We start from the raw sequence: 230,686 nt of genomic DNA on the forward strand, positions 1-230,686 counted from the left end.
GCTGCAATTGCTGGCGCGCCATTACGGCGCGGGCTTTGGAAGCTGACAATTCGCTTTGTGCACTATTACGACGCACTTCTGCATCATCCAGCGCCTGCATGGAAGTCATGCCTGAGGCGCGCAGGGTTTTCAGTCTTTGCAGGGCGCGGTCAGCCTGGTCGAGTGCCAGTGCGGCACTACGGGCATTGTCTTCGGCAGAATTGAGGTTATCGCGAATAGCGGTTTCATCGAGCTTGACCAATATGTCGCCACGCTTGACCACATCACCATTTTCTTTCAGTACCTGCAGTACGATGGCCGATACTTCGGCACGTAAATCAGCCTTGCGTTCAGGCTGTATGGAACCGGTCACCACAGGGCCTGACGCCAACGCATTACTCTGTACCGTCATGATGTCTTCAGGTGCGATCACCAGTTTGACGGCGGCCTTGTCTTTTTTATCAGCTGCACCCGATTTATCTGTTGCGCTGGCGCTTGCGGAGGCACTGGCCTCCGCCGCTTTGTCTTTGCTGCAAGCGGCCAAAGCCGTAGCAATGGCAAGAACAAGTAGAGTTTTACGTAGCATGATGTATCCCTGTGGCTATAGGTATGGGGGAAAATGGATGAGAAAGTATTGCCGAGCAAGTCGTCAACCGCAATCACCGGGGTTTTGAATTGCGCTTTTTTATGGATGAAATGCAGTTTTTGCGGCCTGAAATGCATTCCGCATCACTTGATATTCCTTGAATCGGACTCAGACGAGTCAGGAAAGTTCCTGGATTGCCGATGCCTGCGCCACTTTTTCAGGCAGCGAATGCGGCACTAAGAATGAAGCTCAGATGTGATCAGGCTTGTTGCAACAAGGTCTGACGCACGGCTTCTATATGATTTTTGCTGACAGAAATTTCATCGCCACAGCGCAGCCTTAACTGATAGCTGCCATTGCCCAGGGTCAGCAAATGGGCGCATTGATCGACACGTACAATGACACCGCGATGCACGCGCAGGAAGACTGCGGGATCCAGATACTCTTCGAGCTTGCCTAGCGGCATGCGGTGCAAGACTACTCGCCGGTCAAGATGCAATTCCACATAGTTACCAGCCGCGCCTATCCAGAATACCTGCGCCAGCAATATGCTTTCGATTTCGCCAACCGAGCGAACAATAATATGACGCAAGTAACTTGGCGAGGCAGACTGCCGTTTTTGTTCCTGGGCTTGCACATAACTGGACAGTGCCCTCGCATAGTCAGTTGGCTGATTGGTGTCATGAAGCTGATGTTGGTGACCACGGGTCAGCATTTCACGCGCGCGCGCCAGGGTTTGTGCAAACCTGGCCGGATTAAAAGGTTTGAGCAGGTAATCCAGCGCATGCAATTCAAAGGCGTCAATTGCATGCACGTTATAGGCTGTCACGAACACAATCAAGGGGGGATGCGCCCCCGCGGCCAGGCTGCGTGCCAGTTCCAGCCCGGATTCTTTGGGCATCTGTATGTCCAGGAACAGCACATCGATGGTGTTTGTGGCAAGGAACTCGCGGGCACTGGTAGTATTTTTGAATTCTGCCTGCAATTGCCAGTCAGGATGCTTGCTCAGGGCATAGCGCAGGGTTAGCCTGGCATGCTCTTCGTCATCGACAAGAATGCAGCGTATCGTCGTTGCCGTACTCATGCAGGCCTTAGCAAGGGTAAACATATCGTCACCTGAAAACGCGCATCGACAAGCGCAGTCTGCAAGGAGGCCGTGTTGCCGTAAGCCAGTTGCAGGCGCGCCTGCGTATTGCGCAAACCCAGGCCAACCCCGGGGTTGGCAGCAGCCCCGGTATGTACAGGGTTGCTGATACGTATCAGCAATTGCTGTCCTTCGCAGGCAAAACTGCAATGGATGTCGCTGGTATTTTCATGACAGTCAAGATCATGTCTGAGTGCATTCTCTATCAGTGGCTGTAAAAGTAAAGGGGGGCAATCACAGGTCAGCACACAGTCATCCACGCCTTCAAGAACGATGTGCAGGCGTTCGCCATAACGCAGCCTTTGCAGGGCGAGATAATCTTCGATGAAAGCCAGTTCTTCAGAAAAACTGACCCAGGTTTTTTCACTGGCTGCCAGCGCATAACGTAACAAATCACTGAGGCCATGTATGCCGCTCAAGGCGACGTCCTTGTTATCGGCAATCACCAGGGCACTGATAGCATTTAAGGCATTGAAGACAAAATGCGGCTCCAGTTGGGCGCGCAGCGCCAGGCCGCGCTGCTGTTCCAGTTCCAGCCTCAGTGCCAGACTGTCTGCCCTTTCCTGCGCCCATGCCTGGCCACGCGCATGGCTTTGCTGCCATATCTTGACGGTGACCACGGCAAAATACACGGCGCTGATGGAAGACAGACGTAACAGGCAGGCAAATTTATCAAAGACCTGCAACTGTGCTTCGATGGCACCCCAGGTCATGACGGGCGCACCATCCATGACAAACAACTTGCCCACATACAGCAGTTGCCCGGGCAAGACAATCAACAACAGCAAGCCATAGCCGAGTGCAATATTTTTTTTGCTGGCGAGAAACCAGGGCCAGCGCGAAAAGAAAAATACCAGTACATAACTGAGTATTGCCAGTGCAATGGCGGTACCGCCCCAGCTCAAAAATATCAGCCAGAAATCACCTTGGGTGCCTTCACGTAAATCATCATTCAGGGAAGTCAGTGCACCAATCAGGCTTAAGACTGACCAGATCAAACCATTCAGGGCGAAAACTTTCAGCGCACCCTGCCATGTCTGCGCAGGTGCGGCTGGGAATGTTGTCGGTGAATGGGTGGCGATATCCATGATGTGCAGTATAGCAGCGCCCATGCGGGCTGATTTCACCCTTCAGTTTTTTCATCACCACACGCACTGCATTTCATCACATAAAGCACACCATGCCAGCCTGACGATATGAAAATCGCATTACCGGATACAAAGATAGCCAGCAGAAACTGTCTTCCTTGCACTATCCCCCACCTTCTCAAATCAGGCTGTGGAATAAAAATGATCTCGAAAATACTGCTCTCATGCATACCTGTCTTCAAACATTTTTCGTGGCTGGGGGTGGTTTTATTATCAACAGCAACAGCTGCTCTGGCTGAGGATAATTTGCAGATACCGCGCGCCACCCGGCCACCCGTGCTGGCGGACTATATTGCAGGCACACCGGCAGATGCGGGCGTCATGGTATCCGGCTTCAGGCAAAAAGCTCCTGGTGATGGCACACCTGCATCAGCGGAAACCAGGGCCTATCTGTCCTATGACGATCATCATTTCTATGCCGTATTCGTGGCTAAAGATGACCCCAAACAAGTCAGGGCACGCATGGCGAAACGCCAGGATTTCTTCGGCGATGATTACGTGATACTGGAACTGGATACCTTTCATGACAAGCAGCGTTCATTTGTCTTTTATATCAATCCGCTGGGTGTGCAACTCGATGGCAAGCGCACCGATGGTCAGGACACTGACTTTGACTTTGAGACGCAATGGCAATCCGACGGACAACTGACTGACGATGGTTATGTCGCCATGATGGCGATTCCCTTTAAAAGCCTGCGCTTCAAAAATGGCCCCATGCAAACCTGGGGAATCGCGGTAGGTCGCCTGATCGCCCGCCTCAATGAAGTCTCTTACTGGCCTTACATCACCAAGCGTGAAGCTGCCTTTGTGCCACAGATGGCAAGCGCTGAAATCAGGAATGACATCCAACCCGGGCGCAATTTTCAAGTGGATCCCTATGTATACATGGGGAAAAGCAAAATCCTGGACAGAAGTGGCAACAGCCCAAGCTGGCAAAATACCAGCAAGCTCAGAAGCGGGCTGGACGCAAAATGGGTGTTGTCTGAAGCCATGGCCCTGGATATGACGGTCAACCCGGATTTCAGCGAAGTCGAATCAGATGAACCCCAGGTGCTGATCGATAAACGTTATGAAACCCTGTTCCCTGAAAAGCGCCCATTTTTTCTGGAAAACTCGGGTTTCTTTCTGACCCCGCAGCCACTGTTTTTCTCGCGCCGCATTGCAGAACCCAAATACGGTGCCAGGCTGACAGGCCGCGAAGGTGCCTGGTCATTTGGCAGCCTGCTGATCAATGACCAGGCACCTGGCCAGAACCTGGACCCCAGGAATCGTGATTTTGGCAGTGACGCACGCATCACTGTATTGCGTGCGCAAAACGATTTTTCTGATGGTTCAAACCTGGGTGGCATGCTGACACAGCGCAGCCTGGGCAGCATATCAAATACGGTGGCAGGCATAGATATGCTGTACCAGTGGGATCAGAACTGGGTGATCTCGACACAGTTTGCCAGCAGCAAGACCAGCAATGCAGAAAACCAGAAATTGCATGGCAATCTGGCCTATGCAGAATTCAAGCGCACCGATAAGAATTTCAATTACTCTGGCAAGTTCCTGGATATCTCAGCGGATTTTGATACCACGCTGGCCTTTCTGCCGCGCACTGATCTACGCCAGACCACACAAACTGCGTCCTATCTGTGGGATATTGAAGACCACCCCTGGTTGCAAAGCATGGGGCCACAGATCACCGCCATCGTCAGCAAGGATCATAAAAACGTTTTACAAGACTGGTCAGCAGACAGTGCTTATATCGTCAATGGCATAGGCAGCACGGTATTTGAAGCACATGCATTGAATGCCTATGAATTCTTCGCGGGCAGTCAGTTTCACAAGAATGGTTTTTTGCTGGCCGCCACTTCAGACTGGCTGAGCTGGCTGACGTTTGATCTGAAGGCAGGTCAAAACCAGGTCATCAATTATCTACCTGCCGCTGGCACGGAGGCCAGCCTTGGTGATTCCCGTAGTCTTGCGGCGGTTCTGACCCTGAAAGCATCCCGTTACTGGCGCGTTGAACAAACCTTGTTGTGGAATGACTTGCGTCTGCAACACAATCAAGCCGGAGAACCCGGCGGAGCAATGGTTTATCGCGACCTGTTGTCGCGCACCCGCTTTAATTATCAATTCAATCGTTTTCTGGGTGTGCGTCTGATACTCGATTATGATTTCCTGAAAGCGAATCCAAAACTGACAACGCTGGAAGCCGGCAAAAAACTCAATTCAGATTTACAAATCAGTTATGTGCTGGCACCAGGCACTACCTTTTATGCGGGATATACCGATCGCCAGGAAAACCTGCGCCTGCTGGGCAACCCTACCTATTTGCAAACCACCGATAAGCTGGACTTGCATACGGGACGGCAATTCTTTGTCAAATTCAATTATCTGTTCCAGCTCTAGAGCAAATCCCTGAGCCGGGTAAAACCTCAGGATGAAGACAGGCAGCGTATCACCGCATCGTCTATCGCTTTACCGGCGGGCAGACATTCATGCAAGGACTTTCTGGCTTTAGGCTTAGCGGAAACATTGCTGGCCGCATCAGGAGCTATCCATGCTTGATAACGCGGCGTGAAGACGCCGTCACGCGCATTACGGAAGTAAAAGGGCAGCGAGATGATGTTGCCACGCTGATTGACCTGTACATGAAAATGCAGGTGTGGCGTAGTCGAATAACCGCTGTTACCAGACAGGGCGATGGCCATACCAGCTTCCACCCTTTGCCCCAGATTCACTTTGACCGAATTCTGTTTGAGGTGAAAATAGTCGGCCCAGCTGCCATCATCATGCAGAATACGGACATAGTTTGCCCTGTCAAAATAAGCCGGCTCCGCTTTTCCATTATCTTCAAAATGCTGGACTATGCCGAGTACGGCGCCGGAGCGCGCAGCCACCACAGTCGTGCCTATGGGCATGACGATATCAACGGCATATCTGGTCGCCGCCGTATTATGGGAAAAAATCGGGCCGTCTGCTGACTGTAAAATCTGGAATGACTGATTTGCCGTGAAAGGTATCAGATACGATGTCCCTGCATCATGATGCGCCTGTGGATCTCCTGGCGTCACCTGATGCGTGAAATCAAAGGTATAGCCAAAATACTTGTCAACCGCGTAGACCTCGACCATTTCCACTGTCTGGCCAGGGGGTATCACTTCTTTTACCGGCCAGACCCGGTTCGACGACAGATTGCTGGAATTGGTTAAATGCAGACTGACAGTAACCGGGGTGAGGCTCAGATTGCTGGCAGTAATGACATGCGAAAACTCTCTTTTTATCGCCTGGACCTTGACCAGGTCAGGAGTAGTCGCAATGCTTGCGGCATACACCCCGTTACCAGTACATAACAAGACAACCAGCATGCCGGCAAAGAAAAGTGAGTGAGTGAAAGCAAACCTCAGCATCTTGATTACGCGTTTCTTTCAGCTGGATCAACTGGATTATGCTTGCGGCTATCCTGCAACATGGCGATCAGGCCGTCGGAAGCATCTTCGAGGTAATCAAGCACCAGATCAAAACCGCTGGGACCGCCATAATATGGATCGGGCACAATGTCGCTGCCACTGTTGCGTGAATAATCCATCATCAATTTCAGCTTGTGCTGTTGCGCTGGCGGGCAGGCTGCTTTCAACAGGGCCAGATTATCTGTGTCCATCGCCAGCAGCAGATCGAATTCTTCAAAATCTTTCGCCCTGACTTTGCGGGCACGCTGGCGGGAGATATCAATACCCCGTCTGGCAGCGAACTCTTGCGAACGCGGATCAGGCGGTTCACCAATGTGGTAAGCGTGGGTACCTGCGGAATCAATGCGCAAATGCCCCAGCCCTGCCGCCTGCGCACGCGCTCGGAACACCCCTTCGGCCGATGGCGACCGGCAGATATTGCCCATGCAGACAAACAAAATGGCGTTTGGTGTGGAGGTTTTCATAGGTGCAGAGGTAAGAGATGGTTCCAATTATGCCTAGGCGTGCAAACATATGCATGCCTGTGCGCATGAGATTATAACAAGCCAGTTACGAATCGCCGTCTACATTGCAAAGCAGCAAAGCTGAGATTATTCGCTGGAAAATTCACGTGATATCATCATTATCCTGAAAATTGTGGCGTTACTCACTTTCCTGCGTCTTATGCTCCTGGAAAAATAGCCGCCTTGCAGTATCAAATTCAACCAAACCGAAGAGATTTGCGCACCATGTCAGAAAACACCTCTACTACCAGCGACAACAATCACCCGGCAGGACACGCACCAGCCATCAGTTATCGCCCTGCCGTGCATGCCGATGCGGCGTTTATCGCCAGTCTGGTCAATAGCGCCTACCGTGGCGACAGCAGCCGCCAGGGTTGGACGACTGAAGCTGATCTCTTGCAGGGATCACGCATCCATACCCCTGAGGTAGAAGCCCTGATTGCAAGCCCGGACTCTGTCATTCTGCTTTGCCTGCAAGGTGAAGAAATTATCGGTTGCGTCAATCTGGAAAAAACCGAGGGCGCAGCCTATCTGGGCATGTTCGTGGTACGCCCTGCCCTGCAAGGCAATGGCATAGGCAAGCAATTCATGCAAGCCGCTGAAACACATGCGCAGCAAAGCTGGGGCATCAATAAGATCTGGATGACTGTCATCAGTGTCAGAAAAGAACTGATCGCCTATTATGAACGCCGTGGCTATGTGCGCACTGGCAGATTCAAACCTTTCCCTAGCGACAATGGCAAGGAGCAGATGTTGGTCGAGAACCTGCAATTCGAGGAAATGGAAAAAGTACTGGCTTGATATATAGATTGACACGTAGATTGATATGTCGCCTGATATGCCAATAAACAGGTCTATATCAGGGCATCAGGATTCACGGTAAAAATAGATGGCAATACACAGGGCGGTACCTACCAGATAGAGAAGGCGGGTATCGCTACCGATGAGGTAGGGGTAAAACATCAGCGCCACGCCCAGCCATTTTGTCTTTTGCCTTTGCGTCTTCTTGCCAAAGCGGTAGGCAATAAACCCCAGTATGCCAAACAAGACGGCGCCGGCAATATACGCCGGTGAGGGCAGCAGGGTGAATAACAATGCCGTGAGTTCCTGTTCATCCATAAAGCTTCGCCTTTTTCATTTCCTGACCAGAGTATTCCATGTCTTCCAGCAGCGCGCCTGAAATTACCACCATGCTACAGCAAGCCGTGACTTTGCATCAGCAAGGCCAGCTACAGGCCGCAGGAGATTTGTATCAGCAAGTATTAACACGACAGCCAGATCATTTCGACGCCTTGCAGTTGTTGGGCGTGATCGCCAGGCAAGGTGGCGACGCGCCAAGCGCACTCAAGTACCTGAACGCCGCCATTGCCGTCAACCCGGCACAGGCCATTGCCCATTGCAATCTGGGGGCGACATTGCAAGACCTTGGCCGGTCAGCAGAGGCACTGGCCAGCTATGACCGCGCATTGCAGTTGAACCCGGCATACCTGCTGGCCCTGAATAACCGCGGCAATGTCTTGCGCAGCCTGGGCAGACTGGAAGAATCTCTGCAAAACTACCAGCATGCGCTGCAACTTAAACCGGATTATGCCGAAGCCCTGCTCAATCGTGGCATCAGCTTGCAGGCAATGGACCAGCATGAAGCAGCCCTGGCTGATTTTGATGCAGCCATGCAGTTAAAGAAAAACAATATCGATGCCTGTTTCGCCCGTGCCGTCAGCCTGCAGCATTTGCAGTATGTTGAAGAAGCGATCCAGGATTATGACGATGTTATCCATCAACAACCACACCATGCAGAAGCCTGGTGCAACCGTGGTATCTGCCTGCAAAAATTGCAGCACTATGAAGAAGCACTCACCAGCTATGGCAATGCGCTAAAAATCAGGCCCGTCTATGCCAAGGCACAACAGCAACTTGGCCGTGTTTTGCAATTGCTGGCACGTGACGATGAAGCCATTGCAGCCTATGGACAGGCCCTGGCACAGGGTGCCGACGCGGAACAGATTAATTATGCCCTGGCCACACTGGGCAAAGTTGCCGCACCAGTTGCATCGCCAGCAGCCTATGTTACCGAGTTGTTTGATCAATACGCCGGTCATTTTGACCAGCATTTGCTGACCGTGCTGGATTACCAGGTACCGGTCTTGCTGGTCGCGGCACTGGAAAGACAGGGGCCGCCGCAACGCAGTAACAGCCTGGATCTCGGTTGCGGCACAGGTTTGTGCGCACGCTTCCTGCGCCCCTGGTCAACACGACTGACCGGTGTTGACCTGTCCGCCAGGATGCTGGAAAAAGCACGGCAGACTGAGCTGTATGATGATTTGCATCAGATGGAAATTGCTGCATTTCTCCAACAAAGCTCACAGCACTACGATGTCATTGTGGCTGCCGATGTATTTGTCTATATCGGTGATTTGCACGCCGTGTTTGCCGGTGTTAAAAAAGCTTTGTGTAAAGGCGCGTTGTTTGGCTTTTCCTGCGAAGTCAGCAGCACTGCGGATTACTTGTTACAGCCATCCCATCGCTATGCGCATTCACTGCCCTATCTGCAAGCACTGGCTGACGCGCACGACTTCGTTTTGCTGGAAGCCAGTCAGGCATATGCGCGTCAGGACAAGGGTGAAAAAATCCGCATCAATATCATTGTCATGCAGCGCAAATAAGAAAGACAATCAGCGTTTCATCATGCATCTGATTTGCTGACTCAGGCTTGCAGAAAAATAGCGATACTGCTTGCCACGCCTGCTGACCACACCAGCGTACGGATGGTCCCCAGGTTCATCAGATAGACTGCGATATACACCAGGCGCAAGGCAATGAATAGCAAGGCCAGGTTGTCAATACGGCCTTGGTCAGCATGTGCTTGCTGTGCCAGCACGACAGCGGCGATAAACAGTGGCAATGCTTCAAAACCATTCTGCTGTGCCGCAATCGCCCTTTGCCGCCAGCCACTAAGTTTCTCTGCCCACGGGCGCGGATTATTATTGTCGTAGCGGCCCGTATCACGACCTAGCTTTGCCGAACCACCCTTGGCAAGGCCGACCGTAACAATGGGCAGCACGCAGGCAGCCAGTACACACCAGTTGGCAATGGTCATTGGGGACTCCACATAAAAGATTCAGGAAAATAAAGCAGGCTCAGTGCTACAGATACTAAGGCAGAATGAGCGTCATTACAGCAAATATTGCTTTAACCGTGTAAAAAACGGGTAACAATTAGCAACACATTTTCTGTCAACACAAATGCCGCGCGCCGCGTTCTTGGCTTACGTAGACTGACTACGTAAAACAATCAACCAAAGAACAGGATTAAAAATGAACAAGCTGATCGCCACCCTCGTTGCTGCTACCTTCGCCATGGGTACAGCGTTCGCACAAACTCCTGCCTCTGCTACCGCGGCTAAACCTGCATCGGCAACGGCGACAACACCGGCAGCTTCTGCCGAGGCAAAACCAGCAACCCCGGCTGCGGAGAAAAAAGTCCACAAGCATGTCAAACATGCCAAGGCAAAGAAAGAAGTGAAAACTGAAGAAACCAAGGCCACGCCAGCGAAATAATTCGCCGCACTTCAGTAAAGCTTTAAACTTGAAAAAACCGGCCCCCGTGAAAACGGGGCCGGTTTTTTATCGTCAATCCTGATGAGCTGTTTTTAACGCTTAGCTGACCAACTGCCAGCCGGCTTGCGTCAGGGGCAGACGTGTCACTGGCTTCCCACTGGCTGCCAGCAAGGCATTGGCCAAAGCCGGCATGATGGACGGTGGCCCTTCTTCGCCGACACCTTGAGGATCTTTATCACTGGCCATGACCATGACATCAATTGGCGGCGTTTGCGCCAGATTGATGAGGGGATAGCTATCAAAATTCTGTTGCTCTACCTGGCCGTCTTTAAAGCTGATTTCCCCAAACAGGGCGGCGGTTAAGCCGAAGAGCGTACCCCCCATCATTTGGGCTTCTACCGCCTTGGGATTGGCCACCGCACCGGTATCTATGCCAGCGATAATCTTGACAAGGCGAAATTGCCCGGGTTTGGACACCATAATTTCAACGATATGCGCGCTGAATAATCGGGCGCCGCTGCCGTTCATGGCAAAACCGCGATAGTGATTTTTTGCCAGCGGTTTCGTCCACCCTGCACGCTCGCTCATGGCATTGACAAAAGCCAGTGCCCTGGGATTTTTTTCCAGCAGGCGACGGCGATAATCAAGCGCATCCATGCCAGCTGCGCGTGCGGCCTGCTCCAGCGTGTGTTCAAGAAAAAAACAGTTCTGCGAATTGCCAACTGAACGCCAGTAAGCACTGGGCACGCCAAAATCGACCCGGGTCCAGCGCAAATCAAATTTGGGAATATGGTAGCTGTTGCCCAGCCAGCCCATGCTGAAAGACCAGTCAAAACCTTCGATTGCCGGATTATTGGTCACTCTGGTGTATTCAAGCAAGGATGGCCCAGCAGTGTCGTGACGCATGGCCATGGGCATAAAATCCTTGTCCAGCGCCAGTTGCACGCGTGACGCCGTCATGGGTCGGTAATACCCTGCACGCATATCATTTTCGCGTGACCAGATGGTTTTTACGGGCACACCCATTTCCCTGGCAATCAGCGCTGCTTCCAGGGCAAAGTCATGCTCAAGGCGGCGACCAAAACCACCACCTGCGTTTTGGGTATGGATCTGCACCTGCTCTGGCGCAAAGCCCAGGGCTTTGGCAATACCATTTTGCGTATCAGTCTGGCTTTGGGTAGACAGCCAGACTTGCGCACCTTTTGCCGTCACTGCGGCGGTGGCATTCAGTGGTTCCATCGTTGCATGGGCCAGAAAAGGGACTTCATAGCTGGTATCAATGATCATGCTGGCCGTATCAAGTGCCAGTTTTGTGGCCACACTGTCTTGCCGCTTGGGACTGGGGAAAGCCTTGCCCTCGCCCGCTGCAACGGCCTGCAATAATTGCTTGCGCATGTCAGCGGTATTGATCTGTGCATGTGCGCCCTCATTCCAAACCGGCTTCAGCAAATTTGCAGCCTTGGCTGCTATCCAGTAGCGGTCTGCCACGACTGCCACTGCATTGCCTAGGCTGATCACTTTATGCACCCCCTTGATGGCCATTGCAGGTGCAACCTCAACACTTTGCAGGCTGCTGCCAAATTTCGGTGCATGTATGACGGCAGCCACCAGCATGTCAGGTATTTGTACATCGATGCCATAGACGGCGCTGCCGTCAACACGTGAGGGAATATCAGCGCGCGGTACAGACTGGCCCAGGATTTTCCATTCCTTCGGTTTCTTGATGACGGGTTTATCCGGTGGTGGCAAGGTGGCGGCAACAGCCAGCAGATCTGCATACGCCAATTTTTGACCACTGGCAGCGTGCAATACCTGACCATGACGGGCCAGGCAGCTTTCCACACTCACTTGCCATCGCAGTGCCGCTGCCTGCAGCAGCATTTGCCTGGCGGCCGCACAGGCAGGTGCGATACTGGTCTGTGCCGTGTAAAAACCGGCGCTGCCAAGAGTGGTGATGCCAGTTGGCCATTCGCGGTGAAACTGTTTGATGACAGGCGCATGTTCTATGCGCACGTTTTGCAAGGGCATCTCCAGCTCTTCTGCGACGATCTGGGCAATCGCCGTATGCGTACCCTGCCCCAGATTGGTGACGGTGGTATAGGCTGTCACAGTACCGTCAGCAGCCATGCTTAACCAGAAATCAAATGGGGATGGCGTGCCTGGTTTGATCGCGCCATCGGCGGCCAGGCTATCAAGGACGGGCAATGCGCTGCTACCCAGGATCCAGGCACCGGCAAGCAGGCTGGATTTCAGGAAATTGCGGCGGGTCGAAGGCTTAGGGCCAGCCGTGGTAGTGGTAGCGATATCAGTAGCAATATCAGGCGAGTCATCGGAAAACAGAACAGCATTTCTCATGATTTCACCATTTTTTTGCCTGCCCGTGCCGGCAGCTTGCTGGCAGCTGTCTGGATCGCAGCCCGCACCCTGGGATACGTGCCGCAGCGGCAGAGGTTGGTCATGGCGGCATCAATTTGCTGGTCACTGGGATGCGGGGTGGTTTCCAACAGCGCAGCCGCAGCCATCAGCATGCCCGACTGGCAATAGCCGCATTGCGGCACCTGATGTTCTATCCAGGCCTGCTGCAAGACATGGCTGCGGTCTGGTGACAAACCTTCTATGGTAGTGATGCTGCGTCCTCGCAGGGATTCAACGGGCATCACGCAACTGCGCAGTGCCTGTCCATCCAGATGGACGGTGCAGGCACCACATTGCCCGGCACCACAACCAAACTTGGTGCCGGTCAGGCCCAGGTCTTCACGCAATATCCATAACATCGGGGTATCGCCATCTGCCACGCAAGTGCGCATTTGCCCATTGATTTTCAAATTCACATTCATCTCAGCTCCTGTTGTTACGACTTACCGTGATTACCGCAAAAGGGATTATCAGAGAAGGGCTACACGTCACGTAGCCGGATGGGATGAAAGCCCGAAACCCTGTTACCGACCCCGCCGTGGCAGAGGATGTTGCCCCATCAGGGCTGCTATACTGATCGGTATGGAAAAAGCACGCCCTGATACGCAATTCATGCAACCAAAACTGGTCAGCGCACCGGTCGAGGTAATGAGGCTGTTGTTCATCAATATCCTGATCTGGACCAGCATGTGTGCTGTCGGGGCACTGGGCAACTATAGTGACGTGGTCAAGCATGGTTCCCGGCGTACGTATGCAGACATCCTGTGGAACTGGATCAGCAGCCACATGCTGATGATGGTATTCAGCACCTGCCTGTTCATGCTTTTAAGGCGCAGTGAAAAATTACTGAGCACCAGCCGTGGTATTGCCATCGCATATGGTCTGATGCTGGTCTTTTTTTTGCCTGTGGAAATCCTGTATGTGCATATGCTGGATCTGTTAAAGCTAAATACCGGTTTTGGATTTCAGGAAATCTGGCAAGGTCTGTTTAACTTTGGTGGGTTTGGCATTTTTTTGGAATTCGCCTGGTCCACCGGCACATTTATCGCCGTACTGGCGACCTGCACATGGCGTCAGGGCCGTGTGCGTGAACAGGCATTGCAGCAATCCATGAATGATGTGCTGCATCTGCAACTGGATTTGCAAGAGCAAAGATTGCAAGCCCTGCGCGGGCAACTGGAACCGCATTTTATTTTCAACTGCCTCAATGCCATCAGCGCACTGGTGCGTTCAGATGACAAACGTATCGCCCTGTCTGGCCTGAACCGGCTCAGTGATTTATTACGCTATGCCCTGACGGCCAGCAGCCGTGACTGGGTAAGTATAGAAGATGAACTTGATTTCATCCGTGATTATCTTGACTTGCAAAGACTGCGTTATGGCACCCGCCTGCAAGTGAGCATAAAGGGCGATGATGCGAGCGTGCTGGCAGGCGACTGCCCACCGTTGTTATTGCAACCCTTGCTGGAAAATGCACTGCGTCATGACCTTGATTGTCATGAAGCTGCCAGTGATATCTGCATGCGCTTTACGCTGGAAGGCGAACAGTTGTGCATACAGGTCAGCAATGCCGTGACCGATGGGCTGGTTGCCAACCCCGGCCTGGGCCTCGGCTTGCCGCAGACACAGGCAAGATTGCAATTGATTTACGGTGATGCAGCCAGCATGCATAGTGGCCGAATTATGAAATCGGGAAAAACCAGCTTTGAGGTAGAAATACACATGCCTCTGCATATGCCCGAGAGCGAGGCAGCATGACGATAAAAGTGCGCGCGCTGATCGTCGATGATGAAGAGTTGGGCAGGGTAAATTTGCGCTATGCGTTAAAGGATTATCCCGGCTGGCAAGTCATGGCTGAATGCGCGAGCACTGCCGCTGCACGCGATGTACTGGACCAGCAACACATAGATGTGATCTTTCTCGATATACAGATGCCCAGGGAAACTGGCCTGACACTGGCCCGCAGTCTGAGTGAGCAAGCCGAACCACCGCTGGTGATTTTTATCACGGCTTACAACACCCATGCAATAGAAGCCTTTGAGCTGCATGCGCTGGATTACCTGCTCAAGCCTTTCGACGACACGCGCCTGGAACAGGCACTTGAGCGTGCGGCTGCCATGCTGACGCAACGTCAGCAAGCCAGTTATGCGCAGGCCCTGAAGACCTATGCTGAAGTGGAAGATGAGGCCAAAACCAGCGCACCTGCATACTGGCAACAGCTCAGTGTGCGCTCGATTGGCCGTATAGAATGCATACAGCTGGCGGATGTCTTGTGGATAGAGGCTGCGGGCAATTACATGCAATTGCATCTGGCACAACGCCATGTATTGCACAGGGTATCTTTGAGCCAGCTGGAAAAACACCTGGACCCTGCACACTTCCTGCGCGTGCATCGCAGTGCCATTGTGCGCTGTGACCAGCTCACCCAGCTTGAGGTGTTGGGGGATGGTGTTTATCAACTGGTACTCGCCAGCCAGGAAAAAATCCCTGTCAGCGAGCGCTATGTGACAGAAGTCAGGCGGCGCATGCACGCTGGCTTGCGGCCTGCCTGAATCAATGTGATCCGGACGCGCTGGAGATTGCCAAAAATTACCAGATCTTTACCAAATCCTTACCAGATTTTTACCCGGTCTTTCGGGGCCAGATATTGTTTCTGGTTAGCCTGGACATTAAAAGCTGCATACCAGGCATCCAGGTTACGTACCGTCAATACGCGGAACTGGCCAGGTGCATGTTCATTGGTCACGATGACCGTGCGCAGGGTTTCATCACGCATCTTGCCACGCCAGCTACCAGCATACGCGAGAAAAAATTCCTGATCACTTTCTTTGGTGACTGCCAGCCCTTTTTGTTTCATGGATGCGTGATAGGCATCATAAGCTGCCATCAAACCTGCCAGGTCGGCAATATTTTCACCCAGTGTCTGTGCGCCATTGACAGCCAGGTCAGGGAAAGGCTTATAAGCATTGAACTGCCTGACCAGGGCTTTGGATGAGGTATTAAAATGGGCAAAATCTGCCTTGGTCCACCAGTTGCGCAATTCACCTTTTGCATCAAACAGGGCACCAGAATTATCAAAGCTGTGACTGATTTCATGACCTATGGTGGCACCCAGTGCACCATAGTTGGTGGCGTCACTGGCATTCATGTCAAAATTGGGCGACTGTAAATAGGCGGCAGGGAAATTAATCGCATTTTGCAGCGGCATATTGACTGCATTGACGAGTTGCGCATTCATGCACCATTCTGTCAGGTCAACTGGCTGGCCAAATTTCGCCAGGGCGCGTTGATATTCAAATTCCTGCGCACGTTCACGGTTACCGTAAGCGTCCTTGATATCTACGCTCAAGCCGGAATAATCACGCCATTTGTCAGGATAGCCAACGCCCACATAAGTAGCCTTGATCTTTGCCAGCGCTTCTTTCTTGGTAGCGGCTGACATCCAGCTTAAGGCCTGTACCCGTTCACCAAAAGCGTTGAGCAGATTGGTCACCATGCCGTTGATGCGGGTCTTGGCTTCTGGTGAAAAACTTTCCTGCACATACAGTTTGCCGATTTCTTCACCCAGCGCGGCATTGGTTGCATCGACTGCAAACTTCCAGCGTGCCTCTGGTGCTTTTGCGCCAGACAGGCTGCTGTAGAACTTGAATTGCTGCTCAAAGAATGCCTGCGGCAGCACCTTGGCACGCTGATTCAAGGCGTGGAAGCGCAGGTAATCCTGCCAGGTCTCCAGCGGTGTTGATGCGACCAGTGCAGACGAGGCTTTCACTGCGCCTGGGTGCCAGATGATGAATGAAGTCTGTCCATCCAGGCCAGCCGCGGTGAAATAGGCATTCCAGTCCATGCCCCTGGCCTTCTTGTTGAAGTCAGCCTTGCTCCAGCTATTGTCAGCCTTCAAGACATCGGATGTTGCCTCACGAGTCGCATGGCCTTTGGCAATCAGCATTTCCAGGTCGAACACGCGTTTCGCTGCCTGTTCTGCATCTGGCACATTAGCCAGTGCCAGCATGGCTGCGATATGCGCAAGATAATTTTTTCTTATTTCTGCCATGCGTGGATTGGCAGATAAATAGTATTCACGGTCAGGCAAACCCAGGCCACCTTGCAACAGGTAGGGTGTATAACGCGTATGGTCATGGAAACCTTGCGAGACCCACAGACCAAACAGGTTTTCAGTAAACACATTGGTCGCGTTGATAGGATCAACATCCGCACGCAAATGCTTGCCCAGATAAGTCGACAAGGCAGTTTTATCTGTCAGTGCAGCAATGCTTTGCATCTCAGGCTGCAAGGGTGCCAGGCCGCGTTGATTGATGGCTTCGGTGTTGAGGTAGGCCTGATAGTAATCGCCAATTTTTCTGGCAGGGCTACCCGCTTCTGCCCTGGTCGCCTTCTCTATGATGTCACGCACTTTGGCGTCAGATTTTTCTATCAGTTCATCAAAAATACCGACGGCTACCTTATTGTCTGGAATAACTGCCGTTTTTTCCCAGCCGCCATTGGCGTAACGATTAAAATCATCGCCCGGCACAACGCTTTTGTCCATGCCGGCATCCTGCATCACTGCGGTGGGTACGGCGTCAGCTGCATGGGCACTGGCCATCGTGGCATTGAAGACAGGCATTGCCAGCATCAATTGCAGGCAAATCAGGGCGACAGGCTTCAATTTCAATTGCGGTATATTTTGCTTCATCATTGTTCTCGTGTATTTTTAATCAGATGGGGTGAAAGTAATGCGTCGACCAACATCATGAGCTTTAATTTGTATGCGCAGTAAGAGCCTATTTTTGGATAAAAGTTCCGGCAACATCGCCGTCCTGCGGTATTGATCAATTATTTGTGCGTCGTCTGTAAGCTTATCCAGGCAGGCAGGAGTCAGCGCTGTTCTTGCTATGATATTAAAATAACACCTATGACCATTCTGCCATTGAAATCATCATGCAAAATATAAAAAAAGTTCTGCTGCCAGCTTTGTTATTCCTGTGTCTTGGCAATAGTCATGCTGCGTCTTGTTCGCTGAAAAACCTGCTGGTAAAACCGGTGACACCAGGAAAGAAAGATGTTTTCCACGGAGAAACTTCCGGCGTGGAGATACGCTTTACCAGTCTTGCCGATGATGCCGAAGTCGATGTTTTTCCAGAGCCGCCATTACTGATTACACAAAAGCAGACCAACAGACAATGCGAGATAAACGGCGGCATCTGGGTCAGGAAAGATGTGTATCTGAGCCAGAACGAGCAAGTGCTGGTGACGCATGAATACAGCGGGTCCAACGATTTCCTCATGTTTTATAAAACGTCAGATTGCAGCAAAATCCAGGAAATCGATATTTCTTATGCGAAGTGGAAAATACATGGCACGACGATCAATGTGCTGCCTGAAACCGATGGGAAAAAACCTGGAAAACCAAAAACCCGTATCTATCAGCTTGATGCCGCCTGCAAGACCAAAACACACTAACTGACTATTCAGAACATATTCACGAAACCAGCACATCTATTTAAAAATCCCCCGTTCAAAATAATGAACAGGGGATTTTTTACTGTCTCACACGCTTACTTTACTATCAAGACAAATGCCTTAACTCGCGCAAGGCTACTGATACCGGTGCCAGATCAGCGCCCTGTGCACTGATCGTGCTGAGCAGGCTGGTCAGGCGTGCTATCGCCGCTGCATGCTGGGTGCGCCAGTTATTGATATCTTCCTGGCGTGACAGCAGACCACGGGTGATCTGGCTGGCGATGGAATACACATCATCCCGCGCACTGCCACGTGCCTGTGTCTGCCACAGCGTATCTGTAGGCAGGCGGTTGATCTGGTTGCGCCAGCCGGTCAGGCCGAGTTCATCATCAATGCCGAAATAGGCACGGGCAACCTGCTCAAGGCCACTGCTGGTGCTTTGTGCCAGATCGACCAGGTCAAGCGCCGGGAAGATGTATTCCAGCGCACTGAGGTTTTGTGCCAGTGTGGCTTCTACCCCGGCCTGTGTCAGCGTCTCGGCTTCTTTTTGCCAGCTGGCATGGGCGTTCGCCGGCAACCAGTCGTCCAGCTGCCAGCGCAGCTCGCGTGCTGCCGGCTGATAACGTTCTATCAGGGTAGGCAGGTCGGTACTTTGCGAGCGTATGCGCAACATCCAGCGGGAAGCACGCTGGGCGATGGCAATCAGCTTGGACAGCAGGTCGAGTTGCAGCTTCGAATCCACTACGTAATCCAGTGCATCGATCTGATCCCATAAAACTTCCAGATCAAAAATTTCGCGTGCCAGCGTAAATGCACGTATCACATCGGCCGCTGTCGCACCGGCTTCTGTGGCGATGAAATTGACGAAAGTGGCACCAGCACGATTGAGCACGGTATTGGTGATGAAGGTGGCGATGATTTCACGTTTCAACGGATGATGGGCAATCGCTTCGGCAAAACGCTCTGACAATATCTGCGGGAAATAGGCTTTCAATGCGCGGCTGAAGAAAGGGTCATCCGGCAAGTTGCTGGCGACCAGTTCATCAAATACCGACATCTTGGCATAGGCCAGCACGACCGCGCCTTCCGGTGCAGTCAGCCCCTGCTTCAATGCCTTGCGATGGAAGATTTCATCATCACTCGGCAGGTATTCTATCGCGCGGTTCAGGCGACCCTGTTTTTCCAGCGACTGCATCAGGCGTTGCTGACCATCAAGCACATATAAAGGCCGGTGTGCAGCAATATCGAGTGCCTGGCTTTGATAATAATTATCTGTCAGCACCAGGTGACCAACTTCGTCCGTCATGGATGCCAGCAAGTCATTTCTTTGTTTCAGTGTCAGGTCACCTGCTTCGACGATGGCACCCAACAGGATCTTGATATTGACTTCATGATCGGAGCAATCAACACCCGCAGAATTATCGATCGCATCGGTATAAATGCGCCCGCCTTTCTGGGCAAATTCTATACGGCCATTTTGCGTACAGCCAAGGTTGCCGCCTTCTGCCAGTACCTTGCAGCGCAATTCATTGCCATTGACGCGGAAGGCATCGCCAGCCTTGTCACCAACCTGTGCGTGGGTTTCGTAAGTCGCCTTGACATAGGTGCCAATGCCGCCGTTGTAAAGCAGGTCAACCGGGGCTTGCAGGATGGCGCGCAATAACTCGACGGGCGCCAGTTCAGCTGTCTCTATACCCAGCACTGCGCGCGCTTCCGGCGTCAATGTGATCGATTTTGCAGAACGCGGATACACCCCGCCACCTGGCGAAATCAGGCTCTTGTCATAATCATCCCAGCTTGAACGTGGCAGGTTAAACAGGCGTTGGCGCTCTGCAAATGAAGCGGCAACATCAGGAGCAGGATCAATGAAGATATGCCTGTGGTCAAATGCCAGTTGCAGCTTGATATGCGGCGACAACAGCATGCCGTTACCGAATACGTCACCCGACATATCGCCGATACCGGCAACAGTAAATTCCGTGTCCTGCGTATTCACACCGAGTGCGCGGAAATGCCGTTTTACAGATTCCCACGCGCCGCGTGCGGTAATGCCCATTTTCTTGTGATCGTAACCGACCGAGCCACCGGAGGCGAAAGCATCACCAAGCCAGAAGCCATAGTCTGCTGAAACACCATTGGCGATGTCAGAGAAAGTGGCCGTACCCTTGTCGGCTGCCACCACCAGGTAAGGGTCATCGACATCATGACGGATGACCTTGGCTGGCGGCACGACGACACCCTTGACGATGTTGTCTGTCAGGTCCAGCAGGCCGGACAGGAAGATCTTGTAGCAGGCGATACCCTCGGCCTGGTAGGCTTCACGCTCGCTGGCAAGCGGGGCATTTTTAAGGACGAAGCCACCTTTGGAGCCGACCGGAACAATAACGGTATTTTTTACTTGCTGTGCTTTTACCAGGCCCAGGATCTCGGTACGGAAATCTTCACGCCTGTCAGACCAGCGCAGACCACCACGGGCGACTTTACCGCCGCGCAAATGCACGCCTTCCACCCTTGGTGAATACACCCAGATTTCAAACAACGGTTTGGGTTCAGGCACACCCGGCACTTCACGCGGGTTGAGCTTGAAGCTCATATACGGTTTGAAAGCGCCGGTTTCCGTGGTTTGCCACAAGTTGGTGCGCAAAGTGGCGACGATGGTGGCGATGAACTGGCGCAATATGCGGTCTTCATCCAGACTGGCGACATTACTCATCTGGGTTTCCAACTGTTCGCGTATATGCTTTTGTGCCAGTTCACGGTCACCAACATAATCAGGCTTGAAGCGGGCACCAAACAATTCAGCAATCAATTGCGTGATGCTGGCATTTTTGTTCAATGCTGCTTCGATATAGTTCTGGCTGTAGGCAAAGCCCAGTTGCTTGAAGTAACGTGAACAGGCGCGCAACACGGCGATGGAACGCGCATCCAGGCTGGTGCTGAGTACCAGACGGTTCAGGTCATCACTTTCAACTTCGCCGCCCCAGGCCTGTGAAAACAGCGCTTCAAAACGCAGTTTGACGGCTGACAGATCAGTGCTGGCCGGCAGTTGCAAACCCAGATCATGTATCCACAAGGTGTCTGCGCCACTTCCTATGTGGTAAGGATGCTCATCCAAGACTCTGGCACCCATGTGTTCGAGCACGGGCAGGGAATCTGACAGCGCCACTTTGCTGGTGTTATAGATCTTGAAGCGTAAATTACCGGGGCCGGCATCCAGCGGACGATACAGCTTCACCATCATCGGCGAACCGGCATTCAGCCCAGCCAGCATGTCGGCATCTTCTGCGCCCACCAGGGCAGAAAAATCTTCGCGGTAGGCTGTAGGGAAGGCATTGGCAAAACGGTTTGCCAGGCTCAGGCCATTGCCTTCGCCGTGTGAACGCAACAGCTCTGCCGTGCAGTCATCTTCCCAGCGCTGAGCGAGTTTGGAGATGCGTGCTTCCAGCGACGCCAGGTTGACGTTTTGCGGCGCATGGTCTTTCGCCCGCACGAGGTAATGAATACGCGCCAGCGGGCTGTCGGTCAACATGGGGGTAAATTCTATCGACTGGCCATTCAGCGCTATCATCAGTTCATTGCTGATCTTGATACGCAATTCTGTGTTGTAGCGGTCACGCGGTACGAAAACCTGGGCCGATGTAAAGCGCCCGAATGGGTCGCGGCGCAAGAATACGCGGGTGCGCTGGCGTTCCTGCAAACGCAGGATACCGATTGCATGATCGGCCAGCGTCGCGGCATCGATCTGGAACAATTCATCACGCGGATAATCGTCCAGTATGGCCTGCAAGGATTTTGCCGCATGGCTTTCGGGCACGACGCCTGAGGTCGCCATGACTTCGACTACGCGCTGACGCACGAGAGGAATATTGCCGACCGGTTCGGAGTAAGCAGTCGATGTGTACAGCCCCAAAAAGCGTGATTCACCGATGACATTGCCGCCATCATCAAAGCGTTTGACGGCGATATAGTCCAGCCAGGCTGGCCTGTGTATGGTGGCGCGTGTCATGGCCTTGGTGACCATGACGACTTCGCTGGAATCCATCAATGCCACCACTTCGGCAGGCAGACGGGTTTCAGAAGTTTTTACGGCGCCACGCAGGATGCCCAGGCCAGATTCTGGCAACGCCACCAGCGTGACACTGTCGCCATCCCGGTGCAAATCATAATCACGCACACCCAGAAAGGTAAAGTGGCGGTCTTCCAGCCATTGCAGGAAAGCGATGGCTTCATCGCGTTTTTCTGGTGCCTGGTTTGATTTTTCACAGGCTGCGCGTACGGCGCGCACACGGGCCAGCATGGGTTGCCAGTCAACGACGGCACCACGCACGTCGGACAGGACACGTTGCAGATCCTCTACCAGCGCCTGTTGCGCAGCCTGATCAACGATGCGGTCACATTCGACCAGGATCAGGGATTCTACCGGGTCAGTGCGCCCCGCAGCCTTGGCGGCAGCGACAGTGCTGACGGAAGTGACATTGCCTTTGGCATCACGTGCTACGCTCAATAGCGGGTGGACTATCCAGTGGGCGGTACGGCCACTGCGGTTGATCGCCATGGTGACGGAATCGACCAGGAAAGGCATGTTGTCATTAACAATCTGCACGACCGTATGGTCGCTGACAAAACCGTCTTCTGCCAGGGTTGGGTTAAACACCCTGATCTTTGGTGTCTGTGGAGTACGCGGCGCATCAAGCAGGCGCCAGTGTGCATTCGCCTGAGCAAACAAAGTCGCCGGACCACGGGTCAGGATTTCGTCGGGATCAGTGTTTTCAAAATACGCGGTGATAAACGGGCCCTGGCGCTCTGCTGCCGGGCCAGTATGGGCTTGCGCATAAGCCAGAAGCTCAGCGAAGTGGGAAGAGGTCATACGTTCTCCTTCGGTGTTGAAGATAACGAGAGTAACGAGAAATAAGAATGCCAGACAAATACTGCGGGACTATTAATCCTGCGCAAATGCACCAAATTGCAGCATACAGCCGCAAGTATCCTCCATTATGCAGATGGAAACAAATTTGATTCTTGGACCTCAGCCAGATTTTGTCGCGATAAATGCAGGCCTGCCCATGTCCGATGAAAATATTCATTTCAAATGACTGCCAGATAACAAAAGATAGCGGCAATAAGACCACTTTCATCGTTCACATCTGTTCGCTGGCGCATTTGGAATCCTGCAACCGGGCAAGACAGGCAATTTGTAACAAAATTCTTTTCCGTCAGAAAATGTCATTTCCCATCCCTGTCAGGGTTGACCGTACATCAGCACCGAAGTAAAAACTTTACAAGAATTTATTTCAATCGTTGAAACGCACGGGCTGCAAAAACCAGCCCAGTATGCTGGCGATCAGCAGGATGGTGGCCAGCCAGACCAGTTTGCGCCAGGGCTGGCCGCCGGTTTTCATGATTTCAAAACTGTCCACAAAGACTGTTTCGCAGGCACCATTACCGGTGTCGGTACGGACAATGCTGGTGCCGCGTTTGAAGGCGAAGCCATGATTATGTGAATATTCAGACAAGCGGCCGCGGAAATGAATCTGGTCACCAACCTGTACCTTGCGCATGATCTTCACCAGTTGCGGTTTGTCTGTCAGCAAATGATTGTTCGATATGGCGGTCTGGTCAAAGGCAGCGAAGGCTTCATTGGAACGGGTGCTGAAATTACAGGTGAACTGGCCGCTGGAAAAATTGATTTCAGTGTACGAGCCATTACGTACATTATTGCCCCACACCACACAGAGATCGGTGATGTTGAGATTATCATTCCATTCGCGATGCAGATAATCCCACCAGGTGTTAGCGTCGTGCTTGCTGACCACCAAACCGACCAGGTCATAATCATAGAGCGGCTGAATTTTATAAGTCACACCACCCGTCGTGGTTTCGAATGCGGGCAGCTTGACTTCGGTCTGCAATGGTTCATTCAACAATACAGGATTTAATTCATTCGGTGACGGCAAGACTTCACTGCGCCACAGTGAAACCAGCAGCAGGCACAGGCTGATGGACAGCAGCCACTTGATAGTACGTCGTATCATGCCTGATCCAATTTAATCCAGCTTGAGCAGGCTGGCATCATGCAGTGAACAGGCCTGCACTTTCGCGCCAAAAAAATCTGCCTGCAATTGAAAGGCGCGCAAAATCCTTTGCTGCCCGGCTTCGTCCTGCGGCAATGCGAATACCACTTTCAGATACTGCGCCGGGGCACTGGCAGCGATCACTGGGGATTGATGGGAAAATGTCTGCGCGAAAGGTGGGATAACTGCCGTCTGTGAGGTGTTTTGTTGCTGCATTGTGGCCAATACCTCGGCCTCAGTCACGACGACACAATCATGCGCGCCCTGGAATTTTTTCTGCCCGCCTGCGGTGATGGCAATGCCACCGGTAATTTCAAATTCTGATGCAGAAATTCTTTCATAATGAAAGGCTTCCCATCCGGCCTGTTGCCGCTTGCCCTGTGCCACGGTCGCCATCGCCGCTGCGGCCAGGCCGCCACCTGTGATCATGCCTACTGGCAACATATCGGCGAGACTGGTGGGAAGGCTGTCTTGCAAAACATCAGTCATGGAAATCATTTCAAAAAAAGAGGGGCCAGGTTGGCATTGTATTCTTGTTCAAGAACATCATGCAAAACTGGCCCCGCAATCAGGTGCTGACAGCAAATTTATTTCTTGTCGCCTGATTCTGTTGTGTCTTTCGCTTCTTCTTTCTTCTCGTCAGCTGGCGGGTCTTTGGGAACCGGCTTGCGCGGCAGCATATCGTTGCGGTTGGCGGCATGGGCGATAAAGCTGGCCATGATCAGGGAAGCCTGGGTCAGGTCGCTTTTTTGCACCTTGTCATACACGTCCATGCTGGAGTGATGGGTACGGCTGAAATAATCCATGTCATCCTGTATGAACTGGAAGCCAGGTACACCAGCACGATCAAAACTCACGTGGTCGGTACTGCCGGTACTGCGCAAGGTGGTGGTGGTCGCACCCAGATCCTGGAATGGGGCCAGCCAGGCATCGAAGATGGGTTTTACGGCAGCATTGTTTTCGGCATAGATACCGCGGATTTTGCCGCCGCCATTATCGAGATTGAAGTAGGCCGAAATCTTGCCCTGCATGGGTTTGATGCTCAGGGGGCCGGTAGGCTTGCGTGCAAAAGTGGGCAGTTCCAGTTCTTTCGGGTCAGTCGGTTCAGGACGTGAGGCCACCCATTTATTGACGTAGGCGCGTGAACCCAGCAAACCTTCCTCTTCACCGCCCCACAAGGCAATGCGTATGGTACGGCGAGGCTTGAAGCCGGACACTTTCAACAGACGTACGGCTTCCATGACCATGGCGACACCGGCGGCGTTATCGGTCGCACCGGTTCCGCCATGCCATGAATCCAGATGCGCACCCAGCATGACGATTTCATCTTTCTTGTCCGTGCCCGGGATTTCTGCGAGCACGTTGATGGCGGCTTCCGGGTCTTCATCATTGAAACTGGCTTTGACATCAATTTCGAGTTCGACGGCTTTTTTCTTTTCTACCAGGCGATACAGACGGTTATAGGTTTCGCTGGCAACCACCAGGTTGGCCGGGCCGGTGGCTTCATCTTTTTTATAGGAGCCGCCCTCCTGAACAAAGATGGTACCGTCTTCGCCACGGGTGACATTCAATGCGGCAATCACTTTTTCTTCTGTGAGGAAAGGACGCAGTTTCTTGCGGAAATTCAGTTGCTTGACATAAGTAGCAATGTCACCGCGACGCGAAGGCGCTGCCTCCAGGTCGATTTTTATCAGCTCATCAAGTTCTTCATGCGAATAGCGATGTGCGTCGGCCTTCATATGCGGCTTGATAGGCAAGGGATCATCCAGCAGGACGATGGTACCGGCCAGTTTGCCCTTCCATTTTGCCAGGTCTTCATCTGCCGCCAATTTGGCAATGACCAGTTTGCCGCGTTGCGGGCCATCTGTCCCTGGTGTCCAGGCTTTCGGGATGGCATACAGGTCTACCTGCGAAGGCGAGAGCATGCGCAAACTCGATTTTTCCAGGGTCCAGCCGCGGCCAAATGGTGCAAAGCTTTCGCTGTGCACGTTTTGCAAACCCCATTCGGTAAATTTGGAACGGGTCCAGTCACCGGCCTTGCGCAGTGCCGGTGAGCCGGTCAGGCGCGGGCCGATCTCATCGGTCAGCACACCAAAAATTTCCTGCGCCTTGGAACGGTTCATGGCTTCATCACGCAAACGGGTGATGAGATCCAGATCGACTTTTTCATCGCTGGCGGCGGTAATGGCTACGGAGGAAGCAGCATAGGCACCAGTGACAGCAAAACTGCCGGCAAGAATGGTGGTCATGGCTGTACCAGATAAAACCTGAAGCATGCGCATTTATTGTCTCCTGTTGGGATGCTGTCTGTCTCTGTCCGGGTGGGTCTTTGATCAGCGCGATGTTTGAAAAATTGCCGGCGTGAATTTTGATTATCATTTTTATACCGGATTGATACGCCCAGCTTGGAGTAGGGAAGTCTGAAATTGTTCCGCAGTTTTGCTGCTTTTAAGAAATTTTCCTTATTTTTAAGCGAAATACCTGAAAAATTGCCTGAAACCTGAATTGGCAGAATGAAAATAAAATATTTTCCCGATGCGGCAGGCATCCAGCCACCCACATAACAGGACGCAACAAGATGCCACGAGATGCATTCAGCAGCGTCTGTCGCGTACTTTGCGGACGCACCCGTTTAGTAAGTAAAAATGATTTTCTGGCAAAGCAGGCACAATCACGAGTAAAATTCACCGTCATTTTTTATTCGCCGTATGTTGCCTTGCTGCATGCGCTTGTGATCCGTGCTGCAAAGTCAGCTCAATATAGAAGGAATTCGTATGTCAATTAAATCCCGTGTCGTTCTGGGTAGCGCAGTTGCCCTGTTTGCACTCAGCGCTTGTAATGAGAAAGATGCCGCCAAAACAGCATCCGCTCCCGCCGCCGCATCTGCCACAGCCAGCAGCCAGGATGTTGCTGCCACTGTCAACGGCACGCCTATCAGCAAAAAACAGCTGGATCAGATCATGCAGCAGCAAGCCTCTCAAGGTATGCCTGACACGCCAGACACACGCAAAATGGTCATCGACAGCCTGGCCATGCAAATCATTGTTGCCCAGCAAGCAGCTAGCAAAGGTCTGGACAAGGCACCAGAAGTGACCGAACAACTGGAAATGAACAAACAGTCGATATTGGCGAATGCTTTCGTCAAGGACTATATCAAGACAGCCACGGTCAGCGATGCAGATTTGAAAGCGGAATACGACAAGCTGAAATCCACCGAATACAAGGCACGTCATATCCTGGTAGAAAAAGAAGACGAAGCCAAAGACATCATTGCCAAGATCAAGAAAGACGTCAAAGCTTTTGACGGCCTGGCAAAATCCAAATCCAAAGATCCCGGTTCCAAAGACAAAGGTGGCGATCTGGGCTGGTTTAACCCTCGTGGCATGGTGCCAGAATTTGGCGCTGCGGTTGCCAAGCTGGAAAAGGGCAAGTTCACTGAAGAACCTGTGAAATCCCAGTTCGGTTATCACGTCATCATCCTCGACGACTCCCGTCCTGCGACTGTATCCGCATTTGAAGATGTCAAAGCCGGCCTGACCCAGCAAGTTCAACAGCAAAACCTGAAAAAAATGCTGGATGACCTGAAAGCCAAGGCGAAAATAGAAATCACACCTGCGCCAGCAGCAGTACCAGCGTCGGCTCCAGGCCTGTCCATCACGCCTGTTCCAACCACGCCAGCACCTGCGGCACCAGCAGCGGCTTCCGCCTCTGCTTCAGCAGACGCAGCGAAGAAGTAATCAGTTCATCAGGATCGCCACCCTCTCTTGGGGCTGGCGATCCTGTTTTGTCTCCTCCGGTTTTTGCGTTCTGCAAAAACTGCATGTTTGTTTCCCATTATCTGCTTACCGGCAACGCTATAGTTTCCTTTGTCATTTCTGCGACAACAGTCGTCGCCTCCATTGCCCATTTTGTAAAATCCTGCGACACTATTGATTGCAAATAAGACAATTTGGAGAGCTTCATGCCCAGCAAGCATATACAGTTCAATGGCAGTGCACTGGCGCTTGACGCCCGCCCGGACAGACTCGATATCCGTGACCGTCTCTACACACCACGCGTCTGCAATCTGCCGCCTTGCTATCCCGATCCCAAAACCATCAAGACTGAAATAAGTAAATACATCAGGGCTGGCATGGTACTGGACCAGGGCTCGGAAGGCGCCTGTACTGGTTTTGGCCTGGCCGCTGTCATCAACTATCTATTCTGGCGGCGTGACCCGGCCAGCCTGCAAACCAGCCCGCGCATGCTGTTCCATCTTGCCAAATTTTATGATGAATGGGCAGGTGAAGACTATAACGGCTCCAGCTGTCGTGGCGCTTTGAAAGGCTGGCATAAACACGGGGTTTGCAGCCGCGCGCTGTGGCCCTATACCGTCAATAGCAAAGGCCATGCACCGGCATTTGAAGCCCCCAAACCCGGCTGGGCGCAGGATGCGGTCACCCGCCCAGTGGGTACCTATTACCGCGTTGACAAAGCGTCTGTCACCGATTTACAGGCAGCGATATTGGAGATTGGTGCGGTCTATGCATCCTGCAAGGCGCATCAGGGCTGGGCACTGGACGCTGATACCGACAGCAAACCCAAAAGCAAAGCGGCTAGTAAAAGCTTTACCAGTTTTGACCAGCTGCCTGTAATTCCATGGTCGTCTGAAACTACCGGCGGTCACGCCTTCGCGCTGATAGGCTATACCGACCAGGGTTTTGTCGTGCAAAACTCCTGGGGCAAGGACTGGGGCTTCCACGGCTTTGCCGTACTCACCTATGCCGACTGGGTGGCCAATGCCAGTGATGCCTGGACTGTGTCACTGGGCGTGCCTGTCAGGCAAACTGCTGTCATTCAAAATCCGGCAGCGGCTCAGGACAAGGCCCAGCCCAGTGCTCTGGCGAATCTATCATCCGGCCCGGCCTTCAAGGCCAATGGCTCATTACTGAGCGCACCTTCGATTACGGCATCAAATAAAACCGGGCCTGACAGTTTGAGTCTGGACCAGTCTTATGGTCTGACGGTAGTCATGGGCAATGATGGTGGCCTGATACAGCGCATTGTTGCTGTTGCAGATGCGGCAGCAACAGTAGACCAGGTAGTTCTGCAATCGCCGCAAGCATGGCTGAAAAAACAGGGTAACAAAAAAGTCTTGAAACTGGCGCTGTATGCGCATGGCGGCCTCAATACTGAAGGCGATTCACTCAAACGTGTTGCTGCCCTGGCACCGTATTTTTTGGCGAACGGCATCTACCCTGTCTTTATTACCTGGAAAACCGGGCTTAATGAAACCCTGATCGATATCCTGAAAAACAAGTTACAGGATTATTTACCAGGCACCGATTTGTCAGGCGACTTCTTCGCGCAACTCAAAAATGCAGCTCTGGATGCCATGGACAGGACAGTAGAGAGCCTGGCCGAATCATTGGGCGGCAAGGGACAATGGGTACAGATGAAGCAAAATGCCTTGCAGGGGGCTGAAGACGGTGACCCGCCACGTGGCTTGTTTGCGATTGCAGAACGCCTGCAGCAACTCAGCAAGGCGCTGGGCAAGGATAAACTGGAAATTCATCTGATTGGCCATTCCGCTGGCTCCATCGTACAAGGCTATTTGTTGAACTTGCTGGCAGCACGTCAGTTACCGGTGCAAACCTGCACACTGTATGCGCCAGCATGTACTGTCGCGTTTGCAGAAACAACTTACCGTAAGGTGATAGAAACGGGCATTCTGGCTGCGCCAAATTTTCATATCCACATGATGTCAAATGCCCGCGAGCTGGATGACAATGTCGCCAAAATTTATAACAAGTCACTGTTATATCTGGTGGCAAGGGCTTTTGAAACCCAGCATAAAACCCCTTTGCTCGGCATGGCAGCCAGCTTTGATGCCGCCTATTTTGCCAGCAACAAAATCTACGATGATCAATGGAACCAAGCCAGCATCGCTACGCTAAAAAGCTGGAATGCTTTTTACTGGGGCAACACATTGCCATCCGGCTTTGCGGAAACGGGTGAGGGCCTGAGCAAAACCCAGGCTGCCAATCTGCATATCATCAATGCCAAAGATGTCAGTTGTGGTACGCGTACCATACCCGTAGCGCACGGTTCATTTGACAATGACGTGGCGGTGGTATCAGCGACACTGGCCAGGATACTGGGGCTGGATACTAGCGATCAACTGACCATGCCCGTTTCCAATCTCGATTATTGAAAACCAGAACGGTCACGGGAAAACACGCCGTGACCGTTTTGAATCATCGTGCCTGCAATATGGAATACTTATTTCACCAGCACCCTGTATTCCCAGGGTTTGAGTTGCATGACCTTGCCAGGCCTGAGTGTTTCTGACGCGCCGGAAAACAGGTTCTTGAACCGTGCAGGAGATGGCGCTGCGCTGAAGCTGACACTTTGTGGCTGGCCGCTGAGATTGAATATGCCTATCACCTGATTGCCTGCCTTGCTGCGTGAAAAAGCATAGACTGCGTTATCGTTCGTCGTTGGCAAACGCATCTGTTCGCCGCCTTCAAGACCGTTCCATAATGCGTGATTGCGCTTTTTCAAATGAAACAAAGTGGTGTAGATGGCCTTGTAGGGATGCGGCTTCCATTGTATCGGGTCGCGCTCAAAAAATTCCAGCCGCCTGGTATTGCCGGCTTCCTGTCCTGCATACAATAAGGGCATGCCTTTCAGGAGGTTCGACAACACCAGGAAACTTTCTACGCCCTCACCCAGCCGCTCAAATTCTGTCCCTTCCCATGAATTCAAATCATGGTTGGAGGTATGCAGCATGCGGTAAGCATTGTCATTGAATTTCTTTTCCGGCCCGGCCATGTAGGCAGCCAGGTCATTGGCGTTTTTCTTGCCATTGGCGATTTCGCCAAACAAGTCTTTGAGTTGCCATGCGTACGTCATGTCAAAGGCTTTTTCATGCAGCTCGGGGGCTTCGCCTTCGGCTAGCATGAAAACTGGTTTCACCTGGTCCAGTGCTGCCCTGGCCTCGTTCCAGAAATCGACAGGCACCATTTCTGCCACATCGCAGCGAAAGCCATCAATGCCGTATTCAGTCAGCCAGAATGTCAATGCATCTATCATGGCCACTCGTAATTGCGGGTTGGCATAATTGAGTTTGATGACATCTTGCCAGTCAGGCACAGGCGGGACAAACTCCCCCTTGTCATTCTTCAGGTAATACTCGGGATGGGATGAGACCCAGGGATGATCCCAGGCCGTGTGATTGGCAACCCAGTCTATGATGACCTTCATGCCTTGTGCATGGGCGGCATCGACAAGATTTTTGAAATCGGCCGGTGTGCCGAATTCGGGATTCACGCCCTTGTAATCACGCACGGCGTAATAACTGCCCAGTGTACCCTTACGGTTTTTTTCACCTATGGGATTGACAGGCATGATCCAGATAATGCCTACACCCATCTTTTTCAGTTCAGGCAAGTATTCCTGAAAACGTTTGAAGCTGCCCTCTGGTGAATACTGGCGGATATTTGCTTCATAAATCGCGGCGTTCTCGCTCCACACCGGGTGTTTTACCGTGCTGGTAGTTTGTGCAAGCACGGGCAGGGATATCAATCCCAGCAGGGCCAGAGCAGCTAGTTTCTTCATGATTTTGTCTCATTATTGATTTATGTAGTTAAGATACATCAATAAAAAGTACGCATCAAGAAAAAGAAAGATGAAAATTCCTAATCGGTTTTTTCAAAAAATCACAATACTCCCTTTAAATTTCTTGAAAACGATATCATGTCAATAAGGGCTGAGATATATAATCAAGAATTTAATGTAGTTAAAATACATTTTCTAATTTATTTTATTCACTACACCTTGCTTGAACCAGTGACAGGCCTGGCACCATAACGCAAGCCATCTACCAGCAAAGCCAGCATGCGCCGCGCATGTTCTGGTCCACCTTCCTGCGTCGTTGTTGATAAATTGGCGACTGCGCGCAGCAAATCATAAGGCGCTATATCTGCGCGCATGTCGCCTGCCGCTGCTGCCGCATCAAGCAAACTACGCAGTGCCGGTTCCAGTCGCTGCTGGAAGTAGGCTGGCAGTATCGCGAATGCCGGGTCACCCGAATGCAGCGCCGCTGCCAGCCCGCGCTTGGCGGCGATGAAATCGACATAACGCAGCATCCATTGCGCGACGGCCTCACCTGGCGCATATTCAGCCGCCAGCATGGGTGCAGCCTCGGCACAGGCATCCACTTCATGACGGAAAACCGCAATAACCAGGTCTGAGCGCTGTGGGAAGCGGCGATACAGGGTGCCGACACCCACGCCTGCCCGCTGGGCAATCTCGCGCACTGGCGCATCTACACCGGAAGTGCCAAACACTTCCAGCGCTGCCTGCAGCAACGCATCTGTACTGCGTTGCGCGTCAGCGCGCACGCGCCTGGGGTTTTGCTCTTCATTCCCGCCGCTTTCACTGCCTGCACTAGCGTTAGGGGCCAGCTTATTTATTTCCACTTTTCACTTCCATTTTTTTATTTCCAATTTTTATTCTTTTCTTGAAATACGGAACATCGTTCCGTATAATTAAACGGAACATTGATCCGATTAATTATACGGAACGATGTTCTATTTTACCTCTCAGCACACTGATTTCGTCGACGATCATCAGAACCCACTTACCTACAGGAATAAACCATATGCAATACCGTACACTAGGAAAAACCGGCATCAAGGTCAGCCCTTATTGCCTGGGCGCAATGATGTTTGGCGCAGTCGGCAATACCGACCACGAGGACTCCATCCGCATCATCCACAAGGCACTTGATGCTGGCATCAACTTTATTGACACGGCAGATTTTTATAGCCGTGGCGAGTCGGAAGAGATTGTCGGCAAGGCACTCAAGGGTCGGCGCGATCATGTCGTGCTGGCAACCAAGGCCAATCTGCCCATGGGTACTGACCCCAACCAGCAAGGCAATTCACGGCGCTGGCTGGTGCGTGCAGTGGAAGATTCCCTGCGCCGCCTGCAGACCGATTACATAGACCTGTTCCAGATACACCGGCCATCACCCGACACCGACATAGAAGAAACCCTGTCGGCCCTGACAGACCTGATGCAGGCAGGGAAAATACGCGCCATAGGATCATCCACCTTCCCAGTGTCTGACATCGTGGAAGCACAATGGGTAGCAGAAAAGCGTGGACTGGCACGCTTCCGTTGCGAGCAACCATCTTATTCCATCCTCAACCGCAGCATAGAAAGGGAAGTGCTGCCGACCTGCGAGAAGTATGGCTTGGGCGTGATGGTATGGAGCCCGCTGTCCATGGGCTTGCTGACCGGCAGATATCGCAAGGGCCAGCAAACCGACAGCGCAAGGGTACGCTTTAATCCGGGCTATATGACGGATGCAGGCAAACTGGACGCCGTTGAGCAATTGATCATCGTGGCGCAGGAAGCAGGATTATCACTGACACACATGGCGATGGCTTTCGCAATTGCCCACCCGGGCGTGACCTCGGCCAACCTGGGGCCGCGCACAATGGCACAACTGGATGATCTGCTGGCGGGTGCCAGCGTTGCGCTGACTGACGAAGTGCTGGACCGGATAGACCAGATCGTTGCACCGGGAACTGATGTTGGCCCCTTGCACGCAGCCTACAACCCGCCAGCAATTACCCAGGTCAGGCTACGCCGCAGGCCAGATGCAGAACGAGCAGTTGCCTAAGCAAACATAAAACGGCCCGTAGAAAAAAATACCCCCGCAAGGGCGGGGGTATTTGAACTATTGCTTCAGATCTGACGAACCGATCCTAGCAGGCCAATCAGGCTTTAGGGCCTTTGCGATGTGGCTTGGCTGCTGCTGGTTTGCCTGCGCCATAACCCTTGGCTTTTTCTGTCACGCGGCGATCGCCGCCTGCTTTCTTGGGGCCGAAAGGTGATGGCTGGCTTGCTGGCAAAGGCTTGCGCACATGGTCTTCACCGACCGGGCTGATCTGGATTTGCTTGCCTGCGACCCAGACGCCTTTCAACTGCTTCAGCAATTCCTTGGGCATGCCATCTGGCAAATCCAGCGTACTGTAATCGTCAAAAATATCGATGCGGCCTATGTGCTTGGCTTCCAGACCGGCTTCATTGGCAATTGCGCCGACGATATTACTGGGGGTAACAGCGTCAGCTTTGCCGACTTCAATACGGTAAGTCAGCATGGGGATGCTGACCTTGCCTTTGCCGTCAGCCTTGTCTTTCTTGGACTTGGCTGGGAGCTCTTCATCAAGAGGTGCACGGGCAGCGCGATCGACTACCTGATTCAGCTTGCTGCCAGGTGCGGCCTCAGCAACACCAGGGGTACGTGGAGCACGTTCGCGAGGCGCTTCTTCACGCGCTGCACGTGGTGCCGGGCGGGATGCTGAAGCATTACCGCCCTGGCCTTTTTCTGCACTGATACGCAGGGCCTGGCCAGCAACACGTACTGAACTCAGGTGTTCCATCATGTCGCCCGGCAGATTGTCTGGCAGATCGAGGATGGTATAGTCATCATAGATATCGATACGACCGATGAACTTGGATTCTATATTGGCTTCATTGGCGATTGCACCAACGATATTGCCGGGCTTGACACCATGATCATGGCCCACCGCGATGCGGAAAGTCTGCATGCCTGGCTCTGGCGTGCGCGGGCTGTGTTCACGGCGTGCGCCACGGTCTTCACGCGGTGCGCGTTCAAAACGGTCACCTCTGTCACCCCGGTCGCGGTCACCACGATCGCCTCTGTCGCCACGTTCAGCACGTGCCGGGCGTTCATCGCGCCAGCTATCGTCAGTCCTGGTTTCTTTACGGTTTTTGTCGAGCAGCAAAGGTTCATCGCCACGCGCCATTTTTGCCAGCGCCGCAGCAATTTCCACCGCCGGGATATTTTGCTCACGTTCAAAATCTTCAATCAGGGACGTGAATTGTTCCAGTCCGCCTAACGCCAGGGTTGCTGAAATCTGATCCTTGAAGCGGGCGATACGGACATCATTGACCGTCTGTATGGTCGGCAATTCCAGTGGTGACACTGGCTGACGTGTCGCCCGTTCTATCGCTTTCAACAAATTCTTTTCGCGTGGTGTGATGAACAGGATGGCTTCACCACTGCGACCGGCACGGCCAGTACGGCCTATGCGATGGGTGTAGCTTTCTGGATCATACGGTACGTCATAGTTGATGACGTGGCTGATACGCTCTACGTCCAGGCCGCGGGCAGCGACATCGGTAGCTACCAGGATATCGATCTTGCCGTCTTTCAATTGCTGGATAGTGCGTTCACGCTGTTGCTGGTTGATGTCGCCATTGATGGCGGCAACCGAGAAGCCTCTTGCATCAAGTCTGGCGGCAAGTTCTTCGGTACCCAGTTTGGTACGGGCGAAAATGATCATGCCGTCAAAAGTCTCGGCTTCCAGTATGCGTGTCAGGGCATCGAGCTTGTGCATGCCGCTGACCAGCCAGTAACGCTGGCGGATATTGTCGGCAGTGCCGGTCTTGGCAGCAACCGTGACTTCTGCCGGTTTGTTCAGGTAAGTCTGGGCGATGCGCTTGATGGCCGAAGGCATGGTGGCCGAGAACAAGGCGGTCTGGCGGCCTTCTGGTGTTTCTTGCAAAATGCGTTCTACGTCATCGATAAAGCCCATGCGCAGCATTTCGTCGGCTTCATCCAGCACCAGAGTTTTCAGGGCAGATAAATCCAGCGTGCCCTTGTCCAGATGGTCAATCACGCGACCTGGCGTGCCCACCACGACATGCACACCACGGCGCAAGGCCGACAATTGTGGGCCATAGCTTTGGCCGCCGTAGATAGGCAAGACATGGAAGCCAGGGATATGGCGCGCATAAGTCTGGAAGGCTTCAGCAACCTGTATCGCCAGTTCCCGAGTTGGCGCCAGCACCAGGGCTTGCGGCGTGGTCTGGCGTATATCAATGCGCGACAGGATAGGCAGCGCAAAAGCCGCGGTTTTGCCGGTGCCGGTCTGGGCCTGACCCAGTACGTCACGGTTGGACAACAAAATGGGGATGGTCGCCGCTTGTATCGGTGACGGTGTTTCATAGCCGACATCTTGCAAGGCGCGCATCAAAGGCGCACTCAGAAGAAGATCAGCAAAAGAAATCGGAGGATTGGTTTCAGACATGGCGCGATGCTCACTCGTTCGCTCATGTCGCAGGATGCGACAGGATAATAGACATAGTTTACTCTTCTAGCCTGAACTAAGGGAAAATTCCTGTCAGGCAGGAAATTGCTTTGCATCCTGTCAATTGCAAAAACATTTACTTTTTATATGATTTACAGGCGTGCACATGCCAAAGCCACTTTTGTGCAAGCGCCGTAAACTATAGTCAGGATTCAGCTTAACGACCCGGCCTTGAGATAATCAACCAGCCACCTGCCGGCGATACCTGGCGGTGCAGATGCCAGATGCACAGCTGACATCGTCAGCATGAAGCCGGTGCGTGGCATGTCATCGACATCCAGCATTACCAAGGTGCCCGCGGCGATGTCTTGCTCTATCATATGTAGCGGCATACTGCCCCAGCCAAGACTATCCTTGAGAAATGCATATTTGGTGGAAAGGTCAGCCAGTCGCCAGGTTGACGGTGACAAAACACCATAGTCACGACCAGCCATCAGCGCTGACCGGTCAGTCAACACCAGTTGCACGTGTTTCGCCAGCTCGCGCCTGGGTATCCGGTCAACAAAACTCGCCAGGGGATGTTCAGGTGCAGCGACCATCACCAGCGGAATTTCACCGAGGCGTTCGTTGCTCAGTGAGGGAAATGTCAGTGGCAAGGTCGCCAGTATGCCCAGGCTGCAGCGTTCGTCCAGCACAGGCTGGTAGCCTGCCCCTAGCCCTTCTACAAAAATCCGCAAGGGGATGAGCGGGAACCTGCTTGCAAATGCCTTCGCCGCGACTGCAATCACGGCGGTTGGAAAGAATACGTCAACTACAACAGCTAGTTCAGCCTCATGGCCTGCTGCCATCTGCTTTGCCCTGGCCTTGAGCATATCAACCCCGGAAACAATATTGCGGGCGTCAGCCAGTAACAGCACGCCTTCGGGGGTGAGCTTCGGGAAACGACCTGTGCGGTCAAACAGCACCACGCCTATCTGCGCCTCCAGACTGCTGACCCAGCCGCTGACCGCAGATTGCACGCGATTGAGCTTTCTTGCTGCGGCCGAAAAGCTACCTTCATCGACGGCCGCGATGAAGGTTCTGAGTTGATCAAGTGAAACGCCATCCAGCATAAACAGCCCTTCTATCTCGAAAACAGATGGATTACATCTCAATATACCGTCTTTTCATACCTTATTGAAAGGCCCATCATTGAATACATCTCAACACACAGATAAAAGGTATTCAAATGCAACTTCTTCATCTCGACTCCAGCATCCTTGGCACGGCATCGGTCAGTCGCCAGCTTTCTTCGGAAATCGTCGCACGCTTGCAAGCCCTGCACCCAGGCATACAACTTAGTTACCGCGATCTTGCGACCGACCCGGCGCTGCATCTGTCAGGCGCCCATTTGGCCGCTTTCCAGGGCGTAGTCAGTGATAATGAAAGCATCAACGCAGATCTAATCAAAGGAAATGCCTATATGGATGAACTGATGGCCGCTGACATTCTGGTCATCGGTGTCCCCATGTACAACCTGAGTATTCCCACATCGCTCAAGGCATGGATAGATCGTATCGCGTTAGCAGGCAAGACTTTCCGATATACCGAACATGGCCCTGAAGGCCTGCTAAAAAACAAACAGGCTTACCTCGCGTCCTCCCGGGGCAGCGTGTATGCAGCAGGCAGTCCGGCAGCAATGCTGGAGCACCAGGAAAGCTATCTGACTGGCTTGCTGGCTTTTCTCGGTATTACTGATGTGAAAGTCATCCGTGCAGAAGGCATGGCATTTGGCCCCGAGGCCAAGACAGCCGCACTGGCACATGCACGCGAAGACATCGCTGCCATCATGGCTTGAATCTCATCTTTTCTTCCCAACTTCAACTTACTCATTTTTATTTTCATCTTATCAGGACATCATCATGAATTACTCCATCATAGGTTCAGGCAATGTCGGCACAGCCCTGGCTCGCCAGTTTGCCAACGCAGGCATAGCCGTGGGTATCACAAATTCGCGTGGGCCTGACAGCCTTGCTGCACTGGTCAAGGAATTGGGCGAAAAAATAATTCCGCAAACCTTGTCAGAGGCATTAAAAGCCGACATCGTCATTTTGGCCCTGCCTTTTCGAGCCCATGTCGCCATTGCCAGTGCGACATCCGACTGGAGCGGAAAAATTATCGTCGACGCGATGAACGCCTATGGCCTGGCCCCCGAAGAACTGAACGGCCAGGCTTCGAGTGACATCGTCGCGGCGGCTTTCCCGGGTGCGAAAGTGGTCAAGACGCTCAATCAGTTGCCAGCAAAATTGCTGGCGATGAATCCCGTTGAAAAAGGCGGGCGTCGCGTCATGTTTTTAGCAAGCAACGATGCTGAGGCCGCAGCGACAGTTGCAGAACTGGTGGAGAAACTTGGTTTTGCAACAATCTCACTTGGAAAACTTAATGCGGGCGGTGCCCTGCTGGGCATGCGTGGACCACTGATATTGCAAAACCTCATCAAGCTGACTTGACTACTTAAATCTGCAAATGCGTATCGGGGACGAAACCTGAATCAGATATTGGTCAAGTCCCACGACACGATGCTCGTGGGAAAAATATTTATTCTTTGTTATTATTGCATTCACTGTCATTATTACAAATATAATTTACGTCTTTAAATTTTCTATGAAAAAATACTTGGGGTTGGTTCTTGCCAGCATGATGATTAGTACTTCCACATTGGCGCAAACAGACAAGAATGCCGTATCGAATGCCATCCATACGATGGTGAAAAATTCCCAGGAAAATATTCAGATCCAGATCAAATTCGAGACGACAGATGAAGAAGCCTTCAAGGCATTTTCCTGGTCATTGAGCAAACAGGGCTTGAATTATCTTGTCAGCAAATCCGAAGTGCGTGACAGCAAGGGCACCATATCAGTCAAATGGGCGCTGGAATTGCAGAAGCCGATCCCAGCCACAGACGAGAATGCCGAGGCAACCGGCAAATTGGTCAACAGCTTGCAGGAATCTGCCGCTGACAAAAAGGGCAGTTTTAGCTGGACCATCTCGGCCACATCAAAATCCATCAAACGATAAGCAAACGATATTCAGGCAATAAAAGGTACCGCTCCTGATAGCGAGATTTCTATTTCATCTCAAGAAATCAATCAGGGCACGCAAGGCTGCCGTCTGATGACGGCGGCTCGGATAATATAAAAAGAAATGTTCGGCTGGTGGATACCAGTCCTCCAAAATGATTTGCAAACGCCCCTGCGCCACCATTTCATTGGCATAGCTGCCGTAGGTATAACAGATTCCGGCGGCATCTGCGGCTGCCTCTACGACCATGCTCATGTCATCACAGACCAGTGCGCCATTGGTCGCCACTTCCAGTTTCTCCTGGCCACGCTGGAATTCCCAGCGATACCGCGTACCACTGGGAAAACGTATTTGCAGGCACTGATGGCGCAGCAGGTCATGCGGTGTCTGTGGTTCACCATGGGCTTCCAGATATGCCGGGGCGGCACAGACAACGAAGCCAAACGCCGGGCCAACGGGCACCGCGACCATGTCTTGTTGCAGGCTCTCGCCAAAGCGCAGTCCGGCATCAAACCCTTGTTCGACGATATCAATAAGGGCATCACTGCTGACGATTTCCAGTTCCACTTCCGGGTAGGCTGCATGCCAGGCTGCCATGCGGGGTGCCAGCAATAACTGGGCGGCGGGGCGTGGCACGTTCAGCCGCAGACGCCCTACCGGCTTGTCCCTGAGTTCATTCAGGCTTTCCAGCGCACTGGCTATATCCAGCAGCGCCGGTTGCAGGCTTTGCAGCAGACGTTCACCTGCCAGGCTCAGGCTGACGCTGCGCGTAGTACGTTGCAACAAACGCATGCCGAGCTTTTGTTCCAGCCTGGTGACGGTATGGCTGAGAGCAGAAGCCGTCACCTGCAATTCCTGGGCTGCCTGGCGAAAACTGCGGCACTGCGCAACACGGACAAAAGCAGTTAAATCATTTAGATCTGGCGACATGGGTCAACATTCGTGAACATATTGCTGATCATTATAGGGAAACTGCCTGTGGCAGGGCAGACTGAATCTTGTTTATCCACATAGATCAGGATTCCCAATTCAGGTTTTAGTGCAGGGGCAGGTAAAACACTATCAAAAAGTCTTGCCCGCTGTTTTATACCTGTGGCCAGCAAGAATGCCCCGTCTGCTCCTGTCATCAGCGCCAGTCCGGCACCAGTTGCACAGGCTGAGACAGTAACTGCTGAAATAATCAATGCTGTACCTGCTGCTGCCCCTGCCCTGACCAGGCAAGAGCAACCTGTCGGCAAGCAGCTCGAACCGGCCAGACCAATGACTGCGTGAAATTTAAATTGATGGCAGACCGGATTTCAGCTTTTTGACCGTCACCCTGCTGGCCGGGCAATGCTGAAGGTAGAAGCCAGTGCCATGGCGATGATGGACACCAATCTGGTCATGAAAACCAAAATGAAAGGTGACATCTCACACATGCTGCCTAGCGAAATCGGTATTGCCCCGGCCACCCCGGACGACCTGATCCACCGCTACCAGCGTGGTGGCCCCCTGTATTTGAAAGCGGAGCATTTGTTGCCAGCAGCCCTGACATCAAGATACAAACCCGTAGTGTGGATGCCTTTGCTGGCTGGGCAAGCAAATACAGACCCATTAAGGATTAATTTTTAAGCAACGCACCCGCAAAGACAGTTGGCCTTTGTGGGTTATTAATTGGTGAAATTCAATCATCAATATCATGAACAATACAAGGATTGTTTCACCAATTCAGTTTGACCATACTGCGGACTCCCTCTTTCACAAGGAAATGTCATGTCCGCATCTTCACATCCTGCTATTGATTTCACAGATCAGGTCGTCCTCGTTACAGGTGGCAACTCCGGTATTGGCCTGGCGACAGCAAAAGCATTCATCGCCCGTGGCGCCAGACGTGTCTATATCACTGGCCGTTCTGCCGCCAAACTCGAACAGGCGCGTGCTGAACTGGGTGACAAGGCCGTCGCCGTGCTTGCGGATGTCGCCAGCCAGGATGACCTGAATGCCCTGCGTAAAACCATAGAAGCACGTGACGACCAGCTGGATGTCCTGTTCGCCAATGCCGGTATCGCCGTGTATAACCAGTTTGGCAACACCACAACTGCCGATTTTGATGCCACTTTCGATACCAATGTCAAAGGCTTGTTCTTCACCGTACAAACCATGCTGCCCTTGCTGCGCAATGCGTCGAGCATCGTCCTCAATGCCTCTGTCGCAGCCAACAAGGGCATGGCCAACCTGAGCCTGTACAACGCCTCAAAAGCAGCGGTACGTTCATTTGCACGTACCTGGGCGAATGACCTGAAAGACCGCAAGATACGTGTCAACACCATCAGCCCCGGCGTGACGCAAACGCCTATCCTAAACAAGGGTCTGGGTATGAGCCAGGACGACGTGGGTAATATGTCGACTTATCTGGGCCAGGTATCACCAGCAGGCCGTATGGGACAGGCTGAAGAAATTGCGGCAGCAGTATTATTTCTGGCATCGCATTCCGCCAGTTACGTGAATGGTGTCGAACTCTGTGTCGATGGCGGTTTTACCCAGGTGTAAGGCAATTCACCAGATTGCCGGTGGCATCAGGGCTGGCAGCGTCAGCATGAAAATACGATTTCATTTACAGTGCATGATCGGCTCCCGGCCCAGTTCATCACACCACGAAAGAAACACCCTCATGATCACCTGCTATTTGCGCTATGTCATCGATCCCGCGAAACTGAAGGAAGTTGAACACTATGCGAAACTGTGGATACCGCTGGTAGAAAAATTTGGTGGCCAGCATCACGGCTATTTTTTGCCATCAGAAGGTGCCAACAATATTGCGCTGGCATTGTTCAGCTTTCCCAGTCTGGCCACCTATGAACAATACCGCCTGAAGATGGTGGATGATCCAGCATGTCAGGCAGCCTTTCAATTTGCGGAAGAAAGCAAATGCATATTGAGTTATGAACGAAGCTTTTTCAGACCCGTTTTTGACTGAATCGGTATATTGAATCCGGGCAGCTATTTTTTCTCTACATCCAGAAAACGCCAGTCACCGCGAATGATGGGATGGGTCTTATAACCCTTGACCCAGGGCTGTATGAGCCAGTTACGTACACGCCATAATTCCAGGCTGTGTACGGTATCGGCTTCCATCAGTCTTTCCATGGTGTTGAACAGTTGTTGACGTTCTGGACCATCGGCGAGCAGACGGGCTTTTTCAAAGGCCGCATCGAAGGCCTTCGATTTATAGCAGCCGTTATTACCGCGATAGGCATTATTGCTGTAATAGGCTTCCATGAAATCAATACCATCGGGGATGTCGGCGGTATAACCCATGCCAAACATCATCAGCTTGCATTGATATGCGGATTTCAGATTGTCAGCAAAACCAGCCACCGGGAATTCAGCACGGATGCCTACCTTGTCGAGCGAACGCTTCCATACCTCCATGCGTGCATAGTCTTTGGTTTTCGGCGCAGAATGTATGCGCAGCTTCAGGGGTGAGCCATCAGGCATGCTGCGAAAGCCGTCAGCACCGCGCTTGTAGCCGAATTTATCAAGCAGCTTGTTAGCCAGCCTGGGGTCATAGGCATTGCTGTTGCGGTAAGCAGTATCATGTCCGACCACATCCGGCGGCACCATGGATTGCGCCTTGATGGCCTGGCCAAACCAGACCTGGTCAATTTCTTCCTGGTGATTAAAAGAAAGTGCAATGGCTCTTCGCAGCGCAATTTTTTCCTTGCTATAGCCACCAACGGTCGCATCTTCAAAATTGAAGTAAGTACGCGTGACGCCGGGATCAACAACGCGATACAACTGCAAGCCCCTGGCCCGAAATTCTGGCTTCAGCTTGCCATTGTCGAGTAGCTTGACCGAGGCTGCCGGCACCAGCAATTCAAAATCCAGCTGGCCTGAATCAAAAGCAAGCCAGCGTGATTGTTCTTCTTCAATGATGGCAATCTCGACCCGTCCGACCTGCGGCATCTGCTTGCCCTGCATGTCCTTGATAATCTGTTTGTCCCAGTCGCTGCCTGTACCTTTGAAATCCCAGACAAAGCCGCGATATTCGGGATTGGCTTCCAGGATGATTTTGCTGCGTGGCACATACTGTTTGAGCATGTAGGCGCCGGTACCCACGGGATGCTGGTTGACCGCTTCGCCGTAATGCTCAACCACTTCACGTGCAACTGCCCCACCCAGAGGCTTCGCGAGATAATAGATAAGGCTGGGATCAAGCACCTTCAGGCGCAGGATCAGGGTGTAGCGATCTGGCGTTTCCAGTCCGGCGATTGCTTTGTCGTAATCAAATTTTCCGGATTTTTTTGCCGCCTCGGCCAGCTCATCGAGCCCCACCACTTTGCCCTCAAACACCCGCGCCTGCACGGAACGGTTATTGGGGTCCAGCATGCGCTTGAAGGTATAGGCATAGTCAGCGGCGACCAGTTCGCGGCGCACGCCCTTGAAAACCGGATCAGGAGCGAAATAAATACCTTTCTTCAGGTGAAAAATCATGGTCTTGCCGCCATCGGTGATTTCTGGCAAGGCTACTATCGTGTTGGGAACCAGTCTGGCAGGACGCGCCAGATAATCATAGCTGACCAGACCTTCGAAAATGGCATCGGTGACCCAGTTGGAGTAAGCGCTGTTGGTACGCATGGCGTCAAAGCCATCATCTGCCGCTTCGAAAGACAGGTGCAGAACCTTGCCGGGGTCAGCCGCCGCTCCCGCCGTTGCAGGCAGGCTCAGCGCGCAGACCAATGCTGTCAACATGGCAGTCAGGGTAGATTTCATTGTCGGAAAAGAAAAATAACAAAGGCAGCAGAATACCGGCAATATGCGAGGATTTTCAAATTTAATCCGCAACAGTATTCAGGTGTTAACGTCCTGACAAACCATACCGGCGCATGATCTTGTCGATATCGCCATTGTCCTGCATGGACTGGATGGCATTATTAAGTTGCTCTATCTTCCACAAGGATTTATGCGACAGCGCGCATTGCGTCTGAACGACAGAAAAAGCCGTTCTGGAGGATTTGAACGCAGCGCGTTTGCCGGGGAAGTTCTTGAAATAGCCTTCGATTTCACTGTCAGAACTGATCATGGCATCGGCTCCGTCGAGTTGCAGCATGCGAAACATGCTGGGCACATCGGTCAAATCAACCCGCTTGATTTTGCCTTCATTGAACTGGCTGGTGATTTGTGGATAATGGTAGCCCAGTTGCACTGCCAGTCTTTTACCTTCCAGTTGCTGCGGGAAGTTTTCCAGTAAGAGCTTGTCTGACAATACGACCACGCGTTCGACCTGTGGGAAAGTAGCTATAGTCCAGCTGACTTCTTTCGGCAGATCAAACCAGGCAGGGCTGGAATAACACATGAGGTCAGCATCGCCCTGAATCACAACATTCTCAATGCGGCGGCGTGAATAGCCGGTATAGGTAACATGCGCCGATAGTTTTTTAGCAAGCTGATCGGCAAAGTCTTTTTGCAGGCCGCCTATCAGTTGCCGGTTCTTGTCAAAAACATTGAGAGGGTAATCGAGATTTTCATACACAGCAAAACGCAAGGTTTGCTCTGCGGCTTTCGCAAGTCCAGCTGAGAATGCAGTGACACAAACGCACAGGACAAGGCCAGTCAGGCGCAAGCATCGCAAAACTTGTCTGCCCGCGGATGTGTGCTGCTTTTCCATGTCTGCATCTGCCTTCAACATTATACTGCTACCAAGACTGTCTACTCTCGCGCAAAGCCACGCGCCCCTTGCAAACCACCGGTATGTATTGCCAGCACGCTTGCGTTTGAAGCCAGGTAACCATCATGCCACAATTGGCGCAGGGCAAACAGCATTTTGCCTGTGTATACGGGCTCCAGAGCAATACCCGTCTCGTTTTGGAAACTGTCGCAAAAACTCAGCAGCTCAGCACTGACCTTGCCGTAACCACCATGATGAAAATCCGTCAACAATTGGTAATTTTGACAATCCGGGTAAGCCGCTTCACCAAGCAGACGACTGATTTCATCTCGCAGATAGCCGGCATTTTTAATGGCGGCGATACCCCATACCTGTCCGCGACCGGCCTGGCCAGCCAGCACACCTGCCAGGGTTGCACCGGTGCCGCAAGCCAGCACGGTATGGTCTGGCATAAAAGGCAATTCTTCGACCAGTTCTGCCACGCCACGCAAGGCCAGCGCAGCACTGCCACCTTCTGGCAGCCACAATACATCAGCCTCAGGCAGGTCAACATATTGCTGCCAGGCCAGTGAATCAAGCCGCAGCTTGCGATAGGACGCACGGTCAACAAAGCACACCTGCATGCCCATCTGACGGATATCGTCCAGCATGGCGCTATGCATGCCTTCGGCACCTCTGACCAGGGCGGTCGCGGGTAAGCCCGCCAAAGCAGCTGCATGTGCCAGCGCATGCAGGTGATTGGACCAGATCCCCCCCATGGAAACAAGATGTGCCTTACGCCCCTGCAAGGACTGCAAAGGGTATTTCAATTTGCGGAACTTGTTGCCAGACACTTGTGGATGCAGCATATCATCACGCTTGATCCATAAATTCATGCCGGGAAACAGTCTGCTTTCGACTTGCTGGCAAGGCGAGGCTTGAGTGGTGAACAACATGCTTGGCAGAAATCTCGTGGTCAATGGTAAAGTGGCATTGTAGCGCCTGATACGTGCGCACCACGTCCGAATATGCCGGAACTCGCTGGAGAGGAAATGCCGACAGATATTAATCAAGCTTTAGTCAACGCACGACAGCAACTCAATGAACTGATCAAGCAGGTCAAGACCGAAGGCCAGCAAGATAATCTGCTACCTGCGCTGGAAACTGTACTGACCCAATTGGACAGCATGGCGCGGCATGACCATCTGACAGGTGCCCTGAACCGGCGTACGCTGATCGCCATGCTGGAAGGTGAACTGGCCCGCTCTTTTCGTACCGGCCACACGTTCACGCTTGCCGCCATTGCCATCGACGGGCTTGAGCAGATACTGGAACAACATGGCCAGGCTGCCGCCCGCCAGGTCTTGCAACAGGTTGCCAAAGAAGCACTCACGATGCTGCGTACCCTGGATTCTTTCGGCCGTGTTGCGGCCAATGAATTTGCCATCGTCATGCCCACCACCTGGCTGGAACAAAGCCGTAAAGCCATCGCCAGGCTGAAGCTACGTATAGAACAAACCGACTGGGAAAGCATTTCACCCGGACTGAAAGTGACATTCGCTACCGGTTTGACCACCAATGCGCATAAAGACAGCGCCGAAAGCATGCTCAAACGCGCCAGCAATGCCTTGCATGCTGCGCGCAGCCAAGGCGCAGATAAAATCATGGAAATAGAGCCGCCGCTTCCCGATTACGATCCCAATGCTGAGGATTAAGGGAACTTGTTCGCCTGAAATGGAACCAAGTGAACCAGGCAGTGCATAAACTGCATCAATAAAAATTCATATCAGGGAAAATCATGCGCAAAATTCACATGCGGCCGCGGATGCTGCCTGCACTGCTAGCGGCAATGCTGACCAGTGCCTCTGCTGTTTCTTCGGTCCATGCGGCCTCTTTGGCTTCCAGTGTGACAAGTACCACAGGTGCTTTAGTTGCCGGCACCGCCGATGAAAAAGCGGACAGCGCGAAGCTGCGTGCCGAATACATCCGAAAAAATTACGCCAAATTTGAATACCGCATCCCCATGCGTGACGGCAAGCTGCTGTTTACTGCCGTGTATGTTCCCAATGATGCCAGTGACGGCAAGCGGTATCCGGTCTTGCTGAACCGTACCCCTTACTCAGTCGCGCCATATGGCGGTGACCAGTACAAAACCATGCTGGGGCCGACCGGAGAATATGAAAAAGAAGGCTTCATCTTTGCCTTTCAGGACGTACGCGGCACTTATATGTCTGAAGGTGAATTCGTCAATATGCGGCCACATATTGACCATAAAAAATCCAGAACCGATATTGATGAAAGCACCGACACCTATGACAGCATAGAATGGATGCTCAAGCATTTGCCCAGCAACAATGGCAAATTCGGTCAGTGGGGTAATTCCTATCCTGGCTTTTATACCTCAGCAGGTGCCATTGATGGTCACCCGGCATTAAAAGCCATATCACCACAGGCACCTATCGCCGACTGGTTCCGTGGTGATGACATGCATCGCAATGGTGCCCTGAATTTGCAGATGGCTTTCGGATTCTTCTACAGTTTCGGCCAGCCAAGGCCGCAACCGGTGAGCAACCCGGCCTGGAAAAACTTCAACTTTGGCACACCCGACGGTTACCAGTTCTTCCTTGATCTCGGCTCCGTTGCCAATGTCAACACACGTTATTTCAAGGATGGCATACCGTTCTGGAATGAAATTACGGCACATCCCAATTATGATCATTTCTGGCAAAGCCGCAATATCCTGCCACACCTGAAAAACATCAAGGCCGCCGTGCTGACCGTCGGCGGCTGGTATGACACCGAAGATTTGTATGGCCCTTTGAATACCTACAAGGCCATAGAAAAACAAAACCCTGGCATACAAAACACGATAGTGATTGGCCCGTGGACGCATGGCGGCTGGTTCCGTACCGATGGTGAAAAAGTCGGTGATGCAAATTTCGGCTACAAGACCGTACAGACATATCAACCGGTGGAACTGGCCTTCTTCAAGCATTACCTGAAAACCGGTGACAAACCGGCGCTGGCTGAAGCCTGGATGTTTGAAACCGGCGTCAACCGCTGGCGTGGTTTTGATCAGTGGCCACCAAAGGAAAGCAAAGACCAGACCCTGTATTTCCATGCAAACGGTAAATTGAGTTTTACTGCGCCCGCCAATAGTGATGCACAATTTGATGAATACCTGAGCGACCCGGCCAAACCCGTGCCCTATACCACCGAGATTGCGACGCGCTGGAGCAAGGACTATGTTGCTGCCGACCAGCGCTTTGCCACCAGTCGCCCTGATGTGCTGACCTGGCAAAGCGATGTACTGGAAAAAGACGTGACCCTGGCTGGCCCGCTGAACGCTGACCTGTTCGTCAGTGTCACCGGCACCGACGCTGATTTTGTCGTGAAGCTCATCGACGTCAACCCGCCTAACCTGGAAGTGGATGCACAAACCAATCGCGGCAACCAGCAAACCCTGGTGCGTGGTGAACCTTTCCGTGCGCGTTTCCGCGATGGTTTTGAAACGCCCAAGCCTTTCGTCCCCAACCAGGCCACCGCGGTCAAGTTTGCCATCAACGATGTGTTCCACACTTTCCAGCGTGGTCACCGCATCATGGTGCAGGTGCAGTCAAGCTGGTTCCCGTTTATCGACCGCAACCCACAAACTTTCGTGCCGAATATGTATGAGGCCAAAGACAGTGACTTCATCAAGGCCACGCATCGTGTCTATCACAGCAACAGTCAGCCCAGCGCCTTGCGCGTGAAAGTTTTGCCTGCGCTGGATGAGTAAAAAAAGCCGCCCAGCCCAGCACAAGGGTTGGGCGGCATTTACTTCATCTTGAAGCGCTACTGGCCACTATTAAGCCGCGCTGCTATGCGGCAAGCTCAACGGATTTTTTCACTGGCTGGAATACCACCAGCCAGGTCGCCAACACCACAAAGGCACAACCAATTGCGGTATTGAGCGTAATGGTTTCATGCAGGAATAAATATCCCCATAACAGCGCAAACAGCGGTATCAGGAAGGTCACGGTCAATGCCTTGGTTGGCCCCACATTCGCCATCAGGCGAAAATAAATGAGGTAGGCCACCGCGCTGCACAGCAATGCCAGCGCCACTGAAACGATGGCAATAGTGGTCGTGATCTCACCTTGCACAGGCACGAGCGGCAAGAACGGCAGTAAGACCACGCCTGCACCCACCTGTGAACCCGTCGCCATTTGCATGGGTGTAATGGCGCTGAGTTTTTTCTTGGTATAAACACCGACTATCGCATAGCACACCGTGGCACCGACGCAGGCGAATACGGCCAGCACCAGTTTGCTACTGAATTCCACCGGCCCCAGCCTTACCAGAAAAGCCACGCCAGCAACGCCAACTGCCATCCCTGCCATCTTGCGCAGTGTCAGTTGCTCACCCAGGAAAAGTGCCCCCATCAATGCACCCCACAAGGGACTGGTGGCGTTCACGATCGCTGAATAACCGGCAGGTATGCTTAAGGCTGCATATGAATACAAGGCAAAGGGCAAGGCCGAATTGACTGTGCCCAGTATCAGGAAAGACTTCCAGTTCTGCCGGAAATTCATCGCCCTTTGGGTGAACAGCATCATCGCCAGCAAGACAATACCCGCCAGTCCTACCCTTACCTCTGCGGTCCATAAAGCACCCAGCACAGGCGCAATCACGCGCATGAACAGGAAAGACGCGCCCCAGATGGCGGCCAAGGCAATCAAACGTAATAAGTCACTGCTGCGCATAAAAACTCCGTCATCACAATGCGCGCAGCATAGCAAGCCGGACAAAAAGTTGCTGGCAGTTTTCGGACATGGCAAAACCCCGGGTCAGAATTTTGGATGTCAGGGTTTCATGGACTTTCGTTCTGACCATCCCAGACCTGTTACCGCGACCAGCACGCAAGCGATCCCGGTCATTTGGTGGCTATTGACAGGTTCGCCCAAAAAAGTCATCGCCAGCAAGACCGCGGATACCGGAGCCAGTGCAGTAAAAAGTGATGCTTCGCTGCCACTGACGCGCTGCGCTCCCGCATACCACAGCAGGAAACCCAGCACGGTCGGTATCAGTGCATAGTAAGCCACTGCCCATAGCGAATTCACCGTAATGCTGCCAGTCCATGCAGGTTCAAAAAGAGCGAGTATGGTGGCGGCCAGCAGCCCCATTCCGGTCATCAATGTGGACATGGCCAATGGAGGGATACTGGTCTGTATGCGCTTGTTCAACAAGATGAACAAGCCCTCGCATAACACCGCGCCAAATACCAGGCTATTGCCCAGCAGAGAATGAGCGCTGTCAGCATTAGTATCAGGGCAAAAAACTATCGACAAGACGCCAGCAGCAGCCAGCGCGATCGCCATCAGTAAAAAACGGCTGGGACGTTCGCGCAGCACAAAGATGGCGATAGCCGCAGCGACAAATTGGCAAGGTGCCAATGATAACCCCGGCATCGGCCGCCGAAGTCAGCCTCACACCCGCAATCAGCAGGCTGGTGTAACCTACACTGCCAGCGACAGCCTGTATCAACAAGATCAGCCATTCTGCGCGCCTTAATTTGGGCCAGGCAACACCCGACACACGCATCAAGATCAAAAATACGGGAAAAGCCAGAGCAAAGCGCAAAGCCGTTGCCGTGAATGGTGGCAAGCCGGAAGCAATGATCTTGCTAGCCACCACCGTACTGCCCACCATCAGCATGGCCAGTGCCAGATACATATAAGCCTGAAATTTGCCCTTCATCGTTGACTCCAAAGAGTGTAGAAAAGGGACAAGCGTGGCAGCTTACCAGCAGGCCGTCTTGAACAAAATTGCAGACAGGTGTGGCAGGTCAATTCAATGTCGCATACGCACCAGGGGAAATACCATAATTCTTGACGAATAAACGTGTCATATGACTTTGGTCGGCAAAACCGCTTGCCATGGCCACATCGACCAAAGGGCTACCGTCAGCGATCAGGCGACGGGCCAGGTGGATGCGGCGCTGTAGCAGGTAGGCATGCGGCGTAAAACCTGTGGCTTTAGCGAAGGCACGTATGAGCTGGAAGCGGCTTAATCCACTTTCATTCGCCAGATCAGACAGTGTAATCAGCGCGCCAGGATTGTCATCGATCAGATTGCGCGCATGGACAATCGCACCGGGCACGGCCACAGTGCATGGTTTGTCACTATGCGCTAGCGCTGTGCCGGCAAACAGCAGCAACATCAATTCTTCCAGTTGCAGCGCGCTGCTGTGATGCGGGCCTGCGGTCATGACAGAAAACAAGCGCTGCACGCACTGCGCGATGGCAGCGTCCTGAATGACTGGCTGGGTAAACTCACCATGGCTTTTTTTTCCTTCACTGATGTCGGCCAGCAGCCCGGCAATCAGGGACGGTTCAAAATACAGCATATTCCATGCGCGGCCAGACTCACCAATAGGTGTTCCATCATGTATTTCACCAGGATTTACCGTAATGACATCACCAGCAATTGCCTCCACCATGCCACGACCGCTGAGTGACTTTTGCGCGCCATGTGAAATGACACCTATCCCAAACTGGTCATGTATATGACGTGCAAAGCTCAGACTGGAATGAGCCTGTATCGCTTCAACACCGTCCATGCGGCAAGCCAGCATTTTGAATTGTTTTTGTATCATTTTGTAAGACGGTGTTGTTTGAGTCCACGTGAAATGGAATGCCATATTATGCTTTGTTCCGGCATTTTTCTGTACTTGCCGAGAATTTTCCAGAGACAAACATTCCTGACCCATTCATCAGCTCACCGCTGGCAGCTTGTGTGGGATTAGCATCTCTCTATTGATAAGCCTATCAGACCGGAATCCATATCATGGCCATTACCAGTACTTCATCCACTTTATTGACTGCCGCCATAGGCGCATTTATTGTCTGGCGTATCGTCTCGCGCGTCCGTCGCATGGTAGGCAGACAAAAATATTCAAAGGTCCGCGCCACTCTCACGGTCCTTGTTTTCCCTATCCTCATCGCACTGATACTGTTTGGCGTACATACCCATATGGATACCGTGCTGGGCATGCTGGCTGGTATGGGTGTCGGGGTAGGTCTGGGCATGTATGGACACCGTCTGACCAAATTCGAAAACAGTGCAGCCGGCAAATTCTACACTCCCAATGCCCACCTGGGCATTGCCCTGTCGCTGTTGCTGATAGGCCGTATTGCATGGCGCATGGGCACACTGTATTACACCACCCAGTCTTTCACTGCGCCACCAGGCGACTTGAGTAGCAGCCCGCTGACGCTGTTCCTGTTTGGCATGCTGGCAGCGTATTACATTACTTTTGCCATCGGTCTGCTGCGCTGGGCGCGCAATGCGGATGCCGGTGTATCGCCGGAACCGGTTAATGCAGAACTGGTTGAAAATGAGCCGGTCAAGTAATAAAACTCATTTCATAGTCAAACCAAAAAATTGCTGCGTGTTCAATTGCACCTGCTGTGTCAGGCTCACAGGTGATACCCGTAAAATGGCGGCGACAGCTTCCAGCACTGTCGCCAGATACATAGGCTCATTACGGCCAGCATCTGGCCGCATAGCCAGGTTACGCGGCAAAAGGAAGGGGGCATCGGTTTCTATCATCAGGCGCTCTTTGGGCAGCAACCTGACTGCCTTGCGCAAATCATCCCCTCGTCTTTCATCGCACACCCAGCCCGTAATACCAATGTGACAGTCGAGATCCAGGTATTCGCGGATTTGCGCTGTGTTGCCGGTAAAGCAGTGGACCACTGCGCCTTTCAGATGTGGCCGGTATTGCTTGAGCAAGGCAAAGAAAGCATCATGCGCATCGCGTTCATGCAAGAACACGGGCTTTTGTATTTCCACCGCCAGTTGCAACTGGGCTTCGAAGCAGGCTAGTTGTTCGGCTTCGGGTGAAAACATGCGGTTGTAGTCAAGACCACATTCACCAACTGCGACGACTTCTTTCTGCACGGCCAGCGAGGCGATGGTTTTGGCGACCTTGGCATTCCAGTTCTTTGCTTCATGCGGATGAACGCCTGCGGTACAGCTCAGATATGCGCCATGTTGACGGGCAAGGGTCAGTGCGTCCTGGCTGGCGCGCTCGGATGTGCCGGTGACGATGATGTGTGTCACACCGGCAGTTTTGGCACGATCGAGGACAGCATCAAGGTCAGCATGAAAGCGACGATTGGTCAGGTTCGCACCGATATCTATCAGTGAAGGTTTTTGTATCATGGTATTCCTGTTATTGTTATTTTTGGACTTATCTGGTCGCTCAATCAACAACGATTGAGGATATTCTGAAGCAGTAACTGCGGGAGAAAATCGTCTGGATTAATCCAAATCTTGTTTTATAAAAAATAGGCGCCGGGTTCGACGCCAGCGCCATCATAAATCCGGTTAGGAAAAAACATCAAGTGATTTGTTGCCAGACTGTGGGATTTCAAGCAACCGTCTACATGGGCTTGAAGCGCCACGCATAGGCCTGACTGACCTTGAGTTTTTCTTCGATACCGCGTAATTCCACGGTATATTTACCCAGTTCATCCCTGTGCGCCCGCGTGATGGCATCGGCACGCACGACCACGCCACGATGGATTTGCCAGAAAATTTCGGGATCAAGGCCATCCATCAATTCTTTCAGGGGCTTGCGTACATGGGCTTCGTCGTCATGGCAAACCACGCGGGTATATTTTTCGTCGGAGCTGAAGAACAAAATCTTTTCAACCGGGAACATCTTGATGGTGTCGCCGACACTGGCACTGATCCAGCGTATGCGTTCCACATGCGTGTTACGCAGGCGCTTGTCGAGTTCAGACATGAGTTGACCAAGATCATTGACAGGTTGTTTGCTGGCCATGCGCTCTTTCAATCGCGTCACGGCTTCCAGCAACCTGGCTTCTGAAACCGGCTTGAGCAGGTAATCGATGGCACCTGCGGCAAACGCATCAATGGCGTGGCTGTCATAGGCGGTGGTGAATACGGCATGACAACGCCCCTTCACTGCATGCGCCACATCCAGACCCGTCATGCCGGGCATGCGGATATCGAGGAAAGCAATGTCAGGTGCGGATTGGTGTATGGTTTCCAGCGCATCGGCACCATGTTCGCATTCAGCCACAATCTCCAGCTCTGGCCAGACCTTGTTGAGCATGCGGCGTAATTCCTTGCGGGGCAAATCTTCGTCATCGGCAATGATTGCGGTGGTCATCAAAGTCTTCCTGATATTTTTTAAATTTAATCTTCCAGCGGCAGCAGGATAATTGCCGCGACACCACCTTCAGGCCTGGCTTTCAATACCAGACTGGCACGCTGGCCATACATGGATGCCAGTCGTTCGTGGATATTGGCCAGGCCAATACCAGAACCTGAACTGCTGCCGGCAAAGCCGACACCGTTGTCTGCCACGGTCAGTTCCAGCATGGTCTCACCATTATGTTCAAGCTGTCTGGCATGCACGCTGATATGTACCGGGCCTATCTTGGGTTCTACCCCGTGTTTGACAGCATTCTCAACCAGTGAAATCAGCATCAAAGGCGGCAAGGCGGCATCTTTGACATCGCTGTCCACGCTGTAGCTAAGGCGGGGGATGCGTGCATGCATCAGGCCGAGGTAGGCACTGGCGGCTTCCAGTTGCTGCCTCAGCCTTGCCTGGGCAGAGCTGCCATCATTACGCATTTGCGGGATGGTAGCACGCAGATAATCAACCAGATGATCAACGATGGCGGTGGCCCTGCCAGGTTCGGTCAGTATCGCGGAGCGCACACCTGCCAGGGTATTGAACAGAAAATGAGGTTCTACCTGTGCAGCCAGCACGGACAGGCGCAATTCTGCTTCACGCCTGGCATCCTGCGCCAGCTTCAGCTCATGCAGGCGCATGACTTCATGCAGGCGTTTTTTCTGGCGAAAGAAATACCACAGGTCGACTGCACCGGCCGTGTAGATGAGCAGCCCGCCAGACATGAACATTGAAAATCCCTGCAATGCGATTTTCAAAGCGGGCGCATCTTTTGGCAACGCGATTTTCACCGAAGGAGGATGCGCTGTTTTTTTCTTCACTTCTTCATTGACGACCGCCTCTTGCTGGTTTTCTGTTGTTGAATTGCGGTCTTTATTGGTAGCGCCTATGGATCCCGCAACGGCAAACTCAACATCACCGCCGCCAAACACCAGGTATTTGGTCAAATAACTAACGCCAGAAAACACGCCGTAAGAACATGCCGCACCAAACAACAAGGCAGTCGTCAACAAGACCGCTTCTTTTTTTGCCTGAAATGCCTTGCCTCTGACCCACACTGCAATGGCAGGGCCAAACAAATGCAGGGCTGTTCCACCTAAGGTCAGGGGAATAAAGGCGGCGGCAGTTTTGCGCACATCGCTGTCAACCAGCCAGCTACCCATAAACACCAGCAGGTCGACGATGGCAAACAAGCCTATCCATGCCTGTGCGCGGTAACGGAACCAGGTGCGGGAAAAAACCGGGTAATTGCGGGCGCGGGTCAGCCAGGTCTCACTCTTGGCCGTCACTTCCGAGGGCAGGAGTTGTTCAGAGGTATGCAAATGTTGGGACATATTGGTGGGGTAAGACATCGCAATTCCTTATGCAGTTTTGCTTAGTCTATGGTTTAACCGGGGAACATGGAATAAATGCGACAAAACTCGCAGATCAGGGATGAAACCTGATTTTGTCAGGATAAACTCAATTGGCGTCGGGATTAGCGTCGGATTCGCTCTCACCTTCGGCGGCCGGTGCCCTTTGTGCTTTGGCGATACGCAGTACCGTATTGCGGATGGAACTCAGCACCGCCACGGAGTTGAAAGGCTTGACAATAAACCCATGTACACCGCGCTGCTGGGCAGCCTGCAGGGTAGGCGCATCGATTTTTGCTGATACCAGGAACAGCAGGGTTTTTGGCAGTTCAGCACGTATCTTGTCGAGCAATGCCAGGCCTTCCGCATCGGCTTCGCCTATATCCACACAGATTACCTGGGGTTTGAGCTTGATGATGCGCGCCAGACTGGCGGGACTGATGTTGGCGTCTCCCACCACTTCATGACCACCGTTCACCAGAACGGAAGCGAGTAAATTGCGGGCGACAGCATTCGCATCCAGGATGACAGCTTTAAGCATGGGAAACCGTTGAAAGAGGTTACATGCATATTAATGCAAAACATTAAGTCCGGGTAAGTTCATGTAAAAAAGGCAGCAGATCTGTCGTATCTGCCGCCTTTTTGCTTATCAGGAAATTAAATTTCAATCCTTGCCATTTTCTGGCTTGGCATTTTTGACATAGGTTTCCAGCCAGCGATCCTGCTCCCACAGCATATGCAGAATGGATTCACGGGCGCGGTAACTGTGGCTTTCGTTTGGCAGCATGGACAAGCGTGTCACCGCTCCCAGACCTTGCAGCGCCTGGTACATGCGCTCACTTTGCATGGGGAAAGTGCCGGGATTGCTATCCTGCTCACCGTGGATGAACAAGATAGGGTCCTTGAACTGGTTGGCATAATTAAAAGGCGACATTTCCAGATAGACTTTTTTCGCTGTCCAGAAATTCCTGTCCTCTGCCTGGAAGCCAAAAGGTGTCAGGCTACGGTTATAAGCGCCAGAACGGGCGATGCCCGCACGGAATAAACGGGTATGCGCCAGCAAGTTGGCTGTCATGAAAGCGCCATAGCTATGGCCACCGATGGCGATACGGCTGCGGTCTGCCACGCCGAGGCGTACCACTTCTTCAACAGCAGCTTCGGCATTCATCTTCAACTGTTCAAGATAAGTGTCATTCGGCTCTTTCTTGCCTTCACCGACGATAGGCATACTGGGGCCATCCAGCACGGTATAACCTCGTGCCAGCATCACCTGGGGGCCGGTGAAAGAAATGCGGTTGAATTTGTATGGTGAACTGGTCACCTGGCTGGCCGCTTCGGCAGTCTTGAATTCACGCGGGTAAGCCCACATCAGCATGGGACGCGGGCCATCACGCTTGGGGTCATAGCCCGGTGGCAGGTAGAGGGTGGCAGTCAGTTCGACGCCGTCTTCACGTTCGTAACGTATCTGTTGCTTCTTGATACCCTTGAACTGTGGCGTAGGGTGTGGGAATTGTGTCAATGCACGCGCCGCCACATTGCTGCTCAGGTCATGCAGATAAAAGTTCGGCCTTTCTTCATTTGATTCACGACTGCTGACAAAGCTGCTGCCCTTGTCATTGAGCAAAGCCACCACTTCTTCATAATAAGGAGCCTGTGAACGCCACAAGCGGTTTGTCTGCCTGGTGGACAGGTCGAATTTGTCGAGGAAGGGGCGGTCACCTTCGGCGCTGGCACCTGTGCCGGTCAGGAAGATGGCTTTGCCATCGGCACTGGTGCGCAAGACCTGGCGACCATAGGCATTCTGGATAGTCACCGGGGTACCGGGGTTGCTGTACTGATCTTCCGATTTGCGGCTGATCAGCAGTTCTGGCTTGCTGTCGGCCACGCCAGGCTGTATGCGCCACGTACGCGTATCCCTGGTCTTCCACCAGTTTTCAGTGACCAGTGCAAGGTTGTCACTGCCCCAATAGATGCTGGCAAAACGCCAGCCCATGTCCATCAGTTTATGTGCAGGCGCATCAAACGGCGCTGCCTGCTGGAACAGGGCATCGTGGATTTTGCTGTTGACTTCAGGGTCACCTCCGGCCTGCGCTTCCAGCCAATACAGCGTGGCAGGTTTGTCATTGCGCCAGCCAAAATCACGCGGCCCTGCCTGTACTGCGTCATTGCCGGTTGGCAAGCGCTCACGCATGGGGCGCTCTGCCACGGTTTTGACTTTTTTACCCTGGTTATCCCAGATTTCTATCAGCTGACCAAAACGGTCTACTGGCAGCATGGTGGAATAAGGGCGGCGCAATTGCGTAGTCAGTATCAATTTGCCATCAGGTGATGATAAGGACTTGATCAGCGTCATGGGGTGACCGATACGATGGACTTCGCCTTTCACGTTGACGAAACCCAGTTGTGTCTGCAATTGCCAGTCCAGTACGTCACTGTCGCGTGCGGTCCTCAGCATGTCGGGATAGGTGCGGTTTTGTGAAGCCTTGCCGCCCTTGCTTTCCTGCATATTCGGTCCGGCAGGAATCACGCTGGCTGGCGGTAATTCTTTCTGGTGCAGAGGAAGCAGCCTCACCAGTAATTTTTCTGATCCTTCGGTCCAGGAAAATCCGGGGCCGGTCACCGCGTTGAGCTTGTCTGTCATCAAACGGCGCGCACTGGCCTTTTTCACATCAAGCAGCCACAGTTCGACACCATCGTCGACCCAGATGCTGAACGCCAGCCATTGTTCATCAGGTGACCAGGCGGTTTCTGCAATCTTCAGCCTGGCAGGCAGACCGCCGATGTCGCGTGCCTTGCCACTGGCGATATCAAGCAGGCTCATGCCATTGCCAAAATCAAAATGACTGGCGGCACGGGTACGGGGATTGATGCGCAAACCCGCCAGTTTCAATTCTGGTTGCGACACATCGGCGATGCCGGGCAATCCAGGCAAACTCAGCAATAAAGCTGTCTTGCGCTGCGGCCCAAGCCGAAATATCGGCCCACGCGGGGCATCGACCACGGCCTGCAATTCGGCTGGCGGCAGTTGATACCCTGCCTCTGCCACATTGCCAGCCAGCAGCGGGCCGCTGGAAGAGGCAAGCAAGCCCAGCGTACCAAAGAAAAACAGGGATTTGATGCGAAACATAGGAGAGCTCATCTTGAATTTTTTAATTTTTATTTATACAGCGCCAGCATGACACCATGAAAATACAAGGTCTGGAAGAAGACTGGAGTTGCAACAACTTTAATTCAGTACCAATAAAAAAAACGACCGCCCCTTTTCAGGAGCGGCGTTTGCTTGCATTACCGTGTAGCCGATAAAGAGAAATGACTTGATATTATTTTGCTATCGGCGCAAAACCGTTGGCAGTGATGTCGAGCTCAGTCACTTCACCATATTTGGCAGCAATTTCGCGTATGACTTCTGCTTTGCCAATCAACAGCATTTGTAGTTTATCGCGTGGAAAATGTTTGTCTACTAAATATTTTGCTTTCTCCAGGTTCAGACTATCGACATCACGCATGAAATTATCAATCTGTTCACGTCCTACTTTGGCGACAAACATCTCACTTAACAAACCGGCAAGTTGCTGATTGGTTTCAAAGCGTGGCGGGTATTGCCCTTTGACATAGGCCTTGGCTGACTCCAGCGTTGCAGCATCTATGCCCTTGTCCCACAGGCGCTGATAAGTCTTGGTCGCCAGGGCCAGGGCCGCATCGGTCTTGGGAGTCGCCGTAAAGCTGGAGACGGCAAAGGTGCCCGCTTCTGAAGGAGTATAAAACGCGCTGCTGGCACCATAGGTGAGGCCGGAATTAACGCGTAATTCGTCGTTGAGCCACGAAGTAAAGCGCCCGCCCAGTATGGTGTTGATGACTTGCAGCGGTACATAGTCAGGATCATTGCGGGCGATACCAGCCCCACCGAACAGGAAGGTGGTTTCAGCCGCGTCTGACTTGTTTACCAGCCATACACGTGCCTTGTCGGCCTGTACTTTTCCTTTGACCGCGGCAACAGGCATGGGGCCGGCAGCCTGCCATTTGCCAAACAGGGCTTCGAGTTGCGTCCGCATGGCGGAGGGTTTGAAATCCCCTACGATAACCAGCGCTGCATTCTCGGGGCGGTAGTAGCTTTTATGGAAATGTTGCGCGTCCTGTGTCTGCAAGGCAGTGACACTGCTGACTGTACCCTCGACAGGGTTGGCATAGGCACCATTGCCATACAACATGCTGCGGTAATAATTTTGCACCACGTTGCGCGGGCTTTCCTTGGCTTGTTTCAGACCGTCAACAGTACGGGCACGCAGCTTGCCGAATTCTTCTGCATTGAATGTCGGATGCTGAAGCGCGTCGGCAATCATGGGCAAGAGCGTGTTGCTATCGTCGCGGGCAAAATCAGCATTCAGGGACGTGGCTTCAGCACTGGTGCTGCTGGCAATACGCCCACCGTGGAAATCAAAGCTCTGGTCCAGGGTTTTTTTATCGAATTTGCTGCTGCCCAATAGCAAGGCGTCGCCTGTCAGATTGGACAAACCGGATTGCGCCGCATCGTTCACAGCACCCGCCTTGACCACGGCGCGCACAGCAATCAGTGGCACATCATGGCGTTCCATTAAATAAATGGTCAGGCCATTCGAGAGCTTGCTGGTTTCAAATGCCGGCAGGCGAAATTCGGCGGCATCAGTATTCGCGGCCAGCAGACTAAAACTGGTCAGGCTGAGTGCGAGGATTTTTTTGCTGATCATCTGCTTATTCCTCCGCTGCGGCGAGAACGCCGACAGTACGTTGTGATTTTTTAAAGTATTTTGCCGCCACTGCTTTGATATCAGCCACAGTCAGCTTGCGATAGGCATCAGGCGCATCAAACAATTTTTTGTAGCCACCAAAATACACCTCGTATTCGCCCAGTTGGGCTGCCTTGCCATTGATGGTCTCCTGAGTGCGATAAAAGTTCAGGAGTTTCTGGTTCTTGGTTTTTTGCAATTCTTCTTCGCTGACACCGTCTTTTACCAGCTTGTCGATTTCTGCCAGCAAGGCCTCTTCGAGCCTGGCGGCGGGTACCTTATTGGCAGCAACGGCAAAGAAATTAAACAGGCCAGGGTCGAAAGCCTTGCCATGATCAGCACCGACCTGTGTTGCCAGTCGCTGATCAACCAGGGCCTGGTACAGGCGTGAGGTTTTGCCATCGGTCAAAATGCTGGCGATCACACTCAGCGCATAATAATCAGGATGACTGGTCGGCGGCATCTTGTACGACACCATCAGATTGGCGGAAGTAGCCGACTCTTTACGGACAAACACGCGGCGCTCTCCCTTTTGTTCAGGCTCGACAGTACGCACTACCGGTGGCAAGGCACGCTGGGGAACATTGGCAAAATACTGTTCAGCCAGACGCTTGACTTCATCAGCCTTCACATCACCGACAATGACAGCGACCGCATTATTCGGTGAATAATAGACATTGAAATAGCGTTGCAGATCATCTTGCGTCCAAGCTTTGATATCAGACTCATGACCTATGGTCGGAATCGAATACGTGTGGGCGCGAAAGGCGGCCGCGTAGACTTCACCCCACAAGGCGCGCAGATTGGAATTTTCCAAACCGGTGCTGCGTTCAGACAAAACCACGCCGCGTTCGCTTTCCACCATTTTCGGGTCGATGCTCAGATTGGCGATGCGGTCGCTTTCCAGATCAAAAATGGTTGGCAGGGCCGATGCGGGAAACCAGTCCTGGTACACCGTCAGGTCATTATTGGTATAGGCATTGTTGGCACCACCGTTGGCTTCCATGGTGCGGTCAAACTGCTTGGGGCCGAATTTCTTAGAGCCGTTGAACATCATGTGTTCAAAAAAATGTGACAGGCCGGTAATGCCAGGTACTTCATTGCGTGAGCCCACTTTCCAGAAAGTGTACATATTCGCATTCGGGATCGTGGTATTTTCCAGCACCAGAAACTTCATGCCATTTGGCAGCGTAAATGTCTTCACCTGCTCGACGGTGACCGCTTGCGCCGTACCGCTGATACTGCCCAAGAGTCCTAACAGGCTGCCAGCGGCAACCAGGGTTTTCCACTTCATTGTTGATCTCCCTTTATTTCTAAAATGACTATGACCTGAAAAAGTATTCCAGGTTCAGATTTCCCGTCGACAGCATTGGCTCATGACATCTACCAAATCCGGCCATCTGTTTATTTGATATCAAACGAGTAAAAAATTGAATTTTTCACACCATATCTGCAAATTGCTTTCGTTGCAAATTCTCACGATGAATTCATAGAATGCTGTTTCTGGCGGGAACTAGGCGGCATACTATGCATATCAGCTAAAGAAACAGCTTCACATCCATTAATGATGACAATGACAACAACAATAGAAAATACGCGCTTCGGTTTGCGCGCCAAAATGCTTTTCGCCGTGCTGGCGATGGTACTCATTGGCTTTACCGTCACCATCAGCCTGCTGACCAACCAGGCCAGCACGATGCAGCAAAATTCAGCCGAACAATATGCACGGCAACTGGCCATCAATAACGCGGGCAAGGTCGCAGAACGTATCAACCTGGCTTTGCATGCCGCACGCAGTCTGGCGTTTGAACTGGGCGCGATGCAGGCCAGTGGCACAGCTGACCGCGCCAATGCTGACCTGCTGTTGAAAAGTGTACTGGAAGGCCATCCTGAATTTACCGGCGTCGGTACGATCTGGGAGCCGAATGCCTTTGACGGCAAGGACAGCGAATTCGTGAAAAAAGAAGGCCATGATGCCACCGGGCGCTATCTGCCGTACTGGAACCGCGGCAGTGGCAAAACCCAGGTGGAAGCACTGACCGACTATGACAAGGAAGGTGCAGGTGACTATTACCTGCTGGCGAAGAAGAGCGGCAATGAAGTCTTGCTGGAACCGTATATGTACAAAATTGCCGGCAAGGATGTGTTCATGACCACCGTCACCGTGCCTGTCAAGGTCAAGGGACAGTTTGTCGCCGCTGTCACGGTAGATTTACCGGTCGCTGGTTTTCAGGAAGATGTCAGCAAGATCCATCCTTACGAAACCGGTTATGCCAGCCTGATTTCGAACAAGGGCATTTACATCGGCGATGCGGATGCCAAAAACGTGGGCCAGAACATAGGCGACAGCAGCGCAGCAAATGCGGCCAAGGCCGCCATCAGGCAGGGGCAAACCTATAGCGACAGCTTTTATCATGAAGGCATGCAGTCTGCCGTGAACCGTATTTACGTGCCTGTGCAAATCGGCACGACGACCACACCATGGTCTTTCGTTATCAGTGTGCCGGCTAATAAAATCCTGGCGGATGTCCATTACTTGCGCAATACCGCCATCCTGATCGGTATCCTCAGTGTGCTGGTGGTATCTGCCATCCTGGTTTTTGTCATCAACAAGCTGGTCATTGCACCACTGGGTGGTGAACCGGATGTGGCTGTCAATATTGCCAGGAGCGTAGCTGAAGGCAACCTGACCACCGTCGTCACATTAAAACCAGGCGACCAGAGCAGCATGCTGTATGCGCTGCACCGCATGCAATTGCAACTGACTGACATGGTTTCGCACATCCGTGACAGCAGCGAATTTGTATCCAATGCTTCTGGCGAAATCGCCATGGGCAATATCGACCTGTCGCAAAGGACTGAAAACCAGGCCGCCTCGCTGGCACAAACCGCCAATAGTGTAGAGAGTCTCAACAACACCGTCAGGCAAAACGCTGACAACGCCGAACAGGCGCGTCAACTGGCCGTCTCCGCAGCGCAGACCGCCCAGCGTGGCAGCACGCAGGTGGATAAGGTGGTCAACACCATGGGTGATATTTCTGCCGAATCGAAAAAAATGTTCGACATCATTGCTGCCATAGAAGGGATTGCTTTCCAGACCAATATCCTGGCCCTGAACGCGGCAGTAGAAGCCGCACGTGCCGGTGAACAGGGTCGTGGCTTTGCGGTAGTGGCATCGGAAGTACGCAACCTCGCACAGCGCAGCGCAATCGCGTCGAAAGAGATCAAGGCATTGATAGAAAACTCTATTGCCAAAGTCGACCTGGGTTCGGGGGTGGTGGAACAGGCAGGCAAGACCATGACCGAGATTCTGGCGTCGGTACAAGGTCTGTCGACGATCTTGAAGGAGATTTCCAGTGCTTCGTCAGCGCAAAGCCAGGGTATCGCTCAAATTACTTCTGAGATCAGCCTGATGGATCAGACAACCCAGCAAAACGCAGCGCTGGTAGAAGAATCAGCTGCTGCGGCCGCGTCACTGAAGGAAGAAGCGCAAAAACTGTGGCAGGCCCTGATGGTATTCAAGGTGAAATAAAACCCTGCATTCATTCCCGCGCCATGTCCTTCTTGGAGCTTATTGCCGCTTATTGTGCCGCTGTTTGCAATTTGTGCATGGCCAGCAATGCCTGAGAAAACACCTCGGGCTGGTAGCCGCGTATCAAGCGGTTGCCGATGATGATGACAGGCACACCTTCGCCGCCCAGAGCAGCATGCCTGGAAGCGGCAACGGCAGATTTCTCGACATCAAGGTCAATATAGTCCACCTTGTTTTCAGCAAAGTAGGCACGCGTCTTTTTGCAAAAGCTGCAATTTGCCGTGCTGTACATGACGACGTGCGTTTTGGCATCGGGAAAATGACTAGCGTAATTACCTTCTGCATAGTCTGCCTTGAACAGCATTGGCACGCGCGGCACAACATAGCCGATCAAAAGTCCTGCCGCGATAATTGAAGCATAGGTAAACATCGTTTTTGTTTTTTTCATACCGTCTCACCTTATCGTTTTTCTCAAACCTGAAAGTGACCATCAACGCGAAGTTGATGGTCAGCTTTTTTCAGCGAGCCAGCCTCAGGCTACAGGCGTAAATACCTTGTACCCTGGCTGACGACAGTCCACCAGTTTTAATAATCTGGATAACCGTCCAGGCAATCTGCCATGCACTCGTTGTAGGCAACGGAACCACGTGGTGCTACCTGGATACATTGCTTGTTGCAAAAATAAAACGGTGGCGGGTACGCGAATGCGGCGCTGCATCCTATGGCCAGCACCAAGGTGATAATTTTTTTCGTGGTTGATTTAAACATCTTAAGTCTCCTGTTTTTTTAAGGTGGTATTACAAACCCAGGTAATTGCCACCCTTTCAACTACCTGGTTTTTTTATACATTGCCAGCGATTTCAGCCTCTTGTTCGCCATGTCTTTGATCATGCATTGGTCATGCATTGGCCATGTTAACAAGCTGGACTGTAGAGAAATTTACATTTGATTAATATTGTAGACATGCACTATAGGCAATTTATTGCAATTTGCACACCATACGAAAGTACTAAATATTTGCACTTTTAATACTGTTTTTGTAAGTAAGTGTAAGCAGAAATGCCTATGCAGAAGCTGGTCTAAAAGTAAATTTCAGTCATTTTAAATATATCAAGCTTTGCTGCGCCGCAACATATGTCTTTCTATATGAATTTTTTGTCGTGGTAAGCTACGCGCCGAATTGACTCAATTCAGATCATTTCAGGATACGCATTGAAAAAAATTTTGCGGTCCAGCTTCTTTTAGACAAAATAAATCATGGAGAGCACTTTGAACAAAATTCAAACGCCAGGTGCACACACTATCCTGGGTCACCCGGATAGCTTGTTTGTGCTGTTCTTTACAGAAATGTGGGAACGGTTTTCTTACTACGGCATGCGTGCCCTGCTGGTCTTGTTCCTGGTCACCAGTGCCGCCAAAGGTGGCTGGGGCTGGACACGTGCCGATGCAACGGCCCTGTATGGCTGGTATACCGGCCTGGTCTACCTGACCCCTATTCTCGGTGGCTACATTGCCGACAAGGTACTGGGTAGCCGCCGCTCTGTCGTTCTGGGTGGCTTTATCATTGCTGCCGGTCACGCCTGCCTGTTGTTTGATACCCCAACGATGTTCTATACCGGCCTGGCGCTGGTGGTAGCGGGTACAGGTTTGTTCAAACCAAATATATCCGCCATCGTTGGCCAGTTGTATACCAAGGACAATGAAGGTGGCCGTGATGGTGGCTACACACTGTTTTACATGGGTGTGAACTCTGGTGCTTTCTTCGGTATTCTCCTGTGCGGTTATATTGGTGAAAAAATTTCCTGGCCTATGGGTTTTGGTCTGGCAGGTGCTTTCATGCTGTTGGGTGCGATCCAGTTTTACTTCGGCCAGGGCATTTTCGGCGATGTTGGCTTGGCCAAGTCGCAACAAGGCAAGGATGTTGTTGAAGTCGAAGAAGCTGCTCCCCATATCGTCTCTGACCGTCTGAAAGCAATTTGCGTATTCTCTTTCTTCACGATCTTTTTCTGGTTTGCTTTTGAGCAGGCCGGTGGCTCGATGACGATTTTCGCCTCTGACTATACCGACCGCGCACTGGTTGGTACCAGCGGCATGCTGTTCAAGATCGTCAACAGTCTGATGACAGTGATACCGACCGTTATCCTGTCATGGTTGTTGATCAAGCTGTTCGCAGGTACGGCAAAACGCTATCTGCTATCGAATGCCTTGCTGGTCATATGTATCGGCCTGATCTGGGTACTGGTGATCTGGATGTTGCAGCGTGAATTCGCTCTTGATCAATCCAGCGTACCTGCGACCTGGTTTGGTGTGTTGAATTCTTTCTTTCTGGTTATCCTGGCACCGATGTTTTCCAAGATGTGGGAAAAATACTGGAAGCCAAGCGGCCCGATCAAGTTTGGTGTCGGCCTGATCTTACTGGGTCTGGGTTTTGCCGCCCTGTCTTATGGTGCATCCAGCATCCCTGCCGGTGCAAAGACCGCTTCGGTCAGCATGGTCTTCCTGATTGCTGCCTACTTCTTCCATACCATGGGCGAGCTTTGCATTTCGCCAGTTGGCCTGTCGTATATCAGTAAGCTGGCGCCACCACGCCTGCTGGGCCTGATGTTCGGCGTGTGGTTCCTGAACACCGCCATTGCAAATAAAATTGCTGGTTCCACAGGCAGCTATATCGATCATATTTCTGAAACCTATTCCTTATCCACTTTCTTCCTGATCTTTACGCTCATCCCGATTGTTGCGGGTGTGGTGTTGATGCTCATGAATAAATGGATGGAAAAGAAAATGCACGGTATCCATTAATATCAGTTGATACCTGTTTTGCCCTGCAAATAAAAAAACCCCGCCAGATGATACTGACGGGGTTTTTTATTGCCTGACCGGCCCCTCTATTTCAGCTCGGCAGCAACAGGCGATAGCCAACAGCCGTTTCGGTTTGCAGATACAGCGGCAGGTTCGGTTCATCTTCGAGTTTTTGCCGCAAACGCCCCATGAAAATGCGCAGGTAATGTCCATTTTCAGTATGCGATGGCCCCCAGACTTCGCGCAATAATTGCGGGTTGCTGACCACACGGCCTGCATTGGCTGCCAGCACTGACAGCAAACGGTATTCGGTCGGCGTCAGATGCACCACCTGTCCGGCCTTGGTCACCAAATGCGCTTTCAGATCCAGCCTGACGTCACCAAACTGTAGCGTGCCATCGCCATCACCGGGGCGCTGGCGGCGCATGACCACTCTTACCCTGGCCATCAATTCTGCGACGCCAAAAGGCTTGGTCAGGTAATCATCGGCACCGGCATCGAGTGCTTTGACCTTGATGTTTTCATCGTCACGGGCCGACAAGACGATGATGGGTATCTGTGACCACTTACGCACATCACGTATGAAATCAAGACCATCGCCATCAGGCAGACCCAGGTCAAGGACAATCAGGTTAGGTTTGCGGGTACCGGCATCAATGAGGCCACGCATCATGGTTTCGGCAATATGTATTTGCCAGCCTTCTGCTTCCAGCGACATACGCACAAAGCGCCGGATTTGCGGCTCATCTTCGACCAGCAGGGCAACATTACAGGGTTCACTCATGCCAACTTATTCCATCTCGATTGCGGCCAGGGCATGCAAGTCTTCTGCTGTGCCCAGCGGTAAATAAAATTCAAAACAGGCACCACCCTGCTGCGCCTGACGTGCCAGCATGCGGCCACCATGTGCGGCAATGATGGCGCGGCAAATGGATAAACCCAGCCCCATGCCTGGTTGCGCCGATTCACGCTCACCGCGTGCAAATTTTTCAAAAATCGCTTCTTCGCGCCCAGCGGGTAAACCAGGGCCATCATCAGCAACACTGACCACCAGCATGCCGTCGGCAACTTCGGCGGCAATCGTGATGATCGTGCCTGACGGTGTGTATTTACTGGCATTTTCCAGCAAATTGCATAATACGCGCTCCAGTAACACGGCATCATAACGCAGCAATGGTATCTGCTCACCCATGCTGACCTGTATCTGGTGCCGACCCAATGACAGTTTACAGGCACGCACTGCACTGCCCGTTACTTCCTGTATCGCCTGCCATTGCAGATTGAGTTTGACTTCACCGCTTTCTATACGCGCCATGTCGAGAAGATTATTGACCAGACGGCTCATGCGCAAGGCTTCATCACGCAAGGCCATTGCCAGTTCATGCTGCTGGGGGTCTAACGCGGGTTTTGACAAGGACAGGGCTTCTGATAAACCCACCAGCGATGTCAGAGGTGTACGCAAATCATGTGACAGTGCCGACAGCAGGGAGTTACGCAAGCGTTCTGACTCCATCCTGACCAGCGCATCCTGGGCCACGTCAACATAGTGCACACGTTCCAGCGCAATCGCGGCCAGGGCGGCGAAAGTGTCAAGATGCTTTCTTTGTTCAGGTACCTGCATCCAGTGCCTGACATCAGCCTGTATCGCCAGTATACCGCGCGTACGCATGGGGGCAACCAGCGGCAGGTAAAGTATGCCGGACTGCACATCGTTTGTCGGCCCGGTCAGCTCGGCATGGTCAAATGACCATTGTGCGGTTTCCATATCGAGCGCACTCATATTGACGACGTTGTCATATTCTGGCCCGAACACCGCCGGATATTGCAAGCGGCCTTCTGCATTTGGCAGCAGCAGACTGGCCTTGGCTTGAAACGCGTCTTCAATAAAATTGCGGCAGATATCAAAAATCTGTTCTGTCTGCAAGGCAGCAGACAAGGCGCGTGCAAATTCATTGAGGGCATTCGCACGCAGTTCACGGTATCCGGCCACCCCCGCCTGCACGCTGATATCAGCCGTCAGCTTGGCAGCCATCACACCAGCTACCAGCACAAGTACCAGCGTGAGCAGATACTGCCAGTCATCTATCCAGAACGAATAACGCGGTGAGACAAACAGAAAATCGAAACTCAGTGCTGCCAGCACGCTTGCCAGTAAAGCAGGCCCTCGTCCCAGCCGCATGGCAACCGCAAACACGCCCAGCAGCAACAGCAAGGCACTGTTTGCCGGATCCAGATAAGGGCGCAAAGGCAGGGCAATCAATACCGTAGCCAGGATTGCCGCGACAGCCCAGGCGTAACGCTTGCGCCCGGCAGATACAGGCGTACTGGTCGTCTTAGAGAGAATGGCTGACTTGTCAGCTTTAGGCCGGCGTACGATCTTGGCAACCTGGTTTTCACCATTATTGCGGTCAGCATGGCGTCGGATTGCCAAGTCACGCAAGGCCATCAGATGTCCTTTGCGAAGCTGCGGCACAGCGTCGCTACCGCCGCGCAATTTACCGGCCTGAAAACGGGCGATCAATTCATCCACAGGCAAATCGACCAGGATCACTTCATCAGCATTGTCAAACATGCCGTCAGGTATGGTCGCATTGACTGCCGCACCGGTAATGGCGGTGACTGCCGCGTGCAAGCCTTCCAGGTCTTGTACATTGACGGTCGTATAAACGTCAATGCCTGCCGACAGCAGCTCACGCACATCTTGCCAACGTGCCGTATTTGGCTGCGCTTTTTCTTCCGGCAAAACATAATTTCTTTGCGCCAGTTCATCAATCACCAGCAAATCAGGAGGGGCTTTCAAGACCCCTTGGAAATCAGGCAGGCTTTCCCCGTCAGACCCAGCCTGTCCTGACAAGGCCAGTAACTCGGTTTGCAGCGCAAGTACCTCTGTCGCCTGCACGGCGACGATATCGAACAAGACTTTACGGCCGAGCATTTGCTGTTGACGGGCCGCCTGTAACATTGCATAGGTCTTGCCGACGCCATTGGTGGCACCAAAATAAATGCGCAGCTTGCCACCTTGCTTTTCTGCGCTTGCAGTTGATTTCAGGTTCATAAAAATCAGTATAAACCAAGCCTGCCGAATAGCGCAGTTCAAAATAGCAAGCGACAGCGGTAATCCTGCCTGGCGATTACCACACAGATTGCAGTCTTGTTTACTTCCTGTTTACGTTCATCGCAAAAGTCATTACTCAGCATTTACGCCTTCGTTGCTAAGCTTCTTTCATGGCAAAAACATGAAGGAGAGAAAAATGAACGATAGAAAAGAAGGCCTGGCAGCATGGCTTTTACATGGTGCAAAAGATCTGGTCTGGCAGGACGAAACGCCACTTCGCACGCAACAAAATGCAGGCACCACAGCCGTGGAAATATCTGTGACAGAAAGAACAGATAAGCAATCTGACGCGGCCACGCCAAACAGCCAGCCAGCGAATGCCATGACGGCAGAGTTATTGGCCTTGATTCTGGAAAGACCCACTGCTTACTCGGCTTTGAAAGAAGCCATTGAAGCACTTGCAGAATTGCCCATGGATGAAGCAACCCGTTACCGCTCTGCCTTCGCTGTACTGAAAAAAACCCAGCAGCGCACGGTAGAGCAAGTGGTACAGGCAATTGCCACGCATATGGATGTGCTGACAGCAGAGCAGACCCGCTTTGCGGGGCAGTCGCGCAGCGCAGAAGACGATGAAATCAATGCCCGCATTGCAGAAGTAAACGCTTTAAACAGCGCAGTAAGCCAGGGCCGTCAGCAAATTGAAAACCTGCGCAAGGAAACTGAGTTGCGTATACAGAAAATTAATGAAGACCTGGAACACAAGCAAACCCGCTCTGCTGAACTGGAACGTGAAGCCGAAATGCGCAAACGTGCCATTGAAAAAACCATACAGGATTTCAGCACTGCGGCAACCAGCGTGAGAGCAAGTCTGGAAGCGGACCAGCAAAGAGTGACGCGCCATCTGGGCGTGACAGTCTGAAACATCGCAAAAGACCACCAAGAGAGAAATATCATGAATGAACATATACCCGGCGTGCCTTCTAGTTATAAACCCAAATCTTTTTGGGAACGTCCCGAAGGCGTGACCGGACAGATCGTCGCTGTCAGCATAATTGGCGCAGCCGGCTATGTCTTGTATGAATGCCTGCCCAAAATTATCACCCTGCTGGAAAACACTTTGTATGCCGGCGTATTGGGTGTGACGGCCATTGCCTTTACTTATGTCGTGACAGACCGCCGCTTCTGGCGTCTGGGGTCTTACCTGTATCAAAGTGCGATGCGTGCCATCACCCGTCTGTTCGTCGAAATCGATCCGATAGGCATCATGCACAGCTATGTATCTGAGCTGGAAAAGAAGCTGGGCAACATGAACACACGCATTGCCAGCCTGGCCGGGATGATACGCGCCTGCCAGGAAGAAATACGCAGCAATGAAACCGTGCGCAACAAGTCCTTGATGATGGTGAAAGAAGCCAGCAAGGCTGGCAAGACCATCGTGATTGCTGAAGAGTCACGCCAGGCTGGCCGCATGCAAGAGGCCAATATCACCTATCAGGATTTGCTGACCAAGATGCAGTTGCTGTATTCGGTGCTGGTGAAATACCAGGAAATTTCGCTGTTCCTGATCAAGGACATACGTCGCGAGATAGATGTCAAAAAACGCCGCAAGCAAATGACTGATGCTGCCTATTCTGCCATCCAATCGGCACGCAGCATCATCAATGGTGACCCTGACGCACGTGCCATGTTTGATATGGCGAATGAATACCTGGCCAATGATTATGCAATGAAGATAGGTGAAATCGAAGACTTCGTCCGTTTGTCAGATTCCTTTGTCAGCACGATAGATTTACAAAACGGCGTGTATGAAGCCAGTGCCATGAAGATGATAGAGGAATGGGAAAAACGTGGCGATTCCATCCTGCTGGGTGCAGACCAGAAGCGGCTGATCATTGAGGGTAGTTATGCGGGTCATACGCATCCTGCCAACTCCGCCAGCCCTGACAACACTAACAGCAGCAAAGATAGCAACTACCGCAAACCATCACCAAAACAATGGTTTGACCAGCAATGAAACTGGCATGGCGTATGGAGTGTCCAGCCGCCATCCACTGAAGCAAGACAAGCATCTACAAGGAGAAAAATATGCTTAAGCCTTTACCACGTCTGTTATTGATTGCCGCCGTTGTCGGTGCCAGCATCTACGGCGTGAATACCTATATCAAACACAATGGCAGCCTGAAAATCTGGAACAGCAAAACTGCCGTTCCCGGCACCATTGATTTACCGGTTGCCAACGCAGCGAACGCTGTCAATGCAGACAATAGCAGCGCAGCGTTTACACTGGCACCTGCCACTACAGCCTATGAAGCGAAAATGCTGATATTGCCCTGGAATGCTGAAGCTTCCATCCACTATGCCAATGGAGATGCCAGCACGGCACGCGGCAGTCTGATGGAGAAACATGGTGTACACCTGAAGCTTGAGCGCCAGGATGATTATGCGCAAATGCTGGCTGAACAAGCCGTGTTTGCCGGTGAAGTTGCCAAGGGTATTGCCTATCCCGATAAAGGTGCGGCCTTTGTCGTCATCATGGGTGATGGTGGCCCCGGCTATTTCGCTGCTGCGCAGGAAAGCATGAACAAACTGGGCCAGCAACTGGAAGTGATAGGTGCACTCGGTTACTCCCGTGGTGAAGACAAATGCATGTTACCCGCCGAAGTGGCAACCAATCCGCAGAAAGCACGTGGCTCATTGATCGGTGCCGTATTGCGCGATGGTGACTGGAATATCTGCATGAAATATGCTGCTGACAATAAAATCCCCGTCAATCCTGACGTGAAAACTTATGACGCGGACGCCATCAATTTTGTCAGCGTCGCCTCGTTTGCCGAATCGGATGAAAAACTCATCGCTGCCGCCAACCAGGGTGCCTGTGAAGTACGCCCTGTGATACGCAACGGCAAAGCTACTGGCGAACGCCGCAAGGTATGTCAGAACGGCACGGCCACCTGGACACCAGGTGACGTCAAGGTAGCACGTGAAGTGGGTGGCCTGGCAGCAGTGGCGTCCACCCGCGAATATATGTGGCAGATGCCTGCGACCATCATCGGTAATCGTCAATGGATGGCGCAAAATCCTGAATATGTCAAAAACCTGCTGGCAGCTGCCTTTGAAGCAACGGACGCTATCCGCAGCAGTGATGCTGAATTGCTGAAAGCCAGCGCCGTTGTTGCCAAGGTAGCGAAAGAAGAAACTGCGCAATGGTGGATGAAGTATTACAAAGGTGTCGTAGAAAAAGACCGCAAGGGCCTGGACATACGCCTTGGTGGTTCCACCTCCAGCAATCTGGCTGATAACCAGTTCCTGTTCGGTTTGAATGGCAATGACAACTTATATCAACGTGTCTATAACGTCTTTGGCGATATCGCAAAACAATATTACCCCGACGATATGCCCGCTGTCATTGCCTATGACAAAGTGGTCAACACCAGCTACCTGAAAGCCCTGGCTGCGACTGCGAAAACCACCAGTGCACGTGCTGACACACCCCGTTTTGACCAGAATGCACCGGCACTGGCAACCTTTGCCAAACGCAACTGGGCGATAGAATTTGAAACCGGCAAAGCCAGTTTCAAACCGGAAGCGGCAGAAACCCTGGAAGCCTTGCTCAATCAGATGGCAGTGTCCGGCCTGGCGATACAGATCAGCGGTCATACCGACAAGATAGGCAATGCCGATGCCAACCTGACTTTGTCGAGAAAACGTGCTGATGCAGTACGCAACTGGTTGCAAGCCAATGCAGCATCAGAATTTCCTGAAGGCCGCATACGCGTGCGCGCCTTTGGTGATAGTCAGCCCATAGCCGACAACAATAGCGCAGAAGGCCGTGCCCACAACCGCCGCGTCGAAGTGGCACTGATCAAGACCAGCAATGAGTAAGTCACTTGCAGCATCGTGACAGCAAGGTGCAGGGGCAGTAGCAATAGTCCCTGCACCATATTCAACATCAGGCATCATGTCCATCCATTTCAATACCGGTATCAAAAATGCCTTCCTGCCCTATTCACCATTTGGTGCAGCGCGCAGTCTGTTGGCGGTACAGCTGGTCGTTGCGGCACTGCTGTGGAGTTTCAGTAATGCCAAAGTCCTGCCCGGCCCACAGGACATTGCGCACGCCTGGTTGCAGATGCAGGCGCAACAGAATTTGCTGACCGAGCTATGGGCCAGCATTCAGGTTTTGTTGCTGTCACTGTTGCTATCTACCGGCCTGGCCCTGCTGATCACCACAGCCAGCACGGCCCCCGTATTTTTGCCACTGGCGCGCTTTACCTCTGTGTTGCGCTTTCTTGGTTTTGCAGGTTTGAGTTATCTGTTCATGCTCCTCACTGGCGACGCCTATGAATTGAAACTGGCACTGCTGACCTTTGGCACCACGGTAATGATGGTGACGGCACTGATGGCAGAAGTGCAGACCATACCGCAACAGGCAATAGATCATTGCAAGACCCTGGGCATGCGCAACTGGCGCATTACTTATGAACTGGTGGTGCTGGGCAAATCAGCCACTTTGCTGGATCTGGTCAGGCAAAACGCCGCCATAGGCTGGACCCTGCTCACCATGGTGGAAGGCCTCGCACGTTCTGAAGGTGGTATCGGTACATTACTGTTGAACCAGAACCGCTATTTCCAGCTAAGTGCCGTGTTTGCCATACAGATCACCATACTCGCCTATGGCCTGGGGCAGGATTATCTGTTGCGCAAATTGCGTGATGTCATCTGCCCTTACACCAGGTTTGACAAGAACGAGACTACATAATGAATGCCACACCTTACTTATCCCTGGCGGCCTCGCTACCGCCATTGCCTTATAGTGTAGGCGCACGCCTGCTCAGCATAGAGCAGGTCTGTGTCAGTCACGACGGCCCGGTCTTAAGCAATGTCAGCGCCCATATCGATAACCTGATCAGGGATGGTGTCCATCAGGGTCAGGTGGTTTGCCTGCTGGGCCCATCGGGCATAGGTAAAACCCAGTTGTTCCGCTGCATAGCCGGTTTGCAAAAACCAGATTCAGGCGGGGTTTTCCTGAATGGCAAAAAGACTCCGGTCACTCCCGGCGAAGTGGGTGTCGTGGCACAAAACTACCCCTTGCTGGCGCACCGCACCGTGCTGGGTAACCTGATGGTCGCCGCCAGTCACAAGACCCGCAACAAGGCACAGGCACAAGCCAGGGCTATCAGCCTGCTGGAAGATTTTGATCTTGCCGACAAGGCCTTTTGCTATCCGGCAGCATTGTCAGGCGGCCAGCGCCAGCGTATCGCGATTGCCCAGCAAACACTGTGCAGTGAACATTTCCTGCTGATGGATGAACCCTTTTCCGGCCTGGACCCACTGGCAAAATCGAAAGTCTGCGACACCATACTGAAGATATCCACGCAGGATGAATTGAACACCATCATCGTCGTCAGCCATGATATCGATGCCTGCATCACCATTGCCGATACCATCTGGCTATTGGGTCGTGATCATGACAAGGACGGCAAAGCCATCGCCGGTGCCCACATCAAATACCGTTACGACCTGATAGAACGTGGCCTCGCCTGGCATACGAATATGGAAAACACACCAGAATTCATGACCTTGAGCATGGAATTGAAACGGCGTTTCAGGGAATTGTGAATGAAAATAGCCCCAGGTTGTCAACCCGGGCTATCAGGATCAGGCCTTGAACGTCACCCATGACCTGAGTTTGACTGCGGCCTGGATCAGGCCGGCAGTTTCCTGCGCAGCAATCACGGGGCCTATGGGTTTATAGGCTTGCGGTGCTTCTTCTATGCGACGCTCTTCACGCAACGCAAACACTTTCTTAAAAGCAAGACAAGAAACGTCAAAACATGGCAATAAAAATAATTGTGTGATTTCTTTAAATAACTGCATCCAAATTGTGATTGCCTGCGTATCAAGAATGCCCGTAGCGTTTTTTGGTAGTAAAAACTGTCATTCTTTCCCCACAATCAGGAGTTGGTCATGAGACATATAACATCAAGGTTCAATAACAAGATTTTGCTCGCCCTAGTCACCGCTGGAAGTTTAAGCAGCATCGCCGCGTTGCCCGCACAGGCATCCAGCCATCGTGAAGCGCCCTTCATTACCCGCCACCCGAAGGTCGACGCTGCTGATTTCTATATGTTCCGCAGCTATGAAGCCAACCGCGCTGCCTTTACTACCCTGATTGCCAATTACTCCCCCCTGCAAGATGCCTACGGCGGCCCGAATTACTTCTCCCTGGACCCGGATGCCCTGTATGAAATCCATATCGACAATGTCGGTGATGGCAAAGAACATCTGACTTTCCAGTTCCGCTTTACCAATACCAATAATGATGCGCAGTTTACGGTGGGTGGCAAAAAAGTCTCCATCCCCCTGGTCATCAATGGCGGTGCGATTGATGGTGTTAATCCAGCTGGCCTGAATGTACGTGAAACCTACACGGTCACCATGGTGACGGGCGACCGCCGCACAGGTACACGCCAGGCCGTGACGAATGCGGCAACGGGTTCCACCACCTTTGACAAGCCGGTCGACTATATCGGCAATAAATCCATCCCTGACTATGCCGGTTATGCCGCCAAGCATGTATTTGCAGTTAATATCCCAGGCTGCTCTACGCCAGGCAAGGTATTTGTTGGCCAGCGTAAAGACCCGTTCGTGGTGAATCTGGGCGAAACTTTTGATCTGATCAATATCAAGGCACCTGCCACGGCATTCGACCCGAATGCAGAAAAATCCGGCCATGATGATCTGGCCCTGAAAAATATCACGGCAATTGAAATGGAAGTGCCGACAGCCTGCCTGACCAATGGCAAGGAAGCCGTCATCGGCGGCTGGACGACCGCCAGCCTGCGTCAGGGCCGTGCCATCAATCCGACACCAAATACAGGCACAGCATCCAAGGAAGGCGGCGCATGGACGCAGGTTTCACGTCTGGGCATGCCTTTGGTGAATGAAGTGGTCATCGGCCTCAAAGACAAGGATCAGTTCAATCACAGCAAACCTAGCGGTGATACGCAGTTCCTGACCTATGTGACCAACCCGACCCTGCCAGCCCTGGTCGAAGTCCTGTTTGGCAGTGCTGGTGTCAAAGCCCCTACCAACTTCCCGCGTAATGATCTGGTTGCTGCTTTCCTGACTGGTATCAAGGGTGTCAATCAACCAGCCACGGTCACCCCGTCTGAAATGCTGCGCCTGAACACGACCACACCTGTCAGCGCCTCGCAGAATCGTCTGGGTGTCATCGCTGGTGACAATGCGGGTTTCCCGAACGGTCGCCGCCCTGGTGATGACGTTGTTGATATCGCCTTGCGCGTCGTCATGGGCCGTCTGTGTGTACTGAGCATAGGTTGCGTACCTGCTGATGCACCCGCTGGCGCGATAGACTTTACCGATGGTGCTTATCTGGACAGCAGCTTCTTTGACAACAGCTTCCCTTACCTGAAAACACCGATAGCTGGTGCGTTGAAACGTTAATCTGACCAACATCAGAACAAACTCAGTTCAACATCAGACGAAGTTAAACACTTTCAAGGAAAAATGATGAAAGCAAAACACTATTGCATGATCGCCGGCACCGTGCTGACGCTCATGCTGGCGGCCTGCGGTGGCAGTTCAAGTTCCAGCACCAGCACGACTGCCCCATCTACCGGAACAGGCACCGGTACCACCACACCAGGTACATCCGTTATCGATACATTTACGCAATACGTGCTCAACCTGATTGGGGCGGGTTCGGACACGGCAGAACCGCAGGCGATCGATTCGGCCACGGTGACGGTGCCGGAAACGACTGAACCGGCGACGATCACCTGAATCAGGCTGGCTCAGTCAAAGTAACGAAACCAATGCAGCAATAAGACCGGGCCCGGCAATTTGTATTTATACAAATGGCTGGGCCCCCAAATTTAAAAATGCAGCTCTCTGGAACTTTATCCGGCTTGATGCAGAACTCATTTCACCAATGTTTCCCTATGCACTCAAAGCTGAAATCCGGTTTTACCTGTTTTGCCTTGCTGATCTCACTCAGCATGGTGGGCTCATGCGCGCAGGCAACACCGTTTATTCCCAGTAATGGCAAACAGGTATTGGAACAACTCCCCCTGCGCACCGATCCGGTACAACGTGAATTTGCCCAACTGCGCAAACGTCTGGCAGAAAAGCCGGGCGACCATGAGATAGCGGCAGAACTGGCGCAAGCGTATATCAACACTGCCCGCAATGATGGTGACCCGCGTTATCTGGGCTATGCCCAGGCTGCATTGAAACCCTGGTGGAACCTGCCCGCCCCACCGATATCAGTACTGGTATTGCGTGCCACCATATTGCAAAGTACGCACCAGTTTCCCGCTGCGCTGACCGACCTCAACAGCGTCTTGAAGCAGGACAGGAACAATGCCCAGGCCTGGCTGACGCGTGCCACTGTATTGCAGGTGCAGGGTCAGTTCGCCCAGGCCAAGGCCAGTTGCATGCATTTATACCCGCTGGCACAGGAATTGATCACGCTGACCTGCCTGCACAATGTCGGCAGCCTCAACGGTGAGGCCGCCAGCAGCTATACAGCGCTGAGTACCGCCTACAAAAAAAGTACCGATACGGATAGCGGTACAAAAATCTGGGTCGCCACCCTGCTGGCTGAAATGTCGGCCCGGCTGAGTGATGCAAAAACTGCTGACGACTGGTATAAAAAAGCCCTGACACTGGCTGTACCAGACAGTTATTTGCTGGGGTCCTATGCCGATTTCTTGCTGGACCAGCAAAGGCCGGCTGAAGTCGTGACACTGTTAAAAAACAAGACCAGAGTCGACGCACTGTTGTTGCGTTATGCACTGGCCCTGCAGGCACAACAATCTCCGGCTGCGGCAGAACAAATCAGACTGCTTGACCAACGTTTTGACGCCGCCATCCTGCGCGGTGACACTGTGCACCAGCGCGAACAGGCACGCTACGAACTGCAATTAAAAAACCGCCCTGCTGCTGCATTGAAACTGGCACTGCTGAACTGGGACATCCAGAAGGAGGTGGCTGACCTGCGCATCTTGCTTGAGGCAGCTGCGGCACAAAATCCGCAGGCGGCAGCACCAGCCATTGCGTGGTTAAAACAAAATAAACTGGAGGACAGCAGTTTGAAAACCGTGCTGGCCAAACTGGAAGCGAAACCATGATGCCTGTCTTCAAAGTATCCTGCTCCGGCTTGTTGCAGGCACTGTTCCTCAGCCTGCTCTTGAGCCTGTTCAGCCTGCCTGCGCATGCCCATAAACCCAGCGACAGTTACCTGACCCTGCATACAGATCAATCAGGCATACATGGCCAGTGGGACATCGCCCTGCGTGACCTTGATTTCGCCATCGGGCTCGATGAAGATGGTAACGGCGAATTGACCTGGGATGAAGTGCGCAACAAACATGCCGATATCGCCGCCTACGCGCTGGCAAGACTGAAACTGACTGCCGGTGATACAGCCTGTCCGCTGACAGCAGGCGCGCAACTGATAGACCAGCATAGCGATGGTGCCTATACCGTGCTGATGTTTGACAGCCCTTGCAGCGCCGATAAAATCACGGTCCAGTACCAGCTGTTTTTTGACATCGATCTTCAACACAAGGGGCTGTTGCGGCTGGTGAACAAGGATGGTCACAATGTCACCGCCATCTTCAGCCCGGAAAACAGCAGCCAGACATTGACGGTATCAGAGGTCAACAAGCTACAACAATTTACCGATTATCTCGTACATGGCGTCTGGCATATCTGGATAGGTTTCGACCATATATTGTTCTTGCTGTCTTTGCTGTTACCAGCGGTACTGGTATTTAGGATGGGTAAATGGGAGGCAGCGGCCAATTTCAAGACGGCGGCCATGGATGTATTGAAAATCGTCACAGCGTTCACGCTTGCGCATTCGATCACGCTGACGCTGGCCGCTTTGAATATGATTTCGCTGCCATCGCGCCTCGTCGAATCAGCGATTGCCGCATCGGTGATACTGGCAGCTTTGAATAACCTGTTCCCACTCATACAGGGGCGTCGCTGGCTGGTCGCATTCAGTTTTGGCCTGATACACGGGTTTGGCTTTGCCAGCGTACTGGCGGATCTGGGCTTGCCGCAATCTGCCCTGGTGCTGGCACTGGTGGGTTTTAATCTTGGCGTGGAAATTGGGCAGTTGACGATAGTCGCTGCATTTCTGCCACTGGCTTTTTTACTCCGCCGCCACTGGTTGTATCAGCGTGCCATCGTGCAGGCAGGCTCGATACTGATCGTCATCATCGCGCTGGTCTGGTTTGTTGAACGCGCATTTAATTTGCGGCTTATTTCCTAGGATGCGCAAGCAGGTACCCAAGGCAAAACAGGAATTCACTCAGTTTTGATGCATAAGTTTGTGGCAAACCTGGTTTCAATCAGATAGCAAGTCAGTCCACAGCGTCATATTTTTTGATGATAGAAAAACAGGCAATAAAAAAACCCTGCTGAAAAAACCAGCAGGGTCAATCATCTGGCTGTTCAGTCTGGCTTAACGTTCTATCGCCAGCGCCACACCCATGCCACCACCAATACACAGGCTCGCCAGACCTTTTTTGGCATCGCGGCGTATCATTTCATGGATCAGGCTGACCAGGATACGCGCACCTGATGCACCGATAGGATGGCCGATGGCAATCGCGCCGCCATTGACGTTGATCTTGCTGGTGTCCCAGCCCATTTCCTTGTTGACACCCAGCGCCTGTGCAGCAAAGGCTTCATTGATTTCCATCAGATCCAGATCCTGATGTGTCCAGCCCGCTTTTTTCAGGCACAACTGTGCAGCAGGTACCGGGCCCATGCCCATGATGGTAGGGTCGACACCGGCAGAAGAATAAGCCTTGATACGGGCCAGTACCGGCAGGCCCAGTTCTTCGGCTTTTTTGGCAGTCATCATGACAACTGCGGCGGCACCGTCATTGAGGCCGGACGCATTACCGGCCGTCACTGTGCCATTCTTGTCGAAGGCCGGGCGCAATGCAGCCAGCGATTCCAGTGTGGTGCCATGCTTGATGAATTCGTCGCTGTCAAATACGGTCGTACCCTTTTTGCTGACCAGTTCAACCGGGATGATTTCATCCTTGAACTTGCCGGCTTTTTGCGCAGCTTCTGCCTTGTTTTGTGATGCCAGGGCAAACAGATCCTGCTCTTCACGCGTGACACCGTATTTCTTGGCGACGTTTTCTGCGGTGATACCCATGTGGTATTGGTTATATACATCCCACAAACCGTCAACGATCATGGTGTCGACCAGTTTGGCGTCACCCATGCGGAAACCATCACGCGAACCATTGAGCACGTGTGGTGATGCGCTCATGTTTTCCTGACCACCGGCGATGATGATGTCACCATCACCCGCCTTGATGGATTGCGCCGCCAGATGCGTTGCTTTCAAGCCGCTGCCACAGACTTTATTGATGGTGAATGCCGGTACCATATTTGGCAAACCAGCCTTGATGACAGCCTGGCGTGCCGCGTTCTGGCCTACCCCTGCTGTCAGTACCTGCCCAAGGATCACTTCACTGATCACATCGCCACTGAGGCCGGTTTTCGCCAGCAGGGCCTTGATGACGATTGCGCCCAGTTCAGAAGCAGGGATTTTTGCCAAAGAGCCACCAAACTTGCCTACTGCCGTGCGGCCTGCAGCTACGATTACGACGTCTTGCATGTGAATTCTCCTGTTTTGTCCCCGGTTCTAACCCAGGGTGTGAAAGATCTGAGAGCTTAAGTTGATCGAACGGATTTTGCAGAATAGATTACATCCTCTAGCTTACCACTACTGGCACAAAGACAGGCATTTGCCCAAACAGACGCCAAAAGTACTGTTGTCGTTTATCTATTCTGGATATGATGATACGGTGCACTATCGGCTAAAAGAGTGGCAGAAACCGGGAGGTAGACATGAACGAGAAAACCATACGCATTATCTTGTACGTCAGTGGCATAGGCACCATGCTGGCAGGCTTGCAATTTGTCGCGCCAACTTTGTTCCTGCAGGCGTCTGGCATGCAGGTTGGTGACGTAACCGGCCTGTTCTTTGCCCGTCACTGGGGTCTGATGGCGTTTGTGGTCGGGGCATTGATACTCTACGCCATACGGCATACCCAGGCACGTCAGGCGATTTTAATGGCGGCTGACGCAGAAAAACTGGGCCTGGTCGCCATGGTCATGTTGAACTGGTCAGAACCGGCTTTGCAAGGTTTGCATGTCGCCGCGTTTTTTGACGGTGCCTGTGTCGTGCTGTATCTGATTTACTTATTACGCCAGCCTGGAAAATCAGGCTGAAAAAACAAAACCCCGCAAGCTTCTTGCGGGGTTTTGTCTTGAAATAAGTCCGGTGTCTGATCTGTTTCATTGCTGAAACAGATCATGGCTCAGGGATTACTTCTTTTTAGCAGTTGCTTTTTCAGCAGCTTGTGTGAATTGCTGAGTTGCTTTGCTCAGGTTTTCTTCCAGAGTCTGAACAGCTTGCTTGGTTGTTTTGGACAACTGCTCGTAACCTGCGTTGATGTTGCCAACAACAGATTTCAATGCTGTTACAGCTTGTTCGGAACCGGCTGGTGCATTTTTTGTCACTTCGTCGATCAGGGAAATCACTTTAGTATTGGTTTCAGCGATATGCGCTTCAACTGCTTTAGTGAATTCTTGTTGTGTCGCTGTTGTGATGCTTGCCAGGTGACGGCCATAAGCCAGTGCTTTTTCTGTATTTGGTTGTGCTTGTGCAGCAGTCAAAGCAAAAAATTCTTGTGGGTCTTTAGCGCCCAACAGTTGTTTGGCGGCAGCAGTACCTTCTTCGAAACTTGCCTTGGCAGCATTGACGTTCAGGGCAAACAACTGCTCCAGGCCTTCAAATGCTTTTTTGTTCAGGGAAGTCAGGGAAGCGAATTGGGCTTCCAGGTTAGCTTTGGTTGTAGCGATAAATTGTTCTGGTGTATTGGTCGTCATAACATTCTCCGGTAAAAGGAATTAGGTGGAATTAACATATCGGCAGCGCCTTCCATAATTTCTTCAATGGTGCACCGCAACAAACACGATTTTACACGCAGAATTCAAAAGGTCAAGCACTTTTTGTGCATCGCACCAAAATTACTTAAATGACATTTCATATACGATTAGCGTCTACCTCAGGCCAGACTGAATAATTGCTTTTGAGAACTCCCATAAACTTGTTTATTGCTTGCCCTCGCTTCCAGTTCCAGCAATACCTGCTTATTTTCCAGGCCACCGGCATAACCGGTCAGTGCGCCGGAACTGGCTATGACACGATGACAGGGGATGATAACGGACACCGGGTTACGGCCATTCGCTGCTCCCACCGCCCGGACAGCGTGTGGACGCTGTATATGCTGCGCCAGCCACGCATAGCTCTGGGTGGTGGCAAAAGGGATTTCACGCAAGGCTGACCAGACTTCTTGCTGGAATGCGGTGCCGGCAGACAGATCAAGCGGTATATCAAAGACTTGCCGCTCGCCGGCAAAGTATTCGTCCAATTGCTGTTTGGCCTGCAACAAGACAGGATGTTCAGGGTTCAGGTGCCAGCCTTCGCTGCCTTTAAAATGCTTGTGATGTTCAAAATAAACACCTGCCAGACCTATATCAGTAGCCGCCAGCAACAGCGTGCCTACCGGGCTTGTCATATTGATGTAGTGCATGATTCTCTCCATTTTTAATAAGCGTAGCTATTACTTGATATTACTTGAGGGATTGCCACAGCAATAACGCGGCATAGGCGCGCCATGGTGCCCAGGGTTCGGCACGGCTCAGCAATTGTTTTTCTGTGAAACGGGTTTCAGGCGGATCAGCCAGTTGCGCAGCCGCTTTTTGCAAACCCAAGTCGCCTGCCGGAAAGGCATCAGAAAACCGCAAGGCGCGCATGGCGATATATTGCGCTGTCCATTCGCCGATGCCGCGCACGGTTTTCAATCTGGCGACGGTTTCATCCGAACTGCCTGCCGGCTTGCGCTGCAAACCGCCATCGAGCGCAAACTGGGCAATATGCTGCAAGGTTGCCGCACGCGCACCGGGTATGCCTATGCCAGCCAGCTGGTCTATCGACAAACCAACGATGGTTTGCGGTGAAGGAAAATGATGGGTGACCGCCGCAAACGGTGTCGTCACTGGCGTGCCAAAGCGCATAACCAGACGGCCAGCCACCGTGGTGGCCCCCGCCACGCTGACCTGCTGGCCCAGCACTGCGCGAATGGCCAGTTCAAAACTATCAAATGCACCTGGCACCCGCAAACCCGGCGTCAGGGCGATTTGTGTAGCCAGCACGTTGTCCAGTGCCAGATGGCTCTGGATGACGGCCGGATTGGCTTCCACATCAAACTGCTGCCTGACACGTGCCATCAAGGGCATCAGTACTGGCGTCAGCGCAGGCGCAACTTGCAGGCTGAGTTGCTGCTTGTCTGGCAAGTGAGCGACTTTCAACCAGCCATCAATGCCATCCAGGCGCACGCTGCGTACATAGGCTTTGCCGCCCTTTTCTTCTATCACGGCTTCCAGCCCGGGCATGGCACGGCCCGCGAGGTAAGCGATCACTGCGTCCCAGGCATAAGGTGGACGGTAAGCAAGGCGCAGGCCGACACCATCACCACCGGCATCAGAAGCACGCCGTATCGAGCCTGGTGCCATTTGATAACGTTCAGAAAACAGGGCATTGAAGCGGCGTACACTGCCAAAACCAGCGGCAAAGGCAATTTCAGCCATGCCCAGTTGGGTTTCCTGTAATAGTTTTTTGGCAAACAGAAGGCGCTGGGTTTGTGCCAGTTCTACCGGCGTGACGCCAAACTCCTGCAACATGACGCGGCGCAGCTGGCGTGACGACAAACCTACCTGTTCTGAAAAATGCTCAAGATCGGTTTCATTCAAAGCACCATCGGCTATTCTTTGCCAGACCGCGTGGGCGAGATTCTGTTGCAGCGCATACGGTGCCAGTTCTGGCCGGCAGCGCAGGCAAGGGCGAAAACCGGCGGCTTCTGCCGCTGCCGCGCTGTTAAAAAATTCACATGACGACTCGCGCGGGGTTTTTACCCCGCAGACCGGACGGCAATAAATACCCGTGGTCTTTACACCGGTAAAAAAGATGCCGTCAAAGCGACTGTCCTTTGCCGCCAGTGCGCGGTAATAGCATTGTTTTTGCGTCAGGCCATCACCTGCTTCAGGGAAAATCTTGTTCTGGTTTTGTGTTTGTTCCATCGCTGCCACTCTGGGATTGTCGGGGCAGGTAAAAATACGCCACCCCTCTGTCAATTTGTTTTACTATCTTCAGGTGTAGTTATACGCGAGAGCGGCTGCGTGTTCTAGCCGTTTTCGGACAAACGAATCGGGCTTCAGTTCCCTGCCCAATGATCGATGTTGGCGCACAGGACACGCCAGGGCATCAACATCTGGCCAGCGTTGAAATGCAGTTTTACCTGCTTTTTGAGGAATACAGATGACAGGTGTCTTTTCACAAAAGCCAGCGATAGAGCGCTTGCTGGACCTGTCTTCAAATCGCTTGCTGGAAGAGGCAGAACCAGCGGTCGCCCTGCAATTGATAGCCACAAATGCACTGGACATTCTGGATGCCGGGTTTTCAGTGATCTGGCTGCTCGACGAAAATCACTCGCTATTACACTGCCATGCCCAGGCTGGACTGCACCTGGCAGACGAAAAGATGCGGCTTGAAACCAGCCGTTTGCCGTGGTTAATGCAGGCACTGGAACAAAATGAGGCAAGCCTCATTTCACATGCCGGGCAAACGCCTGCTGCCGTGGGCGAAATAGCGATGCTGTTTGGAGCAGAGCAGCTGGCATCTATCGTTTCTTTCATGGCCATCCCAGTGCGCCTGCACGGCAAATGTGCCGGAACAGTGTGCTTTGCCCAGAGCGGAACGACACGACACTGGTCACGCGACGAAGTCTTGTTTGGCAGCCATATCGCTGTGCTGGTACAGCAGGCCCTGAGTCATGCAGAGCATGCCAAAATCCAGAAAGAACTGGAGGAACGGGTCAGTGCACGTACAGCGCAATTACAACAGCAAGCCACGCAATTGCAGGACGCCCATAGCCTGATTTTTCGTCTGAGTGAAATCGGCAGGGAAATCACTTCCAGCCTGGACAGGGAAACCATCATCGAAATCCTGTACCGGCATGTGCACGACTTGATGGGGGCGGAAGTTTTTGCCGTAGGCCTGTATCGCCCCGCACAGGAAAGCATAGAGTTTCCCTGTAACATCTTACGCGGCAACCGCATGTTGCCGTATGTGCGTGACGCCAGGGACGAGGATTTGCTTTCGGTCTGGTGCATCAAGCATCAAAAAGAGATTTTCATCAGTGATATCCACACTGAATATCAAAATTTCATCAGCGCTGCGGGCCTCAATAAACTGACGGTTGACAGTGCCTATTTTTCTGAAGATGAGAAAATCATCCCCTTGTCGCATATCTATACGCCGCTGATCATCAAGCACAGGACAACAGGCGTGATTGCTATCCAGAGTACACAGAAAAATGCTTTCCAGCGTGTTCATCTGGACATTGCGACCATGCTGTCGGCTTACACTGCGATTGCCATAGAAAATGCAGATACCTACCAGCAATTGCTGAAGGCACAGCAAATACTTGTTTCCCAGGAAAAACTGGCAGCATTGGGGGCGCTGGTCGCCGGTGTTGCCCACGAATTGAATACCCCGATAGGCAATAGTCTGTTGACGGCCACTACCTTGCAAGAACAATCGGCCATTTTTCTGAAAAAGCTTGATGAAAATAGCCTGAAACGTTCGGACCTGAATAATTTTTCTGCAACAATCAACAATGCCAATGATTTGTTAGTCCGCAATCTGATGAGCGCCAGCGATCTGGTGAGCAGCTTCAAGCAGGTGTCCGCAGACCAGACCAGCCAGAATCGCCGGACTTTCAACCTCAAGCAAACGACGATGGAAGTTGTACGCACGCTGCATAGCCTGATCCACAAACGCGGCCATACGCTTGATATCGAGATTCCTGACGATATACAGATGAACAGTTATCCTGGCCCCTACGGCCAGATATTGAACAACTTCGTCAACAATGCTCTGTTGCACGCATTTGAACACAGGGAAAACGGCAAGATGCAATTGCGGGCACACAAGACCACGGATGGTCAGGTGCAACTGGTTTTTTCAGATAATGGCCAGGGCATAGAAACTGGCGATTTGCGCAGAATTTTTGATCCCTTCTTCACGACCAAACTGGGCCATGGCGGCAGCGGCCTGGGCTTGAGCATCGTCCATAATCTGGCGACATCCATCATGCATGGCAACATTGAGGTAGAAAGCATACCTGGCCTGGGTACGCGGTTTATTCTGACCTTGCCACTGGAAGCCTGATGCTGTGGCGCCATATCACCCAGCTTGACACTGACCGGTCATGTCATGGTCGAAGCAACAGTCCACATGGTTTTTCAGTTTGCACTACACTAAGTTGAATTTACGTATTTCCTTATTTCTGAAGTGCATATGACCATGACTACTCAACGCAGCCCTGACCTTAAAACCGTGCTGATTGCCAGCGGTTTCGTTTTAACGCTGGCCATGGGGGTCAGGCATGGCTTTGGCCTGTGGATGCAACCCATTTCGCAGGCGCATGGCTGGACCAGGGAAACGTATTCGATGGCGATGGCCATGCAAAACCTGATGTGGGGGGTGTTTGGGCCTTTTGCGGGTATGGCAATAGACCGTTTTGGCACCATGAAAATGGTGGTGCTGGGGGCCTTCCTGTATGCAGGTGGTTTGCTATGGATGGCTTTCATAGATCAGCCGACTGTATTCATTCTGGGTACGGGTGTGCTGATCGGCGCGGCACTGGCGTGTACCTCATTTGGTGCTGTCAGCGGCATTATCGGGCGCACCGCACCGCTGGAAAAACGTTCATGGGCATTTGGTATTTCTTCAGCAGCAAGCTCGTTCGGCCAGTTTGTGATGATGCCGATTGAGCAGCAACTGATAGGACACACTGGCTGGCAAAATGCGTTTTACATGCTGGCCGCCCTGGTCGTTATCGTCATGCTGCCGATGGCCTGGAAATTACGTGAGCCCGCTTTGGAACAGGCAACCGGGCCACAGCAAAGTATCAGCCAGGCAATACGGGAAGCCTTTGCCTATAAACCTTTCCTGCTGCTGGTAGCGGGCTATTTCGTTTGTGGTTTCCAGGTGGTATTCATTGGCGTGCACATGCCTGCTTATCTGAAAGACAAGGGCATTCTTGACCCCAATGTCGCCGTCTTTGCCCTGGCACTGATAGGCTTGTTCAATATCTTTGGGTCGTATTACGCCGGCAAACTGGGGGGCATGTTTTCCAAACCTTACCTGCTGTCGACGATTTACCTGTCGCGCACGGTAGTCATAGGCCTTTTCCTGCTGGCACCTTTATCCTCATATTCCATTTATGCTTTTTCTGCGGCTCTTGGTCTGTTATGGCTGTCTACCGTGCCACTGACGAATGGCATCATTGCTGGCATTTTTGGCGTGAAATATCTGTCCATGTTGTCGGGCTTTGTATTCTTCTCGCATCAGGTAGGCAGTTTCATGGGCGTATGGCTGGGCGGCTATATCTATACAAAAACCGGGGCGTACGACATGGTCTGGGGTATCGTGCTGGCACTGGGTATTTTTGCTGCATTGGTGAACCTGCCCATCAGCGAAAAACCTATTGTCCGCAATGAGGCAGCCATTGCCTGATGATGCCATCTCTGAACTCGTAAGCTCGTCATGATAAAACGCCGGAAAATCTCGCAACTACTCTGGGCCATACTGCTGGCCCTGGTATTGGCGCTGACTTTTCTGGCGTATCTGCAACCTTCTTTTGTGCTGGACCTGGCAAACCGTATCGTTCTTTGTTAGGTATTTGCCGGCCCCTCGCTTTTTCAATTTGCTGACCGCGCCTATGTCTGGCGACCAGGTCCGCATCTGCATGCTTATAATATATTAAGGTCTGCTACACTGTGTTTTCACTTGAAAACCGGTGTCTTTTTTCCCCATCCATTCCTGAAAACCCTATGAATAAACATTTGATGCTCGTTCTGTTGGGCTCCGCGCTGGCAATTCAATCCAGCCAGGCGGCCAACTCTTCTGATTCATCCGCAGCGGTAGCCACAACAAGCAAGGCAGCCAGTACCGGCAAACTGACGGCTAACCCCTTTGCCAGCGCCAGTACGCTACAGTTTGAATACCCGGTTTTTGACAAAATCAGGAACGAGCATTACGCCCCGGCCTTTGCCGAAGGCATGCGCAGGCAAAAGGCAGAGATCGTTGCGATTGCCAATAACCCCGCTCCTGCCACGTTTGAGAACACGGTCGTGGCCATGGAACGCGCCGGCCAGATGCTGAACCGGGTTTCCAATATATTTTCCAGCCTGACCGGTGCCAATACCAATCCGGCGCTAGAAGCGCTGTCGCTGGATTTGTCGCCCAAACTGGCCGCCCACCAGGACCAGATTTTCCTGAACAGTAAATTATTCAAGCGTATCAGTAAGTTATATGAAGCACGCGATAAGCTGCAACTGGATGCAGAATCTTATCGTTTGCTGGAACGCTATTACACTGACTTCGTCCGTGCGGGTGCCAACTTGTCTGATGCGGACAAAGTTAAATTGAAGGCACTGAATGGCAAGCTGGCGAGCCTGGCCACGACATTTAGCCAGAATGTATTGAAAGAGACCAATGCGTCGGCCATCATTGTCGATAACAAGGCAGACCTGCAAGGCCTGTCTGAGGATGAGATCGCCGGTACAGCGGAAGCCGCCAAGGCACGTGGCCTGACAGGGAAATATGTCATCCCCCTGATGAACACGACTGGCCAGCCATTTGAAGCCAGCCTGGCCAACCGTGCACTGCGCCAGCGCCTGCATGAAGCATCAACAGCCCGCGGCAATCACGGGGGTGAATTTGATAATCGCCAGGTTGCCATCGCTCTTGCCAAGCTGCGCGCTGAACGTGCCGTCTTGCTCGGTTATGCCAACCATGCTGCCTATGGCCTGGAAGATGAAACGGCTAAGACTCCGGAGGCAGTCAATAAGATGTTGAGCGAACTGGCCCCGGCATCTGTCAACAATGCCAAAGCAGAAGCAGAGGAATTGCAAAAGCTGATTGATGCGCAGCAAGGCGGGTTCAAACTGGCTGCCTGGGACTGGGCGTATTACACAGAACAATTGCGCAAGGCGAAATACAGTTTTGATGACAGCCAGTTGCGCCCGTATTTTGAATTGAAGAATGTGCTGGAAAATGGTGTCTTTTTTGCGGCCACCAAGCTGTACGGCATTACCTTTAAGGAACGCACAGACTTGCCGGTCTACCAGCCCAGCGTCAAAGTCTATGAAGTGTTTGATGCGAATGGCCAAAGCCTGGCCTTGTTCATCGCCGATATGTATGCACGCGATACCAAGCGCGGCGGTGCCTGGATGAATGCCTATGTGGAACAGTCCAGCCTGTTCGGCACGCACCCGGTAGTGGCCAATCATCTCAATATCCCGCAACCGCCTGCTGGTCAGGCGACGCTGTTGACCTTTGATGAAGTACGTACAGCTTTCCATGAATTTGGTCATGCCCTGCATGGCATGTTTTCGCAAGTCAGGTACCCGCGTTTTTCAGGTACCAACGTGCCACGTGACTTTGTTGAATATCCTTCCCAGGTCAATGAGATGTGGGCGACCTGGCCAGAGGTGTTGAAAAATTATGCCAAGCACTACCAGACTGGTGAAGCGATACCACAGAGTCTGGTCGACAAGGTCAGCGCAGCCAATAAATTCAACCAGGGATTCGCCACAACCGAATACCTGGCAGCTTCTCTGCTCGACCAGCGCTGGCACCAGTTGACACCGGCACAGGTACCGACTGATGCGCTGGCATTTGAAGCAACGGCATTGAAGCAGGCTGGCGTTGATTTTGCGCCTGTGCCACCACGTTATCGCAGCACATATTTCTCGCATATCTTTGGCGGTGGTTATTCTGCCGGCTACTACGCATATTTATGGAGTGAAGTGCTGGATGCCGAAACGGTGGAATGGTTCAAGGAAAACGGTGGCCTGAGCCGCAAGAATGGTGACTGGTTCCGCCAGCAACTGCTATCGAAAGGCGGCAGTATTGACCCCTTGCTGTCGTTCCGCACTTTCCGTGGACGCGATCCCAAGATTGATCCTTTATTGATACGTCGCGGTTTGAAAGCCGAACCAAAACAATAAGTTACCGAATAAGCGATTCAGTCATCAAAAACAAAGGGAACACCGCGGTGTTCCCTTTTTGTTATGGCTGCCTGCAAATGAATAATCGACGCGCCCCTTAAAAACAGCAAACGGCAATTTTCATACGATGCCTTATTCGAGCTTCCAGACAAAATCTACTTTTGCCCACAATTGATCGGGCTTGCCGTCCTTGGTGCCTGGCTTGAATTTGCACTGGCTCAACGCACCCAATGCCGCCTTGTCCAGGCTTTTGGAACCGCTGGATTTTTCAACTTTGGATTCCACTACCTTGCCATCAGCACCGACCAGGAAACCCATGGATACGGTGCCGGTTTCTTCATTCATCAACGCCGCCTTTGGGTATTTCGGCGGTTCGCAAGATTTGCTGTCCATGACAGGCGCAGTATCCGCCGCCATGGCACTCAAGCTCAACAGCAGGGAAGAGATAAGGATTGCAATTTGAGGTTTCATAGAGATCTTTTTATTCATTTTTATACAGTATAAAAAATTTTGTACAGATTTCAAGCGGAGTCTGAGGCCAGCTGGCTTCAGAACTCTTCCCACTCATCCTTGTTGCTTGCGGCTGCGGCTTTCTTTGGCATGGTTTTAGACGCTGGCAAAGATTTTACCTGATTGCTTCTGGCCTTAGGTTTCAATGCCACCACTGGCTCGACGCGGCGTACTGGTGCCGGTGTTGGGGCAGCCAGTTGCTGGGCACGTTCACCGATATGCAATTTAAAGACGCTGACCACTTTCGCCAGTTCTGAAGCCTGATCCTGCAAACTTTGTGCAGCAGCCGCAGCTTCTTCTACCAGAGCAGCATTTTGCTGGGTCATGCTGTCCATCTCAATGATGGCATGATTGACATGCTCAATACCAACGCTTTGTTCCTGGCTGGCTGCGCTGATCTCGGCAATGATGTCGGTCACATGCTTGACGCTGGACACAACCTGATCAATCGTGACACCGGCCTGGCCGACCAGCTTGGTACCGATTTCGACTTTTTCTACTGAAGTACCAATCAGGGTTTTGATTTCTTTGGCAGCCGCCGCACTACGCTGTGCGAGGTTACGCACCTCTGCTGCCACTACGGCGAAACCACGGCCCTGCTCACCCGCACGTGCAGCCTCTACCGCTGCATTCAACGCCAGGATATTGGTCTGGAAGGCGATGCCATCAATGACACTGATAATGTCGACAATTTTCTTCGATGATTCATTAATGGAACCCATGGTATCAACCACTTGTGCAACCACAACACCACCCTGGCGGGCGACTTCAGATGCGGAAGCTGCCAGTTGGTTCGCTTCACGTGCATTATCGGCATTCTGTTTAACCGTGGTCGTCAATTCTTTCATGGACGACGTGGTTTTCTCCAGGGAACTGGCCTGCTGCTCAGTGCGAGAAGAAAGGTCCAGATTGCCGCTGGCGATTTCACTGGAAGCCGTGGCAATCGTGTCTGTACCATTACGTACCTGGGCAACGATATTGACCAGACTGTCACGCATGTTTTTCATTTCAAACAGCAAACTGGTATCGTCGCCCGACTTCAAATTGATGGGTGCAGTCAGATCACCGGCCGCAATTTGCCCCGCAATAGTGGCGGCATAATCAGGTTCACCACCCAATTGCTTCAGCAGGCTGCGACTGATATACAGAGCAGCGCTGATACCGGCAACGAGTGCCAGGCCACCCAGCACCAGCATCAGCGTCGTAGCAGCTTTAAAGGCAGAACTGGCTTCTTCAGCGGTCTGGGTATTGAGCTTGTCTTCGAGTGTGACCAGTTCATCGAGCGCATCCAGCCATTTTTTCTGAACCGGGCGCAGTTTCTTGATCAGGGTGATGGTTGCTGTCTCAGCATTGTTGGCCAGACCCAGTTCCTGCGCTTTGGCTGGCAAGGGTGCCGCCGCTGTTTCTGCTTCTTTCAGCTTGGTCAGCAAGGCTTTCTTTTCAGGAGTGACATTGCCTTCTTCATTCGCCATTTTGCTGAGCTTCTCATCAGCAGCCGCATATTTTTTGGACTGGTCGGTGATCTTTGCCAGTTCTGGTTCCATGTCGGCCGCATCGTTCAACAGCGTCAGGTTGCGCAGCGATACCATGCGGTCATATACAATCGCGCGCATGTCCAGCGCCAGACGGGTTTCAGCATTGCTGACGTTCACGATTTTTTCCAGACGCCCCTGAATCTGCGACATTCTGGAAATGCCAACCACGGTCACGGCAATCAAGAGTGTTAAAACCAGAGCAAATCCCAGCCCCAGACGTTTACTTACTGTCATTTTTGATAAATTCATTTGCTTGACTGGTTTGAAAAAAGGGTTGATGAAGGTTGGATATTGTTAAAACTCGACTGCAATTCTGACATCTGTCTGCTATTTTTTTATTTTCCGATCACATTTTCTGTGACTGTGTCAGCCAAGCTTCATCTGCCCAAAAAAAAAGCATAATGAAACGCGCTTTTATTTAGACAACGGAAACGGAAATTATGGAAAAACAGTGAATAAGGTTAGAAATATACTCGAATTTTGCTCAGTAGCAAGGGGTTTTTACAGTGTTCAACAGAATGCAGCCCTGCATTTTTATCAATACGGAAAGAAAACATTTTCCTGTCCTGGGCACTTTTTGATTTGCTCAAATTTTATGCAACTAACTATTGATGGCGAACCCTGTCGGTGACGGAATATGATTCGCGAAAGACTGGCTACAGAGTCTTCAAATTCCGTTTGTGTTTTAGCTTTGGCAATTCATCTTGGTAAATAGGCATAAGGCTTTTCAGGTCGCTCCATTTCAACATATTTTGCAATTGCGATTTCAGAAAACCGTTTAATCAATGCGTTCCCACGTTGAATGTTCGTGTCGCCTCACAAAATGAATCATTTAATTTTTAAAGTGATTGATTCGAATTTCTCAATACTAGTCAACACCGAACGATAAGAGATGGCATTTCAATCTGCCGCTTTACGACCGGAAGATAGAAAGTTATTAGCTACCCGGTCAGGGATAAGCAAAAGCCCCCACAAGTAAAACTTGCGGGGGCTTTCTTCTTAACTAAGACGATGGCCTAGCTAAATTTCAGTAACAACAAATCAGAACTTATGATTGTATTGCACTGACAGGCGGATAGTACGTGGAGCAGTGTAAGACAATTCCTGACCAGCTGTTGGGCTGATCGCATCGCCTGCCAACCTGACGTTGTAACCTTCGTCGATAGATTGAACGACTTGACGGTTAAATACGTTCAGGATGTCCATCTTCAGCAACAAACCTTTGATCAGACTTGGTTTGTACATGAAGTTCAGATCCAGACGTGTGTCCCATGGCAAACGGCCAGCAGCGCCACGACCATTTGGAATACCGGCTGGGCACAGATAGAAGATGGAACCATATTGATTCAAGCCCAGGCCTTCTTGATCCAGTGCAGACGGGATGTTGCATGTGAAGGATTTTGGACGACCAGAGGCCAACAATACGTTACCACCAACTGCGAACTCTGAATTGATTTCATACAAACCATAAGCCTTGAATTGGTGTGTACGATCATTCGGCAACAAGCCGCTGCTGTTGATCATTGTTTCTGGGAAATCCCACAGAGAGCTGTTACCAACGTCAGACTGTGCATTGTCAGACTTGGTCAGACCTTCCTGATTACCTTCGCTGCGTGACCAGGTGTAGTTGAACTTACCATACCAGCTGTTACGCATTGGGTGTTCCAGCATGAATTCCAAAGCTGTGTATTCACGCTTCGGACCTTCCTGGAAGCCCATTTCTGCGGCAGTAATGGAAACCACACGTTGTTGACCGTTACCCAATGGGAAGACGAACGTGGCATCCTGACCAGGATTGAACAAGGCACCATTCCAGCCCAGGCCAGCTGCATTGTAAGTCGCTACATCAGCAGCGCTCAGTTTTTTCAGGATTGCACGTGTATCAGAGTAATCATCGATCGTGTTTTTCAATTTACGATAAGTAAATTTCACACCACCATTGAATTCTGCTGACAGCGCTTTTTCAAAGCCGATGTTCAACTCATCCTGATAATGAGCCTTCAGGTTGGTGGACGCCAATTCATTGGCAACTTTTGGCTGACCAAATTCAGAGTTGGCAGAGACCACATTACTGATCTTGTTCAGACCCAGAGGAGCGCCTGTCTTAGGATCGACACCTGTGTAGGTGTAGAACTGATCCGTATTCAGGGAAGCACCTGCAAAACGAACGGCCAGGTTGGTTGGCAATGGCAAGTGGTAACGACCAGCTGTACCAAAGACTTTCAGGGAACCATCACCATTCACGTCCCATGCTGCTGCCAGACGAGGGGCGATCTGATTTTTTTGCTCAACGAAAGTCGTGCCGACTTCGTTTTGGTTAGAGAAGCTTTCGCTACGCAGACCTACAGTGACCAGGACGTCTTTAGTCACTTGATAACGGTCTTCGATATACAGTGCTGACTGTTTGACGGATGGTGTGGAACCAACAGATTGCAGGTTCAAGTCAACATAGTAGCCTTGTGTACCGTAACCGCCACCAGCTGCCGGAGAGATCAAATGACCGGACAAGACGGCATTTGGATCTGTAGCACGCAGGTAAGTCCATGTACCACCACCGGCAGCCTGGCTACCAGCGACAGAATTGATCTTGTTGTAATCCAGACCAGCACGGATTGTATGATCCTTGGCGGCTTTGTATTCCAGATCAAAACGATAGCCTTTATTGGTATCGTTGGCACCGTCACGCAGCAAGCTGCCTGCAAATGTCTGAGGATCAGAAACGTTATAGTTCACGCCAGGAACACGGTTTGCATCCGCAGCACTGAATGGTTTTACGCCTGCGATGTAACCAAACGGACTCTGTGTATGGTCAACTTTGGATTGGCCAACCAGCGCCAGTACGGTCAGGTTGTCTGTCAGATAGCCCGTGTACTTCAGGATATCAATGTTGGCACCCTGTGGTGCTTGCAAGGCTGCGCCGTTGGCGTTAAAGCCTAACAAACCGGAAGCATAGTTCTTGAATGTAGCGCCACCGTATTGTGTATAGCCGCGTTGTTTAGTCGCATAATCAAAGCCGTAGTATCTGTCTTCAACTTTGGATTCATCGCCAATGCGGGTGTATTCCAGATGGTGGTCATCAGTGATGTTCCAGTCCAATTTACCCAGATAACGTGGCACTTCGGAATGTTGTTCCAGCCAGCCCAGTTTGTTATTGGTCGTATTGGAAGCCGCCAGACGTGCTGTTTGCGTATCTTTTTGCGTAGATTCAGCAGCAAAGTACATGAACAGCTTGTCTTTGATGATAGGGCCGCCAATCGACACGTTGTAGACTTTTTCATCTACGCTATCGCCAGATTTGTAGTTGTATATCTTGCCATCTGTCCCTGCATTACGTGCAGCGCCAGTATTGGGATACAAAATATCTTTGGCTGTGGCACGCAGGCTGTTTGGTGCATAAGTAAAGCCAGCGCCTACTTCCCAGTTATTTGTACCGCTCTTGGTGGTGATATTTACGACACCACCAGTAGAACGACCAAACTCAGCACCGTAACCACCGGTAATAACCTGGGCTTCAGCGATAGAACCGAAAGGCAGGGAAGAATAACCAACCTGATACAGGCTGCTGGTTACTGGGAAACCATTGATGTAGGCTGCATTTTCTGCCGCGCTTGAACCACCAAAGCTGGCTGCGTTATTGCCGAAACGGGAATCACCACGGGTAGTACCACCAGCCAGCTGAACAATGTTCGCAACCGCAGGAGCGATAGGAATTACAGCCAGTTCTTTTGCTGTGAAGGAAGAGCCAGAGTTAGAGCTCTTGACATCGATAGCCTTGGCACGTTGTGTAATTTGCACAACCTGAGTACCAAAAGTCGCTGCACTGTCTTGACCGATACGGACTTCCAGATCTTGCGTGGCAACAACATTGGTGCCTTCAAGCAGGGAGAGACGGTAGTTACCAATTGGCATGGAACTCAGTTGGAACTGACCATTCGCGTCCGGTGTAATAACACGTTTCACACCATTATCCACGCCTTGAACAGAAATGGTCGTTCCAGCCTTGACCGCTACCTTACCGGAAATCGTACCGGTGGTATTTGATTGCGCCATGACAACAGAATTCATGCCAACCGTCATTACCCCAGCGCCAAACGCAAGCACTAAAGCGCGTGCAACTAGCGTCCTTTTAAATACTAGACTATTTTTTCTCATGTGATTTCCTAAGTATCTTATCAACAAAACGCAGCACGAAACTTTGTCCCAAATTTACAATTTCGTGCAACTTTCCTTTTTCTGCCTGTAAAAACTTTGAAACTATATGATTCTCAGCATTGATTTCTTTTAAAGCAACCATTTCTGAGCGACATATACTTTCGTATATTTTTGCAAATGCATATGAATTTCACAAATATTTCCGACAGAGAATTATTCTTTTTACCGTCTACTCAACGTGAAGTAAATTCAATCAAGCCACCCCAGGGTAAATGTAAATTTTTCTGTCAAAAAATACTTATGTTGCATGGAACCATTGGAGACAAGGGGGTGTCAAGGTTGATTTAACGCGATACCAAGTGCCATTTTGACTACAAAGAAACGGAAAGAAACATTTGCAACAAGGCACGGTTTTGTTTGAAAGAACCAGAGAAGATTTTTTAAACTTATAACGCGAAGCAACAATCTTCGATTTAATTCACCCTAGTGAGTGCGTCACAAAATTTTATTGCCAGTGAAGGCGTTTAGAGGCTTAAAAATTCGTGAGATTTTTTAATTTTTTTAGCAAAAGACTGTTACACGAAAATCCAAGCATGTTTGTCTGACAATTTTAATGCCTGATTATTATGGATTTTGTCGGTGAATATTCATGAAAAGATGGCTTATATATTTTTCCCTCATAACCCTTTTTGTATCTTTAATGAGACAAAACTTATCAGTGGCATTTGCTGGCAAATCCTTTATAGATTCTGGTTAAAAATCAATATTGACCTGCTGCTGCCATTAAAAACATCAGAACTCATTGATAAAATGGGGATGAGTGCGAACAAGGCGATTTGTGAAGCAGTGCAAAGCTTAGGAAAAACCTTGCAAGCATTGCTGTCCTGGCAATCGCTGGGTGAGCCCACGGTACGCTGCAATGCGTCCAATCTGGCAGCTCACCCGATACCAGAGCAACAAGGGTCTGGAGACAAAGGCGCGCCAATTTATACGGCAGTGACAAGAAAATGTTCATTACTGGTATCAAGATGCTACCAAAGCCAAATGACAATATACGGATCTTCACAGAAGCTTAAGCAACACCAGCAAAGTCTGAATCGCTGGCACTGATGGCACTGGTCCCACAACTTGTCTGGAAAGTATCCGCATGAGTCTTGGGCAACCCGGACCAGGCCAACCTGAACCCAAGAACGGGCCTCCGACTTGCCATGCTCCGAGATAGCCAGGCTAGCAAAGTCCATAGTAAAAAAAGAAAAAGCCAGTCTGAGACTGGCTTTTTAGTGAGGCGAATCATGAATACAAATTAATACAAGCCGGTAAATACCAGGCTAATATTATTTGGCTGAAGCCTCGGCAGATGCAGATGCAGATGCAGCAGCGGCCGCGACAGGTGCCGCTTTTACTTCAGGTTCTTTGAATTTGGCACCGCCAGCATTGGCCATATACACAACTGCACGGGCAACTTCTACATCATCCAGATCCGGATTGCCGCCTTTGGCAGGCATACCGCGCACGCCACCAATGGCGTTGGCGACTACCTTATCGTAACCCTGGGCAATGCGTGGGCCCCAGGCAGCAGCGTCACCAAATTTTGGTGAACCGGCAGCACCGGTATCATGGCAACCCATACAGATGGATTTATATACTGCCTCACCAGTCTGCAAGACTTTAGGAGCATTCGCATCCTTCAGCGTAAAACCCTGATCCGCAACCGGGCTGATACGTGCTGCAATTGCTTCTGGTGTCAGTGCAGAAGAGCCGGCACCCACTTTTTTGTCGTTCGATACAAACTGTACCAACAAGACAATAGCAATAATAGGGACCAGGAATCCGGCGAGAATGGCAACGATAAGTTGTTTTGGGGTCTTGATCGCTGATTCGTGTTCGTCGTGCGCGTCGCTCATGGTTTCCTCATTGCAAATAAATTAGGTACAGAAAATTGTTAAACCTGCGGGCAGCCGCCTGATCAGTACAACTGCCAAAGCTTGGGATTATAGTGTGAAAGCGCCCTGTTTGGAATGAAAAGCAGGCGGACTTGCCCAAGAATCGAGAAAATCTCTCTGTATTAGCGACAAATTCCTTGGTTTGATGCGCGAGGCGCAGGCCAAATTAGGTTAGAATGTGGCGCTTGCATCACTTGTAACACTCCCTAAAGCGCCAGTAGCTCAGTTGGATAGAGTACAGCCCTCCGAAGGCTGGGGTCGCACGTTCGATTCGTGTCTGGCGCACCAAATTTCCCCGCAATTTCCCACATAAAATATTTGCAAATCGTTTGCCGCGCCTGCCAGCTCTGCTAATATATTTGCTCTGTTTGCAATTAATAAGTTTGCAACTGGCGACTGCGCGTTCCTGCCCTGACTGACAAAGCTTTAAAGCAGTGTGTCGCCGTTTATTACTCACAGTTTCGCTACACAGCGTCGCCATGCACTTATTAATACGGATAGCGCTCAACATCTACCATTTATCTCCTTCATTTCATATAAAGGTTGCTTCATGAAATCACCCCGCTTGCAGCTCTCCACCTTGAGTTTATCCATCGCACTGGCACTGACGGCCATGACTGGCATGCCAGTTGCTGCAATCGCCGCACCTGCTGACACCGCCGGCAGCGCTAAAGCCGCCCTGCCGGCAGGCTTGCAATTTGTGCGTACGGTGGAAGGTATCGACGAATATCAACTGAGCAGCAATGGCATGCGCGTATTACTGGTACCAGATGCCAGCAAACCAACAACGACGGTCAATATTACCTATCGGGTTGGCTCGCGTCATGAGAGCTATGGTGAAACCGGCATGGCGCATTTGCTCGAACACCTGATGTTCAAAGGTAGCAAAGCCCATCCACGGCTGTGGGAAGAAATGTCGCAGCGTGGCGTGCAATTCAACGGCACAACCTGGCTGGATCGCACTAACTACTATGAAACCTTTGCCGCCAAGCCCGAAACCCTGGCCTGGGCGCTGTCGATGGAAGCCGACCGCATGGTCAACTCGCGTATTTCTGGTGACGACCTGAAGACCGAATTTTCTGTGGTTCGCAATGAGATGGAAAAGAACGAAAATTCCGGCATGAGCGTGCTCATACAGAGAGTGATGGCCAGCGCCCATCAATGGCATAACTATGGCAAGAGCACCATAGGCGCGCGTACGGATGTCGAAAACGTCAGCATTCCGCATCTGCAAGCCTTCTGGCGCAAATACTACCAGCCAGACAATGCCACCCTCATCGTTGCCGGCGCTTTTGATCCCAAACAGGCTTTGCAAATCATTGTCAGCCAGTTCGGCAAAATACCCAAACCAAAACGGGTCATAGAAACAACGTATACATTAGACCCTGCCCAGGATGGGGAACGCGAAGTCACCGTGCGCCGCGTCGGCGATTCGCAAGCCGTCGTTGCCCTGTACCACACCGTACCGGCAGCCCACCCGGATTACGCAGCCACAGAAGCGCTGGCCCTGATCCTGGGTGATACGCCAAATGGTCGTTTACACAAAGCCCTGGTCGAAAGCAAAAAAGCCACTGATGTCTTCCCATGGGCAGCCAATCTGGAAGAACCGGGCTTTCTGTTGCTGGGCGCGAATCTGCGCACCGAACAAAATGTACAGGAAGCCAAAAAGATTTTGCTCGACACCATAGAAGGCTTCAGCAAATCACCGGTGACCGAGGCAGAACTCGCACGTGCCAAGGCCAAGCTGGATTCGGATATCGCCCAGGTATTTAACGACCCGGAAAAATTTTCTGTCTCCCTGTCCGAAAACATTGCGACCGGTGACTGGCGTCTGTTTTTCCTGTTCCGCGACCGCGTCAAGGCACTTAAGCTTGAGGATGTGCAACGCGTAGCAACGACCTGGCTAAAAAGCAGCAATAGCACGGTCGGCAGTTTTATCCCTACTGACAAACCGGAACGCGCACCAGCACCGGCCAAGGTGGCCGTCGATGAACAGATCAAGCAATTCAAACCTGGTACTGCAATGGCACAGGCCGAGAATTTTGATGCGTCTTCCGAAAATATCGATAAACGCACACAAACTGGCGCACTGAGCAATGGCTTGAAATACGCCCTTTTGCCCAAGACTACACGTGGCAATACCGTCGTTTTATCGATGCTGCTTAATTTTGGCGATGAGAAAAACCTCAAAAACAAATCTGGTATCAATGAACTGGTTGGTGCCATGCTGGGCCGTGGTACGGAAAAACTCAACCATCAGCAATTTACCGAAGAACTGGACAAGCTCAAGGCCAAGCTGAATATTAATGGCGGCCCTTCCTCCGTCAGCATCAACCTCGAAACCGTGCGCGACAATTTGCCGCGGGTACTGGAACTGGTCAAAGACGCACTGCGCCAGCCAGCATTTTCCGAAGCTGAATATACGCAACTGGTGAATTCACAGCTCGCCCAGTTAGAAGAGTCCCGCAAAGAACCACAGGCCATTGCTGTCGATGCCGCTAAAAAAGCCCTGAACACCTGGCCAGAAGGTGATCCGCGTTACCATCGCAGCATAGACGAACAAATCGCGCAATTAAAAGCCATCAAACTGTCAGACCTGAAAACCTTCTGGCAAGGATACTATGGTGCCAACCAGGCGAATCAGGGACAGTTGTCCGTCGTCGGCGAATTTGATGCAGCAAGCGTCAAGACACTACTGGAAAGCGCCTTCGGAAACTGGAAAGCACCACAGAACTTCAGTCGCCTGGCAAAACCTTACAGCGTCACCAAACCGGAAGAAAAACAGCTCATCACGCCCGACAAGGCAAATGCCTTTTTCTACGCCAACATGCAGGTGCCGGTAGGTGTCAAACATCCCGACTACCCCGCGCTGGTACTGGGTAACTACTTGCTGGGTGGCAGCGCTAATTCACGCATATTGAATCGCATACGACAAAAAGACGGCGTCAGTTACGGCGGCGGTTCAGGATTCAATGCCTCCCCCATCGATGAAACAGGCTCTTTTGCAGTTTATGCCATCTATGCACCACAAAATCGTGCAAAACTGGAAACCGGCATCAGTGAAGAAATTGCACGGGTATTGAAGGAGGGATTCCTGCCTGCCGAACTGGAAGACGGCAAGAAAAGCTTCATCCAGCAGGCACAACTTGATCGCAGCCAGGATAATTACCTGGCGATGACGCTGGCCAGCAATCTTTACTACGGTCGCAATATGCAGTTCCAGGCAGATCTGGAAAAGAAAATCCAGGCATTGACTGCAGCCCAGGTCAAAGATGCGATGAACAGGCATCTGGGCTATGAAAAACTGGTGCGCGTGTTTGCTGGTGATTTCAAGTAAGCCATAATCTTCAAACAACGACGGCCACCATTCATCAGGCCTAATCTCTACTTGCCACGGAAATTTTCTGTTCCGTGGCAAGTGTTTTTTCATAAAAATTCCACATGCTGAAGACACGTAAGGATGCCTATCTATTACTGGAGCAATTGGGTGCAGGCAAACGCCTGCTCACTCATGTCCAATTGGTTGGCGAAGCCGCAGATTCCTTGATAACTTGTTATGAAGGATTAGGAATACTATTCGATGCGCAATTACTCGAATTGGGTGTTGCAATACATGACGCGGGGAAAATTCTCCATCCACAGGAACTGGACGCGCCTGGCTCATTACACGAACCTGCCGGTGAAACATTATTGCTGGCACATGGCGTACAAAATGAAATTGCCAGATGTTGTGTCAGCCATGCGGCATGGCATCAAAACGATTTACGCTTTGAAGAATTATCTATTGCTCTGGCTGATAAGTTATGGAAAGGCAAACGCGAAGAAGCATTGGAATTGAAAATAATCGATGCAATTGCCCAACAACTTGGTAAAAGCCGCTGGGATGTCTTTGCCCAACTCGATACAGCATTTGAGGAAATTGCTGCTGGCGGAAATGAACGCCTTAGCCGCAGCAGATAAACTCTTATTTTTCAAAGCATCATATGCGGCGATGCAACAGAAAGATAATTAAAGCTTAACAACTATGTTAGCAACTGTCTCATAACTGAAAGCACGCGAAAAGACGCTTGAAAGTTACGCTAAACTGGTGACTCACTCACATCGCTGGGTCACCATGATAGCCTGTCGCCATCGCTGTCTTTCTGTCATCTTCGGATGCATGCTTTCGCTGCCTGCGCTGGCTGCGAACAAGTCCGTGCTGCATCTGGCCTCGCTGGAATGGGCGCCTTATGTTGGCTCACACCTGCCTGACGAAGGCCTGACTTCAGCCATCGTCAAAGCTGCTGCGGTGCAGGCCGGGCTGGAAACACAAATCAGTTATACCCCCTGGAGCCGCGCCGTACAGATAGGCTTGAATGACCCGGATTATGCGGGTTATTTCCCCGCCTTCTATCTGAAGGAAAGAGAAAAGACCTGTTACTTTTCAGCCTCGCTGGGCAATAGCATCGTGGGTTTTGCCCATCTCAAAGACAAACACTTTGACTGGAAAACTTTTGCCGACCTGGGTACGGTAAAAATAGGCGTGGTGCAGGATTATGCGAATGGTGAAGAATTTGATGAGCTGGTGAAAAAAGGCGCGATCAAAACCGATAGCGCGCCTTCTGATATCAGTAATCTGCGCAAATTGATGGCTAATCGTGTCGATGTCATCGTCATAGGCAAAGATGTATTACGCCAGTTGCTGATTACTGAACCAAGCCTGAAAAACGCCAGGGAGAATATCGTCTTTCATAACAAGGAACTGACCAATTTTTCCCTGCATATCTGCTTTCAAAAAAATGAACAAGGTTTGAGACTGCAAAAAGCCATGAACGTATTTTTGGAAAAACTGAATATGAAAAAAATAGAAGGCAGTTATTTTCAGCAATTACAGGCATCGCAATTTAACACTCCACCACAAAAATAAGCTCCTCATCCTATCCAGCCTCGTCAAGACAAATCATCGCCTGCGATTCTCCCCCCTCAAGCCCAGCAAATCATAGCGCTGTACATTTACACAGTATAATTGCGCAAGCGCGCTATGCTGAAAAGCATCTTGCGCACAGTTAAATGCATACTTACCACTATGACTATCCCACATCGACGCATCGCGCATCTTGATATGGATGCCTTTTATGCATCTGTCGAACTGCTGCAATATCCTGAATTGCGTGGTCAAGCGGTCGTCATTGGTGGCAGGTCAGCCGATCAGCCCAGAGTGCTGGCCGATGGCAGCAAGGAATATTCAAGATTACGTAACTACGTAGGGCGTGGCGTCGTCACCACTTCAACCTATGAAGCACGGGCCCTGGGTATTTTTTCTGCCATGGGCATCATGAAAGTGGCCCACCTGGCACCAGACGCCATTTTGCTGCCGTCGAATTTCGATGCTTACCGCCATTATTCGCGCTTGTTCAAAGCTGCTGTCAGGTCTATCGCTCCTCTGGTTGAAGACCGGGGTATCGACGAAATTTATATAGACCTGAGCGACCATGAACAGGAAACTGTCCCCCTGGCCCAGGCCATCAAGCAGGCAGTCAGAGACACCACTGGCCTGTCCTGTTCCATCGGTATTGCGCCGAACAAATTACTGGCCAAGATCTGCTCTGATCTGGAAAAACCCAATGGGCTGACCGTATTAAGTCATGATGATATTCCTGCACGCATCTGGCCCCTGCCCGCCCGCAAGATCAACGGCATAGGCCCCAAGGCAAACCAGAAGCTGGAAGCGCTGGGAATATTGACCGTCGGCGATCTTGCCAAAGCGGATCCTGATTTTTTGCAAACCAATTTTGGCCGCAATTATGCCGAATGGCTGCTACAGGCGGCGCATGGCCAGGATGACAGGCCCATCTCTACCAGTTCCGACTATAAATCGATCAGCCGGGAAACCACGTTTGAGCGCGACCTGCATGCGCGCCAGGACAGGAGCGAGTTATCTGCCATTTTTTCAGAATTGTGCGAAAAACTGGCTGGCGACCTTCAGCGCAAGGGCTATGTCACCCACAGGATAGGAATCAAGCTGCGCTTTACCGATTTCACCATCGTCAGCCGCGACCTGACTCTGCCAGATCCAACCGCAGACTATGCCACGATACGCCGTGCTGCCGGCGAATGCCTGCGTCGAGCGCCACTGGAGCAGAAATTAAGGTTGCTTGGCGTGAAGGCCAGCGCGCTGACCAAGACCAGTGAACTGGCATTAGAGGGGAAAAGCATACAGGGTGATCTCTTCCAGGACAATCTGCCTGCCGGGCACAGTTAAGGCACAAGGTTTCTCGTAGCGGTGGCAAACCCATTGTGTAGCGGCTTAACATCGGACAATTCTTACATAAGGAATCGCAATCGTCCTGTAGTCGTTTTAGTGCGGGAAATTTAAGATGACCCTACTTGAATTTTCTGCCCTTTCTGGAGACCCACCATGAAAAATATGCTTAACCTGCGCTTCCCATCCAGATACCAACAAGCTTATCCTGCGATAGGTTCGACAACGACAGATCGTGCACCTGCAAGCAAAACGCCAGCGCGCACTGAAAATACGGCATTCCAGGCATCCAGAATATGGAAACTGGAAGAGCAACGCCTGAACCGTCGTGCCATGTATTTTTCAAGCTGATGCTTGAAAAATACCAGAAAAGCAATTTAAATCAATTTGACGAGTTCAGCAGCCATCAGGGCATACCAAGAGGGCATACCAAGCATATTATTAACAGATATGCTTGGTATGCCCTGATGCTTAGTATGCCCTGATGCACGCCACATCCTCAGCCAAGGCATGTAAACAGACATAAGAGAAAGAACAGACAGAAATAAGCGAGATAGCTGGATGGCCGTTTCAATGAACACTGACTATCTGCATTGAATAATACCCTGCCAGCTTCACACCTACGATCTACCTTTCTCCCTACCAATCCAATCCCTTTTAATTATCTGACAGGCAAGCCGTCAGTGTCGCAATATCTGCGGGTTTGGCCAGATGTGCATCAAACCCCGCATCCTTTGCCTTTTGTTTATCCTTGTCCGCACCATAACCGGTCAGCGCGATCAGTTTCACATTTGCCAATTCAGATCTGGCACGCAGGATTTTCGCCAGTTCATAACCATTAATTCCTGGCAAGCCTATATCAAGGATAATAATATCGGGCACGGTTGCAATCATTGCCAGCGTGCTCTTCGCATCATGGGCAATCTCAATAGTATGCCCCAGCTCAGTGAGCAACATGCCCAGCATCTCTGAGGCATCGGGATTGTCATCGACAATGAGAATTTTTTTCTTCTCACCTTCACCCGCAGCAGTGAGGCCTGGAGCAGAAACTGCGGGATGTGGCAAACCCATGCGCAACAAGGGCAATTCGATAGTAAAGGTACTGCCACTGCCAACGCCCTGACTGTAAGCAGAAATTTTGCCACCATGCAATTCTATGAGACGTGTTGCCAGTGACAGACCTATGCCCAGGCCTTCCGGCGCTTTATCTGGAGCAGTCGTGCTTTGCGTGAACATATCAAAAATCCGTTTGATGTGGTCAGGCGTAATGCCGATACCATTATCGCTTACCCGGATAACAACTTTCGATGCGCCCACGACTTCCAGCGCAACCTGGATACGCCCGTGACGTGGCGTAAATTTAGACGCATTATGGATCAGGTTGCTGACGGCCTGAAGCAGGCGCACTTCATCACCGGACACCCATACTTCAGCATCAGGCAATGACAACTCGCAATGCTGCTCTCTCGTGTCGACAAAAGAACTCAGGGATTCGGCAGCCTGGCGGACCAGTTCGCTTAACTCAACATCGGCCAGCCGCAAGGCGATCTTGCCACGCGAGATTCTGGCCACGTCGAGCAAATCATCCACCAGATGGGCAAGATGATCGGTCTGGCGTTTGATGATATCCCTTGCTTTGCGGCTGGTTTCATCAGCGCTGCGATTGGGATTGGCCATGTCCATGAGTGCGATGGCATTACGGATAGGGCCGATGGGGTTACGCAATTCATGCGCCAGCGTCGCCAGGAATTCATCCTTGTGTTCATCAGCGGCGCGCAACATGCCTTCCATTTTTTTTCTGGTAGTAATATCGGTCGTGGTACGCGCGACCCGGTACACTTCACCTTCGGGGTCTTTAATAGCGAAAGCACGGTCCCGCACCCACCTGGTTTCGTCATGGGGAAGGTGGATACGGAATTCCCTGTCATAGGGTTCATGTGCAACAGCAGCAAACCGGCTCGTAATCTCGTCCCTGTCGTCCTGGAAAACCACGCTCAGCCAGTCTTCTGAATTTGCCAGCAAGGCGTCTGGTTTGAGGTTGAACATGCTTTCATAAGCCGGGCTCACATACAGCACCTTGCCGGTACCCACGTCAAATATCCAGAATACATCGTCGATGGATTCAGCCAGTTGCCGGAAACGCTCTTCGCTGTCCTGTAAATTCTTTTGTGTGGTACGCAGGCGTAGCAATGCATTGACATTGGCCACCAGCTCATCGGCCTCGATGGGTGTTACGAGGTAATTATCGGCACCGCCCTGAAGACCACGGATGATATCGGCCCGGCCGGTCAATGCTGCCGAAGTCTGTAACACCAGCACAGCGGCGGATAAAGGTTCTGCCTTGATGCGGCGGCATACTTCCAGGCCACTGATATCGGGCAATTTGACATCCAGCACCACTAGGTCAGGCATGTTTTTCTTGATGTAGGCAAGCGCATCCTGGCCAGTGGCGACTTCTGCTACCTGGAACCCGGCATTCTTCAGCACACGTGTCTTCACATAGCGAGCGCCGTCATCATCATCGACGTTCAATATCAGAATAGATGAAGGTATCATCGGGACCTCACAATTTGTGGCAATGACAATAGTGCATGTTAATGGACTATTGCCGGTGAATTTTCTAAAATAGCAGTGCTGAATGGGAGTCGCAAATTAAATACTGAACCTTTTCCAGGTTCGCTGCTGACTTCAACATCACCGCCCAGCAATGCCGCCAGCTTTTTACACAGCGGCAAGCCCAGACCCGTTCCCTTGGTACGTCCTTGCAGCGGGTGTTCAATCTGGCTGAACTCTTCAAATATCAGCGTCAGGTTTTCAGGTGCAATGCCTATACCCGTATCGCTGACTGAAAACCGCAGGTATTGCCTGTGAAGATCCACAGATGCCGTTACCCTGACTTCACCTGCTTCGGTAAATTTCATGGCATTGGAAACAAAATTCCTCAGAATCTGCGCAATTTTTCCTTCATCCGATATGAAAACAATGTGTTCATTTCCATAGTCAAATACCAGATCCACGTCGGGCTGGTTGATCAATGGCCGCAGCATACCTTTTAAGGTGCTGAACAAAACACTGACATCGACTTCCGCCAGATTAACCGCTTCCTTGCCTGCTTCTATCTTTACCAAATCAAGCAAATCATTAACCAGCTCTGACAAATTACCGGCGGCAACCGCAATATACCTGACCTGACGTTCTTGTTCTGAGGTGAGTTCGCCATCCATGCGGTCAAGCAGCAATTTCGCCAGCGCGCTGATTGACCCCAGTGGCGTCCTTAACTCATGGCTGGTATTGGACAAAAACCGTGACTTCATCTCGTCGGCCTTGCGCAGTTTTTCCGCCTTCTCTTCTATCTCGGCATACAGGGCGACTACTCCGCGGTTGGTGTCTTCCAGTTCTCTGGTCAGCGAGATGAGGTCGTCCTGGCGCTCCCGCAGTTCTGCCATGGTGGCGACCAGTTCCTGGTTTTGCCGCTGCATTTCTGAAAACGTCGTGGCTAGCGGGCTGACCGCCAGTTCTGCGCCCAGCGCCGCCAGCGCGGACGCCTTCGATGGCGCGCCATGGGGCAACAATTTTGCCAGCGTAATCGTGCTACCACCACCGCGCTCTTGCGAGATGGTGCAACTATCCATCAGCCGCTGAGCCGTAACAACAGCCGACTCCAGTTGCCCGCCAGCTTGCTCACTTTCGTTCAATGTAGCCAGTTTTTGCTTGCCACCATCATCGCGCACACTGACTACCAGATGTGGTCTGGCATTGATTTCGTCGATAGAAAAAATCACGCGGGCGCCAGAAACTTTGAGAAATGCATTACGGGTGACTTCTGATACCGCTGTCGCTATCCTTACCTGATCGTGCGTATTGAAGGCCAGCAACTCGGAAATTTGCCTTGAGCGCTGGCGTACGCCCACAATATCCTGTTCGCTGCTGATGCCGATGTTGAGAATGCGTATATTCATGTTCTTACATTGAGCGGGTATCGTGCCACCAATACTGTCGCGTCATCGCGGCCACGTGAAAAATCCCTTAACAAAACCACAGCAATCAATGAAGGATGGCAAGTCACCAGCCCTGGATAGTTATCCATATCCCACTGTGTACTGATACCGTCGGAATGCATGATACACAGCGACTGCGGCAAAAAGGGGTGATCATATTCATGTATTTTCCTGATCTTGTTACCGACAATGCCATTGTGTGACATCAACTGTTTTTGTATTTCACCATTCACGACACACACACTGATGTTGCCAATACCAGCGAAATTGAGGCGGTCTTCATCCAGCGATAGGCGCGCAATGGCCAGCGCAGCACCGCGAGTGCCATGCAAGGCATTGTCTGCAGTTTCCATGAGACGCGTAATAGGGGCGCTCGGCATGCTCCTTAAAGTATTGACCGCATAGCTAGCTGGAATAGCTGCCTCTGGTCCATGACCCAGGCCATCTGCCATCAGCATTGTGAATGTCGTCGCATTGCCAGTGGCAGCCCAGGCATCTCCGCAAACCTCTTCACCGGGAAAGGGAATGCAAACACCGCCGATCTCCAACATCTGCCTTTTTTCAGGGATAGCCGCCCAGATGCGCATGAAAAAACAGGCCCCTTTATCCCTGACCGAATACACGTCGAATTCATCAGACAAACGCCGTAAAGCCCCCAGGCCATTACCGGCGGTACCGGTACTTGACACCCCATCACGAAAAGCAAAGCCCAGGTTACCTATGCCTGGTCCCTTATCTGCTGCCAGAATATCAACGGCGTTGCCACCATGCCAGCTGGTTTGCATGATGTAGAGTTTGCCACCGCCCGCATGCTTAAGCATGTTGGTAGCTGCTTCTGTAATTAAAATAGCGAGCTTGCCAGCCTGGGTTTCATCAAATCCTATCTCTTTGGCAATTTGCTGGCCATAACGGCGTGCTGCGGAAATTTCACTTACATGGACGATGTCAAAGCATTGTTGCGGCAGAAGTGAACTGTTCATCGTTTCCATTTTTCGATTGAGACGGCGGTCCCTTCCCCTGCTATAGTGAAAATTTCAAATTTATCGACCAGTCTTTTTGACCCACCCAGCCCCAGGCCCAAACCGCCACCGGACGTATAACCATCGGTCAGCGCCTGTGCGACATCGACAATGCCAGGGCCTTCATCGATAAACATCAAACGAATCCCGCGTGCCAGACCATCGCTCAAATCGCGGATATATACTTCGCCACCGCCGCCATATTTGAGGGTGTTACGGGCAAGTTCGCTGGCAGCAGTCACCAGCTTGGTCTGGTCGACCAGGCTAAGTTTCATGTCGATGGCACGGTCACGGACAACACGGCGCAGGCCCACCACATGCTCATCACTACGCAAAGGCAAGGCTGTTGCATCAAAAATGACATTGGCAGCAGCAAACGCTTTCTTTGTGAAACTAGCATCGCTGTCCACGCTATCGGTCATCACTTAAAGCTCTTTCCGAGTAAGGTCATTCCCTTTTCAACATTCAGCGCAGTCATCACGCCTGTCAGTGACAGGCCCAGTTCCACGAGGGTAATCGCGACAGCAGGCTGCATGCCAACGACCACCGTGCGCGCATCCAGCACCCGCGCCATCGCCGCGGTATTGCTGATCATGCGGCCAATAAATGAATCCACTACATCCAGCGCAGAAATATCAATCAGTACGCCTTTGGCCCGGTCCGTGACGATGCGGCCGGTCAGGTCATCCTGCAAGGTCATCGCCAGCCTGTCATGCATGTCAACCTGTATGGTGACCAACAGCAGGTCACCCATGCGGAGAATTGGAATACGTTCCATACGGCCTCAATCGTGTTTTGCGAAGGTAATCGATGCGCCCATGCGTGTTAAGGCAACCATGAAGGCATCTGCCAGCGTCGCCTTGGTCACCACATCTTCCAGGTTCACGCCAAGATGGACGATGGTCTGAGCGATCTGGGGACGGATACCGCTGATAATACAGTCCGCGCCCATGAGGCGTGCGGCGGCGATGGTTTTCATCAAGTGCTGTGCCACCAGCGTGTCTACGGTGGGCACACCGGTAATATCAATAATGGCGATCGCCGCACCGGTTTCGACAATTTTCTGCAACAGGTTTTCCATTACGACCTGTGTGCGGGCACTGTCAAGCGTGCCGATCAGCGGCAATGCCAGCACGTTTTGCCATAATTTAACGACAGGTGTCGACAACTCCAACAATTCCTGCTGCTGGCGGGCGATGATCTGGTCGCGGCTTTTCTGGAACACTTCCACAGTATACAAACCCAGATTGTCGAGGAACTGGCTGATCGACAAGGTCACGGATGCCAGAGCTTCGCCATTGCCTGCCAGTTCGGTACGTATTAATTTGAACAATACTTCCTTGAGCGAGAAGACAAAGGTCGCTGTTTCCGTTGGCGTAGAACCCTGCTTGGCCCGGCTGACAGAGATTTCTGCCAGCAGGTGACGCACTTCATCCCATTTTGCCGACTCAATATCATTGGAATTGCCTTTGGTGGCCTGGGCCAGCAGGGACAGAAATTGTGTACAGTGCCGCTTCAGTTGCTCTTGCAGAGAAGTGTCATTGCGTATGAGGCTGCTTTGCAGGTTTTCTATCCATTCCGCCCTGATCGTAGCCTCGTGCTTTTCTACCAGTTCGCTAATGTAATTCGGTTCGGTGTAGTTCATATTGGTAAAATCCTCGTAAATTAATCAAACCGACACAGTCTGACGCTTTTACACGCAAGGCCGTCACCAGTATCGAAGCGATTGCCAATATATCATCAGCAATTTTTATAGGCCAGCAATTTGCAGCAAAGGACGGCATGACAGCCTCATTCGCGTGAGGGGCAAGAAAGAGACCAGTCAATACAACTGATTATTGATACACGCATCACAATCAGAATTTTCCGTACTACCGCCTTACAGACGTATTCAGTTAAGATAGGCATCTGCAAATATCACGTTGCCTTCATTTTTGACGGATTAATCATGAAAAAACTACTTTCCCTGATCAGTGCATTCACCCTCAGCTTTACCCTTAGTCACGCCGTTGCTGCGACGCCGCAAGCCTATGATGAAAGCGCCGATGCAAAAACAGCCATCACAAAAGCGCTGGCTGAAGCCAAGACCTCAGATAAAAAAGTGTTGGTCATCTTTGGTGCGAACTGGTGCAAAGACTGCCTGGAACTGGATAAATCCATGAAGGGGCAAAGCGCGCCCTTGCTTGCCAGTAAATTTGTGACCGTCAAAGTCAATGTTGGCCAGTTCGACAAAAATATGGATTTATCCGCTGCCTATGGCACGCCGACCAAAAAAGGCATACCAGCTGCCGTCTTGTTGAGGCCAGACAATAGCGTGCTGTACGCTTCCAAAGGTGGTGAGTTGTCCAATGCACGTAAAATGAGTGAACAGGGCGTCTACGATTTCTTTGATGAAATCACCGCTTTATATCACTAGGCCTGATGAACAGGATAAACACTATACATACAGCGTGACCTGGCATGAGCGAGCTTCCTGGACCAGCAAGTGACACACCGGCAGCAATGACGGAGCTGGAGTCATTGAAGCGCAGCCATGCCTTGCTGACAAATTTTTCACGCTGCCTGTCTGGCATGTTTTACCAATACCGGCGTTATCCGGATGGTCGTTTTTGCTTTCCGTACGCCAGCGATGCGGTTGAAACCTTTTTTGGTGTCAAGGCAGAACAGCTCAGAGAAGACGCCAGTATGCTTTTCAACAAGATACACCCGGATGATTTACCCAAAATCATCGCTGGCGTACGCAAGTCGTTTAGCGAACTCAGTATCTGGCGTCAGGAGTACCGCATCATTACCGCCGACCAGCAAGACCGCTGGGTCACCGGTGAGGCGACTCCCGAACAATTGCCCGACGGCAGTGTACTATGGCATGGCTTTTTATCTGACAACACCGAACGCAAGCTGACCGAACAAAGACTGCAAGCCGCAGAACGCCAGCGCCGCCTGGTGATGAAGGCATCCAATCAAGGTCTGTACGATATCAACCTGCAAACCGGGAAAGGAACTTTCAGCCCGGAATACATACAGATGCTGGGATATGCGCCCGATGATTTCAGCGATCCGCAACAATTCTGGGATTATTTCTGGGGCAGCGGCGTCCACCCTGATGATGTCGTGGCACTCAAGCGTGCCTATAAAGCCCATGCCACCGCCAAGGGAAGCAGCGACTATCATGCTGAATTCAGGCAAAAAAATAAAGCCGGTGACTGGCGCTGGATCATGTCGATGGGCAGCATCGTTGAATGGGACGCCAATGGCCAGCCCCTGCGCATGGTTGGTACCCATATCGACATTACCGAGCGCAAGCAGACCGAAGAAATGCTGCGGCAAAACCAGGCCCTGCTGAAAGCCAACAATAACCGTTACAAAGAACTGGCCAGAGAACTGGAGATCCTGATCACCAATGCGCCAGTGGGCATCATGTTTGTCAGTGACGGCATCATTGTGCGTGCCAATAAGGCACTGGCTGAATTGTGCCGTTTCCCAGATGCCCAGTCCATGATAGGCGTCAAGACCACTTTCTTATATCGTGGACTGGATGATTATCATAAATTCAATGCACAGGTTACCCCTAGCCTGCAGGCAGATGAACTGGTCGAACTCGAATGGCATTTACGGCGCTTCAACGGCGATCTCTTCATGGGCAGGGTGGCAGGCCGCGCGTTGCCGACCGAAAGCTATGTGCGTGGTGCTGTCTGGATGATAGAAGACATTACCGCACAAACCACTACACTGGACGCCTTGCGCAGTAGCGAGCAGCGCCTGCAAAAGCTGATGAATTCCAGCCTGATCGGTATTATCCAGGGCAATGAAGCGGGTCAGATACTGGACGTCAATGATGTCTTCATACAGTTCAGTGGCTATAACCGCGACTATCTGCTCACCCAAAGCCATGTCTGGGAAACGCTGTTATCACCGCAAGATTTAAAAATTTGTCAGCAGGCTTATGTGGAATTGCTGAAAACCGGTACCACGGCACCGTTTGAAATCATGTTGCAGCAAGATGGCCATGTCGGCGTGCCGATTCTGGTTGGTCTCAGCCATCTGGAAAATTCAGATCTCGGCTGGGTCGCCTTCGCCATGGATATCAGCGACCGTCTGCGCATGAACCGCTTGAAAACTGAATTCATTTCTGTTGTCAGCCATGAATTGAGAACCCCGCTGACGTCCATACGCGGCTCACTCAGTTTGCTGGAATCCGGTGTCAGCGGCGTCTTGCCCAAGCAGGCTGAACACCTGATACGCATTGCACATAACAATAGCAAACGCCTCATTACCCTGGTCAACGACATACTAGACATGGACAAGCTGGCCAGCGGCAAAATGATTTTCAAATCAGAAGCCATGGATCTGGTGGCACTGGTCAGAAATTCCATAGAGTCGAATATGGCCTATGCGAGCTCTCTGAAAATAGGCCTGCAATTACGGGCCCACCCGCAACAGGCATGGATACTGGCCGACCATGACAGGCTCATGCAAGTCATGGCCAACCTGATTTCCAATGCGGCCAAATTTTCAAGAGAAGGCGAATCTGTCTTGTTGCGCGTAGTAAGCACGGGCTCACGTTACCGCGTTGAGGTCAGCGATTGCGGCGCTGGCATTGCGCCAGAATTCCAGCAACACCTGTTTGAACCATTCACCCAGGCCGACGGCACAGATACTCGCAAAAAGGGCGGTACCGGACTGGGCCTGTCCATCACCAAGGCCATGCTGGAAAAAATGCACGGTCAGATCGGCTTTCAAAGCACACCTGACATAGGCAGCACGTTCTGGTTTGAATTTGATGTTTATCGTTAAGCAAGTCGGCCATAAGTCAACCATAAGTCAACCGTAAGTCAACCGTAAGTCAGCCATAATCAGGCGCTCTGGCCTTGATAAAAAATCTGCTGTTGACGGAATTCTGAAGGTGTCAGCATAGTGGCACGCTTGAACGCACGCCGGAAACTGCGACTGTCTGAATACAATAATAATTCTGCAATATCGTCCAGGCTCATGTCAGACTGGCGCAAATACTGTTTTGCCCTTTCCATGCGCAGACTTTCAGCGATATGGAAATAGGAACAGCCTTCACGCGCCAGCAGCCTGTGCAGTGAGCGCGCACTAATCCCTAGCGCCAATGCCATTTCCTGCACGCTCTGGCATTCACATTGCAGGCCGACCAGCTTACGTAGCAGGCTCTGTTTGCCGCTGACGCCGATGGCGACAAGTTCCTCATCACAGATTTGCCTGCTGGCGCTGACCTGCGCTGGATCAGGGGTCAACAAACGTGTTTCCAGCACGCTGTTTTTGAATACCACGCGGCTGACATCAGCACCATAGATGACAGGGCAGGCGAAAAAATTTTCTGCGACAGAAGGGCTGGCCTGGCGGCTACCACGCAGTTCTACCCGCTGCAATTGCAAGGCAGGGCCACACAAGGCACGACTGACATTGATGGCAGTCGCCAGATGGTCAGTATCCAAAAAATCTTGCAGTTCAGGATCATCAAACAGGGTGCGCGCCACCAATGCTGAATGAATGCTATTGTCAGCCGCCTCCAACGTCAACTGCACCATGGACCCGGCAATCAGTTGATATTCGAGGCCAAACTGCGTGGCCTGCGCCAGGTTTTCCTGCGCTGCCATACCCTGCGCCATCGCACCCACCTGTGCCAGGGATTTGCGCGCACCAGACAAAATACCCAGGTCTGCACCGCCCAGCCGGCGTGCCAGCAACAGGCTTTCCCGCGCCTGCACATAGCTGATGCGTGAATTTTCCGTCGCCTGCCCTTCTGCCGTGATCCCCAGGGCCGGAAAAATTTCACGCAAGCGCCAGTCACGCTCACGGCCTATCGCCAGCAAACCCGAAAACGGGTACGCCGGAAAAACGGCGTCCTGCACGGACAAAACCGGAGCCGTTGGTGCAAGAGCAAGATCGTTCATACGTGAATGACAAACAACATGGCAGTAATTGTCCTTACGTTCTGATTGGGCACGGATTAATATCCTAAGCTACACCGGAACGGCGATTCCGGCAATATAGTGAAACGCTAAGGAGCTGTTTGCGATTGTAGCGAGCGGGCGTGAGCGGGGTGAAGAGCAGCGCAAAAAGCGGAATGTACTTATAGTACATGAGCATTTTGAGCAGCGCATGAGCCCCGATCACGCTCGCGCAGTAAGATCGCAAACAGGTTCTAAAAATATAAGAGAGACAAGATGACTGTTACGACTACCGACTTTATCGTGGTTGGCGGCGGATCGGGCGGCTGCGCCGTGGCCGGACGCCTGACCGAAGACCCGAATCTGCATGTGACCATACTGGAATCTGGCGGCAAGGGTGATAGCTGGGTCGTCAATACCCCGGCAGGGGTGGTGGCGATGCTGCCTACCAAACTTAACAACTGGGCATTTGAAACCGTGCCGCAACCTGGCCTGAATGGCCGGCGTGGTTACCAGCCACGCGGGAAAATGCTGGGGGGATCTTCGGGCCTGAATGCGATGGTATATATACGCGGACACCGGCAAGACTATGATCAGTGGGCAGCACTGGGCAATACCGGCTGGTCATTTGATGAGGTACTGCCTTACTTCAAACGGTCTGAAAATAACCAGACTCATGGTGGTCAGTACCATGGGCAAAGCGGCCCCCTTCATGTCAGTGAATTGCGCAGCGATAACCCGTACCAGCAAATTTACCTGGAAGCAGCGCGCCAGGCCGGATTCCCTATCAATGCGGATTTCAACGGTGAAGAACAGGAAGGCGTAGGTATTTACCAGGTCACCCAGCACAATGGCGAACGCTGGACAGCTGCCCGTGCCTACCTGCATCCGCATAGGGGGAAACGTGCCAATCTGCAAGTGGAAACCGGTTGTCACGTCACGCGTATTGTATTTGAAGGCAAACGCGCTGTCGGGGTTGAATATAAACAGGATGGTCAAATCAAGACCCTGAAAGCTAGGCGTGAAGTCTTGCTGGCTGCCGGGGCTTTTCAAACCCCGCAATTGCTGATGTTGTCCGGGGTAGGAAAAGGCACAGCCTTGCAGGCGCTGGGCATACCTGTGGTACATGACTTGCCAGGGGTGGGCCAGAATTTGCAGGATCACCCAGACTTTGTTTTCAAATATCGTGCCAAAAGCCTCGATCTTTTGGGTGTCTCTGCCGGTGGCAGCCTGCGTATGGCGCGTGAATTCTGGCGTTATCAACAACAAAGGCGCGGCATGCTGACATCGAATGGTGCCGAAGGCGGTGGTTTTTTAAAAACCGATGCCAGTCTGACCGCACCAGATATACAACTGCACTTTGTGATGGCCATGCTGGACGATCATGCGCGCAAGCTGCATCTGGGACACGGCTATTCCTGCCATGTCTGCCTGTTACGCCCGAAAAGTGTCGGTGAACTGACACTGGCCAGCGCCGACCCTATGGCCACGCCGCTGATTAATCCACGCTTCCTGGAACACCCGGATGACCTCGAAAGCATGGTCAGGGGCTTCAAGCTGACGCGCAAGCTGATGGATGCTCCGGCGCTGGTGGCAGCCCGCACCAGTGATTTCCAGACTGCCAATGTACATAGCGATGATGAAATCCGCGCTGTCTTGCGGCAGACTTGCGACACTGTCTATCACCCCATAGGCACCTGCAAGATGGGGACGGATGACATGGCCGTGGTTGACCCGCAACTGCGCGTACACGGCATGGAGGGTTTGCGCGTAGTCGATGCTTCCATCATGCCCGCGCTCATCGGCGGCAACACCAATGCTCCTACCATGATGATAGGGGAAAAGGCAGCCGACATGATACGTGCGGCTTATTGACTGGCAGCCGCCACCGCTGCGGATGGCAACCGTGGTGCTGGCAGGGCGGGCCTGGCCTGCTCGAACGCATAGCCCATATTCAGCAGTTTTGCTTCACTCCAGGCACCGGCGAACAGGGACAGGCCAACTGGCAGACCACGCACTAGGCCCATCGGTACGGTCAGGTGCGGATAACCAGCTATCGCTGCCGGTGTGCTGGAACTGCCGGCGACGACATCACCAGCTTTATAATCAATAGGCCAGGCCGTACCGGTGGTGGGTGCGATCAAGGCATCGAGCCGGTATTTTTTCAATACCGCATCGATGCCTTGCTTGCCCGCACGTAATTTGATGCGGGCGCTGGCTTGGCGATAGGCGGCATCGGTCAAATCCCCTTTGGCCTGTGCCTGCTCCATCAGTTCCTGACCAAAATACGGCATGACGGTATCGGCATGCAATTTATTGAAGGCAATCACTTCTTCCATGGTGCGGGTTTTTACTGACGCCGGCGTCTTGGCCAGATAGGCATTCAGGTCAGCCTTGAATTCATACAGCAATACCGTCAGCTCGTCTTTATCCAGTTCTTCCAGATAGGGTAAATCTATCTGGTCAACCACGGTGGCGCCCTGGGCAATCAATACTGCGAGGCTGCTTTCAAACAAGGCTTTGGTTTCCACATCATAGCCATCTACCATCTTGCGGACGATACCCAGGCGCATGCCCTTCAATGCACCAGATTTCAAGCCAGCCGTGTAGTCTTTGCTGCGACGGCGGTCAGCGTCGCGGGTGGCCTTATCTTGACTGTCGCTGCCAGCGATGGCATTGAGCAGCATGGCAGCATCACGCACGGTCAGTGTCATGGGGCCGGCTGTGTCCTGACTATGGCTGAGCGGTACGATGCCGGTGCGGCTGACCAGGCCAATCGTTGGTTTCAAACCAACCAGGCCATTTACCGATGCCGGACAAACGATGGAGCCATCGGTTTCAGTGCCAATGGCTGCCGGCACCAGACGTGCGGCCACGGCCGCACCAGAACCGGAGCTGGAACCACAGGGGCTGCGGTCAAGCGCATAGGGGTTGCGCGTTTGGCCACCGGTGCTGCTCCAGCCGCTGGTGGACTGGGTTGAGCGCAAGTTCGCCCATTCGCTGAGATTGGCTTTGCCTGCAATGATGGCACCTGCGTGACGCAGTCTTGCCACCAGTGGCGCATCCGCCTGCGCCAGGTTATCTGCCAGTGCCAGTGAACCGGCCGTCGTGACCATGCCTTTGGCAGCAATATTGTCTTTCAACAGAATAGGGATACCGGCGAGGCTGCCACGTTGTTCTTTTTGCTGATCTGCCACCTGTGCAAGCGCTCGCGCTTGCGGATTCATCAGCAACACTGCCTGCAACGCCGGGTTATGCGCCCTGATACGCGCATCATACTTTTCCAGCACTTGCCCGGCGCTGATTTTGCCTGACTTCAGGTCTTGCACCAATATGCTGACTTCGTCGCCGGTCTCGTTACCAGCTTGAACGGCGTCTGCCGCTACGGCGCAAGCCAGAGGGAATAAGGAGAGGATGCAAAAGCTGAGCAAGCGGATTTTCATAGTCTTCCATCATTTGTTAATGAAACAGGCTGAAACAGGCGGCGAATTTCATGCTGGGGTGCAGCACAGCTGGCATGCATGCCCGGACGACATGCCAGTGTCCGTGCATTTTTTTGAATGCAGCTTATTTTTGTGCCTGCCATACTACCTGAAAGCGGTGACGCCGCGAACCGGCATTTTCGAGAATAAGGGCAATTTCAATGCCGCAGCGCACTGCTATCCGTTACACTTTAGTCATTCTCATTTGACCAAGGAAAGCGTGTCGTAATGGATTTTCTCAGCATACAGTCTGCCGATGGCGCGACTGCCAAAATTGCCAGCCAGGGCGCCCACCTGTGTTCATGGATACCGGCTGGCGGATCTGAACAATTGTTCATGAGCGCTACCTCAGCCTTTCAGGATGGCGTGGCGATACGTGGTGGCGTACCGGTCGTTTTTCCCCAGTTTTCCAATCTTGGTACTTTGCCCAAACATGGCTTTGCGCGCACATCGGAATGGCGCCTGCTGGAATCCGGCGTGTTGCCTGGCGGTGCGGCACAAGCCATCTATGAACTCAAAGAAAACATCGCCCGTCTGACAATCTGGCCCTACGTGTTCCGTGCAGAACTGCGTTTCACCTTGCAGGCCAATGCCATACAGATCGCGCTGGACATACATAATACCGGTGATACCAACTTCAGCTTCAGCACCGCCCTGCATACCTATTTTGCTGTTGCGGACATTGCCGGTGTCAGTGTGCATGGCCTGCAAGGCCTGCGTTACCGCGATACCGTCAGCGGGCAGGATCATTGCCTGGAAACAGCCAATGCCCTGCACATCCACGGTGAAACCGATCGCATCTATGGTGCTGTGCCTGCACAACTGGAATTGCGCCAGCCGCATCAAAGCATGCTGATCAGCAGCACAGGCTTCGCTGATGCGGTTGTATGGAACCCGGGTGCAGTTGGCGCTGTCAAAATCAATGACCTGGAACCTGGAGGGGAGAAACGCATGGTATGTGTAGAAGCCGCTACGATCCTGCAGCCTGTAACATTGGTCCCGGGAGCGAGCTGGCATGGTAGTCAGACTCTGGAGCTCCGGCTCTAACAGAATTGACAATCAAATAAATTTAACACATAGTCACAATTGCTGATATTTGTCAGGCGATATCTCTGTATATCTTTATATATTTTTTTGCTTATATATTTTTGCATATCGCTGATATTTCCCTTGTCTTATTAACCAATCCCGGACCGGCCAAGACCAGGTCCGTGAGTTTTGTAGTGCCCACTTTCGCCTTAGGAATTTTATGCAACAGATTCGCTCCAGCCTGCAACTTTCATTAAAACCCGTTTTGCGCGCCCTGGTACTGGGTGGCGTTTTCATGTTTACTGCACCACTGGCACTGGCAGATGCCTTGCCCAAGGGTATGAGTCAGGCCGCCAGTGTAGAGGGGATTACTGAATATCGTCTGCCGAATGGTTTGCGGGTCTTGCTGATGCCGGATGCATCCAAACCGACCGTCACCGTCAATGTGACTTACCTGGTCGGTTCACGCCATGAAAACTATGGTGAAACCGGCATGGCGCATTTGCTTGAACATTTGATGTTCAAAGGCACGCCGAAAAACCCCAAGATAGACGAAGAATTCAATAAACGCGGCATGCGCATGAATGGCACGACCTCACTGGACCGCACCAATTATTATGAATTGTTCCAGGCCAGTGACGACAACCTGAAATGGGCGCTGGAAATGGAAGCCGACCGTATGGTCAATTCTAATATTGCCAAAAAAGACCTGGACACGGAAATGACCGTGGTGCGCAATGAATTTGAACGGGGTGAAAATTCCCCTGGCGGCGTATTGATGAAGCGCCTGCAAAGTGTGGCCTATGACTGGCACAACTATGGCAATTCCACCATAGGTAACCGCAGTGATATCGAAAACGTCAAGATTGAAAACCTGCAAGGCTTCTATCGCAATTACTACCAGCCAGATAATGCTGTATTGCTGGTCGCTGGCAAGTTTGAACAGGAAAAAGTACTGCAATGGATAAACGCCTCTTTCGGCAAGATAGCCAAGCCGACGCGCAGCCTGCCGCAATTCTGGACTACCGAGCCGACCCAGGATGGTGAACGCAGCTTTGTCGTCCGCCGCAAGGGTGATATCCAGCTGGTGATGATTGCTTATAAAGTACCGGCTGGCTTGCATCCTGACCGCGATGCGCTGGGCTTTGCCGGCAGTATCCTGGCGAACGCGCCGCATGGCCGCCTGCACAAACAACTGGTGGAATCGGGCAAGGTAGTGCAAGTGTTTTCCAGTAGCCTGGGCCAGGTTGAACCGGGCCTGACCATCATCGGGGCCGTCGTTAAAAAGGGTGATTCGGTAGAAGCCGCCAGAGACGCACTGATTGCCGGTATTGAAGACTTTAAAAACAACCCGCCAACCAAGGATGAGCTGGAACGCCTGAAACGTGAGAGCACCAATGCTTACGAAAAAATGCTGAACAACCATGAATCCATCGGTATCAGCATGTCGGAATACATCGCCATGGGTGACTGGCGCTATCTGTTCAAGGACCGCGACGATGCCGCCAATGTGACTGCGGAACAGGTCACAGCAGCGACAAAACACTATCTGGTGCGCGACAACCGTACGGTCGGCATGTTTATTCCTGAAGACAATCCGCAACGTGCAGAAATCCCGGTGGCACCAGGCATGGCCGAAGTCATGAAAGACTTCAAACCCAAGGCTGCCACGCTGACCGCAGAAGTATTTGACCCTTCGCCGGCCAATATTGACAAGCGCACGCAACTGACGACCATAGGCAATTTGCAGGTCGCCTTGCTGCCGAAGAAAACCCGCGGCGAAACCGTGAATGTGTCCTTGTCACTGCATTGGGGTGATGAAAAAAGCCTGTTCGGCAAGGGGACTGCCGCCGGCTTTGCCAGCAGCTTGCTGACTACCGGCACCAGCAAATACAACCGCGCCCAGCTCACTGACGAAATGTCCAAACTGAAGATGAGTGGCGGCCTGTATTCTTTCCAGACCACCAAAGAAAACCTGCCTGCTGCCCTGGCGCTGGTTGCCCATGTTTTGCGTGATGCCAATTTCCCTGAAAGTGAATTTAATCAGTTGAAGGAAAAAGCACTGGTCGGTGCAGAAGCCGGACGAAATGAACCCAATGCTATCGCCAGCCGCGCGATGAGCCTGCATTTCAACCCTTACCCAAAAGGTGATATCCGCGCAGCACAAACACTGGATGAAACCCTGGCTGATATACGTGCAGTAAAACTGGAAGATATCAAGGCCTTCCATAAAGAATTCTACGGCGCATCGAAAGGTGAATTGTCCATCGTCGGCGACTTTGATGTGGATGCCACCAAGCAGGCCGTCAGCAAGGCGTTTGATGGCTGGGCCAGCAAAGCACCGTATACCCGCCTGGTCAGCAAGAGTGCAGATGTACCCGTGGTACGCAAAACCTTTAATACACCAGATAAGGAAAGTGGCCTTTACATCAGTCGCATGAATCTGGTTTTGCGTGAAGACGATGCAGACTTCCCTGCGTTGCGTGTGGCCAATTATATTTTTGGTGGTGGTGCCGGCATGAATTCACGCGTGATGGAACGCATCCGTCAAAAAGACGGGTTGTCCTATGGCGGTGGCTCCAACCTCAGCGCGGGTGAAATCGACCCCATCGGTAGCTTCAGCATCAATGCCACGGCAGCGCCACAAAATCTGGAAAAACTGGAAATCGCCCTCAAGGAAGAACTGGCACGTGCCTTGAAAGACGGCTTTACTGCGGAAGAACTGGCCAAAGCAAAATCAGGCACGTTGCAGCAACGTGTACAGGCGCGCAGCAACGATGGCAGTGTTGCTGGCGGCTGGACCAGCAACCTGTACCTGAAACGCAACTGGGCATGGACACAAGCGATGGATGACAAGATACAGGCAGTGACGCTGGAGCAGGTCAACGCGGCTTTCCGCCGTTACATCGATCCGGCAAAAATGAGTACTTTCATTGCTGGTGATGAAGCAAAAGCGAAAGCGGTTGTAGCAAAATAAGTTTGAAGCGGCGTTAAACTACTTCAAGGTTCAGATACCGGAAATCTTTGATTTCCGGTTTTTTTTATAGTAAAGACTTACCCATGCCCGCCTTTAAGACCACGCTCAGATTTGCCTTTTTTACTGCCAGCCTGTTGCTATCAAATAGCCCTACACAGGCCGCCACCAGTATCCCTGCCAATATGGAAAAGATGTCGACGGTAGAAGGCATTACCGAATACCACTTGGCAAACGGTTTAAAAATCTTGCTCATGCCAGACAATTCACAGGCTACGATTACTGTGAACATGACCTATCTGCTGGGATCAAAACATGAAAATACCGGGCAAACCGGCTATGCCCATTTGCTGGAGCACATGCTGTGCAAAGGCAGTAAAAACTATCCGCAAATTACCAGCCAGTTGAGCGCGCGTGGCATGCGCTGGAATGCCTACACCCATCTGGATTTCACCAATTATTTTGAAAGTTTCGAAGCCTCTGACACCGACCTGGAATGGGTACTGGGGATGGAAGCAGACCGCATGCAGAACGCCAATGTCTTGCAACGCGAACTGGATACGGAAATGACGGTAGTCAGAAATGAGCTGGAACTGCGCAATGGCGAAGCCCACAGCATCTTGCTGAAACGCGTGCAGGCCGTCGCATTTGACTGGCATGGTTACGGGCACAGCGTGATTGGTGAAAAGAGTGACATAGAAAACGTCAATGTAGAGCAATTGCGCCATTTGTATGCCACTTACTACAGACCTGACAATGCAGTGTTGCTGGTGGCCGGTAAATTTGATCCTTCAAAAGCCCTGTCGTGGATAAGCAAAAAATTTGGCAGCCTCGCCACACCAAAAACCAGTATCCCAAAAATACCGACAATAGAACCGGCTCAGCAAGGCGAGCGCCAGGTCGTCGTCAGGCAAAAATCGAATTTTAATGTCAATATCCTGGCCTACCATCGGCCTTCTGCATTGCATCCCGATTACAGTGCACTCAAAATCGCAGGTGCCATGCTGGCATCCGGTCGCGAACAGCGCGATAAGGACAACCAGATATTTATCCACAATGTCTCGCCAGGCTTTCAGATGCAGGGCAATGCAGATGCTGGCCTGGCGATTTTTTCCACGGACAACACGATCAATAATGGATCTGAAGAGAGCGTCAAGGGGCTGATCAAAATCGTCGAAAGTTTTAGTGACAATTCACTCGCCCAAAGTGAGCTTGATTACATGAAAAGCGGCTATGTGAACAATTTTTCCAAACTGATGAACGATACGGAAAAACTGGGAATTGCCTTATCCGAATATATTGCCCTGGGTGACTGGCGTTTGCTATTTGTCGAAAAAGACCGTATTGCCCACCTGACGACCCTGCAAGTCCAGAATGCAGCAAAACACTATTTCGTCCGTGAAAACCGCACGGCCGGTATTTTGATATCAGAAGAAAAGAGTCAAAACACCAGTATCCCGGCAACGCCGGCCTTGAATGAGGTGATGCAGAATTTTGCGCATGTCGATGAATACGCGCCAGTCGAAGACTTCAATGCTTCGGTGAGCAATATCCAGGCAAGAACCCGGCGTATCAAACTGGGTAATATTGATGTGGCCCTCTTGCCCAAACCAGGCCGCGGGCAAGCTGTCAGTGTTGATGTGGCGCTGCATTGGGGTGACGAAAAAAGCCTGTTTGCCAAACGCTGGCTGGAGCGTATCACCGACCTTGCCATGCTCAACGGTGCCAACCAGTATGGCAAGGAGGCGCTGGAAGCAGAACGGGAAAAACTGCATATTCAGGGTGGGCTGACACAATTCACGACAGACCGCTCACACCTGAAACAAGCCTTGCAATTAATGGTGCTGAACCTGAAGGAGCCCAGTTTTGCGCAAGCCAGTACGATACTTGATAAAGAGAAAAAAAAGTGGTCTCTGGAGCGTTCCAACCCCATACAAATGGCAATGGACCAGTTTGCCCAGCACTTCAATGCCTATCCCGCTGGAGATATACGCGCTCAGGAGACGACGCAACAAATCATCTCTGAACTGTATGCCATAAAACCCATCGACCTGTTCGATTTTCACAAGCAGTTTTATGGCGCGTCCAACGGACATATTGCCATCGTCGGTGATTTTGATGTGGATGAAGTCATTGCTACACTGAGCAAAGAATTGAGCGGCTGGGAAAGCAAAGCGCCTTACGAGCCAGCCCACCGTAAAATCCTTGAGCGCATGCCTCTGAATACTTTCCTGGAAACTCCGGGTAAAGAAAACGCCTATTTCTTTGGCCGCATCGATCTTGCCGTCAGCAAAAGTGATGATGATTTTGCCGCCCTGGAAGTGGCAAATTACCTGATCGGCGGTACGCCTATTGATTCGCGGCTGGGACGTCGCGTACGACAAAAAGAAGGCTGGACTTATAATGTCAATTCAAAAATTGATGGCAGCACCGTCGACCCAGTCAGCAGCTGGCAGATTATGGCCAGTGCCGCAGTAGCGAATGTGGATAAACTGAAAAAAGCCATACAGGAAGAGTTGCAACTCGTGGAAGCATCAGGCTTTCAGCAGGAAGAACTGGATAAAGCCAAATCAGCAATGGCGCATTTATATCAACAGCAAAGGGCCAGTGATTCACGCCTGGCTTACCAATGGAGTATGGTGATGCATGTGCATCAGGATTTCTCCTGGTTTGCCAGACGAGAAGCGGCTATACAGAATCTGACTTTGGCACAATTGAACCAGATTACGAAAAAATATTTGCAGCCAGGCTTATGGAGTATTGTGACTACTGGTGACAGCAAGAAAATACCCAAAAAATAAGCCGAAAATCCGGCGCGATTACTGGGGATACAAAAACCAGTAACAGTAATCGCGTCGCAGAGATGACGGCAAAAGGGCAAGTCTGAATGCCCTAGCCTTTCCAGCTTCTTTGCAAACCGGTATCTGTATGTATCCAGCCGCCTTGCGCGGTCTGGCGATAATAGAAACCCACCCCGCCACCACGGAAGCTGCGTATCAGTTCACCCAGAATTTCTTCATGCAGTTGCGGTATCCGTATGTCGGCCGCCTTACCTTCCATATGCAGTGACTTGCGGGCGGCCGGCACACCCTCTTCTATCAGGCGTTTATTCGACGCTTCGGTGCGGTAGCCTGACAAGATTTCGAGCGGGCGCGTCATGCCAAAGCGGGCCACATAGGCTTGCGTAGCCCACAGGGTTTCCAGCAATTTGGGATCTATCGCTGCAGTTTGCTTGCCATTCACGTCACGCAAGATATGGCATAGCTGCTGGTAGGCGGATTCGACGACTTCACCATCTTTCCAGTACAACAGCTTGCTGCGCTCTCCCGTTACCGGGCGTATCAGATCGAGTGTTCTGGGTTTGACCCAAAACTCAATATCCAGGGCCTGTGAATCAAACAGATCTGGCGGCGGTGCCGGCTGCCCGGATTGTTCACCGGTGCTGGCAAAACTTGCCGCCTGCACCAGGCGGCTCTGACTGAACAGGCCTGCGGCAGTAAGCAACAAACCTTTCTTGATAAGCTGGCGGCGCATAGTCATCATGAATATTTACAACAATAAGTAACAACGCAAAGTGTACATCCGAATGCACTTTTAACTCAATTGTGACGCTTCATCAGTAAAATTTGCATTTGATGACACAGAAAATGCAGTCTGTCCTGAAGTGCAATGAAATCCTGTAAAAATGGTACTACACTAGGCACCTGTCAATTCACTATCACGCCCTATCATGATCAAATCACTTGGATATCTTGTATTTGCCACCGTTTTGCTCGGTGGCTGTGACATTAGCGTCAATGGCGATGCAATTAAAGGCAGCGGCAAAATCACGACTGAAAAACGTAGCGTGACGGAATTTGACGCCATAGAAAATTCCAGCTTCTTTGATGTCATCGTTACCAATGGCACTGAGACAGCAGTCGTGTTAAGTGGTGACGATAATCTGGTACCCGAGATAGAGACGGTAGTGGAAAACAAGGTGCTGGTAATACGCAGCAAACGTAAGTCTTACAGTTTTACCTGGAGTAATCAGCCTGGTACGGTCAGAATCACCACTGCCAATCTGAACAAGATCAGCAATAGCGGTAGCGGTGATATGGATGTGCGCGACCTCAAGGGTGACAAACTGGTCGTGAATGTGAATGGGCCTGGCGATGTCAAGGTGAGCGGCAAAGTCGCTGCATTGAAGCTATTTGCCAGCGGCAGTGGCGATCTTGATATGCAGCAATTGCAAATTGGCCAGGCTGAACTGGAAATGCGTGGACCAGGTGAAGCCCACTTGAATACGGTAAGCCAATCGCTGGATGTCACCATGAGTGGCAGTGGTGACCTGGAAGTAGATGATTTGCAGAACGTCACCGTCAAATTAGTCCAGCAAGGGCCTGGGGATGTCAAGCTGAGCGGTGCCATCAAGGCTTTGCAAGTCGAAGCTTCAGGTTCTGGTGATATCGATATCCACGGCATCAAGGCTGACCAGTCCAGCATACGATCAAGTGGGCCAGGTGAAATACAGTTGTCTGGTGAAGTCGGGCAATTAACAGTCACCGTCAGCGGGTCAGGCGATCTGGATGCAGAAAATTTACAGATTCAGGATGTGCAAATTGTTAATAACGGTCCTTCCAATCTGGCATTTCGCACTATCCGTGGTGCCATCAAGGCGGAGCTTTCCGGTTCAGGTGATCTCGATGCAGAATTGCAGTCTGACGCCGCGCTGGAGTTAAGCATGCAAGGCCCCGGACAAACCAATCTGAAAGGCAAGGCCAGGAGCCTGAACGCCAGGTTGAGCGGCAGCGGCGACTTGCGTGCCAGTGAATTGCTGCTCGATAGCGCCAGCATCAAGGTCACAGGCCCCGGTGAAGCCGAAGTCAATGTCAAAAAAGCCGGTGGTTCCCGTATCGTCAAAATAGACCGTAACGGCGTGGCGGATTAATAGGCTTGTTTAACACTCTTGCCTAACGCCCTTATCTACGCTGTAAAAATCCAGCCCGTCACTTCACCGTGTGGCTGGATTTTTTTTACGCGGAGCATGCCGTACCAGGCTGCTCTCTTACCAAAACAGCACACCGTCTCTGAACCGAGACGAATACACAATATTTAAATTGTATTGCGACAGTCTGAGGATGGAGATTCTGCCAGGCAGATCAAAGTACGCTAAGATAAAGTGGGTTTAATCCATCATAGAATAATAATGCCAAGATACCTGCGCCTACTTGCCTGCATCCTGTTTTGTTGTGGATGCTGGTCAGGTGTAGCTGCAGCGGCCGATCAGGGTGGCAATGTCGTTTTATTAATGAGTGAAGAGCTTGATGGCAAAGGTGCTGTGCTGCCTATTCCAACCGAGACACAAGAGTTTTTCCATTATCTCGAACGGCATACCAGACTGAAGTTTGAAGTTCGTCGTTACCCATGGAAACGGGCGGTAGAAAATGCAGCCAGTGGTGAAGGCCTGATCTTTGGCATGTCAAAAACCCAGGAACGGCTGCGTATCTTCAAGTTTTCCAGATCAATTTTTTCTGACTTGTCGATGCTGGTCACACGTTGCGATGCCAAATTTACATTTAATTCCCTGAATGATCTGAAAGGCAAGACCATAGGTATTGTACGTGGTACCAGCTATGGTGAAGAATTTGACCGGCTCAGTAATGTCTTGTTCAAAGTGGAAGACGATACCAATAACAATTCGGGCCGTTTCAGAAAACTGTATCTACGTCGCATGGATGCATTTTTATTGTATAACCCGGTTATCAGCACAACCCGGCTGGAAAACTTCATCAACAAACAATATGCAGGGGAATTTAGCGGTAATAGTGCAGACAAACTGTTTTGCATATTGCCTAAACCGGTCGCTGCGGTCGATATCCACATCGCCATCCGTCCTGATCTGGACCACGGCGTCATGGAAAAAATTGACCAAGCCATCCTGCAAGCACAAAGAGACGGTGAACTGGCGCGTATCTATTCCCAGGAAAACCGCTTCAAACCCTAGCTGTTTTCTGGTAACGGCTTACCTGGCACCGCGATAATGATGGTTTAACACCAGCCTGCTGCTGGCGATCAGGCTGTTCAAACCTAACAGCAACTGTATCAATACATGCCCTGGCAAACCCCATACCTGGCCACGCGGTGGCGCTACCCGCGTGACGGCAGTCAGCACCGGGGTCACCCAGGCGGCTTCTTCAGTCATGTCCAGCATGACATCTCCGTCACCATTCGTGTGCAGATATAACTCACCGCCATGCAGCAGGGTAAGGCAGATACCCTGCCCCGTTGCAGGCTTACTGCCCAATACCTGCTGTAATTCCCTGTGCTGCAAATCCATCCAGGCTTCTACATCCTGTGCTGTTTCCAGGGATATCCATGGATGATCCTGCAAACCCGGGGCTTCTGCATCAGCCGGTTCTTCGTTAAAAATTGCCATGTTTTTCTAATTCTTGACTGCTTGACTGATTGCAGTCCTTGATAGGGATCGCCGGCCTGTCTGTTGAGAAAGAACGTGCTTACTTGATCTGTTTGACTTCCAGACCCTGTTTTTCCATCAATTCAATAATGCTGTTGGCACCGGAAAGATGGCCGGCCCCAACGACGATAAATAATTTCTTGCCACCTTCGAGCATGCCGGTAATCTTTTGTGTCATACCGACGTTACGATCATCGAGCAATAATTTCATCAGTTTTTGTGAGCCTGTATCTTTATTGGCGGCATCTTGCAAAATTTTTGCCAGTGCTTCTGCATCACCAGACTTCCAGGCTGCGATCATGCCTGCGGTCTGGGTCAGGGTTTCACCGCTTTTCAAACCATCCAGCGTCTGGGCCAGCATGGCATCAGCATCTTCGTCATTCAAACCGCCCAGTACGCCCGCCTGAAACACCGTGCTTTCGAGTTCAACGACGTCTTTTTTATCGGTCTTTGCACGCTGTATGTAGTGCACATCGACGCCTTTGGAAGGGTCGTAGCCCTGCTGCTTGAAAATACCGATACTGAGGGCCGTCGCAACGATGGCTGGTTTCAGGTTTTGAAACTGGCTGGCGGCAGGGCCTACCATGGCTTGCAGGCTTTCCCAGGTTTTTTTGCTGATATGGTTTTCCAGCTTGTCAGGCGCCGCATAGGTAAAGAGAGGAAAAGCCTCTTTAGCCGATTTGGCGTCAGTCGCGTCAACTTCGACTACCAGCGTATCTGCCTTTTTATAGGCATTTTCTACTGTCTCAGGCAGGGGGTAAAAGCTGGCCTTGGCAAGATGGATGGAACCGAACAAATAAGCGGTGTTGCTCGCCGATTTAACTTCCCATAATATCCCTTTGGCAGTTTCTTCTGTCGCGGTCTGCGCATGGACAACCGAAAAACCAAACAATAAACCCAGGGCACCAAGATATTTGGCAGCCGGGTGTAAAAACGAGATTCTGAAATTCATTGTCATTATTTCCGTTAATTAATTTTCCCGGCGGACAAGCCAGAGCGGCACAGGATAACAGAAACTGTATACAGGGCGTCAATACAGTGTCGCACGCTGGCGCGCAGGCAACTCGCTATCGTATTTTTCACCATCGATGGCGGCATTGCTTAAAGCAGCCAAAATGGCGCCCGCACTGGGTAGAGATGCCGGGCGTTCTGCGTTGCCGGCCTGCCACAGATGGGAACGCAGTATCGCTCTGGCACATTGAAAATAAACGCTATCAACCTGGATGCGCAGCACGCATTTTGGTGCCTTGCCATCTATTTTCATTTTATCGAGCAGGACAGGGTCTATGCAAATGCTGGCGCGGCCATTCACACGCAGGGTTTCACCAACGCCGGGGATTAAAAACAATAAAGCAACACGCGGATCATGCAAAATGTTCTGCAAGCTATCAACGCGATTATTGCCGCGCCTTTCTGGCAACAACAGGGTGTGCGCATCTTGTACCACCACAAAACCAGCCGGGTCCCCACGCGGTGAAGCATCCAGGCCATCTACGCCAGCGGTGGCCAGTATGGCGAAGGGCGACGCCTCTATCATGGCGCGATAATGTGGATGCAGGTAACTGACTTCTTTTTTTATTGAAGCTTCCCCAACCTCACCAAACAGGCTGAGTAATTGTTCTGGCGTGGTGATCAGATGTTGCTCGGGCAGTATTTCCATATGATGTTCTCAAATTTTTCCAAGAGCAGGAGCCAGACGCCATTCTTCTTTTGCCTGCATCAGTGCGCGCTCTATAAAACCTTCTCTATGCAATTTTTGTAATTGCCGGTTAAAAGCGGGTAAATGCATGGTACAGGGGCTATTGGCTACAAAACCAAACAGATTGGCAGTTTCTATTATAAATGGTGTCAGCGGGACGATCTTGTCTCCCATATTCACAGACGCCAGATAGGCCGAACCCGGATAGTAACCGGTGATGACGTAATCAAAACGATTCCCCATCAGCATTTTAAAACTGGTTTCCAGATTGTCTGCTTCATTGATGTTAAGACGACTGTCCATGAAGTCATCAAATGGATTGCCGAAGCGATTACCCCTTGAGATACCGCCCCTGTAGCCAATCAGGTCTTCCCATTTTACATAATGGGAAACGTTGCCTTTTCTGACAAAGGCGGCAACGGGATTGAGCAGAACCAGATCACTAAACAGTAGAAAATTCCGGCGCTCTGGTGTCGTTTTCAAAGTCGCGATCAGATCTATGCTGCCGTTCTGGGCGGCACTCAGGACGCGCTTCCAGGGTCCCAGATAACGCAGCTCATAAGGCAAACCCAGGTCATTGAGAATACGGGTGAGAATAATGATGCTGGCACCGTGAAAATTTCTGCCATCGTGCCAGTGCAAAGGTGGATAAGCGGGATCCGCCGACACGATAATGCGCTCACAGGCGCGCGCAGCCAGCACATCAGATGGCAATAATGTGCATAAAATGAAAAATAGCAGGGCAAACCGGCAGCGCATAAATCACTTTCGCAAAATGATGCGATCAGATTTAAATCAACTCAAAAGCTTATGCAATGAACAATATTAACATTTTTATCTTTTTATGGCAGAAATCTCACGAATCAGAAAATAGGCTCTGACATTCCCTGAAGAATTATTCTTTGGGTTTGCTCAGCAAAGCTTTCAGGCCAGCAAGGCGCTCTTTTGGTGTCATGACTTCTGCCTCTGTCGGCAGGGCAGTACCTTCGTCGAGTTTCATTTCCTTGATGAAGCGCGAGACATCACAATGCACGGGAGCACCTGCGCGTTTGCGCTTTTTGCACCAGGTAATGTGCAGGCTGCGCTGGGCACGTGTAATGCCCACATACATGAGACGGCGCTCTTCTTCTATACGGGCGGCCATGGTTTCTACCGGGGCATCGGGGTCGCCTTTATGCGGCAAGATGCCCTCCTCCACACCGACCAGGAACACATGCGGATATTCCAGCCCCTTGGATGCATGCAGGGTTGACATGCGCACGGCATCGGGTTCTTCGTCCTTCCCTTCCATCATGGTCATCAGGGCTACCATCTGGGTCAGATCCAGCAGGCTGCGGTGATCGTCCGTACCATCCTTGCCGCCACTGCCCTTGGTCTTTAACCACTGGGTGAAATCAAGCACGTTTTGCCATTTGTTTTGGGCGGCACGGTCATCAAAGTTATCATACAGATAGCCTTCGTAATTGATTTCCTTCATCAGGTCATCCAGCAATTCGGTCGCATGTCCTTCCCTGTGCGCGTGTGCTTCTACCTGATTGATGAAATTACAGAAATCACGCAAAGGGCGTAACTGCCTATCCGTCAGCTTGGCTTCTATGCCCCCTTTGAAAACGGCTTCAAACAGGGAACATTGCCACTGCCCCGCAAATGCACCCAGCACCTCCAGAGTCGCCTGGCCCACACCGCGCTTGGGTGTGGTGATGGCGCGGATGAAGGCGGGGTCATCTTCTTCATTGGCGATCAGGCGCAGGTAAGCAATGATGTCCTTGATTTCTGCGCGGTCAAAAAAACTCTGGCCGCCAGAGATGGTGTAAGGGATACGTTCGCGTCGCAGCGCCTGCTCGATCACGCGCGCCTGGTGGTTGCCACGATACAGGATCGCATAATCGGAATACTTGGCCTGGCGCTCAAAGCGGTGGGCAGAGATCATGATGGCGACTTGTTCAGCCTCTTGCTCATCATCCTGCATGCCCAGCACTTTTACCGGATCACCCAGGCCATGCTCAGACCATAATGATTTTTCAAACAGCTTGGGATTATTGCCAATGACCGCATTGGCTGCCTGCAGGATGCGCGTGCTGGAACGGTAATTCTGTTCAAGCTTGATGATTTCCAGGTTAGGAAAATCCACCTGCAAGGTTTTCAGGTTTTCTATGGTGGCGCCGCGCCAGGCATAAATTGCCTGGTCGTCATCACCCACGGCAGTAAACATCGGCTTCTTGCCGGCGCCGGTCACCAGCAATTTGACCAGTTCATACTGGCAGGTATTGGTGTCCTGATATTCGTCGACAAGCAGATAACGCAGGCGACGCTGCCATTTGTCGCGCACTTGTTCATTGCTGCGAAACAGTTCGACTGGCAAGCGTATCAGATCATCAAAATCCACCGCCTGGTAGGCGGACAAGGTAGCGACGTAACTGCGGTAGACCCTGGCGGCAATCGCCTCGTCTTCATCCTGGGCCTGTTGCAACGCAATTTCGGGATCCACCAGGCCGTTCTTCCACAAGGACATGGCTGTCTGTATGCGACGTATCAACTGCTTGTCGGTGGTGATGGCCAGATCCTGCACCAGCGAAAAACAGTCATCGCTGTCCATGATGGAAAAACGGTCTTTCAGGCCCAGGGCCTGGGCTTCCTGGCGTAGTATTTTTACCCCCAGCGAATGGAAGGTCGATACCGTCAATTGCTTGGCCTGGCGTGGTTCTGCCAGCAGTTTGCTGATGCGCTCCTGCATTTCCAGCGCTGCCTTGTTGGTAAAAGTCAGCGCGGCGATGTGTTTTGGTTCATACCCATGCAACTCAATCAGATTAACGATTTTTTGGGTAATCACCCGCGTCTTACCCGATCCGGCACCAGCCAGGACCAAGCAGGGGCCTTCCATGTAATTAACAGCATTGCGTTGGGGGGTATTCAGACCGTGGGACATAAGTGAGGTAAGGCACATCCAGAAAAACTTTCAGGTGCTATTGTATATGCTCCGCCACGCGGACAGGCAGACAAGTGCAGGTAAATGCGTTCAATGCCTGCTTGCAAAAAACAGCGTGCCTGCAAATTTTTGTGGAATGAGTGATAATTAATAAATATTCAACAAGTTAAATGTTTAACAAATGTTGAATAGTGGTTTTGATGCCTAAAAAGATAGAGTTAAAGGCTAGACAATCGCATAATCCACCGCTATTCTCTAATCAGGAGGATGCAATTATGAAAGATTTACGATCTGCTCGTATCCTGCTTGTCGATGACGAACCAAGAAATATCAAGCTGCTGCAAGCCCTTTTGCATGCAGAAGGATATGCGACACTTTCAGCCGCGAATGGCCGCGATGCCCTGGTGATAGCAGTCACAGCCCTGCCCGATTTGATATTGCTCGATATCATGATGCCGGATATGGACGGTTATGAAACGGTGGCCAAACTCAAGGCAAATGCCTTGACCCAGCCCATTCCAGTCATCATGCTGACGGCACTGGATGATCGCGCCGCCAAACTACAGGCACTGGAAGCCGGCGCGGAAGAATTCATCACCAAACCGATAGACCGTGCCGACCTGAGCGTACGCGTGCGTAACCTGTTGCGCCTGAAAGAATATGGCGATTTTCTGGTCAATCATAATCATATACTGGAAGATCAGGTTGCCGAACGTACCTGCCAGCTTGAAGAAGCCTATCGCGACACCGTATTTACCCTGGTGAGAGCCGCCGAGCATAAGGATGAAGAAACCGGCCACCATGTACGCCGCATCAGTTATTACTGTCAGACCCTGGCACAGGCCATGAATTTGCCACTCGAATTTCACGATACCATTTTTCAGGCCAGCCCCATGCATGATGTGGGTAAGATAGGCATACCAGATCACATCCTGCTAAAACCCGGCAGTTTTAATGGTGAGGAATGGAATATCATGCGCACCCATTGCGCACTGGGTGCCAGCATTTTATCCAACGGTACTTCGCCTTATACAAAAATGGGTGCAGAGATTGCCCTGAACCATCATGAGCGCTGGGACGGCACTGGTTACCCGAATGGGCTCAAGGGTGAAGCCATTCCCATCGCTGCAAGGGTCATGCAGATCTGCGATGTCTATGATGCACTGCGCAGCCGCCGCCCGTACAAGGCACCGCTGGATCATAAACGCAGCATGAACATCATTTTGCAAGGCGATGACCGCACACAGCCCGGGCATTTCGATCCAGAGGTGCTGGCCTGTTTCGCCGAACAGGCAGGGCACTTGGCTGCCATATATGATCAACATGGTGATGCCTGATGACGAATCATGTCCAGACTGCGTCTCACCCCGGCGTTTTGTTGATCGAGCACAACAAGGCCAGGTTACAAGCCTTATCTGAGCATTTACAGCATTTGCCCTACCCGGTATTTGGCGCAACTGACAGCAATGAAGCCAGAATACTTTTCAGCACCCACCCGATAGCCATCATCATCTGCCAGGCGGACAAACCAGAATGGTTGAGTTTTTTAAATGGTATACGCAAAGATCATACTGATGTGAGCCTGCTGATGCTGACTGCGGACAAAACCGATGCGCCTGACGTGCAGAGGGAAGCACAGCCATTCAAGCTTATGACGACATCACCGAATGGTGAAGAACTGCTCGACAATATCAGGCTGGCTGTCGAAGAATATAAGCATAAGCAGGAACGTGAACATCTGGCCAAAGAATACAAAGGCATACTCTCGAATGCAGAGCGCTCCCATGCCTTTCGCGTGCTCGATGCCTTGATGCACTCCATACACAACGACATGACTGCCGAGGCAATACACCATCTGCCTGTCGGTGCGGTGCTGCTCAGGAACGAGACAGTCAGTGCGATCAATGCGCCAGCCCACAGATTTTTAGGTGAATTGAAGCAGGATCTGCAACTATCTTGCGAGGACGAGGGTACACTACCATCCATATTGCAGGATGCGCTTGCCGCACCGCGCCGCCAGCGCATGCAACGGCGGCTTTCTGCCAAACACCGCCTGGACTACTTTGTTCTTGAACTAAGTGCGGGCACCCTGATCGCTTTCGCACCTGAACCACATCTGGGAAGACCGCCAGAGTATTAATCAGACAGACAGGATCTGCCTGTTTTCAGCGCAGAACTATACAGGACAGCGCAACGGATCAGTCAACGGGAAAATGTGTCATGAAAAAAATCAGCACAGAATTCAGGTTAATGTCTGGCCTTGCGCTTGGCCTGGCCTTGTTGTTACTAGCGGGCTGGCAGTTATACCGGTCACTTCAGGATTATCGAGAAAACTCGTATTGGGTAACTCACACCTATGAGGTGCTCGATGCACTGGATGAAGTCAAATCCGGCATACTTGATCTCGAAAACGCCCAGAGAACCTATTTCATTACCAACGACAGCATCTTCAATACGCAGCGCGCGCCAAAAACTGCTGCGGTCAATGCAGCACTGCAAAAAATCATTGAACTGACCAAGGACAATCCCCGTCAGCAATTCAAAAGCAAGGTGTTGGCAGAGCGACTGGGAGAACGCCTGAACACTCTGGACAAGTCAGTGATTACATACGAACAAGGTGGTTACGAAGCCATACGTCAGCGTTTGATTGAGGGTACGCCGCGCTTGGTGATGCAGGCCCTGCTCAGGCATATCGCGGATATGGATCAGGAAGAGCGCATCTTGCTGAAACAGCGCACAGCGCAGGTAGAACAAAACTCTCTGGAGGCACGCACTACAGGTGTCGTGCTGTTGATACTTACCCTGGTAGGCGGCCTATTGTTATGGTGGCAGGTCAGGCGCGATGTCAGGCAACGTGCATTGGCCGAAGCTGCGGTGCGGGAAAGCGAATCCCTGCTCAAGCAGGTGCTGGATATTTTGCCAATTGGCGTCTTCATCAGTGACCGCGTCGGTATGCTGACTAAAATTAATCCCGGTGCCAAGAAGATATGGGGCGCCTCGCCCCATGTTGGCATCGACCAATATGCAGAATATGTAGGCTGGTGGCCAGGCACCGACAAACGCATCAGTTCTGAAGAATGGGCCATGGCCCGCACTTTAAGGACTGGTGAAACCATTCTCAATGAACTGGCAGATATACGTTGTTTTGATGGCGTTAGAAAAACCATTTCAAACAGCACTGCCCCTTTGCGTGATGATGATGGCGTCGTCATCGGTGGCCTTTCAGTGAATGTAGATGTGACCGAATTCACCCGCACCGAGCGCCAGTTGCGCATAGCCGCACGGTATGACGATACCCAGGTACAGGCACAAAACCTGTTCGCTGCCACCTTTGAGCGTCACAAGATATTTGATGGTTTGCTCGATCTGCTGGCTGAACGCCATGGCTTTGCCGTATCTGCACTTTATGGCTTTGACGAATGGAATGCGCGTTTTCATTGCGAAGCCGCGCATGGTCTGGGCCGCGAAGTGCCGCGTGAATTTGGCCTGGGTGAAGGCTTGCTGGGGCAAGCTGCCTTAAGTGGCAAAAGCACTTTGCTGGAAGTCGGCAACCTGAGTTTGCAAGCGGGTCTGATCGACTTTGTGCCGGCGCAGGTACTCATGATACCGGTCATGTATCAAGATCGCCGTCTGGCGGTACTCGTAATGGCAGCAATCATGCCGTTGGTCGATGGTGAACAGGCATTTCTGGAAAGACTGGCTATGCAACTGGGTGTCGCCTTGCACAACCTGGGGCAGTATAGTGACCTGAAAGTGCTGGCCAATCAGTTACGTGCCAGCAGCGAAGAAATCGCCGCGAAAAACCTGCAACTGGAACAGGCCAGTCGCATGAAATCCGAATTTCTGGCAAATATGTCGCATGAATTGCGCACGCCATTAAATGCGATCGTCGGTTTTTCCGAAATACTGAAAGATGGCCTGATGGGGGAATTAAGCGAGCAGCAAAAAGACGGCATCACCGACATTCATCATAGCGGTAAGCATTTGCTGGCGCTGATCAACGACATCCTTGATCTGTCCAAGATAGAAGCCGGAAAAATGAGTATCAACCTGGATGCGGTAGCCGTCACACCACTGATACAAGCCAGCTTGCAAGTGGTACGCGAACAAGCCATGTTGCAAGGTCTGCATCTGCAAACCGATGTGCCAGAGAACCTCGGAGAAGTTTGGCTGGATGAAGTCAAGGTTAAACAAATCCTGTATAACCTGCTGTCAAATGCAGTCAAATTCACCCCTGAAGGCGGCACCGTGCATATCAGTGCACGCAAGATTGAAAGTGCGGTTATTTCAGATGGAGGTGTTGCCTATCTTCTGGAAATCAAGGTGCGCGACAGCGGTATAGGCATCTCTGAAGAAGACCAGCTGCGTCTGTTCAAGCCATTCACCCAAATTGACAGCACCCTGGCACGCCGCCATCAGGGTACAGGCCTTGGGCTGGCGATGGTAAAACGCATCGCTGAACTGCATGGTGGTGGTGTCACGCTGCATAGCGTAACGGGCAAAGGCTCTACTTTCACTGTTTACCTGCCATGGCGTACCCAAGATCAGACATTACCGGACACCTTGTCCAAACCACTCATGCCAGAAAGCCTGGAGCGCGATATAGCAGATATCAAACTTGCGCATGGCCAGTTACTGGCACTGGTCATAGAAGACGATGATCAGGCTGCTGAAGTATTACGCCTGCAACTGGAAAGTGAAGGTTTTCGCATGGCACGCGCCAGCAATGCTGAAGCGGCGCTGGCAATGGCTGAACGCGAATGCCCCGACCTGATCACGCTTGACATCTTGCTGCCCGGTATGGATGGCTGGGAATTTCTGGAGCGCTTCAAACAGCATCCGGTTTTTGCCTCTGTGCCTGTCGTCATCATTTCCATCGCCGCCGACCGTGGCCGTGGCATGTCACTGGGAGCTGCCCGCGTAATGCAAAAACCGGTTTCCAGGGAAGATCTGACCGCAGTCCTGTCCACGCTGGGGTTTAGTAACGACGCGGTCACTCAGCAAAGAACCGCGCTGGTGATTGATGACGACCCGAAAGCAATCAAACTGGTGACCGCCCAGCTTGATACCTTTGGTTACCGCACCCTGGCAGCACTGGGCGGCCAGGAAGGAATCGAAACGGCAAGGCAACGGCAACCAGATCTGATAGTATTGGATTTAATGATGCCGGAAATCAATGGTTTTGATGTCGTTGAAGCGCTGAAAAGCCATGCAAGCACGGCCAGCATTCCCGTCATCATATTGACGGCCAAACAAATCAATGCGGAAGACAAACTGCGCCTTAGTGGTGACGTTAAAAAGATTGTGGAAAAATCAGATTTCAATCATGGCCGTTTTATCGGCGAAGTCAGGCGTGCCATGACAGGCAGGGGCAAATAATATGGCACGCGTCCTGATCATCGAAGATAACCCCGTCAATATGCGGCTGGCCGCTTTCCTGTTGCAAAATGCAGGACATGAAGTCTTGCAAGCCGTTGATGCTGAGATAGGCATACAATGCGCACAGAAACAATTGCCAGACCTGATTTTGATGGACATGCAATTGCCAGGCATAGATGGCCTGACTGCAACCCGCCAGCTAAAGGCCGACAACGCGACAGCCAATATCAAAATCGTTGCCTTGACGGCATTTGCGATGACCGGCGATGAAGAACGTTTTCGTGCAGCCGGCTGTGACGCTTACCTGGCAAAACCGATACGCTATCAGGAATTTCTGAGCCTGGTCACGGCCATATTGAAAACCTGAGAATAAGCTTTTGCATCAGGAGCCCCGTCACCTATGACAAGTTATACACCTTGATGCTCATCAATCCATATTGTAAGTAGTCTGACAATAGGCCGGACAGGTCAGAATTTGCTCACAATAGCGGGCAAGCGGAGTAAACTGGCGGCATCTGAACGAAGGTGCGCTATGAAATTTGAACATTTGGTAGAAATTAACGATCTGACCAATCCTACGGTGGATGTGATCACCCGCGAACAATTATGGCGCGGTCTGGTCTTGCGGGCAGAATTGCCCAGGATGTTTGTCTCCTATCTGGACGATGCCATCATCACTGAACGCGCTGAAAACAGTATCACCCGTACACTAAAATATGGTGAACTGCAAATTACCGACCGCGTCATGTTCACCCATCTTCAGCATGTTGATTATGATGTTGCCGCACAAAAAGACATTCCGCATTCTTTCTTGCGCATGAGCATAGAAGAGCCCCAGCCCGATGCCTTGTTCGTACGCTTTGCTTACGATAGCGGTCATAGTGCACAGCAGGATGCAGAAAATGAAATGTATAACGAATACCGCAAATCAGCCTACCTTGAGGCAGATGTGGAAACCGTACGTATCATCCGTGAACTGGCAGAGGCCGGACGGCTCAATACCTTGCCGTCTTAAACCACATTGAGTATACCCTGAAGGCGGCAAATTGCCAGGCTGGTCCAAAGTCTGGGATAATGCCGCCCTCTGTTCCGATTACCCCTTATTCTCCCTCTTGCAAGGTTCCCCATGTCCAAGCGCACGCCCCCTGTAGCCAAAGTTGCTGCACCAGTTATCACCTTACCGGTGCCCTTGCCTGTCCAGACTACGCGCCTCAAACGCAAGCAATTCGCCAGCACGGGTGATGTGCATGTTCAGGGCGACGCCATTCTCACCACCCAGCTCATCGTCGGTGGTGACTGCCTGATAGATGGCGACTTACAGGCCGAAGAAGTATTTTGCCTGGGCAAGCTGACCGTAACCGGTGACATCCGCGTGCAATCACTTTATGTCGGCCACACGCTGGATGTGGGCGGCAATATCGATGTCGAATACTTGCTCAAAACGGGTTGCAGCGCCGAATGGATGGCACGCATGCTCGAACTCGATCAGCGCAAGAATGTGGACAATCATTTCGTCGATCAACTGGTACACCCGGCCATACTGGCGCGCCATGCACACCATGATGTGTTTGGCGGCTACGGCGATATACAGGCACTTGGCTACCTGGCGTGCGCAGACCTCGATTGTCAGGGAAACGTGCAGCTTGATGACGTACTGGAAGCGGGTGAAGTGCAATTTATTGGCGGCCACCTGTCAGCAGCCAGCATCCACGTTGCCGGTGACTGCAATTGCCAGGGTGAGTTATTCAGCGAAACCGATGTCCAGATAGAAGGCAGCCTGTTCGCCGCCACGGTCATCTGCCAGGGTAACCTCGACGTCAATACCGTCTGCAGCCAGGGTGACATCAGCACCTGGGGCAGCCTGCGTGCCAACGGCGAAATCAGCAGCCTGCGCGGTGAAATCCACAGTGGCCGCTGGATCGCCACCAAGGCCACCATTTATGCTGGCAAATACATCAAGGCCGGCGAATCCGTCATCGGTGAAAAAGGCATCAGTTGCGGTGCCGATTACGGCATCCTCGCAGGCACCACCATGGCACGCTCACGCTGGGCCACGCATGGCATGGTATCCGCCGCCAGCAAGCCACGCCTGCTATTGTCCGGCCAGTTCGTCGAAGCCAAGAAACTCAAGCATATCGATGCACTGGAAAAGAAACGTGACACTGAACTGGATTGGGAAATTCCACGTCGCCTGAAACGCGAAATGCTGCAAGATTAAGATGTGAGAAGAAATCATTTGCGCCATGTTACTTGCATGGCGCAAATGCATATGAAAAGCAACTTTTTCAGCCTGCCCAACCCGTGCAGCACACCATTTCCACAAATGGTCTCATTGCCCTTGCACCGTGAATGAAGCCGACAGATGTACGCCATAGTCTGGGCAAACATCATCGCGTTTTATTTTGTACAGCTGTCCCAACGACTCGATCAAGTAAAGCAATTTCATCTCCTCTTAATAGCATACTGAGATAACCGTGTCCTTTGGTATATCTGGCCCCCACCAAAAAAAACAATCAATTTAGCGGCCTGATCAATCTCAAATAATTTTTTTCTTCACATGAAGGACAACTCATCACTCTTTCAACAACAAATGGATTTTCGACACTCCTAATATCTTTTACCTGCAAATTTTCTTTAGCGCATACAGGACAAAGCACAATTGACGAGGTATTTTCAGCTAATAGTTTTCCCGCATTAGTCCATAGTATTGCTATATCTTTGTTCATTCCTTCCCTTCAACCCTCTTTTTAATCTTTCGCCAACAAAAAATTTTAAACCGGCATGATGAACGTTAAGCATATCGTGGTGGGTTTAAATGGATATTAAGCAGGGTAGCAAAGTATTTGTCATTCAACTTTTTAAGTAACTTCAGATAATTTTACATCACTGTCTAATACAAATGACTTCTCTGCAATCCAAGTGCCGTTTCTGGATTTACATTTCATGCTTTAATGAAGATAAAACTGAGATGGGATTACCATATTTAAATATGGTAAAAATTTTTATGTTAATTAAAGAAAACTCAAATTCTTGCAAGGTTTCTTTTTTTAATACTCCCACAATAATTGCGCTATCACAGTAGCCATATTGACCTCCTGCCAATCCAGGAACTCTCAACTCTAGGTACTTTTCCAAATCTGGATAATCAATGAATATAGCTTCATTGATGCTATCTCTAGAATCTTTTGACTCGACGAAGTACCCAATACCTCGTTTCATGACAAATACCCCTTCAATATTTATTTCTGCATCTAATAGCGTGTCGCCCTTTTTTAAAATCTCACTAACCTTCATAACTACTCCAATGTGACTATCCGACCAACCTTAAGAAATTAGATTGTTCCAAAATCCAGATGTGCATCTGAGGATTAAGCTTTCGACCTTGATCTCAAAACACAGGCGCCATAAATTTTATGACATCTCAATATCTACTACACTTAAATTGACCTGATGCCACTGTCTGCCTTATGAACTTTCATGCGGATAAATGCACTCATGAAATGCCAAGATAACTTTGCCTAGCGGTTTTGAATACACCTCACCGAGAGTACATAATTTATTAAAATCTTCTTGAAATTCGACTAAATTGTATTCTCTGTCATGAGTACCTTTAATTCTTCTAACCTCGCAGATCGCTACAATCGTTTCAGATCCATTACTTAACGTTAAAGAATAATGGCGATTTCCACAAAGAGATATTGATTGTAAAAGGTACATAACAGTGATCATTTCAAAACTAATACTGGCCTAGACGCTATCGTTTGAATCAAATTTCAAAGGGAACATTTTTAAAATACCAAATAACGCAAAAAGAGTGCCGCCACTAGGAGCCCATATTTTTACACTTTCTTCCCCTAGTAATAAAAATTCGGCATTTTCTTTCGTTGCTTGATTCAAGGTTGATTCAACAATTTTTATTTTCTTATTTATATCATCTAGAGCAATTATATTTAATGAAGCTCCATCCACACTTAGAATTTTTCTAGTTGTGACAACGGTCCATCGATTTTGGCTCTCCCAAAAGACCAGAATTGGTTCGCCATCCAAAGCAAATTTGCTCTCAAGAAAATTAATCAGATCTAGATCCAACGCAGAATAAAAATATTCTAACTTTAACTTGTGTTGACTTGCCTTCCACAATATACGGTCTTTATAAAATTCGTCTGAATTAGAAAACAAGTATGAAATCTCCATTACTAAAAGTGTTAAGTTTACCCCCCTGACACTATCAAAATTATTACTATTTAGGGGAAATTATTGCGCGCGCTGTACTTTGATATACATCGCTGCAAGCGTTTTTATCTAAGCCTGCCACATACCATCCATACCGATATAGCCAGGCAAACTTTGTATGCGGCTTAACCAGGCGCGCACTGCGGGGTAAGCTTGCAAATCCAGTCTGGCTTCTGGTGTGAGCGCGACATAAGAATAGATGGCAATATCGGCAATGCTGATTTCTGTGCCTGCCAGCCAGTCGTGATCTTGCAGGCGATTTTGCAATACCTGCAGTACATTGGTGCTGATGCTTTCTGCCTCTGCCACATTAATTGGACGATCGAATTTGTAATGTACGCGCAAGGCTGCTGGCCCACGGGCGATTTCATTGGCTGCGGTGGAAAGCCAGGCAATAACTGCCGCCATTGCCGCGGGTGCGGCAGGTAGCCAGTGATCTGCGCCATAGGATTTGGCCAGGTACACCAGTATGGCCTGACTGTCGCGTATCTGATGCTCACCGTCCTGTAATACCGGCACTTGGCCAAAAGGATTTTTGCGTAAAAATTCCGCTGACTTGTGTTCTTTTTGCGGGCCGCTGACAGCGATGCTTTGATATTGCTTACCCAGCAAAGACAAAAGCAGGCGGACTTTGTGACAGTTACCGGAGACGGCGAATTCGTATAGTTGGATCACGGCGATTCCTATGTATTGAAAGACAGAACGACTACAAAAAAGATACTTGCATTTTGCGGCGAAAAAATTCAACAAAAACTTATGTAATGGCCAGCCCGGATTGCAGCGCTTTCAATTGCAACTGCTGTTGCTGCACCAGTTCTTTAAGCTGACGATTCTCCTCCTGCATTTCTGCCATCAAGGTTTGTATTTCTTTGCCGGTAAATCTGGGCGTGATGTGTTGTGGACAATTCCATTCTACGGCTTCCACCGTAATCACGATGGCGCGTTCTATATTGACCTGATAAGCAGGCGATTCCAGTTGTGCAATCAGGGCGGGCTGCTCACTTTCATGCACGATCTTTACACGCCCCCAGATCTTTAAGCGGCGACGACGCGCATAATCGATCATGATCAAGGAAACCCTGTCATTGGCAAACAGATTACCCACGCTCAAATACTGGGCATTGCCAGAAAAGTCGGCATATACCATGGTCTTGGCATCCAGCACTTTAAGGAAACCTTCTGGCCCACCTCGGTGTTGAACATAGGGCCAGCCGTTTTCAGAAATTGTCGCCTGGTAAAAACTGTCACGTGTGGCGATAAATTCCATGTCACGATCAAGCAGTCGATCGCGCTTTTGATCAGTCAGTTCAAAACCCTGATTATCTTCCCGGCTGCCATACAGGCTTTGCGCCGCTTTAACGCTGGGTGTAAAACAGATATCAGCAAATGCGCGTGACATGACGATTCCTTTGAGGGCAAATTGCTAGAGGACAATGGATGAATAAGATATAAATCTTTTCCAGTACCAGGTGCACAAACCTTATTTTGAGGAAAAGCAAAAGAGATGAGAATAGCTTTGCCGTTGAATTGACTATTTCATTTAATGGAATAGTAATGAATCACCGCGTTTTTATCATGGAACGATTTGCCTGAAAAGCAGTCTGCCTTTAGTCGTCATTGCGCTTTTATTCTTACACTACATGCATCAATGAAGATTGGGTGTATTTCTTAATTTAATGCATATTCATTTCGCAAACACATTAAAAAATTTTACTGTTTTATCGTTCTTTTCAGCTACTTTCGCTGCATCAGCACCGCTATACTGCCCATCGCCAATCTAATATATTGCACCCTACCATTTATCTGGAGAGCATTTTGTTCAAAGTCATCGCCCTGTCTATCGCCTTGATAGGCGCTGTTTCATCTGCCCATGCCGACGAAGGTCAGTGGCAGCCGCATCAGTTGCCACAATTGCAATCTGAACTCAAACGTATAGGCATCGCCATACCGGCTGAAAAGCTGGCAGACCTCAGCAAGCACCCCATGAGCGCAATGGTGTCCCTCGGCGGTTGTTCGGCAGCATTTGTATCCAATAGCGGCCTGGTCGTGACGAATCATCATTGCGCCTACGGTGCAGTACAAAAGAATTCAACGGCAGAAAAAAATTATATCAGCGATGGCTTTCTGGCCAAGACCCGCGCAGAGGAATTGCCCGCCGGGTCAAGCACGCAAATGTATATCACAGACAAGGTGGAGGACGTTACAAAGCAGATCCTGCATGGCCTGAATGCCAAAATGTCGGGGGCGGCCAGACATGAGCAAATCGAAACACGTATCAAAGCCCTCATCGCCGAATGCGAACAGGACAAGGCCTATCGTTGCTCGGTGCCGAGCTTTCATCGTGGTCTGGAGTATTACCGTATACGCCAGATGATGATACGCGATGTCAGGCTGGTATATGCACCGTCTGACCGTATCGGCAATTTTGGCGGCGAAGTCGATAACTTCGAATGGCCACGTCATACCGGTGATTATTCTTTCCTGCGTGCCTATGTGGGCAAGGACGGCCGTCCGGCAGACCCATCTGCCAACAACATTCCTTACCAGTCGAAAGACTTTTTGGTGGTATCAGCGCAGGGTTTGAAAAATGGCGACCCTATTTTGCTGGCCGGTTACCCTGGGCGCACCAGCCGTTATAAATTGCCGACAGAAATTCGCTTTGCACGTGATGTAAGTTATCCGGCCAGAGTGATTGAATCCACTGCTGATATCGCACTGATCAATGCTGCCACACAGGGTAATGCCAACGCCGAAGTACGCTATGCCAATGTTGTCAAAGGCCTTAACAATGGCCTGAAGAAAACGGAAGGCCTGCTGGCAGGTTTTGCACGCAAGGATATTGCGGCAATCAAGGACACGCAAGATGCAGAATTCCGCGCGTGGTACGGTCAGCAAAATGCCGATAAATCATTATTGCAGGAACTTGATGCTGTCATCGCAACTGACATGGCCTTGTCGGAAGAAGAATTTGCCTGGTCGGTGGCAAGCACCAGCGAATTGCTGAAAAGTGCGCGCACCTTGTATCGTGTCGCCATAGAAAGCGAAAAACCTGATGCCGAGCGCCATACAGATTATCAGCAACGCGATTTGAGTATCATCGCAGGACGACTGAACCGTCTGGAGCAATCTTACCTGGCCAATATCGATCAGGCCAGGTTCACGGCAGCGCTGCAACGCTACAATAAATTACCCACAAAGACCCATCCTGAAGGCCTGGATGCCTTGTTGCCCACGCCAGAAAGCGTAGCGGCTCTATACCAGCAAACCCAGTTGGGCAATACTGCAAAACGTTTGGGCTGGATGAGTAAGGACAAGGCAGCATTTGCCAGTTCCGACGATGCCTTCATACGCCTGGCAATCAAGCTGCATCAGATTGGCATGTCGCTGGAAAATCGCCGCAAGGAAGTCGATGGCAATCTGGAGCGCGTGATACCACAATACATGCAGGCCGTCATTGCCTGGAAAAAATCCCAGGGCAAACCCGTGTATCCGGATGCCAATTCCACCCTGCGGGTTACCTATGGCACCGTGGCTCCCTATACACCGCGTGATGGCATCATCAAAGGGCCGTTCACGACTGTGGAAGGGATTGTGGAAAAACACACGGGCCAGTCACCATTCAACGCGCCTGCCAGTTTGTTAAGCGCAATCAGGGAACAGCGCTATGGTGTGTTCAAAGACCCGGTATTGGGCACGGTACCAGTGAATTTTCTGTCGACGGCAGACACTACAGGTGGCAATTCCGGTTCGGCAGTGTTGAATAAAAATGGCGAACTCATCGGTTTGAATTTTGATTCAACCTATGAATCCATCACCAAAGACTGGTATTTTGACAAAGCCATCACGAGAGCCATTCATGTTGATATACGCTACATGCTATGGGTGATGAAAGAAGTCGATCACGCTGATAATCTGCTCAAGGAAATGACGGTGAAATACCCGGAAAAATAAAAGCAGGCTGACAAACTGGCACTCCCCTCAAAAAAAAGCGAATCGCTGTAATGATTCGCTTTTTTTGTATGACGTACTCTTATGCACCTTCCCATTGGAGGTCTTTTCCCTGATTCCAGATCAAAGGCGCAACGTAGTCGCGCGCCCAGTCTGCAACCTGCGCAGCTGGCATCGGGCGGGCAACGCCGAAACCCTGTGCCAGGTAGCAGCCCAGCCGCATCAAAGCAACGCCATGTTCGGCACTTTCCACGCCTTCGGCGATGACTGCGCGGTTAAAAGCGCGTGCCAGGCCGATCACAGCGCTGATGACCGCCAGATCATCTTTATCATCGAGCATGTCACGCACAAAACTCTGGTCGATTTTCAGGGTATTGGCCGGCAGACGCTTGAGATAGGACAGCGATGAATAACCAGTGCCGAAATCATCCAGTGCAAAACTGACACCCAGTTGCTGGCATGCCAGCATCACTTCGCGCACATGCTGGATATCTTGTAGCGCGGCAGATTCAAGTATTTCTATTTCCAGCCTGTCGGGCGCAACATCGGGATAGGCATTGAGAATATTGCCCAGGCGATCAAGGAAGTCCTTGCACTGAAAATGGCGAGCGGCGATATTGACGCTGACTATCCAGCGCTTGTTTTCTGTCCCCCAGTTGCGCAGTTGTTGCATCGCCTGATGCAAGACCCAGTCGCCAATGTCGATGATCAGGTCGGTATGTTCCACCAGCGGCAAGAAGTTCAAAGGGCCGACGATGCCTTCTTCCGGATGTTGCCAGCGTATCAGCGCTTCCATACCCACCACCTGCCCCAACTGCATATTTACCTTGGGCTGGAAGTAAAGGCGCATCTCCCCGTCCAGCAATGCCTGGCGGATGCGGGCACGCTGATTGTGATGAGTGCGCAACTGTTGGTCCTGCTCTGCATCGAATAAATGAAACTGGTTGCGGCCATTCAGCTTTGCCTGGTACATGGCCTGGTCAGCACAACGCAACAGGGTATCCGCATTGATGTCGTCACGCGGATAGATGGCAACGCCTATGCTGGCCGACAGGCTCAGTGTGCGGGCATCAATTTCATACGGTTCTGCCATTTCTGCCAGTAATAGTGCCAGCCTATGTTCGACAGTCGCAACACTATGCTGATCTTGCAAAAGCAGGACAAATTCATCACCACCCAGCCTGGCGACGCTGTTACCGGTACCGACACTGGCTTCCAGACGACGGGCCACCATTTGTAATAAATGATCGGCAAATTCATGCCCATATTTCTCATTGATGATTTGAAAATGATCGAGATCGAGCAGACAGACGGCCAGCCATAACTGCTGTGCGCTGGCATGGTGAATGGCCGTGTTGAAACGTACAGCCAGCGCGGTACGATTTTCAAGCCCGGTCAAAATGTCATGCCCAGCCTGCCATGACAGCTGCTGCATCAGGCGACGCTTTTCACTGACATCACGAAACACCAGCACACAGCCCGTAACCGTACCGTTTTGTTGCCTGATTGGCGCAGCGGTATAGTCGATTTCTATCTGCCTGCCACCACTTGCCATCAACAACTGGTTATTGGCCTGAAAAATTTCATCGCTGTCACAGATGCTATTGACAAATTCGGCCAGTCTGGCACGGTGGGTCGCATCGCTGAGTGAAAAAATTTCCAGCAAACCATGGTTGCGCGCTTCTTCTCTGGACCAGCCGCTCAATTGCTGCGCAGCTTTGTTCAACATCAGTACCTGTCCATCTACATCAGTACTGATGACAGCGTCACCAATGGACGCCAGGGTCGTTTCCACCCTTTCATTTTCAGTTGCCAGTGCCGCCTGCGCATCATTGCGTTCACTGATATCGATCAATGCGCCGATACTGCCAACCGCCTCCCCATCCACATTGGTGAAACTGGCCTGATAATAAATCACATCGCGCATTTGTCCGGCGACCAGTATCGTCATTTCCATCACCAGCTTGCCATCTGCTGTTTCATCCAGCCGGGTGGGAATATCGTCGGTTACCTGCTCCGTGATTTCGGTGACCAGCGGTGGCATAGTCTGGCCGACCACCTGTTCTGCACGTACATCGAACATCTGTTCCCATGCACGATTGACACGCTGACAGATACCATGCTGATCCTGAAAGAAAATGGGAATAGGCAAGGCATGCAGTAGTTGCCAGGTAAAATGCAATTGCTCACTATTTGCGCGCTGGCTGCGCTGTAAAGTCAGCAACAGGGTCTGAACTTCATCGGCCATGTTGTTAAAGGTCATGGCCAGTGCACGTGCTTCTGCAGTGCCAGACACCGACATGCGTACCGCATGCTGACCCTTTTTAAATTTGTCGGTGGCACTGGCCAGCTTGCCTAATGTTTTGGCGTTTGAACGCAGTATCAAGCCAAGCAGGAAATAAATCGTGACAATGATCGCCAGAGAAATTTTGGCTTGCGTGATGACTTTTTGCCAAATATGCCGTTTTTCATAGCCGACTGTCGTATCCAGACGCAGCATGGCAATTTCACCATTGCTGAGCCTGACCTGATGAGCAAAAGTTTCAGGCTGTAAATTCAGCAAGGCATTGAACCAGGCGGGCACGCCATTATGCGTGTCGTCGTGGTCATTCTTTTTATCTTGCTCAAGAAATTGCTCTTGCCGGTAACGCCAGCCGATACGGCTGATGGCAGGACTGGCACGCACCTCTTGTGCCAGCAATTGCTGTATGCCCTGGCGGTCATCCTGTAAAGACAGACTGCTCAATGCCGGGATCAGATAATGGCTGGAATGCCGCAACTCTGTTGCCGATCTCAGTCTGGCGTCTTTTACTTCCGCATCGATCAACAGGTAGTAGCGCAAACCACTGACGACGACAATCAAGATAAAAATAGGTACAAAAAGCCGGGTATAGATTCCTCGCTGCTGCCATCGCTGTAGAAAATCTCGTAGTGTCTGCACAGATTTAATAAATTTCAGTGAATTCAGTAAAGGAAGGCATCGTGACTAACCGGGCCTGAAGAAATGGCGAAGGCAGACTACATATTGCATCCCTGCAATTCTAACCTGAAGATGCATGGAGATTTGTCTAAAAATTGTCTATCGATAAATATTTTATGACCAGTCTCATTACCTACACGGCTCTTGCTTTAACACCGTCCTGTATTCAGCCCGGTGGGTATGGACCGGCAGGCAATCGGCGTGGCGGAGGTCAGCACACCCGAAACCTGTCTCAAAAAAGCGAAATTTATTTTGACGCGCTGAATCACCAGAATTGCACCGAATTGCGCTTTGTTCTCATTTTCACTGAGCCTGACCCGGCGATTTTGCACCGCGATGGATTACAGATTTCGTTATAAAGCCGCAAATATGCACCATGTTGATGCAAGGCAACATTATGGTTTTGAGGAATAACGCGTATACGAATAATTGATTTTTTGTATTTCCATACGCCCCGTATATTAAAACCATCTGCCCAATCTGGCGGCAGTGAGTCCGTGGATGGCACCATCAATTCTATCCACCTGTTTCCTCAATATCCGGGAGCTTGTATGTCCAAAAAAATACGCCTTTATGCTTTACTGTCCGCCCTGCTGTTTGGTTTTGGCGCTACCTCTGCGATGGCAGTGGGGGGAAGCCAGCAGTTTGTCAGCTCAGGCTGCGAAGGCCCTTCGTATGATCAGAGAACGCTCAATGACGAGCAACAAGGCCTGGTGAAACTCAGTTTTCTGCTGGATGAACATGGCAAAGTAGTCGACGCAAAAATTGTCGAATCAAGTGGTTTTCGCAATCTCGACAAAGCGTCCATGCGGGCACTGAAAGCCTGCCAGTTCCAGGCAGACAAGTCATCCACTTCGGGATGGAATAACGTGTCATTTGCCTGGGTTTTAAAATAAGCCCGCTCAGCGCCTTCAAAGACTGAATCAGAATTAGATTCAGATTCAGCCAGGAGGCGCTTCATTCCCATACCCGGACGTGACAGGGATGGTCAAACTCACTGTAAAGGCAGAAAAATATCGGTGACCATCTGATGTTCCGGCACGTCGGGGAAGAAGCTCACGCGTTGCAGAAACAAGGGAAAGTCGCGCAAGCTGCGACCGCTTTGCGGTAGCCAGACGCTATACAAGTATCGCACACTGGCACCTAACAGCGTATCAGAGCCGGTATGCCGTAGTACTGCACAACTGCCTGCGGGAATGATCTTGTTGACGATGCCAGCTTCATTGTCGCCAACCGGGGCCGGTACTGCCGCGCATAAGTCGAAACGAAATTCTTCTGGTGGCGTGGTTTCGATATCATCGTAAATCAGGTTGAAAGTGGCGCTGACATGCGGTGGCAATTTATTTTGCTTGCGCCAGGCAATAAATTTCTGGATGCTGTTGCCCAGCAGTTTGGGATCACCGCGGTGTGCCAGCACGGCAATGCGGGTTTCCGGAAACTGGACTATCTTGACATCGGTAAGTTGATGGCTGGCTGACATATGCTGTTCTTTCATTTGCTGTATGGTTAAAGGAGCGGATTGCCAGGCTAACCATTGCGGCTGTTTTCTGAAATCCACGGGGCTTTGACCACAGCTTTTTTTGAAGGCACGTGAAAAAGCTTCACTGCTTTCATAACCATTGTCGAGCGCTATCTCTATCACTTTGCGATGTTCACGAAAGGCCAGTTCATACGAAGCCTTCTTCAGTCGCAATAACTGTACATAGCGGATCGCGGTAATACCGAAGTATTCAGAAAACTGCCGGTGGAAATGAAATTTCGAAAATGCCGCCACTTCACTGAGTGCATCCACCGACAAGTTCTGGTCCAGGTGCGCATCGATATATTGCAATACGCTGAGCATTCTGGAACGGTAGTTATTGGCTTCTATGGACATTCGATTGTTTTCCCCTGACAGACAGCAGAATAGCCATCGTGCCGGCAAGCCGCATGATCAGTCTTGCTGGATTGTCGTTGATTGAGAAATTCTTTCTGAACCCATTGGGCTGAACTGGATGACGCGTTTTCAGATTTCAATTTTCAGATTTTGTATGGCGCAAACGCTCGGTCATGGCATGCTCACATAATTTGAAAATCATATACGCCGCCATGGCTGCAAAGGCACTCAATATCAGTTCCAGCAATTGCTCAAGCCCGCCTTCAATCAGCCCCACCCAGCCATTGTCTGTCAGATATTCTGCATTCGCACTGAAGAGGTGGATCAGGTCATAGGAGAGCTTGCCAAATACCAGAAAACTCACCGTCAGCAAGATAAAGCAGGCGACAGGATGAGCGCATAGCCAGGCAAATAATTTACTGTGTCTGCTCATCCTGTTTCTCCTCTGTCAAAGCGGATATGAAACCACTTGCCTGACCCGTTTTTTGTCAATAAATGCCACGTTCAATTCATGCAGATGCCGGTTTTTCTGCAATGTCTTTCAGGCTGCGCAAGCCTTCGTCAAATTTCGAGCCTACCATTTTGTCCATGTTGCAAAACACACCCATGAGTTTGGATATGAAATTGCTGCGGCCAAACATGCTTTCGCTGACCTCGGTACCATCAGCTTTGGGAACGAGGTGAAACTCGATGGTATTTTGCGCTTTAAACGGCTTGATGAAACTGATCTGTATACGCATCAGAGTATAGGGCTGGGTTTCCAGGATTTCCATTCTTCCCTCGCCCAGTTGTTTATTACCCTGCCACGCATAGATTGCGCCTTTGCCGGCATCGGAACCGCTATAGCTGCGCTTGACAGCGGGATCGACCTTTTCCCACGGTGACCAGGCTTCCCATTCATGGAAATCATTAATCAGCGAGAAAACCTGTTCCGGCCTGGCCTGAATTTGCAGGCTGCGTTCAATCCGGAAATCATCGGGCCGGGTGGCAGCAAACAACAGTAAAGCAACTATCAAAAGCAGAATTATGGCAATGATCATCATGATGCAATCCTGTCTGAGTTGAAAGAACGAGGTGGAAAGGAGGGGGTGAAAGAAGTCTCATAGCATAGTTCGACTACAACATTATTACCAGCGCCAAATGCTGCTGAACCGGCAAAGTAAAACCTGTTTAAATCACGGCACAGATGCAAATTAAATGTTTGCATCAGCCGTGCGCCACTGTTTTCCCCGTTAAAATGTGAACAAACGCAAAATGCTGTACTGTTTATCCACGATTGCCTGTACAAAATTATCAGCGACTTTCAAGACTTTTATTTCGAATTAATATGCCGACACCAAGCATCTCGACCACTACCACGACCGTCCCTTCAACAGGCGTTAACTCCATTGACGCACTCCTGACCGGCGTCAAATGGGGCAGTTCAGTCCAGGGCGGAATCACGCTGACTTACAGCTTCCCGTGGTCGTCAGGCAATTCCACTTTTTCCGGACGCAATGGTTCATCAAGCTATTCAACACTGGATGAGCCCAATGCAAGCTTGCACTATGCGCTGACCACGGAACAGCAACAGGCGGCCAGAACAGCCATGCAAGCCTGGTCGAACGTTGCCAACGTGCAATTTACAGAAGTGGCTGACAACAGCAGTGTTGTTGGCGATATCCGGATGGGCTGGACCTCTGTTGAAGACAAGGCCAGCACGGGTGCCAAGGCATGGGGCTGGACCTATGATCCCTCATCTGCCCCACACGGAGGTGATATCTGGATATCAACAGTCAGTTCAGGGGCCAAGAATCCGGACTGGTCAGTAGGTTCTTATAACTATGAAGCAATCGTGCATGAACTGGGGCATGCACTGGGTTTGAAGCATCCCTTTGAAGACGGTGTTATCTTGCCAACAGCCATTGACACCCGTCAATACACCATCATGGCGTACCAGGATATCAGCAATGATATGTTTCGCACCATTACCTATGACAGCGCTGGCAAGCCTGATTTTCATTTTTTCTATGTCGCACCAGAAACCCCCATGGTTCTGGACATCGCTGCCATGCAATTATTGTATGGCGCCAATATGAATTACAAAACTGGCAACGATGTCTACACCTTTGATACCAACAAGGCATTCCTTAAAACGATATGGGATGCAGGTGGCAATGACACCATTTCTGTTGCCAATTTCAGCCTGGGTTGCAAGATTGACCTGACACCAGGCAATTATTCTGACATACGCATGATTTCCGCCCCCAATCCACCCGGATTTACCGGCGGAACGGTTCCCGACTACCTGGGAATAGGAAATCTGGGCATTGCTTACGGTACCTATATAGAAAATGCCATCGGTGGGGCGGGTGACGATACCCTGATCGGCAATGCACTCAACAATACCCTGACTGGCAATGGTGGCAACGATACGATAGATGGTGGCCAGGGGCAGGATACCGTCATCTTTAGCGGCGCACGCAGCAATTACACCATCACAGCCAGCGGCAACTCCGCCACGGTCAAAGCCAAAACCGGCACCGATGGCAATGACAGCCTGGCCAATATAGAACGCCTGCACTTCACGGATGAAAACGTGGCGCTTGATATCAACGGCACGGCGGGTCAGGCTTACCGCCTTTACCAGGCGGCGTTTGACCGCAAGCCTGACATGCTGGGCCTGGGTTACTGGATCGCAGACATGGACAAGGGTTCTGACCTGACCACGGTGGCCGCCGGTTTCATGAAATCGGCAGAATTCCAGAAACTGTATGGCACATCGCCATCCAATGCCACTCTGGTTACCAATTTTTATCAAAACGTCTTGCACAGGGCAGCAGACCAGGACGGGTTCAATTACTGGCTGGATCAGCTCAATACCCACAAAATCACTGCTGCCGGTGCATTGGCCAGTTTTTGTGAAGGGATAGAAAACCAGGTACGGGTCATTGGCGCTATCCAGAATGGCATCGATTATTCAGTGTGGACCGGCTAAAAAAACGCTTAAATGTTGCCGCTGCACAGCGGTTAAAGCTACACACGGGCACCGCTGACGGCTTGCGTCACGGTGTCTGTTTTTTTGCGAGAGCCTGAACTTTTCCACCACTTGCCCTGGCATGCCCTACAATGGCGGCATCAGCTGCGCTACGCACCCCTCCATCTGTATTGAAACGAATCCCATGTCCGAATCCACTGCCTTCAACACCCTGCCCCTGTCTGCCCCCATGCTCAATAACCTGGAAAGCCTGGGTTATAAAGAAATGACGGCGATACAGGCGGCCAGCCTGCCAGTCATTTTGCAGCAGCAAGACCTGATAGCCCAGGCCAAGACTGGCAGTGGCAAGACGGCGGCATTTGGTATCGGTATCCTGGCGAAACTGAACCCCACTTATTTCGCTGTGCAGGGCCTGGTCATCTGTCCTACGCGGGAACTGGCTGACCAGGTCGCCAATGAGCTGCGCCGCCTGGCGCGGGCCATAGAAAACGTCAAGATCATCACCCTGTGTGGCGGCACGGCCATGCGCCCGCAAATCGCTTCACTAGAACATGGCTGCCATATCGTCGTTGGCACACCGGGGCGCTTGATCGACCACATCAGCCGTGGCACGATCAACCTGAAAACCGTGCAGACACTGGTACTGGATGAGGCCGACCGCATGGTCGACATGGGCTTTTATGATGATATCTATGACATCGTTGCGGCTACCTCAGCACGCCGGCAAACCCTGCTGTTTTCTGCCACTTACCCGGATGACATCCGCAAGGCCAGTGAACAGTTGTTGCGTGAGCCGGTCGAAATCAAGGTTGAATCGCAACATGCCGCCAACCATATAGAACAGGTGTTTTACCTCGTCACACCGGAAGAACGCAATGCCGCTGTCGCGACTGTGCTACATCATTACCAGCCGCAGTCAGCAATTGCCTTTTGCAATACCAAAATCCATTGCCGCGAACTGACCGATGAACTGCATGCACAAGGCATCAGTGCACTGGCCTTGCATGGCGACCTGGAACAGCGTGACCGCGACGAAGTCCTGATCCGTTTTGCCAACCAGAGTTGTTCAGTGCTGGTGGCGACTGATGTGGCGGCACGTGGTCTGGATATACAAACCCTGGGTGCCGTCATCAATGTCGACGTATCGAAAGATACGGAAGTACATATCCATCGCATAGGACGCACTGGCCGCGCCGGTGAAAAAGGCCTGGCCATCAGCCTGGCAACACCGGGCGAAAAGAAATGGGTCAGGCTGATTGAGGAATACCAGAACGAAGCCGTTACCTGGGCTGACATTCACGCTCTGGAAGCAGGCCCCACCAGGGAATTGCAGGCCCCGATGATGACGGTCTGCATCATGGGCGGCAAAAAAGATAAACTGCGTCCCGGCGATTTGCTGGGTGCCTTGACGGCTGACCTGGGCTTGAAAAAAGAACAGGTGGGCAAGATCAATGTGTCAGAATTCATGACCTATGTCGCACTGGACCGCCAGGTGGCAAGGCAGACTGTGGACAAGCTGAGCCGTACGAATATCAAGGGCAGGCAATTCAAGATGCGCATCATTGATTAAGCATTGACTAAACTGACCAAGCTATCAGCGCGCCATCAGTTTTACGACAGGGGTATCTGCCGCTAAATTAACGCCAAAATGCTTGAGCAGCAGGCTGCGGTATTCTTCTTCGCCATGAATGCTGCGGACACTGCGTTTGCCAGCATCGGTGATGATGCATTTGCTGTTTGAAATGCTCACACGTCCATGGGGGGTAGCGATGGAACAAATGGATTTCTGCGTAAAATGGGAATCAGGCGACGTCTGCTGGTAAATGCACATGGCTTCGAAATCATCAATGGCGTAAGCCTGTAATGAAAAACGGTATTGCGGGTGTGTACTGCCGTCATCCTTGCCCTGCATGAGCACAAACAACCCACCATCATCAGGCTGCACCTGATAATGCATGCCCAGTTCATGCACGCCTTCACCATCCAATAACAAGGGTGCGCGAAAGCAGTCACCAAAACCGACATCCGCTATCCAGGTCTGGTTTTCGAGTCTGACTTGCAACAGCATGTGATCAAAATCCGGCCCATAGTCCTTGCCATTGAAGACACGCGCAGCAATCCGGCTGACATCAAAGCCCAGCGTCGCCAGCAGCAAGGCAAACGCATGGTTGAGTTCATAGCAAAACCCGCCACGCCGCTGCACGAGAATTTTATCCATCAATGCATGCGCTGACAGGTCCAGCTTTTTACCCAGGCTGATATCCAGGTTTTCAAAAGGGATATGCTGTAAATGCGCCAGATGCAAGGCCGTCAGCGTGGCCAGACTGGCTGTACGCGGCCCCTGATAATGTATGCGGTCGAGATAAGCTTGCGTATCCTGTTCATTGAGCATACAGATGCTCCGAAAAAGTCTGGATGGCGGTGGCATGTTGTGCCGGGACAAAATCGTCTTCACAACTGGCGTACAACATGCCCTGGTAATCCATGCCCAGATAATCGAAGGTGAGTTTGAAAACCTGTTCGTAACAGGCGGGCGGCACGGCATCGCAACCGGTTCCCAGCAAGGCAGCTTTTTTCTTGCGCAACTGACGCCCCAGGTCTTTCTGGATTTTCAGCAAATCAGAAAGCCTGTCCATGAAGATTTTCATCTGGGCGCTTGGTGCATACCAGTACATGGGTGACGCCAGTATGATGCGATCATATCGCATTACTTCAGTGATCAGGGCAAGAAAATCATCCCCCTGATTTTTGAATTCGTAATCATAGGATGCGATCTCATAATCATTGAGATCAATGACCCTAGCCTGGATTTTTTCTGATATCGCGTGAGCGAGCTGACAGGTATTTCCAGTGCTGCGGGACGTACCCAGCAAGATGATGGTGCTTAACTGTGTCATCGTGATTCGTCAAAGCAGATGAAGCCTAGAATATACTCTGCTGCCGGTTTTCTTGCTGACGCTGCCCGATTTGCTTATACCGTCAGACGACGTATCATTGCAGTAGCTGTCGCCGAGGCAATCAAATGCCCGTCCTGGTACAGTTCACCCTCGAGAAAACAGATATCCCTGCCCTGCTTGATGACACGCCCCTTGCCAGTAATCACACCCACTTTGGCAGTCCGCTGGAACGACACGTTCAAATTCAGGGTCGGGGCAAATTCGGCCGCAGCCAAAGTGGCAGCCAGGGCTGGCCCCATGGTGTCGTCCAGCATGGCTGCCAGAAAGCCGCCCTGGATATTGCCAGCCGGGTTGGTGAATTCCGGTTTCGCCTGGAATTGCGTTTCCAGGGTACCCGCATCTGCATCAATGGCGGTAAAGCGCATACCCAGGGTCACTGCGGCTGGCGGCGCTGGCAAAGCACCATCCTGTATCTGCCAGAAAATATTCTGCTTATCCATGTTCATCAACGCATCATCAATAGGAAGGTAAAGGACAGGCAGTATAAACCCTCATTTCACGTAAGCGCGCAATGCCTCATGCAAGCTGCTGGCAGGTAACTTGCCGATCAGGTTTTCCAGCTTGCGCCCGGTCAACTGGTGCGGGCGTTGCCACAGATAGCGCATCTGCATGACTGCTTTCAACAAGGGTGAAAACAGGGCTATGCCCTGCATCATCAGCCAGGGCATGGCTTTGGCTTTCAATGTACGGCCACTCAATTCTTCCAGTGCTGCGTGCACTTGCTGACCAGTGGCGGTGATGCCGGGATAATGCATGACTTCAAACGCGGCCAACTGACTGCGTTGTTCTGCAACACGCACAAACACTTTGGCCAGATCAGGCAAGTACGCCCAGGCATGCGCCAAATCATTGGGGCCCATATGGGTCACCACGCCTTTGTTGACAGACTTGGTAATTGCCATATCCAGCCAGGTGCCAGTGCCGCCGATGAAGTCACCAGCGCGTATGACTACACTGCGCACGCCTTCAGCTGCAGCATCGGCCATCGATTGTTCCATCGCTATGCGTTGTGCCGCCTTGGGCGTATTGGCAACAAAGGGGGCGTCTTCATGCAACACGGCAGGCAAGCCGGCACCAAAGTTATATACATTGCCGGGCACCATCAACAAGGCACCCGTGGCTTTGGCAAGTGTGATGACGGCAGCAGTTGCCGGTGGTAACAGGCTATCCCAGCGGGCATAGTCTGGGTTGACGGCATTCACGATCACGTCCACTTCAGGCACTGCGGCCAATATACGTGCCGTATCAAGCGCATCGCATTGCAGGGTCACTACCTGCGGCAGATGCAGCTCGTCCTGCGCAGACCGCGCCTGGGCAATGACATGCCAGCCAGCCGCAGCAAAAGCATGCACGGCTGCCTTGCCAAAGCGCCCTCTGGCGCCCATTACCAGCACGGTGTTGCCTCTCGGGCGCGTCAAGTTTGATGTCAGGTTCATCATGTTCTTTCAAAAAAGAGACTGTCGGAAAAAGTAAAGCTGACAGCCATTTTCAAGTGAGGCAGAAGTATTTACAATCGACATGCAAACATAGGTTGTATTCAAATTTGAATAGATATAGCGTAGTGATAAATATGTCCAATACACCATTCGACCCCGGCCAGACCGACTGGAACCTGATACGCGGCTTTGTCGCGGTCGTAGAACAGGGTTCATTAACACGGGCAGCGGAGATGCTGGGCCTGAGCCAGCCTACCCTGTCGCGTCAGATTGCTGAACTGGAAAAGGCACTGGGCAGCGCCCTTTTTGAACGGGTTGCCCGTGGCCTGAAACTGACCGCAGCCGGTGAAAACCTGGTGGAACCCGCACGACACATGATGGCGGCTGCACGTTCGCTGGGCATAGCCGCGGCAACGCAAGATCATGAGCTGAAAGGCACTGTACGTATCACTGCCAGTGAAATGGTGTCGGCTTTTGTGCTGCCTGCGATATTGTGCGAGCTGGCGCAATTACACCCGGAAATCCAGATTGAAGTCGTCGCCAGCAACCAGGTCAGCAATTTGCTGGAACGAGAGGCCGATATCGCCATCCGCATGGTCAGACCCACACAAAGCGCGCTGATCGCCAGGCATTTGCTGGACTGGCCGATAGGCATGTACGCGCATCAATCCTACCTGGCGCGATTGCCACCCTTCCCCACTACCGACTTGACGGCTGCTACGCTGCAATTGCCGCATTACCGCTGGCTGGGCATGGACCAGTCTGACCAGTTTATCGCCGGTTTCCGCGCTGCGGGCATACAGATAGACCGCAGCTTCTTTGATTTTCGCTGCGATAACCATCTGGTCAACTGGCAAGCGATATTGCAGGGGCTGGGCATAGGTATAGCCATGCAATGGCTGGCAGGCAGACATAGCCAGTTGCAACAGGTATTGGTCGACCAGGCTCTGCCCAACCTGCCGGTATGGCTGACTACGCACCGGGAATTGAAATCAAGCAAGCGCATACGTACGGTATTTGATTTTCTGGCCGATGCTTTGCTACAGCACCGTTTCTAAAAAACGCCTGCATTGACAAACAACATCCGGTAACCAGGCTCAGGATGATTTTTTACTCATGGTGGTTTATTCAAGCGACAGCACGTAGTCCATTGCCGCATTTGCCAGGACTGCAAATTTTTTGGCATGGGTCGCTGGCAATGCCACCCATTCTTTCATGGGGCGCCCTTTACCAGACGGGTCCCACAACTGCGCATCCGCCAACGCCATGGCCTTGGCATGCGGCTCAGCAGATAACTTGAACACGACTGTTTCTTTATGCTGCGCGATGAATGCCTTGCCATTCACTTTCAGGCAAAGTTTGCCAAACATCTGGCCTGTACTGATACCCTCTTTTCCAGCAAAGACGAGAACCAGTTTTTCATATTCTGCAAGCGCATTGCTCATGCTCTCTATCTTTCTGGATAGGTATTTTCATATGAGTTTCAACATATAGGCACGGTTTGCGCCTGATTCTGGTGGTGGATTTTCTGCCTGCAACCAGCCTGTCGATTCATACAAATGGATAGCGCTTTGCATGGTATCCCAGGTATGCAGGTGCAAGATCAAGAATCCACGCTGTCTGGCAATTTCCATGCATTGCAATAACAACTGCCGCCCTAGGCCGCGACCACGAAAAAGCGGGTTCACATGAAAACCAAACAGTTTGCCCTGCTGCGTATCAAGACGTTCTACTGCCAGGCAAGCGGCAATCTCACCGTTGACTTCAGCCACCAGCTCGATGGCATTGCTGCTACCAGCCAGACCCGCCGATGCAATTGCTGCATCGAGACCAGAAAATTCTACCGTGATACCAAAATCAGCGAGGGATGCGCTGACTATATTGCGTATCTGCGGGTTATCAGCAGGTGCGGCTTTTCGTATGATGTACTGCAATTTCTCAGGCATAATTTTCGGGAAAAAATTCTCTTTCCACCAGCTCAATCAGGATATGCAAGACCTTGATATGCAGTTCCTGCACACGGTCGGCAAATTGCCCTGCCGGAGTGCAGATGTAGACATCACTCAGGTTTTCCAGTGCATCGCTGCGTCTGCCACTGAGCAGAATGACTTGCATGCCCCTGGCCTTTGCTGCCTGCGCTGCACGGATGATATTCTTGCTGGTGCCGCTGGTACTCAGTGCCAGCAGACAATCTCCGTGCCGGCCATGCGCTTCGACGAAGCGCGAAAATACCTGTTCATAACCCAGGTCATTGCTGACACAGGTCATATGTCCCACATCACTGATCGCCATGGCAGGCAAAGGTGGCCTGTCCTTGCGATAACGGCCTGTCAGTTCTTCAGCAAAATGCATGGCGTCGCACATGGAACCGCCGTTACCACAGGCATACACATGCCCTTGCTTCCTGTAGACATCAATCAATAACCGGGCGGCGGCTTCCACGCTTGCCAGTGCGGCGTCATTGCTGAGCAAATTGTCGAGTGCAGTGCGTCCTTCAGTCAGGCTGCCTGTTATGTGTTGCTTCAAACTGTTTTCTGTCATGGTGTCGCTAATAATGGGTTCTGCTTGCTGATGGAGATGAAATCATAGGTAAAAGAGCAGTTTCAATGATGATTCTGCCATAGCTTTGGAAAAGTGCAGCAAATTCAGCACCGACGGTGGCCCCTGCGTACCTTGGCATGTACAGAGTGACAAACAAAAAGGCTGCGCAATTTCTTGCGCAGCCTTTGTGACAGAGAGCGATTAAACAGACGGACTAGCCAGCGCCCAGATAAATGAATTTGAACAGGAAGACTGCCGCTATCGCCCAGACGATGATCTTGACTTCTTTGGCACGTCCGCTCAACAATTTCAGGACGGCAAATGCAATAAAACCAAATGCCACACCGGTTGCAATCGAATAAGTAAAGGGCATCAGCAAAGCGGTGATGGCGGCCGGAACGCTTTCTGTGGTGTCTGTCCAGTCGATTTCAACCAGTTCACGCAACATCAGGCAAGACACATAAAACAGCGCCGGAGCGGTAGCACAGAATGGCACGACGCTAGCCAGCGGCGCAATGAACAAACAGGCCAGGAACAGCAGGCCAACAGCCACGGCTGTCAACCCTGTACGGCCCCCGGCTTCCACACCAGCCGCGCTTTCTATGTAAGCTGTCGTACTGGAAGTACCCAAAAAAGAACCTGCGACGATGGCCGTACTGTCCGCCAGCAGTGCCTTGTTCAGTCTTTCCATTTTGCCGTTGACCAGCAAACCGGCACGGCTGGCAACGCCCATCAGCGTACCTGTCGCGTCAAACAATTCCACCAGAAAAAATACCAGCACGACATTCAGGATACCGACAGACAGCGCACCCATGATATCCAGCTTGAAGAATGTAGGATCGAGCGAAGGCGGCATGGACACGACACCGTGGAAGGTATTGCCGGCAAAGAAAAAACTCAGCACTGTTACACTCAGGATGCCAATCAGAATGGAGCCTTTGATACGGTAACGGTCCAGCGCCACGATAAGGAAGAAACCCAGTATAGCCAAAATGGGCTGCGGCTTGTGCAAGTCACCAATACCCACCATGGTGGCAGGATTGGCAACCACAATACCTGAATTTTTCAGTGCGATCAGCCCCAGGAACAAACCTATACCCACCGTAATGGCGGTGCGTATGGAACGCGGTATCCCATTGACGATCATCTCGCGCAGGCGGAACACACTGACAGCCACAAACAGACAGCCTGATATGAATACCGCACCGAGCGCTGCCTGCCACGGTATGCCCATGCCCTTGACAACGGCATAGGTAAAGTAAGCATTCAAACCCATGCCCGGAGCCAGCGCCATGGGATAGTTGGCATACAGGCCCATGATCATGGTACCGATTGCGGCTGCCACACAGGTCGCGACAAAGACGGAATCCTTGGGCATGCCAGCGTCCCCCAGGATAGAGGGATTGACAAAAATGATATACGCCATGGTCAGGAAAGTGGTTAACCCTGCCAATAGTTCTGTACGGACATCCGTACCGTTTTCTCTTAACTTGAAAAATCTGTCGAGAAAGGAAAGCTGCTGAGGGCTGCCACTGGCAGGCCTGGGTGCATCTTTAGCAGCCGGAATTTGCTCGGAAGTTAACACGTTTGTCTCCTCAATTTTGGATATACCAATTGAACATAATTAGAATTTGTGAAAGGACGATATCCTAAATATTTCCATATCAAAGCTGAAGAATATCTATAGATGCTATTTGAATTTGAATATGTGCAGCACTTGTCTTAGTTTTTTAACCAATAATCCGGCTGTGCGTAGATAGCCTTCAGGGCATCGATAAAAAATCGCGTCTTCACAGGTAAATGCCGTTGTTGCGGGTACACAGCAATGATGTCGTATTGCGGCAAGGCATAGTCATCGAGCACGGTAATCAATTCACCCGAGATCAGTTGCGCCTGTATTTCCCACGAAGAACGCCAGGCCAGGCCCAGGTCTTCGCAAGCCCAGCGGTGTAGCAATTCACCATCATTGCAATCCAGATTGCCAGCCACCTTGATCGTCACAGGCTTGCCGTTTTGCTGGAAATACCAGCCGCGCTGTTGACCGCCCTGCAAGTTGAAGGCCAGGCAATTGTGCTGGGCCAGGTCTTCTAGCGTGCGCGGTATGCCATGTCGCTCAAAATAAGCTGGCGTACCACAGACCACACGACGGTTACTGGCCAGCTTGACCGCGACGAAATTGGGATCGATATTGCCGCCTATGCGTATGCCCAGGTCATAACCCTCACGTATCAGATCGACCACCCTGTCAGTCAGGTTGAAGGAAATCTGCACGGCAGGATTGGCCTTGACGAATTGCGGCGCATGCGGTGCCACATGCTTGCGACCGAATGCGGCGGGGGCTGAGACGATGAGGTGACCGGTAGCCTTGTGCCGCCCTTCAGACACCAGTTGATCGGCATAACCCAGGTCGGCCAGCAATTTGCGGCAATGATCAAGATAGACGGTGCCCTGTTCTGTCAGGGTCAGGTGGCGGGTGCTGCGGTGCATGAGCTTCACGCCCAGGCGTTTTTCCAACGCATCAATGCGGCGGCCCAGCATGACCGGGGTGATGTTCTGGCCCAGCGCGGCACGGGCCAGGCTGCCTTTTTCTACGACATCGACGAAGGCTTCGATTTGGGTGAGTTTGTCCATGGTTTATCCATGTGAATTTGGCATGAAAACCTCTCACCACAGAGGAGGGAAAGACTTCTTGCAAGAAGTCTTCGTTTCGCAAGCGAGTAGCATGCCACTCGAATTCCTTGCTACACCACTGAGGCACAGAGTTAACACAGAGAAAATCTTTGAGAAGCCCATTATTCCATACTTTTTGTATTGAATAAGACGAGAATTTGTCGTCTTATCAGCCATCCATTTTGCCTTTAGCATGTGTTTCAAGATCTATATACACACGACTAATAGCAAAACTGGAGAACAAAATGGCAAAGATGACGGCGGCGCAGGCGGCGGCTTATGTGTTGGAAAAAGAAGGTGTGCATCAGGCTTTTGGGGTGCCGGGTGCGGCGATCAACCCGTTTTATGCGGCTTTGAAGAAGCAAGGTACCATCAAACACATACTGGCGCGCCATGTTGAGGGCGCTTCCCACATGGCCGAAGGCTATACCCGCGCCCAGGCTGGCAACATCGGCGTCTGCATAGGCACTTCCGGCCCGGCAGGTACGGATATGATTACCGGCTTGTATTCTGCCCAGGCAGATTCCATACCCATACTCTGTATTACTGGCCAGGCACCCAGGGCAAGGTTGTACAAGGAAGACTTCCAGGCGGTGGATATAGAATCCATCGCCAAGCCTGTCACCAAGTGGGCGGTAACGGTGCGTGAACCGGCTCTGGTGCCCATGGTATTCCAGCAAGCTTTTCATATCATGCGTTCTGGCCGCCCCGGCCCGGTACTGATTGACCTGCCATTTGATGTGCAGATGGCCGAGATAGAATTTGACCCGGATACCTATCAACCGCTGGAAGTTTATAAGCCTAAGGCCACACGCGCTCAGATAGAAAAAGCGCTCGCCATGCTCAATGATGCAGAGCGCCCGCTGATCACCGCTGGTGGCGGCATCGTCAATGCCAATGCCTCAGCCTTGCTGGTGGAATTTGCCGAACTGACTGGCGTGCCTGTCATACCTACCCTGATGGCCTGGGGCGCAATAGCAGATGACCACCCGCTGATGGTAGGCATGGTCGGCCTGCAAACCGGCCACCGTTATGGCAATGCCACCATGCTGGCATCTGACTTTGCGTTGGGCATAGGCAATCGCTGGGCGAATCGCCATACTGGTTCCATTGATGTGTTTACCAAGGACCGCAAATTTGTCCACATCGATATAGAACCCACACAAATTGGCCGTGTGTTTGGCCCTGATTTTGGCATCGTCTCTGATGCCGGCGCGGCATTAAAATTGTTCATCGAAGTCGCCAAAGAATGGAAAGCCGCAGGTAAACTCAAAGACCGCTCTGCCTGGTTAGCAGATTGCCAGCAACGCAAACGCACGATGCTGCGCCGCACGCATTTTGACAATGTGCCGGTGAAGCCACAGCGCGTCTATGAAGAAATGAACAAGGCCTTTGGCCGCGAAACCTGCTATGTCAGCACCATAGGTCTGTCGCAAATCGCCGCTGCGCAATTCCTGCATGTGTATTACCCGCGTCACTGGATCAACTGCGGCCAGGCTGGCCCGCTGGGCTGGACCATACCGGCAGCACTCGGTGTCTGCGCGGCTGACCCGCAACGCCAGGTGGTTGCCATCTCCGGTGATTATGATTTCCAGTTCATGATAGAAGAACTGGCCGTCGGCGCGCAATTCAAGCTGCCTTATCTGCATGTGGTCGTCAACAATTCTTACCTCGGTTTGATACGTCAGTCGCAACGTGGCTTTGACATGGATTATTGCGTGCAACTGGCTTTTGAAAACATCAATGCGCCAGAGCTGAATGGCTATGGGGTCGACCACATCGCTGTAGTCGAGGGCCTGGGTTGCAAAGCCATACGTGTGACGGAACCCAGTGCGATTGCAGATGCCTTTGCCCAGGCCCAGCGCTGGATGCAAGAGTTCCGCGTGCCCGTTGTCGTTGAAATCATACTGGAACGCGTGACCAATATCGCCATGGGTACCGAGATCAGCAATATCAATGAATTTGAAGAGCTGGCGACGGAAGATGGTCATGCACCGACAGCGATAGCTTTGCTCGACTAAACAATTAGCGAAAAATTTTCAGGTGCCGGACCTCCCCGTCCGGCACCCCGTGAACTCCCGTAGCCTGACTGCGGGAGGCTTACGGTCACTCATTTACAAGGATATGCGATGACCAGACTGGCCGCCAATCTCAGCATGCTGTTTACCGAGCATGCATTCCTCGACCGCTTTGCCGCTGCCGCGCAGGCAGGTTTCAAGGCTGTGGAATTTTTATTCCCCTATGCATTTGAAGTAAAACAGATCGCAGCAAAACTGCAGGAAAATAAGCTGCAACTGGTGTTGCACAACCTGCCTGCAGGTAACTGGGAGGCAGGAGAACGCGGTATCGCCTGCCATCCTGACCGTGTTGATGAATTTCGCCAGGGCGTAGATGTTGCCATCGCTTATGCAAAAGCCTTGAATGTCACACAAGTCAATTGCCTGGTCGGCATACGCCCGGCGAACATCAGTGCACAAGAAGCAGAGCAAACCCTGGTCAGCAATCTGCGCCATGCGGCTGACAAACTGAAGGCCGCAAATATCAGCCTGCTCATCGAAGCCATCAATACCTACGACATACCCGGTTTCTTTTTATCCGGCACGCAGCAGGCACTGAATTTGATACGCGCCACAGGTTCAGACAATATCTTCGTCCAATACGACATCTATCACATGCAACGCATGGAAGGTGAACTGATCAATACCATCAAGAATAATCTGGCTCTGATCAAACATATCCAACTGGCCGACAACCCTGGCCGCTTTGAGCCGGGCACAGGTGAAATCAATTATCACACCATCTTCGCCGCACTGGACGACATGGGTTATCAGGGCTGGGTGGGTTGTGAATACAAACCGCAGAACGGCACTGTGGCTGGACTGGGCTGGATTAAATCGCACGGACTCTAAGAGAAAGACCATTAACCACAGAGGGACAGAGGAAGGAAAGACTTCTTGCAAGAGTCTTCGTTACGCAGGCGAGTGGCATGCCACTCGAATCCCCTGCTACACCACAGAGGAAAAGCAAAGAGAGGAATCTTGTTGATATACGTGACTTAGGAAAAATTTGTTTTTCTCCTGCCTTTCTCTGTGTCTCTGTGTCTCTGTGTTGAGAGGTCTTAAGCAAACTATTAACTTTATCAGGAACTATCATGGCTAAAATTGGATTTATAGGTTTGGGTATCATGGGCGCACCTATGGCCGGGCATTTGCAGGCAGGTGGGCACAAGCTGTATTTGCACGACATCAAGAACCCGCCGTTTGAATTGATAGAGCGCGGTGCAACCGTTTGTACATCCGGTGAAGAAGTCGCCAAGCGGGCGGACATCATCATCATCATGGTGCCAGATACACCGCATGTGGAAGCTGCGTTGTTTGGCGAAAACGGTGTTGCTGCTGGCCTCGAAGCTGACAAGATCGTGGTGGACATGAGTTCCATCTCACCGATTGCCACCAAAGACTTTGCCAAGAAAATCAATGCCCTGAAATGCGACTACCTCGATGCGCCAGTGTCTGGTGGTGAAGTCGGTGCCAAGGCGGCAAGCCTGACCATCATGGTCGGTGGCCCGGAAGCTGCCTTTGACAAAGTCAAACCCCTGTTCGAACTGATGGGCAAGAACATCACCCTGGTCGGTGGCAATGGTGATGGCCAGACCACCAAGGTCGCCAACCAGATCATCGTTGCGCTGAACATACAGGCCGTGGCTGAAGCCCTGCTGTTTGCATCGAAAGCCGGTGCCGATCCGGCCAGGGTCAGACAAGCACTGATGGGCGGCTTTGCTGCATCACGCATACTGGAAGTGCATGGCGAGCGCATGGTCAAACGCACTTTCAACCCTGGCTTCAGGATAGAACTGCATCAAAAAGACTTGAACCTGGCTTTGCAGGGGGCGAAAGCTTTAGGGGTATCTTTGCCAAATACCGCGGCGGTGCAGGAATTGATGAATGCCTGTTCAGCGAACGGCATGCGCGGTCTCGATCACTCGGCTCTGTGCCGGGCGATAGAGATCATGTCGAATCATGAGATTGCCAAGGCTTGATATTAGTTAGCCTTCAACAGTAGTGGATGCACGAAAAAAATTCACCTGGTGCTATGCGGTTTGAAGGCATACTAGATTTTGAAATATTCTTGTAGGTTGGGCTACGGTTTACCAGCCCAACACTGGACCTGTAATTGACACGTACGTCATTGAGCCGCCAAGTGTTGGGCTGATGAAACGTAGCCCAACCTACGAGGCCCGGCCCAAGTAACGAAGCAACAAAAAGTTTTCACGAAAGCCCTGACATGACCACCCTAGCCCCACGCCAGTTCTTGCTCGACCTCTACACCAGCGCCGTCGCCGCGGTCAGCGCAGAGAAATGCCTGCCTGCCTTTTTGCCAGTACCACCAGCAAAAGGCAGAACATTGGTCATCGGTGCCGGTAAAGGCGCAGCAGCCATGGCCAAGGTGGTGGAAGATCATTGGCAGGGTGAACTCTCAGGCCTGGTCGTCACCCGCTACGGCCACGGGGCGGATTGCCGCAAGATAGAAGTGGTCGAAGCCGCCCACCCTGTACCTGATGAAGCAGGCAAGCAGGCTGCAGCCCGCATACTGAACATGGTGCAAGGGCTGAGCAAGGATGACCTGGTACTTTGCCTGATCTCTGGCGGTGGCTCAGCTCTGCTGGCCCTGCCTGCAGATGGTATCAGTCTCGAACAGAAACAGGCGATCAACAAGGCCTTGTTGAAAAGCGGTGCAGCAATTTCAGAAATGAATTGCGTGCGCAAGCATCTGTCGGCTATCAAGGGAGGCCGCCTGGCATTGGCTTGTGCCCCGGCACGCGTGGTGACCCTGCTGATATCAGACGTACCAGGTGATGAACCCGGCATCATCGCCAGCGGCCCCACCCTACCCGATGCCACGACTTGTGCAGAGACACTGGCGATCTTACGCAAATACGATATCGCTATTCCCGCAGAGATATTGCAGCATCTGGAAAGCGGCAAGGGTGAAACACCCAAACCGGATGATGCGCGTTTTGCAGGTCACAGCCATCATGTGATTGCTACGGCACAGGAAGCACTGGAAGCCGCCGCAGCCACGGCGCGTGCGACTGGTATCACACCGTATATCTTGTCGGATGGCATAGAAGGTGAAGCCCGAGATGTCGCCCTGGTACATGCAGCAATGGCAAAGCAGGTCGCCAAACATGGCCAGCCATTCCAGAGACCCTGCGTACTGATTTCTGGCGGTGAAACCACCGTCACTGTGCGCGGCACAGGGCGCGGGGGCCGCAATGCAGAATTTTTGCTGAGCCTGGCAGTCGCACTCGATGGTCACGCAGATATCTACGCCATCGCCTGTGATACTGACGGCATAGACGGCTCGGAAGATAATGCCGGGGCGCTGTATGGATCAGATTCAATAGCACGTGCAGCAGCAAAACAGCTACGCGCGCGCAGCCTGCTGGAAAATAATGATGGCTATGGATTTTTCAGCGCGCTCGATGACCTCGTCGTCAGCGGCCCTACGCGTACCAACGTCAACGATTTCCGCGCCATCCTGATCTTGTAAGACACCACTCAAACATTCAATGACAGCAGGAATACGGTGCAGCGCGCCGGGACGGCTGTCGTCTTCAACAAATGAAAGCAAGCCATGAACCGCAGCCGCAAAGCCAAAATTGTCGCCACCCTGGGCCCTGCCAGCAATAGCAAAGAAATGATCAAGGCATTATTTGAAGCCGGTGCCGATGTATTCCGCTTCAACTTCAGTCACGGCAGCCATGCTGACCACCAGTTGCGCTGCCATATCGTGCGTGAAATCGAGGCAGAACTGGGACGACCTATCGCCATCCTGGCAGACTTGCAAGGCCCCAAGCTGCGGGTAGGACAGTTCGGTGCGGGCCGGGTGATACTCACAGCCGGGCAGGAATTTGTACTCGATAGCGATAATACGCCAGGCGATGTAAAACGCGTTTGCCTGCCTCATCCTGAATTATTTGCCGTCATCACCGCCGGACAATCCCTGTTGCTTGACGATGGCAAGTTGCGCCTTCAAGTCATGGACAGTAATGCCCACAGCATACGCACCCGCGTCATCACAGGTGGTACTTTATCCGATCGTAAAGGGGTGAATGTGCCCGATGCCGTGTTACCTATACCGGCATTGACGGAGAAAGATAAACGTGACCTGGAGTTTGCGCTAAATATGGGCGCAGACTGGATAGCCCTGTCTTTTGTACAAAGGCCGGAAGACGTGGAAGAAGCCAAAGCCATGGTGGCAGGGCGCGCAGGCGTGTTGGCGAAGCTGGAAAAACCAGCCGCACTCGACAGGCTGGAAGAAATTATCGCCGTATCCGACGCCATCATGGTGGCACGTGGTGACCTGGGTGTGGAATTGCCACCAGAACGCGTACCCGGTGTGCAAAAACGCATCTTGCGCGTTTGCCGCAGCCATGGCAAACCCATCGTCATTGCTACGCAGATGCTGGAATCCATGATAGTGGCACCCGTGCCCACCCGTGCCGAAGCATCTGATGTCGCCAGCGCCATTTATGATGGTGCCGATGCAGTCATGCTGTCGGCAGAATCAGCCAGCGGTGCCTACCCTGTAGCCGCTGTTGAGATCATGGACCGCATCATCTGCGAAGTAGAACGCGACCCCCTGTATAAAAACATGATCGCTGCCCAGCATGAAACACCACAAAATAACAAAGGCGATGCCATCTGTGCGGCCCTGCGGTCCGTCACGCAAATCGTTGGGGCGGTGGCTACCGTCACCTACACCACTTCCGGCCACACCAGTCTGCGCGCGGCGCGCGAAAGGCCAATGGCACCGATACTCAGCATCACCCCCAAGATACATACCGCCCGCCGTCTGGCACTGGTCTGGGGCGTGCATTCCAGCGTCAGCGATGTCGTACCCAACGAAGACATACTGGTCGCCATCGCCTGCCGCACCGCCTGGCAGGAAGGCCTGGCACAAGTCGGTGAACAAATCGCGATTACTGCCGGCGTACCTTTTGGTCAGCCGGGGTCGACCAATTTATTACGGATAGCCGAGATCTGGCCGCAGCCCTGACCTAATCCTGACCTAATCCTGACCTAATCCTGACCTCAAGCCCAGACATTGACATCGCTGGCAGTATGAAAATCGGGACGCTGGGGATTGACAACACAAAACCGGTGTCCGGTTGGTGCCTCCATGACCGTCCAGCGTTCCATGACCTTGAAGATTTTTGCACCCAATTTCTCCAGGCGATTTACTTCTTCCTGGATATTGTCGGTTTCTATATCCATATGAATACGGCTGGGATGATCAACCTTTTGCAACAGGAGTTTCGGATCTGTATCAGGTACATCGAGATAGGCATAAGTCTCGGCCCATTCTGCCTCTGAGGCAACTGCCGCATATCCCAAAGCCTGGGCCCAGAAAGTTGTTGCAGGAGCTATATCGTCGACCTGGCAATCAATGACCAGACCTGCCAATCTACTTTTATGCATATTGCCCCCATTGTTTGTATAGATGCACAGGATATCAAAAAAATACTGATCTTATCTTTTGCATATTGAAAACTGATATTGGTTAAAAAACCCTGTTTTTTTGCCTGATAGCCTGAATTTCCCCGCAATGACCCTGTTCGTACGCCGGCATACTTCCCAGGCTTTCCATTCATACCGCCCAGTTGCCACCTGTCCCCGTCATCACGCAATTAGTCGCAGTTCTCTTTCACCTCACTCTGCCCCCTGATATCTTGCAGCCATGGATGCAGACAAAGCAAAGTTTCAACCAACCGGCAAGGGGTTAAAAATGAATACACCGATAGACAATCATCCAGCAGAAAACCAGTTAGTAGTGATTGACCACACACAACCTGAAGGAAATGAAAACATGAAACAGACTACACACAACCCTGTACTCGATTTCGTTAAAAACCTTGCTGATGCCATGGCTTATGTGGGCCAGCAAGCACATGACTGGATCATGCAGGCATCGTGGAAGAAAATACTGTTGGTTTCCTTGCTGACTTTGATGACAGGAGGCCTGATTCATTTGTCGTCGCTGGCAAAAGGTTTAGTATTCGTCTCTGTCATTGTGAAATTATTCGGTAACAAAGAAGAACAAACTCTCACAACACATTGAGGCAGCCCATCAGGTAAGGGACGTAGAGGAAATTGGTATGAAAGACCGCAACGACAATCAGGTGCTTGACATCCTCATGGATGCCAAGGAAGCCGCCACTGAAATCTGGTGGAAGTTTTTTGACTGGCTGGCTGTCGTGTCGTGGACTAACCTGGTCATCGTTTCCTTGATTGCGATGGCCATAGGCGGTGCGCTGGGCATGGGTAATGTGATGCCGCCGCTGGTCTTTTCATCCTTGATGATCAAGAGCCTGGCTGGTGGCAAGCGCCGCGCCGAAATCGCAGCCAGTGCAGCAGCAACGCGGGCAGATGTAGAAGCACTGGAAAGAAGATTGCTGGAAGCCGAGATGGCAGCCTTGCAGGCGCAGATAGAGCCGCACTTTCTGTTCAATACCCTGGCCCTGATAGGTCAGCTCATAGAAACTGATCCCTCACAGGCTGCACTGGTACATGGCCACCTCATCAAATACCTGCGTTCTGCCCTGCCACAAATACGTCAACCGGGCGGTGGCAAGCTGGGGCAGCAGATGGAAATGTCGCGCGCTTATCTGAACATCATGCAGGCACGCATGCAGGAACGTTTAAGCTATCACATAGAGCTGGCGTCTGAGCTTGAGCACTATACTTTTCCGTCAATGATGATACAGACCTTGGTGGAAAATTCCATCAAACACGGACTGGAGCCAAAAACGGCTGGCGGGCATATCAAGGTCATCGCCAGAAAAATTGCTGATCAGTTGCAGGTAGAGGTCAGTGATAACGGTATGGGATTTAACATGAATGCCGATGATGGCATCGGTTTAAGCAATATACGTGAACGCCTGAAAGTACTATACGGTAACAAGGCACAGCTGGTAATAGAAGCGCCGCCAGCCGGTGGTGCACAAGTCAGCATCTTCGTGCCTCTGGGCACAAAGCCCTGATATCAAATCTGGATTTAATCTGCTTCAATAAAACATCTAAAACCGTCTAAAAACTCAAAAAAAGAAAGACAAGTTATGCCAGCACAAGTTACTGCCATGATCGTTGATGACGAGACCCCCATGCGCGAACAATTGCGCGCGCGCCTGAAACAGGCATGGCCAGAATTATCCATTATTGCAGAAGCCGCAAACGGCATCGCTGCCATCGAGCAGGCAGAGGCCGATAAGCCTGACATCATTTTTCTGGATATACGCATGCCGGGCAAGAATGGCATTGAGGCAGCCAGCATTCTGGCGAAACAGGCACTGATCGTTTTTGTGACAGCCTATGATGAGTATGCGATACAGGCATTCGAGCGTGGTGCCATGGATTATCTATTAAAACCGGTAGAAGTAGAAAGGCTGAGCGCCACCTGTGTGCGTCTGAAAGAAAGACTGGCAAAGCAGGCTGAACAGGCAAAGGCCAGTTCATCAGTGGCGTCATCGACAAATCAGTCGGCGCAAGTCGAACAGTTATTAAATCAGTTGATGCAGCATCAGCAAAGTCAGAATCGCGAATATCTGCGCTGGATACAGGCTAGCGTCGGTGCAAGCTTGCGCATGATCAGCACGAAAGAAGTCTTGTTTTTCCGTTCCGATGAAAAATACACACTGGTACAGACCGAGCAGGCTGAATTCCTGATACGCAAATCCCTGAAAGAACTGGAAGACGAACTCGATCCGAAAGAATTCTGGCGCATCCATCGTTCTACGCTGGTGCGGGTGGCCGCGATTGCCGAAGTCAGTCGCGATTTTCGCGGCCGACAACTGGTGGCATTGAAAGGACATGCTGAAAAGCTGGAAGTCAGCCGCAACCATACGCATTTGTTCCAGCAGATGTAATGCAAATTGTCATGGCGCAGATTGCGTTCCACGTAAACCGAGCCAGGCTGCGTCAGCTTGCCCTACAAATGTCCAGACCTTTACTTTACGGTGCTTGCGTTTCTGGATTCATTGATGAAGTCTTGCCACACTTCATCCAGCGGTGCGCCACAATACTGTGCAAACAAAGCTGGCGTATATTCGCCTTTGCTCAAGGCAAGGTTCAGCTTGCGTACGATGTCCTTATCCCTGCGTGTTTCAAGCCAGTAAAAGAAGGTGGATGCGACGGTATAAGCCCTAAGATAACCCTGATTAAGCAAGCTGATTTTCTGTTGTTCCAGCAAATAAAAATAGGGGGCATCAGACTGGTAACCCATCAGTTGTGCATCTGAATTCATCTTCAGTGTCGCACTGATGTCCTTCTCAAAATATTTATGACGTACGTAATCGGCAATGCCTTCCATCACCCAAACCGCCGTCTGTGTGGAAGCGGGGTAATGCTGATTGATATGGGTCAGTTCATGAATCATCATCGCCTGGAAACTATCTGTCATGGCATTCGCTTTGTCAGCGGCAACATAGATGGTATTGCCACTGGCATAGGCGATAACATTTTCCATACCCACTGCAAAACCAGGCATGAGTACGATCTTGATATTCTCATAAGGTAGCGCATGCTCATCGCCATACAAGATGCTGTTAATGCGTGGATACCACTCACTCAGTAATTGCTGGGATTGCTGCATCTGCGCCATGATTTCTGGCGTGGGCTTGAATTCTGCTTCGGTAACGGGCTTAGCTGGCGCTTCATCTGCCAGGGCTGGCAAAGTAATGAAAAAACTTAAAATCAAAGCGAAACAAAAAATAAAGCGATGGACAAAGCGGTTTTTCATTTTAAAAGGTATTTTTTGATCTGGTCAGCAAGCTGAACCCAATTGCTGCAAGTGAGATATTGCACCTGATTTTACTTGTATCCCGTCACCGGTAAAAGCGGGGCCTTGTATCAGTTTGCTACAAAAGAAAAACAGATTCCTGTATTTACTTGCCTCTCCCATACCCAGGCAACACCACAAAAAAGCCTGGATTTCATTTCTCCCAAGTAAAAAAGTATTGGCAAATTGTAAAAATTTGCAATAGTACCCCCTTGTCAATTTGACTTCGACAATACTCTTACCCAGCTGATAGAACTCAAATAAAACTCTTGCCATCAACCCTGGGGAAAACCACATCATGTCTGCGATACACGCGCAAGCCGCATACCGGCAACCAGCTAGTTCATTTGCACAGATCGCAGGCGCGTTTCCAAAGCGCCGCATGAAAATACTGGCGACAGGCAAGCAGAGTGTTTCCATGGCCGTCATGCTTGCTGCCATTATGGGTATTTTAACGATCGTAATCGTATATTTTGTCACCCCTGATCTGCTGTATGACTACAAGGTCTCCAAAGACCCGGTCATTGATACCCAGACAGAGATTCACGGTTCATGCAAGACACGTAAATTTGTCTTTGTCGATTGTGATATGCAGATCAGGTATAAGGTCAATCCAGAAGACCGTGCCATTAAGGAAGTTCACCACAATATCTGGTTTGTCAGCTTCGATCCGCCAACCACAACAGACGCAGTGCGCTACGGCAAAGACCCCAGCATGATCACTACCACCGTCGCGCTTGATCACCTGACGAACCGCATCGTGATGATGGCAGGCTTCACGCTGATGTTTGGCATACTGTCCATAGGTGGAGTCTACTCAGCCTGGAAGTCTTATCGCTTTGGCCGGACGATCAGTGACAAGTTGAATTTGCAACCGGTATTGGCAAATATCAAGAACATACAAAACGAGCGCAATGTCAGTTTTGAAACGCATATTGATGGTGTGAAAAAGAAAGGGCATAACATTTTGCGGAAAAAAGATGTACCACTATTCCTCAGTCCGCAGGGTGATACCGCTCTTGGCGTAGAAGTACCTGGCACGGCTCACGTTATTTTGCTTGATGAAAAATTGACGGTACTGGATTTTACCGAACAAGAAAGAGTGGCCTTGCGGGCGGCAATTATTTTTTAATATCCACAGCTCGCCCAATACCATCTAAGTCTGTTTGAAACTGTTACCTGACTGGCCACCTCGGCCAGTTGATGTGCAAAATGGCTATTTGACAAGCACTTTACGCGGTCATCTGGCAGCCATTATTTTCATTGAGAGATACACAAGCGAAAGTAAAGAAAAAGTATTTGCTCAATAAAACTCGTTTTCATACGAGTTTATTTTTTCTTGAGCGCTTAATTTCACGGGATAACTTTCGTAAATCTTCATCACTATCGTAAGCAAGTTCTTCCAGTATTGCCTCGGACAGGACTCCATTTCTATTCAACAGATCTATCACGTTCCATCTATGCATTGCACAGTTCATGCCGTAATACATGGCTTCCAGCGGTGCTTTGCATTCAGAATCAGGATTGGCGTCAAAGATATCAATCATGCCTGCTACCAGATCATGAATATGATGAAAATCATCCGAACGTTGTATGATCTCAAGAAGGATTTTGTCATCACCAGTCTGATAATTGTTGATCAACAGTCCCAGGTAATCCCATGGTGTTTTTTCGCTGGAGAGTTTTTTAAGTGCAAGTGCGCGGATATCATCGCCTTTGAAATGACTGAGGGCATTCACTGCATGCATTATCTTGCGATTTTTCTTCTCATTCCTGCCACTTGCCATTCCCAGAAGAACTTCGTAATCAAACGGGAATTTCGTTTGATAAAAGAAAGGCAGATATTTATGCTTTCTGACGCTGTCTTTTTCGGCAAGAAAATTCCTGGCAACTTGTTCTATATCTGCCTGCATCATCCCTGAAATGTGAGATTCCCAAAAGCGGGGAAAGCGACTTGCTTCATCAACCAGCTCTTCAATTTCTGCCACTGTATAAGGAATAGTTTTACTACGCCTGTATTTTTTTCTGGGTTTGGCAGACAAGATCAGATCAAGGTAATTTTTGATCGCTGGATTTGCGTCAGCGGCCTTGGCCAGTTCTGCATAAACATCGACAGACTTGTTCATTTTTTGAAAATCATCGACACGCCAACGATCTTCGTAATCGGCTCTTTGATGTTCTGGAAGTTGCCCCACTTTTTTAGCCGCTCTGATCAGACCTGCCATGCCTTCGATTTTCAGCAGCACATCTCTCGCATAAAGCTCATAGCCATTGCTGAAAGATTTTTCAAATCTGTTTATCAAAGCCTCTTTGGCCCCTGCAATACCATCCTGATGGAAATACAGAACGAGATCGCTTAGCTGATCCATTCCATAGTCGTTACTTTTTTTTGTACTGAATTTTTTAATGATGGTACGAATTAGCGCATCTTTTTGCAGTGAGCGCCTGATCAGCTTGTATAGATATACGGCCCTGCTGCCTTCGCATTGCCTGTCATACGCGAGATTATTGACGGTGGCAGCGAGTATCTGCACTGAGAAATTTATTTGCGGTTGTGCTTTCAAGAGCAGCATCGCTTTACCTGTTCCCAGGTTCAGAGAATGAAAAAACTGCTTTTTCAGTTGTACGATTTCAACTGGATTTAATGGAATCTGTTTTTTCATGCATGAGTTATTAAAGTCAATGACTCAAGCATACCAGCAAGTTCTGGATACACGAAAATTGATGCTGACAGCAGTAGTTTTCATACTGCGTCAGCACCTGGAGAGAGCAAGATCAGCTCAACGTGCTGCCTCAGCCAGTTGATGAGCCAGATGATTATGTCTTTCCATCACTACTGGTAAATCTATGGATGTGATTTGTCCATCACGCACCACGACACGCCCATTGATAATGCTGTATGCCACATCTGAAGGTGTGCAAAAGACCAGCGCCGCCACCGGGTCATGCCAGGCCCCGGCATAGCCTATCTGCTTCAGGTTGAACATGACAATGTCTGCCGACATGCCGGGTTTGAGTGCGCCTATGTCATCGCGGTTGAGTACCTTGGCGCCACCGAGAGTCGCTACTTCCAGCGCCTGCCTGGCTGTCATGGCATCGGGGCCAAAGCCCACGCGTTGCAAGAGCATGGCTTGCCTGACTTCGCCCAGCATATGACCGGAATCATTCGAAGCACAGCCATCGACACCGAGGCCGACACTGATACCGGCATCGAGCATCTTGCGTATCGGTGCAATGCCAGACGCCAGGCGCATATTCGAGCAGGGACAATGGGCAATGCCGGTGCCTGTGCGGGCGAACATGTAGATGCCGTCATCGTCCAACTGCACACAGTGGGCATGCCAGACATCATGACCTACCCAGCCGCAGTCTTCGGCATATTCTGCCGGGGTCATATTGAATTTCTCGCGGCTGTAGGCGATGTCATTGGCATTTTCTGCCAGGTGGGTATGCAGTGATACGCCATAGCTGCGCGCCAGTGTTGCTGATTCACGCATAAGGTCGCGTGAGACAGAAAATGGTGAGCAGGGTGCAACGACGATGCGTTGCATGGCGTGACGGCTACTGTCGTGATAAGTCTCTATCAGGCGCTGAGTATCGCGCAGTATGCTGGCCTCGTCTTCCACCACACGGTCTGGTGGCAGGCCACCTTTTGACTGGCCTACACTCATGGAACCACGCGCCGCATGAAAGCGCATGCCTATCTCTTGCGCTGCCTGCAGGCTGTGATCAAGCTGGCAGCCATTCGGGTAGATGTAGAGATGGTCGCTGCTGGTGGTGCAGCCTGACAGTATCAGCTCTGCCATGGCGGCCTGGGTCGATACCTGCACCATTTCTGGTGTCAGGTTGGCCCAGATAGGGTAGAGATTAGTCAGCCAGTTGAACAGCTCACCATTTTGCGCCGCAGGTATGACGCGCGTCAGGCTTTGGTACATATGGTGATGGGTATTGATGAGGCCGGGCATGACGACATGATCAGTCGCATCAATGACTTCATCGGCAGTTTGCGGCAGGTCTGCACTTGACCCCACCTGCGCGATGATATTGTCGATGATGTATACCGCACCATTGCTGATTTCACGGCGCGTGTCGTCCATGGTGACGACGACGCGGGCATTTTTGATAAGTAAGCTGGTCATAGCAAATAAAATAACAGATAAATTAATGGTCGGAGCTGTGAGCCGCAGCCATGGCAAATGCCTTGGCTTCCGACTCAGCACCCTGACCGTTGAAAAACAGATTGAGCGTCACCGCCGCGATGGTGGCCAGCAAAATGCCGCTATCGACTATCGTGCCCAGCCAGTGCGGCAAGTGCGAGAAGAACTGCGGTGCCACCAGAGGGATCATGCCTGCACCTATGCTGACGGCAACAATGAACAGGTTATGACGCTGGTGATTGAGACCCGCATTGCCGAGTATCTTGATACCGGTGGCGGCCACCATGCCAAACATGACTATGCCTGCACCACCGAGTACATACACAGGTATCGATGCCGCCACATGCGCCATTTTGGGGAACATGCCAAATACCACCAATATCACACCCGCAGCTGCACAGACATAACGGCTGCGCACACCAGTGACACCAACCAGGCCGATGTTTTGTGAAAACGAGGTGTAGGGAAAAGTATTGAAGACACCACCGATGACCGTGCCCAGGCTGTCAGCCCGCAGGCCATTTGCCAGTTCTTCATTGCTGATGCGCTTGCCTGTGAGCTCAGACAGGGCGAGGAACATGCCTGTCGATTCCACCATCGTGACTATCATGACCAGGCACATGCCTATGATGGCACCCAGGTCAAAAGTCGGCATGCCATACTGGAAGGGCATGATGAAGGCAAACCAGCCCGCCTCACCCAGACCATCAAAACTGACCTTGCCCAAGACCAGCGAAACCACAAAGCCCAGCACCATGCCCAGCAAGACCGAGATATTACCCACGAAACCGCGCAAATAACGTGTCATGAGCATGATGGAGACCAGCACAAAAAAGGCAATCGCCAGGTTTTCAGGTGCACCATAATTGGGATTGGGCTGCATGGATTTGCTTGCCGCATCAAAGATCATCGGCTGCCCGCCCGCTGCCCAGTTGATGCCGACACGCATGAGGGTAATGCCGATGACGGTGATGATGGTGCCGGTAACGACAGGTGGGAAAAACCTGACGGCCCGGCTCATGAAGGGCGTAATGATGAGACCAAAAATACCGGAGGCAATCACCGCCCCATAAATGCTGAGTATGCCCAGGCTGGGGTTGCCCGCCATTGCCACCATGGGGCCTACTGCTGCAAAAGTGACCCCCATCATGACAGGCATGCGTATGCCAAACTTCCAGATACCCAGGGCCTGTATCAGGGTCACCAGGCCGCAACAGAATAAATCGGCGTTGATGAGGAAAGCGATCTGGTCCTTGGGTAAATGTAATGCGCCGCCGATGATGAGAGGCACGGCTATCGCCCCGGCATACATCACCAGCACGTGCTGTATGCCCAGAGTGAATAATTTTGCTGCTGGTAGCTTTTCATCTACCGGGTGTATCGCTGTTTGCATCGTCTCTTCCTTGCTTGATGGTTTGGTTTTTTTGACACATCACTGCTGGATTCTCTGACGGAATTTTTTGTCAGTGATGGCTGGAAATGCACATACTGAGCTGCTAAAAAATTAAGCGACTGGTAATCGGGATGAGGGGGAAATGCATCATGTGCAAGACTCCTGGTTTGCCCTCCTGACGATGGTATCGTCAGGAAAAGCGGCTACAAATACAGCCGAAACATAGTGTCCGACTGCGCTTTTTACTGCTGCCTGACGAGATACATCCTCCACAAACTGGAAAAAGACATCTCGTCAGGATTGATCTGCGTCGTAAAAAAATGCCGGTGAAAGCATATTCTTGCGTCGCCTCAAACCATGCAGCGTTATCAAGCGAAAACATGGCAGCAGGCTCAAGCTCAGTCCTGGTTCTGCATCAGGCCTTCATTGCGAAGCTGAAACAGGCAATACTGAAAGTGGCGCCAGAAATCCTGGTAAAACGGGTACAGAAAAACCTCTCAACACAGACACAGAGGGGGCACAGAGGGCACAGAGGGAAAACAAAACAGAATAAGGTTTTCTCATGCTTTTCTCTGTGGTGTAGCAGGGAATTCATGCGGCATGCGGCATGCCGCATGCCTGCGGAACGAAGACTTCTTGCAAGAAGTCTTTCCTTCCTCCGTGTCTCTGTGGTGATCTTTTCGGTCTTAAGATTTTTCCTTAAAGTTTCTTAAAAAATCGAGCATGATTTGTGCCGAGACTTCTGCGTCGTCGGCGCTCATGGTTTCCAGTGGGTTGTGGCTGATGCCGCCGTTGCCGCAGCGGGTGAACAGCATGGCGACATCGGTCATCTTGGCTATCGCCATGGCATCATGGCCTGCACCTGATGGCAATTCAAAGGCTGGTAAACCTGCTCTTTGCGTGGCTGCTGCCAGTTGCTGCATCAGCCATGGAGCGCAAGGAGCTGCCGGGGCGGATACAGCTTTGACCACATTCACTTCAATATTGCGGTGCTGGCAGATGGCTTCTATCTTTGCCAGGATGTCATTCACCGCAGCATCGCGGGTGACATCGTCAGCGGCACGGATATCCAATGACAGATTGCAAGAGCCAGGTATGACGTTGACCGAACCATGTGGCACCTGTAACTGACCCACTGTCCCTACCAGGGATGTGCCATTGGTGCAGCGCTGTTCTACATACAAGATGATTTCTGCGGCGGCAGCGGCAGCATCCTTGCGCATGCTCATGGGTGTGGTGCCAGCATGGCTGGCAACCCCTTTGAGTTGCACCTGATAGCGACAACTGCCAGCGATGGAAGTGACGATGCCGACCGGCAGGTCACGCCCCAGCAAGACCGGGCCCTGTTCTATATGCACTTCTACATAGCCCAGGATTTGTGCAGGGTCACGCGCTATGGCCGGGATTTGTTTGACATCATGTCCCGCAGCAGCCAGTGCCTCACGCATGCTGATGCCGTCTGCATCTGTTTTGTCCAGCAATGCCAGGTCAAACTGGCCTATGACGGCGTTACTGCCCAGGAAAGTGCTTTTGAAACGCACGCCTTCTTCTTCAGCAAAGCCGATGATCTCGAAATTGAAAGGCAGTTTTTCATTTTTCTCGTTCAAGTGCTTGACGATGGCAATGGGTAGCAGGATGCCTTCACGGCCATCGTATTTGCCGCCATTGCAAACAGTGTCATAGTGGGAGCCGGTCAGCAGGGTCTTGACATCGGTCGCATCAGACAGGTAGCGGCCAACGACATTGCCGACTGCGTCGATATGCACATGCATGCCCGCTTCACGCATCCAGGTGGCCAGTTGCTCTGCGGTTTTTTGGTGCGCGGGTGTCATGTAGGCACAAGTCAGGCCATCTTCATCATCGCTCCAGGCGGCCAGGGTTTCTGACCATTGCATGATGGTGTTACCAAATTGCAGGGTGTGTTCGAGCAAGTCATTCAGACGCAGTTCAGCAATGCGGCCTATCTGGCGCAGGCATTCTGCCAGCTCGTCTGCACGCTGGTTTTTGAAGCGGCGCTGGAAGGTGGCGATGATGGTTTCCCGCGTAAAGCCCTTGCCATCCGGCCCTTTGACGGCGAGGATGAAGGGGAAACCAAACTTGCTGTTGTAGTCGGCATTGAGCTTGTGCAGTATTGCGAATTCTTCAGGGCTGCAATTGGTCAGGCCTGCCTTGGCCTGTTCACCTGTTGATTCTGCCGTCAATTCTCCTGCGATGGCGGCCTTGCCTGCCAGCTCGGGGTGGGCACGGATCAGGCCCAGCTGTTCTGCCTCTGTCGCCTGGCTGACCACGGTTTGCAAGGCCAGCTTGAGTGCCGTAATGCTGGCAAAGGGGCGGCTGGCGGCAGCCCGTTCAGGTATCCAGGGTGAATGTTCATAGATACCATGCAGGATATGCACAAAGTCTTGCGGGCTACAGCGGTTCAGGTGGTCCAGAGTTGTCGTCATAATTGCTCAGGCGTTATGCCTGTTATTTGTACGTATTCATTAATGTGACCGGTGTTGGCCCGGCATGATGATGAAGCTTAAGCCCAATTCTGGCCTGCAATGTGCTGCTGTCTTCATGATCTGTATATCTTCGATAGTATATTGATAGACTGCTGGCGGTATAAGATTTGGCTGATAGCGCATTTCAAGTCATCAATATAGGAGATCAGTATGGGAAAGCTCAGTACGCACGTATTGGATATCACCGTTGGCAAACCCGGCGTGGGTGTGCAGGTGGAGTTATATGCCGTCAATGCAGGTGAGAAAACCTTGCTGAAGACAGAGACTACCAACCATGATGGTCGCTGCAATGCGCCCCTGCTGGAAGGAGACAGCCTGAAGCCCGGCCTGTATGAGCTGGTGTTTGCAGCAGGCGATTATTTCGACAAGCAGGGCGTGGATTTACCTAGCCCCAAATTCATAGACCGCGTGACCCTGGCTTTTGGGGTGGCTGATGCCAGCCAGAATTACCATGTGCCGCTGGTGGTATCACCCTGGGCGTACTCGACTTACCGCGGTAGTTAACCGAATAATCGAAGGGCTTTCGCAAAATTGTCCCAACAAGGCTAACGCATTTAGGAAACCGCCCTGGCAAGGGCGGTTCGTTTCGTTGGCATACAGCGTGCTGTATGAAACCCCAACTGCACCGCAGCGACGAAGACAGTCTTTAGTACGCGGCTCCTAGGAGAGGAGCTGCAACGCTTTGGGGCGGTTTTGCGAAGGTCCTGTCAATTTATTTGGACATTAAAGATTTGGCTGCCTGGGCAATCTGCTCACGCAGCCATTTATGTTCTGGTGAATGATGGACGCGTTCATGCCAAAGCTGGTAAAAGCGCAGTGGCGGGAATTTGATGGGGATGGAAAAAGTCTTCAGCTGCAGGCTTTTTTCATAAAAGCTCAGGTATTGCTTGCCCGTCGTCAGCACCATGTCTGACTGCGTCAGCATATGTGGCATGAGGCCAAAGTAGGCCGATTCGACCACGACATTGCGGCGCAGGTGCTGCCGTTCCAGATGGGCGTCGATGACGCCATGGTAGCCGGACAAGAGTTGCGAAGGCGCGACATGCGGCAGGCTCAGGTAGTCTTCCAGCGTCATATCGTCAGTGCCGGTGCGCTTGGCATAGGGGCTGTCGGCACGCATGGCGCAGACGATGGGATCTTCAAACAGCTTGGACAGGTGTAGGTGTTGCGGTGGCTCATCCCAGTTGGCGATGACGAGATCAAGATCGCCGTCAGACAGATGGCGCACATAATCGACTTCCGCCCCCAGGCCATGGATAACGATGCGGCTTTTGGGTGATTCACGCCGCAGGCGCTCCACCACGCTGGGCAGGAATTGCACATGCAGGGAATCTGGCGCAGCGATGTGGAAGGTCTTGCTCTCTTGCTGGGCGACGAAGGGCACCTTGCGTTCAAACAAGAGTTCGGTTTCATCGAGTATGCGCTTGGCAGGCTTGAGCAGGGTTTCACCATGGGGGGTAGGCACCATGCCACGGCCACCGCGCACCAGCAATTGATCGCCTGTCAGCTCACGCAGTTTGCGTAGCGATGCAGAAATCGAAGGCTGCGGCTGATTAAGCTTTAAAGCTACGCGGGAGACGTTTTTCTCACTGAGCAAAAGATACAAAATACGTATCAGATGCAGATCGAGATGATTGGGTAGTTGTGCCATGCTGATGCCTGTCTTCAAACGTATATCGAAATCTGTATTTTTAATATACTTCGTTTTCAATGAAGTTTGTAGGGAAAAAGTTTATCGTTACCAGACTTCACCAAGTTTTTTGCTATTGGTAATACCTGCACTTGGTCTAACTGCGACAATAGGAGACATTTGAAGCAGATAGATACAGGTTGTGGTTTTTTAGCACTGAATTGGTTTTTAAATAAGCTTCAAAAACGAACATCGGGATGCAGTACAAGGCGCAAAACACAGCAATACGTCGGTATTGCGAGTATTTGCAACGCAGTAATGCGCCCGAGAATGATGTTTTTGGAGCTTATTAAACTGGTCGCAGCGGAGCTTCGGTTCGCGACCATTTTGGGGTATTTTTCTATCCCTCTCGTCTGAAGAGCCCCGCGGAGGCAGACGAGCTTCTAACATGAGAGAAAACATGGAAGCTTTTTTACTTGCGTATGGCACTGAGTGGCTGAACCTGATCGTCCGCTGGCTGCACCTGATTACCGGCATAGCCTGGATAGGTGCATCCTTCTATTTCGTCTGGCTGGACAATAATATCCGCCCGCCCAAGCCCGGTTCTGAACTGGCCAACAAGGGCGTGTCTGGTGAATTGTGGGCCGTGCATGGCGGTGGCTTTTATAATCCGCAAAAATACCTGATCGCCCCCAAAGAATTGCCAGAAGAACTGCACTGGTTCAAATGGGAAGCCTATGCCACGTGGCTGTCTGGCTTTGCGATGCTGTTCATCGTCTATTACTTCAATGCCTCTGCCATGATGATAGACAAGTCCGTCGCCGACCTGACGAGCTGGCAAGCCATAGGCATAGGCCTGGGCACGCTGCTGGTGGGCTGGACGGTGTATGACTTGCTGTGCCGTTCACCGCTGGGCAAGCGTGAAGGTCTGCTGGGCATCATCATGTTTGTGTTCATTGTGGCGGCAGCATTTGTGTTGTCGAAATTCCTCAGTGGCCGGGCTGCCTATATCCACGTTGGTGCCATGATAGGCACGATGATGGTGGGTAATGTGCTGATGCTCATCATCCCCGGCCAGCGCAAACTGGTCGAAGCCATGCAGCAGGGCAAATCGCCTGACCCTATCCACGGCCAGAAAGCCAAGCAGCGCAGCGTACACAATAATTACTTTACCCTGCCAGTGCTGTTCATCATGATCAGCAACCATTATGCAATGACCTATAACCATGAATACAACTGGCTGGTGCTGGCGACCATCATGGCGGCAGGTGTCTTGATACGTCATTTCTTCAACCTGCGCCACAAGGGTATTACCAACTGGGCTTATCCTGCCGCGGGCGTGACTTTATTGCTGGCGGTGGCAATTGCGATTGCCCCCAAGCCGCCAGCCAAAGTGGCAGCGCCTGACCCGGCCCTGTCGGCAGCAGAAGCAGCCGCTGCCCAATTCAGCAAAGTACAGGGCATCATCCAGCAGCGTTGCGTGTCTTGCCACGCGGCCGCACCTACCCAGCCTGGCTTTGCCACTGCACCGGCTGGTATCAAACTTGATACGCCAGAACTGATCAGGCAAAACGCCGTGAAGGTCAATTTACAGGCAGTACAGTTGAAGGCTATGCCGATAGGGAATATGACGAAGATGACGGAAGAAGAACGTGCAGTCGTCGGTGCCTGGTTCCAGGCTGGTGCCAAGTAAGTCAATAAAAATCTAGAAAGTACAAGACATGAATAACTACGAACAACTCGACGCCTGGGTAGATGCGCACTTTGACGAGCAGGTCAAATTCCTGCAAGAACTGATACGTGTACCGACTGATACCCCACCCGGCAATAACACCCCGCATGCAGAACGCACCGCTGACCTGCTGCAAGACATGGGTATAAGCGCAGAAAAACATGCAGTACCGGATAGCGAAGTCAAAGAGGCTGGCTTGCAAAGCATTACGAATTTGCTGGTACGTCGCCAGTATGGCCCGGGCAAGACTGTGCTGCTGAATGCGCATGGTGACGTAGTGCCACCGGGCGAAGGCTGGACCAAAGACCCTTACGGTGGCGAAATAGAAAATGGCAATATCTATGGCCGCGCCACAGCGGTCAGCAAATGCGATTTCTCGACTTTCACCTTTGCCCTGCGTGCCCTCGAAGCCGTTGCAAAACCAACAGCAGGTACACTGGAGTTGTTATTTACGTATGATGAAGAATTCGGTGGGGAAGTCGGCCCGGGCTGGATGTTGAAACACAACTTGATCAAGCCGGACCTGATGATAGCCGCTGGTTTTTCTTACCAGGTCATCACTGCGCATAACGGTTGTCTGCAAATGGAAGTGACCGTGCATGGCAAGATGGCCCATGCAGCGATTCCCGATTCTGGCGTCGATGCCTTGCAGGCAGCAGTGAAAATCCTGAATGCCCTGTATGCGCAAAATACCTTATACAAACAGGTCATATCGAAAGTAGAAGGCATTACTCACCCTTACCTGAATGTGGGAACGATAGAAGGCGGCACCAATACCAACGTCATCCCTGGCCGCGTCACGTTCAAACTGGACCGCCGCATGATACCGGAAGAAAATCCGACAGAAGTGGAAGCGACTTTGCGCACAGTCATCAGTGACACGGCGGCTGAATTGCCGGGCATCAGCGTGGATGTCAAACGGATCTTGCTGGCAAATTCCATGCGCCCTCTGTCTGGCAATACCCCGCTGGTAGAAGCCATACAAAAACATGGTGGCGAGGTATTTGGTGAAGCCATCCCTGCCCTGGGCACACCTTTATATACAGACGTGCGCCTGTTCTCGGAAGCAGGCATACCCGGCGTCATCTACGGTGCAGGCCCACGCACGGTGCTGGAATCCCATGCAAAACGGGCCGATGAACGCCTGAACCTCGAAGATTTACGACGCGCTACAAAGGTGATTGCACGTAGCCTCGCAGATCTGCTGGTATAAGTTATAAGAGGTGAAGCGGATGATTGCCGCCGGAGGCGGCAATCAATGTAATTTCTTTTTGCATCAAAACCTGTTTTGTTCCGCCATCAAAGTCTCTATCTCAGCCACAGTCTTGGGCACAGCATGGCTCAGAACTTCGCAGCCTTCACCTGAAACCAGCACATCATCTTCTATGCGTATGCCGATGTTCCAGTATTGCTCTGGCACGCCAGGCGCGGGACGGATATAGATACCGGGTTCTATTGTCAGGCACATGCCGGGATGCAGGATGCGCCAGGGATTACCAGCAGTCTGTACCGTGTTGCCCGCAACGGGCTGGTCAACTGATTGTTCGACAGGTTCATGATAATCGCCGGCATCATGCACATCCATGCCTAGCCAGTGACTGGTTCTGCACATGAAAAACTGCTGGTAATCGCCATTAGTGATGACGTCTTCGACACTGCCACACCGTTGCCTGTCCAGCAAACCCGTATCAAGCATGCCTTGTGCCAATACCCTGACTGCGGCCTGGTGCGGATCCATGAATCTTAGCCCGGGCTTGACGGCGGCAATCGCAGCCATTTGTGCGGCCAGCACGATTTCATACAGCGTCTTTTGCACGACTGTGAACTTGCCGCTGGCAGGGAAAGTGCGTGTGATATCAGACGCATAGCCCTGATATTCACAACCGGCATCAATCAATACCAAATCACCCGATTTAACGACGGCAGCGCCGGGATTGTGGTGCAACACACAGCTGTTCGCGCCAGTAGCGACAATGGCCGGATAAGCAGGCGCAGCCGCACCCTGGCGATGAAATTAATGCAACAGCTCTGCCTCTATCTGGTATTCAGTCTGGCCAGGCCGGGTAAACCGCATGGCACGGCAATGCGCTTGTGCCGATATCGTGGCAGCCTTGCGCATGATGGTAATTTCTGCATGGTCCTTGATCAGACGCATCTCATCCAACAGGGCGTGCACATCGTGTGTATGTGCGGGTGCCCTGACACCATTGCGTGCCTGCTGACGCAGGGTATGTAACCAGGTTTGCAGAGCGGCATTCAGTCCCGCATTGCCTGATTGCGCATGATAAAGATGTGAAGCATCAGCCAGCAGCGCTGGCATCTGGCTATCGATTGCAGACAAGGGGTAGGCAGCATCAAAACCAAAATGGATGCGTGCGCCTTCAGGGCCATGCCGAAAGCCATGCCATATCGCGTGTTCGCTGTCCTTTTCGCGGCAAAACAAAATGGACAGATTCACTCTACCGGCGACGATGACCATCACCGCTTCTGGCTCCGTATAACCACTGAGATAATAAAAATAACTGTCGTGGCGATACGGGTATTCAACATCACGGTGCCACCCGTGCTGGAACGTTTTTCCAGGCTGTTTGCCAAGGTCGAGATAGAACTGGTATGCCTGCAAAGCATCTTGCTGAAACCATTACTGAAGAAAGGCGTCATTGATCTCGCCTTCGTCACGCGTGGCGAAGGCCTTGATGGCACTTTCATCCGTCGTGAACCCGTGGTCTGGGTGGGTGCAGAAAAACACGCCGCCTGGAAGAAAACGCCATTGCCAGTGGCGCTATATGAAAAGGGCTGCGTTGCGCGTGAACAAACTCTGGCAGCACTGGAAAACAGTGCACGCCCCTATTGCGCCACCTATAGCAGTCCCAGCCTGCTCGGTATACTGGCAATGGTGGAAGCAGGTCTGGCGATCGCCGCCCTGGCCGAATGCAGTGCCCCGCCCCATCTGGTCAGGCTGGGCAAGGCTGAAGGCCTGAAGACGGTCGAGCCTCTGGATATCGTACTCATCAAAGGCAGGAAGAATAGCTCGCCAGCCGTAGAATGTCTGGCCAACGAGATCATGCAGGCGTTAAGCGCAAAGCGCGGAACATGATTTTTTTGCGGCTACTTACTGCCCAGCAAATATCTGAGTATTGCTTTCTGGACTGGAAGCAGCAAGTTCTTTTGTCGGTAACCAACAAAGCCTGCATAGACTGTGGGATCAAATGCTATTTCCTGCCCGATTGAAAACGGTGGTGTCGGCAACAGTCTGGGATTACCCATTTTTTCCAGATGCGCCGTTGTCAATGACCAGTCCTTATTCTCATATTGTGCCGGCCAGCCATCGGTAATGACGATGTCGAATGCAGAAGTGATTGAGGATGTGTACTGCACGCCAGACTTTTGTTGATGGAAGACAGCTTCACAAAGGTGCGTAATCTCAAAACCCATGACAGATGCCAGTTCATGCCAGGACAGCATGACATTGCTGGGCGGCCCCCACAGGCAAATTCTGGCCTGTCTGATCGGTGCAATGTGCAGGTTCACATAATAGGCATCGGTTAACACTTCGCACGGATGTCCCTCACTGGAAAGTGCATTGATGACCGGACGCATTGAGTCTTGTGCAAACTGCGCAAGACGATCATGCTGACGTTCGCGTATGACGTAGATGTCGTAGAAATCATCCAGGTAGCCTGCCAGGTCGACCGTGCGTTCATTTGACTTCAGCAAGTTTGGCAATTCTGTATAGTGTAGTCCAAGTTCCTGAAAAGCCTGTATGAAGCTGGTGCGGGTTCGTATGCCGTTTCCTTCGAAAGACCAGGCAACTTTTCCGCTGATTTCAGGACTGTCCTGACCAGTCAGTTTCCAGATTTCTTCAATGTCTGTCGCTGACAGGTCTTTTATATTGATTAAGTTCATGGCATTGCATCTTTCAAATTTCCGGTAAATCTGCCTGTCAGATTTGAGATAAACGTATTGCGAAAAGTATTCCAGATTGCGCGATCGCAAACAAATAATTTACTCATACAGGGTACCAATCGCCAGCGGCTTACGTAGCGTTATGATCTGTCCCTGCTGTGGCCAGTCAGCAAAGCGGTAGGTTGCGACTTTATACTTTCCCATGGAATTATCTTCAAACGGCAGGTTATCTGTGACCGGCAGGCTATGCATTTGTTTTTGTGTATCTGTAAAACTGACGGACACTCCATTGTCCATGAGGGCGTAAACATATTTGATGCCAGCGCATTTCTTGCCGATCAGGCGGATGCGATAACCTGATTCGCGCTGCGCACTCAATAGCTGTTCGCAGGCACTCCGCATCTCGTTCGCATCATAGACGCCGCCTTCATGTTCCTTGATGGAATACCGCCCGCTGAAATAAAACAGGCCTGCCGGCCGGTTCAGCCGCAACACAGCATCTTCTGCATAGGCCTGTTTCAGCATGGGGATGGTGGCACGGCCTATGCTGTCAACAGCGATGTCGAGACTGGTTTTTTCACCGGCGAGGTGAAGACTTAGCCCTTCCATGCTGACATCTTTTACCGGCCTTAGCTGAAGATGTGCCTGGATCAAAGGACGGGTACGGATAAAGGTTTCAAAATAGGCACTGGCTTTGTAAGCACGGCGATAACTGCCCCATTCGGCATCGCGGATGGCGCTTATTTCCACCTGTTGCCCACCAGGCGGATTGTCGGCCCAGGCCAGACAGGGCAAGGCTGCGAAGACAATGAAAAGGCAATGACACAAGTAAGACATGGTTTTCCAGAGACGGCATTCAGGCTGCCATTGTAGAACATCGCCACACTGCGTACAGTGCCGGAAGATAGATGGTCTTGTATTCATGCATACATGACTTCCGGCACTGCCTGCGCGAACCGCCTTCGCGTAAAATTGCGCATTCCGTGCAAGCAAAGATAAGGTTATCAATTGGAAAACGTTTTAAGGTGGCGCAGGCAGTTTGCACGTAACCGTCTGGGTCTGGCCGGCATCTTGCTCACCCTGTTTATTACAGGTATTGATACTGTGCAAATCTGGATGCGCGGGCCGCAAGCAGATGATTTGCACAGTCTGGCGGGGTTGCTGGTGGTCTGGCTGGCCAGTCAATTTACCAGTGCACCTTCGCTGATCAGTGCAGGCTCAGACCGGGCCGAGCTGGTTTATCAACTATTCATTTGCCTGAATATAGCCTCCGGCCTGCTATTCGCACTATTGCTATGGCTGCGCACGCAAGGGCTTAAACCTGTGTCAGGTCATCAAATAGACGATCTGCTGTCTGACCGGCAGAATAAACTGAAGAAACGGGCGACATTGCTCAAAACATGCTTCGTCAGCCTGCAATTGCTGCTGGCCATCAGTGTTGATTCCGGCCTGTTATTTTTGCTAGCGGCAGAACTGGCGGTGATCATGCCGCGCAACAAGGGTATCTGCTGGCTCATGCTGCAAATGCTATTGTTTTCCATAGTCACTATCTATACCAGTATCAATATCGTGGTCTACGACAGTGGCTTGCGGCTACGCCTGCTTTACCTGGCTGGGGAGCTGACTGTACAGGGTCTGATTTATGCCGGTACTTACGTTACCCTGCTGGAAAGGCGGGGCCGTCTGGTGCTGGCAGCGGCCAATGCAGAATTAAGGGCAACGCAATCCATGCTGGCTGACACGGTACGCGCATCTGAGCGCATACGTATTGCCCGCGACCTGCATGATGCGGTGGGCCATCACCTGACTGCCCTGAACCTGCACCTGGATCTGGCAGTACGCCAGGCCGAACCGCAGCGTGAGACATCCCTGCGCACCTCCAGTGAGCTGGCGCGTGCACTGCTGGCCGAAGTCAGGGCCGTGGTCGATGTAGAACGGCTGAAACCCTCCATCCATTTGCGCCATGCCTTACGTGCACTTTGCGAAGGCATGCCCTATCCCGACATCTGCCTGCTGATGGAAGAAAATCTGGAAATCAATTCCCCCGCGGCCGCCCACACTATTTTTTGTTGCATACAGGAGGCGATTTCCAACGTGGTCAAACATGCGCAGGCAGATAACTTGCTGATCAATATTGAACACAAGGAGGATGACTTGCTGATGTCCATTCGCGACGATGGCGTGGGCAATACTGGCGCGGCAGAAGGAAACGGCCTGCGCGGCATGCGGGAACGACTTGCAGAACTGGGCGGAAGCCTGCACCTGGAACACAGCCAGAAGCATGGCTTTGCGCTGACATTATCGATACCTTATACAAGGTGCATGGCATGAATACTGCGAACATTCCGAACACCCTGAATACTCCAGATAACCCGAATGACCTGAACAACATGCACAACATGATCAGGGTCATACTGGTCGATGACCAGATGCTGGTACGCAGCGGCATACGTGGCTTGCTTGACCTGACGCCAGACATACGCGTCGTGGCAGAAGCCTCAAATGGTGATGAGGCTGTCGCAGTCATCGCAAATACACCCGCAGACATATTATTGCTTGACGTCAGGATGCCGCAATGTTCTGGCATAGAACTGCTGCAAAGGCAGGCAAATAACCCGGCCAGTCTGCCACCAACCATACTGTTGACGACGTTTGATGACGACGATGCCTTGTTTGCCGGCATGCGGGCAGGCGCACGTGGCTTTTTGCTGAAAGACATATCACTGGAGAGACTGGCCGACAGCATACGCCGCGTTGCAACAGGCGGCACCATGTTTCGCCCTGCACTGACAGAACGCACGCGCGCATCGTATGAAAGCAGCAGACATGCGTCAGCACTCCCTGAAAAAATAATTAACAACCCGCTGACAGAACGTGAAGTTGAAGTACTGGCCCTGATGGCCGCAGGCATGAACAACAATGAAATCGCCCTGGCCTTGGGCCCCAGTGAAGGTACGATCAAAAATCATGTGTCGAGTATCTTGTCCAAACTTGTCGTGCGTGACCGTGTACGCGCGGTGTTGCGTGGTATAGAACTGGGCTGGATCTGAAGCAAAGAATGACTGTGCGACGAAGCAAAAACAGGAATAATCACGAATGCATTTATCGACTGTCAGAAATATAATCGCCGCATTACTGGCCACCGTCAGTGTGCCATGCCTGGCGCAGGTGACACATATGATGATGCCTGAAGATACACAGGACATTGACTTCGGCGTCGCCGCAGTTGTGGCCCCGTCTGCGGAAGGCAGTAGTGGCAGGCGCTTTTTTGTATTGCCCTTCGCATCGGTACAATGGAGCAATGGGGTATTTCTCGCCCCCGGTGAAATCGGCATACGCCTGCCTGCACCGGTCAACAGTCAATATGGCCTGATGCTGGCGTATGGCGTCAAACCAGATCGTATTGACAACACCAACGACGCAAAAATCAATGCTGAACCAGGCGGTTTCTACAACTATCAGTTTGCGCAGCAACTAGGCATCAAATCCCGCCTGGCTTTTGGTGGTGGCGACCAGCACCGTGGTGCGCGTATGGAACTTGGCGCATGGGCATCAACCGCCCTGACATCTCATCAAAGCGCCTCGGCAGAGGTCGGCCTGCAACTGGCTGATCATGCTTATATGCAGTCTTATTTTGGTGTCAGTGCAGCGCAGGCCGGGCACGGCCCTTATCGTCTTTACGATGCGGCCAGTGGCGTCAAAAATACCTACCTGAACCTGAACTGGCGTACCGAACTGTCGCTGAAATATGAATTATCACTGCGCCTGGGGCTGAATCGCCTGTATGGCAGTGCGGCCAGCAGCCCGCTGGTCAGCCAGCGCAATACTGTCAGCGTAATGTCGGCAATAAGCTATCACTACTAGATTCCATCAGCAGGTATATGACACACAGTAAAACTGCGCGGTCTGACAGGGGATAGCCAGGCCGCGCATGAGGTGCTTAAAACTGATACCGCAAACCCAGGGAAAAGCCATCCATGCCAAATTTCAGGCCGGCTTTCTTTGCTTCGCCGAAATGCTCAAGCTCAAGCGTCAAAGCCAGCTCTTTGCTGACATTGTAGGCCATGCCAGCACCTGCATATAAACGCATCTTTTTTTCTTCTCCTGCCAAAGAACTCAATTCTCCCGTTGCCGTAAATTTGGTACGGGTATACGTTGTACCGATTTTTCCGTACAGCGACCAGTCTTCAGCAGCTTGCCAGGTTCCCCTGACAGCCGTGTAGATCGCGTCTGCACGCGTACCCAGCTGGTTGCCGGAACCAGGAACAGGATCAATAGTGGAACTGCCAAAATTCTTATAGCCAGCCTCTACCGCTATGGCAGGCGCAAAATTATAGGCCAGATAAAACTTGAACGGTACGGGTTTTTCCTTGCTCTTGAATGTGCTGGTGTGAGCACCATCCTGGAAATTCAGTTCGGTTTCATAACTATTGCTGACGGCAGCGCCGACAGAGACATTCTGGGCATGGGCTACCATTGCCATGCTGGCGCCAGCAACTGCCAGCATGGACAGACACAGTATTTTCTTCATTCTTGATTCCTTTGGTGTTGAACAAATTGTTTCTACAGACGACGAAGATTGCATTCGCAGGTTGGCTGTAAAAAGTGAATCAAGCTTAGATAAAGCAAAGCGATGCCGACAGTGCCAGAAGTCATGGTCGGGCCTTCGGCTAACACAGCTGGCTGATGGCACTATCGCGTTCCATCAATATTCCATATTGCTTGTGATGCGGTCTGCGACCGGCATTTTCGTTCAAGATGAATGTCCATGCTGCCCTTGATGCCAGCAATAAAAAAACTGGAGGACGATATGCAAGTCATTATTTTCAAGCGTCAGATGATGTGCCTTGGCTTGCTGCTCATGATGGGTATCTTCGCCATGAGCAGCAAGCCCCAGGCGGCGGAAATACCCAAAATCATCTATGTACGCCCGGTTCCCGACAATGACGACCCTTACCTGCAACAGGGCAGCGATGGCATCAGGCAAGCGGCACAGATGTACCAGATGCAGGCAACGACACTGTCGAGTCACGCTGACCGCGCGGGCAGGCAAAAGCAGCTCGATAACGCGGTCAGACAGGGTGCTGCCATTATCGTGATGATGGGTTATGAATTTCGAGAGTTGCTCGATACCGTACCGCGTACGGCACCACAGGTACGCTTTGTGATACTGGAGCAATGCATCAGCAATCCCCCACCCAACCTGTTATGCATCAGCTTTCGCGAAAGCGAGGCGAGTTATCTGGCCGGCATGGAAGCAGCACTGATCTCGGTCAGCGGCAAGCTCGGCATCATCGGTGCGGTGAAAACCCCGCTCAAGCAAAAGACGATAGATGCCTTCATCACCGGGGCAAGATCAGTCAGGGCAGATGCCGATCTGACCCATATCGTCTGGATAGAAGGCAGCCAGCCTTTCAATGACACGGCCCGCGCTGAAGCTTTGGCGAAAAGCATGCTGGCCGATAGTGTGGACATGATTTATGCCGCAGCGGGCATGAGCAATAACGGTGTGTTCAAGGCCATTGCCGGCAACCCCAGGGCGCATGCGATAGGCAGCTATGTCAATCAATGCCCCAAAACCGCGGGCAAGGTCATCGACAATATGCAGGTGCACAGCGATACTGCCATAAGCCTGGCAATCGCCGCCATCCTGAGCGGATCAAGCGCCACAAAAATTGAATATGGCCTGAAAGAAGGTGCGATATCGCTGACTGGCATCAGCACGGATGCGGCGTATTCCGATTGCGATATCCTGCGTCAGCGACCAGTGCTGCAAAAACTGCGTGAAGCCAGTCAGGCCATTATCAAGGGCAAGCTGAAAGTTGAGTGAGGCCATTATTTCAACTTTCTCTGGCTTGCTTCAGCCTTTATTTTTCTCTGACCATAACACGCCGCCAGTTGCCCAGTTATCACGACTGACATCTTGCAAAATGATGCTGACGCTTTCGGGCGCAGCACCCAGTGTCTGACAGGTTGCTTCGGTGAGTGCTTTGACAAACGCACGTTTTTGTTCCGGAGTACGGCCTTCAAACATTTGTACCTGAATAGTTGGCATATGGCTTCCTTTGAATAAGTGATTACTGGTCTGCTGCAAGATAAAGCAGACCAGTATCATATGCCAGACAGCATTTATTTTCAGGCGGCGCGCCGATGAACCAGTTTGCCTGCAGCATAGGTTGCCGCTACCGTCCTGTCATCTCCCAGCAAAGCCAGTGCGAATAATAATTCATCCAGGCTCTCGGTATGCCCGGTACGGCGTGCCAGCAAGGGTGTAGCCTGCGGGTCAAGCACGATGAAATCGGCTTCTGCATCCTTGACGAAATTACCTATCGTGCCTTCAAGCTGCATGCTGCGTGCACCACCCAGGGTTGCCAGGTAAAACATGCGCAGCGCAGGCAGGTAGGTACCTCCCAGACGTGCCATTTTGTAGGCTTCATTCATGGTGCGCAGCATGGAGAATGAAGTGCCCCCACCGACATCGGTGGCCAGTGACAGGCTGACTTGCTGGGCATCGGCGCGTTCAAAATTGAACAGACCGCTGCCGAGGAAGAGATTGGATGTCGGGCACATCGCCACTGCCGATTGCGTTTCTGTCATGCGTGCACGGTCAGCATCATCGAGCCATATGCAATGGCCGTACATGGCACGCGGGCGCAGCATGCCGTACTGGTCATACACATCAAGATAACTACGGGCTTTGGGATACAGTGCTTTAACCCAGGCCACTTCATCGGTATTTTCTGCAACATGGGTCTGCAGGAAAGTATCGGGATAAGCTTGCGCCAGTTCGCCTGCCAGCTGCATTTGCGCGTCGCTGGAGGTAGGTGCAAAGCGTGGGGTGATGGCATACAACTGGCGGCCACGCTTATGCCATTTCTTGATCAGGGTTTCGCTGTCGCGTATGCCACCCTCGGCAGTGTCGCGCAAGAATTCAGGGCAATTCCTGTCCATCAAGACCTTGCCTGCCACCATACGCAGATTGCGTGCTTCACTCTCGGCAAAGAAGGCTTCGACGGATTCTGGATGGACGGTGCAATACACCATGGCTGTCGTCGTGCCTGAACGCAGCAACTCATCAATGAAAAAATGCGCGACCTGAGCGCTGTGGTTGATATCTGCAAACTGGCGTTCAGTCGGGAAGGTATACGTCTCCAGCCAGGGTAGCAAACCGGGCGCTGGCGAGGCGATCATGTCGGTCTGGGGGTAATGGATGTGGGTGTCGATAAAACCCGGCACAATGAGTTTGCCGCGGTAATCGATAACCTCTGTCCCTTCAGGCAGGCTGGCATGCAATTGGGCATACTCGCCTGCGGCGACGATCTTGCCGTCTTCGACGATCAACAGGCCGTCTTCATGCCAGGCATATGCCTGCGCATGAAAGGCAGGGTCTTGCTGGAAATGCAGCACACTGGCACGGTAAGCTTGCAGCGTGTTTTTACTTGAAATATTGCTCATCGTGGTCTTTCTGAATTCTGTCTTGCAGGCGCAATCAAGCCAAACCACGACTTGTACATCAAGTCTGCCGGTCTGGCATCACATTCGCATTGATCTGGTGGGTGCTAAGCGCTAACAGCGAGAGTTTAACGCTTAGCCAGCAAGTGACACTCATCTAGCGCTCGTTTTTCTGTATTTGACTTGGAAACATCAGAGCCTATACGCGCAAGCACGCGGCTGAGTTCTTTTTGCTGATGGATGTCATGTTCTTCCCAGACCTGCAAGAGCTGGGCGACGACAGAGGCTGCTATCACTGCCGGTTGCTTACCATGTATGCCCGGCAAGCCTATGGGGCAGACCATGTCATTGAGGCGGGCAGCTGGTAAGCCGCGTTCACGCAGGCGGCGTTCAAACTGTACGCGCTTGGTTTGCGAGCCTATGAGGCCAAACCAGCCTATATCTGGCAGGCGCAGGATATGTTCAGACAGTTTCTGGTCCAGTGCATGGCTATGCGTGAGCACCAGGAAGGATGTGCCCGGGGCAGCTTTGGCTATCAGGGCTTCTGGCGTATCCGTTGCTTCTACCGTGACATTGGCTGCGAGCCTGGTAGGGAACATATCTTCGCGTTCATCAACCCAAGTGATACGGCAAGGCAAATCCGCCATGGCACGGACGATAGCAGCACCGACATGGCCAGCGCCAAACAACATCAGGTGGGCGCGGTAAGCGAGGCAAGAATCGAGCAGCCAGCGCTGGCCTGCTGCATCAGTCAAGACCTGGCAGGGATTGCTGGTATCGATTTGCACAGCCAGTCCCGCAGGCCAGGCCGGGCCTGTCAGGTGGGTGCCATTGGCATCGCACAGGGTTGGCTCTTGCGCACTGTCGAGTGCCAGCAAACGCCAGCTATCCTGCCCCAGACGCCAGCGCTGGTTCAGGCAATTCAAGTAAGCCAGGCTGTCAGCCTGCACGCGTTCAAAGGCCAGGTGCACGACACCACCACAGCATTGACCCAGGCTGGGGCCCAGCGGGAAACGTTCAAAGCGACGCTGGGCAGCAAGCTGGCTTTCTGGCATGGCCAGCATGCTGCGGGCGATTTCTGTGGCCTTCATTTCCAGATGGCCACCACCTATGGTGTCGAATAATTCATCTGCCGTGACCAGCATCTTGGCACCCGGCTCACGCGGGCCGGAACCCAATACCGTGGCTACCGTCACCAGTATCTTGGGGGCGGCTTGTGTGGCAATTGCATTTAACCAAAGCTTCATGATGAACTCGCCTTTTTAGCTGGCAGGAGCCATGGCTTCTACGCCATTGATGGCCGACAGGATCGCTTCGCTGGTTGCCGGTGCATTCAGTGGCGGGTTATAGCGGTAGTCTGCCACGCTGGCAATCGCATCACGTATCGCGAAGAAAACAGAGAACGGCAACAGCAAAGGTGGCTCACCGACGGCCTTGGACCTGTGTATGCTGTCTTGTACATTGCGGTTCTTGAAGAGGCTGACGCGGAAGTCTTCAGGGCAATCAGAAATCGCCGGTATCTTGTAGGTTGAAGGTGCATGCGTCATCAGCTTGCCGCCTTTGTTCCACCATAATTCTTCTGTGGTCAGCCAGCCCATGCCTTGTATGAAAGCACCTTCTACCTGACCAATATCGATGGCAGGGTTCAGAGAATTACCGGCATCGTAGAGCGCATCGGCACGCAAGAGTTTCCATTCGCCGGTCAGGGTATCGACAATGACTTCAGATACCGAAGCACCGTAAGCATAATAAGAGAAGGGATTGCCACTCATGGTTTTAGGGTCCCAGTGCAAGCCCGGTGTCGCATAAAAACCATCAGACCATAATTGCACGCGCGCCAGATAGGCTTTTTGCACCAGGGCTTCAAACGGGATATCGAGGCCATTGACACTGACCAGGCCAGCCGCAAAGCGGATGTCTGCCAGTTCACCACCATAAGTTTTTACTGCAAATTCAGCGAGGCGCTGACGCAGGGTATGCGCGGCATTTTGCGCGGCCTTGCCGTTCAGGTCAGCCCCAGTCGAAGCAGCCGTTGCCGAAGTATTGGCGACCTTGCTGGTATCGGTAGCAGTAGCACGCACCTTGTCCAGGTTCAGGCCCAGTTCATGCGCGACTACCTGGCAGACCTTGGTATTGACGCCCTGCCCCATTTCACAACCACCATGATTAACGAGCACCGAGCCATCGGTATAGATGTGTACCAAAGCACCAGCCTGGTTCAGATGGGTGACGTTAAACGCGATACCAAATTTAACCGGCGTCAGTGCCAGACCTTTTTTGAGAACAAGGCTGCTGGCATTGAAAGCCTTGATGCCAGCACGGCGCTGTTGATATTCACTGCTGGTTTCGAGTTCTGCCACCAGTTCATGGATGACGTTATCGACGACCTTCTGGCCGTACTGGGTGATGTTGCGCCCCTCTGCGTCATTGCGACCATAGAAATTGATCTTGCGTATCTCCAGCGCATCCTTGTTCAGGTCTCGGGCGATATTATCGACGATGTATTCAATCGCAATCGCCCCTTGCGGGCCACCAAAACCACGGAAAGCGGTATTCGACTGGGTATTGGTCTTGCCGCACATGGCTCGGATATCGACATCACCAAGGTAGTAAGTATTATCGAAATGACAGACTGCGCGGGTTGCCACCGGTGCTGACAGATCGGCAGAGTAACCGGCACGCGAGACCATCTCTACCCTTGCTGCAATGATGCGGCCTTCATCGTCATAACCGACTTCATAATCATAATGGAAGCAATGGCGTTTGCCGGTCACCATCATGTCGTCATCACGATCAGCACGCAGCTTGACCGGGCGCTTCAGGTGCACCGCAGAGATCGCTGCCGCTGCTGCCCACAAGGCAGATTGTGATTCCTTGCCACCAAAACCACCACCCATGCGGCGGCATTCAACCACGATGTTATGGCTGTGTACACCGAGCGCATGCGCGACCACATGCTGCATTTCGCTAGGGTGCTGGGTAGAACACAGCACCAACATGCCGCGGTCTTCCTTCGGTATGGCGTAAGAAATCTGGCCTTCGAGGTAGAACTGCTCTTGCCCGCCTACATACAATTCACCTTTGACGCGACGAGGTGAGCGCTCAAATGCGGCTTGCGCATCACCACGCTGCAAACGCATCGGTGGCAGGACGAAGGACTGGGCTTTTTTTGCTTCTTGTGGCGTCAATATTGCAGGCAATTCTTCATAGACTATCTCGGCCTTGCGCACGGCACGGCGCGCATTGTCATGTGTATCAGCGACGACGATGAAGATGGGCTGGCCTACATATTCCACCAGGCCTTCTGACAGGATAGGGTCATCATGGATGATGGGGCCGCAGTCATTGGTGCCGGGGATATCCTTGGCGGTGTATACCGCCACGACGCCACGCGCGCTTTTGACTGCATCAAAATTCATGGACACAATATTTGCATGCGCCTTGGACGATAGCCCAAGTGCCGCATGCAAGGTGCCCTGCACTTCAGGGATGTCGTCGGTATAACGTGCCTCACCCAGCACATGCAGCACTGCTGATTCATGCGGATGTGATTTGCCTACCTCTGCCCAGTCTGCATGGTCTTTGGCAAGATTTTTGTCGGTCAGGAAAGCGTCAGTTTGGGTATTCATGTTTTCTCCTGAGCTTAAGCTGTGACGGTGACGGGGGCAAAGACATTGATGGCCTGCAGTTTCAGCGGCGCATCGGTACGTGTCTCCAGCCAGAAACGGCGCAAGAGATTTTGTGCTGTCTGCATACGATAGGTATTGCTGGCACGTATATCGGTCAGTGGTGTGTAATCCTGTGCCAGCAAGACCATGGCATTTTTCACTGTCGCTTCACTCCAGGCTTGCCCGTTCAAGGCTGCTTCTGCCAGCGGTGCACGGCGTGAAGTGGCAGCCATGCCGCCGAAGGCGATATGTGCATTACGCACGATGTCACCATCGAGGCTGACCGCAAAAGCGGCGCAAACGGCAGAAATATCCTGGTCATACCGCTTGGCGAGTTTATAGGTACGGAACTGCTGCCCGGCTTTGGGCAAGGGTATGCGCACAGCAGCGACGAATTCGCCGGGCTGCATATCCTTTTTCATATAGTCGAGGTAAAAATTCTCGAGCAACAGCACGCGCTGACCGCGCACACTGTGTAAGACGATCTCAGCGCCCAGGGCGATCATCCACGGTGCTGAATCCCCAATCGGCGAACCATTGGCGACACTGCCACCGAGCGTGCCGGTATTGCGTATAGGTTGCGAGGCAAAGCGCTGCCACATCTCGGTCAGTTCGTCCGGGTAATGCTGGCAGACTGCACCATAGGCATCATTCAGTGACACGGCGGCACCTATCTCCAGCATGCCATCCACGGTCTTGATGTGTTTTAACTCATCAACTTCACGCACATAAATGATATTGCCCAGGTCGCGCATTTGCTTGGTCACCCACAGGCCGACGTCGGTGGAACCTGCCAGTATGGTGGCCTTGGGATTAGCCTCACGTACTTCAGCCAGTTGCTGCAAAGTGCGCGGCGCATAAAAAGTCTGGCCATCAGCCGTATAGCTGAACATCTCGCCGCGCTGCAGACCTTGCAGGCCATTAATGACAGCCGCACGGTCAAACTCAGCCGCTGGCAATTCGCCCATGCGCTTGGCGGCATCGATAATGGGGCGGTAACCTGTGCAACGGCAGAGGTTGCCGGACAGGGTTTCGTCTATCTCCTTGCGGCATGGCGGAACAGTGCTGCCTTCTTTTTTCAGGTACAGGCTCCACAGGGACATGGCAAACCCCGGTGTGCAAAAGCCGCATTGCGAACCATGGCATTCCACCAGCGCCTGTTGCACAGGATGCAGTTCACCATTCTTTTGTTGCAAGTCTTCTACCGTAAACACGGCTTTGCCATCGAGCGTAGGCAGGAATTGTATGCAGGAATTCACCGACTGCAATTCCAGCTGCCCATGTTTCATTTCACCAACGACAACCGTACAGGCCCCACAATCGCCCTCGGCACAGCCTTCCTTGGTGCCGGTGCAATGCAGGTCTTCGCGCAGATGCTGCAACAACGTGCGCGTAGGCGCAGCATTGCTGACCTGCTGGATTTGGCCTTGGTAGTAGAAACGAATAGGGTCAGACATGAATGCTCCGGTATGAAATTCTTATGAGGCGAGGTTAGCATCCGCGGCGCTGACATCTATATGAATAAAATGATGTTGCTTATCTGCGCAAAAAAATATGAAGTCATGCTGCTACCTGCGGGAATACCTCTCCAGTATAGGCAACAGGCAGGAAAACGCAGGTTATTGCCGCTATGGGCAATATCACGGTTTTTATATAGTGCGGGTAAGGTCAAAAATACAGGTTTGAGCACTGCTTCGGGTTTATGCGGCAGCAGGTTTGCGTGTTGAATTCTTGATAAATGTGCTATGCCGAAACCGCAAGGCTGACCAGTCTTCGTCAATGGCCACCATGCGCACGGTATCAAAACCAGCAGCCTTCAGGATATCCCAGCCAGAATCACGGTTGAATTCGCACTGATAATGCTTGGAACTGCCTTTGGGGTAGGCAAACCACAGCAGCGCATCGCCTTTGGCCAGTTTGACCAGAGCAGCAGACACTGCATCAAGTTCTTTTTGCTTGCTGACAAATGCCAGCGCAAAATCAAGCTGTTTCACTGCTGTTAATTTTCTCACCACCTTGACGCCAGTCAGTTCGGCGATTTCTGCTTCAAACGACATCGGTGCATTCAAAACCAGGATTTCGCCCTGTGTCTTCAGGTTGAGTTTGTTAAAGATGGCAGACATGCTGTTTCACTCCTGTAATGATGAACATATGCATTCCCGTATCATAACTGCTCACCCAGTTCACGAATTTTTCTCATGGTCAGGTAATTGGGTAAAAAACGCCAGCCTGCCAGGCCGGCAAACAGGGCCAGCATTGCGTAAACATTCATCCATCTGAAAAACAGTGGGACCAGAATGAGGGCAATGACAACGAATACCTGCATCTCCTGCCCAATCCAGCCGCGATTCTGGGTCCTGCGCACGGTCAGGGCTTTGGCCAGCTTGCCCAGCTTTGCAGCAATATGCTCAACCCGCACCGCTGCTTTTTTTGCTTCTTGCCACGGCACTTCCGTGCTTGCTGATGCGCGCAATGTGGTCAGTAATTCATAATACTCATCCAGAGCGATACGCAAGTTATCAACCGCCGCGACAGGCAGCATGCTGTCGGTAGCAGCGACGCGAATGGCCTTGATGCTGCGCAATACCTCCTGCTTCATGGCGGCCGCCGCGTCGTGGTCAGCAGTGCGCTGCCAGGCTTCAGCCTTTTGCTGGCGTTCTGCGACTTTTTGTGCTTCTGGCAACATCGCTTCCAATACCAGCAGCGATGCCACTGACATCTGTTCAACTTCGCCCAGGCTTGCCAGCCACGGGCAATAGACTTGCAAACCCGCATAAGCGACCAGCAGGCGCTTGCGCAGGCGTTCGGGCCAGCGCTCGTCATACGCCAGGGCCAATACACGCGCATGCATTTTATGCAGAGGCGCATTGTCATTGGTGTCGAGGCTGTACAACAATTTATCAACATCAGAATGCTCGCCGGGCAGGCACTTGTCTGCATATTCTTTCATCAGGCGATAGGCTTCATGCCAGGCCTGCTGGATTTGCCGGCAACAGTACTGCCATTTTTCCACGATACTGGCAATTTCCTTATTACCTGCATCGGCAAAGGCTTCCAGCACGCCATAGCTATAGATCTGATGCAGCCAGCTGGCGGCGGCCTCATCGCCTTTTAATGCACGGTTGGCATAGGCGAGTATGCCCGGCAGTTCTATGGATTCACCCCGCCACACAGGTGGGATGCCGGGTGCCAGATGGACAATCAGTTTGAGCAATTGCACATCGATCGAGAGTTTCTGGTTTTGCCGCAAATCCAGCAACACCCGCACGGCATTCTGGTCTTTTTGTACATCACGAAACCAAGCCAGCAACTGGGCATTGGCAATGTCGGTCACGCCATCATGCCAGTTACGTGCCAGAGCGACTGCCAGCTGTTCGCGCGTATGACAGATATCGCGGCCTATGTGATAGGGTTCACGAAAGCCACGCATGGAAATGGTTTCGACTGCATCTGGCAGGTTGCTGTCACGCGCCAGCCAGCGCCTGATCTGGCTTTCATCCCAGCGCAGCTTGGGATCACGCAAAAGCAGGCCGCGCAAGAGCTTGCGCAGGTAGGGGTCGCTTATTGCCGTCAATTCCAGTTCACGTGTGGTCAGGTGATGCAGGATGACGGCTTCCGACAAACCGGCAAACGGATGCTGGCCGAGCGCCAATTCCAGCATGATCATGCCCAGTGCCCAATAGTCAGCCTTGGCATCAATCACGCCTGACAGGCTTTCAGGTGAGGCATATGGCAGCGTGCGTGCGGTACCTGTCAGTCTTTGTGTCGCATCAAGTATCGATGAGATGCCAAAATCGGTCAGTATCAGGTCCAGCGGTTGCAGGGTGCGCAGCAGTATGTTTTCGGGCTTGAGGTCACGGTGAATAAGGCCAACTGCATGCACGCTGGCGATGGCTTCTGCCAGTTCGCGGAGTATGTTTTCCAGCATGCCGGGCGACAGCTTGTGTGCCTGCATCAATTGCCGTAGCGAGCCCAGTGCGCAATATTCCATGAGCTCGTAGGTATAACCGTCGGAGATACCTGCTTCCAGAACAACCACGCGATGCTCAGGCGGAATGGCTTTGAGCCTTTCCATGACTTCCGATCTGGCATGAATACCGTGGCGGTAAATTTTTGCCACGCGCAATATCGCACTTGCCTGTTCCTGTACTAGCAATAATTCTGCTTCTGCCCCCTGGGTCGTCAACGGGCGAACGATGGTATAGCGTTCACGCAAGGTTGATGGCAAAACCAGCAGGCTTTGAATTTGTCCGCCATCGGCGGCTTGCAATGCCTGCTGTGCCTGATCCAGGTGTTGTTCTGTGTGGGCAGATGCTGGTATGACAGTCTTCGTACTGGCGAAGGGCCGGTTGCAATACACGCACAGCGTGCTGCCTGGCGGATTAGGTTGCGCGCAATCTTCATAAGCACAAACCAGTTCCTGCGGCTGTTCGATTGCATCTGGCAAGGCCGTCACGGCGACCGGGTGCTTTTCTTCAGGCGGCCTTTTTTCCATCAGGTCAACGCCGGACAACAAAGTGCCGCAGGCGCAACGCATGATGTCGGGTGCGTTTTCTGTCTCACACGCGGGGCAACGACGTATGTAGGTCTGGCTCACTTGATTCACTGCGCTCATGGGACTTGCTCATGGCCTCCAGCTGACGGTGTCGAATTTAAGGCCGCGTTCGGCACAACGCTGTTCAAGCGCCTGCATATCGCCACGCGCCGGTATGCCGACATACCAGATGCGCTGGCCATCGACCATGGTCTGTATGCGTTTATCATGTTCATCGATAGGTGCATCGACATAAGCCTGCATGCGCGCCCGGCCACGGTCCGACAGCAGCACTAGTGGTTGATTGGCAGACCCACGCCAGGCCTGGGTCAGAGGCTTGTTGTCGACAAAGGGTTCGGGTATCAGGGCATCCAGTTTTTGCAGCAGGTCCGCATGCTTTTTTTGCAGCGTTGCCAGGGGATAACCGCTATAGCTAAGGATGTCAAAATCCATACCTGTACTGGCTCGCCAGTGATGCAGACCATCCAGCAAGGCATGCAGGGCTTTGGGTTGCTCGAATGGTTCTCCGCCAGAAATGGTGATGCCATCGAATTGCCCGACACTGACTTCACGGCACCAGGTCAGCAAACCCGCCACCGTCATTTCCTTGCTGCCATCCCTGACCCAGGTATCTTGCGAGACACAGCCCTTGCAGCCTATGCTGCAACCCTGTACCCATATACCTATGCGCCGCCCCGGCCCCAGTACGGTGACAGGGAAATGCGCCTTGTTGATGGCAATCTTCATACTAATTGCAGGCTCAGGCTGATGACTTTATCGGCTTCGGTAATCGCCGTCACGGTGACGCGTTGCTTGCCTTCAAGTTCCTGTTCAAACAGGGCACGTGACAAGGGATTGATGAAATTCGATTCCAACTGGTTACCAACACCGCGGCCACCATTGCTCAGGTCACGGGTACAGCGCGACAGCAACTCATCGCGTACGCCGGCTGGCATGGCCAGTTGCAAATTCATTTCTTCCTGCAAACGTCGTGCGACATTGCGCAACATGCCATCAAATATCTTGGCAGCCACTTCGACAGAAATAAAATTGAAGACGACGATATTGTCACCGATACGGTTTAACAGCTCTGGCCGTGACAATTTGAATTTGAAATAATTGCCTATGGCTTCGCGCACCTTGAATTCGACAGTCTCATAACTGTCACCTGGTTTGACATTCTGGTTGCGGTTACCCTGGTGGTCTTCTACATAAATACCGAGGTTCGATGTGAAGATCAGAATGGTTTCAGAGAAATAAGCAGTGTCACCACGGCCATCGGTAAGGCGACCATCTTCGAGTATCTGCAAGAATTTATCGAGTATGCGTGGGTGGGCTTTTTCGATTTCATCGAAGAGCACGACAGAAAAAGGTTTTTGCCTGACGGCATTGGTGAGTTCACCACCGGCATCAAAACCCACATAACCAGGTGGCGCACCCAGCAGACGGGCGCTGGTATGTTCTTCAGCAAATTCGCTCATGTCAAAGCGCAGGTAGGCACGTTCGTCACCAAATACCAGTTGTGTCAGGGTCTTGGCAAGTTCGGTCTTGCCAACCCCGGTGGGGCCGGCAAAGAACAGGACACCACGTGGGCGGCTACCGCCTGAGCGCGCCTGCGCCCCGGTCAGGCTCATGACCGAACGCTTCAGGATATCCAGGGTCTTTACGACAGCCGGGTGCTGACCCTTGACACGGTCTTCGATAAAGCCCAGCCCATCCCGTATTTTCTTGCGCAGATAATCCTTGCGCCAAGGGTTATCGAGAGCACCCACCTTGTAACAGCGCACCGCATCTTCTATGGCAGAGATACCCAGTTTTTGCCTGTCAGCCAGTTCGGTGATATCCGACAGCGCAGACAGGGACATACCTTCCGTCCCTTCGGTAAAGCTCTTGACGAATTGTGTACGAACGGCTTCACTGGCATCAGCATAGCCGGCAAACAAGGGGGCCAGTTGCAAGGCAGCGGCCTGGCGCATTTCAAAATCCGGTTTGCTGATGACCAGACTGGCAACGCGTTCACTATCAAGTGTGAACCACGATGGCAGATCCTGCGCGCGGTTGACCAGCCACAGTACAGGGTTGTATTGCGGCGAGCCGCCCGTTTCACGCGGGACGATGGCTGTGGCATTGAGGGAAATTTTTTCGGCAGCGACAAAGAAGCGATGCTCGGCCTCGCTTAATTGCTCGGCCTTGCGGGTAATACGCGAGGCAAAATCCAGCAACAAGACACAGCGCACTTCCCTTTCGGCACTGAGTTTCTTCATCAGCTTGCTGAGACTTTCCAAACTCATTTGCTGACAGCCTTCGGCCAGTTTCAATTCAAACAGACGGGCCGCAAGATCGCGTTGCGCAGCGTCGTCCGGATACACACGCAACCCATCTACCGGGTCATAAATCAAGAGCAAACGATAATCGTTGCGCTTCAAAGATTCCCACAGCGCACGATTGAATGGCACCAGAGTAGCGCCGCTGGAGGAGGCATCCAGGGGTAACAGGGGCAGCAGAAAACTGTCGCGTATGCTGCCGGAAATCACATAATGCGATCGTATCGGCAACAGGCGTTGCAAGTCTTGCAGCCAGCGTGTTTCGGGTACATTCATGGTAATTTTTTCGACAGTAATCGGCTTTGCGTTTCGACTTGTTCTTCTTCGGCAAATTGCGGCAATTTATCTTCCAAGACCAACTGCACGGGCAACTCACCCGCCTGCAACAGACGGGTCACCTTCATGTGCATGCCACGCGCTTCCAGCGCTGCCATCAGGCTTGGGAACTCGCTGCACCAGCGGTCTTCAGCCAGATGATCAAGGACACTGCGTTCATTTTCACCCTGCTGCACAGCACGTATGACATTGAAATTGGCTTGTCCGGTTTTTGCGTCCATGCGCATGCGTACCATGTACTTATCCCAGCCACTACGGCGGAAGTGCACGATACCGCCTTCAACAAACAGGGTGTGGGCAACTTCTTCGACCTGGTAACCAAGGTCTTTCAGGGTCTGTTCCAGTATCAGTGCCTGGGCTTCTTCGACCTGGCGTTTTTTCTCGGCTTCCAGCAGTGCCTGGATTTGCAGACGCAATTCGCTGGCCAGCATATCAGCACGTGCGCCGGGCAGGGATTTTTCCAGTTCCCTGGCCAGTTGCGCGATATTTTCCGGCAGTTCTGGCAGGTGAGCGATACGTTTCAGCAATCTTGCCAGCCTGTCTTGCGGCAGGGCAGCGGCACTGGCGGCCTCCAAATCAGCATCGGTCTGATCGAAAAGGGTATCTGCCCGTCTGCTGGATTCTTGCAGCAGAACCGGACGCAGTTCATGTATCAGGGCCTGCAATGTTTGCAGGTAATGCAATAGTTCTTGTTCATCGGCACCTGCCGGGGCGGTAGGGCGACTGGCCAGGACCTGGGCACTACAGCCGATTTTTTCAGCCTGGGCCAGCAAATGCGCAAAGTCTTGCTCTGTCGCTTGCAGTTGTGTCCGCAATGCCGATTGCCCCATGCCAGTGGCAGCCCGCAAACGGTCTTGTAGTGTGGTCTGATGCTCAGTGAGCTGATTATTTAACAGGCCCGCATTCTCATGCGCCTGCGCCACGGCCATTGCCGCCCGTATGGCCGCTGCTGACAAGAGAATGAGCAAGCCATTGCCTGTTAACAAAACCGTGGTGGGACCGCTCATAAGTTCGATACAGGAAGTTGCGGGAATAGCTAATATAGCATGGCAGCGTATAGCATAAATTGACGCCGCAGCAAGAAACCTTACTGAAACACACAATACCCGGCAATCAGCCATTGTTGATTGATCTTCACAAACTTGAATTCGGTCTCCCATTCCATGGGTGAAACCACTTTCAAGCTTGCCGTATCGCCTTCCACTTTGACAGCCTTGGGCTTCATTTTGGCGACAAAGGCTTTTTTGTATTCATATTCCTGGGCACAAAAGAAGATATCCATGTCTTCGGTGTCCATCAGCGGGCCGCGGCCATCTTTTGCCATTTGATTGAACTCTGCGGCAGTATAGGCCTTGATTTGCTGCGTGTATTTGGCATAGTAGCGCTCAACAGCGCTTGAAAAAGCCGGAGCAAAATAACCGGAAGCGATGAATTTTTCTGTGAATACAGGCAAGTTATGCGTATCGAGCCTGAATTGATGGCCACCGGGGATATTCCTGATCACTGGTTGCAATTTGCTGACTTGTTTGCCGTCTTTTAATACCCAGCCATAAAAACCACGTACGGTCTTCATCAGGGCCTGCTCATCATTGCTGTCTGCCCGCGCCTGCGCAGCAAGGCTTATCAAGGATAACAGCAGCAGTCGGGCGAAATGATTTTTCATCTGGGATCACTTTTCTTAGTTGTCCGGATTCTGACTAGGCGTGTTCGCTTGCATCTCCAGTATAGAAAACATTTTTCTGTATTTTTGCAAAAACAGCGACAGGGATATGGGGCGCGTCTTCTCCGAGGCGGTCAAGTTCTTCGCGCAGGCTGGCAAGATAATGCGGTTCTTCAGTATCCACATTTTCTGCATAGATGACTTCGAGCTTGCGACGGATTGCGCCAAAACGGGCAGCGGTCGCACGGTGTTTTTCTGCCCGTTCCGAATATTTGAAGAAAGTCTGCAAACCCGACATGACGGCTGCCAGCACGCTCAGCAAACCCACGGTGATCTTGGCCTCTGGCGCAATCGACGTGGCCGTCAGTGAAGCGAATACCGACGTACCGATGATGGTGGTAATCAAAATCACCGGCACACCCAGCCAGCGTTCACGCGAGGCCAGGGTATTTGCCATCTCATAATGCGCCATCTGCGACTCACGCGCACGGCGCAGCCATGCCAGGACAAGTTCATGCCCGGTTTTTGGTGGCTGGTATTGCGAGGTTTTCGTATTCATGTCGGCTGTGATCGGTCTCTGTCAATCAGGGTATCAGGACAAATATACCTGTACCCAGGTTCTATGAATGGGCTGAATCTGCCGCTGCCCATGCAGGCCCAAGCTTATTGTCGCCATAGGTACGCAAGACTTGCGAAATGACAACCTGATAACCATCGAGCCATTTCTCCTGTGCTGCCTTGGCCTGCTGATGCAGGGGGTGGGAAATCAGGGTTTGCAGGGCTTCCAGGCTGTTCCAGTAATAGACATTGGAGATCAGGCCGCTTTCGGGATTTTCCCAGGCTTCTTCACCGAGGTAGCCAGGTATGCCTTTGGCCAGCGCAATGATTTGCGCGTCGAGTTGATAAAACTCGTCGTCATATTGTTTTTTATTGAATGTGAAGGTAGCGGTGTACATGGCAAAAATCTGGCTGATCAAAAAGAGAAAGTGATCATACAGAATTTTTTGCCTTACTTGCAATTTTTGCTATCGACCTGGCAAACAGGTGCTGACATGCTTGGCGATTATTGCAGCGCTGTGCCAAACCAGCTTTGCATTTTCTGCCTTGCGGTCTGTTTGACATCTTCCGTGATATACATGCTGACGGTGGCTACTGCCGCCGCGATGGCAGCCAGATCATCGCTATAACCGATGACGGGTATCACGTCAGGGATGGCATCAAGCGGAAAGATGAAATAACCAAGCGCACCGGCAATGATGGCTTTGGCCCAGGCTGGTGTTTCAGGGCGCTGCGCAGCATAGTAAAGCCACAGGGCTTTTTCTATGACTTCTGCGCCTGCGGCCAGGGAAAAGCATTTGAGCTTGTCCCAGAAACCGGCATCGCTATAGTAATCACTGTGGTTTTTCATGCTCAAATTCCGGTCAGATACCTGGCGTTAAGCCACATCAGATTAATCGGCGTTGGCCCGTTTGACGGTGGCCAACAAAGCGGCAGCGGCAACAAAGATGCTGCCGGAAACCTGATTGAACATTTTTGCCTTGCCTTTGGAACGCAGCCACGGCCCCAGGCGGGCGGCAAATGTCGCATAAAGCATCAGCACACTGAATTCAAAAAATACGAAGGTGACACCCAGCACCATGAACTGCGGCAATTTGGCGGCAGCTGGATTAATGAATTGCGGGAAAAAAGCGGTAAAGAACAGCAGGGCCTTGGGATTGCTGGCGCCGACCAGTACGCCCTTGGCATATAGACGCAAGCGCGTGCCGCGGTTTTCTGAAGCTGTCGGCAATTCGAAATCCGTGCTTTTAGAGCGCAAGGCACTGATGCCCAGGTACAGCAGGTAGAGCACACCCAGATATTTGATGACGGTAAATACCAGGGCGGAGGTTGCCAGTATGGCACCTATGCCTATTGCCGAACAACTCATGATGGCGAGCAGCGAAGTAATATTGCCCAGGGCTGAAAACACGGTCACACGCGCCCCGAAATTGATGCTGTTGGTAATACACATCAACACGGCGGGCCCAGGGGTAATCGTCAACACCAGCACGGCCAGCACATATAACAACCAGGTATCTATAGACATCAATACTCCCGTAATCTGTCAGCAAAAAATGCAGATGAAAACCCCTGTACATGCAATACATGGTAATTCATTTTTGCAGCAGCCATTCGCGGCTTTAACGCGATGCTGTTATTTGTGTGGATTTTGCGGTTTTCCTGGCAATGTAATGTGACCATTCCGGCCTTTGTTCACGGCCACTGTCAACGACGACCATATAGCGGCCAGCCCAGGCATTTTCTTGCCGGTCTTTTTCCAGTACCCAGAAGTTTTTGCCCTCCGCAATGGACGTATCATACTCGGCATCGAGCACGGCATAGTGATCAAGCAGCTTGTTCAGCGTTGCCGGGATACGTACACAGCCCTTCGATTGCATGCTGCCCAGGCGGCTTTCGAGAAAATCAGGATCGGTGGCATGCATTTGCAGACGCATCGGTGCAATCTGTTTGTCACCCCAGCCCTTTTTGGCCGGCTGCCAGCCAAAGTCGAAAACCCGCCGCCCTTTGGCACCGTAGCCGCGTATGCCTTTGCTGTTCTTGCTGCCTTCGGCACGGTAATCAAGATTGGTGATGGAATGGGAAAACACACCGACTGGGGTTTCGAAATGCTCAAAACCTGTAGCCGCCCGCCCGGTAGAAACTGGTGACGCGCCTATCAGCTGTGGAACGCCTTCACTATCCAGCCAGAACAGCATGGCAGCCTGCACTTTGGGATTGCGGTCAACCAGGACAATGAATTGAGGCGGCAGATTTTTAATACCTGCATTCGCCAGGGATGCCAGCATCATGTCCCCGTAGGCAAGTACCTCTTCATCAGGAGGCAGCAATTGCTGCTCTACGGTGTCGGCATAAATCGCCTTCATTTCCAGCGCAGAATTGATGGCCTGTGCCGTGGGGGACAATGTCGCAGCCCCCAGCAATAAACCCAGATACAAGTATTGTCGCTTCAACAGGCATGCTGTTGCCTTTGCAGTTTTCGCCGCTGTGCGGGGGCCTGCCTGTGCCCGTATGCCATCCCTTGAATTCATTTCCATCCTACCTTCAATCGATGTCATGGATATGTAAACATACTGAAAGTGAGCGGACATCGCAATGCGCGCATAGTCTGATCTGTCAGGAATGCAACAGTTGCTTCCAATGTTTTCGTATCTGTGTTTTTTTCTTGTCTGCCATGTCTTCCAGGAGCTGGCACACCTGCACCATGTCGACCTTCAGATCCGGGTCCTCTCCCTGCATTTCGGCTAACAGTGTTTGTGCAATCACCAGGTCGTTGTAGCTGCCAAGCTGGTCCTGGATCTCGATAATATTTTTAAGCCCGGCCTTGTTTTGCCTTGCCTGAAGCACTGGCTTGAAGAACTCCATCGCATAGCGCAGCTTTTTGGCCTCGATACGGATTTTATGCATGGCCCGGGGTTTCGCCTTTCGCAAACCCTGGCCAGCATTCTGCAATTGCTGTTGCATGTCTGCCAGGCGATGGCTGGCAAACTTGGCACTCTTGCGCCGGTAAGCCTGTTTATTGCCAGCAGAATCGCCGTCACGCCATGCACGCAGGTGCAGCCATAGACCCAGGTCAAGCTTGAACAATGTAAAACGGTCTGAGAGTACGCTTGCCCTCGCCTGCCTGTGATGCCGCTCAGCCTGGTGCCCGGCTTCCTGCATGAGACGGGAGAGTGCCGGTGTGTGCGGCAGATCCATGACTGTGACCAAAGTCGTGCCCAGTAACACATCCCAGTCGCGTGCCGGGTTTAACTGGCTGCTTATCCAGCTTAAATCTTCTTCCAGGCTGGGCGGGATAGGCAGTTGATCTTTGAAAATGCGGAAAGCACTACGCAATCTGCGCAAGCCTACCCTTAGCTGATGCAGGCTTTCAACATCATATTTGCCGGCGAGACCCGTTTCGCTCACACTGATCTGCTCAAGACAGGCAAAGACGATGTGCTGGAACAATTGTTCTATGCGCTTGTTTTTGTGAAAACCAGGCCCGGCTACGACAGCTTTCTGCAGAGTGTGCATGGCTACCCTGATGGTCAAGTGGATATGATTCAGGATAGTCCATATTGACAGCGCAAACTTTAAGCTAGCGCAAACCTGCGTTATTCAAGGCCGCGTTATTGAAGCTTGATTTATTCCAGATAAATCCTGGGTTTATACACTTCCATGAAGGAGTCAGGTTTGCTGAGCGGCGTAAAGCCAAATTTTTCATACAGGCCATGGGCTGTTGACGTGGCCAGGGTAAACCGGCGGAATTTCTTCACCGCGGGGTGGGCCATCACGGCATCCATGAGCAATCTGGAAATACCCATGCCGCGCATTTCGGGCAAGACGAATACGTCGACCAGGTAACCAAACGTGGCCATGTCGGTGATGATGCGGCAAAAACCGACCATACGGCCCTGTTCCAGAACGCTGAAACACAGGGAATGTTGCAGGGATTCTTCAACCAGTTCGCGCGAAATGCCTGTAGCCCAGCCACTTTGCGTACTTAAAAAGTGATGAAGTACATCAATATCTATCTTGTCCTTGTCGGTACTGACCTGATATTTGCCTGCTTCTTCTGTAGTTCCGGTCATGTTTTGCCCTTTCTGATCAGTTTGAAGATCTATTCAGCTTGAAGATTTATTTTTGACTATGTGCAGCAAGTCAAGTTCACTGCACCTTGCCAACAGCAGATGAACAAGATCATGCAGGTTCTGCCAGATAATTATTCTTGATGCGTACGTAATGCTCGGCAGAATACCTGAAATAGCTGATTTCTTCGGCAGTCAGGGCGCGTACAGCTACCGCCGGGCGGCCTACATATAAATAGCCGCTTTCCAGCACTTTGCCTGGCGGCACGAGGCTGCCAGCGCCCAGCATGACATGCCTGTGAATAATGACATCATCCATGACGATACTGCCCATGCCGATCAGGCATTCGTCGCCGATGTTGCAACCATGCAGGATGACAGAATGGGCAATCGTGACGTAGTTGCCAATCACCAGCGGCGAGCCGAGAGGTTTGCCCGCGTTCTTGTGGGAAACATGGCCCATTGCCAGGTCTTGAAAGTTACTGCTATGACCTATGCGTATCGAATTGACATCACCCCGCAATACGGCATGACACCAGACCGAACTGTCGCGGCCAAGCTGGACATCACCGATGATCTGGGCACTAGGATGAACATAGCAGTCCTCTGCCAGATCAGGGAAAGTATCGAGGTAGGAGGCTAAGGGCATAGTGTTCCCGGGAATTTTCATTACAAATAAAGAGTAACTTGTGGATAAGCGCTCAGATATCCACAGGATCAATTTCCACCGACCATTTGACGCGGCTTTTCATGGCGCGCAGACTGGCTATCCATTCTTTGACAAAGGCCTGCAAAGCCGGGCGCGATGCGGATTCGACCAGCAGTTGCGCCCTGTCGACATTGGCGACCCGGGTCATGGTCATGGGTATGGGGTCGTTGATCATGATGCCGATATGGTCGGTCGCACTGGCGGCTTCTTTCAGGAAGGCAATTGCTGTTTCCAGTTCTTTTGCCTCGGCTCTCAGCAAGGCCTGGTACATGAAAGGCGGCATATGGGCTTGCTGGCGCTCTTGCAGCATATCGGCGGCAAAGTCAGGGTAGTTATGTGCCATCAGCGCATGATAAAGCGGATGATCAGGGTAACGCGTCTGCACCAATACTTCGGAAAGATTGCCGCCTTCTTTTTGCGCCGCCCGGCCAGCACGGCCAGCCACCTGCATAAGTTGGGCAAACAGGCGTTCACTGGCGCGGTAATCTTGCGAGAACAGGGCAGCGTCCGGGTTCAAGGCGGCGACCAGGGTCAGGTGTTTGAAGTCATGGCCCTTGGCCACCATCTGGGTGCCGATCAGGATATCGACTTCGCCAGCATGCACGCGCTCAAAGGCGGCAGCGGCACTCCCCTTCAGCCTGGTGGAGTCGGCATCGATGCGAAACACCCTGGCTTCAGGGAAAATTGCCGCCAGACTTTCTTCCATGCGCTGAGTGCCGCGCCCCAGTGGTTGCAAGTCTATATTGCCGCAGGTAGGACAGGACCGGGGTATTCGCTGTTCAAGACCACAGTGGTGGCAACGCAATCTATGGTCACCTTTATGTAGGACCAGATGGGCTGTGCAGCGTGTGCAATTGCTGATCCAGCCGCAGGCATCGCAGGCCAGTACGGGGGCATAACCACGCCGGTTTAAAAATAGGAGTGATTGCTCACCCTTCTCAAGACGTAGCTTGATTGCGGCTATCAGTCTTTGTGTCAGGCCATCGCTAGGCTTTTCACGTTCCAGATTGATGAGTTTGATGACGGGTAAAACAGCATCCTGTACAGCCCGTTCGCGTAACTCTGACAGGCGATAACGCCCGGTTTGCGCACCGTGCCAGCTTTCCAGCGAGGGTGTGGCCGAACCGAGAACCACGGGGATGCCCAGTTGTCGCGCACGCCAGACGGCCAGGTCACGGGCAGAATAACGCAAACCTTCCTGTTGCTTGTAAGAAGGGTCATGCTCTTCATCGACAATCAGCAATTTGAGCCTGGGCACCGATGCCAGCATCGCCAGCCGTGTACCCAGAATGATACGCGCTCGGCCGGTGTGGGCGGCCAGCCAGTGCAGCATGCGCTCGCCTTCTGCCATGCCGCTGTGCAGGGTGGATAGCATGAGACCAGGGAAGCGGGCACGGATATGGGCTTCAAGTTGCGGCGTCAGGTTGATTTCCGGCACCAGTATCAGGATCTGGGCATCGTCCGATTGCGCCAGGATTTTTGCAGCGGTCTGCAAATAGACTTCGGTCTTACCGCTGCCGGTCACGCCAAACAATAAATGCGCAGCATAGCCGGGGGTATTCACAACGGCGTCGACAGCAGACTGCTGGGCATCATTCAGTGCCGGCTGGCTGGCTGGCCTTACATCGCTTGCATCAGCCAGCTTTGCCAGTTTCTTGATGGCACGCTGCAAGGAGACGGTTTTCAAGACCTTCAGATTTTTAGGCAAGGCGGGTAAAGCCACTTCGCCCAGCGGCCTCTGGTAATAGTCGGCGGCAAAGCGGCACAGGGCCAGCCATTCCTGGCTCAGTGGTGGCAATTCATGCCTGACGGCAAACACGTCACGCAGCTTGGCTTCTGGTACGGTAGTTTCTTCCAGCACGTCGAGGATCAGGCCGACCACTTCCTGACGGCCAAACGGCAAAGCGACCAGTTGCCCAACTTGGGGCAAGGCAGTTTCTTCCGTGCCCGATTCTTGTGCTGTCCAGCGATAATCGAAGCTGCTGTCAAGTGGCGTATCTAGCGCGACGCGCAAATAAATTTGTTTCACGATTTAAAGTAAGCCATGAAAACCGGCGCTAACTATTGATTTCATAAGGCTTTTTGACATATCCACAGTTTCTGTGGATAACTTTGTGGAGAAAGGTCTATTGACATCGGTTTTCGCTAGCGTTTACGGGGGTTTCAGCCAAATGCACGTTCTGACAGCATAGAATTTAATCTTTTAAAATCAATGACTTAGAAAAAATGCTCAGCGACAAAAAAATATTTTTCAAATTATTTTTTGTCGCCCCGCTTTTGTGCATAAGTAACAGAAAATGTTCATAGAAATGCAAAAAATTATTGCGGCTAATCTATTCGTTTTCCACGGCTTTTCAGCCTGGAGGCCCCGCCAATACTACATATTGCATAGCAACATGACGATACGGCAAGCAAATCTCGGCCTTGTCGCTTTGTCTGTGAATAAGGTCCTGATAAATTAACAGTCTGGCCTGCCAGCTGCGCACAGAATGCCTGTTTCCAGTACACATTTATCCACCCGCTTTACTACACTGACTGGCGCTGTTTGCGGCTATATTCGTGTACCGTTTCAACCAACACGCTGACTGATTCGACCGGTGTGAACTGCGAAATGCCATGACCCAGATTAAATACATGGCCATGACCGGCACCAGGCTGACCGTAACTATCGAGCGCGGCAATCACTTGCTGACGGATTTGCTCAGGTTCTGCAAACAGGACGGCAGGATCAAGATTACCCTGCAAAGCCACTTTATGCCCTACTTTGGCACGGGCCTGGCCGAGGTTGACGGTCCAGTCCAGGCCCAGGGCATCTGCGCCGATATCGGTAAGCTGTTCCAGCCAAAGACCACCACCCTTGGTAAAGACGATAGCGGGAATGCGCTTGCCGTCTTTTTCTTTTTGCAACTGACCGACGATATCGCGCATGTAGGATAAAGAAAACTCCTGGTAAGCGCCATCAGCCAGGGCACCGCCCCAGCTGTCAAAGATCATCACTGCCTGGGCACCGGCATCAATTTGCGCATTGAGATAGGTGGCAACGGCATCTGCATTGGTGCGCAGGATGTGGTGCATCAGATCAGGGCGTTTGTACATCATGGACTTGACGGTGTGGAAATCGCGCGAACCCTGGCCTTCGACCATATAACAAGCCAGCGTCCACGGACTGCCGGAAAAGCCGATCAGGGGTACACGACCATCAAGTGCCGTACGGATTTGCGTCACGGCATCAAATACATATTGCAGGCTGCCAGCTTCTGGCACTTTCAGGGCCATGACGTCTTTTTCATCTTTCAGCGGACGTTCAAACTTTGGCCCCTCGCCTTCTTCGAAATACAGGCCCAGGCCCATCGCATCCGGCACGGTCAGGATGTCTGAAAACAGAATGGCCGCATCCAGACCGTAGCGGTCTATCGGTTGCAGTGTCACTTCGGTAGCGAAACCAGGGTTTTTTGCCAGGCTCAGAAAAGAGCCTGCCCCTTTGCGGGTAGCACGATATTCAGGCAGGTAACGGCCCGCCTGGCGCATCAGCCACAGGGGGGTATAGTCAGTTTCCTCACGCAACAGGGCTTTGAGGAAAGTATCGTTTTTGAGCGGGGCAAAATTCGTGGACATAAAATCTTTCGGTCTGGCGATTTGGTTCAATTTCAGAATAGCCGACATTATCGCCTATGCAGCGCAGATCGGCATCTGATCTGCGTTTGGAGAGCATTTGTTGAGTAAGAAAGATACTTATCAACAGCAGAAAATTTCTTTTAATTAACTGTGGATAACTTTGTGGATAGTTTTCCAGAAATGGCGGTTTACTGATTTTTTTTAAATCCGGTTAACAGGAATATCACGTAAGTCCTTGATTTTTTTGATGGAAACGACTTATTTCTATAAATAATCGTTTTTTCAGCTGAAATAGCGATTCTGCTAAATTGTGCATAAGTAGCAGACCACTTTTAAATTTCTTGACGATTTTGCGGAAATATTGCCAATAATTTGCCCAGTAATTGCTGCGCCCAGACTGTGTTGCCAAGTGCTGACGGATGGTAGCCATCTTCGGCCATCAGGTGCCTATCTTGAAAATTCATTTGCAAGGGAACATGGATCAAGTGCTTTTCTGAAGCGCAAAGATCTTTGGCAACTTGGTCAAGAACACGCGCTTTCATGCCAAGAATGAAACGCAATACTCGCGGCAATGCCGGAAAATATTGCATGGGAGGCACACCCGAAATCAACATAACGGGCGGCTGTTGCTGACCACGTTCCAATTGTCGTATCAAGTCATGAAGCTGCTGCCTATACCTGGCCACGCTGGTAAAACCCGTTGTGTCATTGACGCCAAACGCAATAATGACGATATCCCAAGCCTTCCCGGCGACATCCTTGCCGCTATTCAGCCTCGCAAGACTGTCTCCGGCGCTGGCCAGACAGGCACCATTTTGCCCCAGGGCCTGCCATGTGACGCTGACCTGCTGATGCTTTGCCAATGCCTGCGCGAACTGTGCCGTGATGCTTTGCGCGTAGGTATTGACACCGACGCCTGCGACCGGAGATTCGCCTATCGCCAGCACCCGCCAGCCATGCGGCGTATTCAAAGGGCCACTGACGCCATGAGCGTGGCCAGATGCTTCCGGCAGACGCGGCGTCGTTTGCCGGACGCGTCGCCCTTGCCATGACAGCAAGGGATAGAAGAGCAAGGCCAGCAATTCCGGTAAAAACACCAGCCTCATTCCACCTTCAGCTTGCTGTATTCTGGATTGCCAGGTGGGTATTTCAATTTCATGCTGACCAGCTTTTCCTGGACAATGCTGGCGATAGCCAGGTTGCGCTGGGTTTTGGAATCAGCGGGTATCAGGTACCAGGGCGCATGTTCAGCATCGGTTGCCAGCAAGGCGCGCTGATAGGCCTTTTGATAGCCATCCCAGGATTTTCGCTCTACCAGATCCTGGGTATCGAATTTCCAGTGCTTGTCTGGATCGGCGAGGCGCTCTTCCAGCCGGGCTTTCTGTTCCTGCTTGGAGATATGCAGGAAAAATTTGAGGATGACGGTGCCGGTCTCGCTAAGCATGCGTTCAAAATCGCAGATTTGCGCGTAACGCCTTTTACATTCTGCGGTATCGATCCAGTCATGTACGACGGTGATGAGGACATCTTCATAATGGCTGCGATTGAAGATGGTGATCTCTCCTTTGCCTGGCACTTCTTTATGTACGCGCCACAGGTAGTCGTGGTTTTTTTCTTCAGAACTCGGTGCCTTGAAGGCCACGGTACGTGCGCCCAGTGGATTGATTTGGCCAAATACGCCTTTGACAGTGCCATCTTTGCCTGAAGTATCCATGCCCTGCAAAATAATCAGTAATTTTGCGTCATGTGCGGCGTAGAGCAAATTTTGCAGGTCAGAGATTTGTTCTGCCAGCTTCAGTGTGGTCAATTTGTCGGCAGCCTTGTCACCCGTCGCGATCATTTTTTTACTGGCAAGGCTGTCCTTTATTTCTGTCTCTTTATTGATGCGGAATTGTGCGGCAATACCCATGAATGTCTCCGAAAAATGAGGTGCATCAGTAACGCATGCGGTGTTCGATTTTGATGCACTTGTCCATCACCACCTTTATACCGGCTTTTTGTGCTTGCTCAGCCGCGATCTGATTTTTTATGCCTGACTGCATCCACAAATAAGTGGCGCCGATGGCGATTGCTTCATCCACGATGGGCGGAATATCTTCAGCATTGCGAAAACAGTCGACCAGATCAATACGGTGTTGCTGCGCTGCCTGGATCAGGTCGGGATAGCACAGTTCGCCTAAAATCTGCCTGCCCGCTTCACGCGGATTGACAGGGATGATGCGGTAGCCCTGCGCCTGCATATAGGCCGCCACGCCATGACTGGGGCGGTTGATTTTTGACGACAGACCGACAACGGCGATGATCTTGCTGTTGGCCAGCATCTCTTGCACCAGGTCTTGCATTGCTTCCCCCCAAAATGGTTCGAATGATTTGCATGTGCTGCTTATCTGGATGTGTCTATATGTGTTTGTATGGGTGTGAAACAATCACAGAAAAACAAAAAGACAGCCAAGGCTGTCTTTTCATTGTACTGCTTTCGGCGCGGAAGCTTCTCCGCAGCGAAATTAACGCTTTTGACGCAATCTTTGTATCGCTGCCAATTGGGCGATCGCAGAAGCCAATTCTGCCTGTGCTTGCGCATAGTCAATTTTGGAATCACGATTAACCAAAGCTTGTTCTGCCAGTCTCTTGGCTTCATTGGCTTTGGCTTCGTCCAGATCTTGACCGCGAATCGCGGTATCGGCCAAAACTGTCACTGCATTCGGTTGCACTTCAAGCAGGCCACCGGCGACGAATACGAATTCGTCTTCGGCCTTGCCTGGAACCTTGATGCGCACCGCGCCCGGCTTGATGCGGGTAATCAGTGGTGTATGTTTCGGATAGATACCCAATTCACCAGCCTCACCCGGCAACGCGACGAATTCGGCTTCACCGGAGAAGATCAGCTCTTCTGCGGAAACCACGTCAACGTGAATAGTGTGTGCCATGTTGGACCCTTATTATTCGCTCAAAAAAGCTATGGTGCGACCGTTCAGCCGCACCGCCAGTGCGCTTAATTAAATTAAGCAGCAACCAGTTTTTTCGCTTTTTCGATTGCTTCGTCGATAGTACCTACCATGTAGAACGCTTGTTCTGGCAGGTGATCGAGTTCGCCGGAAGCGATCATTTTGAAACCACGGATCGTTTCTTTCAAGGAAACGTATTTACCTGGAGCACCGGTAAACACTTCAGCAACGTGGAAAGGCTGAGACAGGAAACGCTGCATCTTACGTGCACGTGCGACCAGCAACTTGTCTTCAGGAGCCAATTCATCCATACCCAGAATCGCGATAATGTCACGCAATTCCTTGTAGCGTTGCAGAGTACCTTGAACAGCGCGAGCTGTCTCATAGTGTTCTACACCAACCACTTGTGGGTCCAGCTGACGTGATGTTGAATCCAGTGGATCAACCGCAGGGTAGATACCCAGGGAAGCGATGTCACGGGACAGAACAACGGTGGAATCCAAGTGAGCAAATGTGGTTGCTGGAGATGGATCGGTCAAGTCATCGGCTGGAACATACACGGCCTGGATCGATGTGATCGAACCAGTTTTAGTGGATGTAATACGCTCTTGCAGACGGCCCATTTCTTCAGCCAGTGTAGGTTGATAACCCACGGCGGAAGGCATACGACCCAGCAAAGCGGATACTTCAGTACCAGCCAGTGTGTAACGGTAGATGTTATCCACGAAGAACAAAACGTCTTTGCCTTCGTCACGGAAACCTTCAGCAATCGTCAAACCTGTCAGAGCAACGCGCAGACGGTTACCTGGTGGTTCATTCATCTGACCATACACCATCGCTACTTTGGAGTTCTCTGGATTTTCCAGATCAACCACTTTAGCGTCAGCCATTTCGTGGTAGAAGTCATTACCCTCACGAGTACGCTCACCCACACCGGCAAACACAGACAAACCGCTGTGTGCCTTGGCGATGTTGTTGATCAGTTCCATCATGTTGACGGTCTTGCCCACACCCGCACCACCGAACAGACCGACCTTACCACCTTTGGCGAATGGGCAAACCAGATCAATAACCTTGATACCGGTTTCCAGCAATTCCTGGGATGGGGACAGTTCGTCGTATGCAGGGGCTTTACGGTGAATGGATGCTGTCTGCTCGTGGCTGACAGGACCGCATTCATCGATAGGATTGCCCAGTACGTCCATGATGCGACCCAGCGTTGCTTTGCCGGTTGGTACCATGATAGGGTTGCCAGTGTTGGAAATAGTCATGCCGCGACGCAGACCATCAGAAGTACCCAGAGCAATGGTACGGACAATGCCGTCACCCAATTGCTGCTGAACTTCCAATGTCAGCTCGGAGCCTTCCATTTTCAAGGCGTCATAAATCTTAGGCATCGCGTCGCGTGGAAATTCAACGTCCACAACAGCGCCGATACACTGAACGATTTTGCCATTAGCCATGTTCGTTCCTTCTTAATATTTAAATTCAGTTTAGACCGCTGCCGCGCCGGCGACGATCTCGGAGAGCTCTTTGGTAATGGCGGCTTGACGGGTTTTGTTATAAACCAGTTTCAGTTCGCCAATCACGTTACCTGCGTTATCAGTTGCTGATTTCATCGCCACCATACGGGCCGATTGTTCAGATGCCATGTTTTCCGCTACGGCCTGGAAAATCAGTGCTTCTACATAACGTATCAACAATTCATCAATGACCGTTGCTGCATCTGGCTCATACAGATAGTCCCATGAATGGGCACTCTTTTCTGTCTTGAGCCTGTCCGCTGTCAGGGGCAACAACTGCTCCATCACCGGCTCTTGCTTCATGGTGTTGATGAACTTGGTATAACTCAGGTAAACCGCGTCCAGCTTGCCTTCCTGATACGCATCCAGCAAAACTTTGACTGGACCTATCAGTTTGTCGAGGTGAGGAGTGTCGCCCAATTGTGTGACATGGGAAACCACTTGCGCACCTACGCGATTCAGGAAGCCGAGACCTTTATTACCAATTGCGACCGCTTCTATCTTTGAACCCTTACCTTCGAGTTCACGCATTTTGCTGGTGACCAGACGCAACACGTTGGTGTTGAGACCGCCACACAAACCTTTATCTGTCGTTACAACAATCACGCCAACTTTCTTGGACAGATCTTGTTGCACCATAAAAGGATGCGTGTACTCTGGGTTGGCCTGTGACAAGTTAGCAGTGATCGTACGAATTTTTTCACTGTACGGGCGAGCCGCACGCATCCGGTCTTGCGCTTTGCGCATTTTGGATGCGGCGACCATTTCCATCGCCTTAGTGATCTTCTTCGTATTTTCTACGCTTTTGATCTTGCCACGTATCTCTTTGCCTGCAGCCATGAGTATTGACTCCTTCTAGCTACAGTAAATTAATAGGAACCGGTTTTTTTGAAATCAGCAATTGCGGCAGCCATGGCAGCTTCACCATCTTTGTCCAGTTGCTTGGTTTCTTCGATTTTCTGCAGCAATGCTGCATGGTTCGTTTTCATATAGCCATGCACGCCTGCTTCGAATGCCAGCACTTGCTTGACCGGTACATCATCCAGGAAGCCTTTGTTCACGGAGAACAGAGTAACGGCCATCAGGGAGATAGACAACGGAGCATATTGAGCTTGCTTCAACAATTCAGTCACGCGGGCACCACGATCGAGCTGCTTGCGTGTTACTTCATCGAGGTCAGAAGCGAACTGGGCAAACGCTGCCAATTCACGGTACTGTGCCAAGTCATTACGGATACCGCCGGACAAGTTTTTGATGACTTTGGTCTGCGCAGCACCACCAACGCGGGACACCGAGATACCAGCGTTAATCGCTGGACGGATACCGGCATTGAACAAGGATGTTTCCAGGAAGATCTGACCGTCAGTAATCGAAATTACGTTGGTAGGAACGAAAGCGGAAACGTCACCAGCCTGGGTTTCAATGATAGGCAATGCTGTCAAAGAACCCGTTTTACCTTTCACTTCACCTTTGGTGAAAGCTTCAACGTAGTCTGGGTTAACGCGTGCTGCGCGTTCCAGCAGACGGCTGTGCAAATAGAATACGTCACCTGGGTAAGCTTCGCGACCTGGTGGGCGGCGCAGCAACAGGGAAACCTGACGGTAAGCAACAGCTTGTTTGGACAGATCATCATAAATGATCAGTGCATCTTGACCGCGGTCACGGAAGTATTCACCCATCGCGCAACCGGAGTAGGCGGAGACGTATTGCATCGCTGCAGATTCAGCAGCAGTAGCAGCAACAACGATGGTGTATTCCATGGCGCCGTGGGCTTCGAGAGCGCGCACAACGTTTTTAACGGAAGAAGCTTTTTGACCAATCGCTACATAGATACAGGTAACGTTTTGACCTTTTTGATTGATCACGGCATCGATCGCAACAGCTGTTTTACCAGTTTGACGATCGCCAATGATCAATTCGCGCTGACCACGGCCAACCGGTACCATGGAGTCGATAGACTTCAGGCCAGTTTGCATAGGTTCAGAAACGGATTGACGTGCAATAACGCCAGGCGCAATCTTTTCGATAGGCGCGGACAGTTTTGCATCGATAGGACCTTTGCCGTCGATAGGCTGACCCAGCGCGTTAACTACACGACCACGCAGTTCAGGACCGATAGGCACTTCCAGAATACGGCCGGTACATTTAACTGTATCGCCTTCGGAGATGTGTTCGTAGTCACCCAGGATAACGGCACCAACGGAATCACGTTCCAGGTTCAGCGCCAGACCAAATGTATTGCCTGGGAATTCCAGCATCTCGCCTTGCATCGCGTCAGACAGACCGTGAATGCGGCAGATACCGTCGGTAACGGAGATAACCGTACCTTGATTGCGAATCTCAGCTGTGTCGCCAAGGCCTTGAATCCGGCTCTTGATCAGCTCGCTGATTTCAGATGGGTTGAGTTGCATACTAACTCCTAATATTTATTACGTTCTTACGCGGTCAGGGCGACGTGCATTTTCTGCAGCTTCGCGCGTACCGACGTGTCGAGCACCTGATCACCAACCACGATGCGTACACCACCGATCAAAGAGGAATCCACTTTGACAGTCGGGTGCAACTTGCGGCCAAATTTCTTTTCTAACAGCACTGAGAGCTCGCTCAACTGTGCGGCCGACAATTCAAATGCGCTAATCACTTCTGCATCTGCAGCGCCTTCGAGGGCGTTTTTCAGAGCATGAAACTGGAAAGCGATTTCCGGCAGCAAAGTCAGACGGTCATAGTCAGCAAGTGTGTTGATGAAGTTTTTCGCTTCAGCAGTCACTGGAGATTTGATCGCAGACAAGAAAATCTCAGCTTTTTGATCAGCCGAGACTTTGGGGTTGTGTGCAAGAGCTTGTACATCGGAATGCGCACCTACCTGTGCCATCTCGGTAACCAGTTCCGACCAGGCGGACAGGTTACCGGTTTGGGCAACACGAAACAGCGCTTCTGCGTAAGGACGAGCGATCGTTGCGAGTTCGGCCATGATTACAGCTCGGTTTTCAGTTGGGTCAACAGATCGGCGTGAGCAGATGCGTTAACTTCACGTTTCAGAATTTGTTCTGCACCTTTGACTGCCAGCGTGGCAACCTGGTCGCGCAATTCTTCGCGTGCTTTAGTTACTTGGTTATCAGCATCTGCTTTGGCAGCAGCGATGATACGGGCAGCTTCAGCAGCAGCAGTGTTGCGGGCTTCTTCAATGATCAGAGCAGCGCGCTTTTCTGCGTTGATGATATGTGTTTTGCCTTCTTCACCAGCAGCAGCCAATTGAGCTTGCACGCGCTTTTCAGCGGCAAGCATTTCTGCCTTGCCTTTGTCAGCAGCAGCCAAACCGTCTGCAATGCGCTTCATGCGCTCATCGATCGCACCAATCACTGGTGGCCAGATGAATTTCGCAGTCACCAAAGCCAGGATGAAAAACACCCCAGCCTGGTACCACATGGATAGATTCAGATTCACTTTAGTTTCCTTATCAAATTAATCGTTCCGCAGGCCAGAAAGACCTGCAGTAGAAAAAGGAAAGCTATTAGCCTTTGAATGGGTTTGCAGTTGCGAAGAACATGGCGATACCAACACCGATAATGAACGCAGCATCGATCAGACCAGCCAGCAACAACATTTTACCTTGCAGTTTGTCCATCAATTCTGGTTGACGAGCAGACGCTTCCAGATATTTACCACCCATCATTGCGATACCGATACAAGCACCCAAAGCGCCCAAACCAATGATCAAACCACAAGCCAATGCAACGAAAGCGACGTTAGTCATGAGAAAACTCCTTAAAAGTTAAAAATTAAAATACCAAAAGCTAAAACCAAAAACTAAAACCAAAAACCTGAAAAACTGTAATTAATGCGCTTCGTGAGCCTGACCCATGTACACCAGAGTCAACATCATGAAAATGAAAGCTTGCAGAGGCACGATCAGAATATGGAAAACTGACCAGGCAGAACCCAGAACCAGGTGACCAAAACCACCAGCGATAGAATCAGAAGCACCCAACAAGGCAGCAATCAGCAGGAACAACAATTCGCCTGCAAACATATTGCCAAACAACCGCATGCCCAGCGAGAAAGTTTTCGCCGCATACTCAACCAGATTCAATGCCAGATTGAAAGGGAACAGCATAGGACCAAACGGGGCGCTGAACAATTCCTTGATGAAACCGCCTATGCCTTTGATCTTGAAGCTGTAGTACATCATCAGGGCAAATACACCGATGGAAATACCCAGGGTACCGTTCAAATCTGCCGTTGGTACGACACGGTGATGAGTTTCAGCGCTGATGCCCAGTGCCGGGAACAGCCATTGCGAAAACAGGTCGACTGGCAAGAAATCCAGCGAATTCATCAGTAATACCCAGACAAATACCGACAAAGCCATAGGCGCGATGAAGTTGGTATTGCCATGAACGATGCCTTTGGCATTGTTGTCTACCATTTCAAACAGCATTTCAACTGCGCACTGGAAACGGCCAGGAACACCGGAAGTTGCCTTGCGTGCTGCCAGATACATCACGATAGTGCCCAGCAAGCCGCAGACGACAGACCAGATGACGGTATCAAGATTGACATAGGACATATCCCACAGCGACTCTTGAGGAATATGCGAATTGGTCAGATGTCCCAAGTGATGGGATATATATTCTGACGCGGTTGGGGCGTGTTCAGTTGCGCTCATGATCGGTGCCTAAAGAGTAAAATGAAATAGCTTTTCAGTACGACGATGAAGGCGATCAAAAAGGCCAGCCAGTTGACATCGTGGTACAAGAAGACAACCGCAGCCATCAGCGCAATCGTCAATGTAACTTTGAAAAATTCACCGATGAAAAAACTCATCGGGTTTGCTCCTCCAGGCCTGCGGGCGCTCATCGTCAGGCGCAACGCGAACAGGGCATTTGGAATCGCACAACACATTCCGCCGAACAGGGCAGAAAGTGTGTAAGAAATATTGCCAGTCAATCCAGCCAGCACTGTCACGACCAGGGCTGCTACCAGTTGCAGCAGTATGATACGTGCCATGCTTCCCTCACTTTTCAGGACTTGCGCAAGTCGCGCCAGGATTTTTTCAGCCTCAAAGTCCTATTATTTACAAATCACAGTTGAATTCGCTGCTGTTGCCACTATATAACCGGGCAGCGCAAATCCTCGCCGATCAAAACCACGGAATTATACGTGGTAGTGCGTTATAACGTCAAACGTTTGATGCGCTGCATCAATATGAGACATTTGAGGG

Annotated in this window: 199 protein-coding genes, 1 tRNA gene and 2 pseudogenes (1 of these 202 cut by a window edge); 80 read left to right on the top strand and 122 right to left on the bottom strand. The window is 51.7% G+C overall.

Annotated features, from left to right (window positions below):
• The 3 genes from ACO0LH_RS06315 to ACO0LH_RS06325 all read right to left on the bottom strand — a co-directional run.
• Positions 1-565, bottom strand: partial view of an efflux RND transporter periplasmic adaptor subunit gene (locus ACO0LH_RS06315; RefSeq protein ID WP_422940175.1) — the 5' end (the start) only. The gene continues 614 nt to the left of window position 1, outside the view; the window shows 565 of its 1,179 coding nt (coding positions 1-565); the start codon lies at positions 563-565; its stop codon lies off the left edge, out of view.
• 259 nt (positions 566-824) lie between these two features.
• Entirely contained in the window at positions 825-1,673 is an 849-nt protein-coding gene (locus tag ACO0LH_RS06320) for a LytR/AlgR family response regulator transcription factor (RefSeq protein WP_422940176.1), read from the bottom strand.
• A complete protein-coding gene (locus ACO0LH_RS06325; RefSeq protein ID WP_422940177.1) occupies positions 1,646-2,821 on the bottom strand; it encodes a sensor histidine kinase in 1,176 nt (391 codons plus the stop codon). The genes ACO0LH_RS06320 and ACO0LH_RS06325 overlap by 28 nt, the downstream gene beginning before the upstream one ends.
• 177 nt (positions 2,822-2,998) lie before the next feature.
• On the opposite strand from ACO0LH_RS06325, the gene ACO0LH_RS06330 reads away from it, so the two are divergent.
• Positions 2,999-5,254: a DUF5916 domain-containing protein gene (locus ACO0LH_RS06330; protein WP_422940178.1), complete on the top strand. Its 2,256-nt coding sequence runs from the start codon at positions 2,999-3,001 to the stop codon at positions 5,252-5,254.
• A gap of 26 nt (positions 5,255-5,280) precedes the next feature.
• On the opposite strand, the gene ACO0LH_RS06335 is transcribed toward ACO0LH_RS06330, so the two are convergent.
• Both ACO0LH_RS06335 and ACO0LH_RS06340 read right to left on the bottom strand, forming a co-directional pair.
• Positions 5,281-6,255 (bottom strand): M23 family metallopeptidase, encoded by a 975-nt coding sequence (locus ACO0LH_RS06335; protein WP_422940179.1) that lies wholly within the window; start codon positions 6,253-6,255, stop codon positions 5,281-5,283.
• Positions 6,256-6,260: 5 nt separating this feature from the next.
• Positions 6,261-6,779 carry a low molecular weight protein-tyrosine-phosphatase gene (locus ACO0LH_RS06340; protein WP_422940180.1) on the bottom strand — a complete coding sequence of 173 codons (519 nt, stop codon included), beginning with the start codon at positions 6,777-6,779 and terminating at the stop codon, positions 6,261-6,263.
• 264 nt (positions 6,780-7,043) lie between these two features.
• Between ACO0LH_RS06340 and ACO0LH_RS06345 the strand changes: the two genes are divergently transcribed.
• Complete coding sequence (locus tag ACO0LH_RS06345; RefSeq protein ID WP_422940181.1) at positions 7,044-7,619, top strand: GNAT family N-acetyltransferase; 576 nt, start codon at positions 7,044-7,046, stop codon at positions 7,617-7,619.
• Positions 7,620-7,685: 66 nt separating this feature from the next.
• Here ACO0LH_RS06345 and ACO0LH_RS06350 read toward each other — a convergent pair whose 3' ends face one another.
• Positions 7,686-7,937, bottom strand: coding sequence for a hypothetical protein (locus ACO0LH_RS06350; RefSeq protein ID WP_422940182.1), 252 nt, complete (start codon positions 7,935-7,937; stop codon positions 7,686-7,688).
• 38 nt (positions 7,938-7,975) lie between these two features.
• Between ACO0LH_RS06350 and ACO0LH_RS06355 the strand changes: the two genes are divergently transcribed.
• Positions 7,976-9,481, top strand: coding sequence for a tetratricopeptide repeat protein (locus ACO0LH_RS06355; RefSeq protein WP_422940183.1), 1,506 nt, complete (start codon positions 7,976-7,978; stop codon positions 9,479-9,481).
• 41 nt (positions 9,482-9,522) lie between these two features.
• Here the strand turns inward: ACO0LH_RS06355 and ACO0LH_RS06360 are convergent, their stop codons facing one another.
• Positions 9,523-9,915 carry an MAPEG family protein gene (locus tag ACO0LH_RS06360; protein WP_422940184.1) on the bottom strand — a complete coding sequence of 131 codons (393 nt, stop codon included), beginning with the start codon at positions 9,913-9,915 and terminating at the stop codon, positions 9,523-9,525.
• A gap of 217 nt (positions 9,916-10,132) precedes the next feature.
• On the opposite strand from ACO0LH_RS06360, the gene ACO0LH_RS06365 reads away from it, so the two are divergent.
• A complete protein-coding gene (locus ACO0LH_RS06365) occupies positions 10,133-10,375 on the top strand; it encodes a hypothetical protein (RefSeq protein WP_422940185.1) in 243 nt (80 codons plus the stop codon).
• A 99-nt stretch (positions 10,376-10,474) separates the two neighbouring features.
• On the opposite strand, the gene ACO0LH_RS06370 is transcribed toward ACO0LH_RS06365, so the two are convergent.
• Together ACO0LH_RS06370 and ACO0LH_RS06375 are read right to left on the bottom strand one after the other, a co-directional pair.
• Positions 10,475-12,730, bottom strand: coding sequence for a molybdopterin cofactor-binding domain-containing protein (locus tag ACO0LH_RS06370; protein ID WP_422940186.1), 2,256 nt, complete (start codon positions 12,728-12,730; stop codon positions 10,475-10,477).
• The gene (locus tag ACO0LH_RS06375; RefSeq protein WP_422940576.1) at positions 12,727-13,206 is read right to left on the bottom strand and encodes a (2Fe-2S)-binding protein; all 480 of its coding nucleotides are present in this window, start codon (positions 13,204-13,206) and stop codon (positions 12,727-12,729) included. Before ACO0LH_RS06375 ends, ACO0LH_RS06370 begins: the two co-directional genes overlap by 4 nt.
• A gap of 166 nt (positions 13,207-13,372) precedes the next feature.
• Here ACO0LH_RS06375 and ACO0LH_RS06380 point away from each other — a divergent pair, with 166 nt between their 5' ends.
• Positions 13,373-14,548 carry a sensor histidine kinase gene (locus ACO0LH_RS06380; RefSeq protein WP_422940187.1) on the top strand — a complete coding sequence of 392 codons (1,176 nt, stop codon included), beginning with the start codon at positions 13,373-13,375 and terminating at the stop codon, positions 14,546-14,548.
• Positions 14,545-15,342: a LytR/AlgR family response regulator transcription factor gene (locus tag ACO0LH_RS06385; protein WP_422940188.1), complete on the top strand. Its 798-nt coding sequence runs from the start codon at positions 14,545-14,547 to the stop codon at positions 15,340-15,342. Before ACO0LH_RS06380 ends, ACO0LH_RS06385 begins: the two co-directional genes overlap by 4 nt.
• 59 nt (positions 15,343-15,401) lie before the next feature.
• Here ACO0LH_RS06385 and ACO0LH_RS06390 read toward each other — a convergent pair whose 3' ends face one another.
• Positions 15,402-17,483: a M13 family metallopeptidase gene (locus tag ACO0LH_RS06390; protein WP_422940189.1), complete on the bottom strand. Its 2,082-nt coding sequence runs from the start codon at positions 17,481-17,483 to the stop codon at positions 15,402-15,404.
• Positions 17,484-17,728: 245 nt separating this feature from the next.
• On the opposite strand from ACO0LH_RS06390, the gene ACO0LH_RS06395 reads away from it, so the two are divergent.
• Positions 17,729-18,250, top strand: coding sequence for a hypothetical protein (locus ACO0LH_RS06395; RefSeq protein ID WP_422940190.1), 522 nt, complete (start codon positions 17,729-17,731; stop codon positions 18,248-18,250).
• A 106-nt stretch (positions 18,251-18,356) separates the two neighbouring features.
• Here the strand turns inward: ACO0LH_RS06395 and ACO0LH_RS06400 are convergent, their stop codons facing one another.
• The 4 genes from ACO0LH_RS06400 to ACO0LH_RS06415 form a co-directional block, all read right to left on the bottom strand.
• The gene (locus ACO0LH_RS06400; protein ID WP_422940191.1) at positions 18,357-23,117 is read right to left on the bottom strand and encodes an NAD-glutamate dehydrogenase; all 4,761 of its coding nucleotides are present in this window, start codon (positions 23,115-23,117) and stop codon (positions 18,357-18,359) included.
• Between the two features lie 424 nt (positions 23,118-23,541).
• The gene (locus ACO0LH_RS06405; protein WP_422940192.1) at positions 23,542-24,282 is read right to left on the bottom strand and encodes a hypothetical protein; all 741 of its coding nucleotides are present in this window, start codon (positions 24,280-24,282) and stop codon (positions 23,542-23,544) included.
• Between the two features lie 12 nt (positions 24,283-24,294).
• The gene (locus ACO0LH_RS06410; RefSeq protein ID WP_422940193.1) at positions 24,295-24,810 is read right to left on the bottom strand and encodes a hypothetical protein; all 516 of its coding nucleotides are present in this window, start codon (positions 24,808-24,810) and stop codon (positions 24,295-24,297) included.
• 98 nt (positions 24,811-24,908) lie between these two features.
• Positions 24,909-26,603 (bottom strand): M20/M25/M40 family metallo-hydrolase, encoded by a 1,695-nt coding sequence (locus ACO0LH_RS06415; RefSeq protein WP_422940194.1) that lies wholly within the window; start codon positions 26,601-26,603, stop codon positions 24,909-24,911.
• 492 nt (positions 26,604-27,095) lie between these two features.
• Here ACO0LH_RS06415 and ACO0LH_RS06420 point away from each other — a divergent pair, with 492 nt between their 5' ends.
• Positions 27,096-28,058 carry a peptidylprolyl isomerase gene (locus ACO0LH_RS06420; protein WP_422940195.1) on the top strand — a complete coding sequence of 321 codons (963 nt, stop codon included), beginning with the start codon at positions 27,096-27,098 and terminating at the stop codon, positions 28,056-28,058.
• Between the two features lie 224 nt (positions 28,059-28,282).
• Positions 28,283-30,514 carry a C1 family peptidase gene (locus ACO0LH_RS06425; RefSeq protein WP_422940196.1) on the top strand — a complete coding sequence of 744 codons (2,232 nt, stop codon included), beginning with the start codon at positions 28,283-28,285 and terminating at the stop codon, positions 30,512-30,514.
• A 68-nt stretch (positions 30,515-30,582) separates the two neighbouring features.
• Here the strand turns inward: ACO0LH_RS06425 and ACO0LH_RS06430 are convergent, their stop codons facing one another.
• Together ACO0LH_RS06430 and ACO0LH_RS06435 are read right to left on the bottom strand one after the other, a co-directional pair.
• Positions 30,583-31,920 carry an alpha-amylase family glycosyl hydrolase gene (locus ACO0LH_RS06430; protein ID WP_422940197.1) on the bottom strand — a complete coding sequence of 446 codons (1,338 nt, stop codon included), beginning with the start codon at positions 31,918-31,920 and terminating at the stop codon, positions 30,583-30,585.
• A gap of 212 nt (positions 31,921-32,132) precedes the next feature.
• Positions 32,133-32,783 carry a TetR/AcrR family transcriptional regulator gene (locus ACO0LH_RS06435; RefSeq protein WP_422940198.1) on the bottom strand — a complete coding sequence of 217 codons (651 nt, stop codon included), beginning with the start codon at positions 32,781-32,783 and terminating at the stop codon, positions 32,133-32,135.
• A gap of 182 nt (positions 32,784-32,965) precedes the next feature.
• Here ACO0LH_RS06435 and ACO0LH_RS06440 point away from each other — a divergent pair, with 182 nt between their 5' ends.
• The gene (locus ACO0LH_RS06440; RefSeq protein ID WP_422940199.1) at positions 32,966-33,994 is read left to right on the top strand and encodes an aldo/keto reductase; all 1,029 of its coding nucleotides are present in this window, start codon (positions 32,966-32,968) and stop codon (positions 33,992-33,994) included.
• A gap of 97 nt (positions 33,995-34,091) precedes the next feature.
• On the opposite strand, the gene ACO0LH_RS06445 is transcribed toward ACO0LH_RS06440, so the two are convergent.
• Together ACO0LH_RS06445 and ACO0LH_RS06450 are read right to left on the bottom strand one after the other, a co-directional pair.
• Entirely contained in the window at positions 34,092-36,431 is a 2,340-nt protein-coding gene (locus ACO0LH_RS06445) for a DEAD/DEAH box helicase (protein ID WP_422940200.1), read from the bottom strand.
• 212 nt (positions 36,432-36,643) lie between these two features.
• Positions 36,644-37,543 carry a LysR family transcriptional regulator gene (locus ACO0LH_RS06450; protein WP_422940201.1) on the bottom strand — a complete coding sequence of 300 codons (900 nt, stop codon included), beginning with the start codon at positions 37,541-37,543 and terminating at the stop codon, positions 36,644-36,646.
• A 116-nt stretch (positions 37,544-37,659) separates the two neighbouring features.
• Between ACO0LH_RS06450 and ACO0LH_RS06455 the strand changes: the two genes are divergently transcribed.
• From ACO0LH_RS06455 to ACO0LH_RS06465, 3 genes are all read left to right on the top strand, one after another.
• On the top strand, positions 37,660-38,268 hold the full coding sequence (locus ACO0LH_RS06455) for an FMN-dependent NADH-azoreductase (RefSeq protein WP_422940202.1): 609 nt from the start codon (positions 37,660-37,662) through the stop codon (positions 38,266-38,268).
• 64 nt (positions 38,269-38,332) lie between these two features.
• Complete coding sequence (locus ACO0LH_RS06460; RefSeq protein WP_422940203.1) at positions 38,333-38,920, top strand: NADPH-dependent F420 reductase; 588 nt, start codon at positions 38,333-38,335, stop codon at positions 38,918-38,920.
• 190 nt (positions 38,921-39,110) lie between these two features.
• Positions 39,111-39,488 carry a hypothetical protein gene (locus ACO0LH_RS06465; RefSeq protein ID WP_422940204.1) on the top strand — a complete coding sequence of 126 codons (378 nt, stop codon included), beginning with the start codon at positions 39,111-39,113 and terminating at the stop codon, positions 39,486-39,488.
• A gap of 54 nt (positions 39,489-39,542) precedes the next feature.
• Here ACO0LH_RS06465 and ACO0LH_RS06470 read toward each other — a convergent pair whose 3' ends face one another.
• Positions 39,543-40,421, bottom strand: coding sequence for a LysR family transcriptional regulator (locus ACO0LH_RS06470; RefSeq protein WP_422940205.1), 879 nt, complete (start codon positions 40,419-40,421; stop codon positions 39,543-39,545).
• 162 nt (positions 40,422-40,583) lie between these two features.
• Between ACO0LH_RS06470 and ACO0LH_RS06475 the strand changes: the two genes are divergently transcribed.
• From ACO0LH_RS06475 to ACO0LH_RS06490, 4 genes are all read left to right on the top strand, one after another.
• Entirely contained in the window at positions 40,584-40,763 is a 180-nt protein-coding gene (locus tag ACO0LH_RS06475) for a hypothetical protein (RefSeq protein WP_422940206.1), read from the top strand.
• A gap of 60 nt (positions 40,764-40,823) precedes the next feature.
• The gene (locus ACO0LH_RS06480; protein ID WP_422940207.1) at positions 40,824-41,102 is read left to right on the top strand and encodes a hypothetical protein; all 279 of its coding nucleotides are present in this window, start codon (positions 40,824-40,826) and stop codon (positions 41,100-41,102) included.
• Between the two features lie 141 nt (positions 41,103-41,243).
• On the top strand, positions 41,244-42,020 hold the full coding sequence (locus ACO0LH_RS06485; protein ID WP_422940208.1) for an SDR family oxidoreductase: 777 nt from the start codon (positions 41,244-41,246) through the stop codon (positions 42,018-42,020).
• Positions 42,021-42,141: 121 nt separating this feature from the next.
• Positions 42,142-42,447, top strand: coding sequence for an NIPSNAP family protein (locus tag ACO0LH_RS06490; RefSeq protein WP_422940209.1), 306 nt, complete (start codon positions 42,142-42,144; stop codon positions 42,445-42,447).
• Between the two features lie 23 nt (positions 42,448-42,470).
• On the opposite strand, the gene ACO0LH_RS06495 is transcribed toward ACO0LH_RS06490, so the two are convergent.
• From ACO0LH_RS06495 to ACO0LH_RS06505, 3 genes are all read right to left on the bottom strand, one after another.
• Positions 42,471-44,243 (bottom strand): ABC transporter substrate-binding protein, encoded by a 1,773-nt coding sequence (locus tag ACO0LH_RS06495; RefSeq protein ID WP_422940210.1) that lies wholly within the window; start codon positions 44,241-44,243, stop codon positions 42,471-42,473.
• Positions 44,244-44,328: 85 nt separating this feature from the next.
• Positions 44,329-45,015: a substrate-binding periplasmic protein gene (locus ACO0LH_RS06500; RefSeq protein ID WP_422940211.1), complete on the bottom strand. Its 687-nt coding sequence runs from the start codon at positions 45,013-45,015 to the stop codon at positions 44,329-44,331.
• Between the two features lie 164 nt (positions 45,016-45,179).
• A complete protein-coding gene (locus tag ACO0LH_RS06505; RefSeq protein ID WP_422940212.1) occupies positions 45,180-46,073 on the bottom strand; it encodes a 1-aminocyclopropane-1-carboxylate deaminase/D-cysteine desulfhydrase in 894 nt (297 codons plus the stop codon).
• Positions 46,074-46,169: 96 nt separating this feature from the next.
• Here ACO0LH_RS06505 and ACO0LH_RS06510 point away from each other — a divergent pair, with 96 nt between their 5' ends.
• Positions 46,170-46,832: a GGDEF domain-containing protein gene (locus ACO0LH_RS06510; RefSeq protein WP_422940213.1), complete on the top strand. Its 663-nt coding sequence runs from the start codon at positions 46,170-46,172 to the stop codon at positions 46,830-46,832.
• Between the two features lie 83 nt (positions 46,833-46,915).
• Positions 46,916-48,895: a CocE/NonD family hydrolase gene (locus ACO0LH_RS06515; RefSeq protein WP_422940214.1), complete on the top strand. Its 1,980-nt coding sequence runs from the start codon at positions 46,916-46,918 to the stop codon at positions 48,893-48,895.
• 82 nt (positions 48,896-48,977) lie between these two features.
• Here the strand turns inward: ACO0LH_RS06515 and ACO0LH_RS06520 are convergent, their stop codons facing one another.
• The 4 genes from ACO0LH_RS06520 to ACO0LH_RS06535 all read right to left on the bottom strand — a co-directional run bounded on the left by ACO0LH_RS06520 (position 48,978) and on the right by ACO0LH_RS06535 (position 51,754).
• The gene (locus tag ACO0LH_RS06520; RefSeq protein WP_422940215.1) at positions 48,978-49,862 is read right to left on the bottom strand and encodes a DMT family transporter; all 885 of its coding nucleotides are present in this window, start codon (positions 49,860-49,862) and stop codon (positions 48,978-48,980) included.
• Positions 49,863-49,961: 99 nt separating this feature from the next.
• On the bottom strand, positions 49,962-50,477 hold the full coding sequence (locus tag ACO0LH_RS06525; protein WP_422940216.1) for a DMT family transporter: 516 nt from the start codon (positions 50,475-50,477) through the stop codon (positions 49,962-49,964).
• Positions 50,425-50,856: a DMT family transporter gene (locus ACO0LH_RS06530; RefSeq protein WP_422940217.1), complete on the bottom strand. Its 432-nt coding sequence runs from the start codon at positions 50,854-50,856 to the stop codon at positions 50,425-50,427. The genes ACO0LH_RS06525 and ACO0LH_RS06530 overlap by 53 nt, the downstream gene beginning before the upstream one ends.
• An 88-nt stretch (positions 50,857-50,944) precedes the next feature.
• Positions 50,945-51,754, bottom strand: coding sequence for an AraC family transcriptional regulator (locus tag ACO0LH_RS06535; protein WP_422940218.1), 810 nt, complete (start codon positions 51,752-51,754; stop codon positions 50,945-50,947).
• A 191-nt stretch (positions 51,755-51,945) separates the two neighbouring features.
• Between ACO0LH_RS06535 and ACO0LH_RS06540 the strand changes: the two genes are divergently transcribed.
• Positions 51,946-52,512 carry a hypothetical protein gene (locus ACO0LH_RS06540; protein WP_422940219.1) on the top strand — a complete coding sequence of 189 codons (567 nt, stop codon included), beginning with the start codon at positions 51,946-51,948 and terminating at the stop codon, positions 52,510-52,512.
• A 6-nt stretch (positions 52,513-52,518) separates the two neighbouring features.
• On the opposite strand, the gene ACO0LH_RS06545 is transcribed toward ACO0LH_RS06540, so the two are convergent.
• The 7 genes from ACO0LH_RS06545 to ACO0LH_RS06575 form a co-directional block, all read right to left on the bottom strand.
• The gene (locus tag ACO0LH_RS06545; protein WP_422940220.1) at positions 52,519-53,325 is read right to left on the bottom strand and encodes a TatD family hydrolase; all 807 of its coding nucleotides are present in this window, start codon (positions 53,323-53,325) and stop codon (positions 52,519-52,521) included.
• Positions 53,326-53,545: 220 nt separating this feature from the next.
• Positions 53,546-54,301, bottom strand: coding sequence for a LytR/AlgR family response regulator transcription factor (locus ACO0LH_RS06550; RefSeq protein WP_422940221.1), 756 nt, complete (start codon positions 54,299-54,301; stop codon positions 53,546-53,548).
• 26 nt (positions 54,302-54,327) lie between these two features.
• Positions 54,328-55,680, bottom strand: a complete 1,353-nt coding sequence (locus ACO0LH_RS06555; RefSeq protein ID WP_422940222.1) for a sensor histidine kinase — start codon at positions 55,678-55,680, stop codon at positions 54,328-54,330.
• 109 nt (positions 55,681-55,789) lie between these two features.
• A complete protein-coding gene (locus ACO0LH_RS06560) occupies positions 55,790-56,221 on the bottom strand; it encodes an ANTAR domain-containing response regulator (RefSeq protein WP_422940223.1) in 432 nt (143 codons plus the stop codon).
• A gap of 123 nt (positions 56,222-56,344) precedes the next feature.
• Entirely contained in the window at positions 56,345-58,807 is a 2,463-nt protein-coding gene (locus ACO0LH_RS06565; RefSeq protein WP_422940224.1) for a prolyl oligopeptidase family serine peptidase, read from the bottom strand.
• Between the two features lie 193 nt (positions 58,808-59,000).
• Entirely contained in the window at positions 59,001-60,404 is a 1,404-nt protein-coding gene (locus ACO0LH_RS06570) for a M16 family metallopeptidase (protein WP_422940225.1), read from the bottom strand.
• Positions 60,405-60,408: 4 nt separating this feature from the next.
• On the bottom strand, positions 60,409-61,737 hold the full coding sequence (locus ACO0LH_RS06575) for a M16 family metallopeptidase (RefSeq protein WP_422940227.1): 1,329 nt from the start codon (positions 61,735-61,737) through the stop codon (positions 60,409-60,411).
• A gap of 279 nt (positions 61,738-62,016) precedes the next feature.
• On the opposite strand from ACO0LH_RS06575, the gene ACO0LH_RS06580 reads away from it, so the two are divergent.
• Positions 62,017-63,975 (top strand): methyl-accepting chemotaxis protein, encoded by a 1,959-nt coding sequence (locus ACO0LH_RS06580; RefSeq protein WP_422940228.1) that lies wholly within the window; start codon positions 62,017-62,019, stop codon positions 63,973-63,975.
• Between the two features lie 49 nt (positions 63,976-64,024).
• On the opposite strand, the gene ACO0LH_RS06585 is transcribed toward ACO0LH_RS06580, so the two are convergent.
• The gene (locus ACO0LH_RS06585) at positions 64,025-64,423 is read right to left on the bottom strand and encodes a glutaredoxin family protein (protein WP_422940229.1); all 399 of its coding nucleotides are present in this window, start codon (positions 64,421-64,423) and stop codon (positions 64,025-64,027) included.
• Positions 64,424-64,560: 137 nt separating this feature from the next.
• A complete protein-coding gene (locus ACO0LH_RS06590) occupies positions 64,561-64,743 on the bottom strand; it encodes a hypothetical protein (protein WP_422940230.1) in 183 nt (60 codons plus the stop codon).
• Between the two features lie 501 nt (positions 64,744-65,244).
• Between ACO0LH_RS06590 and ACO0LH_RS06595 the strand changes: the two genes are divergently transcribed.
• Complete coding sequence (locus tag ACO0LH_RS06595; protein ID WP_422940232.1) at positions 65,245-66,774, top strand: peptide MFS transporter; 1,530 nt, start codon at positions 65,245-65,247, stop codon at positions 66,772-66,774.
• 91 nt (positions 66,775-66,865) lie between these two features.
• Here ACO0LH_RS06595 and ACO0LH_RS06600 read toward each other — a convergent pair whose 3' ends face one another.
• Both ACO0LH_RS06600 and ACO0LH_RS06605 read right to left on the bottom strand, forming a co-directional pair.
• Positions 66,866-67,558 carry a response regulator gene (locus ACO0LH_RS06600; protein ID WP_422940234.1) on the bottom strand — a complete coding sequence of 231 codons (693 nt, stop codon included), beginning with the start codon at positions 67,556-67,558 and terminating at the stop codon, positions 66,866-66,868.
• A 6-nt stretch (positions 67,559-67,564) separates the two neighbouring features.
• On the bottom strand, positions 67,565-69,829 hold the full coding sequence (locus ACO0LH_RS06605; protein ID WP_422940235.1) for an ATP-binding protein: 2,265 nt from the start codon (positions 69,827-69,829) through the stop codon (positions 67,565-67,567).
• A gap of 196 nt (positions 69,830-70,025) precedes the next feature.
• Here ACO0LH_RS06605 and ACO0LH_RS06610 point away from each other — a divergent pair, with 196 nt between their 5' ends.
• The 5 genes from ACO0LH_RS06610 (at position 70,026) to ACO0LH_RS06630 (ending at position 75,448) form a co-directional block, all read left to right on the top strand.
• Positions 70,026-70,748 carry a hypothetical protein gene (locus ACO0LH_RS06610; protein ID WP_422940237.1) on the top strand — a complete coding sequence of 241 codons (723 nt, stop codon included), beginning with the start codon at positions 70,026-70,028 and terminating at the stop codon, positions 70,746-70,748.
• A 33-nt stretch (positions 70,749-70,781) separates the two neighbouring features.
• Complete coding sequence (locus ACO0LH_RS06615; protein ID WP_422940238.1) at positions 70,782-71,843, top strand: hypothetical protein; 1,062 nt, start codon at positions 70,782-70,784, stop codon at positions 71,841-71,843.
• Positions 71,844-71,914: 71 nt separating this feature from the next.
• On the top strand, positions 71,915-73,711 hold the full coding sequence (locus tag ACO0LH_RS06620; RefSeq protein ID WP_422940239.1) for an OmpA family protein: 1,797 nt from the start codon (positions 71,915-71,917) through the stop codon (positions 73,709-73,711).
• A gap of 76 nt (positions 73,712-73,787) precedes the next feature.
• Entirely contained in the window at positions 73,788-74,588 is an 801-nt protein-coding gene (locus tag ACO0LH_RS06625; protein ID WP_422940240.1) for an ABC transporter permease, read from the top strand.
• Positions 74,588-75,448, top strand: coding sequence for an ATP-binding cassette domain-containing protein (locus tag ACO0LH_RS06630; RefSeq protein WP_422940241.1), 861 nt, complete (start codon positions 74,588-74,590; stop codon positions 75,446-75,448). Before ACO0LH_RS06625 ends, ACO0LH_RS06630 begins: the two co-directional genes overlap by 1 nt.
• A 39-nt stretch (positions 75,449-75,487) precedes the next feature.
• Here the strand turns inward: ACO0LH_RS06630 and ACO0LH_RS06635 are convergent.
• Positions 75,488-75,622 (bottom strand): annotated as a pseudogene (locus ACO0LH_RS06635) (RtcB family protein); the annotation flags it as partial.
• Between the two features lie 174 nt (positions 75,623-75,796).
• Between ACO0LH_RS06635 and ACO0LH_RS06640 the strand changes: the two are divergent.
• The 4 genes from ACO0LH_RS06640 to ACO0LH_RS06655 all read left to right on the top strand — a co-directional run bounded on the left by ACO0LH_RS06640 (position 75,797) and on the right by ACO0LH_RS06655 (position 80,135).
• On the top strand, positions 75,797-77,296 hold the full coding sequence (locus ACO0LH_RS06640) for a DUF4331 domain-containing protein (protein WP_422940242.1): 1,500 nt from the start codon (positions 75,797-75,799) through the stop codon (positions 77,294-77,296).
• 66 nt (positions 77,297-77,362) lie between these two features.
• Complete coding sequence (locus tag ACO0LH_RS06645; RefSeq protein ID WP_422940243.1) at positions 77,363-77,635, top strand: hypothetical protein; 273 nt, start codon at positions 77,363-77,365, stop codon at positions 77,633-77,635.
• 158 nt (positions 77,636-77,793) lie between these two features.
• Positions 77,794-78,984 (top strand): tetratricopeptide repeat protein, encoded by a 1,191-nt coding sequence (locus ACO0LH_RS06650; RefSeq protein WP_422940244.1) that lies wholly within the window; start codon positions 77,794-77,796, stop codon positions 78,982-78,984.
• Positions 78,981-80,135 carry a HupE/UreJ family protein gene (locus ACO0LH_RS06655; RefSeq protein ID WP_422940245.1) on the top strand — a complete coding sequence of 385 codons (1,155 nt, stop codon included), beginning with the start codon at positions 78,981-78,983 and terminating at the stop codon, positions 80,133-80,135. The genes ACO0LH_RS06650 and ACO0LH_RS06655 overlap by 4 nt, the downstream gene beginning before the upstream one ends.
• Positions 80,136-80,327: 192 nt before the next feature.
• On the opposite strand, the gene ACO0LH_RS06660 is transcribed toward ACO0LH_RS06655, so the two are convergent.
• Positions 80,328-81,503: an acetyl-CoA C-acetyltransferase gene (locus ACO0LH_RS06660; RefSeq protein ID WP_422940246.1), complete on the bottom strand. Its 1,176-nt coding sequence runs from the start codon at positions 81,501-81,503 to the stop codon at positions 80,328-80,330.
• A 233-nt stretch (positions 81,504-81,736) separates the two neighbouring features.
• On the opposite strand from ACO0LH_RS06660, the gene ACO0LH_RS06665 reads away from it, so the two are divergent.
• On the top strand, positions 81,737-82,120 hold the full coding sequence (locus ACO0LH_RS06665) for a hypothetical protein (protein ID WP_422940247.1): 384 nt from the start codon (positions 81,737-81,739) through the stop codon (positions 82,118-82,120).
• A gap of 96 nt (positions 82,121-82,216) precedes the next feature.
• Here ACO0LH_RS06665 and ACO0LH_RS06670 read toward each other — a convergent pair whose 3' ends face one another.
• From ACO0LH_RS06670 to ACO0LH_RS06680, 3 genes are all read right to left on the bottom strand, one after another.
• Positions 82,217-82,780 carry a phasin family protein gene (locus ACO0LH_RS06670; RefSeq protein ID WP_422940248.1) on the bottom strand — a complete coding sequence of 188 codons (564 nt, stop codon included), beginning with the start codon at positions 82,778-82,780 and terminating at the stop codon, positions 82,217-82,219.
• 179 nt (positions 82,781-82,959) lie between these two features.
• The gene (locus tag ACO0LH_RS06675; RefSeq protein ID WP_422940249.1) at positions 82,960-83,487 is read right to left on the bottom strand and encodes a methylated-DNA--[protein]-cysteine S-methyltransferase; all 528 of its coding nucleotides are present in this window, start codon (positions 83,485-83,487) and stop codon (positions 82,960-82,962) included.
• A 40-nt stretch (positions 83,488-83,527) separates the two neighbouring features.
• Entirely contained in the window at positions 83,528-85,033 is a 1,506-nt protein-coding gene (locus ACO0LH_RS06680; protein ID WP_422940250.1) for an AlkA N-terminal domain-containing protein, read from the bottom strand.
• 238 nt (positions 85,034-85,271) lie between these two features.
• On the opposite strand from ACO0LH_RS06680, the gene ACO0LH_RS06685 reads away from it, so the two are divergent.
• From ACO0LH_RS06685 to ACO0LH_RS06700, 4 genes are all read left to right on the top strand, one after another.
• The gene (locus tag ACO0LH_RS06685) at positions 85,272-87,185 is read left to right on the top strand and encodes a GAF domain-containing sensor histidine kinase (protein ID WP_422940251.1); all 1,914 of its coding nucleotides are present in this window, start codon (positions 85,272-85,274) and stop codon (positions 87,183-87,185) included.
• A 129-nt stretch (positions 87,186-87,314) separates the two neighbouring features.
• Complete coding sequence (locus tag ACO0LH_RS06690) at positions 87,315-88,535, top strand: MFS transporter (RefSeq protein ID WP_422940252.1); 1,221 nt, start codon at positions 87,315-87,317, stop codon at positions 88,533-88,535.
• A gap of 30 nt (positions 88,536-88,565) precedes the next feature.
• The gene (locus tag ACO0LH_RS06695; protein WP_422940253.1) at positions 88,566-88,697 is read left to right on the top strand and encodes a hypothetical protein; all 132 of its coding nucleotides are present in this window, start codon (positions 88,566-88,568) and stop codon (positions 88,695-88,697) included.
• 155 nt (positions 88,698-88,852) lie between these two features.
• Entirely contained in the window at positions 88,853-91,033 is a 2,181-nt protein-coding gene (locus tag ACO0LH_RS06700) for a M3 family metallopeptidase (protein WP_422940254.1), read from the top strand.
• A 132-nt stretch (positions 91,034-91,165) separates the two neighbouring features.
• Here the strand turns inward: ACO0LH_RS06700 and ACO0LH_RS06705 are convergent, their stop codons facing one another.
• From ACO0LH_RS06705 to ACO0LH_RS06715, 3 genes are all read right to left on the bottom strand, one after another.
• A complete protein-coding gene (locus tag ACO0LH_RS06705) occupies positions 91,166-91,504 on the bottom strand; it encodes an energy transducer TonB (RefSeq protein WP_422940255.1) in 339 nt (112 codons plus the stop codon).
• Between the two features lie 77 nt (positions 91,505-91,581).
• Positions 91,582-93,327, bottom strand: a complete 1,746-nt coding sequence (locus ACO0LH_RS06710; protein ID WP_422940256.1) for a methyl-accepting chemotaxis protein — start codon at positions 93,325-93,327, stop codon at positions 91,582-91,584.
• A 792-nt stretch (positions 93,328-94,119) separates the two neighbouring features.
• A complete protein-coding gene (locus ACO0LH_RS06715; protein WP_422940257.1) occupies positions 94,120-97,143 on the bottom strand; it encodes a TonB-dependent receptor in 3,024 nt (1,007 codons plus the stop codon).
• Positions 97,144-97,869: 726 nt separating this feature from the next.
• Between ACO0LH_RS06715 and ACO0LH_RS06720 the strand changes: the two genes are divergently transcribed.
• Entirely contained in the window at positions 97,870-98,340 is a 471-nt protein-coding gene (locus tag ACO0LH_RS06720) for a hypothetical protein (RefSeq protein WP_422940258.1), read from the top strand.
• 224 nt (positions 98,341-98,564) lie between these two features.
• Here ACO0LH_RS06720 and ACO0LH_RS06725 read toward each other — a convergent pair whose 3' ends face one another.
• The gene (locus ACO0LH_RS06725) at positions 98,565-99,134 is read right to left on the bottom strand and encodes a c-type cytochrome (RefSeq protein ID WP_422940259.1); all 570 of its coding nucleotides are present in this window, start codon (positions 99,132-99,134) and stop codon (positions 98,565-98,567) included.
• A 250-nt stretch (positions 99,135-99,384) separates the two neighbouring features.
• Between ACO0LH_RS06725 and ACO0LH_RS06730 the strand changes: the two genes are divergently transcribed.
• The 6 genes from ACO0LH_RS06730 (at position 99,385) to ACO0LH_RS06755 (ending at position 105,765) form a co-directional block, all read left to right on the top strand.
• Positions 99,385-99,461: transfer RNA gene (locus ACO0LH_RS06730), tRNA-Arg, on the top strand.
• 262 nt (positions 99,462-99,723) lie between these two features.
• Entirely contained in the window at positions 99,724-102,510 is a 2,787-nt protein-coding gene (locus tag ACO0LH_RS06735) for a M16 family metallopeptidase (protein ID WP_422940260.1), read from the top strand.
• A 146-nt stretch (positions 102,511-102,656) separates the two neighbouring features.
• Positions 102,657-103,133, top strand: coding sequence for a hypothetical protein (locus ACO0LH_RS06740; RefSeq protein WP_422940261.1), 477 nt, complete (start codon positions 102,657-102,659; stop codon positions 103,131-103,133).
• A 199-nt stretch (positions 103,134-103,332) separates the two neighbouring features.
• Positions 103,333-104,079, top strand: coding sequence for a substrate-binding periplasmic protein (locus ACO0LH_RS06745; RefSeq protein ID WP_422940262.1), 747 nt, complete (start codon positions 103,333-103,335; stop codon positions 104,077-104,079).
• A gap of 159 nt (positions 104,080-104,238) precedes the next feature.
• Positions 104,239-105,414 (top strand): DNA polymerase IV, encoded by a 1,176-nt coding sequence (dinB, locus tag ACO0LH_RS06750; RefSeq protein WP_422940263.1) that lies wholly within the window; start codon positions 104,239-104,241, stop codon positions 105,412-105,414.
• Between the two features lie 156 nt (positions 105,415-105,570).
• Positions 105,571-105,765: a hypothetical protein gene (locus ACO0LH_RS06755; RefSeq protein WP_422940264.1), complete on the top strand. Its 195-nt coding sequence runs from the start codon at positions 105,571-105,573 to the stop codon at positions 105,763-105,765.
• Between the two features lie 306 nt (positions 105,766-106,071).
• Here the strand turns inward: ACO0LH_RS06755 and ACO0LH_RS06760 are convergent, their stop codons facing one another.
• From ACO0LH_RS06760 to ACO0LH_RS06785, 6 genes are read right to left on the bottom strand one after another with little or no spacing between them, the layout of a single operon-like run.
• Entirely contained in the window at positions 106,072-107,970 is a 1,899-nt protein-coding gene (locus ACO0LH_RS06760; RefSeq protein WP_422940265.1) for a response regulator, read from the bottom strand.
• A 38-nt stretch (positions 107,971-108,008) separates the two neighbouring features.
• Entirely contained in the window at positions 108,009-109,373 is a 1,365-nt protein-coding gene (locus tag ACO0LH_RS06765; protein WP_422940266.1) for a sensor histidine kinase, read from the bottom strand.
• Positions 109,370-110,392, bottom strand: coding sequence for an ATP-binding protein (locus tag ACO0LH_RS06770; RefSeq protein ID WP_422940267.1), 1,023 nt, complete (start codon positions 110,390-110,392; stop codon positions 109,370-109,372). The genes ACO0LH_RS06765 and ACO0LH_RS06770 overlap by 4 nt, the downstream gene beginning before the upstream one ends.
• The gene (locus tag ACO0LH_RS06775) at positions 110,389-110,853 is read right to left on the bottom strand and encodes an anti-sigma regulatory factor (protein WP_422940577.1); all 465 of its coding nucleotides are present in this window, start codon (positions 110,851-110,853) and stop codon (positions 110,389-110,391) included. Before ACO0LH_RS06775 ends, ACO0LH_RS06770 begins: the two co-directional genes overlap by 4 nt.
• Positions 110,853-111,209, bottom strand: coding sequence for an STAS domain-containing protein (locus tag ACO0LH_RS06780; protein ID WP_422940268.1), 357 nt, complete (start codon positions 111,207-111,209; stop codon positions 110,853-110,855). The genes ACO0LH_RS06775 and ACO0LH_RS06780 overlap by 1 nt, the downstream gene beginning before the upstream one ends.
• 6 nt (positions 111,210-111,215) lie before the next feature.
• Positions 111,216-112,076, bottom strand: coding sequence for an STAS domain-containing protein (locus ACO0LH_RS06785; protein ID WP_422940269.1), 861 nt, complete (start codon positions 112,074-112,076; stop codon positions 111,216-111,218).
• Between the two features lie 303 nt (positions 112,077-112,379).
• Here ACO0LH_RS06785 and ACO0LH_RS06790 point away from each other — a divergent pair, with 303 nt between their 5' ends.
• Both ACO0LH_RS06790 and ACO0LH_RS06795 read left to right on the top strand, forming a co-directional pair.
• Positions 112,380-112,847, top strand: a complete 468-nt coding sequence (locus ACO0LH_RS06790; protein WP_422940270.1) for a thioredoxin family protein — start codon at positions 112,380-112,382, stop codon at positions 112,845-112,847.
• Positions 112,848-112,891: 44 nt separating this feature from the next.
• A complete protein-coding gene (locus tag ACO0LH_RS06795) occupies positions 112,892-115,225 on the top strand; it encodes a PAS domain-containing protein (protein WP_422940271.1) in 2,334 nt (777 codons plus the stop codon).
• Positions 115,226-115,284: 59 nt separating this feature from the next.
• Here the strand turns inward: ACO0LH_RS06795 and ACO0LH_RS06800 are convergent, their stop codons facing one another.
• Positions 115,285-116,349 carry an AraC family transcriptional regulator ligand-binding domain-containing protein gene (locus ACO0LH_RS06800; protein ID WP_422940272.1) on the bottom strand — a complete coding sequence of 355 codons (1,065 nt, stop codon included), beginning with the start codon at positions 116,347-116,349 and terminating at the stop codon, positions 115,285-115,287.
• Positions 116,350-116,622: 273 nt separating this feature from the next.
• Here ACO0LH_RS06800 and ACO0LH_RS06805 point away from each other — a divergent pair, with 273 nt between their 5' ends.
• Positions 116,623-118,221 (top strand): GMC family oxidoreductase, encoded by a 1,599-nt coding sequence (locus ACO0LH_RS06805; RefSeq protein WP_422940273.1) that lies wholly within the window; start codon positions 116,623-116,625, stop codon positions 118,219-118,221.
• Here ACO0LH_RS06805 and ACO0LH_RS06810 read toward each other — a convergent pair.
• On the bottom strand, positions 118,215-119,789 hold the full coding sequence (locus ACO0LH_RS06810; RefSeq protein ID WP_422940274.1) for an amidase: 1,575 nt from the start codon (positions 119,787-119,789) through the stop codon (positions 118,215-118,217). The genes ACO0LH_RS06805 and ACO0LH_RS06810 overlap by 7 nt on opposite strands.
• A gap of 19 nt (positions 119,790-119,808) precedes the next feature.
• Here ACO0LH_RS06810 and ACO0LH_RS06815 point away from each other — a divergent pair, with 19 nt between their 5' ends.
• From ACO0LH_RS06815 to ACO0LH_RS06830, 4 genes are all read left to right on the top strand, one after another.
• Positions 119,809-120,057, top strand: coding sequence for a hypothetical protein (locus ACO0LH_RS06815; protein ID WP_422940275.1), 249 nt, complete (start codon positions 119,809-119,811; stop codon positions 120,055-120,057).
• Entirely contained in the window at positions 120,057-120,875 is an 819-nt protein-coding gene (locus ACO0LH_RS06820; protein WP_422940276.1) for a D-hexose-6-phosphate mutarotase, read from the top strand. The genes ACO0LH_RS06815 and ACO0LH_RS06820 overlap by 1 nt, the downstream gene beginning before the upstream one ends.
• 202 nt (positions 120,876-121,077) lie before the next feature.
• On the top strand, positions 121,078-123,834 hold the full coding sequence (locus ACO0LH_RS06825) for a M16 family metallopeptidase (RefSeq protein WP_422940277.1): 2,757 nt from the start codon (positions 121,078-121,080) through the stop codon (positions 123,832-123,834).
• 83 nt (positions 123,835-123,917) lie between these two features.
• Positions 123,918-126,632 carry a M16 family metallopeptidase gene (locus tag ACO0LH_RS06830; RefSeq protein WP_422940278.1) on the top strand — a complete coding sequence of 905 codons (2,715 nt, stop codon included), beginning with the start codon at positions 123,918-123,920 and terminating at the stop codon, positions 126,630-126,632.
• A 91-nt stretch (positions 126,633-126,723) separates the two neighbouring features.
• On the opposite strand, the gene ACO0LH_RS06835 is transcribed toward ACO0LH_RS06830, so the two are convergent.
• Entirely contained in the window at positions 126,724-127,371 is a 648-nt protein-coding gene (locus tag ACO0LH_RS06835) for a YcbK family protein (protein WP_422940578.1), read from the bottom strand.
• 190 nt (positions 127,372-127,561) lie between these two features.
• Between ACO0LH_RS06835 and ACO0LH_RS06840 the strand changes: the two genes are divergently transcribed.
• Both ACO0LH_RS06840 and ACO0LH_RS06845 read left to right on the top strand, forming a co-directional pair.
• Positions 127,562-128,761: a GIN domain-containing protein gene (locus ACO0LH_RS06840; RefSeq protein WP_422940279.1), complete on the top strand. Its 1,200-nt coding sequence runs from the start codon at positions 127,562-127,564 to the stop codon at positions 128,759-128,761.
• A gap of 258 nt (positions 128,762-129,019) precedes the next feature.
• Positions 129,020-129,817, top strand: a complete 798-nt coding sequence (locus ACO0LH_RS06845; RefSeq protein WP_422940280.1) for a substrate-binding periplasmic protein — start codon at positions 129,020-129,022, stop codon at positions 129,815-129,817.
• An 18-nt stretch (positions 129,818-129,835) separates the two neighbouring features.
• Here ACO0LH_RS06845 and ACO0LH_RS06850 read toward each other — a convergent pair whose 3' ends face one another.
• From ACO0LH_RS06850 to ACO0LH_RS06870, 5 genes are all read right to left on the bottom strand, one after another.
• Positions 129,836-130,249: a hypothetical protein gene (locus tag ACO0LH_RS06850; protein ID WP_422940281.1), complete on the bottom strand. Its 414-nt coding sequence runs from the start codon at positions 130,247-130,249 to the stop codon at positions 129,836-129,838.
• Positions 130,250-130,328: 79 nt separating this feature from the next.
• The gene (locus ACO0LH_RS06855; RefSeq protein WP_422940282.1) at positions 130,329-131,240 is read right to left on the bottom strand and encodes a TraB/GumN family protein; all 912 of its coding nucleotides are present in this window, start codon (positions 131,238-131,240) and stop codon (positions 130,329-130,331) included.
• Between the two features lie 78 nt (positions 131,241-131,318).
• A complete protein-coding gene (locus ACO0LH_RS06860) occupies positions 131,319-131,948 on the bottom strand; it encodes a pyridoxamine 5'-phosphate oxidase family protein (RefSeq protein WP_422940283.1) in 630 nt (209 codons plus the stop codon).
• A 9-nt stretch (positions 131,949-131,957) separates the two neighbouring features.
• The gene (locus ACO0LH_RS06865; RefSeq protein ID WP_422940284.1) at positions 131,958-132,746 is read right to left on the bottom strand and encodes a substrate-binding periplasmic protein; all 789 of its coding nucleotides are present in this window, start codon (positions 132,744-132,746) and stop codon (positions 131,958-131,960) included.
• Positions 132,747-132,882: 136 nt separating this feature from the next.
• A complete protein-coding gene (locus ACO0LH_RS06870) occupies positions 132,883-134,913 on the bottom strand; it encodes a UvrD-helicase domain-containing protein (RefSeq protein WP_422940285.1) in 2,031 nt (676 codons plus the stop codon).
• 275 nt (positions 134,914-135,188) lie between these two features.
• On the opposite strand from ACO0LH_RS06870, the gene ACO0LH_RS06875 reads away from it, so the two are divergent.
• The 6 genes from ACO0LH_RS06875 to ACO0LH_RS06900 all read left to right on the top strand — a co-directional run bounded on the left by ACO0LH_RS06875 (position 135,189) and on the right by ACO0LH_RS06900 (position 142,510).
• Positions 135,189-136,250, top strand: coding sequence for a response regulator (locus tag ACO0LH_RS06875; RefSeq protein WP_422940286.1), 1,062 nt, complete (start codon positions 135,189-135,191; stop codon positions 136,248-136,250).
• On the top strand, positions 136,250-137,053 hold the full coding sequence (locus tag ACO0LH_RS06880) for a hypothetical protein (RefSeq protein WP_422940287.1): 804 nt from the start codon (positions 136,250-136,252) through the stop codon (positions 137,051-137,053). The genes ACO0LH_RS06875 and ACO0LH_RS06880 overlap by 1 nt, the downstream gene beginning before the upstream one ends.
• Before the next feature lie 80 nt (positions 137,054-137,133).
• A complete protein-coding gene (locus ACO0LH_RS06885; RefSeq protein WP_422940288.1) occupies positions 137,134-140,292 on the top strand; it encodes a response regulator in 3,159 nt (1,052 codons plus the stop codon).
• A gap of 1 nt (position 140,293) precedes the next feature.
• Positions 140,294-140,659 (top strand): response regulator, encoded by a 366-nt coding sequence (locus tag ACO0LH_RS06890; protein ID WP_422940289.1) that lies wholly within the window; start codon positions 140,294-140,296, stop codon positions 140,657-140,659.
• A 165-nt stretch (positions 140,660-140,824) separates the two neighbouring features.
• Positions 140,825-141,307 (top strand): SRPBCC family protein, encoded by a 483-nt coding sequence (locus ACO0LH_RS06895; protein WP_422940290.1) that lies wholly within the window; start codon positions 140,825-140,827, stop codon positions 141,305-141,307.
• Between the two features lie 111 nt (positions 141,308-141,418).
• A complete protein-coding gene (locus ACO0LH_RS06900; RefSeq protein WP_422940291.1) occupies positions 141,419-142,510 on the top strand; it encodes a polymer-forming cytoskeletal protein in 1,092 nt (363 codons plus the stop codon).
• Positions 142,511-142,805: 295 nt separating this feature from the next.
• Here the strand turns inward: ACO0LH_RS06900 and ACO0LH_RS06905 are convergent, their stop codons facing one another.
• The 5 genes from ACO0LH_RS06905 to ACO0LH_RS06925 all read right to left on the bottom strand — a co-directional run bounded on the left by ACO0LH_RS06905 (position 142,806) and on the right by ACO0LH_RS06925 (position 145,924).
• A complete protein-coding gene (locus ACO0LH_RS06905) occupies positions 142,806-143,018 on the bottom strand; it encodes a hypothetical protein (RefSeq protein WP_422940292.1) in 213 nt (70 codons plus the stop codon).
• A gap of 208 nt (positions 143,019-143,226) precedes the next feature.
• A complete protein-coding gene (locus ACO0LH_RS06910) occupies positions 143,227-143,586 on the bottom strand; it encodes a hypothetical protein (protein ID WP_422940293.1) in 360 nt (119 codons plus the stop codon).
• Between the two features lie 453 nt (positions 143,587-144,039).
• Positions 144,040-144,471: a hypothetical protein gene (locus ACO0LH_RS06915; RefSeq protein WP_422940294.1), complete on the bottom strand. Its 432-nt coding sequence runs from the start codon at positions 144,469-144,471 to the stop codon at positions 144,040-144,042.
• A 123-nt stretch (positions 144,472-144,594) separates the two neighbouring features.
• Positions 144,595-145,200, bottom strand: coding sequence for a glutathione S-transferase family protein (locus tag ACO0LH_RS06920; protein ID WP_422940295.1), 606 nt, complete (start codon positions 145,198-145,200; stop codon positions 144,595-144,597).
• A 79-nt stretch (positions 145,201-145,279) separates the two neighbouring features.
• On the bottom strand, positions 145,280-145,924 hold the full coding sequence (locus tag ACO0LH_RS06925) for a pyridoxamine 5'-phosphate oxidase family protein (protein WP_422940296.1): 645 nt from the start codon (positions 145,922-145,924) through the stop codon (positions 145,280-145,282).
• A gap of 416 nt (positions 145,925-146,340) precedes the next feature.
• Here ACO0LH_RS06925 and ACO0LH_RS06930 point away from each other — a divergent pair, with 416 nt between their 5' ends.
• Positions 146,341-148,476, top strand: coding sequence for a S46 family peptidase (locus ACO0LH_RS06930; protein WP_422940297.1), 2,136 nt, complete (start codon positions 146,341-146,343; stop codon positions 148,474-148,476).
• Positions 148,477-148,555: 79 nt separating this feature from the next.
• Here the strand turns inward: ACO0LH_RS06930 and ACO0LH_RS06935 are convergent, their stop codons facing one another.
• The gene (locus ACO0LH_RS06935) at positions 148,556-151,414 is read right to left on the bottom strand and encodes a bifunctional diguanylate cyclase/phosphodiesterase (RefSeq protein WP_422940298.1); all 2,859 of its coding nucleotides are present in this window, start codon (positions 151,412-151,414) and stop codon (positions 148,556-148,558) included.
• 590 nt (positions 151,415-152,004) lie between these two features.
• Here ACO0LH_RS06935 and ACO0LH_RS06940 point away from each other — a divergent pair.
• Entirely contained in the window at positions 152,005-152,349 is a 345-nt protein-coding gene (locus ACO0LH_RS06940; RefSeq protein WP_422940299.1) for an energy transducer TonB, read from the top strand.
• Positions 152,350-152,447: 98 nt separating this feature from the next.
• Here ACO0LH_RS06940 and ACO0LH_RS06945 read toward each other — a convergent pair whose 3' ends face one another.
• The 3 genes from ACO0LH_RS06945 to ACO0LH_RS06955 form a co-directional block, all read right to left on the bottom strand.
• The gene (locus tag ACO0LH_RS06945; protein ID WP_422940300.1) at positions 152,448-153,329 is read right to left on the bottom strand and encodes an AraC family transcriptional regulator; all 882 of its coding nucleotides are present in this window, start codon (positions 153,327-153,329) and stop codon (positions 152,448-152,450) included.
• Between the two features lie 136 nt (positions 153,330-153,465).
• Positions 153,466-153,762, bottom strand: a complete 297-nt coding sequence (locus ACO0LH_RS06950) for a hypothetical protein (protein ID WP_422940301.1) — start codon at positions 153,760-153,762, stop codon at positions 153,466-153,468.
• A 76-nt stretch (positions 153,763-153,838) separates the two neighbouring features.
• The gene (locus tag ACO0LH_RS06955; RefSeq protein WP_422940302.1) at positions 153,839-154,372 is read right to left on the bottom strand and encodes an SRPBCC family protein; all 534 of its coding nucleotides are present in this window, start codon (positions 154,370-154,372) and stop codon (positions 153,839-153,841) included.
• A gap of 284 nt (positions 154,373-154,656) precedes the next feature.
• Here ACO0LH_RS06955 and ACO0LH_RS06960 point away from each other — a divergent pair, with 284 nt between their 5' ends.
• Both ACO0LH_RS06960 and dbpA read left to right on the top strand, forming a co-directional pair.
• On the top strand, positions 154,657-156,306 hold the full coding sequence (locus tag ACO0LH_RS06960) for a DUF4214 domain-containing protein (protein WP_422940303.1): 1,650 nt from the start codon (positions 154,657-154,659) through the stop codon (positions 156,304-156,306).
• A 184-nt stretch (positions 156,307-156,490) separates the two neighbouring features.
• Positions 156,491-157,876, top strand: coding sequence for an ATP-dependent RNA helicase DbpA (gene dbpA, locus ACO0LH_RS06965; RefSeq protein WP_422940304.1), 1,386 nt, complete (start codon positions 156,491-156,493; stop codon positions 157,874-157,876).
• A 24-nt stretch (positions 157,877-157,900) separates the two neighbouring features.
• Here dbpA and ACO0LH_RS06970 read toward each other — a convergent pair whose 3' ends face one another.
• The 4 genes from ACO0LH_RS06970 to ACO0LH_RS06985 form a co-directional block, all read right to left on the bottom strand.
• Entirely contained in the window at positions 157,901-158,698 is a 798-nt protein-coding gene (locus tag ACO0LH_RS06970; RefSeq protein ID WP_422940305.1) for an arylamine N-acetyltransferase family protein, read from the bottom strand.
• A complete protein-coding gene (locus ACO0LH_RS06975) occupies positions 158,688-159,203 on the bottom strand; it encodes a flavodoxin family protein (RefSeq protein ID WP_422940306.1) in 516 nt (171 codons plus the stop codon). Before ACO0LH_RS06975 ends, ACO0LH_RS06970 begins: the two co-directional genes overlap by 11 nt.
• 74 nt (positions 159,204-159,277) lie before the next feature.
• Positions 159,278-159,709, bottom strand: a complete 432-nt coding sequence (locus ACO0LH_RS06980) for a PaaI family thioesterase (protein WP_422940307.1) — start codon at positions 159,707-159,709, stop codon at positions 159,278-159,280.
• Positions 159,710-159,754: 45 nt separating this feature from the next.
• Positions 159,755-160,699, bottom strand: coding sequence for an NAD-dependent epimerase/dehydratase family protein (locus tag ACO0LH_RS06985; RefSeq protein ID WP_422940308.1), 945 nt, complete (start codon positions 160,697-160,699; stop codon positions 159,755-159,757).
• A gap of 134 nt (positions 160,700-160,833) precedes the next feature.
• Here ACO0LH_RS06985 and ACO0LH_RS06990 point away from each other — a divergent pair, with 134 nt between their 5' ends.
• Complete coding sequence (locus ACO0LH_RS06990; protein WP_422940309.1) at positions 160,834-161,757, top strand: LysR family transcriptional regulator; 924 nt, start codon at positions 160,834-160,836, stop codon at positions 161,755-161,757.
• Positions 161,758-161,823: 66 nt separating this feature from the next.
• On the opposite strand, the gene ACO0LH_RS06995 is transcribed toward ACO0LH_RS06990, so the two are convergent.
• The 5 genes from ACO0LH_RS06995 to ACO0LH_RS07015 form a co-directional block, all read right to left on the bottom strand.
• Positions 161,824-162,144, bottom strand: coding sequence for a hypothetical protein (locus tag ACO0LH_RS06995; RefSeq protein WP_422940310.1), 321 nt, complete (start codon positions 162,142-162,144; stop codon positions 161,824-161,826).
• Between the two features lie 27 nt (positions 162,145-162,171).
• Positions 162,172-162,645: a GNAT family N-acetyltransferase gene (locus ACO0LH_RS07000; RefSeq protein WP_422940311.1), complete on the bottom strand. Its 474-nt coding sequence runs from the start codon at positions 162,643-162,645 to the stop codon at positions 162,172-162,174.
• Positions 162,638-163,240 (bottom strand): SIS domain-containing protein, encoded by a 603-nt coding sequence (locus ACO0LH_RS07005; protein WP_422940312.1) that lies wholly within the window; start codon positions 163,238-163,240, stop codon positions 162,638-162,640. Before ACO0LH_RS07005 ends, ACO0LH_RS07000 begins: the two co-directional genes overlap by 8 nt.
• Before the next feature lie 214 nt (positions 163,241-163,454).
• Positions 163,455-164,807 carry an NCS2 family permease gene (locus ACO0LH_RS07010; RefSeq protein ID WP_422940579.1) on the bottom strand — a complete coding sequence of 451 codons (1,353 nt, stop codon included), beginning with the start codon at positions 164,805-164,807 and terminating at the stop codon, positions 163,455-163,457.
• Positions 164,808-164,962: 155 nt separating this feature from the next.
• Positions 164,963-165,871: a LysR family transcriptional regulator gene (locus ACO0LH_RS07015; protein ID WP_422940313.1), complete on the bottom strand. Its 909-nt coding sequence runs from the start codon at positions 165,869-165,871 to the stop codon at positions 164,963-164,965.
• Between the two features lie 284 nt (positions 165,872-166,155).
• On the opposite strand from ACO0LH_RS07015, the gene gcl reads away from it, so the two are divergent.
• The 5 genes from gcl (at position 166,156) to pyk (ending at position 172,972) form a co-directional block, all read left to right on the top strand.
• Positions 166,156-167,931 carry a glyoxylate carboligase gene (gene gcl, locus ACO0LH_RS07020; RefSeq protein WP_422940314.1) on the top strand — a complete coding sequence of 592 codons (1,776 nt, stop codon included), beginning with the start codon at positions 166,156-166,158 and terminating at the stop codon, positions 167,929-167,931.
• A 108-nt stretch (positions 167,932-168,039) separates the two neighbouring features.
• The gene (hyi, locus tag ACO0LH_RS07025; protein ID WP_422940315.1) at positions 168,040-168,819 is read left to right on the top strand and encodes a hydroxypyruvate isomerase; all 780 of its coding nucleotides are present in this window, start codon (positions 168,040-168,042) and stop codon (positions 168,817-168,819) included.
• Positions 168,820-169,061: 242 nt separating this feature from the next.
• Positions 169,062-169,949 (top strand): 2-hydroxy-3-oxopropionate reductase, encoded by an 888-nt coding sequence (gene glxR, locus ACO0LH_RS07030; protein ID WP_422940316.1) that lies wholly within the window; start codon positions 169,062-169,064, stop codon positions 169,947-169,949.
• Positions 169,950-170,194: 245 nt separating this feature from the next.
• Positions 170,195-171,463 carry a glycerate kinase type-2 family protein gene (locus ACO0LH_RS07035; RefSeq protein ID WP_422940317.1) on the top strand — a complete coding sequence of 423 codons (1,269 nt, stop codon included), beginning with the start codon at positions 170,195-170,197 and terminating at the stop codon, positions 171,461-171,463.
• A gap of 84 nt (positions 171,464-171,547) precedes the next feature.
• Positions 171,548-172,972: a pyruvate kinase gene (pyk, locus tag ACO0LH_RS07040; RefSeq protein ID WP_422940318.1), complete on the top strand. Its 1,425-nt coding sequence runs from the start codon at positions 171,548-171,550 to the stop codon at positions 172,970-172,972.
• A gap of 35 nt (positions 172,973-173,007) precedes the next feature.
• Here pyk and ACO0LH_RS07045 read toward each other — a convergent pair whose 3' ends face one another.
• Positions 173,008-173,394, bottom strand: a complete 387-nt coding sequence (locus tag ACO0LH_RS07045; protein ID WP_422940319.1) for a VOC family protein — start codon at positions 173,392-173,394, stop codon at positions 173,008-173,010.
• 259 nt (positions 173,395-173,653) lie between these two features.
• On the opposite strand from ACO0LH_RS07045, the gene ACO0LH_RS07050 reads away from it, so the two are divergent.
• The 3 genes from ACO0LH_RS07050 to ACO0LH_RS07060 all read left to right on the top strand — a co-directional run bounded on the left by ACO0LH_RS07050 (position 173,654) and on the right by ACO0LH_RS07060 (position 175,838).
• On the top strand, positions 173,654-174,034 hold the full coding sequence (locus ACO0LH_RS07050; RefSeq protein WP_422940320.1) for a hypothetical protein: 381 nt from the start codon (positions 173,654-173,656) through the stop codon (positions 174,032-174,034).
• Between the two features lie 37 nt (positions 174,035-174,071).
• On the top strand, positions 174,072-174,956 hold the full coding sequence (locus tag ACO0LH_RS07055) for a sensor histidine kinase (protein WP_422940321.1): 885 nt from the start codon (positions 174,072-174,074) through the stop codon (positions 174,954-174,956).
• Positions 174,957-175,031: 75 nt separating this feature from the next.
• Complete coding sequence (locus ACO0LH_RS07060) at positions 175,032-175,838, top strand: LytR/AlgR family response regulator transcription factor (RefSeq protein WP_422940322.1); 807 nt, start codon at positions 175,032-175,034, stop codon at positions 175,836-175,838.
• 80 nt (positions 175,839-175,918) lie between these two features.
• Here the strand turns inward: ACO0LH_RS07060 and ACO0LH_RS07065 are convergent, their stop codons facing one another.
• Positions 175,919-176,710 (bottom strand): basic secretory protein-like protein, encoded by a 792-nt coding sequence (locus tag ACO0LH_RS07065; protein WP_422940323.1) that lies wholly within the window; start codon positions 176,708-176,710, stop codon positions 175,919-175,921.
• Between the two features lie 337 nt (positions 176,711-177,047).
• Between ACO0LH_RS07065 and ACO0LH_RS07070 the strand changes: the two genes are divergently transcribed.
• Positions 177,048-177,881, top strand: a complete 834-nt coding sequence (locus ACO0LH_RS07070) for a hypothetical protein (protein WP_422940324.1) — start codon at positions 177,048-177,050, stop codon at positions 177,879-177,881.
• 187 nt (positions 177,882-178,068) lie between these two features.
• Here the strand turns inward: ACO0LH_RS07070 and ACO0LH_RS07075 are convergent, their stop codons facing one another.
• From ACO0LH_RS07075 to ACO0LH_RS07090, 4 genes are all read right to left on the bottom strand, one after another.
• Entirely contained in the window at positions 178,069-179,412 is a 1,344-nt protein-coding gene (locus ACO0LH_RS07075; protein ID WP_422940325.1) for a hypothetical protein, read from the bottom strand.
• A gap of 117 nt (positions 179,413-179,529) precedes the next feature.
• Positions 179,530-180,888, bottom strand: a complete 1,359-nt coding sequence (locus ACO0LH_RS07080; protein WP_422940326.1) for an 8-oxoguanine deaminase — start codon at positions 180,886-180,888, stop codon at positions 179,530-179,532.
• 22 nt (positions 180,889-180,910) lie between these two features.
• Positions 180,911-182,299: a nucleobase:cation symporter-2 family protein gene (locus ACO0LH_RS07085; RefSeq protein ID WP_422940327.1), complete on the bottom strand. Its 1,389-nt coding sequence runs from the start codon at positions 182,297-182,299 to the stop codon at positions 180,911-180,913.
• A gap of 686 nt (positions 182,300-182,985) precedes the next feature.
• Positions 182,986-184,743, bottom strand: a complete 1,758-nt coding sequence (locus ACO0LH_RS07090; protein WP_422940328.1) for an allantoate amidohydrolase — start codon at positions 184,741-184,743, stop codon at positions 182,986-182,988.
• Between the two features lie 210 nt (positions 184,744-184,953).
• Between ACO0LH_RS07090 and uraH the strand changes: the two genes are divergently transcribed.
• Complete coding sequence (gene uraH, locus ACO0LH_RS07095) at positions 184,954-185,307, top strand: hydroxyisourate hydrolase (RefSeq protein ID WP_422940329.1); 354 nt, start codon at positions 184,954-184,956, stop codon at positions 185,305-185,307.
• 208 nt (positions 185,308-185,515) lie between these two features.
• Here the strand turns inward: uraH and ACO0LH_RS07100 are convergent, their stop codons facing one another.
• Positions 185,516-186,454: a LysR family transcriptional regulator gene (locus tag ACO0LH_RS07100; protein WP_422940330.1), complete on the bottom strand. Its 939-nt coding sequence runs from the start codon at positions 186,452-186,454 to the stop codon at positions 185,516-185,518.
• Between the two features lie 439 nt (positions 186,455-186,893).
• On the opposite strand from ACO0LH_RS07100, the gene ACO0LH_RS07105 reads away from it, so the two are divergent.
• Together ACO0LH_RS07105 and ACO0LH_RS07110 are read left to right on the top strand one after the other, a co-directional pair.
• On the top strand, positions 186,894-188,126 hold the full coding sequence (locus ACO0LH_RS07105; RefSeq protein ID WP_422940331.1) for a urate hydroxylase PuuD: 1,233 nt from the start codon (positions 186,894-186,896) through the stop codon (positions 188,124-188,126).
• 28 nt (positions 188,127-188,154) lie between these two features.
• The gene (locus ACO0LH_RS07110) at positions 188,155-189,378 is read left to right on the top strand and encodes a M20 family metallopeptidase (RefSeq protein WP_422940332.1); all 1,224 of its coding nucleotides are present in this window, start codon (positions 188,155-188,157) and stop codon (positions 189,376-189,378) included.
• A 63-nt stretch (positions 189,379-189,441) separates the two neighbouring features.
• Here ACO0LH_RS07110 and ACO0LH_RS07115 read toward each other — a convergent pair.
• Positions 189,442-190,722 (bottom strand): annotated as a pseudogene (locus ACO0LH_RS07115) (aminopeptidase P N-terminal domain-containing protein); the annotation flags it as partial.
• A gap of 6 nt (positions 190,723-190,728) precedes the next feature.
• Here ACO0LH_RS07115 and ACO0LH_RS07120 point away from each other — a divergent pair.
• Positions 190,729-191,262, top strand: coding sequence for a LysR substrate-binding domain-containing protein (locus ACO0LH_RS07120; RefSeq protein ID WP_422940333.1), 534 nt, complete (start codon positions 190,729-190,731; stop codon positions 191,260-191,262).
• 11 nt (positions 191,263-191,273) lie between these two features.
• Here the strand turns inward: ACO0LH_RS07120 and ACO0LH_RS07125 are convergent, their stop codons facing one another.
• Together ACO0LH_RS07125 and ACO0LH_RS07130 are read right to left on the bottom strand one after the other, a co-directional pair.
• Entirely contained in the window at positions 191,274-192,071 is a 798-nt protein-coding gene (locus tag ACO0LH_RS07125) for an ornithine carbamoyltransferase (RefSeq protein WP_422940334.1), read from the bottom strand.
• Positions 192,072-192,170: 99 nt separating this feature from the next.
• Positions 192,171-192,908, bottom strand: coding sequence for a hypothetical protein (locus tag ACO0LH_RS07130; protein WP_422940335.1), 738 nt, complete (start codon positions 192,906-192,908; stop codon positions 192,171-192,173).
• 171 nt (positions 192,909-193,079) lie between these two features.
• Here ACO0LH_RS07130 and ACO0LH_RS07135 point away from each other — a divergent pair, with 171 nt between their 5' ends.
• Genes ACO0LH_RS07135 through ACO0LH_RS07145 form a run of 3 tightly spaced genes read left to right on the top strand, consistent with a single transcriptional unit; the run spans position 193,080 to position 195,935 of the window.
• The gene (locus ACO0LH_RS07135; protein ID WP_422940336.1) at positions 193,080-194,402 is read left to right on the top strand and encodes a sensor histidine kinase; all 1,323 of its coding nucleotides are present in this window, start codon (positions 193,080-193,082) and stop codon (positions 194,400-194,402) included.
• A complete protein-coding gene (locus tag ACO0LH_RS07140) occupies positions 194,399-195,121 on the top strand; it encodes a response regulator (protein ID WP_422940337.1) in 723 nt (240 codons plus the stop codon). The genes ACO0LH_RS07135 and ACO0LH_RS07140 overlap by 4 nt, the downstream gene beginning before the upstream one ends.
• A 46-nt stretch (positions 195,122-195,167) precedes the next feature.
• Positions 195,168-195,935, top strand: a complete 768-nt coding sequence (locus ACO0LH_RS07145; RefSeq protein WP_422940338.1) for a MipA/OmpV family protein — start codon at positions 195,168-195,170, stop codon at positions 195,933-195,935.
• A gap of 76 nt (positions 195,936-196,011) precedes the next feature.
• On the opposite strand, the gene ACO0LH_RS07150 is transcribed toward ACO0LH_RS07145, so the two are convergent.
• Positions 196,012-196,602, bottom strand: coding sequence for an outer membrane beta-barrel protein (locus ACO0LH_RS07150; protein WP_422940339.1), 591 nt, complete (start codon positions 196,600-196,602; stop codon positions 196,012-196,014).
• 279 nt (positions 196,603-196,881) lie between these two features.
• Here ACO0LH_RS07150 and ACO0LH_RS07155 point away from each other — a divergent pair, with 279 nt between their 5' ends.
• On the top strand, positions 196,882-197,901 hold the full coding sequence (locus ACO0LH_RS07155; RefSeq protein ID WP_422940340.1) for a BMP family ABC transporter substrate-binding protein: 1,020 nt from the start codon (positions 196,882-196,884) through the stop codon (positions 197,899-197,901).
• A gap of 30 nt (positions 197,902-197,931) precedes the next feature.
• On the opposite strand, the gene ACO0LH_RS07160 is transcribed toward ACO0LH_RS07155, so the two are convergent.
• The 33 genes from ACO0LH_RS07160 to ACO0LH_RS07320 form a co-directional block, all read right to left on the bottom strand.
• A complete protein-coding gene (locus ACO0LH_RS07160; protein ID WP_422940341.1) occupies positions 197,932-198,186 on the bottom strand; it encodes a 4-oxalocrotonate tautomerase in 255 nt (84 codons plus the stop codon).
• Between the two features lie 20 nt (positions 198,187-198,206).
• Positions 198,207-199,526 (bottom strand): guanine deaminase, encoded by a 1,320-nt coding sequence (gene guaD / locus ACO0LH_RS07165; protein ID WP_422940342.1) that lies wholly within the window; start codon positions 199,524-199,526, stop codon positions 198,207-198,209.
• A gap of 125 nt (positions 199,527-199,651) precedes the next feature.
• A complete protein-coding gene (gene xdhC, locus ACO0LH_RS07170) occupies positions 199,652-200,770 on the bottom strand; it encodes a xanthine dehydrogenase accessory protein XdhC (RefSeq protein ID WP_422940343.1) in 1,119 nt (372 codons plus the stop codon).
• Positions 200,771-200,785: 15 nt separating this feature from the next.
• Positions 200,786-203,152, bottom strand: a complete 2,367-nt coding sequence (xdhB, locus tag ACO0LH_RS07175; protein ID WP_422940344.1) for a xanthine dehydrogenase molybdopterin binding subunit — start codon at positions 203,150-203,152, stop codon at positions 200,786-200,788.
• A gap of 14 nt (positions 203,153-203,166) precedes the next feature.
• The gene (gene xdhA / locus ACO0LH_RS07180) at positions 203,167-204,648 is read right to left on the bottom strand and encodes a xanthine dehydrogenase small subunit (protein ID WP_422940345.1); all 1,482 of its coding nucleotides are present in this window, start codon (positions 204,646-204,648) and stop codon (positions 203,167-203,169) included.
• A gap of 243 nt (positions 204,649-204,891) precedes the next feature.
• The gene (locus tag ACO0LH_RS07185; protein ID WP_422940346.1) at positions 204,892-205,314 is read right to left on the bottom strand and encodes a hypothetical protein; all 423 of its coding nucleotides are present in this window, start codon (positions 205,312-205,314) and stop codon (positions 204,892-204,894) included.
• A 41-nt stretch (positions 205,315-205,355) separates the two neighbouring features.
• Complete coding sequence (locus ACO0LH_RS07190; protein WP_422940347.1) at positions 205,356-207,806, bottom strand: protein kinase domain-containing protein; 2,451 nt, start codon at positions 207,804-207,806, stop codon at positions 205,356-205,358.
• A gap of 9 nt (positions 207,807-207,815) precedes the next feature.
• Positions 207,816-208,472: a 4Fe-4S single cluster domain-containing protein gene (locus ACO0LH_RS07195; RefSeq protein WP_422940348.1), complete on the bottom strand. Its 657-nt coding sequence runs from the start codon at positions 208,470-208,472 to the stop codon at positions 207,816-207,818.
• Positions 208,469-210,325 carry an AAA family ATPase gene (locus ACO0LH_RS07200; RefSeq protein ID WP_422940349.1) on the bottom strand — a complete coding sequence of 619 codons (1,857 nt, stop codon included), beginning with the start codon at positions 210,323-210,325 and terminating at the stop codon, positions 208,469-208,471. Before ACO0LH_RS07200 ends, ACO0LH_RS07195 begins: the two co-directional genes overlap by 4 nt.
• Positions 210,322-211,392 (bottom strand): hypothetical protein, encoded by a 1,071-nt coding sequence (locus ACO0LH_RS07205; protein ID WP_422940350.1) that lies wholly within the window; start codon positions 211,390-211,392, stop codon positions 210,322-210,324. The genes ACO0LH_RS07200 and ACO0LH_RS07205 overlap by 4 nt, the downstream gene beginning before the upstream one ends.
• A gap of 80 nt (positions 211,393-211,472) precedes the next feature.
• Positions 211,473-212,048: a hypothetical protein gene (locus ACO0LH_RS07210; RefSeq protein WP_422940351.1), complete on the bottom strand. Its 576-nt coding sequence runs from the start codon at positions 212,046-212,048 to the stop codon at positions 211,473-211,475.
• 34 nt (positions 212,049-212,082) lie between these two features.
• Complete coding sequence (locus ACO0LH_RS07215; RefSeq protein ID WP_422940352.1) at positions 212,083-212,604, bottom strand: SLATT domain-containing protein; 522 nt, start codon at positions 212,602-212,604, stop codon at positions 212,083-212,085.
• Positions 212,605-212,665: 61 nt separating this feature from the next.
• Entirely contained in the window at positions 212,666-213,001 is a 336-nt protein-coding gene (locus tag ACO0LH_RS07220) for an antibiotic biosynthesis monooxygenase family protein (protein ID WP_422940353.1), read from the bottom strand.
• A 107-nt stretch (positions 213,002-213,108) separates the two neighbouring features.
• Positions 213,109-213,453, bottom strand: a complete 345-nt coding sequence (locus ACO0LH_RS07225) for a YkvA family protein (protein ID WP_422940354.1) — start codon at positions 213,451-213,453, stop codon at positions 213,109-213,111.
• Positions 213,454-213,495: 42 nt separating this feature from the next.
• Complete coding sequence (locus ACO0LH_RS07230) at positions 213,496-214,131, bottom strand: LysE family translocator (protein WP_422940355.1); 636 nt, start codon at positions 214,129-214,131, stop codon at positions 213,496-213,498.
• Between the two features lie 94 nt (positions 214,132-214,225).
• Complete coding sequence (locus tag ACO0LH_RS07235; protein ID WP_422940356.1) at positions 214,226-215,134, bottom strand: L,D-transpeptidase; 909 nt, start codon at positions 215,132-215,134, stop codon at positions 214,226-214,228.
• An 85-nt stretch (positions 215,135-215,219) separates the two neighbouring features.
• Positions 215,220-216,119, bottom strand: coding sequence for a CHAD domain-containing protein (locus ACO0LH_RS07240; RefSeq protein ID WP_422940357.1), 900 nt, complete (start codon positions 216,117-216,119; stop codon positions 215,220-215,222).
• A gap of 110 nt (positions 216,120-216,229) precedes the next feature.
• On the bottom strand, positions 216,230-216,676 hold the full coding sequence (locus tag ACO0LH_RS07245; protein WP_422940358.1) for a GNAT family N-acetyltransferase: 447 nt from the start codon (positions 216,674-216,676) through the stop codon (positions 216,230-216,232).
• A gap of 109 nt (positions 216,677-216,785) precedes the next feature.
• Complete coding sequence (locus ACO0LH_RS07250; RefSeq protein WP_422940359.1) at positions 216,786-217,322, bottom strand: gamma carbonic anhydrase family protein; 537 nt, start codon at positions 217,320-217,322, stop codon at positions 216,786-216,788.
• Between the two features lie 52 nt (positions 217,323-217,374).
• Complete coding sequence (locus tag ACO0LH_RS07255) at positions 217,375-219,411, bottom strand: primosomal protein N' (protein WP_422940360.1); 2,037 nt, start codon at positions 219,409-219,411, stop codon at positions 217,375-217,377.
• Positions 219,412-219,908: 497 nt separating this feature from the next.
• Entirely contained in the window at positions 219,909-220,997 is a 1,089-nt protein-coding gene (gene hemE / locus ACO0LH_RS07260; RefSeq protein ID WP_422940361.1) for a uroporphyrinogen decarboxylase, read from the bottom strand.
• A 332-nt stretch (positions 220,998-221,329) separates the two neighbouring features.
• Complete coding sequence (locus ACO0LH_RS07265; protein WP_422940362.1) at positions 221,330-222,094, bottom strand: SGNH/GDSL hydrolase family protein; 765 nt, start codon at positions 222,092-222,094, stop codon at positions 221,330-221,332.
• 5 nt (positions 222,095-222,099) lie between these two features.
• Positions 222,100-222,906 carry a PPK2 family polyphosphate kinase gene (locus ACO0LH_RS07270; protein WP_422940363.1) on the bottom strand — a complete coding sequence of 269 codons (807 nt, stop codon included), beginning with the start codon at positions 222,904-222,906 and terminating at the stop codon, positions 222,100-222,102.
• Between the two features lie 25 nt (positions 222,907-222,931).
• Positions 222,932-223,339: a CoA-binding protein gene (locus ACO0LH_RS07275; RefSeq protein WP_422940364.1), complete on the bottom strand. Its 408-nt coding sequence runs from the start codon at positions 223,337-223,339 to the stop codon at positions 222,932-222,934.
• Between the two features lie 162 nt (positions 223,340-223,501).
• Positions 223,502-223,924 carry a F0F1 ATP synthase subunit epsilon gene (locus tag ACO0LH_RS07280; protein ID WP_422940365.1) on the bottom strand — a complete coding sequence of 141 codons (423 nt, stop codon included), beginning with the start codon at positions 223,922-223,924 and terminating at the stop codon, positions 223,502-223,504.
• A gap of 74 nt (positions 223,925-223,998) precedes the next feature.
• Positions 223,999-225,405, bottom strand: a complete 1,407-nt coding sequence (gene atpD / locus ACO0LH_RS07285) for a F0F1 ATP synthase subunit beta (RefSeq protein WP_422940366.1) — start codon at positions 225,403-225,405, stop codon at positions 223,999-224,001.
• 30 nt (positions 225,406-225,435) lie between these two features.
• On the bottom strand, positions 225,436-226,305 hold the full coding sequence (gene atpG, locus ACO0LH_RS07290; RefSeq protein WP_422940367.1) for a F0F1 ATP synthase subunit gamma: 870 nt from the start codon (positions 226,303-226,305) through the stop codon (positions 225,436-225,438).
• Positions 226,306-226,334: 29 nt separating this feature from the next.
• Positions 226,335-227,876: a F0F1 ATP synthase subunit alpha gene (atpA, locus tag ACO0LH_RS07295; RefSeq protein WP_422940369.1), complete on the bottom strand. Its 1,542-nt coding sequence runs from the start codon at positions 227,874-227,876 to the stop codon at positions 226,335-226,337.
• A 26-nt stretch (positions 227,877-227,902) separates the two neighbouring features.
• Positions 227,903-228,436 carry a F0F1 ATP synthase subunit delta gene (locus tag ACO0LH_RS07300; protein ID WP_422940370.1) on the bottom strand — a complete coding sequence of 178 codons (534 nt, stop codon included), beginning with the start codon at positions 228,434-228,436 and terminating at the stop codon, positions 227,903-227,905.
• Positions 228,437-228,438: 2 nt separating this feature from the next.
• On the bottom strand, positions 228,439-228,909 hold the full coding sequence (locus ACO0LH_RS07305; RefSeq protein ID WP_422940371.1) for a F0F1 ATP synthase subunit B: 471 nt from the start codon (positions 228,907-228,909) through the stop codon (positions 228,439-228,441).
• Between the two features lie 67 nt (positions 228,910-228,976).
• Positions 228,977-229,219, bottom strand: coding sequence for a F0F1 ATP synthase subunit C (gene atpE, locus ACO0LH_RS07310; RefSeq protein ID WP_186917574.1), 243 nt, complete (start codon positions 229,217-229,219; stop codon positions 228,977-228,979).
• Positions 229,220-229,300: 81 nt separating this feature from the next.
• On the bottom strand, positions 229,301-230,131 hold the full coding sequence (atpB, locus tag ACO0LH_RS07315; protein ID WP_422940372.1) for a F0F1 ATP synthase subunit A: 831 nt from the start codon (positions 230,129-230,131) through the stop codon (positions 229,301-229,303).
• A complete protein-coding gene (locus tag ACO0LH_RS07320) occupies positions 230,128-230,472 on the bottom strand; it encodes an ATP synthase subunit I (protein WP_422940373.1) in 345 nt (114 codons plus the stop codon). Before ACO0LH_RS07320 ends, atpB begins: the two co-directional genes overlap by 4 nt.
• Positions 230,473-230,686: the final 214 nt, after the last annotated feature.

It is taken from the genome of Undibacterium sp. TJN19 (assembly GCF_049339485.1).
Taxonomy (GTDB): Bacteria; Pseudomonadota; Gammaproteobacteria; order Burkholderiales; family Burkholderiaceae_D; genus Undibacterium.

What these genes read in the sequence shown, in the direction of transcription:
- ACO0LH_RS06425 (WP_422940196.1), top strand. Translation starts at nt 28,283, where the DNA reads ATGCCCAGCAAGCATATACAGTTCAATGGCAGTGCACTGGCGCTTGAC.
- ACO0LH_RS07155 (WP_422940340.1), top strand. Translation starts at nt 196,882, where the DNA reads ATGCAAGTCATTATTTTCAAGCGTCAGATGATGTGCCTTGGCTTGCTG.
- ACO0LH_RS06565 (WP_422940224.1), bottom strand. Translation starts at nt 58,807, where the DNA reads ATGTTTCGCATCAAATCCCTGTTTTTCTTTGGTACGCTGGGCTTGCTT.
- ACO0LH_RS06715 (WP_422940257.1), bottom strand. Translation starts at nt 97,143, where the DNA reads ATGAATTCTGTTGTCATGGCGCAATCAAATACCACCGGTACGATTTCC.
- ACO0LH_RS06745 (WP_422940262.1), top strand. Translation starts at nt 103,333, where the DNA reads ATGCTTTCGCTGCCTGCGCTGGCTGCGAACAAGTCCGTGCTGCATCTG.
- ACO0LH_RS06765 (WP_422940266.1), bottom strand. Translation starts at nt 109,373, where the DNA reads ATGAATATACGCATTCTCAACATCGGCATCAGCAGCGAACAGGATATT.
- ACO0LH_RS07250 (WP_422940359.1), bottom strand. Translation starts at nt 217,322, where the DNA reads ATGCCCTTAGCCTCCTACCTCGATACTTTCCCTGATCTGGCAGAGGAC.
- ACO0LH_RS06615 (WP_422940238.1), top strand. Translation starts at nt 70,782, where the DNA reads ATGAATGAACATATACCCGGCGTGCCTTCTAGTTATAAACCCAAATCT.
- ACO0LH_RS06345 (WP_422940181.1), top strand. Translation starts at nt 7,044, where the DNA reads ATGTCAGAAAACACCTCTACTACCAGCGACAACAATCACCCGGCAGGA.
- ACO0LH_RS07235 (WP_422940356.1), bottom strand. Translation starts at nt 215,134, where the DNA reads ATGAATTCAAGGGATGGCATACGGGCACAGGCAGGCCCCCGCACAGCG.
- ACO0LH_RS06350 (WP_422940182.1), bottom strand. Translation starts at nt 7,937, where the DNA reads ATGGATGAACAGGAACTCACGGCATTGTTATTCACCCTGCTGCCCTCA.
- ACO0LH_RS06680 (WP_422940250.1), bottom strand. Translation starts at nt 85,033, where the DNA reads ATGGAACAAACACAAAACCAGAACAAGATTTTCCCTGAAGCAGGTGAT.
- ACO0LH_RS06955 (WP_422940302.1), bottom strand. Translation starts at nt 154,372, where the DNA reads ATGATGATCATTGCCATAATTCTGCTTTTGATAGTTGCTTTACTGTTG.
- ACO0LH_RS06365 (WP_422940185.1), top strand. Translation starts at nt 10,133, where the DNA reads ATGAACAAGCTGATCGCCACCCTCGTTGCTGCTACCTTCGCCATGGGT.
- ACO0LH_RS06630 (WP_422940241.1), top strand. Translation starts at nt 74,588, where the DNA reads ATGAATGCCACACCTTACTTATCCCTGGCGGCCTCGCTACCGCCATTG.
- ACO0LH_RS07280 (WP_422940365.1), bottom strand. Translation starts at nt 223,924, where the DNA reads ATGGCACACACTATTCACGTTGACGTGGTTTCCGCAGAAGAGCTGATC.
- ACO0LH_RS06775 (WP_422940577.1), bottom strand. Translation starts at nt 110,853, where the DNA reads ATGACCGATAGCGTGGACAGCGATGCTAGTTTCACAAAGAAAGCGTTT.
- atpD (WP_422940366.1), bottom strand. Translation starts at nt 225,405, where the DNA reads ATGGCTAATGGCAAAATCGTTCAGTGTATCGGCGCTGTTGTGGACGTT.
- ACO0LH_RS07160 (WP_422940341.1), bottom strand. Translation starts at nt 198,186, where the DNA reads ATGATACTGGTCTGCTTTATCTTGCAGCAGACCAGTAATCACTTATTC.
- ACO0LH_RS06555 (WP_422940222.1), bottom strand. Translation starts at nt 55,680, where the DNA reads ATGTCTTACCCCACCAATATGTCCCAACATTTGCATACCTCTGAACAA.
- ACO0LH_RS06985 (WP_422940308.1), bottom strand. Translation starts at nt 160,699, where the DNA reads ATGAACCTGACATCAAACTTGACGCGCCCGAGAGGCAACACCGTGCTG.
- ACO0LH_RS06395 (WP_422940190.1), top strand. Translation starts at nt 17,729, where the DNA reads ATGCAAAATATAAAAAAAGTTCTGCTGCCAGCTTTGTTATTCCTGTGT.
- ACO0LH_RS06480 (WP_422940207.1), top strand. Translation starts at nt 40,824, where the DNA reads ATGCTGAAGGTAGAAGCCAGTGCCATGGCGATGATGGACACCAATCTG.
- ACO0LH_RS06570 (WP_422940225.1), bottom strand. Translation starts at nt 60,404, where the DNA reads ATGATCAGCAAAAAAATCCTCGCACTCAGCCTGACCAGTTTTAGTCTG.
- ACO0LH_RS06980 (WP_422940307.1), bottom strand. Translation starts at nt 159,709, where the DNA reads ATGAACATGGATAAGCAGAATATTTTCTGGCAGATACAGGATGGTGCT.
- atpG (WP_422940367.1), bottom strand. Translation starts at nt 226,305, where the DNA reads ATGGCTGCAGGCAAAGAGATACGTGGCAAGATCAAAAGCGTAGAAAAT.
- ACO0LH_RS06835 (WP_422940578.1), bottom strand. Translation starts at nt 127,371, where the DNA reads ATGACTATGCGCCGCCAGCTTATCAAGAAAGGTTTGTTGCTTACTGCC.
- ACO0LH_RS06400 (WP_422940191.1), bottom strand. Translation starts at nt 23,117, where the DNA reads ATGACCTCTTCCCACTTCGCTGAGCTTCTGGCTTATGCGCAAGCCCAT.
- ACO0LH_RS06830 (WP_422940278.1), top strand. Translation starts at nt 123,918, where the DNA reads ATGCCCGCCTTTAAGACCACGCTCAGATTTGCCTTTTTTACTGCCAGC.
- ACO0LH_RS06430 (WP_422940197.1), bottom strand. Translation starts at nt 31,920, where the DNA reads ATGAAGAAACTAGCTGCTCTGGCCCTGCTGGGATTGATATCCCTGCCC.
- ACO0LH_RS06845 (WP_422940280.1), top strand. Translation starts at nt 129,020, where the DNA reads ATGCCAAGATACCTGCGCCTACTTGCCTGCATCCTGTTTTGTTGTGGA.
- ACO0LH_RS06540 (WP_422940219.1), top strand. Translation starts at nt 51,946, where the DNA reads ATGGCCATTACCAGTACTTCATCCACTTTATTGACTGCCGCCATAGGC.
- ACO0LH_RS06960 (WP_422940303.1), top strand. Translation starts at nt 154,657, where the DNA reads ATGCCGACACCAAGCATCTCGACCACTACCACGACCGTCCCTTCAACA.
- uraH (WP_422940329.1), top strand. Translation starts at nt 184,954, where the DNA reads ATGGGAAAGCTCAGTACGCACGTATTGGATATCACCGTTGGCAAACCC.
- ACO0LH_RS06865 (WP_422940284.1), bottom strand. Translation starts at nt 132,746, where the DNA reads ATGCGCTGCCGGTTTGCCCTGCTATTTTTCATTTTATGCACATTATTG.
- ACO0LH_RS06455 (WP_422940202.1), top strand. Translation starts at nt 37,660, where the DNA reads ATGCAACTTCTTCATCTCGACTCCAGCATCCTTGGCACGGCATCGGTC.
- ACO0LH_RS06520 (WP_422940215.1), bottom strand. Translation starts at nt 49,862, where the DNA reads ATGCGCAGCAGTGACTTATTACGTTTGATTGCCTTGGCCGCCATCTGG.
- ACO0LH_RS07215 (WP_422940352.1), bottom strand. Translation starts at nt 212,604, where the DNA reads ATGAATACGAAAACCTCGCAATACCAGCCACCAAAAACCGGGCATGAA.
- ACO0LH_RS06665 (WP_422940247.1), top strand. Translation starts at nt 81,737, where the DNA reads ATGAACGAGAAAACCATACGCATTATCTTGTACGTCAGTGGCATAGGC.
- ACO0LH_RS06380 (WP_422940187.1), top strand. Translation starts at nt 13,373, where the DNA reads ATGGAAAAAGCACGCCCTGATACGCAATTCATGCAACCAAAACTGGTC.
- ACO0LH_RS07190 (WP_422940347.1), bottom strand. Translation starts at nt 207,806, where the DNA reads ATGAGCGCAGTGAATCAAGTGAGCCAGACCTACATACGTCGTTGCCCC.
- ACO0LH_RS07015 (WP_422940313.1), bottom strand. Translation starts at nt 165,871, where the DNA reads ATGGACAAACTCACCCAAATCGAAGCCTTCGTCGATGTCGTAGAAAAA.
- ACO0LH_RS06790 (WP_422940270.1), top strand. Translation starts at nt 112,380, where the DNA reads ATGAAAAAACTACTTTCCCTGATCAGTGCATTCACCCTCAGCTTTACC.
- ACO0LH_RS07200 (WP_422940349.1), bottom strand. Translation starts at nt 210,325, where the DNA reads ATGAATGTACCCGAAACACGCTGGCTGCAAGACTTGCAACGCCTGTTG.
- ACO0LH_RS06490 (WP_422940209.1), top strand. Translation starts at nt 42,142, where the DNA reads ATGATCACCTGCTATTTGCGCTATGTCATCGATCCCGCGAAACTGAAG.
- ACO0LH_RS06585 (WP_422940229.1), bottom strand. Translation starts at nt 64,423, where the DNA reads ATGAAAAAAACAAAAACGATGTTTACCTATGCTTCAATTATCGCGGCA.
- guaD (WP_422940342.1), bottom strand. Translation starts at nt 199,526, where the DNA reads ATGAGCAATATTTCAAGTAAAAACACGCTGCAAGCTTACCGTGCCAGT.
- ACO0LH_RS06900 (WP_422940291.1), top strand. Translation starts at nt 141,419, where the DNA reads ATGTCCAAGCGCACGCCCCCTGTAGCCAAAGTTGCTGCACCAGTTATC.
- ACO0LH_RS06650 (WP_422940244.1), top strand. Translation starts at nt 77,794, where the DNA reads ATGCACTCAAAGCTGAAATCCGGTTTTACCTGTTTTGCCTTGCTGATC.
- ACO0LH_RS07205 (WP_422940350.1), bottom strand. Translation starts at nt 211,392, where the DNA reads ATGAGCGGTCCCACCACGGTTTTGTTAACAGGCAATGGCTTGCTCATT.
- ACO0LH_RS06860 (WP_422940283.1), bottom strand. Translation starts at nt 131,948, where the DNA reads ATGGAAATACTGCCCGAGCAACATCTGATCACCACGCCAGAACAATTA.
- ACO0LH_RS06420 (WP_422940195.1), top strand. Translation starts at nt 27,096, where the DNA reads ATGTCAATTAAATCCCGTGTCGTTCTGGGTAGCGCAGTTGCCCTGTTT.
- ACO0LH_RS06925 (WP_422940296.1), bottom strand. Translation starts at nt 145,924, where the DNA reads ATGTCACGCGCATTTGCTGATATCTGTTTTACACCCAGCGTTAAAGCG.
- ACO0LH_RS06515 (WP_422940214.1), top strand. Translation starts at nt 46,916, where the DNA reads ATGCGCAAAATTCACATGCGGCCGCGGATGCTGCCTGCACTGCTAGCG.
- ACO0LH_RS06470 (WP_422940205.1), bottom strand. Translation starts at nt 40,421, where the DNA reads ATGTCGCCAGATCTAAATGATTTAACTGCTTTTGTCCGTGTTGCGCAG.
- ACO0LH_RS06940 (WP_422940299.1), top strand. Translation starts at nt 152,005, where the DNA reads ATGTCCAAAAAAATACGCCTTTATGCTTTACTGTCCGCCCTGCTGTTT.
- ACO0LH_RS06695 (WP_422940253.1), top strand. Translation starts at nt 88,566, where the DNA reads ATGATAAAACGCCGGAAAATCTCGCAACTACTCTGGGCCATACTGCTG.
- ACO0LH_RS06705 (WP_422940255.1), bottom strand. Translation starts at nt 91,504, where the DNA reads ATGAAACCTCAAATTGCAATCCTTATCTCTTCCCTGCTGTTGAGCTTG.
- ACO0LH_RS07245 (WP_422940358.1), bottom strand. Translation starts at nt 216,676, where the DNA reads ATGACCGGAACTACAGAAGAAGCAGGCAAATATCAGGTCAGTACCGAC.
- ACO0LH_RS07075 (WP_422940325.1), bottom strand. Translation starts at nt 179,412, where the DNA reads ATGAAAAAACAGATTCCATTAAATCCAGTTGAAATCGTACAACTGAAA.
- ACO0LH_RS06685 (WP_422940251.1), top strand. Translation starts at nt 85,272, where the DNA reads ATGACAGGTGTCTTTTCACAAAAGCCAGCGATAGAGCGCTTGCTGGAC.
- ACO0LH_RS06600 (WP_422940234.1), bottom strand. Translation starts at nt 67,558, where the DNA reads ATGAGTGAACCCTGTAATGTTGCCCTGCTGGTCGAAGATGAGCCGCAA.
- ACO0LH_RS06890 (WP_422940289.1), top strand. Translation starts at nt 140,294, where the DNA reads ATGGCACGCGTCCTGATCATCGAAGATAACCCCGTCAATATGCGGCTG.
- ACO0LH_RS07035 (WP_422940317.1), top strand. Translation starts at nt 170,195, where the DNA reads ATGACCACCCTAGCCCCACGCCAGTTCTTGCTCGACCTCTACACCAGC.
- pyk (WP_422940318.1), top strand. Translation starts at nt 171,548, where the DNA reads ATGAACCGCAGCCGCAAAGCCAAAATTGTCGCCACCCTGGGCCCTGCC.
- ACO0LH_RS07270 (WP_422940363.1), bottom strand. Translation starts at nt 222,906, where the DNA reads ATGGGTATTGCCGCACAATTCCGCATCAATAAAGAGACAGAAATAAAG.
- ACO0LH_RS07145 (WP_422940338.1), top strand. Translation starts at nt 195,168, where the DNA reads ATGCATTTATCGACTGTCAGAAATATAATCGCCGCATTACTGGCCACC.
- ACO0LH_RS06360 (WP_422940184.1), bottom strand. Translation starts at nt 9,915, where the DNA reads ATGACCATTGCCAACTGGTGTGTACTGGCTGCCTGCGTGCTGCCCATT.
- ACO0LH_RS07195 (WP_422940348.1), bottom strand. Translation starts at nt 208,472, where the DNA reads ATGAAGATTGCCATCAACAAGGCGCATTTCCCTGTCACCGTACTGGGG.
- ACO0LH_RS06710 (WP_422940256.1), bottom strand. Translation starts at nt 93,327, where the DNA reads ATGAATTTATCAAAAATGACAGTAAGTAAACGTCTGGGGCTGGGATTT.
- ACO0LH_RS07130 (WP_422940335.1), bottom strand. Translation starts at nt 192,908, where the DNA reads ATGTCTTACTTGTGTCATTGCCTTTTCATTGTCTTCGCAGCCTTGCCC.
- ACO0LH_RS07275 (WP_422940364.1), bottom strand. Translation starts at nt 223,339, where the DNA reads ATGCAAGACCTGGTGCAAGAGATGCTGGCCAACAGCAAGATCATCGCC.
- ACO0LH_RS06575 (WP_422940227.1), bottom strand. Translation starts at nt 61,737, where the DNA reads ATGAAGTGGAAAACCCTGGTTGCCGCTGGCAGCCTGTTAGGACTCTTG.
- ACO0LH_RS06910 (WP_422940293.1), bottom strand. Translation starts at nt 143,586, where the DNA reads ATGAAGGTTAGTGAGATTTTAAAAAAGGGCGACACGCTATTAGATGCA.
- ACO0LH_RS07090 (WP_422940328.1), bottom strand. Translation starts at nt 184,743, where the DNA reads ATGACGACAACTCTGGACCACCTGAACCGCTGTAGCCCGCAAGACTTT.
- ACO0LH_RS07220 (WP_422940353.1), bottom strand. Translation starts at nt 213,001, where the DNA reads ATGTACACCGCTACCTTCACATTCAATAAAAAACAATATGACGACGAG.
- ACO0LH_RS07110 (WP_422940332.1), top strand. Translation starts at nt 188,155, where the DNA reads ATGAATAACTACGAACAACTCGACGCCTGGGTAGATGCGCACTTTGAC.
- ACO0LH_RS06840 (WP_422940279.1), top strand. Translation starts at nt 127,562, where the DNA reads ATGATCAAATCACTTGGATATCTTGTATTTGCCACCGTTTTGCTCGGT.
- ACO0LH_RS06370 (WP_422940186.1), bottom strand. Translation starts at nt 12,730, where the DNA reads ATGAGAAATGCTGTTCTGTTTTCCGATGACTCGCCTGATATTGCTACT.
- ACO0LH_RS06450 (WP_422940201.1), bottom strand. Translation starts at nt 37,543, where the DNA reads ATGCTGGATGGCGTTTCACTTGATCAACTCAGAACCTTCATCGCGGCC.
- ACO0LH_RS07300 (WP_422940370.1), bottom strand. Translation starts at nt 228,436, where the DNA reads ATGGCCGAACTCGCAACGATCGCTCGTCCTTACGCAGAAGCGCTGTTT.
- ACO0LH_RS06445 (WP_422940200.1), bottom strand. Translation starts at nt 36,431, where the DNA reads ATGTCTGAAACCAATCCTCCGATTTCTTTTGCTGATCTTCTTCTGAGT.
- ACO0LH_RS07045 (WP_422940319.1), bottom strand. Translation starts at nt 173,394, where the DNA reads ATGCATAAAAGTAGATTGGCAGGTCTGGTCATTGATTGCCAGGTCGAC.
- hyi (WP_422940315.1), top strand. Translation starts at nt 168,040, where the DNA reads ATGACCAGACTGGCCGCCAATCTCAGCATGCTGTTTACCGAGCATGCA.
- xdhB (WP_422940344.1), bottom strand. Translation starts at nt 203,152, where the DNA reads ATGAATACCCAAACTGACGCTTTCCTGACCGACAAAAATCTTGCCAAA.
- ACO0LH_RS07210 (WP_422940351.1), bottom strand. Translation starts at nt 212,048, where the DNA reads ATGAAAAATCATTTCGCCCGACTGCTGCTGTTATCCTTGATAAGCCTT.
- ACO0LH_RS06465 (WP_422940204.1), top strand. Translation starts at nt 39,111, where the DNA reads ATGATTAGTACTTCCACATTGGCGCAAACAGACAAGAATGCCGTATCG.
- ACO0LH_RS07230 (WP_422940355.1), bottom strand. Translation starts at nt 214,131, where the DNA reads ATGTCTATAGATACCTGGTTGTTATATGTGCTGGCCGTGCTGGTGTTG.
- ACO0LH_RS06810 (WP_422940274.1), bottom strand. Translation starts at nt 119,789, where the DNA reads ATGAAAATCCGCTTGCTCAGCTTTTGCATCCTCTCCTTATTCCCTCTG.
- ACO0LH_RS06325 (WP_422940177.1), bottom strand. Translation starts at nt 2,821, where the DNA reads ATGGGCGCTGCTATACTGCACATCATGGATATCGCCACCCATTCACCG.
- ACO0LH_RS06415 (WP_422940194.1), bottom strand. Translation starts at nt 26,603, where the DNA reads ATGCGCATGCTTCAGGTTTTATCTGGTACAGCCATGACCACCATTCTT.
- dinB (WP_422940263.1), top strand. Translation starts at nt 104,239, where the DNA reads ATGACTATCCCACATCGACGCATCGCGCATCTTGATATGGATGCCTTT.
- ACO0LH_RS07125 (WP_422940334.1), bottom strand. Translation starts at nt 192,071, where the DNA reads ATGAACTTAATCAATATAAAAGACCTGTCAGCGACAGACATTGAAGAA.
- ACO0LH_RS07140 (WP_422940337.1), top strand. Translation starts at nt 194,399, where the DNA reads ATGAATACTGCGAACATTCCGAACACCCTGAATACTCCAGATAACCCG.
- ACO0LH_RS06795 (WP_422940271.1), top strand. Translation starts at nt 112,892, where the DNA reads ATGAGCGAGCTTCCTGGACCAGCAAGTGACACACCGGCAGCAATGACG.
- ACO0LH_RS06495 (WP_422940210.1), bottom strand. Translation starts at nt 44,243, where the DNA reads ATGAAATCTACCCTGACTGCCATGTTGACAGCATTGGTCTGCGCGCTG.
- ACO0LH_RS06820 (WP_422940276.1), top strand. Translation starts at nt 120,057, where the DNA reads ATGGATTTTCTCAGCATACAGTCTGCCGATGGCGCGACTGCCAAAATT.
- ACO0LH_RS06580 (WP_422940228.1), top strand. Translation starts at nt 62,017, where the DNA reads ATGACAACAACAATAGAAAATACGCGCTTCGGTTTGCGCGCCAAAATG.
- ACO0LH_RS06815 (WP_422940275.1), top strand. Translation starts at nt 119,809, where the DNA reads ATGAAACAGGCTGAAACAGGCGGCGAATTTCATGCTGGGGTGCAGCAC.
- ACO0LH_RS06855 (WP_422940282.1), bottom strand. Translation starts at nt 131,240, where the DNA reads ATGAATTTCAGAATCTCGTTTTTACACCCGGCTGCCAAATATCTTGGT.
- ACO0LH_RS07240 (WP_422940357.1), bottom strand. Translation starts at nt 216,119, where the DNA reads ATGCACACTCTGCAGAAAGCTGTCGTAGCCGGGCCTGGTTTTCACAAA.
- ACO0LH_RS07105 (WP_422940331.1), top strand. Translation starts at nt 186,894, where the DNA reads ATGGAAGCTTTTTTACTTGCGTATGGCACTGAGTGGCTGAACCTGATC.
- ACO0LH_RS06800 (WP_422940272.1), bottom strand. Translation starts at nt 116,349, where the DNA reads ATGAACGATCTTGCTCTTGCACCAACGGCTCCGGTTTTGTCCGTGCAG.
- xdhA (WP_422940345.1), bottom strand. Translation starts at nt 204,648, where the DNA reads ATGTCTGACCCTATTCGTTTCTACTACCAAGGCCAAATCCAGCAGGTC.
- ACO0LH_RS06990 (WP_422940309.1), top strand. Translation starts at nt 160,834, where the DNA reads ATGTCCAATACACCATTCGACCCCGGCCAGACCGACTGGAACCTGATA.
- ACO0LH_RS06605 (WP_422940235.1), bottom strand. Translation starts at nt 69,829, where the DNA reads ATGAACCTGAAATCAACTGCAAGCGCAGAAAAGCAAGGTGGCAAGCTG.
- ACO0LH_RS06850 (WP_422940281.1), bottom strand. Translation starts at nt 130,249, where the DNA reads ATGGCAATTTTTAACGAAGAACCGGCTGATGCAGAAGCCCCGGGTTTG.
- ACO0LH_RS07060 (WP_422940322.1), top strand. Translation starts at nt 175,032, where the DNA reads ATGCCAGCACAAGTTACTGCCATGATCGTTGATGACGAGACCCCCATG.
- ACO0LH_RS06335 (WP_422940179.1), bottom strand. Translation starts at nt 6,255, where the DNA reads ATGCTGAGGTTTGCTTTCACTCACTCACTTTTCTTTGCCGGCATGCTG.
- ACO0LH_RS07005 (WP_422940312.1), bottom strand. Translation starts at nt 163,240, where the DNA reads ATGACAGAAAACAGTTTGAAGCAACACATAACAGGCAGCCTGACTGAA.
- glxR (WP_422940316.1), top strand. Translation starts at nt 169,062, where the DNA reads ATGGCTAAAATTGGATTTATAGGTTTGGGTATCATGGGCGCACCTATG.
- gcl (WP_422940314.1), top strand. Translation starts at nt 166,156, where the DNA reads ATGGCAAAGATGACGGCGGCGCAGGCGGCGGCTTATGTGTTGGAAAAA.
- ACO0LH_RS06875 (WP_422940286.1), top strand. Translation starts at nt 135,189, where the DNA reads ATGAAAGATTTACGATCTGCTCGTATCCTGCTTGTCGATGACGAACCA.
- ACO0LH_RS06770 (WP_422940267.1), bottom strand. Translation starts at nt 110,392, where the DNA reads ATGAACAGTTCACTTCTGCCGCAACAATGCTTTGACATCGTCCATGTA.
- ACO0LH_RS06725 (WP_422940259.1), bottom strand. Translation starts at nt 99,134, where the DNA reads ATGAGCGACGCGCACGACGAACACGAATCAGCGATCAAGACCCCAAAA.
- ACO0LH_RS06805 (WP_422940273.1), top strand. Translation starts at nt 116,623, where the DNA reads ATGACTGTTACGACTACCGACTTTATCGTGGTTGGCGGCGGATCGGGC.
- dbpA (WP_422940304.1), top strand. Translation starts at nt 156,491, where the DNA reads ATGTCCGAATCCACTGCCTTCAACACCCTGCCCCTGTCTGCCCCCATG.
- ACO0LH_RS06410 (WP_422940193.1), bottom strand. Translation starts at nt 24,810, where the DNA reads ATGACTGATGTTTTGCAAGACAGCCTTCCCACCAGTCTCGCCGATATG.
- ACO0LH_RS06320 (WP_422940176.1), bottom strand. Translation starts at nt 1,673, where the DNA reads ATGTTTACCCTTGCTAAGGCCTGCATGAGTACGGCAACGACGATACGC.
- ACO0LH_RS06525 (WP_422940216.1), bottom strand. Translation starts at nt 50,477, where the DNA reads ATGGCGATCGCGCTGGCTGCTGCTGGCGTCTTGTCGATAGTTTTTTGC.
- ACO0LH_RS06640 (WP_422940242.1), top strand. Translation starts at nt 75,797, where the DNA reads ATGAGACATATAACATCAAGGTTCAATAACAAGATTTTGCTCGCCCTA.
- ACO0LH_RS06690 (WP_422940252.1), top strand. Translation starts at nt 87,315, where the DNA reads ATGACCATGACTACTCAACGCAGCCCTGACCTTAAAACCGTGCTGATT.
- ACO0LH_RS06785 (WP_422940269.1), bottom strand. Translation starts at nt 112,076, where the DNA reads ATGAACTACACCGAACCGAATTACATTAGCGAACTGGTAGAAAAGCAC.
- ACO0LH_RS06625 (WP_422940240.1), top strand. Translation starts at nt 73,788, where the DNA reads ATGTCCATCCATTTCAATACCGGTATCAAAAATGCCTTCCTGCCCTAT.
- ACO0LH_RS06975 (WP_422940306.1), bottom strand. Translation starts at nt 159,203, where the DNA reads ATGACACAGTTAAGCACCATCATCTTGCTGGGTACGTCCCGCAGCACT.
- ACO0LH_RS06590 (WP_422940230.1), bottom strand. Translation starts at nt 64,743, where the DNA reads ATGTTTAAATCAACCACGAAAAAAATTATCACCTTGGTGCTGGCCATA.
- ACO0LH_RS07150 (WP_422940339.1), bottom strand. Translation starts at nt 196,602, where the DNA reads ATGAAGAAAATACTGTGTCTGTCCATGCTGGCAGTTGCTGGCGCCAGC.
- ACO0LH_RS07320 (WP_422940373.1), bottom strand. Translation starts at nt 230,472, where the DNA reads ATGGCACGTATCATACTGCTGCAACTGGTAGCAGCCCTGGTCGTGACA.
- ACO0LH_RS06950 (WP_422940301.1), bottom strand. Translation starts at nt 153,762, where the DNA reads ATGAGCAGACACAGTAAATTATTTGCCTGGCTATGCGCTCATCCTGTC.
- ACO0LH_RS06405 (WP_422940192.1), bottom strand. Translation starts at nt 24,282, where the DNA reads ATGATACGACGTACTATCAAGTGGCTGCTGTCCATCAGCCTGTGCCTG.
- ACO0LH_RS06545 (WP_422940220.1), bottom strand. Translation starts at nt 53,325, where the DNA reads ATGATACAAAAACCTTCACTGATAGATATCGGTGCGAACCTGACCAAT.
- ACO0LH_RS06780 (WP_422940268.1), bottom strand. Translation starts at nt 111,209, where the DNA reads ATGGAACGTATTCCAATTCTCCGCATGGGTGACCTGCTGTTGGTCACC.
- ACO0LH_RS07100 (WP_422940330.1), bottom strand. Translation starts at nt 186,454, where the DNA reads ATGGCACAACTACCCAATCATCTCGATCTGCATCTGATACGTATTTTG.
- ACO0LH_RS06905 (WP_422940292.1), bottom strand. Translation starts at nt 143,018, where the DNA reads ATGAACAAAGATATAGCAATACTATGGACTAATGCGGGAAAACTATTA.
- ACO0LH_RS07050 (WP_422940320.1), top strand. Translation starts at nt 173,654, where the DNA reads ATGGATGCAGACAAAGCAAAGTTTCAACCAACCGGCAAGGGGTTAAAA.
- ACO0LH_RS07000 (WP_422940311.1), bottom strand. Translation starts at nt 162,645, where the DNA reads ATGCCTGAGAAATTGCAGTACATCATACGAAAAGCCGCACCTGCTGAT.
- ACO0LH_RS06675 (WP_422940249.1), bottom strand. Translation starts at nt 83,487, where the DNA reads ATGCACTACATCAATATGACAAGCCCGGTAGGCACGCTGTTGCTGGCG.
- ACO0LH_RS06885 (WP_422940288.1), top strand. Translation starts at nt 137,134, where the DNA reads ATGAAAAAAATCAGCACAGAATTCAGGTTAATGTCTGGCCTTGCGCTT.
- ACO0LH_RS06870 (WP_422940285.1), bottom strand. Translation starts at nt 134,913, where the DNA reads ATGTCCCACGGTCTGAATACCCCCCAACGCAATGCTGTTAATTACATG.
- ACO0LH_RS06645 (WP_422940243.1), top strand. Translation starts at nt 77,363, where the DNA reads ATGAAAGCAAAACACTATTGCATGATCGCCGGCACCGTGCTGACGCTC.
- ACO0LH_RS06735 (WP_422940260.1), top strand. Translation starts at nt 99,724, where the DNA reads ATGAAATCACCCCGCTTGCAGCTCTCCACCTTGAGTTTATCCATCGCA.
- ACO0LH_RS06700 (WP_422940254.1), top strand. Translation starts at nt 88,853, where the DNA reads ATGAATAAACATTTGATGCTCGTTCTGTTGGGCTCCGCGCTGGCAATT.
- ACO0LH_RS06610 (WP_422940237.1), top strand. Translation starts at nt 70,026, where the DNA reads ATGAACGATAGAAAAGAAGGCCTGGCAGCATGGCTTTTACATGGTGCA.
- ACO0LH_RS06760 (WP_422940265.1), bottom strand. Translation starts at nt 107,970, where the DNA reads ATGATACCTTCATCTATTCTGATATTGAACGTCGATGATGATGACGGC.
- ACO0LH_RS06535 (WP_422940218.1), bottom strand. Translation starts at nt 51,754, where the DNA reads ATGATACAAAAACAATTCAAAATGCTGGCTTGCCGCATGGACGGTGTT.
- ACO0LH_RS06560 (WP_422940223.1), bottom strand. Translation starts at nt 56,221, where the DNA reads ATGCTTAAAGCTGTCATCCTGGATGCGAATGCTGTCGCCCGCAATTTA.
- ACO0LH_RS06970 (WP_422940305.1), bottom strand. Translation starts at nt 158,698, where the DNA reads ATGCTCAATGAACAGGATACGCAAGCTTATCTCGACCGCATACATTAT.
- ACO0LH_RS06825 (WP_422940277.1), top strand. Translation starts at nt 121,078, where the DNA reads ATGCAACAGATTCGCTCCAGCCTGCAACTTTCATTAAAACCCGTTTTG.
- ACO0LH_RS06995 (WP_422940310.1), bottom strand. Translation starts at nt 162,144, where the DNA reads ATGAGCAATGCGCTTGCAGAATATGAAAAACTGGTTCTCGTCTTTGCT.
- ACO0LH_RS07225 (WP_422940354.1), bottom strand. Translation starts at nt 213,453, where the DNA reads ATGAAAAACCACAGTGATTACTATAGCGATGCCGGTTTCTGGGACAAG.
- ACO0LH_RS06460 (WP_422940203.1), top strand. Translation starts at nt 38,333, where the DNA reads ATGAATTACTCCATCATAGGTTCAGGCAATGTCGGCACAGCCCTGGCT.
- ACO0LH_RS06945 (WP_422940300.1), bottom strand. Translation starts at nt 153,329, where the DNA reads ATGTCCATAGAAGCCAATAACTACCGTTCCAGAATGCTCAGCGTATTG.
- ACO0LH_RS06550 (WP_422940221.1), bottom strand. Translation starts at nt 54,301, where the DNA reads ATGACCACCGCAATCATTGCCGATGACGAAGATTTGCCCCGCAAGGAA.
- ACO0LH_RS07185 (WP_422940346.1), bottom strand. Translation starts at nt 205,314, where the DNA reads ATGTCTGCCATCTTTAACAAACTCAACCTGAAGACACAGGGCGAAATC.
- ACO0LH_RS06655 (WP_422940245.1), top strand. Translation starts at nt 78,981, where the DNA reads ATGATGCCTGTCTTCAAAGTATCCTGCTCCGGCTTGTTGCAGGCACTG.
- ACO0LH_RS07055 (WP_422940321.1), top strand. Translation starts at nt 174,072, where the DNA reads ATGAAAGACCGCAACGACAATCAGGTGCTTGACATCCTCATGGATGCC.
- ACO0LH_RS06390 (WP_422940189.1), bottom strand. Translation starts at nt 17,483, where the DNA reads ATGAAGCAAAATATACCGCAATTGAAATTGAAGCCTGTCGCCCTGATT.
- ACO0LH_RS06670 (WP_422940248.1), bottom strand. Translation starts at nt 82,780, where the DNA reads ATGACGACCAATACACCAGAACAATTTATCGCTACAACCAAAGCTAAC.
- ACO0LH_RS07070 (WP_422940324.1), top strand. Translation starts at nt 177,048, where the DNA reads ATGTCTGCGATACACGCGCAAGCCGCATACCGGCAACCAGCTAGTTCA.
- ACO0LH_RS07080 (WP_422940326.1), bottom strand. Translation starts at nt 180,888, where the DNA reads ATGACCAGCTTACTTATCAAAAATGCCCGCGTCGTCGTCACCATGGAC.
- xdhC (WP_422940343.1), bottom strand. Translation starts at nt 200,770, where the DNA reads ATGAAGCTTTGGTTAAATGCAATTGCCACACAAGCCGCCCCCAAGATA.
- atpB (WP_422940372.1), bottom strand. Translation starts at nt 230,131, where the DNA reads ATGAGCGCAACTGAACACGCCCCAACCGCGTCAGAATATATATCCCAT.
- ACO0LH_RS06340 (WP_422940180.1), bottom strand. Translation starts at nt 6,779, where the DNA reads ATGAAAACCTCCACACCAAACGCCATTTTGTTTGTCTGCATGGGCAAT.
- ACO0LH_RS06660 (WP_422940246.1), bottom strand. Translation starts at nt 81,503, where the DNA reads ATGCAAGACGTCGTAATCGTAGCTGCAGGCCGCACGGCAGTAGGCAAG.
- ACO0LH_RS06530 (WP_422940217.1), bottom strand. Translation starts at nt 50,856, where the DNA reads ATGAAGGGCAAATTTCAGGCTTATATGTATCTGGCACTGGCCATGCTG.
- ACO0LH_RS06620 (WP_422940239.1), top strand. Translation starts at nt 71,915, where the DNA reads ATGCTTAAGCCTTTACCACGTCTGTTATTGATTGCCGCCGTTGTCGGT.
- ACO0LH_RS06330 (WP_422940178.1), top strand. Translation starts at nt 2,999, where the DNA reads ATGATCTCGAAAATACTGCTCTCATGCATACCTGTCTTCAAACATTTT.
- hemE (WP_422940361.1), bottom strand. Translation starts at nt 220,997, where the DNA reads ATGTCCACGAATTTTGCCCCGCTCAAAAACGATACTTTCCTCAAAGCC.
- ACO0LH_RS06385 (WP_422940188.1), top strand. Translation starts at nt 14,545, where the DNA reads ATGACGATAAAAGTGCGCGCGCTGATCGTCGATGATGAAGAGTTGGGC.
- ACO0LH_RS06510 (WP_422940213.1), top strand. Translation starts at nt 46,170, where the DNA reads ATGCCGACAGATATTAATCAAGCTTTAGTCAACGCACGACAGCAACTC.
- ACO0LH_RS06755 (WP_422940264.1), top strand. Translation starts at nt 105,571, where the DNA reads ATGAAAAATATGCTTAACCTGCGCTTCCCATCCAGATACCAACAAGCT.
- ACO0LH_RS06440 (WP_422940199.1), top strand. Translation starts at nt 32,966, where the DNA reads ATGCAATACCGTACACTAGGAAAAACCGGCATCAAGGTCAGCCCTTAT.
- ACO0LH_RS07065 (WP_422940323.1), bottom strand. Translation starts at nt 176,710, where the DNA reads ATGAAAAACCGCTTTGTCCATCGCTTTATTTTTTGTTTCGCTTTGATT.
- atpA (WP_422940369.1), bottom strand. Translation starts at nt 227,876, where the DNA reads ATGCAACTCAACCCATCTGAAATCAGCGAGCTGATCAAGAGCCGGATT.
- ACO0LH_RS06485 (WP_422940208.1), top strand. Translation starts at nt 41,244, where the DNA reads ATGTCCGCATCTTCACATCCTGCTATTGATTTCACAGATCAGGTCGTC.
- ACO0LH_RS06895 (WP_422940290.1), top strand. Translation starts at nt 140,825, where the DNA reads ATGAAATTTGAACATTTGGTAGAAATTAACGATCTGACCAATCCTACG.
- atpE (WP_186917574.1), bottom strand. Translation starts at nt 229,219, where the DNA reads ATGACTAACGTCGCTTTCGTTGCATTGGCTTGTGGTTTGATCATTGGT.
- ACO0LH_RS06355 (WP_422940183.1), top strand. Translation starts at nt 7,976, where the DNA reads ATGTCTTCCAGCAGCGCGCCTGAAATTACCACCATGCTACAGCAAGCC.
- ACO0LH_RS06505 (WP_422940212.1), bottom strand. Translation starts at nt 46,073, where the DNA reads ATGTTGTTCACCACTCAAGCCTCGCCTTGCCAGCAAGTCGAAAGCAGA.
- ACO0LH_RS07085 (WP_422940327.1), bottom strand. Translation starts at nt 182,299, where the DNA reads ATGCAAACAGCGATACACCCGGTAGATGAAAAGCTACCAGCAGCAAAA.
- ACO0LH_RS06880 (WP_422940287.1), top strand. Translation starts at nt 136,250, where the DNA reads ATGACGAATCATGTCCAGACTGCGTCTCACCCCGGCGTTTTGTTGATC.